The organism is Streptomyces sp. NPDC053427, from assembly GCF_044544985.1.
GTDB lineage: Bacteria > Actinomycetota > Actinomycetes > Streptomycetales > Streptomycetaceae > Streptomyces.
Map to the genome: position 1 here is coordinate 575,169 of NZ_JBITYA010000003.1, position 214,416 is coordinate 789,584.

Sequence of the window (214,416 nt, forward strand, 5' to 3'; positions counted from 1 at the left end):
TCGCCATTCGGCTTAATGCCGTAGATCACGCCTTCGCCGCCGCTGAAGACTTTGTCGTAGATGTTCCAGCCGCCGCTGACCTTGTTCCCGCCGGCACCAGCCTTCCATTGAGCCGTGCCTTGCTTCCATCCGTCGTGGCGATACCACTGCAAGTCGCCATTCGGGTAAATGCCGTAGAATGCAACTGGCATGGCGAATCCTTCTTTCGAGACCGGGTGCCGCAGGACGCATTGGGTGGCATAGCCAAGGTCCAGACGGGCCGTGGTTCGGCGAAGGCCCGTGTTGGCCTCGCAACGAACACCCCTACGAGATGACACCGGCCCTGGCGGCTGTCTTGATCTCCGGCATCAGGGGCCATCTCTCTCCACTACACTGCGCTTTCTGGGTGTGTCTCGCAAATGGAAACGGCAGCTGTAGTTCGAGGTCGGCGGAGAGACTTTACAACGGCCTAAGAAGTCATCTCATTTGGCGAGTCTGCGGTAGCAGATGAGGGTGCAGGCGATGCTGGTGAAGGCCAGGAAGTGGTCGGCTTTGCGTTCGTAGCGGCGGTGGAGGCGGCGGCATCCGGCGAGCCAGGACATGGTGCGTTCGATCGTCCAGCGGTGGCGGCCCAGCCGTGTGGAGGACTCGATGCCTTTGCGGGCGATGCGGTGTCGGATACCGCGGCTGCGTAACCACCGGCGCAGGTGGTTGTAGTCGTAGCCTTTGTCGCCGTGGAGTTTGGCGGGCCGGCGCCGACGCGGTCCACGCCGGGAGCGAATGGGTGGGATGCCTCGCACGAGCGGTTCGAGGGCCTGGCTGTCGTGCAGGTTGGCACCGGATATCCCGACGGACAGGGGCAGCCCGGTCCGCTCGGTGATCAAGTGGATCTTTGAGCCATACTTGCCGCGATCCACCGGATTCGGACCTGCCAGGTCCCCCTTTTCAGGGCCCGCATGTTCACCGAGTCGATCGCGCAGCGAGACCAGTCCAGTTCACCGCGGGAGCCGAGTTCGTCAAGGACCAGGCGATGGAGCTTCGCCCACACCCAGGCCTTCGACCATTCGGCGAAGCGCCGGTGAGCCGTGGGCCCTGAAGGGTCGAACGAGGCGGACGGCAGCTGCTGCCACGTGCAGCCCGACGTGGCCACGAACACGATCGCAGCCAATACCTCCCGGTCGCCGTGCCGGCGCCGGCCGCCTCCCTGAGGCCGACTCGGCGCCTCCGGAACCACTCGCTGGAACAACTCCCACAACTCATCCGGCACCAGCCGCTCAACGATCCCCACGCCTGGAGCCTATCGAGCACCCCAAATGAGATGCCGTCTTAGTCAGTTGAAACTGATGCTGTGTCAGTATGGCGAGTGTGTGCCTTTAATCGGGAGGCGGGTGGCCTCGCATGCCCGAGCGGCTGGGCGGCTCGAATTCTGCGGTTGGCCCGGGCCTAAAGGTCTGCCCTGGGGGCGCTTGTCGTCCGGACTCGGTCCACCAGCAGCTCGGCGGCCCCCTCGTACTCGTATGGAGTAACTACACCCATCAACCCGGCCGAAGGCACCCTCGACGACGTCAAAAGGGCCATCGCCACCCGCAAGGGGACGCCGGCCCGCTCGATCCACATCGTCCTGCGGAATGTCTTCCGTGCCCTTCGCCGAGAGGGCGTGATCTTCCGCGATCCCACCCGCGGCCCCGTCTTCGCCGGGATCAACAAGACCCCGCCTTCCGTGCCCTCGGACCGGCTGGCCGGCGTCCTTAGCCATGCGCAGAACGACTTCCAGCGCTTCGTGATGGTGCTGGTCTGCGTCCATGCACTCAGCGCACCGACATCCGCCGGCTGCTGTTCACCGACCTCGACCTGTCCCGTGAGCGGCTCATCGTCCGGCGTTCCGGCAAACGGCACATCATCTACCTGGACGAACTAACTTACCGCTGCGCCTCCGCGTGGCTCCGTGAACGTCACCGCCGTTGGCCGGTGACGGCCAACCCGCATCTGCTTATCGACCGATGGACCGCGGTAGACACCACTCGCTCGCCCATCGGCACCACGTTCACCGCCGTCTTCCGGCCCACCGGACTCACGATGCCAACGCTGCGGCAGGACCGGATCCGCGACGAGGCATTCGAGGTCGACGACCCCCTTCACTTGATGCGCCTGTTCGGCATCTCCTCTCAGACCGCGATGCGGTACATCACCGCGGCCCACCCCGAACGCACCGCGAAGCTACCCCGGTAGACCCCGCTACAGAGCACCGCCTGCAGCCGCCCCCGCCGCGCGCGGAACGGGTTCATGCCGCCCGCCGTCTGCGCCGACATGGGCGGGCACCTGGCCCTTGAGTTTCCGGAACCCCCCACCCCACGCCGCGGACACGGACGACGGTCGGGCCGTTACTGTGGGCCCGGACGTGGATGTCGTGGTGCAACACGGCGTCGGGCCGGGACGCGTCCAGCGCTGGGGTGCCGTCCCCACTCGAACAGCGTAGTGTGGAGGGAGTGAACAACCGGTCCGGATCGTTCGCCATTTGTGCCCTCCGGACGGTGTACCGGCGGTGCATCACACGCTGGTGAATCGATGGACCCCGACTCCTGCCGATGTGTCGCGTACTGCTCCGCCCTTGTGGGAGTCCTTGCCGCGCGGGGGAAGTGAGATGAACGGGTTCGCCGACCAACTCATGATCCGGTATCTGGCGGAGGAGCAGGTCAAGCTGCTCCTGGCTCCGCAGGAGGACACCGACCGGCGCCGGGTACGGGACCTGCTGGCGAGCGTCTACGAGCCGAGCCTGCTGGAAGTGCGCGTGGTGGACGATGTCACGGTCAAGGCGACCGGCTTCCAGGTGCCCGTGGCAGCCCCCGTGACGGTCCGTGGGAGCTGGGAGAAGGTACTGCCGGACATCGCTCAGGGGCGGGCCGCGCTGGAGGTCCCGGGGATCGCGCCGCCGCAGTGGATCGACCTGGCGCTGGAGGCATTGGTCACCGCGCGGGTCGAGCTGACCTCGGGCGCGCTTGACGCGATCGCCTCCGAGGACCTCTCCACTCTCACCGAGGAGGAGTTCGCCCAGCGCTTCTCCTTCATCGACCTCGCGGAGCTGATGCGCCGCGCCAAGGTCGCCGACTTCAGGGAGCTGCAGGAGGAGTTCCCCCGGCTCTACCGCCTGCACTACGCGCAGCCGCCGCCGTTCGACCCGGCCGCGCCGGGCCGGACGTACCAGCTGCGTGTCTCGGTGCTGTTCTTTCCCATACTGGACCTCGGTGCCGCACTGCGTCGGCTCGTCCGGTGCCGGAGGGCGCTGGACGACTCGTGCCCGCGACCCGCCGAGTACGACGGTGGAGCCTTGCTCGCCGCCAGTGCGTGGCTGGCGGTCTTCCCCGCCGCCGCGCTGCCGTCCCCCAACGCCCCCGGGACCGAACGGCAGGTGTCCGACCTGCTGGCCGCCGAGGGCTTCGTGACCGCGTTCGTGGACGTCTCGTGAGCATGCGCGGACAACGGACCGTCACAACTATCCCACCGTCAGACCTCACGTAAGGAGCGGTCGATGGCGGTCAAGTACATCGATGTCACCGCCAGCAGCGACCTGTTCGCGCCCGCCGTCAGGGCGTTCGGAGACATCGCGATCATCGGCAGGGGCGGCTTCGGCACGAAGAAGTCGCGGCCCGTGGACATCGCCTCGCCGGCGGATGCGGCGGGCGCGTACCCGCACGGGGCGACCAAGCTGGTCGCCGCCGTCGACAGCGGCTCCTCCTCCGTCGACGTCCCGGTGGACGTACCGGTCGGCACCCTCGTGCGGATCGGCGCGGAGGCGACCTCGGAGGTCCGCACCGTCCAGGACTCGGCGGCCGCGGGGACGAACTTCACCCTCACCCTGGACACGGCACTCGACCAGCCCCACCCCGCCGGTACCGATCTCTTGGAGGAGCAGGACAGCGACCTCCTCCGGGCGGTCCGTACGGTCTTCCGCCAGTCGCCCCCGCCCACCAGGGTCTGGGGCGTCCAGGTGGACTTCGGCACGCCCCTGTGGGGTGAGGCTCTCGACGATGTGGGCAGGCTCGACGTGCAGATCGTGGCGCTCGCCAACATGCCGCTCAACGATACGAACAGGGCCACCCTCGGCCTGTTGGCGGACCATGTGACGCACGCCGACGGGGACGGCAAGGAACGCATCGGCGTGGCCATGATCGACCGCACTCTCAGCGCCGAGGACATGGTCAAACAGAATTCGGCGCCCGTGAAGAACGAGCGGATGGTGCTGGTCGCCCACCACTCCCCGGACGATGTGGCGGCCGCGGCAGCGGGGGTGATCGCCGGGTACCGACCACACGTCTCGCTGCTGCTGAAGCCGATCGACATCGCGATGACCGAGCTGTTCGCCGAGGCCGACATCACCAAGCTCGACGACGGCCGGATCAACTGGATCACCAGCCCGGTGCTTCTCCCCGGCCACGCGCTCTACCTGGGCGAGGGCTACACCGCCGATGAGAGCCACGGTAAGAAGTACATCGACGTCGTCCGTACCCTCGACGACATCAACTTCCGGATCAAAGCCCAGCTCATCAGGGCGATCGGCAGCCTCAGGATCTCCCGGATCGGCCTGCGCGCCGTGCTGACGATGGTCGAGTCGGTGCTCTCCCCGCTGGTCCAGCAGGAAGTGATCGAGGACTTCGCCATCGTGATCCCACTGCTGGCCCTGCTCGACAAGGACCAGGCGGAGCTGTCCGGGGCGGAGCAACTGAAGATCAAGACCGCCCGGAGCTCGCGGGAGGTCCCCATGATGGTCTCGGTCGTCTACGCCGGCGCCATCCACCGGCTGAAGATCGACCTGGTCTTCACCTGACCGGAACCTGACCGGAACCCGAGCGGGACACCCAGGGAAGTGAGAGACCATGGCCGACGCCACCAAGTGGGACACCCGGCTTGCGGTGATGCTGGACGGCGATGCGGTGTCACCCATCGACTCGTTCAACCCGACCTTCAACGTCCCGGTCCAGCCGGTCCACTCGCTGGAGGCCGACAACGTCGCCTACGTCGTTCAGCCGAAGGTATTCACCTTCACTATGGCGATCAAGGCGATCGGTACGGCCGTAGCCAAGCTGACCGGACTCGCGCTGAGCCGCACCGGCTTCAGCATCGGCGTCCAGGAGCTGACGGGGACCGATTGGACGTTCCAGCAGATCACCTTCCACGACTGCTACATCACGTCCGTCGCCAACACCATCGTGATCGACGGCGTGCCCACCACCACGTTCAACTGCATCTGCCTGCAGGTCAGCCCCAACACCTGAGCTGCACAAGGAGGTTGTGATGACGGATCCGGTACCGGGATCGGGCGAGGATTCCCCGGCCCCCGAGGAGAGCGTGCTGCCGGTGGCCCGCGGAGGGCTTGTGGCGGTGGCTGCGGGAGAGGAGATCGTCGTGGCGCCCGGCTCCGAGGCCGCGGTGGCCGCTGCGGCCGCCCGCGCGGGCGGCGAGGTCCACTACTGGTTCCCCATCAAGGTGGTGCTGACCGACGGTGGGTCGTCGGCCGACGACGACGTGGTGGACACCATCTGCGATGCGCTGTACGAGGCGCTGAGCTGAACCTGCCGGGCCGACCCGAGGAGCGAGCATGCCACGGATATCGTGCCACTTCCCGATCACGGTGTCTCTGCGCCCGGACGCGTCGGCGGCGGATCTGGAACGGCTCGGACAGGCCGTCGCGGAGCAGCTCACCGAGCGGCTGGGCGAGGCCCGGCAGCAGTTGGAGCGGCTGCTGACCACCGCGTCGGAGCCCCCGGTCAGCCCGGATAGCCCGCTCGGCCGCCGTCCGCAGGAACCCGTGGACCCGGGCCGGATCACTGAGGACGGCACGTTCTACCAGGTGCCCTCGTACGACGTCGGCGGCGCGCTGCGGCCCGTCGACCTGCGCGCCGCCGCGCCGCCGCCCCCGTCCGGCGCGGGCCAGGCCGGCGCCCACCCGGCCGCGGACCAGCCGTTCGACGTCACCGCCGCGCACGCCGGGGGCGCGTACGGCGAGCACGACCTGCCGTTCGAGCTCGGTCGGCGCGGGATGCGGATGCTGGTCACGTCGTCCGGTCCGGGCGCCCACCAGCTCACCGGACACGGTGTCGACGCCGTGGCCTTCAACCCCTCGAACGGCGAGATCTGGCTGATCGACAACAAGGCCACCGGCCGGCGGGGCAAGCTGGAGGGCAAGAGCGCCACCGCCCTCGGCGAGAACCTCGGCACCAGCCTGACGGAGGCCGTCACGCAGGTCCGGGGCATGCCGGACTTCCCCGAGAAGGCCGGCATCGTGCGGCGGCTGGAGAGCGCACTGGAGGCCGTCCGGGCTGGAAGCCTGATCCCCAAGGGGCTGGGCATCAGGCTGAAGCTCACCAACGCCGGCGGGTACGGCCAGGGCGCGCGAAACCTGCCGCCCCAGGTGGAGCCGGAGGACCTGGTCGGACCGGAGGTCCGGGCCCAGCGTAAGAAGGACGAGGCCGCGGCGAGGAAACTGGACGTGCGGACCGGGCGGCCGGCCGGTCACGAGGAGACCACGGCCATGCGGGAACGCGTGGGAGGCACCCGCTCGCGGAAGCCGGTACCGGACGGGCAGCCGGCGCCGGAGCCCGGGCCGAAGCCGATGCCCGCACAGGAGACCCGCGTACCGGAGGCGCCCGCGCCGGCGAGGCCCGCCGGCCCGCAGCTCGGCCGCCGCCTGCGGGCGATCGGTGGCGAGGTGCTCGTGCTGGCCGCTCTGCTGGTCTGGGAAACGCTGATCTCCAAGCTGGAACAGGCCATTGAGAGCGCCTGGCTCCGGTCACAGACCGACCGCCGGATGCGGGAGCTCGAACCGGTCATCACCGCCCGCCTCGACGCCCTGGCCGACGACCTCGCCGAGGTGCAGCTCGCCCACCCCGGCGCACCGCTGTTCGGGGTGATCGGCCTGCTCACCACGGTGTACCGGGCGCCCGGCGAGGGCGAGGAGGCGGTGGGCTGCTCGATCGAGGTCACCTCGGTCTCTGTGGGCACGGAGAGGGTCGAACGCACCGAGCACGCCCGGATTTGGGTGGGCAGCTGGCTGACCGCACGAGCACCCCGGGACCTCACCCGATGGGTCTTCCCAGTCGCGCTGGAACCGCTCAGCAGGGCCGAGCTGCGTGACTATCTGCTGCGCAGGATCGCTGCCGAGGAGTCCGCGACCGGCGCCTCCTCGAGCACCCCCGAGGAGCGGCTGGCCTCGCAGTACCGGCGGGACGAACTGCTGCGTCGGCTGGGCGAATCGGGGACGCCGTGAACAAGGGTGGCGACACCGTGTGGATCCGGGCGCATCCGCCGGAGCGGGTGGTTTTCCACGGTGGCAGCGGAGGTGGGCCGGGCCCGGAGTTCCGCCGGGCGCTGGAGGACGTGCTTCTGCGGGCGGTCGCCACCGCGTTGGAGCGGCTGCAGCCGGCGGACCTGCGGATCGACCTGCCGCCGGTCGCGGGCCCGGAACCGGCGCCGCAGCCGGCCGCCGGGTCGCCGGGCCCTCCGGCCGCCCTCCGGCGGCCCGCCCCGGCGCCGACCGCCCCGGCACTGCCCGTCGAGGAACCCGCCGCTCCCGAGCCCGGGCCGCCCGAACCGGTTCCCACGGCCCGGCTGACGCTCGCGATGTCGCTGCCCGCCGACCTGGTTGAGGGCCCGCCGGAGCCGGCCACCCCCGCGACCGCACCACCCCCCGTGCCGGCCGCCGGACCACCCGGGCAGCCCGCCGAGCCCGCCGAGCCCGCCGACCGGGTGGTCGAGGGGCCGAGCCCCGTCGACGGCCGGGTGGTCATGATCCTGGCCGGCTCGCACACGGTGACCCTCGGTGCCGAGCGCTACATCCGGGCCTCCAACATCATGCGGGTGCTCGAACTGGGCCGGGCGGCCTTCGGCCGCGGCTCGTTCGCCGTCCTGCGTGGGCCGCTGGGCGAGGCGGACAGCGGCCTGTGGGCCATCGCCACCAACCGCTCGGTCTCGGTGCGGGAGCTGGTGCAGGGCTCCCAGCGCTGGACCGTCGGCAGGAGCGGCCAGAGCGTGGCCACCTACCAGGGCGAGGTCCTCCGGGGCGTGACGGACTCGGCCGGTCACGACTACCAGGTGCTCGCGGTCACCTCTACCGAAGGGGAGTACCTGACCCAGCTGGGCATTGCCGCGGAGAACCTGCAGGAGCTCATCGAGGCCGCCCCGCCGGTGCTCGAACCGGAGGAGGTCGGGCAGCTCGTCTTCGCGGGCGTCGACCGGCTGGTCGAGCAGGTCCTGGCCGGCCGGGCGGACCTCCTGCGGGAGGCCGTCGACCGCCTGGCCCGGCTCGATCGGGTGTCCTTCGGGCTGACCGACTGGAACGCCAAGCGGCGCTACCTGCAGGTCCTGCTCAGCGCAGGGCCGGACGAGAAGTACCAGCGGGCGATCGTCGAACTCCTCTGCTCGCTCCGCAGCCGCACCGAACTGCACACCCTCCTCGCCGAGAAGGGCCTGGTCGAGCGGCTCTACCACGACCTCGACGAGAACCTGTGGGAGCTGCTGACCAGCGTCGGCAAACGATTCGGCAAGGCCGGGAAGCTGACCGTCGAGGACATCGTGGAGTTGATCGAGCGGTCCCTCGGTATCGGTGCGAACGTGCGGGAGTCGCTCCTGGAGATAGCGCAGGGCGCGCCCGAGCACGCGGCGTGGTCGGCACTGGCCGAAATCCAGACGGCTGTGGTCGGAGTCTGGGACTTCGTGGTGGGGCTGGCCAAGGGACTTCACTTCATGCTGACGAAACCGCTGGACGTCATCAGCGGCCTGGGGCAGCTGGTCCGGCTGGTGGTCTCCTTCCAACTGGCGTACGTCGGCTATCCGCCCGCGCAGGCCGAGTGCGCGGCACTGCTTCGGAAGGTGGGCGATGCGATCCTCGACGCCCTGAAGGGCGTGGCCGTACTCCAGGAGGCTGAGCAGTCCGCATCCGTGCCCCCGCTCGGCGAGCAGGTGCTGCGAAAGATCAGGTGGGCTGTGCTGATCGAGCTCGCCTCCTGGTTCGTCGGCGCGGGGGAGCTGAAGGCGGCGGCCAGGGCTGTCGGCCTGACCGAGAAGACGGTGGCGATGCTGCGTATCCTGGGTGTGACCGGGAGGCTCAGGAACCTGTTCGAGGCCGATCTGATCGCCGTCCGGCTGACCAGGGTTGCCCGGGCGATGCGTCAGGGCAGCGCGGTGCTGCGCTCGCTGCGCAGTGACGCCGAGGTGCTGCGGCTGATCTCCGAACTGCCGGTGGCGGACGAACTGCGGCTCACCGAGGCGCTGGCGCGGGCCGAGGTGCGCGAGGGCCACGCCCTGTCTGTCCTGGTGACGGACCGGGAGATCGGGGAGGCGGTCACCGAGGCCGTCGCCAAGGTCGAGGCGCTGCAGATCCTGGCCCGCAAGTCCGGTGGCCTGACCGAGGAGCTGGGTGAGGTGTTCCGGCGGCTGGCCGGACCGGAGGGCTTCACCACCGAGGAAGTCCGCACATTGGTCAAGGAGTTGGCACCCGATGAGGGGGCCCGGCTGCTCGCTGTGCTGGAGCACATCGGCCTGGAGCGGGTCGGTCCGCACTCGGCCGTCGGCGCCGACTTCCTGACCCTGTTGGTGGCCGAGCCCCGACGGATGAACGCTGTCCAGGAGTTCGGCCACCCGGTCCTGCTGGCAGTGTTCGACCGTGCCGCGGGCAAGGCGGAGCACTTCGACTCGCTGCTGGTGGAGCTCGCCCGGCTGAAGCTCAAGGCCCGTCAGGAGCACGCTCTCGCCGAGTACGTGGGCCTACTGGACCGGCTGACTGCGGGCGACGCCGAAGCTTGGGCCCTCCTCACCCACCGCGGCGTGGAGGCCGCGGAACTGGACACCGGTGCGATGCTGCAGCGGATCAGCCGGCTGCGCCTGCGCTACCTGCGCCGGGCGAAGGACCCGCGCGTGGTGGAGAACCAGATCCGCAGGCTGCGCAGGCTCGCCCGGGAGGACCGGGAGAAGGCGCTGGCGGAACTGGAGAAGTTCGAGGCCCACCGCCCCGACCGGCCCGGCGCGCCCGACTTCGAACAGCAGATGGCCGCGGACGCCGAGGAGGCCGGGAAGTGGGCCACGCAGGACGAGAAGCTGCTGCACCACGAGCCCGGGGAGGCGCCGTCGGAGGCGCCGGGCGTGCACGACGAGAGGCACCCGAAGACCGGCCGGGACCGGGCCTCCTCGGACCTCGGCGACAGGCTGGAGGCGGCTGGCGAGCCCCGGCTGGAGGGCCATGAGCCACACCACATTGCGCCTGACGCGGACCCGCGCGGCGAGCTCGCCCGGCAGATCCTGCGGGAGGCCGGCATCGACCCCCGTAATTCGCCGCTGAACGGCGTCTGGCTGCCGCGTACCTCGGCGGACCCGTCCATCGTCGTGGAGGCCCTGACCCGCCACCCCCTGGTGCACACCAATGCGTACTACCGGGAGCTGACCCTCCGGCTGCTGAAGGCCCGCCGCGAGGGCAGGGTCCACGAGGTGATCGCGCAGATCAAGTTCGAGCTGAAGAACGGGATACCGGTCGAGGACCTGGCCGGTGCCCGGCGCGGGGAGACGTACGCGCAGTGGATGGAGTCGATCCGGGGCGAGGCCGGGTGGCTGACTGACGAGGAGTTCGACGAGGTGGTGGAGGCCACCCGTCGCGCCCCGCCCGACCCGCAGCCCGCCACACCCGCGGCACCGCAGGCCGCGCCTGGCGCTGGTCCCGCGCCCGACCCGCAGCCGCCCCCCGAGGAGCCCCCGGTCCGTCAGCGCGTGGCACCCGAGGAGCCGGCCGGCCCACCGCCCGAGCAGCTGCCCGAAGACCTGCTGGAGGAGCTGCCCGAGGAGCCTTCCCCGGCCCCCGCCCAGCGACGTCTGCGGCGCCCCGGCGACGACAGCGAAAGGTAGGCGCACACCATGGTCGCGGGTCGGAACGTCCCCGTACTGATCGGCGCGGTGCCGCTGTTCACCGTCACCAGCCTGAGTCTGGACGAGGGCTACCAGGTGGCCCGGATCGCGGGCAGCCGGCTCGCCCAGCTGGTGGCGCCGACCACCCGGACGATCTCGGTCGAGGCGGTCCTGGTCGGCCGCACCCGGCTGCTCGCCAAGAAGGGCCTGGAAGCGCTGGCCCTCACCTCGCGGGTGCTGGCCGCGGCGACCGCGCCCGCGATGAGCCTGGCCGGAATCCCGGTGGTCTGCGGGATGACCGTCAGCCTCGACATGCAGATCACCAACCTGAGGTTCACCCAGTCCAATCAGAAGCGCGACGCCATCGACGTCTCCATCACCCTGGAACAGGTCCCCCGCTCCAGCGTGTCGGCGATCACCGGCGAGGCACTGGACATGGCGCTGGCCGCCGGCATGGCAGCCGCCCCGAGCCTCAGCGGGAACATCTCGGTCGAACGCGAGCTCGGAGGCGCCTTGTGAGCACCCCTCAGTACCCTGACGCTCTCGGCTACCACCGGCTGCCCGTGGAACCCGACGAGGGGCTGCCGCAGGTGTTCAGCTGCCGAATCGGCGGCACCTCCTACGAGTTCGGTCTGTACGCCGCCATTGACACCGGCTTCGACGACCCGCTGGACACCCTCTACGACCTGGGCCCGGGCCCAGGCGCCCGCCCTCCGGCCACACCCCCCGGCTACCTGGTGCTCCGGGTGGTCCGCCAGGGTCCCGGCGGGCCGCAGACCGTCCTGCTGCGCAAACTCGTCGCCGAGCCGGACCTCGTCCACTTTGCCGACCGGCTGGCCGTCCGCCTGCTGGAGGCCCGGGTGGCCCGCGGCAACCTCAACGGACGCGGCCACTACGGCAGCAGCATCGTGATCGGGGTGGCGCAGCGATGGGTGTGATCATTTCCTATCTGGTGGAGTTCCCGACGCTCGGCCTCAAGGTTTCCAGCGACGCTTTGTCGGGCGGGCTGCTGCTGGACGCGGAGATCAGCGTCGGCTACGGCATCGGGCTGCCCGGCGAGTTCGAGATTCATCTGGCGGACCTGCCGATGGCCGAGCACCGCAAGCTGGTCGCCGCGCTCGCCACGGCCGGCACCGGCCCCGAGGGCGGGGTCAAGGTGACGGTCCGGCTCGGCTACCTGGACGCCCCCGGTGCCCGCCGCACGGTGGTGACCGGCCGGGTGGTCAGGCTCACCTCCTCGACGCGGTTCCCCCCGCTGGGCATCACGCTCAAGGGCTACGAGGAGGCCGCCTTCAAGCTGTTGGCCACCGTCGCCGTCAACCTGGAGAGGGACGTCACCCGGACCGCCCGGATCATGCTGCGCCACCTGACGCCCACCGGGGCGGCCGAGCGCGTCGCGGCGTCGGCCGGCGTTGAACTGACCGGTCGGCGCGACGAGGAGGACGAGCTCGACAGCATCAACGCCGAGGACCGCCACGCCTTCGGGCTGCTGAGGCGGCTCGCCGACAAGTACGGCGCCGAACTGCTCGTTCAGGAGGGCGCGGTGCAGTTCGGCAAGGCCATCAGCTACCCGCCGGAGAGCGGCCTGCCGGCGGTGCCCGACCCGGCCTCGGTGCTGGCCCTGCTCACTGCCGAGGACAGTCTGATCACGGTCAAGGGGATGAGCAGCGCCCGGCTGGCCGAGTTCCGACCGGCCCACCTCGGCCCGGTCAGCGCCCTCGGGGTCGACAGCGACCTGCCGAAGGGCGACGTCTCCGCCTTCGATTTCACCGTGCTCGGCGTGCCCGACCTGCGGGCCGGGCAGCTGGTCACGGCCAGCGTCCAGGGCTACCAGAACCCGCTGCAAGGCTTCCGCATCGTGCAGCTCACCCACAGGCTGTCCCCGCGCACGGGCTACGTCTGCACTGGCCGGGCCGCGGTCCTGAGCGAGGACGGCAACCGGCAGGCCACCGACCGGGTGCGCCGGGGCAGCCCGGCGGCCGTGGCCGACGCGATCGGCGGCCGGATCAGGGACGAGCTGGCGCTCGCGCCCTCCGTCGATGTCGGACAGGTCCGCACCGGCGACCCGGCCGCCCGCACGGTGAGCCTCGACTACGGGCAAGACGGCGGCGACCGGGCGGTCTCGCCCAGTGTCGACCTGCCAGTCCCCGGCGAGGACCGGTTCCTGCCGGACAAGCCGCTCGCGGCGCCGTTCGCCTGGCACCGGGTCGGCCTGTCCGTCCCCGTCTACGCGGGCATGCGCGCGCTGCTCAACGACGTCCGGGCGGACCGCGACGACACGGTGGTGGCGGGTTTCCTGTGGGCGAACGACAGTGCGGGGCGCATGGACCGGCCGCGGGCTGAGGACGGCGACTGGTGGCTCTGCCTGCCCACCGAACTCTCCGCCGGAGACAGCCCCCGCCCCACCGGAAAGGGCGTCAACGACCTCACCGCCGCCGACGGCCGCCGGGTGGTCGAGGCGGTCGGGCTGAAGATCTCCGTCGGCAAGGACGCCTGCTCCCCGGTCGGCGAGCGCCCCGCCGAGGGCACCGCGGACGAGTTCCTGCTGACCCACAAGTCCGGAACCGGCGTGCGGATCGACGCGGACGGCAACGTCAGTGTGACGGCCGACGGCGGCCAGGTCACCATCTCGGCCGGCGGCGCCGAGGTGAGCCTCGGGGACAAGAAAGTGACCGTGTCGGCCAGCGGCGTGACGCTGACGGTCGGAGAGGGAAAGGTGGCGATCAGCTGATGCCACTCGTACTGATCGAAGGCGCCGTGATCGGCTGCCCGCACGGCGGGCAGTGCAAGCTCACGGGCGGCAGCCCGAGCGTCACCGTCAAGGGCCAGGGTGTGCTCACGGCGGGCAAGGAGGGGGGGTTCACCTTCGGCTCGGCCGCCTCCCCGGTGCCCGGCATGGTCTCGCCCTGCTCGGCGGTCACCCCCGCCGGTGCGCCCCAGCCGTGCGTCACCACACCGACCCTGCCGCCGGGTCTGTCCATCAGCCTGACCGTCAGCGGGCAGCCCGTGCTGTTGGCGACCGCGAGCGGCATCACCGCCAGCGGTGCCGGGCCGGGCACCTGGCAGGTCGTTGACCCGGGCCAGACGATCCTGGAGGCCTCCTGATGACCGACACCTTCGCCCCGGGCGCGCCCGCCCTCGGGCCGCCCAGCCCGGCTGCCGGAGCACCCGCCCTGGGCCGCAGCCTCGCCGTCGACGACGGAGACCTCGTCATCGACCGCGTCACCCACGGGCCCGCCCTGGTCGAGGGGTTCCCGGCCCTCGTCCAGGCCCTTGTCCTGACCGTCCGGACCCAGCTCGGCAGCGACCTCCTCAACAGCGGCTTCGGATTCGACCGGCTCGCCATCGGCCGCTACGCCGAAGGCGTCGCCGCCCGCAAGGAGCACATCCGGATGGAGCTGGTCCGCTGCCTGGACACCGACCGCCGGGTCACCGGCGTCCGGGAGGTCTTCTTCGAGGACGACTCGCGCTTCGCCGAACCCGTCCCCGACCGGGTGGTGGCCGGCGGCACCGGGGACTCCGCGCGCACCGGCCGCGGCTACACCGTCTACGCCGTGGTGGACACCGTCGCCGGCTCGGCGCTGACGCTCGAAACGGGAGGACGCCTTGAGTGACCAGGACCAGTACGGCGTGACCCCGGACGGCTTCGTGCTCAAGGGGCTCGACCGGATCGTCGCCGACCAGCAGGCCCGTGCCCGCGCCATGTTCGGCAGCGACGTCGACCTCGGTTCCGGCAGCGCCCTGCGCAAGGTGCTCGACGCCGCCGCCGTGCACGTCCACGAACTGTGGCATGCCCTGGAGAACCAGTACTACGCCAACTTCGCCACCACCGCCCAGGGCGCGGGCCTCGACCTGCTCGGCACCGACCTCGGACTGGAACGTCAGTTCCTGCCCGCCACGGGAGAGATCACCCTCACCCTCACCGGCGCCGACTCGCAGCGCCGCGTCACCCTGCCGCAAGGGACCGTCGTCGAGACCCCCGACCCACCGCACACCAGTCTGCGGACCACCGCCCCCGCCACGCTCACAGCCGGCGCCCCGCCGCTGTCCGTCGGAGTCCGGGCTGTCCGGCGCGGCCCTGCCGGCAACCTCCCGGCGGGCCAGGCGCTCCGGCTGGAGCCCAACTGGGCCAGACTCCACCTCAACCTGGGACCGGCCACCATGAGCGTCGGCACCCCCGTCCCCGTCACCGGCGGCGAACTGCTGGAACCCGACGACACCTACCGCGCTCGGCTTCTTGGAGTCCCCCGCACCCTGTGGACCAAGGACGCGTTGCTCGCCAAGATCCTCGATGTCCCCGGCGTCCGGGACGCGGCCGTCTTCGACCCGCTCGGCGGTGTCGACGCCTCGCACGGCGACTTCCACAGCTACCGCTTCGGCCAGCGCACCTTCACCGCAGGGCGCCGGATCGGCTCCCCCTACTTCTTCGACATCGTCGTCGCCGTCGAACCCGGCTGGCCCTGGCGCCAGGGCGAAGGCTCCATCCCGCCCGTGTACGACGGCGTGCTGGACGTCGTTCGGCAGTGGCGGCCCGTGTCCGTCTTCCCCGACGTCAAACCCGCCGACCAGGTCGATGTCGGCATCCGCGGCACCCTGGTCGTCCAGGCCGGCCACGACCCCGAGGCCATCCGTGGCGAGATCCTCACCGCCGTCCAGGCCGGGGTGGACCGGCTGCGCCTCGGGCGGGGCGTGCTCCACTCCGACATCGTGCTCACCGCGCGGTCCGTCGCCGGCGTGGTCGACGTGCAGAACCTCCGGCTGCGCCGCGGCGCACCCGCCTTCGGAGACGTCGGCCTCGGCAACGCCGTCTTCGGCAGCGCGGCAGAGCTGTCGGTGGGCGAGAACCTGACCCTCGCCGCCGAGGAGATCGCCCGCTTCGCCCTCGAGAGTCCACTGATCGACCTCCAAGTGGCCGGACCATGAGCAGCGACTTCCTCGACGTGCTGCGCGGCGGCCTCACTCCCGTCTACGACCGGGGCATGGAACGCGTCACCCTCCCGCTGCGCTCCGACGGCAGCGGCGGACTGCGGCCCGCTGACGACGGCAGCCGGGCCTACCGGGACCGCTGGGGCCGCACTCCCGACGCCCCCCGTTACCTGCTCGCCCCCACCCGGGACACCGCCGAACCGCTCACCGTCCGGGTCGCCTTCCGGCGCAGGACCGGGGGCCCCGAGGAGGAGACCGAGGTCCGGTTCCCGGCCGGCTGGCCCGGCGGCGACACCATCGCCGTCGAACTGCCCGGCCGTGCGGACGAGTTCACCGACGAACTGCGGATCACCGCACTGCGCCCGCATCCCCCCGCGCCACGCGCGGCCGACGACTGGCAGCTCACCGCGCTGCTCGGCAACCTCGCCAAACTGCTCTGGGTGATCGGCCGGGACTACCAGGACCTCGGCCGGCGGCTCACCGAGGTCGCCGCTCAGCGCAACGCCACGACTGCCCGGGGCGCCGGCCTCGACCTGCTCGGCCAGGACCTCGGTGCGCCGCGGTTCCCGGCCCGGCCGTACTCCTGGGACGCCGACACCGTCGCCCTCTACCACTTGGACGACACCCCGCCCGACGGAACGGCGAACATCGTGCCGAACGTGGCCGACATCGGCGCCCGGTTCGGCGCCCCCGACCACCACGGGGTCAACCACGGCGCCGAAGCGGGCCGCACCGGCCGGTTCTCCTTCGCGTTCGGCTTCACCGCGCCGAACAGCAGCATCACCGTCTCCGACCACTCCGACTTCGCAGTCGCCCCCGGTGCCGACCTCACCGCCGAGGCCGTCGTCCGCCCCGACCACACCACCACCGACACCGGCGCCGTCCTCACCAAACGGGCGCGCCTTGATGACGACACCGTCCCAGGGTGGTCGCTGGCCATCGGCACCTTCCGCGGCATCGACCACAACCTGCGGCTCTCCCTCGGCGACGGCACCGCCCAGGTCCGGCTCTTCGCCGACCGGGACCTCGGCGATGGCTGCTTCCACCACCTCGCCGCAGTGGTCCGCCGCACCCCGGACGGCACCGCCGTCGGCCTCCACCTCGATGGCACCCAGGTCGCCCGGGCCGTGGTGCCCGAGCTGGGCGCCCTCACCAGCATCGAGCCGCTGGTGATCGGCCACGGCCAGGAGACCAGTCCCGACGGGCCCGCCCCCGCCCAGTACCACGGCCTGATCGAGGAGGTCCGGATCTCCCGCATTGCCCGCACCTCCTTCGACCCGGTCACCGGTGAGGGCGACGACCACTACCGGCGGCGGCTGCATATCTTCCAGCGCTGGCTGGTGCCGACCCCCGACGCACTTCAGGACGGGCTCAACCGCACCGCCGGCCGCGTCACCGGCGATCACACGCCAGAGTCCGGCCCCGGCTCGTTCGTGATCGACGAGACCACCGGCCGGATCGCCACCGGCTCGCTCGACGTGCGGGTCCTCCCGCCGCCGCTCACCACCGGCCAGTGCATCGCCGCCGACGGCGACCGGCTGCGCACCGAGGCGCAGGTCGTCGGCACCGCGGCCGGTGAACCCGACTTCGACCCCGGCTGGCTCTGCCGCCACCCGGGCGCCGCCGGGCTCGCCTTCGCCGATGACGGCTGCCGCCTGATGCAACTCGGCGTCCGCCGGACGCTCGACATCCTGCTCACCCGGATCGGCGCGCAGCCCTTCCCGCCACGAACCCTCATCGTCGTGCGGGCCTACGACCCCACGGCCACCGACCTGTTCTCGGTCGGCCGGGCCCTGCTGCTGCGCCTCGACGGACCGCGCGGCCCGGCCGGCCCCGGCCTGACTGCGGAGCTCGGCGTCCAGGCGCACGCCGCCGGCTTCGGCTGGGTCTGCCACACCGCCGACGGCCTGCTCCGCGTCGCCCAGCCGCCGACCGACGCCTTCGCGATCACCCTTCGGCCCGACGTGCCGCCCGTCCCTGGCACCGACACCACGGCTGGCCAGACCGCCGCCATCAGCCTCGACCCCGACCCGGGCGCGCCCACCGAAGTCGAGGTCCGCTGGTCGGTGACCCGTGGCGGACCGGGCTCCGCCACGGCGGTGCCCGCCAGCTCCGGCAAGGCCGCCGCCCTGCTCGCCGCCACCGCCGGGGACGTCACCGTCACCGTCGAGGTCAGCCGCGCCGGACACACCCGAAGCGGTCGTCGGACGATCCGCATCGGTCTGCCGGACACCGCACTCGACGCCGCCGGATCCGTCGGCCGGGACGGCCGGCTTGGGGCCACCGAGGCCCAGGCTGCCGGCCCGCCCGCCGACGACTTTGACCCCACCTACCTCCAACTGCGCACCGACGACCTGAGCCCCCCGGCCCGCGCGGTGGTCTTCGGGCCGGCCCCGGCCGCGCGCCGGATGCAGCCGGCCACCGGCGCCGCGCTGGAGCGGCTGCTCGACGTGCTGGGCCCAGCCGCGGGCAAACTGCACGTGCTCAGCGCCTTCAGCCAGGCCGACCACGGCCTGGCCGGGCAGGGCCGGGTGCTGGTGCTCGCCCACGACACCCTGTCCGCACCCGCTCTTGGCGCCCGCGCCTTCGCGGCCGGCTTCGACCACATCGCACTCCAGGACCCGGCCGCCGCAGGCGCCCCGGCCACCGTGCGGGTTGCGGTCGCGGCGGGCGAACACCTGCGGGCGGAGGTCGTTGGCGCCGGAGTGGCCCTGTCCGGGGCTGCCGGGAACGTCGCGGCCGAGGTCCGGGTGGGCGAGACGGTCACCCTCACCGTCAACCCGCGCGTCGTGCCGGTCTCCGCCTGCCTGGCCCCCGACGGCGCTCGGCTCTTCCTGGCGGACCCGGGTCGTCACCGGGTGCTGGCGCTTCGACTGGAGGCCCCCGCGGCCACTGCTCTGCCCGTCCCGGCCCTCGCCACCGCCAGGCAGGTGGACCCGCTTCCCGGCGCGCTCGCCTTCGTGGCCGACCGGCTGTTCGTCGCCCACCGAGGCGTCGGCATGCTTGCCGTTCTCGACCCCGCCACCCTGGGGCCCGCCACCCCGCCCGTCACCCTGCCGGGCCCGGCGGCCCTGGCCACCGACGACACCCGGCTCTTCGTCGCTTGCGCCGGCGACCGCACCCTGCGAGCGTTCGACCCGCAGACCGCGCAGCAGACTGGCCGTGTCAACCTCCCCGCCACGCCCACCGCGATCGCCGCCGCTCCGAACAGCCCGCTGCTCGCCGTCCTGCTGGACGGCGGCGGGTTCTGCCTGGTGACCCGGGCCGCCTTCCAGCTCCAGGGCGGCGTCGTCGGCGCGGGCACCCCGGCGCTCTGCGCGGCCTTCGCCCCGGACGGCACCAAGCTGTACGTGGGTACCGGCCCGGCCACGCCCGGGGCCGGCAGCGCTTCCGTCCAGGTCTACCCGACCGGCGGCACCACACCGATCGCCACCGTCGGCGGCCTCCCGTCCGGCACCGTTCCGGTCACGATGTGCGCCGCCACCGATCAACGGCACCTGTATGTCGCCACCGCCGGATCGGAGACGGCCGCCGGGCGCGTCCACGTCCTCGACCCCGCCGCTGACACGCTGCTACCGACGGCCTTCAGCCCGGGCGGCGACTGTCGGGTGCTGGCCGCCTCCCCGGCCGGCGCCGCGTACCGGCCCTGCTTGCTGGCCGCGGTGGAGTCAGCCGGCACGCTGCTGCTCGCCGACCAGACCCCACTCGCAGGGGATCCGCCGCTGCCACCGCAGCTGGCGTTCCGTCAGGTCCTGGCCTTGGAACCCGACGCACAACTCACCTGGTCCGCGGCCCCGGCGGGCCCCGGCCGGGCCGAACCGTACTCGCCCGGCAGCCCGGTCACCCGGGTCACCGGCCTAGCCCCGGGCGTGGTCCGGCTGCGCGCCGACTACTTCCGGGGCAGCCCGGTGCTGCCCTACCAGTGCGAGGTGCGGCTACGGCCCGACCTCGACGCCCGGCCCGAGGTCGTGGTCAGCAAGGACCAGTACGACCTGGTGCTCAACATCCTCAACTGGTTCCAGCCCATCGGCGTGGAGTTCCGGACCGGACGGCTCCGCGGTCATGTGCGCGAACTCGACGACGCGGAGCCGGGGTTGCCGCCCGCGTACACCTTCCCGGCCTACCGGACCGGAGACCGGCGCCGACCGGCCCGTTTCACACGCCCCGGACGGGACGACGACCCGGGCGCCGACGGCGGTGCCACCGCCGTCCACGACCAAGGATGATGATCATGATCCCTCCCTATGCGCCCAAGTTCACCCACACCGACTGGATCGACAACGAGGACCGGGTCCAGGCGGGCGGCGAGAACGGATTCAACATCCGCTTCCACAAGCTGGAGGCCGAGTTCGCCACCCTGGCCGACGAGCACCTCAACCCACTGATCGAGTCACTGGTCCGGGGGGATTCCTTCCTCTCGCTGGTTCCGATCCTCACCCCGACCCGGGTGCCCGATGCCGGTACGCAGCCCTCGCTGCCATGGCTGGTGGCCACCGACGTGGCGCAGAAAGCACCGGGAGCCGCGGAGGCTCACGGCATCATGAACGTCGTCCTGCCGGAGGGCGTCGAGCTCAAGTCGTTCCAGGTGTTCGGCACCAAGCCGAACGACGGCAGCACCATCACGGTGACCCTGCGCCGCAAGGACTTCTCGGGCGCCGGGGCGGAGGACCTCTGCAGGGTCACTGTGCTGAACACACCGGCCCTTCCACAGACTCCGGCGAAAGTAACCAACAAAACGCACCGGTACTTCATCACGGCGGACCTCAGCGCGGCACCGACCGCGGCCGGTGCGGACTCGGTCAAGCTGTCCTGCTTCCAGATTGCCTACCAGTGATCGCCCGTCCACCACCGAAAAGGAGTACCGAGATGTCACTCGGACCGCCGCAGACACAGGGAGGAAGCCCCAGCACCTTCGACCCGGGGCAGGAGACTCCGCCGCTCAACTTCGGCGTGCACGGGGACAACGGGGACGGAGCGGGGGTCATCGGAAGCAGCAGCAGTCCGGCCACCACCAGTTTGGGCCCCGTCGACGCGATCGACAGCGGAGCGGGCGTCCTGGGCGTCAACATCGCCGCGCAGGGCATCGGCGTCCACGGCATCTGCCGCCGGGGCATCGGAGTCCTGGGGAAGGGCGGTGGAGGCGCCCCCGGCGTGCTGGGGGAGGCGACAGTTGGTCCGGGGCTGGCCGGCGTGAGCGCAGACGGGCCCGGTGTGTCGGGCAGCAGCCGCCAGGGTGTGGGCGTCCGGGGGGTGGGTGGCGGTCCCGACGCAGGTGTGTCCGGGACCGCGGAAAGCGGCCCTGGGCTGCTGGGCACGAGCCTTCAAGGGGTCGGTGTCTCCGGCGCGGGTGGTGGCTCCAGCGCCGGCGTGACCGGTACCGGAACCGCCGGTCCGGGCGTGCTCGGCACCAGTATCAGCGGGGACGGTGTGACGGCTGTCAGTCAACAGGGGCACGCTGTGTCGGCGAGCAGCGTCACCAGTGCCGCGGTCAGTGCCTTCTGCACTGACCACGACGGCGTCAGTGGCCTCAGCGTGAACGGCGTCGGAGTCCGAGCTCGCGGCGCCACGGCACTCGTCGCGTTGGGCAACGTCGGCGCGATTATCGAGGGCAATGTCGTCATCACCGGGGCAAGCCAGTTCAACGGCGACGTCCAGGTGACGGGCACGCTGACCAGGGGCGGCGGCGGCTTCCGGATCGACCACCCGCTCGATCCGGAGAACCGCTTCCTGGCCCATTCGTTCGTCGAGTCGCCCGAACGCAAGAACGTCTACGACGGCACGGTCACGCTTGACGCGGAGGGTCGGGCGACGATCGAACTGCCGGAATGGTTCGAGGCGTTGAACGAGGACTTCCGCTACCAACTCACCGCGCTGGGTGCGCCGGCGCCGGAGCTGCACATCAGCCGGGAGGTCACTGACCACACCTTCGCGGTGGCGGGCGGTGGCCCGGGGCAGCGGGTCAGCTGGCAGGTGACCGGGGTCCGGGCGGATGTGTGGGCGCGGGGCCATCCGCTGGCCACCGAGGAGGAGAAGGCTCCCGCCGAGCGCGGCTACTTCCTGCACCCCGGGGAGCACGGGGAGCCACCCGAACGAGGAATGGCCGCGGCCCCGAGCCAGGAGCCGTGAACGCAGTGATCCGCATGACGAGTCGGAGGTGAGGACGGTGCCGGTCAAACCGCCAGAGTCGCAGGACGGGCCCAGTGGATTCGATCCTGCGCAGGAGAGTCCGTCGATCAGGTTCGGAGTGTTCGGGGACAGCAACGTCGGTCCGGGGGTGCTGGGTTGCAGCGGCGTGCCGGCCGCAGACGGCGAGATCCAGAGCGGGGTGGGCGTGCTGGGCGTGAACATCGCGGCGCAGGGCATCGGGGTGCACGGCCACTGCCGTCAGGGAACCGGCGTCTCCGGGAAGGGCGGCGGTGCGGGCGCCGGTGTCGCGGGGGAGGCGGGCAAGGGCCCGGGGGTGTCCGGCCGGAGCTTCGAGGGCACCGGAGTGTCGGGCACCAGCGTTGGCGGCCCCGGTGTCGCGGGGGCGAGCTCCGAGGGTGTGGGAGTGAGCGGTACGAGTGCCAGTGACGCCGACGGTGTCTCCGGTATCAGCGCCCAGGGGGTGGGCGTCACCGGGCTGAGCAACGGCTCGGATGCGGGTGTCTTCGGTACGAGTGCACAGGGCGTCGGCGTCTCCGGGACGGGTGGCCCTAACGGCGCGGGCGTGACCGGGATGGGGGTCAACGCACCTGGGGTGTTCGGCCAGAGCCGACTGGGCGCGGGCGTGTCCGGTACCGGCTTTCGGGGCGCCGGCCTACTGGGGCAGGGGCTCGGAGCCGGCCCCGCGGTGTTCGGCAACGCCGACGGCGGGCCGGGGGTGGTGGGGCAGAGCAGCCAGAACGTCGGAGTGTCCGGCACCGGCGGCGAGGGCAACCCCGGTGTGCTGGGCACGGGCAGTGACGGCAGCGTCGGCGTGCAGGGCACGGCGGAAGCCGGGGACGGGGTGGCGGGCTCCTCGACCGGCGGGAGGGGGGTATCCGGATCATCGGACACCGGGCCGGGGGTGGTGGGGCAGAGCAGCCAGAACGTCGGAGTGTCCGGCACCGGCGGCGAGGGCAACCCCGGTGTGCTGGGCACGGGCAGTGACGGCAGCGTCGGCGTGCAGGGCACGGCGGAAGCCGGGGACGGGGTGGCGGGCTCCTCGACCGGCGGGAGCGGGGTATCCGGATCATCGGACACCGGGCCGGGAGTGTCGGGGGTCAGCGGGGAAGGCCCCGGGGTGTCCGGAAAGGGCGGCCGTGGCAGCGGAGTGCTGGGCGAGATGGAGAACGGGACCGGAGTTCAGGGCGCGGTGACCAGCGGGACCGGGGTGGAGGGGATCAGTAGCCAGGGCACCGGGGTCTCCGGATCGGGCACCGGCACCGGGGTGCTCGGATCCGGTTCGACCGGTGTGGGCGTCTTCGCCACTGGCCCCACCGGCTTGATTGCCAACGGGGCGAACCGAGCCGCCATCTTCGAGGGCGATGTCGAGGTGAGCGGCGCCCTGCACAAGATCGGCGGCGGATTCCGGATCGATCACCCGCTCGATCCGGAGAACCGCTTCCTGGCCCATTCGTTCGTCGAGTCGCCCGAGCGCAAGAACGTCTACGACGGCACGGTGACCCTGGACGGCCGGGGAGAGGCGGCCGTCACCCTGCCGGACTGGTTCGCCGAGCTGAACAGCAAGCTCTGCTACCAGCTGACGCCGCTGGACGGCCCGGCCCCGGACCTGCACGTAGTGCGCGATCCCGGCGGCGGCTTCACCATCCGTGGCGGCGTGCCGGAGGCGGAGGTGTGCTGGCAGGTCACCGGTGTCCGCACGGACGCCTGGGCGCGGGCCCATCCACTCGTCCCGGAAGAGGACAAGGCGCCCGAGGAGTGCGGCTACTTCCTTGCTCCGGAGGCTCACGGCGCGCCGCCGGAGCGGGCGCTGATGGCGCTCCGCCACCCGGAGTTGCCATCAGGGGTGGCGACGGCGCTGGGCGCGACGACTAGCAGGTCGGAGAGATCCGATGGTGGAGAGGTGAGTTGACGATGCCGATCAAACCGCCTGAATCGCAGGATGTGCCCAGTGGTTTCGATCCGGGGCAGGAGGATCCGCCGCTCAAGTTCGGGGTGTGGGGCGACAGTGGCGTCGGGCCGGGAGTCATCGGCAGCAGCGCGCAGGCCGTCGAGATGGGCCCGCAGGGCCCGGACGGGGGAGGGGCGGGCGTACTCGGCCTGAGCAGTGTGGAGGGCGGCGTCGGAGTGCGAGGCCTTGGCCGGGGCACCGGCGTCTCCGGCCAGGGAGGGGGCGACGGCGCGGGCGTGTCCGGTACGGCCGACCGGGGACCAGGTGTCTCCGGGAGGAGCGTGCGGGGGCCCGGTGTCCAGGGGCAGGGCGGGGAGTTGTCTGCCGGGGTGTCCGGTACGGGCACGGCCGGTCCTGGTGTGGCCGGTCAGAGTGCCCAGGGGCCGGGGGTGTCGGGCACAAGCACGGAGGCTCCCGGTGTGCAGGGCCAAGGTGGGGAGTCGTCGTCTGGCGTGGCGGGCACGGGCCTCGCCGGGCCCGGGGTGGACGGCCAGAGCAGCGCGGGGCCCGGGCTGATGGGCACGAGCAGGCAGAGCGTCGGCGTGCAGGGGAACGGCGGTCCTGGCGCGGCCGGAGTGCAGGGGACCAGCGATGAATCTCCCGATGCCGAGGGGTCGGTCGCCCTCGGCGTCGGCGTCGTCGGAAGTGTCATCGAGGGCGACGGTGTGGAGGGGTTCTCCACCAACGGCCGCGGGGTGACGGGGGTCTGCCAGGAGGGGGTGGGTGTCGTCGGGACCAGCGGCACACGCGTCGGGGTGTGGGGTGAGAGCGGAGATCAGGGACCCGATCTCGGCCTCCAAGTTCCTGATGGCAGCATCGGCGTGGTCGCGGTGGGGGACGTCGGCCTGGTTGCCGGTGGGGTCTCCAGGGCGGCCGAGTTCACGGGCGACGTGATCGTCTCCGGCACCATCAACAAGTCGGCCTGCAGCTTCCGCATTGACCACCCCCTCGACCCGGAGAACCGCGTTCTCTCGCACTGTTCCGTCGAGTCGTCGGAGCGCAAGAACGTCTACGACGGCACGGTGACGCTTGATGCGCAGGGTCGGGCAACGGTCGAACTGCCGGATTGGTTCGAGGCGTTGAACGAGGACTTCCGCTATCAGCTCACGGCGCTCGGTGCACCGGCGCCGGAGCTGCACATCAGTCGTGAGGTCAGTGACCACAGCTTCGCGGTGGCAGGCGGCCGCCCGGGGCAGCGGGTGAGCTGGCTGGTGACCGGTGTCCGGGCGGATGCGTGGGCGCGAGGTCACCCACTGGTCATCGAGGAAGAGAAGTCGCCTGCGGAACAGGGCTTCTTCCTGCATCCCGGGGAGCATGGGGAGCCACCCGAACGATGGGTGAGGTTCGGTCGTGCTGCCACGGGAATGTTCGGCATCGCGTGTCACTGATGGAAGACACCTGGGTACTGGTCAGTTGGTGCTGCAGGCGGCCGATCATGGTGTCAGCGGTCCGAATCTTGCAGTGACATGAAGCCGCCTCAGGGGGCGAGTTCATGATCGGCTGCGCCCGCTCCGTCGACGTCGCCCTCATGCCCGGCAGCGGCGTGCCTGTCGCCGACGACGGGCCGGGTGTCCCCGTTGAGGCCGCCGCCGGGGACACCCGGCGGTCCCGGCCTCGAAGCCCTGCTGACCCGCATGCACGCCGGGGCCGGGCGGCTGTCATGCCGTGGCCATGAGCCTCTTCGCCATGGGGCCCTGCGTCACCAACGCCCTGTCGAGCCGCCTGGCGGCCCAGGTGCGGCGCGAAGGGGTGCGCTGGGTCCAGGAGTACGCGCGCGACGTCGCGCTCACCCCGCCCACCGCCGTAGGGTCGGCGACCGGAAGCGGGACTTCTTGCCTTCCTGAACCAGGGCCTGAGCATCTGTGTGACCGACGAACGCCGCCCGGGCGGGCTTCGGCCGGTGCGGTTCCAGTTCCCGGGCGGGGCACGGGACTTCGTCGCCTTCTTCGACACGCGGGCCGGTGCCCCCGTCCATCCGGACGTCATCGCCTTCGAGCGGGAGGATCCGCGGACGGCGGGGATGGTGGAGGTGGCCCCTATCCAACTCGGCCTGGGGCCTTGCCTGGCCACTTGCTACACGCCTGATGCCCGGATTACGGCCACCGCCACACCACTACCGTCACCCGTGAGCCGATTCCAGCGGCCCATCCAACGCCCAGCGTCCGAGTACCCGAAGCCCGCCTCGGTCGCCGTTCAATGGGCGAAGTGCCTGATGTCCACGTCAGCGCTGTGGTTCGTCGAGCAGATAGTCGACGGCCTGGTCGAATGCGGACTGTCCCCCGAGCGGGCCGTGCACGGTTACCGCGCGATCTGGTACTACACCGCCTCGCCGACCTTGAGCACTGGAAGTCACAGGGCGGCGATCCCGCCAATCTCGGCTGGAGTGACACCGTCGTGGAAGTTCCGCCCGGGACGTGCCGGTTTATCCACCACTCGGGGGAACGCGGTTTCGACCGCGATGCTGTAGAGACCGTGAGTTTCGCTCACGTCGAGCGCATCGCCTGCTGACCGGCCTGTTCAGCCAGTGTCCAGCCGTTCTTACGCTCCAGCGGAGCAATCAATCCCCGCATATAGGCAAACGCCGACTCCCTCGGCTCCGACCTGGAAAACCGATGCACGAACCGCTCGTGCACAGCGTCCAGTTCACTGGCCCACACCCTGACATCAGCAAGGTCCCCACCCATGCTCAGACCAACGACCGACCTGCCCAACCGTCACAGCAAACACCGTTGCAGTACTAGCGGGTTGGCCAGCATCTATGCAGCTCAGAGGTGGTGCGGAGCGGATTGGTGCATGTGCATGTGTTGCCATCTGTCGCCACCTCTGGCTGGGTGCATGCTGACTCAATGCCGAGTTGGCTGACGCTTCGTCAGTTGATCCTGATGGGGCGTCATGTTGTCGCGTGACTCGTATCGGGGAGTGAGCGCCTTCGGGTGTAGACCTGCTAATTGAGCAGGGTCGGGTTTTGAAGAAGTGCACGCTTGAGGAAATTCCGTGTTGGGGTGGCAGGAGGCGAATGGGGGCGCATGCGGGGAGCACGGGGCTCTCGGGAGGGGCCAAGGGGGTGCGCGGCATAAGTGATTCGCGCCCTCTGTGCCGCGCGTGCGTGCCCGGGGGCGAGTGCCCAGCGTTTCGCTCCGTGCCTCAGCAGGTACGAGTGGACCTGTGAGACTCAGGCATTGCCGCGTGTACCCCCAGCCGCAGCCCGCCGGTCAGTGCTCGCCCTAGGAGGGCCAGACCATGCGCGACATCGCTCACCGCCACATACCGACCGCGCCCGGCGCTCTTCCCTTTATCGGGAATATTCCGCAGCTACGTCGCCGCCCCTTGGACTTCGTCCGATCGCTGCGCAGCCACGGTGACATAGTCCGGTTCCGGCTCGGCCCCCGGGTGGCTTATGCGGTCAACTCCCCCGCTCTCCTTCAGCAGATGCTCGTGGCCGACGCGAGGCTCTTCGAGAAGGGGAAAATGTTCGCGAAGGGGAGGCTCGTCTCCCGGAACGGACTGTTCACCTCGGAAGGAGACTTCCACTTACGCCAGCGCCGACTCATTCAGCCGGCCTTCCACAAAGCCCGGATCAGGCACTACACGGGCGCGATGCACGAACTCGCACGGGAACGGGTCGACTCCTGGCAGGACGGCCAGGAAATCCTGCTGGACCAGGAACTGCTCTCGCTCAGCCTCGCGACCGTCACCAAGGCTCTGTTCTCGACCAGCATAGGAAAACGGCTCTCCGAGGACGTCCGAAGAGCTCTGCCCATCATTCTCGACGGGCTCGGCCGACGGGCCCTCGCCCCCATCGACGCCCTCGACAGACTGCCCACGCCGATGAACCGGCGCTTCGATCGAGCCCTGGCCACCCTCAAGAACGTCGTCCACCGGATCATCGCGGACTACCGCGCAGACACGGACGGCGGACTCGCCTCGGGCGATCTCCTGTCGATGCTGCTGACCGCGCGGGACGAAGAGACCGGCGCCGGCATGAGCGACGAGCAGGTGTATGACGAGGTCGTCGCCATGCTCATCGCCGGAGCCGAGACCACAGCAGGCGCTCTGAGCTGGGCCTGCTACCAGCTCAGCAGGCACGACGAAGTCCAGCAGCGGCTCCAGGGAGAGCTGGACGGGATGCTCGGGGGCCGCCGCGTCGAGGAGGTCGCCTACGAAGACCTCCGAGCCCTCGGCTACGAACAGCAGGTCATCGCGGAAACGCTGCGCCTCCACCCGTCCACCTGGATGCTCATGCGGCAGCCGATCACCGATGTCGATCTCGGCGGGTATCGCATCCCGGCCGGAGCCACCGTGCTGTTCTCGATCTACGCCCTGCACCGCGACCCCGAACTCTTCCCGCACCCAGAACTCTTCGACCCCGACCGATGGCGTCCCGATCGAGCAGCGAAGATTCCCCGCGGAGCCTATATGCCGTTCGGGAACGGCATCCGCGGATGTGCGGGGGAGCAGTTCGCCCGAGCGGAGCTGGCGGTCTTCCTGAGCGTCATCTTCAGCCGGTGCAGCATCCGGCCGGTACCGGGAAAGTCTGTGCATCCGGTGACCCGGCTGATCACAGCGCCCAGTTCGATGCCCATGATCGTCCAGCGCCGTTCGTAAAGCGACAGACAGAGCGACAGTGCGCATTCGGGAGAGACACATGCCGGACACCACTCATGCTATCGAGAACGCCATCACCTACATATCGACGCAGCACACCCTTTCCTATCCCGATGCCGTGCACGTCATGGGGTCGTATTCCACGGCACAGTTCGTGGATATCGTCGCGCGGCACCTCGGGATGCCGATCGAGGACGTCCGGAAATTCTCGCGATTCCGATGTGAGGGCAGATTCTTCCATCTGGCGATGATCACCGAAGCGCTCCAGGACGCGGTGGCCGCCGGCCACCGCAGCTGCGAACCACTCGTCGAGGAGAACTCCGACCGCCTCGTCGCCGGCCAGGACGGCATATCGTGGCGGTACTTCCCCGGCTTCGAGCCTTTACCGTACGACGCCGACAGCCTCGCCCAGATCGCGAGAGTGCTCCTACGGTCTCGGCGGGCACACCCAGCCAGACTGACCGACGCCTTCGAACTCGCCGCAGCCAACGCCTGGGAAGACGGCGCGATCAGCACCTTCCTCACCGAGGATCCCGACCGGCGCGCTCTCGTGAACAAGGTATGGGGCCGGGGACGGGACGACACCGGCCGCGACCCTGAGGTCGTCGCCAACCTCCTGTACACGGCGCTGCTCTACGAACGCCAGATCGGCCCCTCGGCCCTCACCCCCCTCATCTCCCGCGCCACGAACTGGCTGGCCGAGCAGCAACAGGCCATGGGCTTCTGGCGAGCCTCCTGGTACGTCGGAACGTGCTACAGCACATACGCGGCGGTACGGCACCTGTCCGCGGTGGGCGGGTACGAGGAGACGATCGAACGGGCCGTACATTTTCTGCTCCAGGCCGAGGCCCCGGATCCGCTCAACCGTGCCCTCGCCATGCTGGCGATCGCGGCCGGCGGAGGCCGGACGTCGGACAATGACGTGGACCTGCTGCTCCGCAGCCAGTTCCCGGACGGCTCCTGGGAGGCAATCCCGCTGCTCGACAACCACGCCCGCATCTGGGGCAGTCGCACGGTGACCACCGCCTTGTGCCTCAAGGCCCTGCTGACGACGGCGGCCTGGTGAGCACGCCGCCGGAGCATGGGGACGACACAAGACTGAGCGCATATGTGCTCTCGGGCGGGGCGGCGGACCCACGGCTGGGGATTGACCAGGCAATCGCCGCCGAACGCATGGGACTTGAGACCGTCTGGCTCTCCGAGCGGTGGGGCACCAAGGACCTCGGCGCTGTCGCCGGCGCCATCGGTCAGGCGACGCAGAGGGTGAACATCGCCGCCGGGATCACCCCGTTCCAGACCCGCCACCCCTTGCTGCTCGCCTCACTGGCCGGCACCCTGCAGTCGCTGACCGGGGGCCGGTTCATTCTCGGGCTGGGTCGCGGCGGCTCCTGGCTCTCCGGCCTGGGAGTCCCGCCGACAGCCACGGCCCGGGTGGTAGTGGACACCGTCACGATCCTGCGCCGTCTGTGGGCCGGCGAAACGGTGTCGTACCACGGCCCCGCCGGCGACTATCCCGCCCTGAGGCTGACCGACCTGCCGTGCGACGTCCCACCGCCGCCTCTGGTGCTGGCTGCACTGGGACCACGCTCGCTGGAACTCGCCGGGCGGCACTTCGACGGCGCTCTGCTGCCTGCCTTTCTCACCACCGACGCAGTGGCCCGCGCCTCGGCCGCCGTCCGGGCGGCGGCCGCCGCGGCGGGTCGGGACCCGGCTGCCGTCCTCGTCCACGCCACAGTGATCGTCATGGCGGACCGGCCCCCGGCCGAGGAGGCCGTGGTCAGCGGGCGAGCAGTGACCTACCTTCAAGCACCCGTCCATGGCGAACGTCTGGCGCGCCTGAACGGCTGGGATCCCCGCAGGCTCGACCCCATGCTCGCCCACCCCCGCATAGCAGCCCTCGGCAACACCCTGGCGGATACGGTCTACCGCCCCCACGATCTCGTCGACGCCGGCCGCCTCCTCCCTCACGAATGGCTCAAGGAGTCAACCGCCACCGGCAGTTCGGCACAATGCGTCGGCCGACTGCGTGAGTACGCCGCTGCTGGGGCCGACCGACTCGTCCTCCACGGCAGCCCACCCGAACTGCTCGCCCGCACCGTGAGCACCTTCCTCGACGGCGCGTTATGACGTTCACCGGCGCGGCTTCGTCGCCGCTCGACCTGGCCGCCATCCGCCACCAGGTCGATGCCGTGCTCCATGACTTTCTGTCCCACAAGGCCCGCGCGGCTGCCCACGACGGCATGCCGTCCGAGACCATCGAGGTACTGCGTACCTTCTTGTCGTCCGGCGGCAAGAGGCTCCGCCCCGCGCTCTGTGTGATCGGTTGGCACGCCGCAGGGGGGCGGGGCCCTCTCGCCCCCGTTCTCCGGGCCGCTGCCTCGCTCGAACTCTTCCACGCGTTCGCCCTCATCCACGACGACATCATGGACGGCAGCGCGACCCGGCGCGGCTGCCCCTCCGTCCACCACGCCCTCGCCGCACGCCACGCCCACCGCGCCGACGCCGGACGGTTCGGCGTCGGCGCCGCCATCCTCGTTGGCGATCTCGCCCTGATCTGGGCGGACGAGTTGCTGCACACGGCCGGACTCGCCCCCGACCGGCTGGCCGCCGCGCTGTCCGTCGTCGACACCATGCGCACAGAGATCATGTACGGGCAGTATCTCGACCTCCGCGCCACGGGCCACCCCACAGCCGACCTCGACCTTGCCCTGACAATTGTCCGCTACAAGACGGCTAAATACACCGTCGAACGCTCCCTCCAGCTCGGCGCCGCCCTTGCCCGAGCCGACGACACCATGCTGACCGCGTGCACCCGGTATGCCCTCCCCGTCGGGGAGGCATTCCAGCTGCGAGACGACCTCCTCGGAGCCTTCGGTGATCCCGCCATCACCGGCAAACCCGCCCTCGACGACCTCCGCGACGGCAAACACACACCATTGATGGCACTCGCCCTGCAACGCGCCGAACCTCACCAGGCCGCGATACTGCGCAGCCTGGTGGGCAACCCGCACCTCGACGAGGAGCGAGCCACGTGCGTCCGCAGAATCCTCACCGACACCGGAGCCCGCGAGACGGTGGAGCGGATGATCGCCATCCGGCGCCGGGCCGCCCTCGATGCCCTGGATACGGTCGCATTCCCGCCCGCACCGTCCGCCGCTCTGCGCCACCTCGCCCACAGCAGCACGGTGAGGAACACGTGACCTCTCTCCCGGGCGGCTGCCGGCCCCGACCCGGGCCCTAACCCTTGATCCTGGACACAGGTTTATGCGGCTGGGGCCGGCGTAGTTGATGGTGTATTGAGTGCCGTTTCGAAGGCGATCGGGCTGCGGTGTCCGAGGCTGGAGTGGCGGCGAACGGTGTTGTAGCGGTGCAGCCAACGGAACAGGGAGAGCCTGGCCTCGCGCCCGTCGGCGAAGGCTCGGCGGCCCTGGAGCGTCTCCCGCTTGCAGGTTGCGTTGAAGGACTCGGCAAGCGCGTTGTCCGCCGAGCCGCCCACCGCGCTCATGCTCTGGATCACACCCGCCGCCCGGCAGGCACCGGCGAACGTCCGGGACGTGTATTGCGCTCCGTGGTCCGTGTGCATAATGGCGCCGGCGAGGCTGCCGCGGCAGCGTTGGGCTGCGGCCAGGGTGTCGATGACGAGCTCGGCACGCATGTGATCCGCGATCGCCCAGCCGGCCAGGCGCCGTGAGGCCACGTCGATGACCGTGGCCAAATACAGGAACTTCCCGCTGACGGCTTCCGGCGAGTTGCCGGTGTCGAGCCGGAAGACGGACTTCTGGGTCAAGCAGATCAAAGCTCCCGCCGGCTACGACCTCTCAAACCGTCCAAGACGTTCACCGCGGGCCCCGGCGCCCCAGTGACCGTGACCGTGACCGTCACCAATTCCAAGACCGCGACCAAGCCGGAGCACGATCCCTCGGACAAGCCGACGCACGAGCCCGGTGCACCCTCGTTGTCGCCCGCCGCTGTACATCGGCCCAGATTGAGCCGGACGCCAATCCACTCATGGGAACGGCTGAGCAATGCCGCCGCGTCATGGCCGGCTCTGCTCAGTCGAGTTCACCGAATCACCACTGTCCTCGGCGACACCCTCCGCTTCTCCCACGCCCCCGACGGCGGAGCCATCGCCGAACTCCGCCTCCCGCCCCACCCGGACCAGAGTCGATCGACTGCGGACAGGGATCCCATGGCGAGATCTTCCGCCGCAGTTCGGGAGGTGGCAGACGGTGTTTGACCGCCACCGACGTTGGTCGGCGGACGGCACGTGGGAGCGGGGCCTACGTGCCGTCCAGGCCAAGGCTGATACCTACGGGCGAATCGACTGGTCCTTGGTCAGCGTGGACTTCACAGTGTGTCGTGCCCACCAGCATGCTGCCGGCGCTCGCAGAAGCACGCCCCGCGTACCAGGGAAGCGATCCCGCCCCGCCCGGCACCGGGCAGATGAGTGCGGACCAGGCCTACAGTTCGCGTCGCAACCACAGGTACCTGCGGTTGCGACGAATCAAGCACACCATCCCCAGAACCGAAGAACCAGCAGGACAACCGATTGCGCCGAGGCGGCAAGGGAGGCCGTCCCGTCAGCTTCGACAAGTCGATCTACCATCGCCGCAACGAAGTTGAACGAACCACCCTGGCCCTCAAGGGGTTCCGGGCCGTGGCCACCAGATACGACAAAAGAGAGTTCAGCCGACTGACAGGTGGTACCGCAGCTTCTCCTTCGCTTGTGCTCCCAGCCGGTCGTAGAACCTGATCGCGTCCGTGTTCCAGGGCGGGGTCTGCCACTGGACTTGTCCGAGCCCCAGCTCATGCGCTTCGGCAACCACAGCTTCCACCAGCAGGGGGCCGACTTTCAGACCCCGATGACCATCGCGCAGGAACAGGCAGTCCATGTGGAGATACTCTGCCCCGTCCCACGTGGACACCTCCGGAGCGCACGTGGCGTACCCGATGATCTCGCCGTCGTTCAACTCCGCGACGAAGCAACGCAATCGCGGAGTCTGCGAACCGAACAGCAGCACCTCCAGCCGCCGGGCCAAGCCAGTTGGCGGGGGCGCCGCCCTCTCGTACGCGGCGTGCTCAGACACGAGCTGGACAACGTGAGGAAGATCGGCAACGCGTGCGCAGCGCACCCTGGCCACACCGGTGCCCGTCACCGGACCTCACCCTCCAGCACATCGCTGCGCCAGGCCACAAGCCGCTCGTCGAGCCCACCCCGGCCGTCCAGCACGTGCCGGGTGACGGCATCCCGTTCGTGAGCCAGGACCGCCGCTTCCCACACGCACGGAGCAAGGCCCGACCGGCCGGGGCGGAGCCGGGCAGCATCGTCGGCCGGACCGACGAAGACGGCGAGGTCGGACATGTACCCCTCGATCCATGTGTGAACAAGGACGTAGTCACCGTCACCATCGGCATGGACGAGCAGCACGGCGAGGCCAAGTGAACCCCGCAGATACGCCGATGACAGGTGATCGGCGGCGACCCGCAGCGCGGTCTGCAGGTTCTCGTCCGTCACACTCCGCCCTGGCGCCTCGATCGCATAGGGCTTCACCAGGTGCCCAGCAAGCGCGCGGCTGCCCAGTGGCCGTACCGTGCGGGCGTGGTAGCCATCGGCCAGCGCTAGCAACGTAGACGAATCGACAGAGGTCAGAGGCTGGTCGGACGGGGACTCTCCAAGATCGGTCATACGGCCATGATGCACGCGTGTGCCACACGCCCGATAGGGGCACCATTCGCCCGACAGGCCCTGATCCCCCGTGAAATCGCCAGTCTCCACGAGGGGCTCAATGCGTGCGATGAGCACGGCGACATTATCCGGGCCGGCGGGAAGCCGGAGCTCGGGAAGGGGCCCGTCGCAGGTCTCCTCCAGGGTGCGGTCGGGTGTGTCAAGCAAGCGCAGGAGGGGCATCGCAACCCGCTATGACGAGACGGCAACCATCTACCTGGCCGGACTCCACGTCGCCAGGATCTTCCTCGGGTCCGCGAGATGAGGCCCTATGACGATGCCGTCTCTGCCAAGCATGATCGCAGCCGTCCCTGCAGGGACGGGACGGATGCGTCGTCACAAGACATGACGACCACGAGCCTGCCGAGTTCGATGCCTTCGGACCGCTGTGCGTAGGACCATCGCTGTCCTGCCTGCAACAGGGTGTTGAAGAGCAGCCGCTGTTCGGAGGTAGCGCCCGACAGTGCCTCATCCGCGGCCTCGACGATCAGTACGTAGTGGTCCGCAGACAGCCACTTGAGGTCGCGCAGGCAGTCGGAGAGGACATTCCAGTTCCATCCGAAGTAATCCGGCAGCTTCAGTCCGTCGTAGAACTGTTGGAGGACAGCGTCCGTGTCGTGCATCTCCCGGCCGTCAAGACGCGCGACGTACGTCCTGCCGGTCACTGGAAGCAGCAGATCGACAGGCAGAGCGTCTTGCTTCGCACCTCCATGCAACCAGGGCATGGTGTGCACTGCCACCCTCCCTCCCGAGAGCCACGCCGTTGACCGACGTCAGCGGCGAGCTGCACAGTTTGGAGCCAAACGAAACGGCCTGGCCACACCCGCACGCCTCAAAGTCCCACAGAGTGAGGGTCCGTGCCGGAAGCAGTCGGCACGGATCCTCTGCGCATCTCGCGGCAGCGTGGTCGCTCAGGCCCCTTCTCGCTGCTGAGCGGCTGCGGGGCGATCGGCGCGGCCACCCTGACCGCGGCCGGCGCTCTGCGGCGCTTTCGTAACTCGGACGCGCCCGAGCATGACGAGGCCGGCGAAGGCCGCGAGGACTGACGCACCCTACCGGCTGGGCCGGGCAGGGTGGGACGGACATCGCGGTCCAGCCGGTTGCTGAACGGCACCAGAGTGGCCTCACCGATGTGCTCGACCAGTCATGCGTCGTCACCGATCTGGACGCAGCGCACCCGTCGATCTCCACGAGCGGTGCGGCGCGCTCCAGTCGCCCGCGGACGTGGTCAGCGAAGGCGAGCTCACCGACCTCCCAAGACCACGTGGGCCACGGCCGGGCTGGACCATGATCAACGATCGGCCCGGCGTGGGTCCGTCCCCGCTCTGGAATGAACCATCAGGATCATCAGTTACACGAGGAACGACCGACAGCATGTCGTTCCTCTCGGCTTGGAGGAGCTTTCCATGACTGCAGAACTGGACGGATCCACCGCTCTTGTCACCGGCGCCACCGCTGGCATCGGCCGGGCTGTTGCCCTTCGCCTGGCAGCGTTGGGGGCCTCGGTTATCGTCCACGGGCGGGACGAGCAGCGAGGTGCTGAGACCGTCGAAGAGATCGCTGCCGCAGGCGGGAAGGCCCGGTTCGTTGCTGCGGATCTGAGCAGCTCTCAAGATGTCCTGCGTCTTGCCGCTGAAGCAGGCGAGGTGGACATTCTGATCAACAACGCCGGTATCTACCGGTTCGCCAGTACGCCGGACACCACCGCCGAGATGTTCGACGCTCACATGGCCGTCAACTCACGCGCGCCGATGCTCCTGGTCGGTGCCCTCGCCCCGGGAATGGCTTCGCGGGGGCGTGGCGCCATCGTGAGTGTGAGCACAGCGGCGGCTACCACCCCGGTGCGGGGAACGGGCGCTTACGGGGCCTCGAAAGCTGCACTCGAACTTCTCACGCGAGTATGGGCTGACGAGTTCGGCGCCCAGGGCGTGCGCGTGAACGCCGTGGCCCCGGGCCCTGTCCGTACCCCCGGGACGGAGGAGATGGGAGATGACCCCCTCCAGGTGTTCGGGCGAACCACCGTACTGGGGCGGGTCGCAGACCCTGAAGAAATCGCGGAAGCGGTGGTGTTCCTTGCCTCCTCCCGCGCCAGCTACATCACCGGCGCGGTTCTCGAGGCACGCGGCGGACAGCTCGCGATCGGCTGACTCCGGGCTGGTCCGCGATGGGCATGTCAAATCTGACGCCCATGCCCATGATGTCCGTGGACTGGTCGGCGTGGGCGACGGGAGAGGCCCACACCACGAGCAGCGGCTCGATGCCCGAGAGCGGCCCGTTCGGGCACGAGGCGAAGGTCCCCGGGTGCTCGGTTCGGCGACGGCTGCCTCCGCCCGTAAGGAAGCTGATTCTGATCCTGGCATGAGCAGTTGACGCGGTGTAGCTACGGCAGCAGCAGGCGAGACGATGATCGCTGCCCAAGCATCCGGTGGCCGCTCCGGTCTGGGTGAGGCTGATGTGATGGTAGCGCTCTGTGTGGTCGTGTATCCGCTGTCGGGCCGGCGCCGATGAGCCCCACACCGATCTCTTTCACGGCGCTTCCGTTCCTGGGCGCCCGATCGTGGGTGAGGCGGTGAGCGCCGGTGTCCGGTGACCTTTCGGAAGGCCGGATCGTCATCGTCGGGGCGCCACTGGCCGGGCTGCGGGCTGCCGAGAAGCTGTGCGAGGAGGGCTTCACCGGCTCGGAGATCTCCTCGGCCTGCCGGGAGCGGGGCATCGAGGTCACGGTCGCAGAAAGTGGATGCCGGCCGGGCTCTTCATGGGGCTCGTACCCAGATCATCCGGGACCTGCTCGGCCTTCCCAGCGGCCTCCTGAACGGCGCCACGGCGTTCGTGGAGCCCGCGCGGCGGCCGCCGTGGCCGGCCTCTTCCTCGGCCGCCTGACCCCACGCCGCGCGGTCCTCGTCGGCGGTGCGGGCGTGCTGCTGGGAACCGCCGTGATCGAGGCGGGTGCCGCCACCGGACTGCTGTCCCTGCTCCGGGTGGGAGGCGTGACGGCGTGGGCTTCGGTGCCTCGTTCTCCAGCGCGGTCCGGGCCGTCGCCCCGCTCGTGCACCCCCACGAAAGAGCGGGACTCTTCGCGTCGGTCTACCTGGTCGCCTACCTGAGCTTCGGCGTGCCGGCGATCGTCGCGGGACTTCTGATCGCTCCGGTCGGTCTGCTGGGTGGCTTCCTCGAGTACGGCGTCGCCGTACTCGTCGTGGCCACCGTTGGGCTGTTCGCGCAGTACCGCGTCACCACGCGCGACCGATCCGGAAAGGAGACGTCGGCGCCGGTCAGGCCGTGGCGTTGACGTCGGCTCAGTGGACGGTGTGCCCAGGGTGGTCGTGCTCGCCGTGGGCGGCGGTGATGTGGTCTCCAGCCCGCGGCCGTGCTCGTCAGGGGTGCTGCTGGCGACCCAGTCGCCCTCCTTGTCGGCGGGGCCTCCGTCGGAGACCTCGATGTGCACCCGGCGGGTGTCCGCGTCGCGGTTCAGCTCGAGGTTCAGTGGGGGCTGGGCGTGCTCGACGGCGTTGGTGACGAGTTCGGAAACGGTCAGCAGCACCGCGTCGGCCGCCTCCTGGGGAACGCCCCACCACGTCAGGAGCCTTTGGGTCATCCTGCGGGCTTCTCCGGCGGCTTCCGGGCGGTGCGCGAGGGGCCAGGCGCCGCCCGTTGCCTGTCGCGGCCTCCGGGTGACGCCTCGCCGCGGGGAGATGGTGGGCGCGTAGGTGCAGGTCATGGCCATCACCCTCTTCCGGCGTTACGGTGACGCCCGGGACTCCAGGCCCCTTGCAGCAACTGGGGCGACGGCGGCTACATCAACCTGTCGTGGGACTTCCTGGCCGGCCAGGTCCAGGAGTCCAACGCCATCGGAAAACTCGTCAAGTAGTCCCGGAAGTTCCAGGCCGGGCTGTTCGATCCGCCCTTGTTGAGGTGGGCGGCTTGAGAGGGAACGCGGGGGATTCTTCGGTGAGTTAAGCCCAGCGGTAGCCCTCGGCCTCGTCACCGCCGACGTCGCTCGGAAGGCAGTCCTTGGACGGTCGACCAGCTGCGAGACCGTCCAAGGACTGCCTTCCGGGGGGCCGAGGCCGCATGGCGGAGCCCCGGTGCCGTATCGGCGCCGGGGCTCTCACGGCCTCGGTACTGGGGGGCTCTCGTATTCAACTGTCGCCGGTTCCCCCTGGGGCCCAGCCGGTCGGTGACCGTTGCGGTGTCCGGGCGGGGATCCCGGCCCCGGCAGACCAGCGGAGCCACCGCTTGCGCCGGGGCAGCTGTCCGCCCGGTGATCCGAACGAAACCGCCGAGCGCAGTCCTGACGACTGCGAGGCTATATTTTCCGACCAGAGTACTGTGAACACGGTCACCCGTTGGACAGATGGTCGGCACAATGGCCTACATGCCCGACTACATCGAACTCAATCTGGCCGGGGCAGACCTGCGCCTGGAACTCGCCGACGTGGGAGAGCCTCCCGAGGGCGGCGATGAGTGGACACCGGTGTCCAGCGGCGGGGCCAGGGTGACAGCGATGGCCGCCGACGCCCTCAAGGCGACATTGCGTCCTCTAGGCCCTGTCCTTCAGCACGTCCATGACTCGGTCTTGGGTACCGACAACCCGCCGCACGACGTCTCTGTCGAGTTCGGTGTACAGATCGGCCAGGACCTGAAGCTCGGCATTGTCGGCGGCAGTGGACAAGCCACCATGAAGATCACGGCGACCTGGCGGCTCGGCAGCGAGTCGAATTGAACGATGGTGTGGTTCAGACAGGACGATTCCCCCAGGCCCGTTGTGTCCGTGCTGAGGCGAGTCTCCAGGGGTGAAGAGAAGACTGTGGGCAAGGAGGCGGGAGCTGCGGTACTCCTGACCCCCCGCCAGGTCCTCACGTGCGCGCATGTGGTCAACGACGCCTTGGGGGTGCGGCCCCTGACGGCCGACCGGCCCGCAGCGGACGGACTGGACGTCGTGTTCCACACCGTTGGCGCGCCCCGACGGACGGTCGCGCGGGTGATCGTGTGGGTGCCGCCTCGGCGTGTGCCTTCGGGAGTCTGGCACGGCGATCTCTGTGTGCTGGAGCTGACGGAGCCCGCGCCCGCACAAGCCCGGTCTGCGGTGTGGCTGGAGATGGCAGAGGGGCAGGCTGTCCGGGCCTGGGGCCCCGACGGCAAGGCCGGCAGTTTCGCCGACACCGAGGTCAAGCTGGTGGATGAAGGCATCTACTACCTTGACGGTGCGCTGTCCGGTGCGGCCATCGCCCCCGGCTTCAGCGGCGGGCCGCTGTGGTCCCGGCATGATCCGGCCGTGGTGGGACTGGTTGTCGCGCACCGGGAGACGCACGGCGCATTGGCCAGTCAGCAGGTCGTACGGCGGAGTTGGGCGCTGCCGTGGCAGACGATTCGCGCCGAGCTGCGGGCCGCGGGCGCGGACGACCTGATCGAGCGTTGCCTGGCTCGCGACCCCGTGCTTGGCGACCCCGTCCGGGACATGCTGGGGCACGCTCTCTGGGAGCTTCTCGGCGATCCGGTGACACGGGCGGATCACGCCAGAAGACTGGCAGCTCAGCTGGGCTACAGCTCGCCTGCCGACAAGTCCGCGCCGAGCGTGGAGGAGCTGGTGGACCTGCTCACTACGACGGAACGCGCTCTTGCGACTCTGACCGAGTCCCTGGCGTCCGCTCACCCTGCCGGCCAACGGCCCCAGGCGCTGGATCAGCTGCTCGCGGCAGGCAGATTGAGCGACACCGCACGGCTGCTCTCCGTCAGCGAGCACCGAAATCTGATCGGGAAGCTGTCGCAGGTCGCTGCGAGCGACCCGGCGTTGCTTCCGCGTGCGGCACGCGAGGCCCTGCGGTACACCCCGCTACCTGCCGTGTTGCGCGGTGCGGTCCTGCCGCCGGAGGGCGTCGACGCGGCATTGAGCGAGCTCGAGGCACTGCCCGACGGGGATCTGCTGCCGGACGGTGGCCCCTCGGTTCCCGCGCTGCTGAAGCTCATCGAATTCACGGCGGCGGGTCTGACCCCTCCTCTTCGCGAGGAGTTGCGGACGTGGAGCGAGCGAGTGGCGCGCCGACTCGGGATTCACAAGGCAGCCTTGGCCCAGCGCAGGGCAGATGCGGCTGCCTGGGCGGTTCAGCGGCCGCCCACTGTCACGCGCATCGTTGCGCAGATCAGCACCTTTGCCTCGGACCCCTCGGGTCGGCATCGTTGCCGCTTGTGGCAGGTGCAAGGAGAGGGAACGCCAGTTCCTGTGTTCACCGAGGAGTCAGGACCGTCCACGACGGCCCGCATCGGCCAGCTCATCCGTCAAGCGGCAGAGCGTGCCGAAATGGAGAGCGGCCAGGAGGTCAAGGACGTGGACATTCTGGTGGACCGGGAAGGACTGCATCTGCCCGTCGACGAATGGGACGCGGGAAACGCGATCGAGTGGCTTCCGGGCGAACCGCTCGGAGTCGGCTATCGCGTGGCTCTTCGCTGCCCCGACATCACGAACCACAACCCGAAGCACGCTCATATGCTGCGTGCTCGCTGGTTGGATTTCGACGCGACCGAACCGCTGATCGTGGATGAGAAGACCTCGGACCCCAAACAGCTCCACAGCCGGCTCAGGACGTCTCATGAGCGAACCGGCCAGGTCGTCCTGCACGGCCCCTCCCTGGCGGGCAAGATCCTTCTTGAGATCTGCTTGGCCTGCGGTGTCCCCGTGATCCTCTGGGACCGGGCGGCCCAGTCGCACGCGGACGCCCACCACCTCGACGAGGTGTCTCCGCACGGCCCGCTCTTCCAGCTGCCGGAGAGAGTAAGGACCTTTCGGGGCAAGATCTGGGCGGACCCTGAGCGCCATCGGGCGCGTCCCTCACTTGTATGGGAACCGGAGGATTCCTTGCCGATGCCGAGTCGACACCGTCTTATGGACCCAGCAGAAGGAGTACATACCTGATGACCGATCCCAGCGCCGTGCAGGGAACTCCGGTGCCCGACGACGAGGATTGGCGACTGTTCCGGGGCGACGGCGAAAAACGGAGCGTTGTGCTGCCTCAGGCACCGCCCTGGCGGCGGTTCGATCGGGACACCCGGATTGCCGAGCGCCCGTATCTCATCGGCAGTAAAGAAGCCGACGTGGTGAGCGCAGCCCTGCACCTACGGCGTCCGCTGCTCGTGACGGGACATCCGGGCACCGGCAAGTCGTCGCTGGTGCATGCCATTGCCCGAGAGTTGTGCCTCGGCACGGTGTTGACCTGGGCCGTGAACAGCCGCAGCACCGTTCAGGACGCGCTGTATCAGTACGATGCGGTCGGTCGGCTCCGGGAGAGCAACCTCACGCGCGAGGACAACGAGCCAAGCCTGGGCATCGGCTCATACGTGCGGCTCGGGCCGCTCGGCACCGCACTGCTGCCCACAGCCCGGCCTCGCGTTCTGCTCGTGGACGAGCTGGACAAGGGAGACATGGATCTTCCCAATGATCTGCTGACCCTCTTTGAAGAGGGCGAATTCGATATCCCGGAGCTGGCCAGGCTTCCTGACGACCAATCCACTGTCGCAGTGATGACGTCCGATGCAGGAACACGGGCCGAGCTCGTACGAGGCCGAGTGCGCTGCCAGGAGTTTCCTGTTGTTGTCATCACCAGCAATGGTGAGCGCGAGTTCCCGCCTGCGTTTCTCCGTCGCTGCATTCGCCTGGATCTTCCCGATCCCGACGAGGACAAATTGCGGGCCATTGTGTTCGCCCATCTCGGCGAGTCCGAGGTGGCGGGCATGGACGAGCTGATGGCCGCGTTCCTGAACCGACGGGCCAGAGGGGAACTCGCAACCGACCAGCTGCTGAACGCGGTCTTCCTGCGCATGGGCGGGGTGAGCCTGGACGCCGATGGGCTTCTCGACGCCGTGTTGCACCGGCTCGGCGGCACTGTGTAGTCATGATGCCGGAACCGCTTCTGAAGGTGCTGCGTGACGGCGGGATCACCGTGTCCGCCGAGGAGTTGCTCGACGTACTGTGGCTGGCTCAGCGCCTGCCCCCCAGTGCTGCAGCCCCGTTGGCCCGCGCGGCCAGGAACGCGGCCGAAACCACACACGCCGCAACCGTTGTCCAGAAGGCCGACGAGGGGTATCGGCAGCAGCTCAGCCACCAGCACACCAGGGCTCCGCGGCCCTCCACAGCTGCGAACCGGCACGCTGAGAACGCCGGAGTGGACCAGACGACCCGCGCATCCGGGAGGCTGGGGGGCTCGGGGAGGGCCGACGGCGGACTGCACGCGTCCGAAACTCTCGGGCACCAGGAGTCGTCGCCTGCGATTCCGCTCCGGGTTCCGGAGGAGAAAGTCCTGGCGCAGGAGGAACTGGCGTTGAGCCGGGCCCTGCGACCCCTCAAACGCAGCCGCCCCGATCTGCGCGCCTGGGAACTGGACGAGCGGGCAACCGTTACGGCCGTGGCGGAGACGGGACTCCTCGATCCCGTCATGCGTCCCACCCGCACCCGATGGCTCGACCTGGTGATGCTGATCGACGACGGAGTGTCCATGCTCCTGTGGCGCCGTCTTGCCACCGAGGTACGGCAGTTATTGGAAAGAAGCGGCGCATTCCGCACCGTGCGCGTTCACGGCCTCGACACCCGCAGCCGACGCGCCCCGCAGATCTCCTCTCGCCCGTACCTCAGCGACGACCGTGGCGCGGCGCCCGCTGTGAACGCCAGCGACGCCTCTGCCGGAAGCACGCTGCTGCTGGTGATGAGTGACGGCGTCGGAACGGCTTGGCGGGATGGGCGGATGCATGCCGTCCTCGCGCGCCTGGCGCAGCAGGGTCCGATTGCCGTCATGCACACCCTGCCGGAACACTTGCGCGAGAGCTCGGGGATCCACAGCCGGTTGTGGCAGGTCACCACCCGGCGGGCAGGTGTCGCCAACCGCACGTGGAAGATCTGCGATCCGGTTCTGCCGGCGGATCTGGTCCCTTTCAACGGGCTGCCCGTCCCCGTCCTCGAGCCCTCGGCGTCTCTTGTCGAGGCGTGGGCAAGGCTCGTCGGTTCTTCCGGTGCCACCGAGGAGTTGCCCCTGCTGGCCCCGGTACCACCCGACTTGCCCGCCTCGTCTCTGCCGGAGTCCCAGGATGCCGGACACGACGTGCTGCGTTTTCGTGCAGCAGTAACGCCCGAGGCCTACCGTCTCGCCGCCCACGTGGCGGCCGTCGCGCCGGTGACCGTGCCGGTCATGCGGTTGATCCAGAAGGTCCTTGGGGATCACGTCCAGACCAGCCACCTGGCGGAGGTCTTCCTCGGTGGTCTGATCCGTCGTACGGACACGGGCGGGGAGGCCACCCATCCGGAACACCGCGTATTCGACTACCCGGAAGACACGCGCCGGATTCTGCTGAGCACCGTGTCGGCCAGCGAGCTTCTGCAGACGAGCAAGGCACTTAACTCCCGTCTCTGTGAATTGGTTGGCCGCGCACCGGGTTTCGCCGCCTGGCTGGCGCACGACCACGGTACTGGCCGGGTCAGTGCAAAGGGACGGCCGTTCACGGTCGCGGACGAGCGTCTGTTGCAGCGACTCGGCCTTTCCGTCGCCCCGGCGCCTCCGCCCCCTGCACCTCCTGCGAGGGGGGGAACCGGCTTGCCCGAGTTCATCAACCGAGCGGACTCGCCATGGACGTCTCTGCAGGAAGATGATCCGTCAACGCTGGGTCCGTACACCCTCTTTGCTCGCAGCAAGACGGTGCACGGATTTGTCGTGCAGTACCTGGCGTGGTCAGCGCCCTCTGATGTGCAGAAGGGACGAATCACGCTGCTGCGAGTCCCCTGCAGTGGGGACATCGAAATCGACAGGGAGCTGGTCCGGACCGAAGCGAAAGCGCTGGTGCGCCTGATCAGCCTCAGTGCGCCGACGCTTCGGAGACACGGAGGGGACGACAAGCCCTGGCTGGCGGTGGAACCCTATACGAATCCCGCAAGCGGGCAGCCCGCCCAAGACCTGGCGACGCTCTTGCGCGGTAACTGGCTTCCGGGAGAGGCGCAATTGGCCTGGTTGGGTGCCAAACTAGCCGCCGGACTGGCCCGCGCGCACGGCAAACAGATAATTCATGGCGCACTGACACCCGACCGCGTACTCCTCGCTGAGAAGGAAGTACTCATCACGGACTGGGCGACCGCCACAATCGACAGCGTCGCAAGCCGGCATCGCGCGACGCACTCCATGGGGAGTGCCCTGCTCGCGCCAGAGCTGAGAAACACCCCCGCGGCCGAGCCCACGGAAGCTTCCGATGTTTACGCGCTCGGCGTCATGCTGCTCGCCGTGCAGACCGGGTCGGTCGATGCATTGCTGGTCAATGCCATGCAGGCGATCATTCCAGAAGTCGCTGCCGACGACCTCCGCCGCGTCTTGAGGCAGTGTGTGGACCACGATCCGAGTGCTCGGCCCTCCGCCGCGCATGTCTCACGGGTATTCCGAGCTCACTTGAATTCGGCCGCTGCGCAACTCGCTGGATCAGGCATTGACTCCGTCCCTGCCGGCGTGCGATATCCGCATAGCGCAGAAAAGGCCGCGCCCAAGACATTGCTGATCAGCTACGTCGCTCGCGATCGAGTCTGGGCCGAGTGGATCGGTTGGCACCTGGAAGCAGCGGGCCACAGCGTCGTGCTGGATGCGCCAGACTTTTCCAGCGTGAACGGATTGGTAAAGCATATGAGTCTCGCCCTGGAGACCGCCGACGCTGTAGTCGTGGTTCTTTCAAAGTCCCACCTCGCATCAGCATGGAACGAGTTCGATAGAAGGATTTTGCGCGAAGGCCGGATCGTTCTGCTGCTCATCGAGGATTTGACCTCCCAGGATATTCCGGAATCCCTGACAGGTTTCCGATGGAAAGAGCTGTTCAATCTTGATGAGCCTGCCGCCGTCGCCGCCTTGCTGGAGGCGGTCGATGGCTCGGCGTCTCCGCGTAAGCCTCCCCTGCCGTCTCAGGTATCCCTGCCGAACGTCGTCTCCCACCGCCCCCCTCTCCCCAAGGACCTGTCGCTCCCGGACATTTGGAACGTCGGCCGCCCAAACCCGGACTTCACCGGGCGAGAGGCGGTACTCACTCGCCTGCGTGAAGTTTTTCTGTCGGAAAAACGTGCCGCCGTTCAGGTACTGCATGGCGGAGCCGGTGTCGGGAAGACGCAGATTGCGCTTGAGTACGCCCGTCGCTTTGCGGGTCTCTACAACCTTGTCTGGTGGGTCGACGCTGAAGACCCCGCCCGGATCCCTCTCCATTACGCGGAACTGGGCTCCCGCCTCGGTATCGACACAGCCCGCAAGGGGGGCGCCGAAAGGATCGAGACGCTCTTCGAGAATCTGCGCACGCGCGATGGATGGCTCTTCATCATTGATGGTGCCGAGGAATCAGAAACCATCAATCGCTGGATTCCGGATGGCCCCGGTCATGTCCTGATCACCTCAAGGAACCCGGCATGGTCGGGTTACGCTCATCAGACCCATTTAGGCGTCTTCGCACGCCCTGAATCGGTGGATTATCTCACCACGCGGCTACAGGTGACATCCGATCAGGCCGATCTTCTCGCCGAAGACCTGGGAGATCACCCCCTTGCTCTGTGCCAGGCCGTCGGCGTGCTGGCCGGCGGAGTGACGTTGCCGCGTTATCGCAATCTTCTCAAGAGCAGCCCCGCACGGTTGCTGGAACAGGGAGTTGCTCCCGGTTACGACGTATCGCTTGGCTCCGCACTTTCCGTAGCCGTCGCTCGCCTCAGGAGTGATCACCCCGAGGCCCTGGCCCTCCTGCGTCTGACAGCGTTTCTCGGCCCCGGGCCCATCCCGGCCACCTGGGTACCAGGCCTCCTTGAGCAGCAGCTCTCCTCTGCATCCGAACCAGACCTGATGCTGGATGTGCGGGCCCTTCAGCCCCTGGCCCGCCTCGGCCTGGCGGACATGGATGCCGAGACCTTCCGGATTCACCAGCTCACCCAGGCGCTGGTCCGCGCTCAGATCGACGGGGAAGCGGTGTCCCACCAGGTTGCCACCTTCCTCGCCGCCGTTGAACTCGGCCGGCCCGACGTACCTCACACGTGGCCTCTCTGGTCCCTGTTCACCGCTCACCTGACCGCCGAGCACTTTCGGGCGGCCGAGCGACCGGAACTTCGCCCGCGACTCCTGCAGGCTGTCGAGTATTTGATGGCCAGCGAGCAGCACGAGGCCGTACGCACCCTGGTCGTGTCGCTTCGACGGACATGGTCCGAAGCGATAGGAGCCGATCACCCTGACTGCCTCCGCTTGTCCACCGTTCTCGCTGTCACACTCAACTACCTCGGTGAGCACGGCGAGGCCATCGGCATCCACGAAGACAACGTGGCCCGACATCGGCGAGTCCTCGGCGACGATCACCCCGACGCGATCGCCACAGTCCACAACCTCGCTCTCGCCCTCTACCGTCTGGGCCGAGCTGCCGAGGCCATTCATCTCCTCCAAGACGCGCGACCCCGTAGCAGACGGGTGCTCGGCCCAGAGCACCCGATCACCGAACGCCTCACGAAGGCCCTCGCCGCCTTGCTGAACCTCCAGGGCAGGCCCTACGAAGCTCAGAAGTTGCTGGGTACGACGACTGCGCGAGGAAAACACCGCCGCGGGAGGAGATAGGTCGGCGACCTCCTGGCCGGGGGCATGGAACGTGGCGGAAGCAACTCAGCCTTCACTGATGCGGACGGGCACACCGTGTTCGTCGCGCTCGTACTCACGGCGGACGTTCTTCTCGATCTTCCGAGCAAGCTCATGGCCCAAGTCAATGCCATTCATCTCGGTGAGGGCCGCCAAGTACAAGAAGACGTCGGCCAGTTCCTCGATGCCTGCCGGCGTAGGAGATCATGCCCGCGCCTCCTCCAGTACCAGTTGGCCCTTGTTGTCGCCTTTGCGGACCCAGCCGTAGGCGATGCGGCCTTGGGCGAGTCCGTTCTGGGCGGCGGAGAGGTGTTGGCGGGCGATGCGGCGGGCGGTGTCCTCGGAGGACTTGAGTGCCATCACGCACATCGTGCGGGTCATGTGGCGGTCGCTGTCGTTGATGAGGTTCATGCGGCCGCCGGTGGCGCCGGTGACCGGGCGCTTGACGTATTCGACGATGTCGATGAGGTCTTCGAGATCCCGGGGCTGGCGGACGAGCCGGTCGAGATCGTAGAAGATCACGCCGTCGATGACACCGTTGGCCAGGTCAGCCAGCAGCTGGCGGAATTCGGGGCGCAGGACGATCCAGTCGATGGAGCCGTCGGGCTTGATGACCTTGCGCTTCTTGAAGGCTGAGGTGTCGTTCTCCCGGTATACCTTGGCGAAGGAGCCCCAGCGCAGTCGGGCGCGGGTGTCTTCCGCGTCTTCGAGCTGGCGGTCGACACCGGCTTCGAGGCCGAAGCGGTCGGAGGAGATGCGCAGGTAGGCGCCAGGGCGTTTGGGGGCGTAGGCCGCCAGGCGGTCATGGAGGTTGACGGTGACTTGTCCGCTGCGGGCGTGGGCGGGGACCTCGAAGTCCTCCCAGACAGTGGTTGCTGCTGTTGGCTCGGTGTCGGCTCCTGGTGCTCGGTGGCTCCCGATACCGGGCACTTTCCGCCGAACTCAGGGGTTTGGTGGTGCCGTGGATCGGCTGTACGGTCCGCGGCTGCCGGTGTGGATACTGATCACCATGCGCATTGACTTTGATCCCGCTGAGATGTCCCGCAACGAGTTCTACAAGCTCCTGACCGCGGTGGTCGTGCCGCGGCCCATTGCCTGGGTGTCGACCATTTCCGCCGACGGGACGGCGAACCTTGCCCCTGCGAAGTTCTGAGGAAAGTGGTACGGGGCATGGGACGTTAATCCAGGTCAGAGAGCTCCGGCAATGTCTGGCGTCGGAGTTGAAGCGCTGGCACCATTCTCGACTTGGACGCAGGCTCCTTTTCTTCGCCTCGTTCCGAGACCTGCCTGCCCACAAGCCAGTAGGAGGAAAATGGGGCGCCGGATGGAGGCGGCTGTGCAGTCGTTCGCTCGTGTCAGACATTGCCGGAGGGTGTGAGAGGGGCCGGAGGCCTGGTCGGCCTCGCTCTTGGACGGCCATGAGCCGGCCGACCGCGAGGGCGCCCGTTGTAGCAGACAGTAGGCAACGCCGGGCCTTCGAGTGCGTCACGGCCGGCACGTGGACACACTGCCGTGAACTGAAGGAGGTCGACGTACGGAAGTGCGATCTCATGGCGGACTGGATCGCCGAAGGAGCGGCCGAATGGGCCGGCGCGAAGTACGCGTACGAGGGCGTGAACACGGTATCCCCCGGGACGGAATGGCCGGAGTACTTCCACCCCTACACCCTCAACCCCCGGGATCGCGCACAGACCGTATGGGCCAGAAGCTACGACGCGGTGGGCTACTACGCTCAGCTGGACACCACCCTCGACGGCTACAACGAACCCTGGGCGACCATCGACGGGATGATGCACCAGGAGACCAACACGGAAGCTTTCGAACTGGCGGGCAACGCCGACAGAGACAAGGGCCGGAAATTCCTCACCGAATGGACCAGAGGTTTCGTCGGTGACGCCGCACTGGGCCGCGAATGGCGCACCACCGGACCCGGCCTAGGAGACCAGCTTCCGAAGAAACCCAAAAGGCTGGGATGAAGACGGGGACGATCAAAAACAGGCCGGCAGTCGAGAAGCGACAGGTGTCCATCGGTAGTGACGTCGAAGCGGTCCGCATCACCGTCAAAGACCAAGGGGGGCTGTCCTGGCGAGGCGGCGGCCATAAGGCAGACGAAGTCGTCGACGCCCGCGAAGAGCAGACAGCGGGAGGCGGACTCGCCGGCACCTACGCCGGCCCTCAGCCCAGCACTCAGCTCCATCTGTGCTTCGACCCGGTGGGTGACGACGAGGAGTACACGCTCACCTGACACCAGGTCAGGTCCATTTCACCATTTTCGAGCGTAGGCCCGAGGTGTAGTTGGCCAGCGGCCTCTGCGAGAGTGCGCAGTGGTGACCCGGGCCGTAGGGGAGCGCTGTTCGCGACGTGCTCGGTTCCGCTGACTGGTTCGCGCGAAAGCCGTTCCGTTCCTTCGGGGCGTTGGTGCCGCCGGTCTTGAGGTGCCCGGCGCCGCCGCACCTCGCGGCCGGGGGCGGCATCGACCGCCGGCACCGGGGCGACGTTGGCCGGCTGCGGGCCCGGCCCGCAAGCATGCGCCATGCATCCACGCATGCCGCCAATGCTCTAAAATGCGACATACGTGCCATGTGTGAGAAAAAATGAATGTACGGCACAAATGAATGTACGGCACATGGCGCTGAAGGCAAGCGAGAGGAGTGCCCCATGATCGCCAAGCTGCTCGCCAAGTTGTCCTTCACCCGTAACTATGGTGCGTACGGGGCCCACGACTGGGGCACGCACACCGGCGACGACAGGGTGTGACCACACGGTCGGCGGGCGCCCCCAGGTTCCCGCCGGCTCCTGGCCGCGCTGCCGACGATATCGCCCTGACCGGTACGAGAAGTCGGGGGCGATCCCATGGGCCGAGTGAATGAGCCGCCACGGCCGCCCGAGGGCAGCTTCGCGGCTTGGAGCCGCGACCGGCTGGCGCTGGCGCGCCGTGGCGCTGACGAGTGCGGGGACGTCTGGCAGCTGGAGCCGGGTGTCTACGTAGCCGCTTCGGCCGGGGTGTGTGAAGCGGTCCTGCGCCGCGCGCAGGACTTCCCCAAGCCGTCCTCGCCCCTCTTCCCGCCGTTGAAGCGGGCCGGCGGAGCGCCGACGCCCGAGGAGCGTGCGCACGCTCGCGCCGCCCGCATGCGCGGACTGCGCCCGCAGGCGGTTGCGGCCCGTGTCGGTGAGATCGCGTCCGGGACCGCTCGATTTGCCGACCAGTGGCCCACGGGCCGCGACGTCGAGATTCTGCCGCTGGTCCGGCCCGTCCTGGCAGAGATCGGCGTGCGCTACCTCTTCTCCGAAGACGCTCCCGCCCTGCTGCCCTTCGCCTGGCAGCTCTTCGTGGCCCGGGAGGTGCTCGTACGCCCCTCGCGCTGGGTGTGGCCGCGCTGGATCCCCACACCGGCACGGCGGTTCCGCACACGGCGGCAAGTCGCCTTCACCAACGCTTTGCGGCCCGTCGTCCGCCGACGCCGTTCATCGGGCCGGCTCGGTGACGACGTGCTGGGACAGATGCTCCGGCCCTCCTCCCGCTACGGCCCGCTGTCGGAAGAAGCCGTCCTCGACACCCTCCCCGGAATCACCGTCGCCACCTTCGAGACACCCTCCCGGGCAGCCGGATGGATCCTGCTCCACCTGGCCCGATACCCCCAGGCCGCGGACCGCGTCGCGGCCGAAGCCGCCCTGCTGCCCGCCGACCCGGCCACGACGACCAGCGCCCACCTCGACAACCTGCAATACACCCAGGCGCTGGTACGCGAAGTGCTCCGACTGCACCCCCCGAGCTGGCTGCTCACCCGGCGCGCCACGCGGCAGACTCAGCTCGCCGACTACACCATCGACGCCGGGTCCACCGTTCTCGTCTGCCCCTACACCGCCCACCGCGACACACGGGAACACCCCGAGCCGGACCGGTTCCGGCCCGAACGCTGGCTCGACGATTCGGGCTCGCCGGCGAAACCCGGGGTCTTCCTAGCCTTCGGTACCGGGCCGCACGGTTGCGAGGGCGCCTCTCTTGCCATGGCCATGCTCACGCTCATGACCGCGCAGACCGCCCGCCTCTACCACTTGAGCGAGCCGCCCGGCTCGGAACCCGGCTACCGGGTCACCACCTTCGAAGGTCTCGCAACCGCCGGCCTGCACCTGCGTGCCACCTTGCGCGGCTTAGGACGGTCCTGCTTTCGGTGGCAGGCCGCCTCCGCCCGCGAACAACGAACGTCGATCACGTCCGAGTGCCGTTCCACACGCGCTCGGATCACCGGCTCATGGTTCGCTCATCGTGTGTCGCCGGTCGAACTCGTTGACGAGCATGCCCATCATGACGAGGTCGTGGTGCTGGCCGGCGAAGAAAACGTGTTCCCGCAAGCACCCCTCCTCGGTGAAGCCGAGCCCACGAAAAAGCGCCAGCGATGCCCGGTTGTGGGCCAAAACCGCCGCCAGGCATTTGTGAGAGCGCCGCTCGGCGAACATGAAGCGCAGCAGCAGCACCACGGCTTCCGTCCCGTAGCCCTTGTGCCGGTGGTCGGCGCCGATGGTGATATCGCACTCGAACCAGCCTGAGCGAGGGCCGGTGTGATATGAGCCGACTGTACCGACCAGCTCTCCCGTGGCTGTCGCTTCGACCGCCAACCGGAAGTGGTCGTCATCGCACTCGGCAACGGCCTGCTCCTTCGCCCAGGCGCGGTAGCTCTCGGCGGACCGCGGCAGATCCAGCCGGCCCCTTCGCTGCCCGTCATCGTCGGCGAAACGCGCGAACTCCGTCCAGTCGTCGGGCTCGACAGCGCGCAGGCGTACCCGATTACCGGTCCAGGGCGATGCCATGCCCTATTTGATCACGCTGCTGTGCGCGCGAGGCCGACAGGCACGCCGAGGCAGATGTTGCCCCCCGTGCTCCGTCTCACCGCTGATCGTCGCCCTCGTCCGGAGCAGCGGGGTCGCGCAGCGGGCGCACGTCCGACTGCGTCAGCGAGGGGCGTGCCGGTGCTGCCGCGCCACTGCTCTTCGGACCGAGTGGGCACGCGAAGGGCGTCGGGCTGCCGCCGGTCACTGCTTCAGGAATTCGTCCGACGTCTGCAGACGCGGCTTCTCGCTGCCGTGCCGCGTACGCCGGTGCTCGACCAAGGTACGCCGCTGTCCAGCGTCGTTGATGTCAACGTTGGAGATCAGGCGTTTGCCTCCCGGGCCATCGGACTCGCCGGTATCGGGGCCGCTGTTAGGCTGATTCTGGGACGGTATTCCGACGCACCGTGCCACACGGTTTCCGTCGAAACGGCAATCTAAAAGAGCGTCGCTTGCGCAACCAAAATGCAGCCGCAACCCGCGATACGTTCCTAGTCAGGCGCCGATCGCCTTAACCGCGATGACCAATTCCTTCCATGGAGACATGGAGATCCGGCGAGCGCGATGCGCCCCGTCGCAGTTCGCAGGGGTGGGCAGCGGCCGGATCCTCCCTCGTTGCGTGCCGGAGTGGCGCCGGTTTGAGGGTCTGCAGCTCCCACTCCCTGTGGAGGTCGGGGTGAAAGTCGTCGTTGATCTTTCCCGATGTGAGGGGTATGCGCAGTGCGCGTTCCTGGCTCCGGAGGTGTTCCGGATGCACGGTGAGGAAGCGCTCATGTACGCCCCGAACCCCGACGACGCCCAGCGCGACCAGGTGCTACGCGCCGTGGCGGCCTGTCCGGTCCAGGCGATCCTGGTCGACCGGCTGGAGGCGCGGCAGGCGCCGGCGGAGGCGTCGCCGTCATGACCAGTGCCGACAACCTGCGTGCGTTCAAGCGCGATGGCCGCATCGTGGTCGTCGGTGCTTCGCTGGCGGGGTTGAGGGCCGCGGAGGCTCTGCGCGACGAGGGTTTCACCGGATCGTTGACCATGATCGGTGACGAGTTGGGCGAGCCCTACGATCGGCCTCCCCTGTCCAAGCAAGTACTGACCGGGTGGGTGCCAGCCGGAGGCACCACTTTGCCCCGCCGTCGCGACATCGACGCGGAGTGGCTGCTGGGCGTGCCCGCCAGCGGGCTGGACCTCGCGACGCACCACGTGCGTCTCGCCGACGGACGCGAGGTTCCCTTCGACCGGGTGCTGATCTCTACCGGGGTACGGGCCCGGCCGTGGTTCGTCGAGCCCGAGGCGGCCCTGGACGGGGTGTTTGTCGTGCGTACACGCGAGCATGCCGAGAGCCTGCAGCGAGCCCTCGCCACCGGGCCCTCCCGTGTGCTGGTCATCGGTGCGGGATTCACCGGCTCCGAGATCGCCTCCGTCTGCCGCGAGAGGGACATCCCGGTGACCGTCGCCGAACTCGCGCCGGCCCCGCTGGTCGGGGCGCTCGGCGCCATGATCGGCGAGGTTGCGGCCGACATGCAGCGCGCTCACGGTGTCGACCTGCGGTGCGGTGTCAAGGTCGCCCGGCTGGAGGGCGACGCGCAGGGACGGTTTCGCCGTGCTCACTTCGACGACTGCAGCACGGTCGAGGCCGATGTGGCGGTGGTGGCACTCGGGAGCATCCGCAACACCGAGTGGCTGCGGGAGTCGGGACTGGCGGCGGGCGTGTGGGGAATCACCTGCGACTCGGGCTGCCGCGCCCTCGACATCAATGGCCGCGCCACCGACGACGTCTTCGCCGCGGGAGACGTGGCACGTTGCCCGAACCCCATCTACGAACACCGGCTCATCTCACAGGAGCACTGGGCCAACGCCGTGGAGCAAGCAGAGGTCGCGGCACATAACATGGTCAGTGCCCAGGCGGACCGCCGGCCCCACCTGTCCATCCCGCTGTTCTGGTCGATCCAGTTCGGTGTCAACATCAAGTCCGTCGGCGTACCGACCTTCGCCGACGAGGTGGTCGTCACCCAGGGATCGCTGGCCGACCACCGTTTCGTCACCGCATATGGCTATCGGGGCCGCGTCACCGCTGCCGTGGGCTTCAACAACGGTAAGTGGCTGGACCACTACCGACGGTTGATCGAGGCGGCCGCACCGTTCCCGCCCCCCTGCCCCACGCCGGACCAGCCGGCCGACATGAAGCCGGTGCCCGTCGACTTGCCCGGCCTCGCCCTGCTCGCGCAGGGCGCCACGGCGCTCGTCACAGGCCAAGGCCCGGGTGAGCGCCGTGTCACGGCCGTGCAGCAGCACCGGCAGGAGGAGGGCCAGACGACCACGTCCGGGACGCCCACGACCGGGACGCCCGGCACGCTGCAACGGATCTTCGACTACTCCGCCCGGGCTGACCCCTACCCGCTGTATGCCGAGTTGCGCAAGACGCCGGTGGCTCGGCAGGAGGACGGCAGCTACGTCATCAGCACCTATCGCGAGATCACGGATGTACTGAACGACCCGCATCTGAGTTCCGACCTGCGCAATCTGTCGCGTCCGCCGCCTCCACCCGAGGAAGGGGCCACGTCGTCGTTCATCCACATGGACTCGCCCGAGCACGATCGCCTGCGGCGTATGGCGATGCGTCACTTCGGCCCCCCGCACACCCCTGGGCTGGTGACCGGACTTGAAGGCTTCCTGACCGCCACCGCCGGCAGCCTCATCGACGATTTGGCAGGCAAGGAGCAGATCGACGTCGTCGACGATTTCGCGTTCCGGTTCCCCCTAACCGTGACCTGTCACTTGCTCGGCGTGCCACGCCAGGACGAGCCGAGGTTCCACCTCTGGGTGCACGACATCATGAACTCGATCGACTACCACCCCGAGACCGACCCGAAGGAGAAACTGGACAAGGGCGTACAGGCCCGCAAGGACTTGCGCCAGTGCCTCGGCGAGTTGGTGGAACAGCGCCACGGCCGGCCGGGAGACGGCCTGCTGTCACGCCTGGCCAACGACGACGGGCCCGACGGTCGGATGGCCGACGCCGAAATCGTCGCCACCGCCAGACTGCTCCTCATCGCCGGCCATGAGACCGTCGTCAACCTCATCACCAACGGCATGCTGACGCTGCTGCGCCACCCGCAGGTGCTGCAGCGACTGCACGACGAACCGGACCTCGTCGTGCCGCTGGTCGAGGAACTGCTGCGCTACGAGCCCCCCGTGCACATCATTCCCTGGCGGACGGCGTACAGCGACGTCACCGTCGCCGACACCGTCATCCCCCAGGGCTCGCAGATCATGCTCATGCTGGCCTCGGGCAGCCGTGACCCGAAGCGCTTCCACGATCCGGACCGCTTCGACCCGGATCGGCAGGACAACCAGCACCTGGGGTTCGGCAGTGGAATCCACCTGTGTTTCGGCGGCCCGCTGGCCCGGCGGGAAACCCAGATCGCGCTGACCGAGTTGGTACGCCGGCTCGACCGCCCCAGGCTGGTCGCCGACCCGCCGCCGTACCGGCCCAGCCCCGTTCTTCGCGGTCCGATCCATCTGGACATCGAGCAGGGTGACGCTTGACGCGGCAGCCGAGGGCAGTTGGTGCCTGGGTGTCCACGACTTCGGCGGACGGGACGCACAACCTCGCACCTGCGGAGTTCTGAGGAGAGTGGTATCGGTTCGGCGGACGTTAGCCCAGGTCAGAGAGTCCCAGCAACGGCTGACGTCGAGCTGTGTTCCCTGATGGGCCCTGACAGCAGGTTCTTCGTCTGTTGGTGGTACAGCAGTTGCACCCAAGCTGACCAGGGGAAACAGCAGTTGGTGCGGCTCGCTGGAGGGGTCTGGTCCGGAAATGGTCCGGATCTTGGTCCGTCTCGGCTTCCCGCCCGGGCCTGACGATCCCCGCACCGCCGCTCGCCGACGATGTCGCCGGGAGCCTTGAAGCGGGAGTGCAGGCAGCCGTCGAGGTCCGCCGCCAGCTCCTCAAGGGCGCACCGGACCTGCGAGCCCTGTTCAAGGTGACCGCTCTGCTGGCCAAGGTCCTTCTCCGCTTCGACGGCACCGAACAGGCTGATGACACCGACGCGCTGGTAGCCCTCGCGCCCGCGGAGGCTGAGCAGCACGATGGCCTGGTGCGCAAGGCACGCACCGACCGTGCCGACGCCCAGGTCCTCGCCCAGCTCGTCCTGGAGCGCTGGATGACCACCATGCCGGCCGTCGAGGCGATCGCATGAACACCGCCACCACAGCCGGGCCCTTCTGCAAGACCCTCCCCACCGCGAAGGCGGACCTCGAAGAACTCGGCTGGCGCCAGATCGCCGCCCAATTCGAGGTCCCCGAGCTCCTCCAGCGCAGCCGACTGGACGCGGAATGCGACGTCATCACCTACGAGAACGTCTTCGCCTCCGGCCGCTGCCAGCTCCTGCTGGGCGACCTCATCGCCCTTGCCGACCACGGCCACACCCCTACCGAAGACGTCGCAGGCTTGATCGACGCCATCTGCGACGACCTGATCGCCGCAGCCACGACGTCCGGCCGCACCACGGCCCTGTCGGCTTGCGTGCCCGCCCTCTACGCCGACCGCATCCGCCCCGGCGGGCGTCTCGACACCTGGTACCAGGATCTCAGCCTCACCGTCACCGACACCCGCACCGGTCAGCGGACTCCCCTCTGGGCGCTCACGGGCTACACCGCTACCGTCAACGACACTCCGTTCCTCCTGGACGTGCCCGCCGCGATCAACGCCGCGCGCGGCGCACTTCAGCCCGACGGACAGTGGGCCTGTGCCATCACCCAGGGTGACCCGACCGAGCCCAACATCGCCGCAAGTGCCGCAGGCGCCTGCTGGCTGGACTTCGAGCATGCCGGACGCAACACCCTCGCCGGCGAGATCGCCAACCTCCTGTGGTACCTCCTCGCCCTCGGCGGCTGGCTCGTACCCACCTACCAGCGCGACGTCTACCACCGGACCCTGCCCCTTCACCTGCCCCAGGCCGCCACGCCCACCATCGAGCACACCGAACTATCCACGCGGCAACGGCGATTGGATCTGCACCACACCTGGCCCGTCGGCACCGGCCGTCACACGGCCCTTACACGACTCCTCGCCCGCATCACCGCCGACCTCGGCACCGCCGCGGGCCTGCCCTCGGGCCGCCAGCTCCATGCCCTCGGCCCCTTCCTCACCCTCCGCATCCTCGGCGTCGTCCCGCCCCATCTGCTCACCCCCGTCGACCTGCTCCTCCTGATGGCCAAGCTCGCCCAAGCCCAGCACCTGACAGACCCCACCCCCTTCACACACACCGACCCGTTCGATGACCTCCTGACTGTGGAGAACCCATGACCACCCCCCTCCTCGCCCCGCCCCTGACAGCCCGCCCCCTGCAGGGCCGCGTCGCGCTCGTCACCGGCGCCGCGACCGGGATCGGCGCGGCCACCGCCCGCGCACTCGCCAGCGCCGGCGCCACCATCGCCATCGGCCACTACGCCCAGATCGACCAGGCTCGCAGCGCCCTCGACGAGGTCCGCCGGCTCGGGGCAGACGGGATCGAGGTGAGCGCCGACCTCACCACCCCTGACGGAGCCGAACTGATGGCCAGTCAAGTGGTCAGCGAAGTAGGTCCGGTGGACATCCTGATCAACAACGCCGGCGCCTACCCGCGGATGACATGGGAAGAGACCGACGAAAGTGCTTGGAGCCGCGCGCTCGACATCAATCTGACCATCCACTACCGGATGAGCCACGCCGTCACCTCAGCCATGATCGGCCGCCAGTGGGGCTGCATCATCAACGTCTCCAGCGTCAACGCCCGCGCAGGACGTCCCGGACTGACCGCCTACAGCACCGCCAAGGCTGGACTCCTTGGCCTCACCCGCTCCTTGGCCAGGGAACTTGGCCCCCACGGCATCTGCGTGAACACTGTCCTGCCGGGAGCCATCCAGGTCGACGCCGAGAACACCCTGCCCGCTCACCACCGTGCACGCCCCGAAGACCAGATCGCCCGCCAATGCGTCCCCCGCCGAGGCCAGCCCGACGACGTCGCCGCTGCCATCGCCTTCCTCGCCGCCCCCTCCGCATCGTTCATCACAGGCCAGTCGTTGCACATTGACGGCGGCTGGCTGCTGCACTGACCACCTCGCACTACCGAACCACGAAGGAGACCGACCCGATGAAGCAGCGCGTCCGCGCCATCCTGATCACCCCGGACAACACCATGCTCTTGATGAAGCGCATCCGCCCGGGCATCGCCCCCTACTGGGTGATCGTCGGCGGCGGCGTCGAGGACAGCGACGCCACTCGCGAGGACGCGCTCCTGCGCGAGGTCCGCGAGGAGATCGCAGGCGAGGCCGAGATCGTGCACCTGCTCCACCAGCTGGAGAATCCCAAGGGTGAACCCGAGTACTTCTACGTCGCGCGCATCAAGCGGTGGAACTTCGACGACAAGACCGGCCCCGAGTTCCAGCGGGACGACCGCGGCGAGTACTTCCTCGACGAGATCCCCCTCACCACCGAAGCCCTCGCCGACGTGAACCTGCTGCCCGAGGAGATCACCCACGTGCTGCGCGCGGCCCTCGAACGCGGCGACCTGCTCACCGCGCTGTAGCCATCTTTGTAGACGGATCACACCGAGCACGGTGGCCTGCACCGAGGCGGACGTGGGCGTCGATGGGGAGTGCGATGGTCACGTTGGTGTCGTCTCTTATACCGGTGGCCGGACCTTCGGGTCCGGCCACCGGTATATGCGGAGCGCTATCGGGGTGCTCGCGCGGCGTGGGCGCTGCGGGCGGCCGTGGTGGTCGGCGGACCGGCTCGGGCGGTGGCCGCAAGGCGCGGGCGCTGCGGCGGGATCCGCCCGGTGGTGGCTTGCTGCCAGCGGGTGCGGATGGCGCCGATGTCGGCGAGAGATCGGCGCGCGCCGACGACGAGCTGGAACGGTGTGTTCGCCGGGTCGTCGGCGTACGCCCCGATACGGCGCCCGGCGTGATCGGCGATGGCCAGGAGGGAGCGCTGCAGGGTGCGTTCGCCCCAGTGCTCGACGGAACCGGCCGGTTCGGCGAGAAGGCGGAGCACGTCGCCTGGGTCGCTGCCGTGATCCAGCAGACCGCGCTGCTGGGCTTCCCACAGGACGGTGACGGGGTCGGCGGGCTCGTTGCGGCGGGCGAGGGCGGTCAGGCACCGCCACAGGCCGGCGTGCAGGGGCCGAGTGAAGTCCCCGGGGAGCAGCCAACGCACGGACTCGACGTCCGTGGGGCGGGTGGTGGCGGTTGCGAGCAACAGTTGCTCCTCCTCGGCCGCTTCGGCGTGGTCGGGCGCGGTGGTCGGCGGCGGTGCCGGGGTGCGGGGCAAGACGCCGGCGCGCGGCGGGAATCGGGCTGCGATGTCGTCCACGACCGCGGCGAGCGCGTCGACCTCGTCGAGCACCGTCTGGACGGGGTGGGGGAGCGAGGCATCGTGAGCGGTCAGGACGAGATGCTCGGCGGCGGCCCGCAGGAGGCGACGGGCGTGCTCTGCCTCGACCATCCGCGCGTAGGCCGGCGCGTGGCGGGGCCAGGGGCACACCTGGATCAGGGCGTGCAGGTAAGGGGCGGTCAGTCCGCGTGTCTGTTCACGCCCCGTGGCGAGCACCTGGTCGAGCCAGTGAGTGTTCGTCGCGTGCTCGGCCGGGTCGGGCGGGGGCAGTGTGCTGATCGCGGCGAACAGGGCAGCGTGCGCGGCGGTGGAGAACGAGTCGGCGGAGATTCCGGTCAGGTCGCCGAGACGGTGTGGGTCGAGGAGGAGGGCGCCGAGGAGGGCCTGCTCGACGTGGAACACCGGGTGCGGAGCCGGGATCGTGTCGAGGTCGACCTCGTCGGGCTCGGGGGTGCGGGGCATCAGGCGGCGAGGGTGAAGTCGTCGGGGTTGAGGGGGACGCCGAGGTGCGGGGCGAGGAGGTGGCCGGCGAGCAACGGGGGCACGGCGTTGCCGATCTGCGAGAACTGCTGGCCCTTGTTCCCGGCCCAGGGGTAGCCGGCGGGAAAGGTTTGCAGCACTCCCGCCTCCTGGGCGGTGATCCGGATGGGCGCCGGGACAGCGGGCGATACCGCGTCGCCGGCAGGCTGGGCGGCGGGCTCGGCGACCCAGGTGCACTCGTTTGAGCGGTGCCCGAAGAACAGCGTTCCCGCAGGCTCGGACAGGGGCCGGACGGTGGCGTGGGCCTGGTTGTTGCTCCGCAAGGACCACGACCAGTCAGGCTCCGGCAGGCAACGGTCCGCTGGCTGTTCGTCCTGGGCGCTGTGCCGGTCGGCAGGCTTGGTTCCTTCCTGGCCGGAGTGCTGGAGCGCGGTGTCCGGGTGGGGTGTCCAGGTGCCGCGGTCTCGGGCGGTGGACAGTGCCTTCCGGGAGCCGGAGGGGAAGGGCTCGGCGCCGCCGCCCGGTCCGCCGCCGGCGCAGACGGTGGGCACTGGCCGGTCGGTCGCTCCCCAGCCCAGGGCCTGCGCCATGCTGACCCAACGAGTGCGGGCAGGCCCGAACAGCCCCTCGGGCTCTTCGGATTTGGCATGGGTTGGCGGGGGCGGCTGGGCGGTGCGGACGCGGGAGGCGAGCAGGATTGCCCTCCTCCTCGTCTGGGGCACCCCGTAGTCCGCGGCGTTGAGGATTCCGGTCCACACGGAGAATCCCCAGCGGCGCAGCACCGCGGCGTACTGGCGCCACAGAGGCAGCACGTCGGGGACCTCCTCCATGGCCACCCACTCGGGCCGGCCTACGGAGTTGAGGGCGTGCAAATAGCGCATGGGTTCGGCCGCGAGCAAACTGCGCTCGTCCCGGCAGGCGTTCAGGAGGCGTTCGCGGGAGTCCCGTCCGGAGGCGAGGTCTGCGACCGCCTGGTGGACCAGGGGCTGGTCGATCAGCCCGAGGCGTTTGCCTGCCATCGACCATGCCTGGCACGGCGGGGAGGCGATCAGCCCGCGCGTCCGGCCGATGAAGGGCCACGTCGGATACATCGCCACGTCGGTCCGGATCGTCAACTGGCCAGCTGCGGTACGAGTTTTGCAAGCCCACTCATCCCATTCCAGGCCGACGTCGCGCACACCGAGGACGCCCAGTGCCCTGCTCCAGCCGCCCGGCCCCTTCTGTCGGCAGAGCCTGTGTCCCTCGGCCCGGTGTCGCTTTGAGCGGCGGTTGGGGGTGTGGTGTCGGGTCTTGTCATCGTGTCGCTTTCGACTGCAGGTATGTGCGGCTCTCGTGATGAAGGTCACCTCCGTGAGGTCGGGGCGGTGGAAATGTCAGCTGCATGAGCCGATAGCACCGGTAACTGGGCGCCGGGGAAGCGTTGTTATCTTCGTGTCGGCCGTGGTCTGCTCGCGCAGACGCTCGATCTCATGCTGCTGGGCGGCTATCCGGGACAGCGCGAGTTGCTTGAACGCCTTGAGGTCGGCGAGTTCGGTATCGCATTGTTCGAGGCGCTTCTTCCGGCCTGACCCGCAGGTACGGCCAGCGCACGGAACGACTGCGCTCCGCCCTGGCCGCAGTCGGTCTTGCCCTGGCCGGCCGAGCTGGCGCCCGGCTGGCTTTCGTCCTCGGCGTTTCCGTGAGCCGGAGCACGGTCTTGCGCCTGGTCAACGCGCTTCCCGAGCCGGAAGTGTCAGCGCCGCGGGTGGTCGGTGTCGATGAGTACGCCACCCGCAAGGGCCGCCACTACGGCACCGTGCTGGTGGACGTCGAAACCCGCCGGCCGATCGATCTGCTCCCGGACCGGGAGGCATCCAGCCTGGCCGCCTGGCTCGCCCAACGACCTGGTGTTGAGGTTGTCTGCCGGGACCGCGCGCCGTTCTTCGCCGAAGGCGCCGCCGCCGGAGCGCCGCAGGCGGTCCAGGTCGCGGACCGGTGGCATCTCTGGCACAACCTGAGCGAGGCCGCCGAGCGGAGTGTCGCTCAGCACCGCCGCTGCCTGCGTGTCCTGGCGCCCCCGACTTCCCGGCCTGAACCCGAGACCGCTCCGGCCGCGGACTCGTCCTCGCCATGGCCGACAGGCCACCGCTTTGCCGACCGCACCCGGGCCCGGCACGCAGCCGTCCACGCCCTGCTGGAGGCAGGACACAGCCGGCGGTCGGTCCAGCGGCAGCTCGGCATGGCCTGGCACACCGTCAAACGGTTCGCCGACGCCGCGGCGCCGGAGGACCTGTTCACCGGCCAGTGGCAGAACCGGTCCTCGGTTCTCGACGACTACAAGCCCTACCTGGACGACCGCTGGAACGAGGGCTTCACCAATGCGTGGAAGCTCTGGGAGGAGATCGTGCCGCTCGGCTACAAGGGCAGCTACCAGCGCGTCCGCGCCTACCTACGCGAGAAGCGAACCTCACCACGGCCGGTGACCGCCCGACCGCCCTCGCCCCGCTCCGTCGCCGGATGGATCCTCCGGCACCCAGACACCCTCACCGAGGCCGAGCAGCTCCAGCTCAAGTCCGTCCGGACGCATTGCCCCGAACTCGACGCTCTGACCCGACACGTCCGGTCCTTCGCGTCCATGCTCACCGAGCGCCAGGGCGAGCGTCTGCCGGACTGGCTCGACGCCGTCCGGCAGGACAACCTGCCCAGCCTCCACACCCTCGCCGCGGGCATCGACCGAGACCGCCACGCCGTCATCGCCGGCCTCACTCTGCCTTGGAATTCGGGCGTAGTCGAAGGGCATGTCAACCGGATCAAGATGCTCAAGCGCCAGATGTTCGGCCGCGCAGGGTTCCAACTTCTCCGGAAACGAGTCCTCCTCGCCTGACGGAGAGTGGCCGCTGCACGGAAGCTGAGCCAGAACCATTTCTCGTGAACATCCGCGAGCCCGCCGACCGCCAACCGCTGTTGAAACTCGTCGACAATCGCTGTCGCTGAACGTGAGCGAAGCCAGGGCGTCCCTCGTCATCGAAGAGGACCAGTGACCAGCCGTCCCCGGCGGTAGCGGCTTGGACACGATGTTTCCCCGCGTAGGAGACCATGCCCGCGTAGCGCGGATTGCGGAGCATCTTGGCGACCATCGTGGACGACCAGGTGCGGGCGGCAGGAGGCTGGATCCCTTCGGCGTTGAAGGCCCTGGCGATGCTGTAGGCCGATTCCCCCGACATGAAGTCGTGGAAGATCCGCACGACCACGTCGGCCTCGTCCGGGACAAGCTGGCCCTTGCGCTCGCCTTTGCGGACCCAGCCGTAGGCGATGCGGCCTTGGGCGAGTCCGTTCTGGGCGGCGGAGAGGTGTTGGCGGGCGATGCGGCGGGCGGTGTCCTCGGAGGACTTGAGTGCCATCACGCACATCATGCGGGTCATGTGGCGGTCGCTGTCGTTGATGAGGTTCATGCGGCCGCCGGTGGCGCCGGTGACCGGGCGCTTGACGTATTCGACGATGTCGATGAGGTCTTCGAGGTCCCGGGGCTGGCGGACGAGCCGGTCGAGGTCGTAGAAGATCACGCCGTCGATGACACCGTTGGCGAGATCGGCCAGGAGCTGGCGGAACTCGGGGCGCAGGACGATCCAGTCGATGGAGCCGTCGGGCTTGATGACCTTGCGCTTCTTGAAGGCCGAGGTGTCGTTCTCCCGGTAAATCTTGGTGAAGGAGCCCCAGCGCAGTCGGGAGCGGGTGTCTTCTGCGTCTTCGAGCTGGCGGTCGACACCGGCTTCGAGGCCGAAGCGGTCGGAGGAGATGCGCAGGTAGGCGCCAGGGCGTTTGGGGGCGTAGGCCGCCAGGCGGTCATGGAGGTTGACGGTGACTTGTCCGCTGCGGGCGTGGGCGGGGACCTCGAAGTCCTCCCAGACAGTGGGGGCTGCTGTTGGCTCGGTGTCGGCTTCTGGTGCTCGGTGTCTCCCGATATCGGGCATTTTCCGAGGAACTCTGGGGTTTGGTGGTGCCGTGGATCGGCTGTACGGTCCGCGGCTGCCGGTGTGGATACTGATCACCATGCGCATTGACTTTGATCCCGCTGAGATGTCCCGCAACGAGTTCTACAAGCTCCTGACCGCGGTGGTCGTGCCGCGGCCCATCGCATGGGTGTCGACCATTTCCGCCGACGGGACGGCGAACCTGGCCCCGCACTCCTTCTTCAGCATCGCCAGCGTGGCGCCGCCCGTGGTGCAGTTCAGTTCCGTCGGGCGGAAGGACACGCTGCGGAACATCGAGGCCACTGGGCAGTTCGTGGTGAGTTTTGCTTCGGCGGGGCTGGATCGGCAGATCAATGACAGCGGTACGGACTTTCCGCGTGGGGTGAGTGAGTTCGAGGCGGCGGGGATCGCTTCCGAGCCGAGTCTGCGGGTGAAGCCGCCGCGGGTGGCGGACTCGCCCGTGGCGCTGGAGTGCGAGGTGCACAGCACGCTGGGGATCGGGGACTCCACGGTCGTGTTCGGGCGGGTGATGCATGCGGCCGTGTCGGACGAGGTGCTGGTGGACGGGCATCCCGAGATTTCCAGGCTCCAGCCGTTGTCGCGGCTGGGGAAGGACGAGTGGGGCACCGTCACGGACGTGCGGGAGATCTCCCGTATCCGGTATGCGGAGTGGCAGGGGCCCGCCGGGCAGCGGTGAGCGGGGGAGGGTTTTCCGTCGGTTCTTTTCGGGGGTGCTTCCGGCTCATGGAGGTGTTCGAGACTCTGCGGTGAGGGTGTCGGTGTCGGCCGGCGCACAGGGCGAATGGAGTCGCTGTGAACGACCTTGTTCCCGTCCGTGAGTCTCTGGGGTCCGAGTCAGCGCCAGCGCTGGAGTCCGAGTCCGAGTCCGGGTACGAGTCCGATACCGATCGCTCGGTCGAGTGCGTGACGGAGTCCGAGTCGGTGACCGCGACTGCCTTGCCTCCCGTGGCGGCGGCGTTCAGTCGGCGTTCCGCCTTGCGGGCGGCCGCGGCGGGGGCGATTGCCGTACCGGCGGTGGCGTACGGGGCCGAGCCCGCGCATGCCGCCGCCGACCGGGGGCGGGGACTGCGGGTGATGACCTTCAACCTGCGGTACGCCTCCGATACCCGGCCGCATTCATGGGCCGAGCGACGCCCCGTGATGCGGTCGCTGCTGCGGCGCGAGGCCCCGCAGCTGCTCGGGACCCAGGAGGGGCTCTACGGGCAGCTGCGCGACATCGCGGAGGATCTTGGTCCGCGGTACGACTGGGTGGGGACGGGGCGGGGCGGCGGAAGCCGGGATGAGTTCGCGGCGATTTTCTATGAGGCGCGGCGGCTCGAGCCGGTGGAGTACGACCATTTCTGGCTGTCCGACACGCCGTATGTGATCGGGTCGGCTACCTGGGGGAACACGGTCATTCGGATGGTGACGTGGGTCCGGTTCCGGGACGTGCGGGAGGGGGGCGAGTTCTACGCGTGGAACACTCACCTCGACCATGCGCATCAGTACTCGAGGGAACGGTCCGCCGCGCTGATCGTCGAGCGGCTGCGGGCGCTCGACCCCGCAGTGCCCCGGATCGTGACGGGCGACTTCAATGTCGCGGCGCACAAGAATCCCGTGTACGAGGCGATGCTTGGTGGCGGGGCGCTCGTCGACAGCTGGGATTCGGCCGAGGAGCGCAGCGCGCAGTATGCGACGTTTCATGGGTACCGGCCGCTGGTGCCGGACGGGGACCGGATCGACTGGATTCTCACCTCGCCGGCCGTGCGGACGCGGCGCGCCACGATCAATACGTTCTCCGAGCACGGTCAGTTCCCGAGCGATCACCTTCCGGTCCAGGCGTTGCTGGATTGGTGAGCCGGCCCGGTCCCTGAGCCGGGTACTCAGCGCTGGTGGGCGGCCGAGCCACGGATCTGGAGGTGGTCGAGGAGGTCCTGCGTCGCGGCGGCCACGGCGTCCACCGCGTTCTCGAACACCTCACGGTTGTGTGCGGCGGGCGCGCGGAAGCCGGAGACCTTGCGGACGTACTGCAAGGCCGCGGCCCGGATGTCCTCGTCGGTGACCTCGGGCGTGACGGGCGGGCGGAGGGTCTTGATGCTGCGGCACATGAGTCCAGTCTGCCCCCTGGCCCGCAGAGAGGGATCGCGGACGCCGATACCCGGATGCCGGCCGCGGCTGCGGATACCCGGATGCGGACAACCAGATGCGGGCCGCGGGCGCGGTTCAGCTGAGCCCGGTGACCCGCATGGTGATGTTCAGGCGGCCGCCGGCCAGGCCGGACGCCGGGTCGCAGGTGCCCGGCCGGACCTTGGGCACCCCGTGGTACGCGAACCGCGACGGCCCGCCGAAGACGAACAGGTCCCCGGAGGCCAGCTCGATGTCGGTGTACGGCTTGGTACGCGTCTCCGTATTGCCGAACCGGAAGACGCAGGTGTCGCCGATGCTGAGGGAGACGACCGGCGCGCCGGAGCGCTCTTCCTTGTCCTGGTGCATGCCGAGCTTCGCCTCGGCGTCATAGAAATTGATCAGTGCGGTGTCGGGGGTGTAGTCGTCGCCCGCGGTCGCGTCCTGGTACGCGTCAACCAGTGCCCGACGCCCCAACTCGACCATCCAGTACGGGAATTCGGCGACTCGGGCGCCATTGACGTCGTCGGCGGTACGGGTATACGCGTACGGCTGCCAGTGCCAGCCGATGCACACCGTCTGGACGGACATCACGCCGCCCCGGGGGAGTTTGGTGTGCCGGATCGGCGCCGGCCCACGCGCCCACTCGCGGCACGCGGCGACCAGCTCGCGCTGCCGGTCCAGGCTCAGCCAGCCGGGGACGTGGACGGCGCCGGGGGCGAGTACCCGGCGGGGCGGTCGTTCCTGGTCGGGCGAGGGTGAGGCGTGGGCGGCCTCGGGTGTCCCCTCGCCGGGGCGTCCGGCCGGGCCCGAAGGTCCGATGAGTGCTCCGGGTCCCGCGAGGCCCTCGAAGCCTTCAAAGTCCTCGAAGCCGGGAAGTGGCGTACTCATGTGCTCCTCGACCTGCCTCGTTGTCTCGCCCGCCCGCCGGCTGCCCGGCCGGCGCCCCATTGCCGCTCTCTTCAGCGTGCCACGGGGAGGTGCGCCACGGAGGCGGGGCGGCCGGTGGACGGCGGCCGTCGGTCATATTGCGCCATCCACCGGGAGCCACGGCGACCGGCCGCGCTACTTCAGGTCGATCTGGAACACCTTGTCGGAGCCTTCCCCGCCGTCGCCGTTGTTGTCCGCATTCGTCGTCGTCAGCCACAGGGAGTTCTTGCCGGGCACGGACTCGACCGTACGCAGCCGCCCGTAGTCGTTGGTGTAGTACGCCTTGGGGGTGCCCGTGGTGGTGCCGTCGACCGGAATGCGCCACAGGCGTTCGCCGCGCAGCGCCGCCATGTAGATCGCCCCGTCGGCGTACGCGACCGCGCTGGGCGAGGCCTCCTCGACCGGCCACTGGCGCTTCGGGTTGGTCATGCCGTCGGTGGAGCAGTTGCCCTCGCATCGCGGCCAGCCGTAGTTCCTGCCGGGCTCGATGAGATTCAGCTCGTCGTACTTGCTGTCTCCCAACTCGCCTTCCCACAGGCGCCCTCGAGCGTCCCAGGTGATGCCCTGCGGGTTGCGGTGGCCGTAGGAGTAGACCAGGGAGTGGAACGGGTTGCCGGGGGCCGGCTTGCCGTCGGGCGTCATGCGCAGGATCTTGCCGTTCAGCGACTTCTTGTCCTGCGCCAGATCGGGGGTCTGTGCCTCGCCCGTGGTGGCGTAGAGAAATCCGTCCGGGCCGAATTTGATGCGCCCGCCGTTGTGGTACTTGTTCTTCTTGATGCCGTCGACCAGCACCTTGTAGTCGCTGAGCTTGCTGCCGTCGAAGGTCATCCGGGCGATGCGGTTGCCCTCCGTGGCCGTATGCATCAGGTACACGTAGTGGTCGGTCTTCCAGGACGGCGATACGGCGATGCTCAGCAGCCCGCCCTCGCCGCCCGTGGTGACAACGTCGGGGACCTTGCCGACCTGCTTCTTCGTGCCGTCCTGGGTGAGGGTGGAGACGGTGAACGAGTCGCGTTCGGTGATCAGGGCGGATCCGTCGGGGAGCCAGCTCAGGCCCCAGGGGATGGACCAGCCCGCCGAGACGGTCTTGGGGGTGCCGGGTACGGAGGCGGCGCCGGCGGCTCCAGTGCTGGCGCCACCCGTGCCCGCGCCCGCGACGAGAAGTCCGGCGGCGAGGGCGGAAGCGGCGGCCACGGCGAGCGCGGCGTGACGTGCGGCGGTGGTGCGGATGCGCATGGGGGGTCCTCCGGTCGGAAGGGGCCAGAAGGCGTGACGAGGCGTTCCGTCGGGGCAGGCATCAGCGGCGCCGGGCTGATAGCGGATGGCTGAGAGGAGAGCGAGGCTGCTGGGAAGTTGGTGGGGGAGCTGGTAGGAAGGCTGAGGCGGAAGCTGATAGGAAAGTTTCCTGTCTGTCTCTCCGATGGCGGGAAAGTACTGCGCTCGAGGAGGCCGGTCAAGGGTGGGAGAAGGGAGGTATCTCGGGTTCCGCCGACGGGAGTTGCGCACCGAAGATCTTTTGTCCCGGCTGTGCGCTTGACGGGCATCCGCGGTGAGCAGGGGAATTGTGGGCGGGGGAGTCCCGGGGGCGAACCGCTGTAGTGGCATAGGTAGGAGCTTTTTTGGTTCTGCCCCATTGACCCGGACCCCGCGCCTGAGGATTCTGCAAAGCAACACGAGGCGACACAACGCAACGTGGTCGATGAACCGCCGACGGCCGGCGCCCACTGGGACCGTTGGCGAGCGGACCGCGGTCCCTTGCCCCGCAGCACGAGTGAGAGCCCCCGCAGTGCGAGCAAGAGCGATGTGGTCCCGCCCTCACGGGGCAGTTGGGCCCCGGTGGGCGGCAGTTGAGCGATGACCGGCGGCAAACGCCCCCATGCCCGCCACGATCCGCATGCCCCGCACGATCCCCATGCCCCCTGCTCGCCCTCTCCCCTCTCTGTTCCCGACCTCCCATCACGGACATCCACGAAAGGCTGGCTCCGCATGAGCGACGCCACGGAACAGGGCCCCCGCACCCCCGAGGGCCCCCAGCACCCCCTGGCCGCCCCGAACGGTGAGCAGACCGCCTGGCAGACGCCGGACTACACGGTGATCGAAGCCGCCCTCGAGGTCACCGCCTATTCCCTGACCGCCCGCTGACCGCCCCGCCATGCTGCTACAGGTGCTGGGCACCGCGGCGGGTGGCGGCGTGCCCCAGTGGAACTGCGCGTGCCCCGGGTGTTCCGGGGCGCGCGCCCATCCCGCTCGGCGCCGCAGTCACGCCTCGCTCGCCGTACGAGCCGACGACGAGCACTGGTATCTGGTCAATGCCACCCCCGACCTCGCCGCCCAGATAGAGGACACCCCGGCCCTGCACCCGGGCCCCCAAAGACGCCGGACGCCCGTTGCGGGCCTGGTGCTCACCGACGCCGAACTCGACCACACCCTCGGCATCGCCCGGCTCCGCGAGGCCGATCGCATCGAGCTGCTGGCCACCGCCCCGGTCCGCGCCGCGTTGGGCGACCGGGCCCACCTGGACGACCTCCTCACGCCGTACGCCGAACTCGTATGGCGGGAATTGGGTTCTCGGCCGATGCCGCTGTGTGACGGATCCGATGTCGAGATCAGCGCCCTACCGGTCTCGGGCAAGCGGCCCCGGTACGCGGTCAACGGGAGCGGCACGGCGGCCGGTCCCGGCGCGCCCCCGCACGCCGACCCCTGGGTGATCGCCCTCCGCCTCCATGACCGCCGCACCGGCGGCACCGTCGTCTACGCGCCCGCCCTCGCCGCTTGGCCCGACGCGTTCCAGGAGGCGCTCGTCGGAGCCGACTGCGTTCTGATCGACGGCACCTTCTGGGACGACGAGGAACCGCGCCGCAGCGGATTCTCCTCCCGTACGGCCACCGGCATGGGGCATCTGCCCATCGACGGACCCGACGGCACCGCCACGCGCCTCGCCCCGCTCGCCACCCGTTGCTTCTACACCCACCTCAACAACACCAACCCCCTCGTCGACCCCGACGCGCCACAGCACAAGCGGCTGGCCGAAATGGGGCTCGCGGTGGCCGCGGAAGGGATGGAGATCGCCCTATGACCATGCCGTTCGAGGAGCGGCCGACCACGCCGTCGACCATGCCGTTCGAGGAGCGGCTACGAGCCGTGGCCCGCGACAGCTACCACGACCGACATCCCTTCAACATCCGTATGCACCAAGGCGAGTTGACGCCGGACGAGCTGCGTCGCTGGATCCGCAACCGCTTCCATTACCAGCGCCACATCCCCGTCAAAGACGCCCTGATCACCGCGAAGCTGGGCACACCGGAGCTTCGCCGAATGTGGCTGCGCCGGATCGAGGACCACGACGGACGGCAGCCGGGAGAAGGCGGCATCGAGCGCTGGCTGCGGCTCGGTGAGGCGGCCGGACTCGACCGGGGGCTGCTGATGGACGAGACCGGGGTGCTGCCGGGCGTACGGCTCGCCGTGGACGGCTACGTCAATTTCTGCCGGCTGCGCTCCCCGCTGGAGGCGGTCGCCGCCTCGCTCACCGAACTGTCCGCCCCGGACATCATGCGCACCAGGATCGATGCCTTCGAGCGGCACTACCGCTGGATCGATGCCGCGGGCCTGGCGTACTTCCGCGGCCGCCGGAGCCAGGGCCGGCGGGACAGCAAGGAAGCGCTGGCACTGGTCCTGGACTGGGCACGTACGGAAAGCGAACAGGAGCTGGCGGTCGCCGCGCTGACCTTCAAGTGCCAGGTGCTGTGGGCGCTGCTGGACGCGGTCGAACTGGGGGAGTGGCCATCGGGAGCGCGGCGGTGACGGGGCGCTGGCGGCCCGTACTCGCTCCCGCCGTCCATCTTCGGTACGACCGGGTGCGCGGAGGCGATCTGCTCCTGCTGCCCGAGCGTGTCGTGGTGCTGGAGGGAAGCGCGGGCACCGTGCTGCGATGGTGCGACGGAGAGCATGAAGTGCCCGACATTGTTGCGGAGTTGGCCTGTCGCTATCCCGGTGCGCCGGTAGCGGACGAGGTGCCGGACTTTCTCGACCGGATGCGGGAGGAGGGCTGGCTGCGATGACCACCTCCCTTGCTTCCTCCCCGCCGGACCGCCCTTGGGCACTGCTCGCCGAGCTCACCCACGGCTGCCCGCTGCATTGCTCGTATTGCTCCAATCCCGTCGAACTCGCCAGCAAGTCAGCAGAGTTGACGACCTCGCAGTGGCTGGCGGTGTTTCGCCAGGCCGCCGACCTCGGGGTGGTCAGCGCGCATCTGTCCGGTGGTGAGCCGCTGCTGCGCCCGGACCTGGCGGCGATCGTCGCGGCCGCCGACGGTGCAGGGATCCATACCCAGCTCGTCACCAGCGGCGTCGGCCTCGGCCGGGCGCGGCTCGACCGGCTGGCCGACGCCGGGCTGCGCAGCGTGCAGCTGTCCGTCCAGCACGCCGACCCCACCGCCTCCGACCTGATCGCCGGCCGCCGCTCCTTCGCCGACAAGGAACGGGCCGCCGCACTCGTCCGGGCCGCCGGACTGCCCCTCGGCCTCAACGTGGTCCTGCACCGCCACAACCTCGACGCCCTGGACGCACTCATCGACCTCGCGCCCGCCTGGGGCGCGGACCGCATCGAACTCGCCAACACACAGTTCTACGGCTGGGCATTGCGCAACCGCGACGCGCTGCTTCCCTCCCGCAGTCAGCTCGCCGAAGCGGCGCGGACCGTACGACGCCGACGTGCCGAGCTGGCCGCCGACCGGATCGAGGTGGTCTGGGTCGTGCCGGACTACTTCGACGGCCAGGCCAAGCCCTGCATGGGAGGCTGGGGAGCCATCTCGCTCACCGTCACGCCCGACGGTACGGTCCTGCCCTGCCCCGCGGCCGCGGCCATCCCGAGGCTCGACGCGCCCAACGTCCGCGACCATGACCTGGAATGGATCTGGAACCACTCGCAGGCGTTCGCCCGCTACCGGGGCACCGAGTGGATGCGCGAGCCGTGCCGCAGCTGCGATCTGCGCACAACGGACTTCGGCGGCTGCCGCTGCCAGGCGTTCGCGCTCACCGGCGACGCCGCGGCCACCGACCCCGCATGCCGGCTCTCCCCGGACCACCATCTCCTCCGCGACCTGGTGGACGCCCCGTCCGATCCGGCCACCCGGGGACGCGGAGTCGGCCGGCCGCGCACGCCCGCCCGGCGCGCCTCGCCGACCCCGAACGGAACAGGGTGAGGGCCCGGCGCCGTAGCCAAGGCCACCACGGCCGGACGGCCAGGGCGCCGCCCGGCGAGAGAGACACCGCCCGGCGAGAGTGCACCAGGACGGCATCAACCAGCTCGCGCGATAGTCCGGTTACGCCGACACATACGCGGCCGTCACCGAACCCACCGGCATTTGCGCGGCCGTCACCGACACCCACAAGCCCCGGAGAGAAGCCACCTCATGACCAGCCCCCACCGCCTGCGCCCCCTGTCGATCGGGCTCTGCGCCGCCGCGCTGTTGCTCGGCACCGCCGGAGCCACGGAGGCCGCCGGCGCGGCGACCGCACCTGCCCCCGCCGCGGGATCCGTCGGCTCGCTCAGGGCAACCGTCCCGATGGCCGCCGCGCCGTACGAATACCTCGGCTGGGGAAAACCCCAGCAGCCCACCGAGGTGATGGCGGCGACCGGCACCAAGTGGTTCACGCTGGCCTTCATCCTCTCCGACGGGGGCTGCAACCCGAAGTGGGACGGCAGCCGGGCACTGACCGGCGGCAGCGATGCGGCGGCCATAAAGGCGATACGTGCCAAGGGCGGCGATGTGGTCGTCTCGGCCGGAGGCTGGAGCGGCGCCAAACTCGGTGAGAAATGCGGCAGCGCCGCCGCGCTCGCCGGGGCGTACCAGAAAGTCATCGACGCGTACGGCCTGAAGGCGCTCGACATCGATATCGAGAACACCGAATTCACCAATGCCACGGTCCGCAAGCGCGTGATCGACGCCCTGAAGATCGTCAAGACCAAGAACCCCGCCATCATCACCTACGTCACCATGGGCACCACCCCGAACGGCCCCGACGCCAACGGCAAGGACCTCATCAAAAAGGGCGCGGCGGCAGGTCTGGACAATGACGGCTGGACCGTGATGCCCTTCGACTTCGGCGGCCACAGCGGGACCATGGGGCAGGCCACCGTCAGCGCCCTGGATGGCCTGAAGTCCGCGGTCAAGAGTGCCTACGGATACGGTGACGCGGACGCCTATCGCCACATCGGTGTCTCTTCGATGAACGGCAAGACGGACGACGCCGACGAGACCGTTACCCTCGCCGACTTCGGCACGATCCTGGGCTACGCCCAACGGCACCACATCGCCCGCTTCGCCTTCTGGTCGGTCAACCGCGACCGCCAGTGCGGCTCCGGCGACGACGGCGACAGCTGCAGCGGGGTGTCGCAGGCGCCGTACGCATACACGAAGATCGTCGTCAAGTACGCGGGGTGAGTCGTACGGGTGCGGCGCATGGCGGACGGCGCTGCCGACGCGGTAGCGCCGCCCGCGGGACCGCTCCCCAGGCGATGAGATCCTGGGGAGGTCCCTACGCCGCCTCAACCACCTCTGCGCGCACCGCCGTCGTCCAGATCTCCAGCAGCACCGCGTACTCCGCCATGTCCTGCGCCGTCCACGCCAATCCGTGCCGGGTGCGCACAAATCGCCGGATCGATTCATTGGCCTCGGACGCGCGAACGGGCACCCCTGAAGGGTCGGAAGGAGTTGGGGACATGTAGGACATGCTAGGGGCAGTCACTGACAATTCATCACCCCGTGCGCCCCTAATGCGCCCCCGTGCTCCCCTCCCACCCCCGGCCTTCCGCCGCCTCAACTCTCTGACCAGCAAGGATCATCGGCGGTCGGTGCTCACCCCGATCTCTGCATGTGTCCAGTCCCACACGCTCCGCGATCACTCGGCATCCGGTTCGCCGATCCACCCGAACGGCCCCCATGGATCGTCAACGGACACAGCGACGGCCGCCGTGCCGTTGACGGCCCGTCAAGGCTCCCCCAAGGACGCCCCATCACCCCCACCACCCCCACTATGCCCACCGTCCCCGCCGTCCCTCAGTTCAGGAAGAGGCAGAAAGGGTGTCCTGCGGGGTCGAAGAACACGTGGACGTCGTCCTGTGGCTGGACTTCCGCCCGAGTCGCACCCAACGCGACCGCATACGCACCGGCCTCGTCGAGGTCGTCGACCCGAATGTCGAGATGGAGCATCTTCTGCTGCTCCTCCGCCCTCTCCGGCCACGTCGGGCGCCGATACCCCGGCTCCGACTGGAACGAAAGCCCCGTACCGCCCTCCGGTGGCCTGAGCAGAACCCAGTCCGGCTCGCTGATTTTCACCTCCCAACCCAGAAGCCGCTGATAGAAGTCCGCGAGTGCATGGGCGTCCGCGCAGTCGACCGCCACTGTTGCCAGCGAGAACCGAGGTCTTTCAGCCATCACTTCCCCGTCGTCATGCCTGGTCTCAGCCGGCCCCCGCCTGGGACCGCCTGGTTCGCGCCTCGGGCCGCGGGCCGAGGGGCGCGGATCCGATCGTGAGGCATTGCTGCCCTCGCCACCAGCAAAACGGCGGTCCGGAGTGCGTTCGGCTCGTCTGGACCGGGCGGGCCCACCGCACGCTCCGACCGCCGTTGTCAGTGGCCCCCCGTAACGTGGTCCCCGTAACTATCCGAGCTGCTGGCGCTTCTCGGACCCGCCCCGCCCCTGTGACAGCGCACGGGGGCGGGGTATCCGTTTGGATCCCCAGTCCAGATGACACATGTCGGGTTTATCGCGGCGGCCCGGTCCGGTCCGCCGACCTCGCTGCGCTCCCTCCTGAGGCGCGGCGGGCCTGTGTGAGTGACGATGGAATAGCAGAGGTGGAGCGGCGGACTGCGCAGGTGAGGGAGGGGCGCCGCGGACGCCTGCAGTGTCATTTCGGGAGGCCCCGATGGATTACCCGGAACGCTATGAGCTGGTATTTCAGGCTCTCGCCGTGGAAGACGATGTGGTGGTCGTCCGGCGAACCGAGCACGCGGGTGCGGGCGGGTATCCGGTCTACGAAGATGATTCGGGGATCGTCCGCGCGGAGATCAGCGACCGGGGCGAGGTGCGGATGATCGCCAGCGGGGGCCACCAAGCGCCCCGGACGCCGCTGCTGGCGCGGCCGCTGAGCCAGTGAGTTCGATGCTTTGAGGCTCGTCCTGCCGGGTCCGCGAGGATGCTGCGGGCCTGTGGGGCGGGGCTGCGCCGGTGACCTGCGCGGCCCCGTCCTTTGTTGTTAGGGACGGTAGTACGAAGCCACCGGGTATGAAGCCATTGGGTGTGGAGCGACCGGGTACGGAACGACCGGGTACGGAGTGACCGGGTACGGAGTGACCGGGGTACGAAGCCATGGGAGGCGCCGGTGGGGCGGGGCGGGCTCATGCGGGGCGGCGGGAGGCCGGACAGCTCGCGATCATGGTCTCGGGTGCATTCGACCGGTACCGGCAGCGACACCGGCACTCGGTGTCACGGGTGCAGGGGCGGCCCCCGCCGCCAGGTACGGTGAGCGGCCGCTACAGGCCCCGTAGGTGGGGCCGGGGCTGCGGTTCTTCCTGGTCGGCCGGCTGTTCGTCGGAGGCCGACCGCTCACCAGGCTCGTCGGCGGGGTCCGGCTCGGCTTCGGTGGTGTGTCCTTCGAGTACCGCCATGGCGCGTTCCAGCGTCTCTCCGGTGACCTGCATCCGGATCCTGGCCAGTCGTTCTAACTCGGTGTGCGACACCACGTCAGCGTACCCGGCGTAAGTTCAAACCCCGGACGGAGCCCGGGATTTGTCACGATCGAGAGCAAGAGATCGGCGGAAGTGGGCGAGGGAGCCGCGGTCACCGGTTCGTCCGGTCAGGTGGGCTCCGGGCCGTCGGCCAGTGCTTGCCGGACCGCCGCTTCGGCATGCAGACGGGTGGTGGGGAAGAGGGGGACCGGGCTGTCGTCCATGCCGATCAGCAGCTCGATCTCGGTGCAGCCGAGCACGATGCCTTCGGCGCCGGCGGCGACCAGATCCTTGATGATGGCCCGGTAGGCCTGACGGGACTCTTGCCGGACGATCCCGACACAGAGCTCTTCGTAGATCACCTGGTGGACCGTCCTGCGCCCGACGGCGTCCGGGACGAGGACATCCAGGCCGTGCTTCGCGAGTCGGCCGCGGTAGAAGTCCTGCTCCATCGTGAAGGCGGTGCCCAGCAGTCCCACGCGGCGCATGCCCTTCGCGAGAACGGCGTGCGCCGTGGTGTCGGCGAGATGCAGCAGCGGGATGGCGATCGCGGCCGCCACTTCGTCGGCGACCTTGTGCATGGTGTTGGTACAGATCAGCAGCATGTCGGCGCCGGCGGCCTCCAAGGCCTGGGCGGCCGCGGCCAATATCTCGGCCGCCTCGTCCCAACGCCCTTCGGTCTGTAGCCGTTCGATCTCGGCGAAGTCGACGGAGTACAGCAGGCATCGCGACGAGTGGAGGCCGCCCAGACGTTCGCGCGTCAGCTCGTTCAGCAGCCGGTAGTACTCCGCCGTCGACTCCCAGCTCATGCCGCCGAGCAACCCAATAGTCCGCATCGGGTCACTCTCGCACATGCGCTCCAACCAGTCCGGACCAGGCGCCTATTTGGGCGGACCGACCATCTCCGGGAAGGCCCGCCGGACCTCATCGAACAGAGCCGGATAGCGACGGCCGACCGTCACGGCCGCCGCGTACAGCGCATCCAGTCCAGCCTGCAGGGGATCATCCTCCTTGGCATCGAAGATCGCGGGGATCGCGGCCGCCTGCTGCGAGATGGTGCGATGCACCCCGTTCATCGAGGTCACGACCGTATCCGGCACCTGGGGATCGTTGACGAGGCGCCGCCATACGTCGTCCCACTCGTCGAATGGCGGGGGCAGAGGGCGTCCCGCGTCGAGTGCGTCCAGAGCCGGCGCTATCCAGTCGATATCCGCCAGGCCCGCCACGGTGTACGCGCGCCGTGCGCTCCAGCGCGCTATCGCACGCTGCGTGTCCGGTCCCGCACCATCGACCTCGTCCACGAGGAGGCGGTCGAGCTGCAGCATCCCCCGTGCGTTGCCGTCGATGCGCCGCAGTCGGTCGCTGGGCAGCCGTCCCTGCCAGGCCTCCTCGTCGCTGCGTCGGCGTGCCTCCGCCGCCGCACGCTCACTCTCCGGCGTGACGAGGCGCCCGGCCTCCGCGTCTGCCTCGGCAGTGGGCGGCGGGGAGAGTTCCCGGGCCCACGCGTGCGAAAACGCGGCGGTCCTGCTCGTCTGCCGGATCACCCGGTCTGCGACGGCGGGGGAGGGCCAGAACTGGAGCAGGTGGCACTCCACTTGGGGCTCCCCCTCCAAGAGCGTGTCGCGCGCACGTCCCGCATCCATCCCGGAGCCGCAGTAGCGGACGCGGTAGTCGATCTCGTCGAGGTTCAGTGTCCAGGCATCTGCGCCGGCCCACTGGGTCAGCGTCACGTCCGGCGAGACGGGACGGAAGGAGACCTCGACGACGTCCTCCCACGCGTCCGAAAGCTCCGGTGCCGTTTCGTGGAGTTCGACGGTGAAGCCGACGTGCCCGGAGTGCAATCCCGTGGTCAGGAACAACCCGCCGGGCACCGCCGCACCGCAGAGCCCGTTGACCTGCCCGGCGAATGTCGCGTCGAGGTACCCGCAGATCGGTTCCTTGTCGCTGTCCACGTAGAGCTGCCAGTAGGAGACCTGCACGTCCCCGGTGAACAGCGTCTGCATGGACCCAGGCGTTGGCGTCGGCGTCGATTTCGGTGTAGACATCGGCATTCCCCCGTCTCGGTTTGCCTGTTCGGTCCATCCCAGTCTCGCGCGAGGGTCTGACAGGCGAGGGACATTGTGCGATGTTGCCGCATTTTCCCGATGGTCTTCGGCTCCATGGTCGGATCTTTCGCTACGGCGCTTGCAGCAGTGCAGGTCTGAGGAGGGGACGGGGACGAAGGAGGCGCTGTGACGCCGACCGGCGGGGCGTGCGGGGCGCGCGGGGACGGACGAAGGGCTTGAATTCGCCGGTCTGTTGCGCCGACTGAAGGACCGCTCGGGAGTCAGCGGCGTGGTCCACTCCGCCCGTCCCGATGGCCATCTGCCTTGCACTGTTTCTGCTTCTGCTTCTGCTTTTGCATCTGCTCCTCGGCCTCGGCGGATCGGAGCGCCCCCTCACGCCGCGCACGGCACCGCGACGGAGACGCCGTCCGAGGCCGTCGGAAGCACGCGGCGGGCGGTAGCTCCACAGTCAGCGGAGGCGGGCACGCGTAACCGTGGGAGGGCCTGCTCCGCGGTGCAAGGGCGCGGGCCCGCCGTCGTACGCCCGTCCGGCCGCGGGAGGGCGAGAGCCCTGGGCGTGCACGCCCGGACGGGTACCGCGCGGGGCCGGGGGCGCGGGGTCGTTACCCCGCCCGGCTCGTCCAGCGGACCGGAAGCCGCTCGGTGCCGCGGATGAGTATTCCGGTGCGCCAGGTGAGGGCATCTGTATCGCAGTCCAGGGCGAGGTCGGGACAGCGGTCCAAGAGGGCGCCGATGGCGATACGCGCCTCCAGACGGGCCAGCGGGGCACCGAGGCAGAAGTGGATGCCGTGGCCGAAGGCCGCGTGGCCGCGGGGCTCGCGGGTGATGTCGAAGTCATCGGCGGCGGGGAAGCGTTCGGGGTCGCGCGAGGCAGATGCCAGGGCGACCAGTACGGGCTCCCTGGCGGGGATGACCGTGCCGCCGATCTCGACCGGCTCCTTGGCGAAGCGCCAGGTGGCCGTCTCCACCGGGCCGTCGTACCGCAGCATCTCCTCCACGGCGTTGTCCAGAAGGGAGCCGTCGGCGCGCAGGGCGGCCAGTTGGGCGGGATGCTCGAGCAGCGCGCGTACCCCGTTGGAGATGAGGCTGACGGTCGTCTCGTGGCCGGCGACCAGCAGCAGGAAGGCCATGCCCACCAGTTCGTCGCGGGAGAGCTGGTCGCCGTCGTCGTCGCTCGTCCGGATCAGGGCGCTGAGCAGGTCATCGCCGGGGGCGCTTCGCTTGTGCTCGATGAGGCCGATGAGGTATTCGGCCATCGCTTGGGTGGCCCCTTGCACGGCCTCCGGGCTGGTCGGCGCGATGATCTCGTTCGACCAGGCGCGAAAGCTGTCCCGGTCCATGGTGGGGACGCCGATCAGTTCGCAGATGACGGTCATGGGCAAGGGGAACGCCAGCGCGTCGACCAGGTCGGCACGCCCCTCCGGGTCGGCCAGCATCGCATCGAGCAGCTCGTCGGTGATCTGCTGTACGCGGGGACGCAGCGCCTCGACGCGGCGCGAGGTGAACTCTTTGGCCACCAGCTTCCGCAGGCGGGTGTGGTGCGGCGGATCCGTATCCAGCATGTTGGTGAACAGCGGCGAATTGTCGACGGCCTCGTTCCACAGCTCGGCATCGCGCCAGTCCTTGCTGAACCGCGCATCGCTGAGCACGCTCCGGACCGCATCGTGGCCGACGATCAGCCACACCTCTTGGCCTTCGGGGATCCGCACACGGTGCACGGGCCCTTGGGACCGCAGCTTGGCGTAGTAGGGGTACGGGTCCGCGGTGAAGTCCGTTCCGTACGCGCCCAGGTCGATGACTTCCGGAGTCTCCGTCATATGTCCCCCCACACTTTCCCAGCTGCTGCTTCTCGACACTGCGACACTTCGATACTGCGACCCTCTGACGGTGCCGGACGACCGGCTCCATACGTCACCGTCAAGGTCACCGTACGCAGGTGTCGAGTGTTGGGCATCGGCCGATAGGAGGAGCTGGACCCGGACTGGACCCGGACCCCGTTCTCCCCGGGAGGATGAGCGTGGGGCCGCGCGGTCGTGCCGCCCCGCCCCACGCCCGTGGTGCAGCCCGGCCTACCCGACGCGCTCGATCCGGGCGTGGCGGATGAGGAACTTCCCTGGCTCACGTACCTGCTCGAAGGCAGCGTTGTTGAGGAGTACGCAGCTGCCCGACGCCGAAGTGACGGACACCGTCGCCGACTTGTTGTTGTCCAGATTCGTCACCTTCAACTTGGTACCGGTGGGGAATTGGTCGCTCGACGCCGCCGGTGCACCTCCCTCGCCGGAGAGGGTCACCGTCGAGCCGGGGCAGACGACGTCGGGGGAGGCCGGCTGCGCGGGATCCTGGCTTTGATCGTTCGCTCCGGAGGGCGGATCCGCTGGTGCCGATGCGGAAGCCGTTCCCGATGCGGACGCCGATGCAGAGGGTTCCGTTGATGGCGGAGGCGAGGGTGCGGTGGGTGCCGGGGCCGCATCGCCGTCCCCGCCGCCGACGCATCCGGCGGCCTTCTGCTGTGCCTGGATCTGTGCGATCACCGCGTTGCGATTGGCGATCCGCGCGGCCGACTGGGCGTCCGGATCGGCCTTCTGGGCGGCGATGAACTTCTGGTTGTTGCTCAGTGCGGTGGCCAGTCCGTCACACGCCACCGACGCGTGGCTGGTACCCGTCATGACGACGGCGATGCCGCCGGCCAGCGCCGCGGAGCTGACGAAGACGGTGATCTTCATACCCCGGCCGATCCTTCTCTTTCGGGACACGCGCAACTCCTGTCCTGGAGGGGAACCCTTGGCTCGGTTCGATACCGCCCAGTACGGAGAGGAATCACGCCCCGTTTCACCTGTGGTTCAAAATTGTCCGTGCATGCCAATTCCTTCCCATGGCAGGGCCGTTGGTGGTGAATCGCACCGGTCGTCGCCCCCGCTTCGGGGCCTGTCTTCGTCGTGCACGGCGGCACCTATCTCTCGGCCCGTTGGCCGGGGGACGCCTACCTTTTCGGCCGCCGGTTCGTGGCGGTGCTGGAAGCCTCGTCACGCTCCCGGACCTGAACCTGGACGCGAGCCCGTTAGCCGTTCGTCGACGGCCTGTTGGCGGCCACAGGGGACGGGACGGCGTCAGGTCCCGCCATCCCCGTGCGGGACCGCGACAGGTCGCTTACCGCCGCCGGACGTCGTCCGGACGTACGCCGTAGACCCGCGCCGGAGACCCGCGCCGTACACCCGCGTCGCACACCCGCGTCGCACACCCGCCGAACGCCGCTGAACGCCCCCGGACGTCCGCCCGACATCCACCGCCCCGTCAGCAGCGCGCGTGAGCAGTGATATCCGCCGCGAACTCGTCGACCATGGCCGGTGTAACGGTCGGCCGGCACTGGGCAATGGCGGCGAGATAGTCCTCGGTGCTCGCCCCGAGCCGGCTCTGGGCGCCGGCCCCGAGACCGATCGACTCCAGGTCCCGCTCGAACGACGCCTGGGCGGCCACCCGGGCGGCATGCTCGATGTCGGCCGGGGTGAACAGCTCGCTGGCCGCCACCAGTGCCGTCACATCGACATCGGCCCGGCCGTCGGTGTAACGGGACCAGATCGCCGAGCGGGCGACCTTGTCGGGCGTACCGATGGGGATCAGGTAGTCGAACCGGCCGGGGCGGAGGAAGGCCGGGTCGAGTGAGCGGATGGAGTTGGTCGCACACACCAGCAGCCGTTCGTCCCGCTCCCGGAATCCCGGTATGAGCTTGAGGAGTTCATTGGTCACGCCGTGCAGTCCGCCGGGCTGCGCCGGCTCGGCGCGCACCGGAGCGATCTCCTCGACCTCATCGATGAAGACGAGCACCCGTTCCAGCTCCGCGATCCGGGCGAACGCGCTGCGGAGGGCCGCCGCGAGGTTGCCCTCGTCGGCGAGCCGGGACGGCAGCAGCTCGACGAACGGCCAGCCGAGCTTGGCCGCGATGCCCCGCGCGAACGTGGTCTTCCCGGTGCCCGGCGGGCCGAACAGGGCGATGGCCCGGGGCGGCCGCACGCCGTGCCGGGCGGCCCGCTCGGGCTCCGCCAGCGGCAGCACGACACGCCGTTCGATCAGGTCTTTCTCCGCCTCCATGCCGGCCACCTTGGCCCACAGATCGGCGGGCAGGAACCGTCCGCCGAGGTCGTCCAGGAGGCTGGCCGCGGGACCATGGTGCGGCTCGACTTTCTCGAAGTAGGCCACGGCGGGCTGCCGCGTGTAGCCCGCGTTGAGCAGCCCTTCGCCCAGGAGGTCCTCCTCGGGCAGTACGTATGCGATACGGCTCACCCGGGCGGCAATCAGCCGCCGCTCCAGCTCCACCAGGAGCGCGCTCGCCAGCCCACGGCCGCGCCAGGCCGACGAGATGGCGATCCGCATCACCCAGCCCCGCTCACCGGCCACACAGGCGAGAGCCGTACCGATGGGCACGCCCTGGTGGACGGCCACCACGGCCGGCTGCCGGGAGCTCAGCGCGCTGATGCATTCGGCGAGCGAGAACACCGACTCCTGCCCGAGCTCGGCCGTGGAGTCGATCAGGTGGACCACTGCAGCGAGATCGTTCTCGCGGTAGTCGTGGATGAGCCAGTTCACCGGTACCGCCCCTCGTTGGTGATGTTGCAGCGAGGCTAGGGGCGGTGCGGAACGGGGGCCCGCTCCACCTTGCACAAACGGGATCGGAGATCGCTACGTTCCGTATGTAGCCAGATCCGGTCCTTGCCGAGAGGGCTGCTCAAGGCGCCCCGGGGACTTTGCCGGGGCCGGGGGAGAGATCCCTCTTTGCTTGATATCTACCTATTTGAGATCGGCGGGCGGGCGGTTCGCTGGGGCGTCCGCTCCGGCCTCGCTCGCCAGGGATGCCCCGACGGCTGCTGGGCTGCCGGCCTGCGCACGGGAGACCTCCGGCGGCCCGGATTCCCTTACCGGTCACGGGGGTTGAGGGGTGTATCGCGGGCCCCAGCTCCTCAACTGTGCCACTACGGAGGGGAGTTGGGTGTCGGGCGGGCAGGTGATACGGGGCGCCGCCGTCTCCGCCCGTCTCCGCGGACGGGGGCGAGTGCTCCGTCCGCCCCCGTCCGGTGCGGCCCGCCCGCCGGGCCCGAGCATCGCCTGCCGCCCTCCCGTAGGCCCGCCGCCTCTCCGCCCCCTCCGCCGCTCACGCGCTGTCACGGCGCGGCGGGCATTCCCGCGGTTGTCCGCCGTACGGGGAGCCCGCTACACCTTCGAAGCCGCGACACGCCGAAGGGGCACACCGTCGAACGGGTGACAATTCGGGCTTCGGCCACCCGAAGAGAGGACGTTGTACCCCGAATGCGGCGTTCTCCGGTGGTGCCGAGCCGTTATCTGGCTGACGTTGATCACGTCGCCATTGCGTCCCGTGAGCCGATGACGAGTCGGCCTTCGCAGTAGCGATGTGAAAGGACATGTCTCCATGCGCACAGCTCGCACCCTGTTTGCCTCGGCCGCCGTTACCGCGGTCCTGGCCATCACTACTCCTGCCGCCCAGGCCATCACTGTGGTGGGCGACGACGGTGGACACTCCAGCAGCCGTGACCACAACGGGCGCGGCGACAACGACCACGGCCGCGGAGGTCACGGCCGCGGGGACGACCACGGCCGCGGTGGCCACGGCCGCGGTGGCGGTGTCGGTGGCGACCGGCCTTCCGGCGGCGTGAGCACCGGCGGCGGCGCCCTGATGAACGACTGGGGCGGCGGCGACGACGACGGCGGCCACGGCCGCGGCGGTCACGGTCGCGGCGGCGACGACCACGGTCGCGGTGGCAACGGCCGCGGCGGCGACGACCACGGTCGCGGTGGCAACGGTCGCGGTGGCGACCACGGCCGAGGCGGCGACCACGGCCGCGGTGGCGGTGGCGGTGTCGGTGGCGACCGGCCCTCCGGTGGCGTGAGCACCGGCGGCGGCGCCATGGCCAAGATCGTCACCAAGGACTGGGGCGGCGGCGACGACGGTGGGCACGGCGGCGGTCGCGACCACGGTCGCGGTGGCGGCCGCGACGGTGGCGACCACGGCCGCGGTGGCGGTGGCGGTCACGACGGTGGCGACCACGGTCGCGGTGGCGGTCACGACGGTGGCGGCTACGGCCGCGGCGGTGGTGGCGGTCACGACGGTGGCGGCTACGGCCGCGGTGGTGGCGGTGGCGACCGGCCGTCCGGTGGCGTTCACACCGGCGGTGGGGGCATGGCCCTCTCCGGCAGCACCCTGGCCGCCGGCTCGGTGCTGATGCTCGGTGGTCTCGGCGCCGGGGCCTACGTGCTCCGCCGCCGCAACGCGTCGGGGTCCGCCTCAGCCTAATCCGGCTGCGTCGCCCGACACAGTTCGCTGTGCCGTCGCGGCCACCGTCGCAGATGGACGGTGGCCGCGACGATTGCCGTTCCGCCGCTCGTACCTCTCGACAACGCCCGTTCCCTCCTGAAAGGCAGCGCTCCATGGCCGACCAGCAGTCGCCCCAGTCGAACCCACCCCGGATCGCGCCCAGGTCCGGCCCCTTCAGCAGTCGGCTGATGTGGCCCGCTGGGGCGTTCCTTCTGGGGACCCTGCTCGTCTACAACTCCATAGGCACCCCAGCCGACCCCAAGCCACTGCAGTCCCATCGCGTGGCGATCGCCACCGCCGCGCCCGGCGCCTCCCGTACCGTCCCGGCGCTGTCCCGCTCCGTGCCAAAACGACTGAGGATCCCCGAAATCGCCGTCGACGCGCCCTTCACGGCGTTGTCGATCGGGCCGAGCGGGCAGCTCAACGCGCCCCCCGGCAACAACAACAACCTGGTCGGCTGGTTCCAGGGCGGGGCGACGCCCGGCGAGCGCGGCGCATCGATCGTCGCGGGCCATGTCGACACCAAGACCGGCCCGGCCGTGTTCATGCAGCTCAGCTCGCTCAAGAAGGGCAGCAAGATCGACATCGCGCGCGCGGACGGCGTCGTCGCGACGTTCAAGGTCGACGCGGTCGAGACCTTCAGCAAGGCGCAGTTCCCCAACGACCAGGTCTATGCCGACACCCCGGACGCGCAGCTACGCGTCATCACCTGCGGTGGCGCGTACAACAGGGCCGCCAAGGACTACGAGGCCAACGTCGTGGTGTTCGCCCACCTCGATTCGACGACCCGTAAGTGAATCCGTACTAGAGCCGGGGCCGGTCCGTTCGGGCGGGGGCCGGCCCTCGGAGGGCGGCGCCGGGGTTCAGGAGGTCGGCAGGTGGGGCCCACGCTCCCCGGATCACCGTAGAACCCGTCGCGCCCTGCGACCTGCCCGCCACAGGCCTCGCCGAACCGACCGCCATCCCCTCGGCGGCACGCCGTCGATCCCCTTCGCGCGGCGGGGAGTTCGAGGCGGGCACCCGTCGCCCGGCCCACCCGACCGCCGTGGTAGCTTCTGCATGCACCTGCATACAACTCGTATGCAGGCTTGGCGGCGGTGAAGCGCGCCCCGAAGGGTGCCGCTGTGCGCACCGCGTTGCCCACCACATACGCACTGCCAAGTGCACGGCGAGGGGCGCGGTCGAGTGCGCCGCCAAGTGCAGTGGGAATTCAGCGGGGACATCAGCGGGGAGAGCGGTGGGAATCGCGATGGAAAAAACCATGGAGAAATCGATGCAGTCAGGACGGGAGAAGGCATACGCCTATCTCAAGGACATCGTCCTGACGGATCCTGAGATGCAGGACCGCTTCCTCTCCGAACAGGATCTCGCAGACCGGATCGGTATCTCACGCACCCCGATCAGGGAAGCCCTGCTCCTGCTCGCCGCCGAGGACTTGGTGCGGCTGGTTCCCAAGCGTGGCGCGCATATCGCTCCGCTGTCCGGGCGCGACATCGGCGAACTGATGGAAATGCGCGGACTGATCGAACGGTTTGCAGCCGAGCGTACGACGGCGCAAGGGACCGCCCCGATCTCGGAGATGGCCGCCATCCTCACCCGGCAGGAATCGCTACGGGGCGAGGCGACCGCCAGGGAATTCCTCGCCGCCGCCGACACATTCCACGTCGCGCTCGTCGCCGCCGTCGGCAACGCCCTGCTGAGCCGGCAGTACGACGCGCTGCGCAGCCGCCAGATCCGGGCCGGCGTGATCGCGCCGTACCGCTCGGGCAAGGGCCAGGACGAGGTGCTGGCCGCACACCGGCAGATCCTGGATTGCCTGGAGGCCGGCGATGCCGCCGCGGCCTGCACGGCGATCGACCGGCACATCCAGGCCACCCAACGCATCCTGCTGGCCGCGTAGCGCGGAGGGTTGACACGTGTGCCCGGCCCCCACGCCTCACACCCGACGGTCAACCCGCCGTCCTTCGAGCTCTCCAGGCGCCGCCATGATTTCGTGCGGACCTGGATCTCCGGTCCGGATCGGTCGGCAGGCACGCCGATGAGGCCGGCGGACCGGGCCGATCGAGCGCAGGACGGGATTGTCAGACCCTGCCGTTACCGTTCATTGACATGGACGGACTCTCACCGCATGCCGCACAGTTGCACGCCGCAATGGTCGGTCCACCGCCCGACCTGGACGGGGCCGGTGGCGCATGGGCCGCGTGCGCGCGCCTGACCCCGCTGGAGTTGGGTGCGCTGCTGCCCACCGCACACCGCACCCTCGCCGACGAGGGCGCTGGCGAACAGGCCCGCAGGGTCGCCCGCGAAGTGACCTGGGCCAAGCCGCAGCCGTCGTTCACGACCGCGACGCTCGCCGACTTCTATGACGCGCTGGCCGAGTCACCGAAGCCCACCGACGTCTGTTACGCGGCGGGTGCGCTGCTGCGCTGTGCCGAGTCGTGGAACCAGCCGGCTCTGATGGCGCCCGCCGCGACCCTCGTGAGGGCGGCCGCGGTGGTGAGGGGTGATCACATTGCCGACGCCGCCTTGGCGGTGGCCGCGGTGGCCGGTCCGACGGCCGAAACGGAGCTCGTCGCCGGCCTGCGGGTGGCCTACGAGGACAGCCCCCTCAGACTCGCCGAACTCGAGGTGCTTCTCGCGACCGGCCCAGGTGATCGGGCGTGGCTCGCCGAGGATCGCCGGTACGGCCGGATGCCGGGCACCTGGCCACCACTGACGGATCGCCTCGCCGAACACACCGCCGCCGCACCCTTCGCCGAACTGGCCCACCGTACGCTCCGCACCGCAGCGAGCCACCTCGCCGCCCTCCACGCCGGTCACCTCCCGTATGCCGCCGACAAGGCCTTCACCCCGCCCGATGCGGACACGCTGCGCTGGGCCGCCCGTCTCGCCCTGCAGCGCGACGAACCGTGGGCCGGCACCATCCTCGCGACCTTGCTGCCCCAGCTCTCGGTGGCTCCCGGCCCGGCGCGGACCCTCCCGTCCCAGAGCGCCTGCATCGGCATCGCCCAAGCCGTCGAGGCCTACCCGACACCCGAATCGATCGCCGCGCTGCGCGAAGCCCGCCGCGTCGTCCGCCACGCCGGCGTCAGCAAGAAACTCGACCGCATCCTGCACCGCGCCGAACGCAACCTCAGCCGACGCCCCGAAGTCGCGGCCCGCCTCCCCGACCTCGGCTACGGCCCCGACGCCACCCTGCGCCTCTCCTGCGGCCCATACACCGCTGTCCTCACGACCGTTGACGAACCCACCCTCACCTGGGAGCGCGCCGACGGCCGGCCCGTGCGGTCCCTCCCTGCCGCCGCCCGCCGCGACCATGCCGAGGAAGTCACCGCCGCCCGCGACGTACTGCGGAAGACCCGCGACCAGAGACGAACCCTGACCCGCGGCCTCGAAGGCGGCTACCTCGAGGCAACGGTCTACCGATTCGACCGCTGGCGCGACACGCTCGCCACGCACCCGGTAGCGCGCGGTGCCGCCCGACGTCTGATCTGGGAGATCGAGCACGCTCCGGGGGAGTGGCGCGCAGCGCTCCCCGCGGCCGGCTCCCCGGACCGCACCACGCCTGCCCCGTCCGCCGCCGTCCGCCTCTGGCACCCCGCCCGTGCCACCGACGCCGAACGACGTCTCTGGCGCGACCGGATCACCGACCTTCGGCTGCGCCAGCCTTTCCGGCAGGCCTTTCGGGAGCACTACGTACCGGAGGAGACCGGGGATGCAGCCACCACCGCAATGTTCCACGGCCACTGGGTCCGCATCGAGGCGGTCCTGGGACTGGCCACGCGCCAGGGCTGGCACATCGAAGAGGACGGTCTCTGTCTCCGGCTCCCCGAGGTGACGGCCTACCTTGGCATCTCCGGCAAGCTCTATCCGGGAGCCGGCGGATGGGCCGAAGCCCAGAACGTGCACTTCGCCCGCACCGAGGGAGACCCGCAGCCTCTGACCGCGATCGACCCCGTGAGGCGCTCGGAGATCCTCCGTTCGGCCGACCTCCTGGTCAGCGCCGCCAGCTTCGCCTGGTGTGACACCCACACCCCTACCCGCGCGGACACCCACTCCGACTCCCATCCCCACGACCGCGAGTCCCTGCAGATACTCAACCGCCTCTACGGCCTCCCCCTGGGCCGGACCGCCCGCCTCCGCCGTGCGGCACTGCAGCGCATCCTCGCCCCACACATATCCTCCGGCCGCGTAGCGCTCGGCAACCGGCACGTGCACCTGGACGGGTACGCCATCCACCTCGCCACCGGCCGCGTAACCCGTGACGGCGACCCGGTGGACATCAGCCTGCCCGAGGGCCGGAGCGCCCGCCCCCTGCCGTTCCTGCCGTACGACGAAAAGCTTCTGGAACGCATCGTCCGCACGGCAGAAGAACTCATGGCACGGCATGTGAGCGGCTGAGCGCAGGGCCGGCGAACAGGGCTGGGCGGCTACTCGTCCGGTCGGCCCGAGGGGGTGGACGAATGCCCGACGGGCCCCACCGCTCAACCCCGCCCAGCGCCAGTCTGCTGGAGAGCGGCAGCGACATTCGCCACATCGTTCCCCATGTTCAGCACGCCCTTGATGGCGGCGCTGGGCGCCGAGGCGCCGTTCACCCCGGCGAAGAACACCGCGAAGTGCCCCTTGCGCGTCTCCAGATATCCGGCCAGGGCCTCGGCAGGGACAGCCAGCCGGCCATTGAGCGTGTCACCGCCCACGACGGTGCCGTTCTTGGCGAAGACCTTGCCACGTGAGGGACAGCTGCGGCACGAACCCGCCAACGTACCGTCGACGCCGAGAATCGGCAGCGACCTGCGAAAGCGCTCCGCCTCGGGCGTGTGCTGCCAGTACGTCAGGATCTGCGCCAGGGCCCGTGGCGTGCTCCGATCGATCAGGTTTCCGCCCCGGCCGTCGGCGAGTTGGACGGCCTTGCGGTCCACCTTCGCACCGTCCAGGAACTTGGCGAGCACGGGAAATCCGTCCTGGCATTGTGAGCTGCCCGAGTGCGTGGCCATCAGGCAGATCGCGAGATTCGCCCCGAGGTTGTGGCTCACCTTGAAGATGAGCTCGGCGTACTTGGCGTACGACGGGGAGGTGTATCGGGCCACCGTGGGAGTGCCCGCATACGAGTCCGGCAGCCGGTCGGCCGGGTTGGGGCCGGTGGCCGGCGCACGGACCTCGACCCCGTCCCGTTGCAGCGCCTCGATCAGGGCGGTCCGGCCAAAGGCATCCGGGTCCTTGATTTCTGCGGTCCGCAGGACGGGGGCGGCGTCGGCGGCAATGGTGCCCGACAGTCGGATGCGAGTGCCGTCGGGGGAGGCGCTCATGTTGATGGCGGACGATTTGCCCGCAGCGACGGTGCGGACGGTGCTCGTGACCTGATACGGCGCGACCTTCGGACGCCACTCCACGCGGGCGGGGGCGCCCGCACCGGAGCCGGGTGACGTCAGCACATCGATGAGGTTGTCGTTGATGATCAGTGGCGTGGGGGTCGGCTCGAGCACCGGGTCGGGTGGGAACAGCCGGGCATCGACGATCACGTCACCGTCGACTCGCTTGATCCCCGCGTCACGCACCTGCCCGGCCAGCTGATCGATGCCGGCCAACGGATTTTGCGGGGTGAGCGTGGCTCCTGGGATTTGGTTGGCGTAGATGTGGTCGAGGTCGGTGAAGGCAACGGTGCCGTCCTTGCGGGTCCGGCCACCGAGGGTCAGATCACCCTGTGCGACGAGGTCGAGATCGCCGTCGAGCGTCGTTCCTCGGCGTCGGCCGACGGCGTGGACCGGAGTGACGAAGCGGTGGCCGGCGCCAAGGGCGTGCCAGGCGCCGCTGACGCTGAACAGTTTGGCCGTCGACCCCGGGACGAAGAACTGGTCCGCAGAGCGCGACTGCGTCACCTCGCCATGGTCCAGGTCCTGTTGGAACAGCCCCCACTGGGCGTGCCGGTACTCCGGTTTCCGCATGATGGACGAGAGGCGCGGATCGAGGTCGTCAGGCGAGGGCGACGGCGTCGCCTGGACGAGGCCGACCACGACGGCACCGACAGCCAGCAGCAGGCCCAGCGCGCCGACAACCCGCCGCCGGACCTTTCGTCGCATGACGAGTGATGACATGCGCACTCCACCAATAGTGCCGTTCGGTCCGGTGCTCCGTCAGAACGTACTGCGCCGCACCACCGCACCCACGCAGTACATCGCCGGGTTCCCCCGTATGCCCCAGCACAACGGCTTGCAAGGGAGGAGCCACGGTAGCGAGTAACCGGAGCCGGAGCCCCGCCCATGACTCAGGGCGCGCCTCCCCGCCCCGCCATCGATCAAGGCCCGGCTCAGTCCTCCGCGCGCTGCGTGACAGAGGATCCGGTGCGGTCTCCCAGGAACTCGTACCAGCGGCGCTGCAGACAGACGTAGCGGGCATCGGCCTCGACGAGACTCAGGAAGGCCGTGACGGTCTCCCGCAGGCGCTCGTTCAGTCCGGCGTCGGACAGCTGCCCGTCCTCGGCGAAGCCCTGGTGAGCCGCGGCAAGGCTGAACATGTCGGGGTAGACGCGGGTGCCGAGGTGCTCGAGTGGAACTCTGAGCGCCCACAGCCCCCGGTTGCCGCCGACCAGGGAAGGAGAGGCGGACACCAGCAGCGCATGCTTGGTCTTGAAGGGCTGCGGCCGCACGCGGGAGACCCAGTCGATCGCGTTCTTCACCACTCCCGGCACGGAGGCGTTGTACTCGGGGGAGGCGAGCACAAAGGCGTCGCACCATTCGAGCCGGTCGCGCAGCGCCAGCGCGCCCTCCGGCACACCTTGCGAGGCCTCCAGGTCGCCGTCGTACAGCGGCATGTCGAACTCCCGCATCGTGGCCAGATCGACGTCGGCTCCGGCGTCGGCCATCATGGCGCTCACGAGCGAAGCCAGGCGGGCGTTGGCCGATCCGGACCGCAGCGAGGCGCCGAGGACGAATACCCGCAGTGGGCCGGCGTGGGCAGCAGCGGTGGGCATGGTGACGTCCTTCCGGCACGTGAACGCGCGCTGCGCAAAGGGGACGAGGACGGGCGTTGCGGTGCAACGGCCATCGTCACCGCGTAGCGTATCGGCGCGATCGCGTCACGGTCGGTACACACCACGCCGTGACCGACCGAATGCCGCGCCGTACGTCATCACCGGCCCAAGGCCCCGTCAGCGGTTCCACCAAATGAGTACGCCCCCCAGCACCAGCAGAAGACAGACGCCGAAATTGACCACCTTGTGCGCGAGGAACACCGCCACGAACTCGCGAATCGTCGCGCTGGGCCAGAAGTAGGCGGCGGTGGGGGAGCCGACGACCTGGCCGTTGACACCGGCTTTCCGCGCCATCAGTGCCGCGCGGAAGGCGTGGTAGTTGTTGGTGACCACCACGCAGCGGTAGTCCGGCTTCGCGCCCTCCATGATTGCCCTGCTGAATCGCAGGTTCTCCTCGGTGGTGCGTGAGCGGTCCTCCCGCTCGATCCGGTCCGCCGGAAATCCGCGCTCGATGAGGTAGGCGGCCATCGCGTGGGACTCCGGAAGCTCTTCGTCCGGTCCCTGTCCACCGGAGGTCAGCAGCACGGGCGTATTGCCGCGGGCGGCGAGCCGTTCGTACACCGCGCGCCCTCGCTCCAGCCGGCTGGCCAGCAGGGGTGGCACTGTGGAACCGCCGACGAGGCCGGATCCCAGCACGACCACATAGTCGGCGTCACGGCGGACCCGCAACCGTCCGTAAAGGAAGGCGTAGCCCACGAAGCACAGAAAGAGGAACGAGACATAGCCGACCAGTCCGACGGCGGTGACCCCGATGACCAGCAATGTGCGCGAGCGCAGGGCCAGAGCCACGATCAGAAAGGCGATGAGGGCGAGGATGCCGAGCCCGGCGAGCAGCGACAGCAGGTTGGCGGGGCGTCTGCCTTCCTTGCGGACCATTTTCACGCCGTTGGAGATCAAGAAGCAGGCGAGGACGAGGGTGCCCAGCGCGGGCAGCACCAGCAGCGCCACGATCGCGAGCATCCCCAGGAGGGAATCGGCCTTGCCCAGCTTGCCGACGAGCGCGAGCAGCGCGAACGTGACGGCGAGCCCCAGATGGACGGCGTTGCCGAAGCGACGTCGGTCGCGCAGCACGCCGACGCCGAAGAGAACAGAGAACAAGACCGCAGGGGCGAAGGCCAACATGCCTACATGTTAGGCAAATTCGCGGGATCCGGATTGCGCTCCACTCACGTCGGCCGAGGCAGGGAACGCTTCTCGCGGAGTGGACGCCTCCGGTCTGCAGTAGCGCGGCGGCCGACGCAGTCCTGTGCGGCCCGGACGCCAACTGCACGTCGGTCGACGGAGGTTGATGTCAGACCCTGCACCTACGGTGTTCGTACACGTACACGTACACGTACACGTACCCGCACGCGAGCAGAAGGCAAGACATTGGACACCCGGCACACCCCGCAACCGTCGACGGCGGACGTCGAGCTTCCCGACGAGAACACCTTCACGGTCCCTGAGGCATGGCTGCCCCGTATTCACCCTTGGCGCGGTGGGCCCTGCGCACCGATCGGCGGGATCGACGCCAGCGCGGCCGATGCGGTGCGGAGTCTTGTGAAGGAGCGTCTGTCCTGGATGGAGACGACGGCCGGCCTGCCGGAACTGCTCGAAGCGGCGCAGGCGCAGCTGCGCGGGGAGGCGAGCCCGCTGGGCGCGGCGGCGGTCATGGCCATCGTCACCGTGGACCTGCCGTGGGAGAAGCGGGCGGGGCTGTGGACGTTCGCCGACGCGTGGGTGGCGGAGCACGGCCTCGTGTTCGCCGCCGCTGCGACCGCCGAGCTCGCCGGCCTCTTTGTCGAGGAGGCGACAACGGGGTGCGAGGCGCGGGCCCTGCGCTACCGATGCGACGACGACCAGCAGTGGGACGGATGGGTCGTGGGCGGACCGATCGCCAGGCGGATGCGCGCGTTGCTCGCCGAGGCCGACGAGCAGGCCTACCAAGAAGCCGTCGATGCGCTGGCGCACTGCCGTCGCGATCAGTTCCAGCGGGCCGTCACCGGCTATCTCGTGCCGACCCGGACACAGTGGGTGGACGAGGTGTGCGCCGCCGCCTCGCCCGCTCGGCAGGACGGATATCCCACGACCGTGCTGCGCTCGCTGAGCTCGATGGAGCAGCTGAGCCTGTTCCGTGCTCAGGACGAACGCTGGTGGCATCTCGTCTCGCTGGACACCGTCTACACCGCGATGGCAAGCGTCGGGCCGGGCATCGCTCCGGTGGTGGCGGATGTCCTCGACGGGGCGGCCCGCGACAGGGGGATCAGCAAGGACCTTTACGCCGCGCTCGCCTGGCTGCCCACCGACGAGTCCTTCGCGCTCATGCTGGCCCGCCTCGACCGGCCGTTCGCCCACAGCGCCGTGATCGAGGCCATGGAGCGCTACCCCGTTCGTGCGCTGCGGCTCTTGGCCGCCGCGGCCGCGGGGGCCGCGTCGGAGACCTCCGCGTACGCCGGTGCGCTGCTGCGCAAGCATGTGCTGGCCCACCCGGAGCTCGTCGCGGCGGTGTTCCCCACCCTCTCCGCCGCGGCACAGGCCGGGATCGAGCAGGCCGGCGGCGCACCCCAGGCAACACAGGTGCCGCAGACGCCACCGGATCCGACGGGTATGCGGGGGACCGGGTGGATCGACGATGTGCCGGAGGAGGTCCTCCCGCGGGTGCTGGTCGAGCCGCCGTGGCTGCGGCCGCGCCCGAAGGCCAAGCCCGCGGTCGTCAAGGACCTGGTGGCGCCCGAGGGGCCGGCCATCGTCTGGGCTCCGGAAGAGCACCAGGAATGGGCCGGGACGAACGCTTCCTACCAGGCGTGGGACGAGGACACGGACTGGCAGAAGGCCCTCGCCGACTTCCGGAACGGGAAGCTGCGGAACTTCGAACAGCCGGGTCTCTTCCTCGACGGCCCCGCGGAACTCGTGCGTCCGCTGCTGGCGGCCTGGAAGCCGGAGCCGCTGTGGGAGGGAGGGTGGATGAAGCCGATCGTGGCCAGGTTCGGTGTGGACGCGCTGCCCGCCACGCTGGCCCTGGCCCAAGCCGACTCGGCCGCCCTCGGGCCCCTGCTGCTGCCGTTCACCAGTGCCGATGTGGCGACGCAGATGGCCGAATGGCTGATGACGCGCAAGAGGGTACGCCCGGTGGTGCGCGCCTGGTTCGGACGCCATGCGGCAGCCGCTGCCCGTGCCCTCGTCCCTGCGGCGCTCGGGAAGGCCGGCAAGGCCCGACGGCATGCCGAGGCGGCGTTGCGACTCATCGCCTCCCAGGGGCATACGGAACTGGTCCGCGCCGCGGCCCGTGACCACGGCGACAAGGCCGCGGCCGCCATGGACGCGTTCCTGGCGCGCGATCCACTGGACACGCTGCCGGCCCGGATCCCCGACGATTTCTTCCTTCTGGACGTCCATCTGCTGCCGCGGATCCTGCTGCGCGACCGCCGGCACGCCCTGCCCCCGGCCGCCGCCCGCCACCTCGTCACCATGCTGGCGATCTCCAAGCCCGGCGAGCCCTACGCAGGCATCGACGTGATCAAGGAGCTCTGCGATCCCGACTCGCTGGCCGAATTCGGCTGGGGGCTCTTCCAGCAGCAGACCTCATACGATCCACGGCTGAAAGCGGACGACTGGACGCTTACCGCGCTCGGCTGGATCGGCGACGACGAGACGGTCCGCAGGCTCACGCCCCTCATTCGTTCCTGGCCCGGTGACGGCGGCCACACCACCTCGGTCGCCGGGCTGGAGGTGCTGGCCGTCATCGGAACGGACGTCGCCCTGACCCAACTGAACGGGATCGCCCAGAAGTCGAAGTACCAGGGCGTCAAGAAGAAGGCGGCGGAGAAGATGGCCGAACTCGCCCGTGAACTCGGCCTGACCGCCGATGAGTTGGCCGACCGCCTCGTCCCCTACCTCGACCTCGACGAGACCGGCAGTATGACCCTCGACTACGGCCGCCGCCGCTTCACCGTCGGCTTCGACGAACAGCTCAAGCCGTACGTGGCCGACGAGACCGGCAAGCCCCTCAAGACCCTGCCCAAGCCCGGCGTACGCGACGACCAGGACCTCGCCCCGGCCGCCCACAAACGCTTCGCCACCCTGAAGAAGGATCTGCGGACCGTGGCCGCCGAGCAGATCCGCCGCCTGGAACAGGCCATGGTCACCCAGCGCCGCTGGAGCACCGCCGAGTTCCAGGACCTGATCGTCGGCCATCCATTGCTGTGGCACATAGCCCGCCGCTTGGTATGGGTGAGCGACGACGGCCGCTCCTTCCGCCTGGCAGAGGATCGCACCCTCGCCGACGCCCACGACGACACCCTCACCCTCGACCGCTCGGCGCGCGTCGGCGTCGCCCACCCCCTGCACCTGGCCGGCACCCTCGATGCCTGGGCGGAGATATTCGCCGACTACGAGATCCTCCAGCCGTTCGACCAGCTGCGCCGCCCCGCATACGCGCTCACCGACGACGAACGCACCGCACACGCACTCCAGCGCTTCGCCGACATCACCGTCCCCACCGGCAAGGTGCTCGGGATGGAACGACGCGGCTGGGAACGCGGCAGCGCAGAAGACAACGGCATTCAATCCTGGATCTCCCGCGTCCTCCCCGGAAACCGTGCCGCCGTGCTCAGCCTCGATCCGGGCATCGTGGTCGGGAACACCGAGTACTGGCCCGAACAGCGGATCGACCGGGTCCGACTCAACGACGGCACCGACCTCGGCTGGCGCAGCCGGCCCCGCGCGCTGCCGTTCGGCGATCTCGATGCCGTCACGGCGTCCGAAATCCTGGCCGACTTGGCAGAGCTGACGGGCTGAAGGGTCAATGGGCTGACCAGCCGAGCGGCCAGTCAGGGCTGCAACATCGCAGAGGCCTCGGCGCTCACTCCGCGCTGCCCGTCAGACTCCCCGCTCTGCATGTGACCGGGCTCACGACACACCACGTTGACCTTCACATCAGTGTGAACGTTCGAGTATGTACCTCAAGCAAGCAGAGCGAGCAAGCAAGCCAACAAGTGAGCAAAGCCAACAAGCAAGCTGTGCAAGCAAATACTGCCAGCAGTACCCAGCAAACACGAGGTGAGTTTCGATGGACAACCAACTCTTCGACTACAGCCCGATCGTCGATCGTGAGCCCATCAACTGGCCCGGAGGCGCCCGAGTGGCCTTCTACGTCGGACTGAACGTCGAGCACTATCAAGTCGATCGCCCCTCGACGAGCATCTTCCCAGGCACTGCGGGGCTGGCGCCTGACCCGTTGAACTACGGCTGGCGCGACTACGGGCCCCGGGTCGGCATCTGGCGGTTGATCGAGAGCCTCGACCGACACGACATACGCGCCAGCGTGATGCTCAACTCCGACGTCGCCGAGCGCTACCCGCAGATCATTCAGGCGGGCCGGGACCGCAACTGGGCGTGGGCCGCCCACGGCAAGAACAACTCCATCTTCCAGGCCGACATGACTCCCGACGAGGAACGCGCCTACCTGGCGGATGTGATCGGCACGATCGAGAAGGCCACCGGCCGTCGGCCGCGCGGTTGGCTGGGACCGGCGCTCACCGAGACCTTCCGCACGCCGGAACTGCTCGCCGAGCTCGGCCTGAACTACGTGATGGACTGGTCCAACGACGACCAGCCCTACCGGTTGAACGTGCCCGGGATGCTGAGCGTGCCGTATTCCATCGAGGTCAACGACATCAGCCTTTTCGTCGGCAAAAGTCTGAGCGGGCCGGACTTCGTCCAGATCGTCAAGGACCAGTTGGACCAGCTCTACGAGGACTCCGCGGCGAGCGGGCGGGTGATGTCGCTGGTCCTGCACCCGTTCGTCATCAACCAGCCGTTCCGGCACAAGTACTTGGACCAGGCGCTCGATTACATCGCGAGCCACCCCGGCGTGTGGCTGACGACCAGCGACGAGATCGCCGAGCATTACGCCAACACCGCCACCCACGGCTCCGCATCACCGTCCCAGTAGTAGAGGAGTGACCAGGCCCTGCTGCCGGCCACTCAACCGCAAAGCCGCCCGGTAGGGGTGGCCGGGCTCGCCGCCGTAGTGGTCCTCTTGGGCGCCGGCGGGCCCGCCACCGTGTGGTGCCAGGCGCGAGGCGAGGGCAGAGACGCCTCCCCCTTGGCGGGACGGCCGCGAGTGACGGGCGGGAGGGCCGGACTCACCTACGCGATCCCCAAAGGCTGGACGAACAAGAAGGGCGACGACCTGACCGCGGCCTTCTGACGCTCATCGCCGCGGACGACCACTCGGCCTTCCTCCTCGGCGTCGCTCAGCCCGCCGGGGCAGCCCAGCGGAAAGAGGTGGACGCCGTGCTGGAAAGCGCCGCCGTGAAGTAACGAGGTACCGAGGTAATCAGGTGCAGGAGCGGCGGCGATCGACGTCAAGCCGACGATCGGCGTCAAGCGGTGGGCAAGGGCTTCGCCAAGACCATTTCCCTGCGCCCGCCGTCAGGCGCCAGATCCCCCACCATGGCAGTGCCCGCGAAGCCGTGGCGCGCATAGAACGCGATGGCCGCAGGGTTGTCCGGCATCACCGACAGCCTCAACCTCGTGGCGCACCGTTGTATCGCCCACCGCTCAACCTCCCCGATCAAGCGGTCCGCCACTCCCTGACCACGGACCGGCGGGCTGACCCACATCGAGATCAGCTCCGCAGTGCCCGATTCCTGCGTCGGGACGCCACTGACCATGCCGACCGGCCGGCCGTCGAGGACGGCGACGACATTGTGCGAGTCACGGATCCCCAGGCGGGCCCGCCAGCGTTCCTCTCGATCGCCGTCCCCCTGCCACTCCGCCAACGTCGAGCCGAAGGCATTCGGTGCCTCGGCGAGGGCAGCCAGTCGCAGCGCGCGCCAGACGCTCCAGTTGTCCGGTCCCAGGACCCACATTTCCGTCATTGCCGAGACTCTGCCGTGCAGAGGGGACGACGGCAATCCTCCCGGTCTCCGATGCCGCATGCGCTGGAGCCCGCGCGCCGGTACAGATGTACCCGGAACCGGTGGGGCCGGTCGGCGGCCCTGGGAGGGCGGTAGGTGGCTCGTCGTGGGGGAAATCCTTGATCAGCCGTTTTTGATCCTGCCGCGTTTCCCCTTCCCTCTTGACTCTTCCTGAACTGGGAGGAAACTGGTACATACACCAGAAAACCGGAGAGCCGCACCGTCAGCAGAGACGTTTGCTGGCAGGAGACCCTTGACGTGGCCCTGGCTAGGCCCCCGGAAGCCCCGCGTGCCGGAGACTCAGCGACGACTGAGGCAGATGGCGACGACGCGGACTCCCGGGGACTGTCGTGTGCAGGCGCAGCTTCCGATCGACCGGCGAGCCGCATTTTTTTGCGCGCCTGCGGTGGCAGTGTCTCCGTCGGTTGATCAACGGGGTTCTCCGGCGCTCTCCGCCACTCGCCTCGTGCGCCACCGGATGCGCCATACGGTCCGCACGCCACAGACGGGGGCGCGGGCAGCGACTCCCCCGACACCCCGACAGCTCTGGGAACGTATGGTGCCCCCTCTTGTACGGAGGGCCCGGCCCTGGGTGCTCGTGGCCGTCCTGGTCGGGCTCGCGGTGCCGGCCCCGCCGCGGTCACCGTGCGGCCACCGCACCGGCAGACCCCGCTGCAGCAGCAGGTGGACGCCATCGGGCGGGCCGGAACCGTCGGTGTGGTGGCCCGGTCCACCGGTCCCGACGGCACCCAGCACGCCGCCGCCGGTGTGGCGGACGCGGTGACAGACCGGCCGGCGCGACCGCACGATGCGTTCCGCATCGCCACGCGCAGCGTCAGGATCGGCGCGACCGTTTGGCTGACTGTTGCACCAGTCAACCTTGATATGCTGCCGGACCCGTCCCACGAAGGGCTGTCAGCATGCCGCGACCGAGCGTCGAAGCCGAACGCCGCGCCCAGATCCTGGCGGCCACGTGCAAGGCCATCGCCCGTACGGGAATTGCCGCGTTCCGGGTCGCGGACGTGGCCAAGGAGGCCGGGCTCTCGCCCGGCATCGTCCACTACTACTTCGACACCAAACAGGAGCTGATCCGCGCGGCGTTCGAGCACAACTTCCTGCACTCGCTCGAGCGCCGCGCCGCCATCTTCGAGTCCGGTCTGGAACCCGTGGAGAAGCTGCGGGCGCTCGTGGAGGCGTACCTGCCACAGGGCGACGAGACCGTCGAGGCCTGGCATGTCTGGGCCGAACTGTGGGTCACGGCGCTGCACGACGCGGAGCTGCGTGACCTCAACGACCGTGCGTACGGGGAGTGGCGCCGGATCGTCGCCAGCATCGTGCGCGAGTGCCAGGCGGCCGGGCGGATGGGCGACGAGGACCCGGTGGATGTGGCCAACATGCTGGTCGGCCTGCTCGACGGTCTCGCGCTGCAGGTGCTCGTCGGCTCGCACGCCATGACGCTGAGGCGGATGCGCGCCACGTGCCGGGCGTTCATCGACGGCCTGGTCGCGTCGTCCTGAGCTGTTTCTGACCGGTCGTCCGAGCCGCCACCGAGGCGCTGCCGGACCGCTTTCCGGTCGCTCGCCGGCCGCTCCTCAACCGCTCCTCAACCGCTCCGCAACCGTCCCTCGAGGGAGCCGGATCCCTCCGCGTCCAGATCATTGACTGACGGATCAATTATAAATACTGTCGCGGCCATCCGACCGACGGCATCCGGCGGACAGCCGGGCGATCCCGAGGAGCTGGCCGAGTGACACTTCCTACCGAGTTGACGGAACTCAGCCCCGAACAGCTGGCGATCATCGCCCTCTGCCAGGACTTCGCGAAGGCCAAGATCAGGCCCGCCGCGCGAGCGGTCGACGAAGCGGACACCGAAGTCCCCTGGGAAATCTGGAAAGAGGCCGCCAAGGTGGGCCTGACCTCGTTCATGCTCCCCGAGGAATACGGAGGTGGCGGTTCCACCGATCTGTTCACCCAGTGCCTCGTGCAGGAAGAGCTGTGCGTCGGCGACCTGGGCCTGGGCAACCTGCTGACCGCCAACGGCTTCTTCGCCCACCCGGTCCTCGAACTCGGCACCGACGAACAGAAGGAGCGCCTGCTGCGTCCGCTCGCCGGCGACGCCCCGCCGATGACCTCGCTCGCGGTCACCGAGCCCGATGTCGGCTCCGATGCCGCCGCGCTGCGCACCCACGCCGTGCGCAAAGGCGACCGCTACCTCCTGACCGGCCGCAAAGCATGGATCTCCAACGCGGGTGCGTCGGAGTACTACATCGTCTTCGCCACCGTCGACCCGCGGCTGCGGGCCAAGGGCATCACCGCCTTCGTCGTGCACCGCGACACGCCTGGACTCACCGTCTCCGCGCCGTGGAAGAAGATGGGCCAGCGCGCGCTGATCAACGCCGAAGTCACCCTCGACGAGGTCGAGGTGGACGCCCGCGACCGGATCGGTGAGGAGGGCCAGGGCTTCATCGGGCTCATGCAGACCTTCGACCGGTCGCGGACCATTCTGGCCGCCGCGGCCACCGGCGTCGCACGCGCCGCCACCGAGTACGCCGTCCAGTACGCCAACGAGCGCCACCAGTTCGGCAAGCCCATCATCGACCATCAGGCCGTGGCCTTCCGGCTCGCCGACATGGAGACCCGCGTCGAGGCCGCGCGCCTGATGACCTGGCGCGCCGCGAAACGGATCGACAGCGGCCGGCGCGCCACCCGCGAATCGGCGATGGCGAAGCTGACCGCATCGGAGACGGCCATGTTCGCCACTTGGGCGGCGGTGCAGACGATGGGCGGCTGGGGCTACTCGCGGGAATTCCTCGCCGAGAAGTGGATGCGCGACGCCAAGCTGGAGGAGATCGAAGAGGGCACTTCGGACATGCAGCGGCTGATCATCTCCCGGAGCCTCCGTGACCACGGCTGAAACAACCCGCGCCCCGGAGCCCGTTCCGGAGCCCGCCCGGGAACGCGCCCCGGAGCACGAAGCGGCGCCGCAGGGCGCCCACGCCGCGTTGACGTCACTGTGGCAGCCCGCCTCCGTGGCGATCGTCGGGGCGAGCGACGACCCCGCCAAATGGGGGCACTGGCTGGCACGCGGCGCACTCCTCGGCCGCGAGAACCGTACGGTCCACCTCGTCAACCGGCGCGGCGGACCGGTGTGCGGTCTGCCCACCTCCCTCTCGCTCGATGACCTGCCGCAACCACCCGAACTCGTGGTCATCGCCGTACCCGCGCAAGCCGTCGAGGCGGCCTTCGACGATGCGCTCGCCGCGGGCGCCCGTGCCGTGCTCGTGATCAGCGACGGACTCGGACGGCTCACCGGAAATCCCCGGCTGGCCGAGGAACTGGGCGACCGGGCGCGCGAGCGGGGCGTCCGGCTGCTCGGGCCCAGCTCGCTCGGCATCGTCGACACCGAGGCTGAACTGCAGCTCGTCTGGGGCGCATTCGGGCCCGGGCCGGTGGGTGTGGTGACGCAGAGCGGCCAGATCGGCTCGGAGATCGCGTACTTGCTCGCGCGGCTGGGCTCGGGCATATCCCGCTTCGCCTCGACCGGCGCACAGGCCGACATCTCCACCGAGGAGCTGCTCGAGAGCCTCGCCGACCACGACGCGACACGAGCGGTGATCGCCTACGTGGAGGGAATACGAGATCCCCAGCGCTTTCTGCACGCGGCACACCTGCTGCGCGAGAAGGGCAAGCCCCTGATCCTCCTCACGGTCGGCACCAGCCCCGCCGGAAGCGCCGCCGCCCTGTCGCACACCGGCGCGCTCACCTCCGGCGCCGACATCCTCGAAGCCGTATGCCGCAGCGTCGGCGCCATCCGCGCCACGACACCGGCGCAGGCCGCGGACCTGGCCCACGCGCTCGCACTCGGCGTCCGCCCGCGCGGCCGCCGGATTCTCGTGGTGTCCGACTCCGGCGGCCAAGGGGCACTCGCCGCCGACCTCGCCACGGAACGGGGACTGGACCTGGCGCCGCCCCCCACCACCCCGCCACCGACTCCGGTGCAGCCCCGCAACCCCGTCGACCTCGCCGGGGCCGGGGAACAGGATCTGACGGTCTACGCCTCGGTGGCCGAATGGGTGGCGACCGCCGGCACATATGACGCCCTGGTACTGACCGGCTACTTCGGCCGCTACGGCGAAGACACCCCCACACTCGCCACCGCCGAAGCGGAAGTGGCCGCCCGCCTCGCCCGGGTCGCGCACACCCTCCCCGTACTGGTCCACACGATGGCCGGCGGCTCTCCCGCCACCCGGACGCTGCGCGCCGCGGGCGTCCCCGTCTACGCCGACATCGACAGCACACTTCGGGCGCTGGCAGGCTGCGCCCGCTGGCACGCGAAGGCGCCACGGCCACCCGTCCGCCGCCCCACCGCCCCGCCCGGACCGCCGGGACCGCAGATCCCCTACCTCCAGGCACGCGAGAGCGCGCGGGCGGTGGGCATTCCGTTCCCCGAGGCAGGGGTGGCGGAGAGCGCCCCAGAAGCGGTACGGATCGCCCGGTCCTGGCACGGCCCGTCCGTGGCGAAGGTCGTCGGGCACGCGCACAAGACCGAGGTCGGCGGGGTCCGGCTCGGCCTGGAGACCGACGCCGAGATCACCGCCGCCTTCGAGGACTTCGCCACCCGGCTGGGCGCCCGCTCCGTAGTCATCGAACGCATGGACACCCGCCCGGACACCGTCGAGCTGATCGCCGGCGTGCGGTACGACCCGGGCTTCGGGCCGGTGGTGCTCGTGGGCGCCGGCGGCACGGCGGCCGAGCTGTGGCGGGACACCGTCCTCGAACTCGCCCCCGTGACCGTCGACGACGCGCGGGCCATGCTGCGCCGACTGACCTGCTGGCCGCTGCTGAACGGTTGGCGCGGGGCCGCCCCGTGCGATGTGGACGCCGTCGCCGGAGCCATCGCCGCCCTGTCCACGCTGCCCGGGAGCGACCCCACGGTCGTCTCCGCCGAGATCAACCCGCTGCGGGCGGGACCGGAAGGGGTCCTCGGGGTCGACATCCTCATCGAACGCGCCGCCGCACCCGGCACCGCGCCGACCGCCGGCACGCCGGACAACACCGACACCACCGAGGAGGAGGGCTGACATGACTGCCATGACGGACGCGACGGCCACCGCACCGTTTCAGGGCAAGGTCGCGATGATCACCGGAGGCGGGTCGGGCATCGGACGCGCCACGGCTCTGCGCTACGCGAAGGGCGGCGGCACCGTCGTCGTGTGCGGCCGCCGCCCCTCATGAGCGGCGCCGCGGATCGGTCCTGGCGGCAGCCCCGCCTCGCCTGGCTCTTACGTCAGCAGTACCGGCAACTCGAACAGTTCGTTCTGTGTCACGACCGGTTTGTTGCGCAGTTCGGACCGGGGGACCGCCAGGCGCAGACGGGGGAAGCGGGCGTAGAGGGCGGGCAGCGCCACGGAAGCCTCCATACGGGAGAGCGCGGCGCCGGGGCAGACATGCGGGCCGTGGCCGAAGGCCAGATGGCGGTTGGGGGAGCGGGTGATGTCGAAGACGTCGGCGGAGGGGCCGTGTGCCCGTTCGTCGCGGCCGATTGCCGCGTGCGCGATGATCACCGCCTCGCCCTTGGGGAGGACCTTGTCGCCCACGGGGACGTCCTCGGCGGCGAACCGGATCAGTACGTGCGAAGTGGGGGAGGACCAGCGCAACGTCTCCTCGATGACCCTGTCCCAACTCGCCTCTCCCGCCTGGACGAGCGCGAGCTGCTCGAGGTGGGTGGAGAGATTGACGACCGCGTTGACGATCAGCGAGATCGTGGTCTCGTGCCCGGCGGCGATCATCACCCCAATGGTGTTGAGGATCTCGTCGTCGGTCAGCCGGTCGCCGTCCTCGCTGGCGTGGACGAGGGCGCTGGTGAGGTCGTCGGCGGGTGTCGCACGACGTGCCTCGATGATCCGAAGGTTCATCTCGCGTAGCTCGGCCAGGGTGGCGACGACCTCTTCGGGCGGAGTCTGGGTGGAGAAGAACTTGTCGAAGAGGACCTTCAGACGGGGGTGGTTGGCGCGGTCCACGCCCAGCAGATCGCTGATGACCCGCATCGGCAGGGGATAGGCGAACTCCGCCTTGAGGTCGACGGCCTCACCGGGCGCCCGGCCTGTGAGGCCGTCGAGCAGATCCTCGGTGAGTTCCGTGACGCGCGGCCGCATCTCGTCGACGCGGCGCGGGGTGAGGGCCTGCGCGACCAGGGTGCGCAGTCGGCGGTGCTCCTCGCCGTCCACGGTGAGCATCGAGCGGCCGGGGTTGACCAGCCCGATCAGCGGCCAGTCCTCCGGTATGTCGCCACGCTGCCAGGCGGTCCACAGCGCGATGTCCTTCACCACGCGACGGTCGGTCATCAGCGCGCGGGCCTCGGCGTGGTGGGTGACGGCCCACACCGGGACACCACCGGGCAATTCCACCGCGGCCAGGGGGCCGTCGGCGCGTAACCGGGCGGTCTCCGCCTCCAGATCGGCGACGAAGGGGTCGAGCGCGATACGGCCGGTGCTGGTGGTCATCGGTTGGTCTCCCAGGATGGCGGTCGGGGTGGACACGGGCGATTCGGTCGGGCCGCGCAGCCACGGGGACGGCCGGGGTGACGGCTGAGAGGTACGGCCGGGACGGGTACGGCCGGTCGAGGCCGGGGCCCGGTCGAGCGGGACCGGTGTCACCGGGCCGGGCTCGCGCCGTGAACGGACGACCGACCGACCGACCGACTGACCGACTTACTTGCTGACTGATGACGCCCCTGCCGGACACTCTTCGATCAACGCGTGAAAACTATAGGTACGTATTGATCGACCCGTGGCATGTTCCACGAAAGGAAGCCGCCCCGGACATAGGTGGGCTCCTCGACGAGTTGGCGGGAAGAGAGAGATTCCGTGGAGATCACCGTCCAGTGGATACGGACGTCCTGGACGAAGGATTCCCGGGGCGGGGAGGCCGCCACGCGCAGGAACGCGGCCCCGGTCGGCTTCGCCCTGCCCTCCGCGGCAGCCCCGTTCGTGCACGCGATTCGGATGCATGAGCGTGATGGCTTCGAGCCCCACGACACCCGGGAAGACCTGGGAAAGGCCGACGTCCAGCTCCGCGAAGCCGACGGTCGGCTTCGCGTATTCCCCCGAGTGCAGCCCCTGTTCTCGTTGCCGCCTCGGCCTCGACGCCCCCCGGCCGTGCGGCTTGTCCCTGGCCAATGGGTCCGCTGGCAGCTCAACTATCGATTCAGTAGTGCGTTGGGGATCCGAGGCTGGTCGTACTGGCTCGACACGTTCAACATCGCCTACGGCCCGGTGAACGCCGACGTGTTCTTGTCGGAACCCACCGTGTTCATCGATGAGCGGGGACCGCTCCGGTAGCTCGATGCGCCCTCGCAGGTCAGGCGTGCGCGGCGATGCTCGCCCCGGCCCCTGGCGGTCGCACCATGAAGACATCGATCGGGTCCTGGGCTTCCACGACGAATCCGTGGCGCTCGTAGATTCGACGGGCAGCGCTGCCCTGCAGGACGTTCAGTCCCACGGTCATGCCCTGCTTGTCGGTCCGCCTCAGCACCGTGCGTAGGACAGCGGATCCGAGCCCTCGGCCCTGATGACGTGGAGCAAGGTAGAAGTGCTCCAGCCACTGTCTGCCTTCGGCGGGCCGGACCGTGACGCATCCGACGAGTTCGCGGTCGGTCATGATGATCGACGTGTGCTCCGTGGAGAAGGAATCCCGCAGTCGCTGCCGCACCCGGTGCTCGTCGTAGCGCCCAAGGCGTTCCAGATCCGCACGCATGACGGTGGCCCGCAGCTCCGCGATCACCTCGATGTCCGCAGCCGTCGCAGAACGCAGCACCCAGCCCGCGCCGTGCGCCGACGCGGTCCGCCCAGGCACCGCCACGTCCGATCGCGACCCGTCCCCCGCCACCCCAGCATCCATGGCCGGAGTATCTCAGTCGGCCCATCCGACCAGGCAGGTGGGCATCTCGACCCCAACTCCAGCCGCGGCCCCTCGCGTTTCTCGTGACCGGCTGCGGCTTCCATGCTTCTGGGGCGTGTATCGAAAGTGCCTGGTGAGGATGGCAGAGAGCCCATTTGTGATCCAGAATGATTGGATGGTGACCTTTGAAACTCCCCGTTTGATCCTGCGTCGTTGGCGTGAGGAAGACGTTGCGCCCATGGCTGCCGTCAACGGCGACCCCGAGGTCATGCGGTGGATCCGTGACGGCAGCGTCCGTGACGAACAGCAGACTCGCGGCGGGATCCAGGGCTGGGAGAGCGAGTGGGAGTCACAGGGCTTCGGCCTGTTCGCCGTGGAGATCCGGTCCACTGGCGAGCTGGCCGGGTTCACCGGGCTTTCGGTGCCTCACTTCTTGCCGGAGGTACTGCCTGCGGTTGAGGTCGGCTGGCGCCTTGGACGTTCCCACTGGGGGCAGGGCTTGGCCACCGAGGCCGCTACGGCCGCCGTACGGTTCGGGTTCGAAGAGCGAGGGCTGGAGCGGATCGTCAGCATCACTCAAGTGGGCAACGACGCTTCCGAACGGATCATGACCAAACTGGGGATGCATCCGGTCCGTGAGACCGTCAATCCCACCTGCGGTCGGCGAGTACGGGTGTTCGAGTTGTCGTCGGACCAGTACGCCACAACCACTCGTTGACGGCGCTACGAGGACGGTGGCCTCGTAGCGGACCGCGCGTTTGTCGTACCTGGTCGGCCTTGTCTGGAATGGTGCAGCGGATACCGCGACGCCGCAGGTAGGCGTGCTGTCCCGGGACGTGGGTGACGCGCGTGCCGGGTGCTTGAACTGGTGAGGGCCTTCTGGGTTCGGTGTGGATTGCGACATCTCCACCGGTACTCAGGAGGCCCTCGTGTCCCACCGTAATGCCCGGCCGACGCCGACCGGGCGCCTTCGTCCGGCCCGGCGCGTCGTGGACAACGGGGGCTGGCCGCTGCGCCGGGGAGCGGAGCGTTTCCAGGTCGGTCACACCACCGCGGCCGCCGTGGAGGAACGCATCGTGCACCTGCGGCGGGAGCACCGCATCGGACCTGGCCGGCCGGCGGCCCGCTGCAATGTCGCAGCCTCAACAGCTCACCGGATCCTGGTCCGCCACCGCCTTCCGATCCTGGCCGCCTGCGACCGGGCCACCGGCGAACCCGTGCGCCGCTACGAACGAAATCGGCCCGGCCAACTGGTCCACATCGACGTCAAGAGACTAGGCCGCAACCCCGACGCCGGCGGCCACAAAGCCCTCGGCCGGGCAGCCGTACGCAAAAACCGCACCGGCGCCGGACTCGCCTACCTCCACACCGCCCTGGACGACCACACCCGACTGGAGCCTGGTCGGTGTTGACTCGACGTCCCGCCGGGCTCACCAGCACGCGGAGGCGCTCCTCGGCGCCGGCGCAGTCGCGGCTCATTGCTCCTGCACGTCCGGCGCCGGTGGCATCGTTGTGCCGGCCGACAGCAGTCTCTGCGCCAGTGCGCGGCAGCGCGTCCCGAGCTCCGGAGGGTCGAGTACCTCGAAGTCGTGTCCCAGCAGGAGTACGTGCATGAGCACGGCGTCGAGGCGTTCGGCGCCACTGAGCACCTCGCAGCGTTCGCTCCCGCGCTGTCGTACGACGGCCGCCGACGCCGGAAGCTGCGCGCGCACCGTGTCGGCCGACGCGTGCACGAGGAAGCGCGCCTGGTGCGGGTAGACCCGGCTCGCCACGCCCTCTTGCACGTACGTCGCTGCGTCGGGCGCCGGGCGCGGGCGGAAGCGCCAGGCCCGTGCGGAGACATCGGTCATCCGGTCGACGCGGAAGCTGCGCCAGTCGGCGCGATCGAGGTCAAAGGCAAGGGGGTACCAGCGCCGGTCGGAAGTGACCAGGCGGTAGGGCTCGACCCGTCGCCGTCGCACCTCGGTCCCGGACGGGTAGTCGAAGCCTGCCTCGACCTCGTCGCGGCAGGCTCTGGCCAGCGTCATGAGCACCTCGGGGTCGACCGGCGTACGGCCTCCGCCGAAGGACTCCACCGAGCCGGAGAGCGCGCGCACCTCGTGCCGCAGCCGGGTGGGCAGCACTTGGTCGAGCTTGGTCAGCGCCCGGAGCGCGGCGTCGTCGGCGCCGGCGACCGCGCCGCCCGCGCCGGCGAGCAGCGAGACCGCGGTGGCGATGGCCTCCTGGTCGTCCAGAAGCAGCGGCGGCAGGTCCTGCCCTGGGCCGAGTTGGTAGCCGCCGCCGACACCCTGGCTGGCATGCACCGGATAGCCGAGGGCGCGCAACCGCTCGACATCACGTCGTACCGTGCGCGGCGTGACCCCGAGCCGGTCGGCGAGCTCGGGGCCGGTCCAGACCTGGCGCTGCTGCAACAGGCCGAGCAGCGTGAGCACCCGCTCCGTCGTACCCCGCTCGTTGCCGCTTGCCACAGCCATGTCGCCCACCATGCCAGAAATAGCGGACCGATCCTGTCCGCTAGAGGTGTCAGGGTGACTCCATGGACGCAAACGAACTCGACATGAACCGGACGCTGCGCGAGCAGTTGGAGTTCCACTGGAACCACCAGCTCCAACCCCGGCTTGAGGGCCTGACCGACGACGAGTACTTCTGGTCGCCGGTGCCGGACGCCTGGAGCGTGCAGCGGCGCGACAGCTCGACGGCGCCCGTGCAAGTCGGTGCCGGGGACTTCACGATGGACTACGCCTCCCCCCAGCCGGTCCCAGCGGCCTTCACCACGATCGCCTGGCGACTCGGTCACGTCATTGTCGGCGTGCTCGCCGCGCGCAACGCGGCGCACTTCGGCGCGCCGGCGGCGTCGTACGAGACCTGGGAGTACGCCGGCAGCGCGGCCACCGCACTCGACCAGCTCAGGACCCAGCTCGACGTCTGGCTGGCCGGGGTGCGCGGCCTCGGCGACGCCGGACTCCGGGTCCCGGTCGGCGCGAAGGAGCCCTTCCCCGAGATGCCCATGGCTGACCTGGTGCTGCACATCCACCGCGAACTGATTCATCACCTGTCAGAGGTCTGCCTGCTGCGCGACCTCTACGTGCACACGAAACGTGACACCTCTAGTGCCCTGACCGCATAGGTACACCGGGTTGGCGGTGGCACTGTCCCGACCGGTCGGATGCGGGTGGACATCCGGGATTCGGGGAGTCGTGGTGGCGGCGCCGGCCAAGGTTCACCCGGAGGGCCAGCAGTTACAGCGGATTGTGCGGCGCGGCAGCACGAGTTCGGTGCGCTACCGGCGGGCGATGATGTTGCTGGCCTCGGCCGGCGGGAACCGCGTGCCGGTCATCGCCCGACCGGCGGCAGTTGCTGGGCCAAGGAGGGCTGGCCCTTGTTTTATGCGGCGACGTGCCGCCACCAGCGGCGAGGCGGCCGGCAGCCATGGCGGGAGGGGCGGGCGCGGGCCGCTACGAGCGCTCCGCCTCACCCGACGAGACCGGGCACTCCGAGCAGCGCCTCATTCCAAGAGGTTCGCCCTTCTCAGCCTGGCAAGAAGTGCGTTGAAGTCTGCCTTCAGGCCGGCCAGGTCCCCCGCTTGCGAGTCCGCTTGGCTTTCCACGCGCCGAGGAAGCGGTTCAATGACCCATGCATTTTCGGGAGCGTCCATGTCATAGATCGTCTGCCATTCCAGGTCCTTGTCGGGAGTTACGCCGCCGACGATCGAGTTCCAGTTCGGCTCCTGGTCGCCGGAGCGATTGTCCAGCGGGTAGGCCTGGCCGCCGGGGTAGGCGGTCAACCGATAAAGGTGGCCGCGCCCGTTGGGATTCGCCGGCCTGATGACATCCCCTATACGGTAGTGCTTCTGATGCGCCCAGGCGGCGTCTGCAGCGGCCGGCCGCCTTCCGCACAGCGCCTTCACCGCCCACCCGATATCGGCTTGACGCTTCCCCTTCTCCGCCGGGACCGGGGTGGCATTGAGCATCAGATCACCCGGGCTGTAGAAATCGACGCTGCTGCCGCCGTGCGGCACCGTGAAGGGAGATCCGGTATAGACGACCCCGATCCGCCGCTCACCGAAGGCGTAGCTGCCGATCCAGGCATTGGGAAGCATCAGCCCGCCGGGAACCGGGCCGTTCTCGTACGAGTTCTGGTCGTACGTGGGGCAGTCCACCCCGGCCGTGAGAAATGTTCGAATCCTGCCCTTGATCTGCGGAGTACGCGAGTCCACCTGGGCACGGAAGAAGGGGGTCTGGCTTCCCGTGTTCGGCTTGTCATAGCCGTAGTCCTGAATGATCGTGGAGTCCGTATCACTTCCGAGGCAATTGAACGCCGAGACGTTGGGCCGGTACTCGCCCTCGCACAACCACAGCAGGCCGCCGTCACGCTCCTCCAGCTTCGCGCCAGCCGTCTTCGGGAAGTCGGGAATACCCTTCCTCTCCGGGGGCAGTCTATTCGACCCGGCAGTACGCCCGGCGCGAATTGCTCGATACACAAAGTTATTCCCCGGCGTCTGCCGCTCACCCTCCTCGACATCGATCCCGTCGTCGGAGACCCAGTACTTGTGCACGTCGGAATGATTGTTCACAATGCGAAGGAAAGTAGATCCTTTCCCGAGCGGACTGAACCCCCAGAATACCGAGTCGGAGGTATTGTCTATATCCCCTCCGACGACAGCAATATTTCTGCCATGGAAAACCGATGGTGCATCGATCTCACCGTAGCAGCCGACGTACACAGAAGCCCTCGGAGTACCCTCGCAGTTGAAGTTTCGACGTCGGTTTGCTGCCGTGTGGCACGAGACGAAAGTGGAACAAAGGAACGAGTGGTCGTAGATTCCGTCACGCCCGTTCGACGTGGCATCAACGTCCACAACCAGCATGGCGCTGGCGTTGACATTGTCCAGGCCGCCGATGTCCAGACCATTTCGACCGTTGCTGGTGAGGCGGCAGTCGCGTATCTGCACGAGGCCGACACTGACCACCGGTCTGACCTCGCTGGAGGATATCGCTATTCCGTTGCGCCGGAAACTCACAACGCTCATTCTCTCGATGCACACGCCGGTCGCCATGACGCGTATGCCATCCATCTGGGGAGCCTGGTGGGTGGCGCCGGGATCCCCCTGGGCGGGGACCGAATGGAGGGCCAACTGGCGAAGCACAGCATAGTCCGAACGACCGCGAGGGGGCGTCATGGCCAATCCGGGCTCGAAGCCCACCAAGGCAATTGCGCAATAAACGGTCTCCCCGCCGACCTCACCGATGTGAGTACTGGCGGACAGGTTGAAATTTCCGGATTCGACGTCCGCGATGATTTGACTGGTTTCGTCATGATAAGCCAGGCCGGCACCCTCCAGAATGCAACCGTTCGAGACGATGAGAGGCCTCTTGATCCGGTAGTCCCCCGGGGGCAGGTAGACGACGCTGCCGTCAGTACTGCCGAGGCGCATCGCGCAGTCCAGGGCGCTCTGAATCGCGTCCGTGTCGTCGGCATGCTTGTCGGCAAGGCCTTTCCCCACCGCTCCGAAGTCGAGCACATTCAGGCGCGTGTCACAGCGGGGGCGTATTGTCACCGTCCCCGAGGAATCGCAGTCACCGATCCAGTTCGGAGCACTCACGCATTTGTCATCGATGTCCGCAGCGCGGACAAGCTTTCCCGCGCTGTTGACGCCGACCGCGCCGGGCCTGCCGGGGCCGATGCGGCCGGTGAAAGCACCGCTGATTTGAACCCTGACGTTCCCGGCAGTCACCGAGTCCAGCGCCACCCCGAAGAACGGACTGGTGTGCAGGTTTCCCTTCTCAACGGCAGGGACGACGGCGCGTGATCCTGCAGTGCAGACCGCCTGGCCGTCCGCGACGGGCCGTGCGGCTCTCATGATTTCGATGTCCATCGAAACGCTCCTTCCGTCGAGGCTTCGTCGATCGGACCGGTCGGCGTCAGCGCGGCCGAAGCGCGCGAGCATCGGGCAACGACTCGACATATTTCGGACGTGCACGAATCACACTGTCACCTGGAGGCCTCTTGCACTGTCCCTCTTTCCACGCTAGGCACGACCATCGGCTTGCGCACCTCGCCACGGCCCGACGACCGTCCCGGCTCCGGCCCCAGGGTCATTGCATGATCACGAAGTCTCCGATTCGTGATTCGCGTGAGCGATGTGATGCGCCGTCATGAGCACGGCGACGAGGGCGGGCGGACGGGAACGGGAAGACGGGGCGAGGTCCGGCGATCCGGGCTCACCGCAACTCCACCCCGGGTACCAGGTCGATGCGGATGCCGTCGTTCTGCTGCACCGTACTGACGGCATCGGTGGCGTGCTTCCAGTCCAGCGGCACGAGGTAGTAGCGGCCGCCCCGCTCCAGGATCAGCCGCAGCCCGGTGTACCGGTAGCGGTAGGCGGAGCGGTCGCCGAAGTCCTCGGGCGGGTTGAGCAGGAATCCGAGGAGGTCCTTGCTGTAGATGATGACGGCCGTACTGCGGACCAGGTGTCGTGAGGTGACCTCGGCGTCGCGGTGCCCAGGCTGATGTCTGTCTCATCCAACCGGTTCCGGCTCCGCCGCCGCCAACCCGGTAAACGTTTCCGGTCAGAGCACTGGGGAGACTCGTGACCGCAAAGACGACACACCCAGGGCCCGTTGTGTGGATCATCCGGTCGTTGAATAGGGCTGCTGACTGGAGGGACGATCGCGGTGTCGATTCCTACTGGACCAGCTCGATGTGCGGAGGGTCCGGTGATGCCGGGCAGACGTGGACTTGGAGGTCGTAGCCACCGGCGATGTCGATCATCGTGAAGTTCCCGGGCGGGGTGCCGAGGGGAAGCGGAGTCGGGTTGATCCGTTCCTCCTCGGAGATCCAGCTCTCTCTGCTGGCGTCCCATTCCGAGGACGCGCTGGTGAGGAGCGGAGCCGACTCGGTGCCGCATGCGGGAGGAAGGGGTACCACAGGACCTGGAGGAGATCGGCTCCGGGCGGGCTCGGGAGGGGGACGTCGCGGGCCTAGAGCTGAGCCACGGGCAGCAGGGCGATCGGGCCGTCGAACCATGGGCGCCCCGCTCTGATCCGTTCCGCGGTCTCCCGTTCCCCGGGAGTGGGCGCGGTGGCCTGGGGGTCGCGGCGCTGCCGCTCGGCCGCTGCCGCTCGGCCGCTGCCGCACGGTCGCGGCGAAGGAGCCTGATGTCGTCCGGAGAGCGAACCACTCTCGTCGCACGCCTGTCGTGCGGCCCGTCGTCGTGCGGCCACGGCTCGTCGGCGGGCCACAGGAGCGGCCCGCCGACAGAGCTGTCGTGCACGGACGGAGACCCGGGGCGAGGATGCAACCGGGTCGCCGTGCGTGCCAGCGGGGCCAGTTGAGAGAAGATTGCCGTCACGTCGAGCGGCCGCGGCGGAGTGGTGCGGATGGCGTTCATAGCGGTGATGCTGCCAGCAGCCTCTGACGCTGGACGTACCGATCGACGTACAGCTGGCACCATGCAGCTTCCCGGGGTCAGTAGGCGGCCACTCCGCCTCGGTGTCGGCTCCGGAAGAAACGGCTCGATCCGCGCCACTGCACGTCAGTCAACGGCACGCCCGGACCAGCGTCCCACTGATCCCAACGAAACTGCCCAGGTCCCCAGTGCTCTGCGGCGTCGGGAACCGCGAAGGCCGGTAAGGCGAATCGGCGGGAAATGCGCGGTGCCGATCAAAGCGGATCGATCAAAGCGGATCCAGGTGATTTGGCTCCTGCCCCTCCGTCGGTCGGCGAAGCGCGATTCCGGGATCCGGTGCTTCGCTGTCAGGCGCGCAGTGATGGTTATTACCCGTTGTCTCCCCTCGATTGGCGACGGCGACCCGCGGCGCGGTGGCACCCACCGCAAGCTCACGTGACCGGAGTGTGCGACCGGCCCTGCGGCCCATTTCGTGGTCAGGGGTATCTCCGGAGCGTCGATCGGCACGGCGCCCGAAGCACGGGGTGCGAGGCATGAAGCACGAAGAGCGAGGCACGCGGCACGAGGCACGTGGCGCGACGCGAGCTTCGTCAAGGTGAGGTGATCCGGCCGTTGGCGGTCGGCTTCCGGACAGGGCGGCGCCCGCCGACGGGCAGGTTGCGTCGGCACCGTTACAACAGAAGTCCCGAACCCAGGAGGCTGCGCTATGAAACTCGGGACGATCGGTATCTGGAGCTGGGCGTTCACCCACGGGGACCGCGCCGAGGCGCGGGACGCCGCTGCCGAGGTCGAGGAGCTCGGCTTCGGAGCGATCTGGCTCGGTGGCACGCCGGGCGGCAACCCCCGTGGGGACCTGGTCACGGCGGCCGAAATCCTGCAGGTGACCCACCGGACCACTGTCGCGACGGGGTGCGTGTCCGTCTGGGACACCACACCGGAGCGGCTCGCCGCTGCCTACCATGCGTTACCGCCGCGGGACAGTGCCCGCCTCCTGGTCGGACTCGGCGTCAGCCACGCCGATTTCGTCGACGGCTACCGCGATCCGTACCACGCACTGCGCCGCTATCTGGACGCGTTGGACACCGCGCCCGCTCCGCTGCCGTCGACCGCGCGGATCGTCGGCGCGCACGGCCCGCAGATGACCCGGCTGGCGGGAGCGAAATCCGCCGGCGTGCATCCCTTCCTGGTCAGCCCGGCGCATACCGCGTGGGCCCGATCGATACTGGGCGAGGGACCGGTGCTGGCGCTGGAGCAGGCCGTCATTCTGGAGACCGACGCCGAAACGGCCCGCGCCGAGGCCAGGGCCATGCTTGCTCGCTACCTGCGACTCGGCAACTACCGGGCCGCCTGGCTCCGGATGGGATTCGCACCCGAGGATCTGAGCGGTGGTGGCAGCGACCGGCTGATCGATGCGCTCTTCGCCTGGGGAAAGCCGGACGAGGTCGCCGCGCGTCTCACCGAGCACCGCCAGGCCGGAGCCGACCACATCGCCGTCCACGTCGTCACTGCCTCCCCCGAGGCCTTCTCCCGCCCAGCGTGGCGTGAACTCGCCGCAGCGCTGCTCTGACCGGCAGAGCGTCCCCGGCCGGCCGCCCGAACACGGCCGGGCCGGAACGACAGAGACGATGAGGGTCCTCGGGGGAGGTCGACGAGCGTCCGTGGCCCAGCACCCATGGTCGACATCACGGTGTCAGTGGCGGTCGGTAACTTGGCACCATGCCGATGCTCTCCTTCCCACTCACCCCTCAGTGGCTCGACCATGTGCTGGAGCTCGCCGACACCCCGTGGTGCTGCGATGCCTTCGACGCGGTCTTCGTTCGCCATGGGTGGGCGATACCTGCCGAGGACGACGAAGTCGCCGTCGGTTGGCTGGACCACTGGCCGCTCGGTGACCCGGCGGCCGGGGCGTGGCACGTCGTATTGGGCGAATATCCGGGGTGTGCGGACACCGACGACCGGGGTGTGGCGTGCGACGACCCGGAGTGCCACGAAAACTCCTTCCTCGTCCTGCCGTTGGCCTACGCGGCGATCGACGCGACGGACGCTTACACCGGACTTCCCGTGTCCCAGCAGGAGTTCTGCGGCGGGGAGCCGCCGTCGCAGGCCGCATACCTTCAGGACGCCCGCTCGGAAGACTTCACGGCCCGCTACGACGATGCCGCTCGCATGCTTCGTGCCCGCCTCGGTGACCCACTGCCGGTGGCGGGACCGCTGCCCCCGGACGAACCGGATCAGCGAATCTCCTGGGAGCGCGGAAAGAGCCTGATCACGCTCTTCCTCGGCGCGAACTGGTACAACTACGCCCAGGACGACTGGATAGGCATCGACATCCGCCCGATGGGCTGAGCCGTCGAATGCCGGGCGGCCCGGTGATCGGCACAACGATCGGGGCATGAGCGGAACCCGTGGGTTCCACGGGCGGGCCCCAAGGGCGGCTCCGTCAGGCGGCGGCTCACCGGACCTCCTTCCACCGAAGCCGAGCTGTGCGTCGTCGACGGCAGGGCTATCTCCGTCCTGCCCTGCGACCGTGACCGTCGACGGGCAGCGCGCCGGTGCGGGCATCAGACGGCAACCGAGCTGCTGACAGCGGATCCCCCAGGGCCGTCGGCCACGGCCGACGTGCCCCGATCAGCCATGCGGATCCGGAAAATCCGGACTCCCCGGAAGGCGGCCGAACGACCGACACACTCAGTGTTCGGTCCAGGTCTTCACCGCGGCGGCTACCTCGCGGACCGTCATCCGCCCGTCGACGACCGCCGCAACCAGCTCGACGACGTCGTCGGTGCCGACCTTCGCCGACCGGCCGCTGGCCGCGAGGTAGGCGTAAGCGACCATCGCGGCATAGAGCTCGTTGCTGTGCTCGAGCGCCGGCACGCGCGCCAGGGAATGCAGGAGCGCGGCCGCACGGTCCTGCACCTCCGGATAGACCAGGGTTCCCAGCACCGCGAAACGGTGTCGGCCGACCGCCGCGGCCAGCGCACCGTAGTCGGTGACGTCCGGATCCCCCGGGACATGCTGCTGCGCCACGTCGAGGAGCCAGCCCTCGTCGATGGTGACGATCGGTGCCATCAGGCGGCGGCCCGTCCCTGCTCTCCGGCGCCGAACCGGGCGGCGAACGCCGCACCGTGGTCGGCGGCGAAGGACCGGGCCGCCTCGTCGAACCGCAAGCGGGCGAGGTCGGCGGTCAGCCGCTGGGCGGCGAACTGCTGCAACTCGGCGTGACCGCCCGCGGCCAGCCGAGCCAACTGCTCGTACGTCTCGTCGTCGACCTCGATCACGAGTTGCTTGGCCATGACCCCACCGTATCGGGACCTGCCGCCCGCCGGGAGGCCGATGCGGGAACTGCCAGGACGCGGCAGCACGCGCTCCAGCGCTCCCGGCACGCGCCGATCGCACCCCACCGGCCCGGCCCGACGCATCCGCAACGACATCGCAGCCCACGATTCCACGGACCGACTCCTCGCCCCGTCATGGCAGTTGGCGTCCGGAGGAGCTGCGCGGCGCAAGATAGGGTTGAGGCCCATGGGGATATACGGGTGGGACGCGGGGACAGCGCCGGCCGGGGGACAGGACCTGTGGCTGCCGACCGTGGTCGAGCGTCAGCTGTACGAGGCCAAGAAGCGCGGGGACACCGAGGGTTATCTGCGGATACTCGCCGAGAACGAGGTCCTCATCGACTTGGACCGCGAGCACACCGACGCGTACCCGGAAAAGGTGCGCCACGTGTTCTGCGAGAGGCCGGGTGACCCACCGGGCATCTTGACGCTGGAGGTCCGCACGCGGGGGGAAATGCTGCCCCAGCGCCCCGATGTGGTCGTGGACTACGTCGTTCTGAAGACTCTCGCGGACTGGTTCGCCGATGACGAGAACGTCGTGATCGAGGTCAACCCGGGGTCGCCCAGTGGCATGCGGTTTCCGCACCGGGACCGCGCTGACTGGGCGCGCATCGGCCAGGAGGCCGTGCCGCCCCCCGAACGCGGCGAGCTGCTGCTGACCGATGCCACCGGCCCGCTCCACGGCCCGCTCGCCCAGGCTCTCGCCTGCAGCGCGCATCTCGCCGTCCGCAACCGCACGCCGTGGAACGGTGTCAGAGATGTGTACACCGACTATCTCGGCGACCGCCGCATCCTCCGCCGGGACTGGGGCGTGACCACCCCCGCCGAAGCGGACGACATCGTGGACGACCTCCACCGCGCCCGGTACCTCCCGCGTGATGCGGAGGCCGCCCTCATCGCACGCAAGGCGATCGTCGATGCCCTCGAGCCAGGGGATCCGATCGAACCGGACCACACCTATCTGTGGTACCAATCCACGGCCAAGGCGGCACGCGGATTGGGCGTGAACGTGCGCCAGGCCCAGGAGGCGATCGCGCGGATCCGACGCTACGAGGAACGCTTCCGCAGTGACGGCGTGCTGCCGCCGAACGGCATGGTGCACACCCTCGCCGCCTGGGACCACTGCCGCGCCATCACAATCATCCGGCTGTGCGTCGGCGCGCGCTTCTGCGATCCGGACTTCCTGACGGAGACCGTGCCTGCGCTCGGTGAGCTCTGCCGCGAGGCCTATGGCTCGTGGGAGGACTTCTCGGCGGCCTACAGCCTCGGCCGGGTGCTGTGGGGCGACGACGACGAATTCGGCGATTTCTACCGCACCACCGTGCGCTGGCACCAGCTCCTCACCCTGGACCCGGACAGTCCCTGGCGGAACATCCCCTTCAACTGAACGAGGGCGCACGGCTCGGGTCGTGACCGTGAGAAGGCCACGGAACACGGGGCTCGCCCATCCGGGCGAAGAGCGCCCTCCGAACCGGTGCCTTGCAGCCGAGTCCGCCTCTCAAGAGACCTCACAGCACGATGGTTGATCACGGACAGCCACGGCATGGAGGAGGAGAGGGCATGACGAACATCGACCAAAGCCTCAAGTACACCAAGGACCACGAGTGGGTCCGGGTCGAGGGGAACAAGGCCACCACCGGTATCACCGACTTCGCGCAGCGGCAGCTCGGTGACATCGTCTTCGTGGATCTGCCCAGCGGCGATCAGGACATCCCGGTGGGCGAAGCCTTCGGGACCATCGAGTCGGTCAAAGCCGTGAGCGAGGTCTACATGCCGGTCGGCGGAAAGATCACCAAGCGCAACGAGGCACTGGACGGCGAACCGGAGCTGGTCAACACCGACCCGTACGGGGACGGCTGGCTGATCGAGATCACGATGCCCGACAAGAAGGCGCTCGAGGGCCTGCTCACCGCCGCCCAGTACGAGGAATACCTCCAGGAAGAGGCGGCGTAGCCGGTTCGAGGCCCGGCGGCGGCGGTTGAAGCCCCGACTCCCGCAGACACTCGAACGCACCCGCTCCGGCACGCCTACATACCGCCGCTCACACTGCGGGGGAGAGGTGAGCGGCCGGAGCGACGAGTGCTGTCAGCCGGTCTGCGACCGCCGAGTGGCCGGGTCGGCACAGGGCGGCACGGTGCCGGTCAGGCCGTGGCGGGCACGACGTCCTCGTTGACGTCGGCAGCCTCGGGTTCGTGAGCCTGGATGTCGCCCTCGGGTGCTGCTGCCGGGTGGGAGTAGAAGACGTTCCTTCCCTGCTTGCCGCGGTGTGCCAGCCCCTTGGCGACGAGTGAGTTCTCCAGGCTGTTGCGTACGGCGGTCTCGGGCGCAGCGTGGTGGGGAAATTCCTGCGCCAGCAGCTTCGTCAGCTCGGCGACCGTGCGCGGCTGGTCGTTGAGGAGCCCGAGGAGGCTGTCGGCACGGGTGGACTTCTTCTGGCGTGCTGTGCCCCGCACTGCTGCGGCCTTGCGCGGCTTCTTCGCGCTTCCCGCTGCCTTGGCGGGGGTCTTCTTTGCCGGCTTGACCTTGGGGGCGGACGCCTTGGCGCGGCGTGCCGCAGGCACGGTTGCGGGCACGGCCGCGGACTTCGCCGGCTCGATGTCGGCCTCCGAGAGCTGTGGTGTGACAGCTTCCTCCCGAGGCTCTGTTCCGAGGTGTTGCTGGAGGTCCTCCAGCTTCGTCTTGAGCTTCTGCAGCTCGTCCATCTCTTCCGCGATGCTCTTCAGTTTGTTGGCTACCTGCGCAGCGAATTCCGAGTCTGACATGGCACAGCCTGCTCTCTGCCGCATGGTCGATCTGTGGTTGGCTGGATGTTACTCGCCTTTCTCCGCAATTAACCCAATGCCTCTCCACCTCCGTCAGCCTGCACCTGGCAACTGCGTTCGCATCACCAGCCGAACGAGCCCATCAGCATGGGATGTTCGGGTTCCTCCTTACGCTCTGCACGTGCCCAGGGAAAGGGGCGTGAATGCGCCATACCGGAGATGTTCGCGGTTCGGGCCGACCGAGTCTTCTTACTCTTCCGGGGCTTGTCCGGTACGCCGTTGACGTGCCGCTACGCCCTCGACATGCCGAAGTGCCGCTGGAGGGCCGTGCGGGGCGGCCGGGAGACTCGTCACCTGTCAGGACCACACTCGGTGCACAGCGATCGTGTGTCACCGGGAGTCTCACGGTGTCGTCCCTACAGATACGGGGCTTGGTCGAGGGGCACGAACCCCTCCCACTCTTCTTCGTCCATGGAGTCGGGGTCGATTTACGCCAAGGTGCCGCCCCGCAGGCACGGCATGTCCCCGTATCGCATCGGTCTGCGTGTGGTGAGAGCGCGGGCGAGGTCTTTGAGGTGGTTGACGAGCTGGGTCGCTCCGACCTCGGGCATTTCGGCATCGCCCCATGTGCCGAGGTGGCCGCCCCAACTGCCCCTCCGCCGCCCTGATCTGCTTCTCTGTCGCGGCAGGGCGCAGATAACTGTGGGACTGGGGCGCGTGGCGTTCCAGCCACACCTCAAAGGTGTTCCACGCTGCGCTGGTACGCGCTATGAGCGCGTCGTGTCCGGCCATGGCCAGGCATCGTGCGGAGCGGCATCGTCACAGTGCCACTGAGGCGGTAGGCAGCGGTGAGACCGCTCTTTCGTTGAAGTTGCTGGTCACAGGGCCGGACGTGCTCGCCCCGCCATCGAGATCAGCTCGATGCGGGGGAGAACAGGAACTTCGCCGACGGGTCGGATTCGCCGGCGGCTCCGGTGGTGCTGCGCATCACCTGTTCAAGATTCCGCAGGACCTTCTCGGCTTCGGTGCGTACCTGCGTAGGAATGTCTCCCCGTTCCGCGACGAGCCGGTCATATACCGGCAGTTCCTGCCACACTCTCCATCACTCCCGTTCCGTGCCGAGTTGCGTTCCGGGACGTCCGGAGGCAGTTGACGAGTCTACGTGCGTCCCGGCGCGCCTCCACTGCGGGTCGGCAGTCGCTCGTCATGCCACTGACTGCCATGGCACTCCGTCGCTCGTCACCTCGAACGGGCCCAGCAGCTGACGGGGTCCCTCAGCCCGGCGTACGGCTCATGCCGCGCAGAGCGAGGAGCATAAGAGAAGCCTTCCGCGGACCTGGCCCCTGGGAAAATGTGGTTGTACGGGCTCCGGGCGTGCGTCTAGTCTCCGGTCCATCGGCGTGTAGCTCAGTAGGAGAGCACCGGGCTCTGGACCCGGAGGGCGCAGGGGCGGAACCTGCCACGTCGGCTTATGAACGACAACGCTGAGCAGCAGCTTTCCGCCGGGTCCGGGGCGTCCGCGACCTACCCGCAAGGTCAGCTGGCCCGGGCCTTCCTGACCGCGCTGACTCATGGCGATACCGAAACCCGGCGTCGGGCCGAAAGCCGTGTCGACCGCTGGCGTGCCGTGCTTGCCGGGATGGCCGACGGACGCCTGGCCATCGGTTCGCGCACCCCTGTGGCCGGGCTGCCCGCCTGGGTGACGCCGGAGGTCGTACGGGGCGGATTCGCCACCTCCGCCGCGAGCGCCGAGGGCCCGCTCCAGCCGTACGAGCGTGAGGCCGCGGCCCTGGCAGGGGTGCCCGCCGAGCGCCGGGCACTCTTCGCACACAGCCTCACCGAGCCGGGCCTGGGCCGGCTGTACGCCCTGCTCGACAGCGGCCGCTATGAGATCGCCGTTCCCGAGGAGGCCGCGCTGCTGACCGTGGCATGGCTGGTGCGGGCCGGCGACGTGGCCGGCGCGTTGGAACTCGTCGACGTACTGGAGCCGTTCGCCGACCGGCTGCGCTTCACGCCGCGGCCGTCGGCCCTGCCCGCGCCGGACGTCCGGGCGGTCCATCGGCGCACGGTCGGCGAGGTCGGCGCATCCCTGGCACGCCGGCGGCCCCATGCCGGCGTCGAGACCCAGCGCGAGGCGCTCACCGTCTGGCAGCCGTTCGGCGACCAACTGGTCGCACACTGGCTGGAGACCGCCGGGGCCGGCCGCGTACTGGACCGCGTCCCCGACGACACCTGGAAACAGCGCGGCGCGGCGCTTCTGCGCCGGTACCACGACCTCGCCGCCACCCACACGCGCTGCACCAAGCACCGCGATCCGAAGGAGAACCTGGGCATCCTGCGCGGCGCCCTGGAGGAGACGGTCGCCGGGCAGCCGCTGGACGCACGCCGGCTCGGGCTGCTGCGGCACGCGGTGGAATCCATGGTGCGGCGGCGCGGCCGGCCGGGTTCCCCACGGCACGCGGCGCTGCGTGCCCAACAGGCGTCCCAAGCGGCCCAGCCCTCGCACCACGCGCTCGCCCAACTGGTGCTGCGCCGGCTGTCCGGACTCCCGCAGGAGACCGGTGTGGCCGATGTGGCAGCGCTGGGCGAGGACGTTTCGGCGCGCGAGGCGACGGAGACCGGGCTGCCCGCGGGAGCGGCGGTCCCGGCGGCGATCCGGCACGCCACGGAGGCCGCGCTGAGCGCCCCGATCGGCACGCTCGTGGAGCGTGGTGCGGTTCCCTCGGCCGAGGTCCTGGCCGAACTGGTGCCGCAGCTGGTCGCCGCGACCGGTGCGCGGGCCTACCCGGACGAGGCGCTTCGCACCCTGATGGCCGCGAACTACCGCGCGTTCCGCAACCGCCGGTCGCTGCTTTTGTTCGACCTCGCGCGGCAGGTGCGGGTCGACGAACTGCCCTGGGTACGGGCGGTGGCCCGCCACCGCGTCGACCACGAGAGCTGGGAGCCGGCGCACGCCACGCTGTGCCAACTCGGCGAACTGGCCGTGCAGGCGTTCCCTGGCACGCTCCTGCCCAACCCGCTGGTCCGCGAACTCGCCACGCTCGCCCGGCAGGCCGAGTCCGGCGCGCCGTTCGTCGAGGAACTGGCCGCGGACATCTTCATGGGCACCTTCACACCGAAGTTCCTCGTGGCGGCGCGGGTCGCCGCGGACCTGCTCGGCGGCACGCTGTACGAGCGCTACTACGGCATCGACTACGCGGCGGTCCGCAACCTCGCGATCCTCGAGGCGTGCGAGGCGCTGTCCCGTACGCACCGGGCGCGCACCTCACCGGGATTCACGAAGCTGTGCACCGAGCGGGCCGGCGCGTCCGGAGCCTGGTCGGTGGCGTCCAACGGCAAGGTCATCGAGCAGGCCCAGATCCTCACCACGCACAACCTGGCCACGCTGGTCAGCCGGGTCGGCATCAGCCCCGAGCCCGGCTGGGACGATCTGGCCCGGCGCTGCTTCACCACCGTGTGCCGGCTCACGGCCCGGATACCCGGCAACCCGCGGCCGTTGTCCACGATCAAGGATGCGGCGTACGCATGGCGCCAGATGATGTTCCACCTGTCGCTCTGCGATCCCGTGGCACAGGCCCGGGTGATCGCCGAACTGGACGAGGAGGCAGCCCGCCACCCCCGTCATGTCGCGGCCGGGCTCGCCCCGGCGCTGACCGGCCTGCGCCAGGTCGCGGCCGGTGGCACGGCGGAGTCGGGCGGCGGACGTCGCTTCCTCGGGTGGACCACGGAGGCGCACTGGCTTCGCCCGGCCCCCGCAACCGACCGGCCCTGCTGACGGTGACGGCCCGGCTGCCCGGCCGCCCAGCCGGGGCGCCTCGGGTACCCGTCGCCCCCGCCCGCCCGCCGTGCAGCGCCAAGGGACGGGGACCGCGACCAAGGGACGGGGACCGCGTACCGCGTCCCGGCCCACCCCGGCCCGGGACGCGCTCGCCGCTACGCCGGTCGCAGTTCCGCCTGGTCCTTGACTCCGGTCACCTGCTCGCCGTCGACGACGTACGTCACCACACCCGACCACCGGCGATCGGGACCGCGACGCCACTGGGTGAGCAGCCCCGGCACCCAGTTGCCCGCTACGAGCACCCGGCAGGGCTTCGCGTCGGCCGAGGGCCGGAAGGCGGGGAAGCAGGGAATACAGGCCCCGCGCCCGTCCGCCAACGCCACGGAAAGCGCCACATTCCGCGGGTCGTGAGTATCCCGGCCGAAACGTCGGGCCTTTCGTTGCCCGTCATGCAGCGCTTCACAATCCACGGTCCGGTGGAAGACCGATCCGCCTTGGGTGACGAACACCCGCGCAGCCAGGCCTCTGGGGACGGGAGCGCACTCGGTGCACTGACCCACCACTAAATCGTGCAAGCACCGTTCATCCGCCATACAGTCATGATCACGTTCGGACACGCTGCTCACAAGAGTGGATCAGGCCGCGATCGGCCGTGCCCCCGCCCGAGGATCAACTCAACTGCGGTGGTGGGGAGTTGGGAAATCAACAGCCTGGGATCAGGCAGGCCGCCGGCCTTCGCTCCGCGCTCGGGCACACCCTTCCGGCTGAGCAGAGGATCGGAAGCGATTTCGGTATTCCGTCGGTGTCGTATGGAGTTGCCGACGGAACGCACGGATGAGGGTGTCGGTCGTGTTGAAGCCGCAGGTGGACGCGACACGTTCGAGGGCATCGTCAGTGGATTCAAGGCGATTGCGCGCCACTTCGACGCGGGCCGTTTCGATGTAGGCAGCCGGGGTCATGCCGAGTTCGGTCTTGAAGATGCGGGTGAGCTGCCGTTCGCTGATGTGGGCGTGCTCGGCGAGATCGGCGACGGTGAGGCGTTCGGCGACGTTGCGCGTGATGTGGTGACGGAGATCGTCGATGCGTCGCGTTGTCGAGGCGGGGGCGAGTGGGACGCTGAACTGACTCTGCCCACTGGGCCGTTTCAGATACATCACGAGCTGCCGGGCGACGTGCAGCGCGACGGCCTCGCCGAAGTCATCGGCGACGAGGGCGAGTGACAGGTCGAGGCAGGCGCTGATGCCCGCGCCGGTCCATACGTCGTGATCGCGAATGAAGATCGGATCGGCGTCGACCTCGATCGACGGATGCTCTGCGGCGAGTTGCTGCGCGGTCGACCAGTGGGTCGTGGCGCGCTTGCCGTCCAGCAGTCCGGCAGCCGCGAGAATATGTGCTCCCACACAGACGGATGCGACGCGCCGTGCCCTGCCGGCGAGAGTCTTCACCCAGTTGACCACTGTGGGATCGGTGACGGCATGAACGCGGCGTTGGGCGTCGACTTCGACCGAGCCGGGCACCAGGAGGGTGTCGATACTCCGTCCCGACACCTCCTGGAAGGTGATGTCGGGAAGGACGCGAACCCCGGCGGAGGTGGTGACGGGGTCCATGGTTTCGGCGGCCAGAACGACGTGGTACCCCGTCTCGTCGTCCATCTCCCGTTGCAGCAGGGCGAACACCTCCGGGGGGCCGGTCACATCCAGCAGATCGACGCCGTCGAAGAGGATGACGACGATGAACCGTTTGATGCTGCTCACGGGGGCTCCGTCCGGTCGGCCGCGGTGCCGCGGCGATGTCTGAATCTGCAAGTTGCATGACATTGCCGCCACGGGGGCCGAATCGTAGCGTGGCATACAGCCATCGCGCGGCGGCCCGAACCTTTCGACCCTCGAACCTTGCAACCCGCGAGCGTTTCGACACCGAGCCCAAGAGGGTGCATATACATGTCTACGACAACCCTGCGTGAACTCAACGGCTTCGATCAGACACCGGCATCGCTGGCCGCTGCGACGCTGATCCTGGTCGACTACCAGAACACGTACACCCGTGGCGTGATGGAGCTGACGGGATGGGAGGCCGCTCTCGACTCCGCCGCCGCACTCCTGTCCAGGGCCAGGAACGCCGGTGCGAAGGTCATCCACGTCATCAACGACGGTGGCGAGGGAACCCCGTACGACATCCGAGCCGAAATCGGCCGGATCCACCCCACCGTGGCGCCCATCGAGAGTGAGTCTGTCGTCGTCAAGACCGTTCCCAACGCGTTCGTCGACACCGACCTGGGGGACCGCGTCGACGCCGCCGGCAACAAGGACGTCATCATCGTCGGGTTCATGACCCACATGTGCGTGGCCTTCACCGCATCCGGCGCGTTCCTGCGAGGCAACCGACCCACCGTGGTCGCCGACGCCTGCGCGACCCGGCCTCTTCGGACAGCGGTCTCCGACGTGTCCGCCGAACAGCTCCACCACGGCGCGCTCGCGACGATCGACGATCTTTACGGGGTCGTCGTCCCGTCCGGCTCGTCCGTGAACTGACCCTCCGGCCGGGTGTGCAGTGGCTGCCGAGGGATGTCCGGGTCTCCCGTCCCGGGTTTCCCTCGGCAGCGGTTCTGTCAGTGGGCGATGGCAGCTCAACGTGCCAACCGGTCCGCCGCGAGGACACCGAGGGGCGTCCTCGCGGCGGACGGTGCGCCGATGCACCCTGACGCACCCCGACGTCCCCCCGCCTCGGGGAACCCCGCTGCCGACCACTGCGTCCCCCTCCCCGTGACGCACGATTCGGATCATCGAGCCATCGGCGCGCTGCTCGCGGCCGTCGTCCCCGACGACCTCGTCGTCCCGGTGCTGGACCGGCTCGCCGCCACGTCTTTGCTCGGCACGGCCAGACCGGATCCCGGGCTCGTCGGCCCCGTCGTCATGCACGGCACGCCCGCACACCTCGTCGCCCTGGCCGCCAACCCCGCACTCACGCGCGCCCAGCTCCGTGCCCTCGCGGAGGAACTCACCGCGCGAGCGGCCGACCCCGCGGCAGGCGCCGGCAGCCCCGAACGGTCCCACCTCTCGACCGCCGCCGAACTCGCCTACGTCCACCAGCGCGCGACCCCCCGGCTGCGCCATCACCTCGCGAACGGCCCGCTCGGCGAGGAGCTGGCCGAACGCCTGCACAGCGCCCATGGCATCCACTACGTCAGACCGCTCGCCGTCAGTGGCGACCCCCGCGTCCTGCTCCGGATCCTGACCGCGCCCGGGGACCGGGTCACCGAGGCGGAACAAGCCGACGCCGCCCTCCGGCTGCTCTCGGCCGGGTACGCACACCTCGTCGTCGAGCTGCTCGGCCGCCCGGGCACGACCACCCCGCGGCGCCGGGTCCGCCGTGAACTACGGCGTCTGCTGGGCGAGTACGGCACGCTCCCGGCGGGCGCCTCCGACCCGCGTGCCGCCGCCCTGGTCCGGATGGCCCGGCGGCCCGACAACCAGGGCGGCCTCACGGGCATGCTCCGGGACCGCCCCCACGACCCGCATTTCGTCCTGCCCTCCCCGGTACGGCGGGACCCCGCGGAACTTGTACGCCGTCATCTGCGCAGGCCGCTCCCGCTCCCGGTCCGCTTCTGGATGCTCGCCTATGACGACCTCGAGCCGGAGGTCGCCCGCGCCTTCCTCCACCACGGCCCGTCGCCCGACCCCACTCCCGTCGACGCCCATCGCATCGCCGCGCTCGCCGTCCGCATCGGCCCTCTCGCACCCGAAGACGTCGTCCGCGCCACCGCCCCCGTACGGCTGCTGCCGGGCATCATCGCGACGGGCTACATGCCCGTGATGAACGACCCCCAACTGCGGGACGCAGGGGTGAACTGGCAGCAGCACGAGCGCGCCGCCATGCACCGGATTGTGGACACCCTGCTGGCCGACGCTCCGCCCCGCGGCCTCGTCGCCGCCGCCGAAACCCGCCCGGGCAGTACGCCGGGCACGCTGCCCGAGCTCCTCCGCGCCGAGCCGTCCGGCAGCGGGGTCGACGCCGAGTTGCTGCACTGGCTGCTCACCCGCGCCCCCGCAACCGCGGTGCCGGACGTCATCTGTGCCCTGCGGCCCGATGACGCACTGTCCCTTGCCGCGGTCGCCATCCGCCGCGACACCCCGGCGATCCTCGACACCGTTCTGACGCTCCGCACCGACCCGCCCGTCCGCGACCGCCTCCTGGCCACCGCCCTGGACGCGGCCCGGGACGTCCACGCGGCGCGCCACCGCGCCCCGAAAGCGGAGGCCGAGGCCGAGGAGGGCAAGCTGCTGTGGATCGGCGAACCGCCCCTGCTGACCCGCCTGTTCCGCGCGGACGTCCCCGGTGCGTACGCGTACGTGAGGCGCCACGGCGGCCTCCCCGGGCACACCGACGGGACCGTCGGCAGTCTCGACGCCCCCCGACCCCCCATCGACTGGGACGCCTTCATCGCCCGCTACCGCGACGGTGTGCGCGGCGACCGGAGCGACGCTTGGATCATGGCCCAGCACCCCGAACTTCCGGAGGAACTCGCTCCGCTGCTCCTCCACGCGCACCCGGATCTGTTCTCCTCCTATCAGCCGGACACGAACTGGCAGCCCGTCCTTGTCCGCGCCGTCCTGCCCCGCCTGCGCCGCCAACTCGACCCGTCGTACTGGGTCGCCGTCCATCTGGCGCACGGCACGCTGAACGCGGCGGACCTGCTGCGACGCGGCGCACCCGCCCGCCACGCGCTGCCGCGCCGAGGCGTGGTGTGGCTCCGAGGAACCACGCTGCCCGACAAGCGCCTCGCCGACGAGGTCCGCCGACGGCTGGGACCCGCCACCGACGACCTCGAGATGTGGGCCGTCGCCGCAGGCCTCCTCCCGACCTTCTCGGGCACGCTCGCGGAGCTGTTCGACACCGCGGTCGCACTCACCCGCACATGACGGCCGCACGCTGCGGACGGATTTCCCGCCCGGTCGGTCCCCGACCGCTCATCTCGACCATGACGGGCGGAACTCCACATGGAATTGGTCCCATCCGTGTGTGTCCATATCCGGCCAGTGATAGATGCTCCGGCAGACGTGGTAATTGCATCCGCCGGAAATGTACAGCTGTGTCGCGGCAGCGGGCGGGCCTTCCTTCGTGACGGTGAATATGTGCGGAGCCGCTTCCCGGAACGCCGTCGTACTGCCTGTCAGGAACAGGGTCTCGGCGTGGACGTGCTGGTGGAGCAGGTTCTTGTTCCCGTTCCCCGGATCGCTGGGGGCCGGGTAGTTGATCTCGCAGGTGTCGGCCGGCAGGTCCCTCTCCGGCACTCTCGCGGTGCGCAGTTCGCGGGGAGCGTTCGCGGCACGAATGCGTGCGCGCAGTTTCTTCCACAGGGAGGGCCGGAACTGTACTGCCCGGTGCGCGAGCACGAGATCGAGCGGCGTCTCGTCCTCGAAAGCGATCCAGGGCTCCGTTTCAGCGGTGCGCATCGGCAGGTATACCAAGGACCGCGGGGAGCGCGCCGCGAGCAGCCAGAGGGCGCCTATGCGTCGGCCGTCCGCCCGGTCCACATACATGTTGAACGAGCTGTCGGATGTGTAGAGTGCTCCGTTCTTGAGTGGCTTTGACGGGCTGATCACTCGGTATTCCTCGTCTCCGAGTCGCACCTGCTGAACGGTGATCTTCAGTCGCAGGCTGTCTCGTGTGAGGGCGGCCCTCGATGCAGTCATCCAGAATTCTCCCGCTGTGGATTTGCTCTCTCACGGTGATTGTCTCGGCCGGAGGCGAGGAAGGTCCCGGGAACGGAGAGAGGGAGGCCCCGCATCGCTCGGGGGCTCCCCGGAGCCGCTCGCCGGTGTCCCTCCCCGCTCCCTCCCTCGGGACATGGGGCACCTGTCCCGAGCGCGGGCGTCTCCCCGCAGCCCGCTGGCGGCACCCCACGCTGTCCGGCCGCGGCAGGCCCGGTCGGTCTGCGCGGTCATGTGGCTGGGGCGCTCGCCGTGCAAGACGATCGGACATGTGAGCAAGACGGTGGGCTATTCAGCGGCTCATTCGATCTCTCTACGGTTGAGAGCACCACACCGAATCGACAGGGAGATCCTGATGCGAGCTGTTATCCAGAAGTCCTTCGGCGGCCCGGAGGTCCTCGAGGTCACCGAAATCGAACGCCCCCGCCCGCTCGGCGGCGAGGTGCTCATCCGAGTCCACGCCAGCGCGGTCAACCCGGTCGACGCTGCGGTCAGGTCGGGCGCGCTCCCGCTCCTCGGCGAGCCGCCGTTCGGCGTCGGCTGGGATGTCTCGGGCGTCGTCGAGGAGGCAGGGCCGGGAGCACGGTTCGCGGTGGGCGACGAGGTGTACGGGATGCCGTTCTTTCCCCGCGCGGCGACCGGGTACGCAGAGTACGTCGCCGCCCCGTCGCGGCAGGTCGCCCGCAAGCCCGCCACACTCGATCATGTGCACGCCGCCGCCCTGCCGCTTGCCGCGCTCACCGCCTGGCAGGGGCTGGTGGACGCGGCGGGCGTCAAGGAGGGCGACCGGGTGCTGATCCACCGCGCCGCCGGCGGCGTCGGCCACCTCGCGGTGCAGATCGCCAAGATACGCGGCGCGCACGTGACGGCGCTCGCGAGCGCGGCCCGGCACGAGTTCGTACGCGGCCTGGGGGCGGACGAGGTGATCGACTACCGGACCACCGACTTCACCGAGGCGGTACGGGACGCGGACGTGGTCTTCGACTCCACCGCCCAAGGCGCCCGTTCGCTGCTCTCGCTGCGCCCCGGGGGCGTACTGGTCAGTATCCTCGAACACGACGACACCGAGCTCGCGGCCACGGTCGCGGCGGCCGGGCGGCGCTTCGCCGGGGTCTTGGTGGAGCCGGACTACGCCTCACTCGAGGCGATCGCCGCGCTCGTGGACGCCGGCCGGATCCGCCCCCATGTCGATTCGACCTTCCCGCTGGCCGAGGTCGGCAAGGCGCATCAGCGGATCGAGTCGGGGCAGGCGCAGGGCAAGATCGTCCTGACGCTCTGATACGGATTCCGGCCGCCCTCTCCCACAAGGGCGGCCCGTATCGTGACCAGCAGAGAAGGGAGTGGCCATGGACATCCTCACCGAAGCGCTGGCCTCCATGCGCACCGGCAGCCCGGCGTCCGTCCGCACCGACGGCCGCGCGCCCTGGGGGCTGCGGCTGCCGCCGGTCGCGGGCGCGGGATTCCATGTGGTGCTCCACGGAAGCTGCTGGCTCGTCCCGCTGGACGACACCCCGCCGATCCCGCTCGGCCCCGGCGACGTGATCTTCGTGCGCGACGGCCGCGGCCACATCCTCGCCGACCAGCCCTCGACGCCGCCCGGGGAGCCCGGTCCTGAGCACTTCAGCGACAACTCGCCCATCGGCTCCGTCTCACTGGGGGGTGACGGCCCGCGCACCAGCCTGCTGTGCGGCAACTACCACCTGGACCAGGGCCGTCCGCACCCTCTGGTGATGCGGCTGCCCGCGATCATCCACCTGCCCACGCGGCACGGCCGCCACCCCGAGCTCAGCGCCGCCGTCCAGCTGCTGGGCGCCGAGCTGGACAATCCGCGCATCGGCTCCGAGGGCATCGTGCCGAGCCTGATCGACTCGCTGCTGCTGTACATCCTGCGCGCTTGGCTGGACGAACAGCCGGCGGACACGGCCCAGGGCTGGGCCGCCGCCCTGCGTGACACCGCGGTCGCCCCCGCACTGACGGCGATCCACCAAACGCCGGCGACGCAGTGGACCGTCGAGTCCCTGGCCGCCCGGTCCGGCCTGTCCCGTGCGGCCTTCGCCCGCCGCTTCAACGCGCTGGTCGGCGAGCCGCCGATGGCCTACCTGACCCGCTGGCGCATGACGACCGCCGCGCAACTGCTGCGGGAGTCGGACGTACCGCTGACGACGGTGGCGGCGCGGACGGGATATGGGTCGGAGTTCGCCTTCGCCAAGGCCTTCAAGCGGGAGTTCGGGCTCGCCCCGGGAGGGTATCGACGCCAGGCACGCGCCGCGTGACGGCGGGCGGCGGTCCGAACGGGCAACCGGCGGGCGGCCCCCGCGGCTACGGCCCTCAGGAACCGCAGCGGCCCGCGTGGAACTCCTCGGCCCGGATGGCGAGCAGGGCCACGTCGTCGTGTTCCCAGGGGGTGCGCAGTGTGTACAGGAGCACGTCGCAGGTCTCTTCCAGGGAACGCTCGGGTCCGGTGAGGAACACCAGGAGGGCGTCCAGGCGTTGGTCGATGGGTTGGTTGCGGGTCTCGACCAGGCCGTCGGTGTAGAGGACCAGTTCGTCGCCTGGCTCCAGGGCGAAGGTGGTCGTGTGGAAGGGGACGTCGCCGACGCCGAGGGGGGCGCCCGTGGGCAGGTCGAGCAGTTCGGCGTCCTGGCCGGGGCGGACCAGGGCGGGCGGCAGATGTCCGGCGTTGGCGATGCGGCACTGATGATCGTGGGGATCGTAGACGGCGTAGATGCAGGTGGTGATGGTCTGCCCCATGCGGTCGAAGAGGTTGTCGAGATGGTGCAGCACGTGGGCGGGTTCGAGGTCGAGTTCGGCGAAGGCACGTGTGGCGGTGCGCAGTTGGCCCATGGTGGCGGCGGCGTTGATGCCGCTGCCCATGACGTCACCTACGACGAGCGCGGTCTTGTCGTCGGCGAGCGGAATGACGTCGAACCAGTCGCCACCGATCTCGCTGGCGATGGAGGCCGGACGGTAGCGGGAGGCGATCTCCAGTCCCGGCCGCGGCTCCGGGTGCTCGGGAAGGAGGCTGCGTTGGAGGGTGAGCGCGGTATGGCGTTGGCTCTCGTACAGACGGGCGTTGTCGATGCACAGGGCCGCCCGCGCCACGAGTTCACCGGCCAGAATCTCGTCGTCGTGGTTGAACGGCTGTTGAATGCGGGTGCGTTTGAGGTCGAGGGCGCCGAGCACCCTGCCGCGGGCGATCAGCGGCACCGCCAGGTAGGAGTGGAACCCGGACCGGGCCAGGAGGTCGCCGGCCTCCCGGCAGCCGGCGATGCGCGGCAGGTCGCTGCCGCCCACCTGGGGCACGAGGACGGCGCGGCCGGCGCGTACGCACTGGGTGACCAGCTGGTCGGCGTCGTGGCTGGTGAGCTCGCCCGGCGGGTCGGCGGCAGCGGCCGGCTCCGTCGCCGATGCGGCCGAGACCGCCAGCGTCCGGAAGAGGGCCGGGCCGGTGGGGGAGATGACGGGCGTGGTGTGGGTCAGGACGCCGTCGAGCACATGCACCGTGGCCACGTCGGCCAGCGTCGGCACGGAGATCTCGGCGAGTTCCCGCGCGGTCTGATCGACGTCCAGTGTCGTGCCGATCCGCAGGGAGGCCTCGGCCACCAGCGCCATGTTGCGCCGGGCTCGGACTGCCTCGAGCGTGGCGAGGTGCCGCTCGGTGACGTCCACGACGGAGACCGCCACGCCCAGGACGTTCCCGTTCGACGCCTCCAGGCGGTAGTACGACACCGACCACGCATGTTCGTCCGGGCCGGCGGCGGTGCGTCCCACGGTTTGTTGGTCAACGACGGGGGTGCCGGTGGCCAGGACCTGCCGCATCGCGGTCTCGATGGCCTCGATGTCCAAATACGGAAGGGCCTCTCGGACGCTGCGGCCCAGATGCGCCGCAGCGGGCAAGCCGTTGATGCGTTCCAGCGCCGGGTTGACGCTCACATACCGCAGATCGGTGTCCAGGACCGCCAGCCCGATCGGGGACTGGGACACCAGGCGGGTGGACAGCGCCAGGTCCCGCTCCACCTGCCGCAGCGCCGCCTGGCCGGTTGCCAGCCCCAGGGCGTACAGGTCCCGGTGCCGGTCTTCCAGTCGCATGTTGCGGAACTCGACCAGCTTCGTACTGCCGTCCTTGAGCCGCACGGGAAACACCCCCGCCCAGCTCCCCTCGCCCGCCATGACCTGGGCGAAAAGATGCAGCACCAGTTCCAGATGCTCTTCGTTCACCAGCAGCTGTCCCGCGTACTGCCCGAGGGCCTCGCCGGCCGGGTAACCGAAAAGCTCTTCGGCCTGCGGACTCCACAGGACGATGCGCCCGTCACCGTCGAGCACGACGGCGGCGACGCTGAGCACGTCCAGCAGGCCGCCTGGCGCGGTCGCCACCTCGCGTTGCCGACCGTCTCCGGCGGCGGAGGCCTCGGCTGCGCTCATTGCCGCTCCTTCCGAGCCCCTCGGTCACAGCTGCTCACGGGTTGATCGAGAGCCCCGCCGCTCGTTCCGGAAGGGACCGGCCCGAAGAGTGACGGAGCGTCTTGGCGGATCATTCCCTTAGCCACGGGCCTCACGGGCCGGACGTGACGGCCGGGAACCGGCGGTCTCGGCAGGTACGACTCGACGGTGTCAGGGTACTTTCGCAGTCCGCCGCGGGGAATCCTGTGATCGACCTACTCACAGGCTAGTCTCTTTTTGGGGAGGTAACGGGCGGTATCGGCCCAAATCACCCTCAGCCACGTTTGCCCCCTCCGCCCGTCGCACACGGTCGTCCCGCTCGCGGATCTCCACGACCTGGCCGAGGGCTCTCCCGGCCCAGAGGCCGGAAGCAGCCAGTTCAGATCTCCGCCCCCGAAATGCGATTGCCGACCGGAAGGCACGCTGCCACGATTGCGTGCGTGATCACCGCCGAGACGCCGAGCTGCCTGATCGTGACGGGGATGCCGGGGGCCGGGAAGTCGACGGTGACCCGGCTGGTCGCCGAGCGCCTGCCACGCTCCGCTCGGCTCGACGGAGACCACATCAGCAGGCTGATCGTCGGCGGTCGCGTCGGGGCCCTCGGCGAGCCCGCCGACGAAGCGGCGCGGCAGGTGGAGCTGTGCAACCGCAATCTGTGCACGCTGGCGAACAACATTTCCGACGCCGGCTTCACGCCCGTGATCGACTGGGTGATACCCCACCGCGAGCAGCTGGACTTCTTCGTCTCTCTCCTCCGGGATCGGCAGGTCTTGTTCGCCGTCCTCGCACCGGGCATCGAGGTGTGCCGGTACCGCAACACCATCCGGGATCCACGTGAGCGGTTCGACTTCGACGGCTATGAAGACCTCGACGCCGACATGAGGCGCGAGCTCGGCGATGTCGGCTGGTGGTTCGACACCGCGGCCCTCACTCCCGAGCGGACCGCCGATCGCATCATCCGCGAGGCCGGCCGGCGAGCCCTGGTGAGTCGCCCGGTTTCGCCTGCGCAGAAACGGGTCTGACGATCTGGTGGCTTGACGACGTGGCGGCCTGACGACGTAACGGCCTGTCCGACGGTCGGCCCCCTCTGAGGCCCACTGTGGCGCACCTGGCGAAGGGCTGGCCATGGGGCTCGAACCTTTCGATCCTGCCGCCGTCGTCGAGCCCGGAGGCCTCCCTGGGCGGTGCTCCGTTGGTGTCGCAATCCCGCATTGCTGCAGCGCAGTAGATCCCCGGATCCGCAGCCGCTATGACTCGGCGATGCGCATACAGCGCCCACATAGGGGTCATGTGTCATATTGCGGACACATCTCCCGGCGAAAGGCGTGTCATGAAGTTCGCGGTCATCGGTGGTACTGGGCTGATCGGGTCGCAGGTCGTCAAGAATCTGAACGCCGCCGGGCACGAGGCGGTACCACAAGGGAAGTCCACTGGAATCGACGTCATCAGCGGCCAGGGACTGGACGAGGCGGTGGCGGGCTCCGACGTCATCGTCAACCTGACGAACTCCCCGACCTTCGACGAAGCCTCCCCGGCCTTCTTCCAGACCTCGATGGACAACCTTTTGGCCGCGGGCCGGAAGGGCGGCGTCGGTCACTTCGTCATTCTCTCGATCGTCGGCGTGGACCAGGTGCCGGAGCTGGACTACTACCGAGCCAAGGCGCTCCAGGAGGACATCCTCAGGGCCGGCCCGATCCCGTACTCCATCGTCCGCGCGACACAGTTCATGGAGTTCATCGACTCGGTCATGTCCTGGACCGCCGACAACGACACCGTCCGGCTCCCCGCCACGCCGATCCAGCCGATCGCCGCCAAGGACGTGGCCAATGCGGTGGCGGAAGTCGCCATGGGCACCCCGCTGAGGGGCATTCACAACATCGCCGGCCCCCAGGTCTTCTCCCTGGACGAGCTGGGCCGGATCACCCTGACCCACAACTCCGACCCCCGCACCGTCGTCACCGACCCCACCGCGGGCATGTTCGCCGCCGTCAAGGGAGACGCCCTCGTCGACAAGGACGCCCACCTCGCTCCCACCCGCTACGCCGACTGGCTCTCCTGAACCGCCCACGCCCACTCCCGCCCGCGGACCTCAGCGAAGGGCGATACCCGACTCCGTCGTCCACCCCGGCGCCGTCCGTCTGCATGCCGTCGTCTCCATGCACTCGGGTACGTGACTTCCGCTCCCGTGGGTGAACGACGTCGCTACGACCTGCCCTGCGCCCCTACGAGCCACGGCGGGGGAGCGGCCGGCCGCGGCGAACGTCCCGGTCCCGGCGGCGTACCCGCGCCGGCCCGCCGCCGTTCAGTCGGTGAGGTGCCGGGACTCCTTCCGGGGGATGCAGAAGACGGCGAGGACGGCGGCCGTCCCATACGCGGCCGCGCCGATGGCCATGCTCGTCCGCAGCCCGGTGGCGAAGCCGGATGCGCCGGCCAGCAGCGAGCCTCCCAGCGCGACGCCCGCGGCGCTGCCGACCTGGCGGGCGGTGTTGAACAGGGCGGAGGCGGTGCCGGAGTAGGTGTCCGGCGCGGCCGACATCACGGTGGCGGTCGATCCGGTGAGGGCGAAGGACGTGCCGAAGCCCGCCGCCATCATCGGCCCCACAAGCAGGAGGTAGTCCGGATTCGCACCGGCGGCCGCCCACCCGGCCAGACCGGCCGCTCCCAGCACCATGCCGGTGATCACGAGCGGGCGGTGTCCGGTGCGGCGTGCCAGCCGCCCGGACAGGACGGAGGCGAACATGGTCATGGCCACCGCCGGGAAGAGGGCGATCCCGGTGCGCAGCGCGGTCAGGCCGCGGTGGTGCTGGAAGTACAGGCTGGCGGTGAAGATCATGCCGTAGAAGGCGAAATTGAACAGCAGGCCGATGGCCGCCGCCCCGCTCATCGGGCGGGAGCGCAGCAGTCGCAAGGGCAGTACGGGGGTGCGGGCCAGACGCTCGCGCAGGACGAACGCGGCGGCTGCCAGCACGCACAGGCCGGCCCCGATGAGGATCAGTGGGTCCGTCCAGCCCCGTCGTCCGGCCTCGTTGAGGACAGTGGTGAGCAGGGCCACCGTAGCGACGAGGGCGCACTGGGCCGGCCAGTCCACGGGGCGGTCCGTACGCCGGGGCGAAGCCGACACGCGACGCAGCGTCAGCAACAGGCAGACGCATCCGACGGGCAGGTTGATGAAGAACACCCAGCGCCAGCCCACCGTGGTGACCAGGAGACCGCCCAGCAGGGGCCCGGCGGAGGCGGCGATGCCTGCCATGGAGCCCCACAGGCCGAAGGCCCGGGAGCGCTCGGCCGGTGCAGGATAGGCCTGTTGGAGGAGGGCGAGGGAGCCGGGCACGATCAGCGCCGCGCCGAGGCCTTCCACCAGCCGGGCGGCGATCAGGGTGCCGGTGCTCTCGGCCAGCCCGCAGCCGGCCGAGGCAAGCGTGAACACCACCACCCCGGTGCAGAAGATTCGGCGGTTGCCCAGCCGGTCTCCCAGCGCGCCCCCGGTGAGCAGCAGTCCGGCGAAGACCAGGGTGTAGCCGTCCGTGATCCACTGGATGCCGGTGAGCGAGGCGGACAGCTCCCGTCCCACCACCGGAACGGCGACGTTGACGACGGTGACGTCCAGGATGACCATGAAGTAGCCCGCGCAGACCGCGAAAAGCGGGGCCAGCCGCCGGCCCGAGCCCGCGGGCTTCTCCGGTCGATCGGCCTGGGGACTACCGGCGCGCACCATGGCGACACGGTATTCCCGGGACGCCCGCCTCCCGAGACTTCGAGCAGTCCAACGGCGTGCCGAGCGCTCACACCGCGCCGCATCGTCAACGCCACGCGCTTTCGGGCACCAGTGACATGGCCACCCTGGCACCGGCGATCCGCACGCCGCTTTCGCGCCCGGCGACGAGGCGACCGCCTGCCCGCACTCGTCGTCTCCGTTCCTTCGGGGGTGCGGTCGCGGATGTACGCGCGCTCCATGCCGGACATCGCGGCGGGCACGGTGAAGACGATCCCCGAGGGGTCGTGCGAGCCTTTGAGCTCCCCGGTGAGGAACTCCAGGCCCACGTCGCTCGCCTTCAGCTCCTCGGCGAGCATGGCCAGTTCGATGCCGCGGCCGAGCCGCTTGTGCTCGTGGACGACGAGCGTGACGGCGACGCCGGAGGCCCGGATTTCCCCGGCGACTTCACGGCCGTGTCCAGCTCGGGGCGCATGGTGGCACGGGCAGCGACCAGGCGTACAGCGGCGTGGGATCGACCATGGACAGCGCCTGCTGAGAGATCGCGAGCGTCCTGGCCGCCCGGCCGAAGTGCAGTTCTTCGGCGGTGCGCACAACGGCACGTACCTGCGCCACGTCGAGATCCATGGCTCCCACCACAGGTGACAACCGAAAGTTGTCGGCTTTGCTTGGCAGTTGTTGGATCGCGGGGCGGCCGCGGGGGTTGCATCCTCTCCATGCAAAGACTGATTCCCACGGGAGAAGCACCGCGCCCAGTCGCCTTCGCCGAGGTCCCCCAGCCCGTGCCGGAGCCGGATGAGGCACTGATCAAAGTCGAGGCGTTCGCCCCGAACCGGGGCGAGACATTCCTTCTCGAACACCCCCGGCCGGAGCTGTTGCCCGGCAAGGACATCGCAGGGCTCGTCGTACAGGCAGCAGCCGACGGCTCCGGCCCCGGCATCGGCACCCGCGTGGTCGGGCACCCGGCGCAGGGCGGCTGGGCCGAGTACGCCGCCCTGCCCACGCACTCGCTCGTGGTGCTCCCGGACAGCATCGACAGCGTACGGGCGGCGGCTCTGCCCCTGGCCGGGATCACTGCCCTGCGGCTGCTGCGTACCGCCGGTTCCCTGGCCGGCCGACGGGTACTACTGCACGGCGCATCAGGTGGCGTCGGCCACTATGTCACTGAACTCGCCGACTGGGCACAGACCGCCGAAACCCTGGTCGACCTGCGCGAGCGCCGGATACGCGGCAAGGCCGTCCTGCTGACTGGAGGAGCACGATGAGTCCCACCGAGTTCGCCGCCGCCCAGTGGACCCGTGCCACCGGTGCAGGCGTGGACGCTCACGAGTACCGGCGCGTCACCGATGGCCTTGCCTCCGTCGCCGACTGGGGGCCGACCTTCCTTCACACCGGACACGGCTACCTCCAGCGTGCGGAGGACGCGGAATCATCCCGCTCTGCGGGTGAGTACCTGCTGATGGCGGCCCGGTGGTTCCACCTGGCCACCCTGGCGCCGTACACGGAAGCACCTCGCGCTGCCGTCGAGGCGGATCACGCCCTGAGCAGAGCTCTCACCGTGCTGGAGCCCGGTGCGCGGCGGGTGAGCGGCGAGGGTTTCACCGGCTGGCTGCGTGGCCCCTCCGACGCGCCGGGGACCGTCGTCGTGGTCCCCGGCCTGGACTCGGCCAAGGAGGAGTTCCTCGATCTCGTATCCGCACTGCTGGCCAGAGGACTGGCGGTGTTCGCGATGGACGGCCCCGGACAGGGCGTTCTCGCGGCCACCACGACCTTCGTGCCGGACTACGAGCGGGTCGTGGGGCGGGTCATCGACGCCCTCGGCGCCGCACGCATCGGGCTCGTCGGTCTGAGCCTGGGCGGCTATTTCGCGGCCCGGGCCGCGGCGCTGGAACCGCGCGTGGCGGCCGTCGCGACCGTCAGCGGCCCCTTCCGCCTCGACTGGGCGGAACTGCCCCCGCCGGTACGGGACATCATGGCCCAACGCGCTGGAGGAATTGACGCCGCCCACGAGTTCGTACGCCACGTGGACCTCACCGCCCTGGCACCCCGCATCGCGGCCCCACTGCTGGTCGTGGACGGTGAGCAGGACGTCATCCCCGGCGTGACGAACGGCGAGTCCCTGGCCCGCCTGGCGCCGCACGGCACCTACCTGTCCGTCCCACACGGCGACCACCTCCTTGGCAACGCGCGGCCCGACTGGCTGCCCCACCTCAGCGACCACATCACGCACACCCTGACGGGAACACCAGCATGAACCGCTTCACCGGGAAGACCGTCCTCATCACCGGCGGCACCAGCGGCATGGGGCTCGCGACCGCACACCGCCTCCTCGCCGAAGGCGCCCACGTCATCATTACCGGCCGCACCCGCGCACGGGTGGACTCCGCAGTCCACCAGCTCGGCCCCAACGCCTCGGGGATCGTGGCCGACACCGCCGACCTCGACGCGGTGGACGCGCTGATGGAGACCGTCCGGGACCGTCACGGCCAGCTGGACGGCCTCTTCGCGAACGCGGGCACCGGCACATTCCTACCGTTCGAGAACATCACCGAGCCGGACTTCGACCACGGCACCAACGTCAACTTCAAGGGGGTGTTCTTCACAGTCCAAAAGGCACTGCCGCTGCTGGCGGACGGAGGCTCGATCGTCATCAACGCCTCCTGGACGCTCCACCGGGGCAACAGCGTCCTGACCCTCTACTCGGCGACCAAAGCCGCCGTGCACAACCTGGCCCGAACCCTCGCCGCCTCACTCGCCCCGCGCGGCATCCGCGTCAACTCCGTCAGCCCCGGCTATATCGACACGCCGATGTATCCCGCCGCCGCGCTGACCACGGCACAGGCAGAGGCAGTCACCGGTCAGATCGTCGCCGGCCGCTTCGGACGACCGGAAGAGGTGGCCGCGGCCGTGGCGTTCCTCGCCTCGGTCGACGCGTCCTACATCAACGGTCAGGATCTCGTCATCGACGGCGGCCTGGTCGGTGCCGTACCCGCCTGATGGTCGGCCGAACACACTCGCAGTCCGATCGGCCTTTTCCAGAACGGCACGGCTGGCCACTCTCGCTCCGTTCTCGACGCTCGACGACGAGAACGCCCTCCGCCCACCGCCACGCTGCCTCGTACATCCGGAGGACGGTGAGGTCCTGAAGTCGTCGGAGTCCGTCATCGTGCCTCCGCGCCCGATCGGCCGGCGTCCGCCGACGTACGGGGGCGGGGCACGGCGGCGGACGGCCCCAGGTCGAGGCGCTTGTTCATGTCCAGGCGGAACGTGCCGTACGGGTTGACATTGGGCCAGAACGGCGTCCCGGGTGGCGAAGGTGCCGTTCACCAGCCTGGTGAACGGCGGTCCGCAGGTTGCCGACTGTCGTCGACCTCCCGGGCATTCACCCGGACAGTCCAATGAGGCGTCCCACCACCGGGAAACGGGCCCAGAACCAACTGGCGGGTTACCTGTTCCCTGGTGCCTGGGATAGGACTTCGGGGCCGATACGGCATGGCACCCGCGCAGGTCAGCGGACCGTGCTCTGCCAGACGCTCTTCGACGGGAGGCTCTGGCCGTCGCCCCACCACGGTCCGGCTCAGCGGATGGCGTTGAACTCGCGCACCACTATCGGCAGAGCCTTGAGGACTGTCGTGCTGTGGTCGAAGTTCCCGACGTCACTGAGCTCCTGAGCGGCCCCGTTGGCAGTCAGCTGACGCTGGCAATGCTGGGAGTGCGTGAAGGAGACGTCCTTGTCGCCCTTGGCGTGGAAGAGGTGCACCGGGACGTCCGGCCGCCAGTCACACGTGGTGTCCAGCACGCGCAGTTTCCTCCGCAGTTCTCCCGTGGGGTGGCGCACCTTCTGAAGGAACTCTTCGGTGAACAGTTCCTTCGACGTCGCCGGCAGCGCGTCTGCGATCTCCGCCCCCGTGTGGTTGCCGTCGAAGAGTCGTTCCACCGTCTTGTCGAACGGGGCGCGGAAGGCCTGGTCCGGCGTGTCGTACAGGCCGTACATCCGGTGCCACGCGGTCGCGAAGTAGGCAAGATAAAGCGATGACCGGGCGGTCCTGTCGTCCGCTGCGGCCGCCTCGAAGGCGCTCAGATCGAACGGGCCGGCGATGGGGGCGAGGGCACCCAGGCGGAAGTACCGGTCGGCGCCCTGTTGCAGGGCCCGCCCGACCATCATCGTGGCGGGTCCGCCCTGGGAGAATCCGCTGATCAGCACGCGCCGGTCGAGGACTCGGCCGTCCCGCTGAACGAACGCGCGAGCCGCCCGCAGCGCATCCACCGACGCGGTGACAGTCGCCTCCGGGTGCCCGTACGGATGGAATCCGGGCCCCTTCCCCAGACCGAGGTAGTCCGGGGCGGACACCGCGTGGCCGGTCGAGGCGAACAGCAACGCCGTGGCCCGGTCCGTGGACTGGCCGTTGACCGAGGCCACTTCTCCTCGGTACACCTCGGTGCCGTGCAACCAGGACACGACCCGAAGATCGCGTTCACCGTTCCTGGGCACCACGACCAGTTCGCTGGCTGTAGTGGACCGGCCCTTGGTGTCGACCGTGCGGTACACGATCCGGTGGGCCCGCACGCCGTAGCGGACCTGCGTCGCCTCGATACCTGCCTTCTCCAGATGGGCCGCGACCTCCTTGGTGTCCAGGTCCGCCACGAGGGTCGCGGAGACCACCGAGCCACGCGCCGCGGGCTGCGGCTGGTCGGCCCGGACGGCGGGCGAGGAGGAGTGCTGACTGTCGGCAAGCCCTGTCCCCGCCAGTACGGTCGCAGCGCACACCAGGGCGAGTGCGCTGGACGCAGAGAATCTTTTACGTAACCGAGTGAAGGTCATGGCTGCACTCTGCCGTTCCCGGCACACGTGGTGCATTGGGGTAGCCCCCCATCTCGCTGAGGGGGTTTCCCCTACGGGGCGCGCCAACGCCGGGGAACTGGTTCAGGACATGGACTGCTGGCGGCTGGCGAGCGGTCACTTGCCGACGGACCCGCGGTAACCCCTTGGGATATCTGGATGCGTGTAGAGGGTGTTGCGTTTGAGCTTGCAGGCGCGGGGGAGTGTGCGCCGGGAGTGGCATGGTTGTGTATATGTCCGTGTTTTGTAACGCCTAACTGCATTTCTTCCGCTAAGGGGTGATGGAGGGTCAATGTGTGGGGGCCCGGTCAAACCGGCCGGGCTCCCGGTTTTCAGGCGCTCCTTGTGGGTGCCTTCTGCTGGAGGTATTCGTGCTCCGAAACGTTTCGCGCATCACCGCCACCTTCCTGGGTGCTGCGGCCCTTGCGGTCACCGCTGCGCTCCCGGCTGCCGCGGCCGACCACGGCCACCACGCCCCGGCCCCGCACCGTTCGGCGGTGGTGCTCGGCGCCATCCAGTACGACAGCCCCGGGCGGGACGACCGCTCCAACCGGAGCCTGAACGCCGAGTGGGTCACGGTGAAGAACACCGGCCGCTACCCGGTGAGCATCAAGGGGTGGACCCTCTCGGACAAGTCCGGGCACGCCTACCGCTTCGGAAACGTGCGCCTGGCCGGCCACTCCCAGGTCCGTGTCCACACCGGCAACGGCCGTGACAACCGCTCCGACCTGTTCCAGGACCGCCGCACCTACGTCTGGGACAACGTCCGCGACACCGCCACCCTGCGCAATGACCACCGCCGCATCGTCGATGCCGAAAGCTGGGGGCGCCACCACGAGCACCACGGTCACTGACCCGCACTGACCGGTAGTGAGACCTGATCACTCTCACCAGCCAACGGATGCGCCGCAGGTCCTGTGCCTGCGGCGCATCGCCGCGTTCAACGCTGGCCGGTCCTGGGCTTCGACACCGCCCACCGGCCCGCGCCGTGATCCCCGCGGATTCAGCGAAACCGCAACCTCTTCAGCGCGAACGAACCCACGAGTCCACCGGTGCGCTTCAGGGCGCTGTACCCGTGGCTCCGGGTGAGACACGAGGATGCTGAGTGAGCCGAAGGGCTTCGGCTGTGACATCGGCGTCGACCTGTGCCGGTGTTCTGTCGCCGTATTCGAGGATGTCGTACTCATCGTCCAGTTCGGCGAGTCGTTCAGCCAAGGGCAGTTCGTGCCCGAAGCGCCGGTGGATCCGGAGGGCCAGCTCCCGTGGCGTCAGTTTCCCGACCAGCATCCAGGAGGCAAGTGCTCGTGCGGCGGCTTCCTGCCCGGCAACGCTGCCGACCGGGTAGAAAGCGAGGCCCAGTTCGTCGAGTGCCGGGGGAAGCAGCTCGAGGACGTCGTAATCGGCCTCCGCGCGCGTGCACGCGGCCAAAATCCGCAAAGCGGGACCGTCGAGGCCGGCAACGAGTGCATCACAGGCGCCAGTAACGACATCGGTTGCACGGATCTCGCCAACGCTCCAGAGAGCGGCACGGTCCTGAAACTCGCAGGCTGCTGGTTCGGTGGACGGCATTTGTCCATGCTCTCGCCACTGGGTTGGGCCGGTCGAGCGGTTATCTGAGAGATCCCCGCTCGGCAGTCGGCAGCGTCTCCCAGAAGCGTGCGTGCTGAGTCCACGTACTGGATGGTGGTCCATGATCTGCGTATGAACGTGAACGCGACTGCCGCTGACTACGCCTGGCTCGACGAGGCCCTTCCCGGTCTCACCGAGGCGTACTGCCTCACCTTGATGCGAGGGCTCACCCCCGAGGAGGTACTGCGTCGGATCGGGGCTCGGGAGGAGCTGCGGATCACCGGCGTCGAGCAGTTGGCGGAGCCGGCATACGAGGCATGGGAAGAGTACGACGGGGACCGGATGTTCGTGGGCGTCGCCTCAGTTGGCGACTGGGCCCTGATGGTGGAGTACAACGGGTATCTCGGGGTCACTGACGAGGTGGCCGTGCCGCTCTCGCGCGGCACTCGGCTCGTGTCGCATTTCCGCAATGTCAACGCGGTGGACCATTTTTGGTGGATCGAGGACGGCGATATACGCGTCACCTTCGAGCCGCTGTTTCCGTACCAGCGGTACGGCAGCGCCCCGGACAGCCTCGTGGAGGAGATGCGCAGTGCCGGCTTCGACCTCAGCGACGGTGACGACCAGAGCCACGAACTGCACACCGAGGCCGCGTTCGCGCTGGCCGAGTGCCTGACGGGCATACAGCTCACCACCGAGGTCCTGACCTCTGCCACCTTCCTGTGCGGCATGGCCGCGCTGCCGCCGCGCGGCTAGTCGGCTGCCGGGTCGTCCACACAGCTGCGCCGTGCCCGCCTCTGACGACCGATCTCCGGCGGCCGTGGAAGAAGTCGGCCCCGCCGAACAAACTCTCACCGCTGTCCGGTTCCGGTGCGGGTGTCCGAATCTGCGCGCAAAGGCAGACTCTCACTGATTCAAAAGGAATCCCGAGAGGAGACCTGGTCGAAAGCAGGAAAGCCCTTCCCGGTCTCTGTCCAGGGCATCATGCGTGGCTGGTACGACCGGGTTGACACCGTTAGCTGGGGGCCCACTTATCTGGGAGCCTCTCCGGATCGGAGGTCGACCTGCAACGGCGTGATCTTTCAGGTGACGCAGGGGGAATTGAAGGCGTTCGCCGATAGGGAGAGGGGGTACGAGCTGATTCGCATTCCTCCTGGTGGCATCACCATGCTGGATGGTCGATCGGCTCCACCGCCCGGAAATTTCTGGTACTTCGGAAGCGTGTCGCGTAGATACGTCAGTCAGGAATTCCCCATTGTTCAGTCGTATGTAGATGTGTGCGTGAGTGGATGCCTGGCGATTGAGGATGAATTTCCGGCATCTCGCACAGCGAAGTTTGCGCAGAACTTCTTCAGCACTACGACTGACTGGAAGACTCCATGGATCAATGACCGTATTTATCCATGGAGGCCCTTTGTTCATGTTCCGCAAGCCAACAAGATCGACACTCTGATCCGGGATCAGCTTGGCGAAAAAATATTCCGCTCCATTTCTCTTCCCGGAGCCAGGATCTAAGCGCTGTCCCGTGAGTGACGTAGGGCATGCCGGTTGGTCGATTCCCGATTCCCGATTTCCCTGACTGCCCTGAGCGCTCCGCAGGAGATCGGGGACTTGCTCGGAGTCACCCGCCAAGCCGCCTTCGAGGGGTTCGGCAAGCCCATCGATCCCCGGACGGGCGAACCCATGGACAAGACAGTCCGCCGTCGAGAAAGCAGGGCGCACCAGCAGCCGTGCGTGCTCATGGCAGCGGAATCGGCTGCTCGGTCCAGATCGTCTTTCCGCGGGCGTGGTAACGCGTGCCCCAGAGCTGGGCGAACTGCGCGATCATGTAAAGTCCGCGGCCCCCTTCGTCGGTCTCCACCGCGCGCCGGATGTGCGGAGAGGTACTACTGCCGTCGGAGACCTCGCAGATCAGGCTGCGGTCCTGAATCAACCGCAAGCGGATCGGTTGGCTGCCGTAGCGGATGGCGTTGGTGACCAGTTCGCTGACGATGAGTTCCGTGGTGAACTCCAGGTCTTGCAGTCCCCATTCGGTCAACGTGCGAGCGGCCAACTTCCGTGCTGTGCCCACGACCTCGGGGTCACCCGGCAGGTCCCAGGTGACATGACGCTCCGGATCAAGCGCGCGCACCCGGGCCACGAGCAGCGCCGAGTCATCGTGTGCGCCGGGCGGTGGTAGATGCCGGATCAGCCCGTTGCAGATGTCGTCGAGCGATGCGGACGCGGTGAGTTGGCGGTCGGACAATGCCTTGCCGAGCCACGCCAGGCGGGTGGCGGCGTCCGGATCCGGCGGTTCCGCTGGACCGCCGGTGTACAGGACCAGGAGTTCGTCGTCGTTCATGGTCACTTCGCCGCAGCCGAAGGGTGCTCCGCCATGGCCGAGGGGAGGGCCGTCGGGCATGTCGAGTTCCGTCACCTGCCCGGCGGCCGACACCCGGGCGGGCGGTGGATGTCCCGCTCGGGCCACGGAGCACCGCCGGGTGAGGGGGTCGTAGACCGCGTACACACAGCGGGTCCCGGCCGTACCACCCGACCGCTCTTCGGTGTGCTCATCCTGGAAGCGGCTCACCTGGTCGTCGAGATGGGTGAGCAACTCCTCCGGTGACAGATCGAGATCCGCGAGGGTGCGCACCGCGGTGCGCAGCCGTCCCATGGTCACCGCCGCGTGCAGGCCCTGTCCCGCCACGTCTCCGACCACCAGCGCCACCCGTGCGCCCGACAGCGGGATCACATCGAACCAGGCGCCGCCCAGCACCGCGCTGCCGCTGGCCGGCAGGTAGCGCGACGCCGTCTCCACCGCGCTGAGCACCGGCATCCGCTGCGGCAACAGGCTGCGTTGCAGTGCCAACGCCGTGGCCCGTTCCCGGGTGTACCGCCTGGCGTTGTCGATGCACACCGCGGCGCGCGCCACGAGATCCTGGGCCAGCAGTACATCGTCCGCCTCGAACGGGTGGTCGCCCCTGAAGCGCAGGAAGACCACCACACCCAGCGCGGCGCCGCGCGCGTACATCGGCACCAGGAGCCACGAATGGACTCCGTACTCACCCACCAGGGCGGCCCGCTGAGGGTCGACCAAGGCCAGTTCGGCGCCCAGTTCGTCGCCGTTCAGCAACATCGGTTCCCCGCTGGCCAGCGCCCGGGAGAACAGCGAGGAGGTTCCGGTACTGAACGGGTCGACATCCCCCGTGGCGACGATCGGCCCCGCAGGGCCCTCGGGGACAGTGGAACCCGCCACCCGGCGCAGCGCCGTTCCTTCGGCGACCCATCCGGTCACCGGCTCCTGGCCGCCGAAGACAGGCTCCAGCAGATCGACGTAGGCGTGGTCGGCGAAGAGCGGGACCACCACATCGGTCAGTTCCTGCGCCGTGTACAGGACGTCCAGCGTGCTGCCGATCTTCGCGCTCGCGCCGTTGACCAGCGCCAACCGTTCACGGGCCCGGACCCGGTCGGTCATTTCGAACACGGCGTGCGTCAGACCGATCACCTCGCCGGACTCGCTTCGCAGCGGAACGATCGTCTCCGAAAAGACCTGATCCCGAACCGGGGCATCGGGATTACGGGCGTGCACCTCTGTAGCAACCAGCGCCTCTCCCGTGACCAGGACCTGCCGTTGCCGGGCCTCGAACGCCGCCATGTCCAACATCCCGGCCGGCGCCACCTCGCGCATGGACCGCCCGAGGAAGTCCCGGCTCCGGAAGCCCTTCAGGCGCCGCGCGTTCTGGGCGACGAAGCGCAGCTCGGTATCGAACACATCGATGTGGAAAGGCGATTCGGTGAACAGGCCCCTCAACAGGGCCCGCCCGAGGTTCTTCCGGCGCACGGCATCGGCGCTCTCCGCCCGCAGCAGCCAATACGGCTCATCAGAGGTGGTCACCAGAGGATGGGCCCACATCCCGACCTCCACCGGGCCACCGTCCCGATGCCGCAGGATGACCTGGTCGAGAACGGCTGTCCGCTGCGCTCGGCTGCGCTCCGCGAGCCGGGTGGCGTCGGAGCGGGTGTACAGCAGGTCGGCTGCCTCATGTCCGCGGACGTCCGCCGCGGTGTAACCGAGCAAGCGCTGAGCTCCTGAGCTCCAGCTCGTCAATACGCCGCGCGCGTCGACGGCGGCGTAGACCTCGTCCCCGGACTCGGGGAGATCGTCGAGGGCGTCATGGAACATGGCATCGCGCATGTGTCGGACCCACTCCGCGGCTCACGGCACTCGGCTGCCCACACCCAGTGATTTCCGTAGCCACATCAACGGGAAGATGTTGTTTCGTCGGCCGAACCCATCAACTGAACGCAATTCTATCGCCGGGGTGCGTCGCTCGCCCTTCAGCGTGAAGGTCGCGCATTTCCGGCGCACTTGATGTGAGAGGCGATCGACCAAGTTGCTCCGCAAGGCCGAACACAAGCCGTACGGCAGGCTCCGTCCCGGGTTTGGCCGTTGCATGCGACTGCTAGACGAAGAACGCGTTCATGCCGGGGATATCCGAAAGGTAGGTCTCGATGGAGGCGATTTTCCCGTCGCGCAGACGGCAGACCGTGGACAGATACTCGTCCAGCACCGCGTCCTCGCGCTCGGCGGTGTTGTGCAGGGAGAGGGCCATGTTCTCGCGGCTGACCAGGATGTGCAGCAACTCGAAATTCAGGCCGTAGGAGGCGATCTTCTTGGCCCGTTCCACCACCGCGTCCCCACCGGCCGCGGTGCCGGAGATCGCATTGTCGCCGGGAAGGCTCCAGGTGGCGTCGTCGTGCAGCATCGACCGGATCGCCTGCCAGTCGCCCACGATGAGGGCCGCGTGGAACTGCTGGCCGATGGCGTAGGCCGCGGTGGTGGCCATGGTGTGTCTCCTTAGCCTGCTTCTGCTCTGGTCACGTTCTGCCGGGGGCACGCTAAAGCAATTCGCTTTGCTTTAGCGTGGACGATAGTCTCCCCTCCTCGTTAAAGCAATCCAATCTGCTTTAGTGTGTGAGGGTGAACGTCGAATCACGGGCCCGGCGCCCAGGCGGCCGCAGTGCTCGCGTCCAGGCAGCGGTCCACCGCGCGGTCACCGAACTCATCGGCGAACGCGGCGCCGACCAGCTCACAATCCCCGCGGTCGCCGAACGCGCGGGGGTCAACCCGACCACCGTCTACCGGCGCTGGGGCACGCTTCCCGCCCTGCTGGCCGACATCGCCGCCCGACAAGACGCCGAGACTGCGATCTCCTCCAGTGGCGATCTCCGCACCGACCTGAAGAGCTACGCGATCCGGACACTGGACGACCTGTCCCGGCCGGGCGGCGTCGCGTTCTTCCGCGCAGAGGTCTCGGCGGACGTCGACGAGCGCCATGCCGGGCTCCGGGAGTGCCTGCGCCGCTGCACCGACCGGATCGAGGTGATCCTCGATGCCTCCCGCGACCGTGGAGAGAGGCCGCCCCCGCCGGAGCGGATCCTCGACCGGGTCGTCGCCCCGCTCTACTTCCGCGTGATCTTCTCCGTCCCCGGCACCGACGAGGCATACGCCCGCGCCCTGGTGGACGATCTGTTCACCGACTGACCTTGATGACCACGTAGCCGAAGGCGCCGGTCGAGCCGCGCCGTCACCGGCGAACGGAATCGCCGGCCGGCCTGCCGGGCATGCGGACGCGTACGGGCAATGCCGGCCGGCTTACGGCAGAGGGGCCGTGGGCAGCACCGCAATGACCTGGAAGCCGCCGTCGTCCCTCGGCCCGGCCTCGAAGGCGCCACCGAGCAGCTGGACGCGCTCGCGCAGCCCGACCAGGCCGTGGCCGCCGCCCGGCAGGTTGAGCGTTGCGGCCGTCCGGTCCGCAGGGCCGTTGCGGATCTCCACACGCAGGTCCCGTCCCTCGTGCCGTACGCGGACCTCCACCCGGGCACCGGGAGCGTGCTTGCGCACATTGGTCAGCGCCTCCTGGACGATCCTGAAAGCGGCCCGTTCCACGGGTTCTGGGTACGGCGCCTGCACCTCACCCGCATCTTCGAAGTCGACCTCGAGGGCGCTCTCGGCGATCAGCCGCCGCAGGTCGGACAGCCGCGGTTGCGGGGTCAGCTCTTCGCCGTCCCCGCCCGCCGCCCGCAGCACCCCCACCATGTGGCGCAGCTCGTCCAGGGTCCGTACGGCGAGCGCACGGATGGTCGCCGCATCGTCCTTCGCCGCCTGATCGCTGGTGCTGATCCGTAGCGCGCCTGCCCGAAGGCTGATGAGGCTCACCTGGTGGGCGACGACATCGTGCATCTCCCGGGCCAGCCGCGCGCGTTCGGTCGCCAGCAGCTGGTCGGCCAGCAGCCGGTCCGCCCGGGCCCGGCTGCTGGTCAGCTCGTCCAGCCGGGCCGCCAGCTCCGACCGTGTGGCGACGAGGAGTCCGAGCACCACCGGGGCCACGGCGGTCAGGAGGGCGTCCACGACGTTGAACACCGTCTCCCGCCCCGAGAGGGTGCTCAGACCGCTGAGCGGATAGGGCAGGAAGCGGGCGACTGCGACCAGCAAGGCGCAGCTCACCTGAACCCGGCGGTCGGTCCTGAGGCGGGCCAGCGTGTACAGGGCGATCATCGGAGCGAACCAGACGTAGCCGATGAACAGCCCGGGAAGCGTCGCGAGCAGCACGGTCACCGGCAGCCGGAGGCGCAGGAGCAGGGCGGCGGCCGCGAGCAGGGAGACGGCCAGCTCCAGGCCGGGGGAGACGCCGTTGACCAGCAGGGCGTCGGCGACCGCCGCCGCCACCGGTCCCAGGATCACGAACAGCCGCTTGCCCCGCGCCGACGTCCCGGTATCTCCCACCCAGGATCCCGGCGTCCCGATGTCCCTCACCCCGGATCCCCGGGGGAGCCGGGGACGGGCCGGACGAGGCCTGCCCGGTCGGCGAGCACGGCCGCCTGGACTCGGTTGAGGCCGCCCAGCTTGCCCAGCACCGTGCTGACGTGGTCCTTCACCGTGCCGTGCGCCAGATGCATCCGCTCCGCTATCGCGGCGTTCGACAGTCCCTCTCCGACCAGCGCGAGAACCTCTCGTTCCCGCTCGGTCAGCGTGCGCACGGCGCTGGCGGCCCCCTCGGCGCCGCCGGAGGCATGCAGGTATCCGCCGATCAGGGCGCGGGCCACGCCGGGGTCCAGGGTGCTGCCGCCTGCGGCCAGCGCCCGTACGGCCTGGACCAGCTGCTCGGGCTCGGTGTCCTTGAGCAGGAACCCCGACGCGCCGTGGCGCAGCGCCGTGGCGAGGTACTCGTCCGCATCGAAGGTCGTGAGCATCGTCACGGCGGGCAGTCCGTCCCCCAGGGCGGATCTGAGCCGCTGCAGCACCGTGAGGCCGTCGACGTCCGGCATCCGGATGTCCAGCAGCACCACGTCGGGACGGTGGGCGAGGACGGTGTCCACCGCCTGGCCGCCGGTGCAGTCCGCGACGACCTCGATGTCCGCGGCCGTACCAAGGATCATCCGCAGCCCGGAGCGGACCAGCTGCTCGTCATCGACAACGACAACGCGGATCACGTGCTCTCCTCGATCTCCATCCACTCCGAATCTATGTCCAATTTGTCACAACACGTTCCAATGTGTGTGGGGGCGCCTCGGTCAAGGTACGGGCGCGACCCCCGCCGATCGGCGGGGGCGGATCCCGACACCGGACGGATCCGCCGTGAGCCCCCACCCGAGAGGGTGCTCCCATGACACGACACACCGCGCAGTCGCCCGCCCCCGGCTTCGGCACAACCGCCCGGCCCCTCCGCACCATGCGGCACGCAGCCGTGCGGAGGGCCGTGCTGAGTGTTGCGGCGGTCGCCGGACTGTTGGGCACCGTTCTGATCTCGGCTGCCCCCGGACAGGCGGCCTCCCGACCCAGCGGCTTCGTGTCGGTGTACGACAAGGCCAAGCCCGATGGCGCGGATGAGCAGGCGTTCCTCGAGAAGAACCGGCTGCTCGAAAACGTCGCCGGCAACCTCAACAAACGCATCCGCATGCCGGCCACCGTCGAGCTGACCGGCCGCTCCTGCGGCAACACCGATGTCGGCTACGACTACGACACGTCCCGCGTCGACGTCTGCTACGAATTCGTGGCCGAGGTCCGCGATCTGTTCGAGGAAGCGGGTACCGACCGGGTCGCCGAGAAGACCGCCGACGTGGTGGCCGAGACGCTCTATCACGAGTCCGCGCACGCGTTGATCGACAAGCTGCGCCTGCCTTTCACGGGCCGCGAAGAGGATGTCGCCGACCAGTTCGCGGCGTACAACCTCATACCGGAAGGCCGGAAGGGGCAGCAGGCGATCCTGGACGCCGCCGCGAACTACGACCTGTTGGCCAAGCAGGCCGGCACGCAGGGCCTCGACCTCTCCGACGAGCATGCCCCGGACGCCGCCCGCTCGGCCAACTACCGCTCCTACGTCTACGGGGCGAACCCGAAGCGCTGGAAGTCGCTGGTCGATGGCAAGCACCTCACCCGCGAACGCTCCGAGCTCTCCGAATCCGAGTACTTCGGGCTCATGCAGGGCTGGTCCGGCCTTCTCGCACCCCACCTGAAGTGAGTGCCACGGCCCAGGTCGGAGTGCCGGTGAAAGGTGAATGCACCAACCGCTGACCGCTGACCGCAGGGCCCAGCGCAACTCGGCAGCAGATCGACCGCACAGCCTGCCGCACCGCCCAGGCACAACAATGAATCCCATGCCGACGCCACACCCCGCCTCCGCCGACAAACGAGGGCGGCTTCGACCTCATCCACGCCCGCTTGGTGCTGGTGCACGTGACCGACCGAGCCCTGCGCTCGATGGCCGAGGCGCTGCGGCCCGGAGGATGGCTTCTGCGAACGTCGCCTCCGGCCGTCTCGATCTGGCCACCTCCCCGATGATCTCCGCGTGGGGCCGTCGCGCCTGATCCGGCGCAGCCCGACGAGCACCCGCCTGCTCGCCCGTCAGAATCTCGACCGGCCCGCGGAAATGGGGGGACATACCCGCGGGGCCGTGGCAGGCTGTCGGCATGCTTGACCATGTAGCGATCCAGGTACGCGACGTTGCAGCGAGCGCGGTCTTCTATGACGCCGTCCTCGCGCCCCTCGGCGGCAAGCGGACGAAGGAATTCGGCGACTTCGTCAGCTTCGGTACCACTGGGCACACTCTCTGGCTTGTTCCCGTCGACGAAGACGGCAACGCCCGTGAGGTGCATCTCGCGTTCGCTGCGGCCGACCGCGCGGGCGTTGATGCGTTCCATGCCGCTGCGGTTGCAGCCGGCGCCGAGTCCCTGCACGCACCGCAGCTTTGGCCCCAGTACCACGAGTCGTACTACGGCGCCTTTGTTCGTGATCCCGATGGCAACAACGTCGAAGCCGTCTGCCACACACCGTAGGCCGTCCGACATCCATCAACGTCGAACAGCACCTCGAGGGCGGCCTCGCCTCTGAGCTGTTCGAGCCGGCACACCACATCACCGACACCACGAACCACGGCAGGGCAGAGACGCAAGCACGGACGGAGTCCACCCGCCGTCGGCCCACCGCGCGGCCCGCCCTGACCACGACGGCGAACTCCCCTGCGGCAGTAGTGCGTTGGCCTCCTGATGCCCGTTGGTGTCGCTGATGCCTGATGGGCAGTCAAATCAGGCTGTGAGCACCGGAGATGAAAAGTGAGTGGGCGATCCGCCGTGCATGGAATGCGCTCTCGATCAGAGAGTCCGAATGCCATCGGTCGTCCAGATAAACCCGGTGCGAAGCAAGATCACTGCATCGAGGTAACTCCAACGGCCTCATGGGCGAGCTAGGCGTACGGGCCGTTACTGTTTCCAGGGATCTGGACGGATTCTCAGATATTCGTTCTCGATTGCCAGGTATGCGAATCATTTTTCTCTTTCATCGTTTGGCGCCACGTACACCGATCACCGACCTCATGAAGGAGAGCTCGCCCGATGACCGTTGAGGCCGGCCCCGAAGCGCAGATGGAGTCGCCGCGGCGGTTCAGCCTGCGCACCGCGGCTGCTCGCAACCTTGCAGCCGCGGCCAAGACCGCTCCGCAGCTGCAGGAGATCACCTCTCGCCCGCTGCTGCGGGTGCTCACCTGGGTGGAGGTCAAGGATGGTGCCGACGTCCAGGTGATCCCTGGCGAGCTCGGTGAACTAAGCCTGCTGAGCGACTCTTACATCGGTGAGGTGTGTGTCGAGCGAGGCGCCCGCGCCGAGCGCCCTTCCGGGCGCGGACGCAGGATGGGACTGCGCCGCCACTGCCGAGACCGCTGGTGTGCTGCTCACCTTGTCCGGTCGCTGAGGCGCGGCCGACATCGTGAGGTTCGGCCGGCCACACCGGGGGAGTCGAGCTGCCGGGTGCCTTCGTCGACCACGAACGCAACACCCGCGAGTACGTACTCTCCGTCGCGCAGACCGTTCCATGGGTCCACACGAGGGTCGCCGACGTCTGAAACGAGCGATGAGGCGGACCGAGGAGCAGCTCAGGGACACCCTCGAGGCGCTGGGCGAGCGCCAGGTGCGCGCGCCGATCAACGACCGGGACCGCCCCAGGACGCTCGCTGCGATCGGGAGTGAGGCCGACGCCCGCGTGCTCTGTCCGGATCACGTCGACCTCGGCGGGCAAACAGGTCCTGTCCTGACGCGGGACTCCGCTCCTGACCTGCAGCACATTCCCCATCGGTAAGAACAGCACCAGCTCGGTCCTCGTCATGCCGACCGGCGAGGACAGCCCGGGCCTCATCGGCCTGCGCCGGACCGGCCTGGTGCCCGACACGCTCGGAGTGCTGGAGAACGTGCAGATCGCCCACAGACGCGACTGAGAGGCCCCGTCCGACGGCCACCCCGCGGCCCGGACCCTGCCGGCCGGGCAGCACGCCCGGGTTCCGGGACAGCACACCCACCTCACGAAGGAGCTACGGATGCCCGATCCTGGGAATTCTCTGCAGCCGAGACTGCTTGGCGCCGCGGCCGCCTTGGGGGCTCATGCCCCCACTCCTGCCGCCGACGTCGAAGCCGCCGGCGACGCGGCCACGGTGAGGGAAGCGAACCCTGCCCTGGACCGGATCCTGCGAGGCCCCAGTGGTCTGGGCACGGCGGGCCTGCACTTCTTCCGGTGCGAGGAGCCTCCGGCGCCCGAGACACCGGCGGAGGGCAAACCCATCCCAGGCCTCTACTACCGCCCGGTGCCGGAGCCTGACCCGGCACGGGTCGAGGAGGTCAGCCGAAGGATCAAGGCATGGGCGGTGGACGAGGCCCAGGTGTACCCCCCGGAGTGGGAGGACGAGTTCGACGGCTTCTCCGTCGGCCGCTACATGGTCGCCTGCCATCCGGACGCTCCCAGCATCGAGCACCTGATGATCGCCACGCGACTGATGGTCGCCGAGAACGCCGTCGACGACTGCTACTGCGAGGACCACGGCGGCTCGCCCATCGGACTCGGCAGCCGCCTCCTGCTGGCGCACACGGCCCTCGACCCCTTGCACACCACGCAGGAGTACCAACCGGGCTGGGCGGAGTCGCTCCAGTCGGACGCCCCTCGGCGTGCCTACCGGTCCGCCATGGAGTACTTCCTTCAGAACTCCACCCCTTCCCAAGCCGACCGGTTCCGGCACGACATGGCCCGTCTGCACCTTGGGTACCTTGCCGAGGCCGCGTGGGCCCAGACGGACCACATGCCCGAGGTGTGGGAGTACCTGGCGATGCGCCAGTTCAACAACTTCCGTCCCTGCCCGACCATCACCGACACCGTCGGCGGCTACGAACTTCCGGCCGACCTGCACTCCCAGCCCGCCATGCAGCGCGTCATCGCGCTCGCCAGCAACGCCACCACCATCGTCAACGACCTCTACTCGTACACCAAGGAACTCAACAGCCCGGGCCGGCACCTGAACCTGCCCGTGGTGATCGCCGAACGCGAGGGCGTCTCCGACCAGGAGGCCTACCTGAAGGCGGTCGAGGTCCACAACGACCTCATGCACGAGTTCGAAGCCGAAGCCGCCGCTTTGGCCGCCGCCTGCCCCGTCCCGAACGTCCTGCGCTTCTTGCGGGGAGTGGCCGTCTGGGTCGACGGCAACCACTACTGGCACCAGACCAACACGTATCGATACAGCCTGCCCGACTTCTGGTAAGGATGGACTTATCTGTGACCAGCACCAAGCTCACCACCGCCACCGCCACGTCCGCGTTCGTCCCCGCCCCGGCATCGCCCTACCAGGGTGACATCGCGCGTTACTGGGACCAGGAGGCCAGGCCCGTGAACCTGCGCCTCGGCGACGTCGACGGGCTCTACCACCACCACTACGGCATCGGCGACATCGACCACACCGCCCTCGGGGACGCCGACGACAGCGCGTACGAGAAGAGGCTGATCGCCGAGCTCCATCGCCTGGAGTCGGCGCAGACCGAAGTCCTCCTGGACCACCTCGGTTCCATCGGGCGTGACGACACGCTCGTGGACGCAGGCTGCGGCCGGGGCGGTTCGATGGTCATGGCTCACCAGCGCTTCGGGTGCAAGGTCGACGGCGTCACCCTGTCGGCCAAGCAGGCCGACTTCGCCAACCGGCGCGCACATGAACTCGCCATCGGGGACCACGTCCGGGCCCACGTGGGCAACATGCTCGACACTCCCTTCGAGACGGGCCATGCCGCGGCCTCGTGGAACAACGAGTCGAGTATGTACGTCGACCTGCACGACCTCTTCGCCGAGCACTCCCGCATCCTTGAGGTCGGCGGTCGCTACGTGACCATCACCGGCTGCTGGAACCCGCGTTACGGCCAGCCCTCGAAGTGGGTCTCCCAGATCAACGCGCACTTCGAGTGCAACATCCACTCCCGCCGGGAATACCTGCGCGCCATGGCCGATAACCGTCTCGTACCGCAGGCCGTCGTGGACCTGACTGCCGCGACCCTGCCCTACTGGGAGCTGCGGGCCACGTCGTCCCTGGTCACCGGCATCGAGGAGGCGTTCATCAACTCCTACAAGGACGGCTCCTTCCAGTACCTCCTGATTGCAGCCGACCGCGTCTGACCGCTCGCCGACCGAAGGGGCCGGGCCCGTCATCTGACGGGCCCGGCCCCTTCGCGGCAGCGCCAGGACGGCTTCCCCGGTTCGGTCAGTGAAGGCCGCACACATGATTACGAAGGGTCCGCCGTGATCCGCAATCCGTTACGCCGGAGGCTGTGGTGGTGTCCTCCCCGCTTCCTTCTGTCGTCTCCGCATGCCGTCGCGTGATCCGCGCGGACACACAGGGAGAGCCGGCACGGTGCATCGAGGAAAGGCGTCTTCACGCTCGGGACGCGGGGTGTGCGGGTAGCTCCGTACGCTCGTAGGGACAGGTTCCCTTGGGTCGTGCAGAGACGGCCTCGGAGGTGACAGCCATGCGCACCGCGTTGATACAGCTGTCCGTGCACGCATCGGACTTCGCCGACGACCGCCGTCGCCGGGCAGCTTCGCTGGTCCGCGGCCGGACGGGCGACGATCTGGTGGTACTGCCGGAGCTGTGGACGGCCGGCGCCTGGGCCTACGACCGCTGGCAGCACGATGCCGAGGAGGTCGACGGGCCCACTGCCGAGATCATGTCCGCCGCCGCTCGTGAGGCCGGGGTGTGGCTGCATGCCGGATCGATCGTCGAGCGGGACGGGGACGGGACGCTGTACAACTCCGCCCTCCTCTTCGATCGGGCCGGTATTCTGCGCGGTCACTATCGCAAGATCCACCGGTACGGCTTCGACACCGGCGAGGCGACCAGGATGGGCGCGGGCCGCGACATCGTCACCGTGCCCACCGACTTCGGTGTGATCGGTCTTGCCATCTGCTACGACCTCCGCTTCCCCGAACTCTTCCGGGGCCTGCTCGACGCGGGAGCGGAGCTGATCGTGGTGCCCGCCGCGTGGCCCGCGGCCCGCCTGTGCCACTGGCGGCTACTCACTCGCACGAGGGCCCTGGAGGAGCAGGTATACCTCCTGGCCTGTGACGCGGTAGGTACCCACGGCGGTATGCAGCAGGCCGGCCACAGCATGATCATCGATCCCTGGGGAACCGTCCTGGGCGAGGCCGACACCGCGGAGGAAGTGGTGACGGCGGACCTCGACATGGCACACGTCGCCCGAATCCGCTCCGAACTTCCGGTTCTGCGTGACCGTGTCCTCGCCATCGAGGCTCCCGGGGGACGCTGACGCCGGTGGAAAGCCGCCGGCGGGGGCGCGGTCGGTGCACGCGGAACCGGTGCGGGCGGTGGCCGGGGTGGTCGTGGGTCCGGCGCCCCGCTTGTGGTGCGTAGCACCGGGGCATCGGTCGCCCGCCGAGCCCGCCCATGGCCTCCCGTCGAGTTCGGCTTCATCCTTATCGAGAACCACGAAGCCGACGTCGCCCGGCGCTGCCCGGCGTGCGGGCGACGGTTCGTCCCCGGCCACGGCCACCGCCGTGACCAGGTCTTTTGTCGGCCTCGGTGCAGGCAGGCCGCGTATCGCGCCCGCCGTCGGGAGGCCCAGCGGGTACGCGAAGGCGTCACGTCTACTCACGGCGAGGCGGCTGTGACGGGCCACTTCTCCAGCACCTTCGTGCTCAACAACGCTTCTCAGTTCGCGGTGAGGCCGGGGAGCAACACGCTCACCGACCTCCCAAGATCACGTGGGCCACGGCCGGGCTGGACCATGATCAACGATCGGCCCGGCGTGGGTCCGTCCCCGCTCTGGAATGAACCATCAGGATCATCAGTTACACGAGGAACAACCGACAGCATGTCGTTCCTCTCGGCTTGGAGGAGCTTTCCATGACTGCAGAACTGGACGGATCCACCGCTCTTGTCACCGGCGCCACCGCTGGCATCGGCCGGGCCATTGCCCTTCGCCTGGCAGCGTTGGGGGCCTCGGTTATCGTCCACGGGCGGGACGAGCAGCGAGGCGCTGAGACCGTCAAAGAGATCGCTGCCGCAGGCGGGAAGGCCCGGTTCGTTGCTGCGGATCTGAGTAGCTCTCAAGATGTCCTGCGTCTTGCCGCTGAAGCAGGCGAGGTGGACATTCTGATCAACAACGCCGGTATCTACCGGTTCGCCAGTACGCCGGATACCACCGCCGAGATGTTCGACGCTCACATGGCCGTCAACTCACGCGCGCCGATGCTCCTGGTCGGTGCCCTCGCCCCGGGAATGGCTGCGCGGGGGCGTGGCGCCATCGTGAGTGTGAGCACAGCGGCGGCTACCACCCCGGTGCGGGGAACGGGCGCTTACGGGGCCTCCAAAGCTGCACTCGAACTTCTCACACGAGTATGGGCTGACGAGTTCGGCGCCCGGGGCGTGCGCGTGAACGCCGTGGCCCCGGGCCCTGTCCATACCCCCGGGACGGAGGAGATGGGAGATGAAACCCTCCAGGTGATCGGGCGAACCACCGTACTGGGGCGGGTCGCAGACCCTGAAGAAATCGCGGAAGCGGTGGTGTTCCTTGCCTCCTCCCGCGCCAGCTACATCACCGGCGCGGTTCTCGAGGCACGCGGCGGACAGCTCGCGATCGGCTGACTCCGGGCTGGGCCGCGATGGGCATGCCAAATCTGATGCCCATGCCCATGATGTCCGTGGACTGGTCGGCGTACGCGACGGGAGAGGCCCACACCACGAGCAGCGGCTCGAGGCCCGGGAGCGGCCCGTTCGGGCACGAGGCGAAGGTCCCCGGGTGCTCGGTTCGGCCACGGCTGCCTCGACCCGTAAGGAAGCTGATTCTGATCCTGGCATGAGCAGTTGACGCGGTGTAGCTACCGCAGCAGCAGGCGAGACGACGACCACGACCGTCGCCGAAGCTTCTGGTGGCCATGCCGGTCACAGTCGGTCTGCATTCTTCGGCATGCGGTCAGGGTCGGTCTGGGGGAGGCTGACGTGTTGGTGGAGTTCTGTGTGACCGTGTACCCGCTGTCGGGCTGGAGCCGATGATCCCCACACTGACCTCCTTCAGGGCGCCTCCGTTCCTGGTGCCCGATCGCAGCTTCGTTCCGGCCCACTTGCGCGTTCTCAACGCCCTTGCCGAAGCGTCGCGACCCGGACGCCGACTGGCGGCTCGGAGTGCGCGCCACGGGGCTCGACCCGGTCGGCCGTCAGGTCCTGTTGGCTGACGGCGAGTCGCTGCCCTACGACAGGCTGCTGATCCACCGGAACCCGGGCGCGCACCTGGCCCCAACCGGAGCAGGCCGCCCAGGACGGAGTCTTCACTCTGCGCACCCGCTCTTCGACTACTAGATGCTCTCACTGGAGCACTGGAGCACTGGAGCAACGCGGTCGCGCAGGCCGAGGTGGCGGCCCACAACACGGTCAGCCCCGGGCCGCCGCGGCGCCCGCACCATGCGGTTCCGGTTTTCCGGTCGAGCCAGTTCGGCGTCAACATCAAGTCCGTGGGCGTCCATACCGACTTCGACCAGGTGGTCGTCGCCCAGGGCTCACTCGCGGGACGCAGTCTGGTGGCGGTCTACGGCTACCGGGGCCGCATCACTGCCGCGGTCGCCGTCAACATAGCTAAGTGGCTGGAGTACTTCCAGGGCCTGATCGAGACCCCGCCCCGTTCCCGCCCGCGCCCGGCGCAGCCGACGGTCACCCGCTGGTGACCGAATTTGCGCTCCCCTCCGACGTACCGGATTCGAAGGGACTGTCCCACGGCCCCACCGTCGCGCTGACCGGTCACCTGCCGGTCCGCCGGCTGACCGTGGTGGGGCCCGCCGGTTGACCTTTTCGTCTTTCCCTGTCACGAGGAGCCCGCCGATGGCTGTCGACACCCTGGTGGAGCGGATCACCGACTACGCCAACCGCCCCGACCCCTACGCGCGAGCCGCAGGGCAGGGCGCGGCGGAGCGAACTCGCCGAGTGAGGTGCCGCTATAACGAACGGCAGGCCAATCGGCATGTGGCTGACCGTGTTTCTCAGACCGTGTCCTCCATGGCTTTGGGCCGTTTTGAGACGAGAGAGCAGGTGACCGCGAACGCTGGGGTGCACATGACGTCCACTTCCCCTCATCGGGAGCCGATCCGCGTCGGTGTCGTAGGTCTGAGCGCGAGCGGCGGGTGGGCGGCCACCGCCCATGTGCCGGCGCTGACCGGACTCGACGGATACGAGTTGCGGGCCCTGAGCGCCAGCAGCGCCGAATCCGCGCGTGCGGCCGGCGAGAAGTATGCGGTGCCGCTGGCCTACGGCAGCGCGGAGGAGCTGGCCCGCAGTGAGGAAGTCGATCTCGTGGTGGTGACGGTGAAGGTCCCTCATCACCTGGAACTCATCCGACCCGCGCTGGAAGCGGGAAAGATGGTGTTCAGCGAATGGCCGCTCGGTGCCGACCTCGCGCAGGCCGAGGAACTGTCCGACCTCGCGCACCGCAGGGGCGTGCTCACGGCCGTCGGCCTGCAGGCCCGGTCGGCTCCGCCGCTCCGCTACCTGCGGGACCTGGTCGCCGACGGCTACGTGGGGCGGGTGCTGTCGACCAGCATGCTCGGGTCGGGCTGGATCGGCGGCGCCACCTACGACGACAACTATGCATACGTGCTGGACGGCACGAGCGGCGCCACGCTGCTGTCGATCCCCTTCGGGCACTCGGCCGACGCGCTGACCATGGTGCTCGGGGAGTTCCGCGAGGTGTCGGCTCTCATCGAAAACCTGCGCCCGGAGGTCACCCACGTCACGAGCGGGGCGGTCGTGGCCAAGACTGCAGAGGACCAGATCGCCGTCACCGGGGTGCTGGAGTCGGGGGCCGTAGCCGCGATGCACATCCGCGGTGGGACGTCACGTGCCACCGCGTTTCACTGGGAGATCAACGGCACGGAGGGCGATCTCGTCGTCAAGGCCGATCAGGCTCAGTGGTGGTTCGGGGGGCTGCGGCTCCACGGCGCCCGGGGAGAGGACGGCACGTTGGCCGAGCTACCGGTTCCCACCCGCTATCAGCGCTCGCTGACGCAATGGACCGAGCGATCCACCGAGCCCGCCTGCAACGTCGCCCACGAGTACGCGCTTCTGCGCGACCAGATCACCGGGAACCTTGCGCCGGATGAGGACGGCGTTCCCGACTTCCGGCACGCCGTCCGGCGACACCGCATGCTGGAGCGGATCCGAGAGGCGGCGCGCGCGGGCCGGAAGGTCACACTTGCAGGGCAAGGCTCGTAGGCCCTCCCTCGGGAGCTTGTCCCTGTGGGCGCCGGTGAGCGCCTGGAGGGCCACGTGGTCCCCGCCTGCCTGGTGGAAGGTGTCGATGCGATCGCGGATGCGGTCCTCGTCGCTCCAGGCGAAGACCATGTCGATCAGGCGGTCGCTGCCGCCCTCGGCCGGGTCGGCCTCGGTGAAGCCGTGCCGCAGGAAGTTGTTGGTGTAGTTCGGCAGGGTGAGGTACATGGCGAGGGCGTCGTGGGCCAGAGCGCGGGCCCGGGCCGGGTCGGTCTCCAGGACCACCTTCAGTTCGCTTGCCCTTGCCCTTGCCCTTGCCCTTGCGGGCCGCGGTGTCGATCCCTTCCAGCGTCGACTCGCGGCTGTTCTCCCGCTCGGTCTCCCATCGCGGCGAAGAACGCGAACAGCGGCTTGCCCGGCCCGGTCGGGTCGTAGATGCCCGGCAGCGGGCCGGCGAGCATCTCCGGCACCAGGCCGTGGGCGGTGAGGTGGTCGGCGAGGGCGGTCAGCTCGGTGGCGTCGCAGCCGAGCCACTTCAGAGGGCGAAACGGGCAGCGACCGACCGTCACATTGACTATCTGGCGGCGGGTCAGCTGATGCTGCGCTGGTTCTCGCAGTCGCCCAGTCCGCGACGGCTGGTCCTGCTGGACCGGGACCGTATCTGTCTCGCGGCCTCGCCGCGTCGCCGTCTCGCGGCGACCAAGGCCGACGACTTCGAGATCGTGGCGGAATTCAGGCCGACGAGGCGCGCGTCGAGGCGGAGGCGGGGCAGCCGCGAGGCTTCGCCACGTTCCGTATCCGCTTCGCGGACGGATCCTGGCTGGAACTCGGCGGTCTGGCCGAGCCCGAGGACGCCGACCACTTCCTGCGGACGGCGGCGGCTGAAGCCGGAGCCTGAACCCGGCTGTTTCTCGGTCACGCCCCATTAGGCCCGTATCTGCGAACCGTTCGGCCCAGCGTCGGTGCCCTCAGGACATGTTCGGGCCGCCCCGGTGACGGTGTTGGGCGCGATGCGGGTGGTCGGAGGGTCCGGCGGCCCGGCCGCGCGGTTCCGGTCGGGTGCTGCCCGCCAGGGGAAGACGAAGCGGAAGAAATCCAGCGTCCACGCGCGCTGTTCCTCGGTGTCCGGCACCCTCGCCCCCCGAGCCCGTTCCATGGCCGTCCAGGCGGTCTCCGGGGTGATGCCCTCCAGGATCATCAGGGAGACCGCGATCAGGGAGGATCGTCCGATGGCGCAGCGGCAGTGCGCCACGACATGCGCACCGGCCCGTAGCTCCTCGGCGAGATCCCGCAGCACCGGCAGCACGGCGGGGATCGAGGGCACCGTGAAGTCGGGGATGGGCAGGGCGACGAACCGCAGCCCGGCGGTCTCTGCGAGTTGGGGCTCGTCGGCGAGCCCGAGTTGGGCACGCTCGGCGGCGGGGAGGGCGCTGACGACGACGTCGGCGCCGGCGCCGCGCAGGGCCGCCATGTCGCCGGCCAGGTGCCCGTGGCCGCGGGGCCGGGCCATGGTGCTCAGGCGTCCCGGTCCCCGCGGACCGGCGACGGTGTAGAGGACGGGGCTGGACGGCTCGGTCATCAGGCGGACGCTCCCGGCGCGAGTCGGCGGTAGCGGCCGTCGCATTCGGCGGCGAGCCAGCCGTTGAGGCTGCCCAGGCCCCGCTCGTTGAGCTGCCCGTCGTGGATGCCGTAGGCCCGTTCCGGCTCGATGGCGCGGACGAAGTCGATGGCCTCGTCCGTCTTCATCCATGAGCCTTGCAGGGGGACCAGCAGGGTCTCCACCGGCCGGTCGGGACGGTGCAGGGAGTCGCCGGGGTGGTAGAGGCGGTCCTCTACGAGGTAGCCCAGATTGGCGCAGTCCGGGAGGTCACCATAGATGCGCGCGTGCCGCCCGCCCTGTGCGGTCACCCGGAAGCCGGCCGCGGTGAACTCCTCGCCGGCGACGACGCCGGTGAAGTCCAGGCCCGGGATCCGTGCCGACTTGGGGGCGTAGACGGGCACGCCCAGCCCCTTCAGCCGCAACGCATCGACGTGATCGGCGTGTTCGTGGGTCACCAGGACCGCGTCCGCGCCGACGAGAGCCTCGGGCTCGCTCCAGATGCCGGGATCGATGACCAGCGTGCCGCCGCCGTCGTGCAGTAACCGGACACAGGAGTGGGTGTACTTGGTAATCCGCACCCGCGTGAGCATAGCCCGCAGGCTTGCGATTTCTTCGGGAATGGCGAGAATTCCGCGAACCCCGCAACCGGCTGTCCCGGCAACCAGCGGTTCCACCGCAAACGCAGTGGCAGTCACCGCGGATGACCCACCGGCTTCGACCAGAGGGTCTGCAAACGCCGCAACGAAGGCAAGTCAAGCGGACCATCAACGCCCGCAAGGCGTTCCGGGATGCGGCGACCTGATAGGGCAAGCGTGCCAACCTCTTCCACGGCACCGGTACCGGCCTTTTCACGGCCATACGGCTAGGGCTCCGAACCTGAGCCTTGCCCATGCCGTGAACTCTTGTTGGAGCGGTTTGATGGTCGACGACGGTGACGGAAAGTCATTTGACCGGCCCGTTTATGGTCTTGGCATGACGAACGCAGTTCATCTGGAGAAAATCACCTCGGACAACTTCGACATCGCAATCGGCCTGAAGGTGCGCTCCGATCAGGAGCATCTGGTTGCGCCGGTCGTGAAGTCCCTGGCCGAGGCGTATGTCCACCCCGGCGTGGCCTGGCCTCGTCTCATCGTTGACGACGACCGGCCCGTCGGTTTCCTCATGGCCTTCTTCGATATCGACTACGCCGGCGACGGCACAGGCACCGACATACGCTCTGGCCTCTGGCGCCTGAACATCGCGGCCGACGAGCAGGGCCGCGGCTATGGACGCTTCGCGGTCGAGTCCGTGGCTGCTGAAATTCGCCGTCGGGGTGGCACCCGCCTCACCACCAGCTGGCACCCGGGCGGGGACGGTCCCGAGTCCTTTTACCTGGGGCTCGGGTTCCGACTGACGGGAGAGATGAGTGGGGACCAGACGGTCGGCGAGTTGGACCTGCGCTAGGTCTTGATCCGCTCGACAGGCCGCTAGGAGCGGGGCGGGGATGTGGCGTGGGGCCTCGAAGCGCGGGCCGGGTGACGGGAAGCCGGGGTGCTGCCGGTCAGCGGAGACCCGCAGGGCGCTCAGCGACGCGCTACGTCGTAGCCGGTCACGAGCCAGACTTCGCGCCCGTCGTAGAGCCGCCGCGGCACATGAATTCGGTTGCGGCGAGACCGGTGAGCCCGGTGAGGTAGCACGATGGACGGTGCCATGGAACGGGCGCAACGGGCGAGGTCAGGTCGAGTCCGTACGGTCACGACGCGGCCGACTCCATGGCGCAGGTCGGCGGTGCTCGTAGCCCTGATGCTGGCCGCCTTCACCTTCAACACCGCGGAGAACCTGCCGGTCGGCCTCCTGGAGCTGGTCTCCGAAAGCCTCCGGGTGTCCGTGTCAGCGGTCGGCCTCCTCGTCACCGGCTACGGCGTGACGGTCGCCGTGGCGTCTCTGCCGCTCGCCCATGCCACTCGGGCCGTGCCCCGACGCCATGTGCTCACGGGAGTACTGGCCACGCTCGTCGTATCCAGTCTGCTCGGCGCACTGGCCACCTCCTACTGGCCGCTCCTCCTGGCGCGGCTGTCGACCGCGCTCGCCCAGGCGCTGTTCTGGGCCGTCATGGGGCCGGTCGCGGTGGGCCTGTTCGCACCCGAGGTCCGCGGGCGCGTGGTCGGGGCGCTGTCCGTCGCCGGTTCACTCGCCCTCGTGCTCGGCGTTCCCGCCGGGACCTGGCTGGGCCACCAGAGCGACTGGCACCTGCCCGTCGCGCTGCTGGCGGCTCTGGGGCTCATCTCTCTCGTGACGATCGCCGTTCTGCTGCCGCCCGCACGTCCGGAAGAAGAGCACGCCGCCTACGGAACCACTCCGGACGCCCGCCGGTTCGGGACCGTAGTGGCGGCCGGAGCCCTGTCCGCCACGGGGGCGTTCGCGGGATACACCTACCTCGTGAAGTTCCTGGGCGACGTGAGCGGGTTCTCACCGAGCACGGTCAGCACCCTGCTCGTGGCTTTCGGTGGTGCGTGTCTGGCCGGGGTGAGCATCACCGGGGCACTGCTGGACCGCTCTCCGCAGTCCGCACTGACCACTGCCGTGGCCACACAGGCGGTGGGCATGCTCGGCCTGTACGCGGCCGGCAGCGATCCGGTGGCGGCGGTGGTGTTCCTGGTGCTGATGGGCGGTGCGCTCGGACCGGTGTTCATGACCACCCAGAACGAGATGCTGCGGTGCGCACCGGGTCGCACGGATCTGGCACTCGCGGCGAACTCCGGTGCCTACAACGCCGGTATCGCGGCGGGCGCCGCGCTCGGCGGACTGATCCTGCCGCTCACCGACGTACGGGGCACCTTCCTCGCCGGCGGGCTGCTGACCGCAGCGGCCTGCGCGGTACTACTCGGCGGACGGCTGCTATCTGGAGGGCCGCTTCACGCCCCTGCGGCCCGCTCCCGGTCGACTGCCCGCATCGACGAGACCGGCCTCACGTCCCTTGACCAGTCACACCCATCCGACCTGAGCAGATAGGGCGGTCCGGTTCTGCCGCCGTGCAGGCCCCGTCGGGCACATCGTGCGACGGCCGGCCCAATGACGTGGACCGATCACCACGAGGTGGATCGATGCTGCGGACCGTGTTCGCGTGGTTGTTGCATGACTGAGCAGGCGGGAGCCGTAGTTCGGGGGCGGGGGAGGGCCGGGTTCGCTGCGTGGCTAACGTGGCCTCAGGACCCCACCGAACCGTCCCCTGGAGAATCCCCGTGCCCGTGCCCGTGCCCCTCGGCGAGGACGTGGTGGCGCTGCTGCGCCGCCCCAGCACCTGCTACATCGCTACGACGATGCCCGACGGATCGCCCCAGCTCACCCAGACATGGGTCGACACCGATGGCGAGCACGTCCTGATCAACAGCGTTGAGTCGCATCAAAAGACCCGCAACATCGCGCGTGACCCGCGGGTAGCCGTCGCAGTCGCCGACCCCTCGGAACCTGCCTCCTACGTCCAGATCCGTGGCCGCGTGGTGCGTGTGACCACCGAGGGGGCGGTCGACCACATCGAGGCGCTCGCGCAGAAGTACCTCGGCGGGCCCTACCCATGGTTCGGCGGCCGCGACCAGGTCCGGGTGATCTATGTGATCCAACCCGAACGGATCAGCAGCCCCCGCGGTTAGCGACGGCCGCCTCCGCCGTCCGAAGCGCCTGGAGGGCGGCCTCCTTCACGCTGTCGCCCGGCAGCCAGTTGAGATATCGCGCGGCGACCACCATGCCGAAAACCCCTACCTAGGCCAGCGAGCCACCGGGGGTCGGCGCCGAGCCGTGCGGCGCAGTTGAGGACGCGCTGGTCGTAGGCGTCTCGTTCTGGCCGTAGTCGTACTTGAAGGAGAGTTCCTCCCAGGATGCGACGAGTTCCTAGATGTCCTGGACGTCCTTGATGCCGCCGTCGGAGAGGCGGGGGGCCTGGCTCGGCTCATTCTTGCGGCCCCACGCACGACACGTCGAGCTGTCGTGCGTGGGAGCCGCATGTGACGGGTGGCGGAGTCCGCTTCCGGAGCGTGTGACGGCCCGATCTGTCCGGAGGCGGTTCCTTGGTGATCAGTGCCCGGACGGCGGTTCCGGGCGTGCTGACTCCGGTTTACGAGCCGCCGGACGGTCGGACGAAGTCGATGCGCTCCTCGCTGACCGGGTATCCCGCCGTCGCGAAATGTGTTGCCATCGGGAAGTTCCCCTGGTCGGTGGCGGCCACGATACGGGTCGCGCCCCGCGCCACCAGGTCTTGGGTGCACTCGACCAGCAGGTCGTAGGCATAGCCGTGGCCGCGCTGGTCGGGGAGGACGCCGATGAAGCCGATGCAGGAGGCCGACGGGAGGCGGGCGGGGACGTGGAAGCCCGCCAATTGGCCGGCCGGGGTATAGGCCAGGCGCCACCAGCTCCGTGGGGAAGCCATGCCGCTGAGGAGGCTCAGCAGCTCCTCGACGGCCCCATCTCTGCCGTACTCGGCGATGTCGTGCAGGTCGTGGGCGTCCAAGGAGCCTTCCTGGACCCGGCGCACCACGCTTCGGATGACGTTGTCGTCCGGTTCCGGCCGGTACTCCAGGCGCCCGGTGCGTTCGGGGAGTGGGCAGTCGGGGGTCCAGCGGTATCGGTAACGCTCGACCAGCTTCCGGAGTCCGGCCGCCTCGGCTGCGGCCATCCGGGCTTCGGCTGCGGCTCGAACGTCCGGCTTCTGGCGCCAGCCAGGCGGCAGCAGCAGGTTGTACTCGGCGTACAGAGGCGCGGTGCGCAGCAGTTGGACCGCGGCGTCGGCGTCGGTGAAGTCGAACCAATCGAGGGCGATGGGCTTTTCGTCCCCGGGCTTGGCCCACCAGGCCGCGCGGGCGACGACGACGCCGTCGCGGAGGGCGACCCAGGTCCATTCGGGCCGGTACTGGCCGCCGTCGGCAACCATGCCGTAGGTGTCGCCGAGGACGGCGCGGCCGACGATGCCCGGGTCGGGCAGGGAGGTGAAGAGGAGAGTCTCGCCCGCGGTGAGCGGACGGATGACCAGTTCAGTCATGGGTGAAGCGATCCTTCGGGAGAGGGACGCGCTCCCGGATCAGACCTGGGACGCCCGGTGGAGGGGGCGGGAGCGCACGGCGGTTGTGGTGGGCATCGCTCTCGCCTCCTTCTCTGTGATCATGGGCGTGGGCTCACCTTAGGCGCGGTCGTTCGCAGGCGTCCAGGCCTTTTTCGCGTACGGCTCGCGGCGTCGGGTGCGCAGGGCTGTGATCTGGTCGGGGGGGGGGAGACAGTAGCTGAATTCGGTGCGGACATGGCGGTGGCGGAGGGCTTCGAGTCCGTTGGTGGTGTGGTGGCGTGCGGCGGCGTGTACGTCGATGAGGTCACGGACCGCGCCCTGGTCGTCTTTGCTCACGCATACCGCGCGCAGTATGTGATGGGCGTCGGGTGCCGGGGGAAGGGGGATCTCCTGGGCCGTGCTGCCATCGTCGCGTTCCGGCGGCTGAGGTGTACGCCCGTGATGCAGCTTTCCGGCCGCGGCCGTCGTTGTCCGCCGACACTGTCTACGCTTCCTCTGTGAACGACACCACTTATGGCATACGGATCAGGCCGGGCAACCTGGCCGACGCACCGGCCGTGCTGGACATGCTCGACTCCGCGGTGGTCTGGATGAACGATCGCGGCAACACCGAGCAGTGGGGCACGACACCGTATTCGCAGAAGCCCGGCGGGGTGGCGCGGGTCGAGCGGTACCTGACCGAGAACGCCCCGTACGTCGCGGAGTTGGACGGAGCACCGGTCGGAGTCCTGGTGCTGGACTCCGGGCCCAGTCCTCAGATGCCGATCCCGCCGGCCGAGGAACCCGAGCGGTACGTACGATTGCTGGTCTCCGACCGACGGCACGCCGGTCAGGGCATCGGGGCGGCGCTGCTGGCGCATGCCGCAGAGGAGACGCGGCGGGTCGGCGTGGAACTGCTGCGGGTCGATTGCTGGGCGGGCGGCGGGGGCGAACTGGTCGCGTTCTATGAGCGCAACGGTTTCACTCCTACCGATCGTTTCCTGTCCGGGGCATGGCCGGGGCAGGTGTTGGCCCGGCGCGTCAGCTGACGGCGAGGGCGGGGGCGGGGGAGGGGCGCCCGGCGACAGGGTTGTCCGGCCATCACCCACCGCATCGCCCGCAAAGGTGTCGAGCCCTCACAACGGCTCGGCCGCCACCGCTGGGTGGTCGAGAGAACAGGCAGTCAAGCACCAAGTACCTCGTCGGCGCTGTGCGGCTCCGTGCGCGGCTGTTGGTTGAGCTTGTGGCGCTCGATGGAGGAGTGCCGGTAGACCTCTTTGCGGGCTCGCATGATGTTGCCCAGGGGTGCGTGCTCGGCGGTGACCCGCCAGGGCGTGAAGGACAGCGCGTCCATCTTCTCCAGATTCTCCGGTCCGGAGATGTCCTGTTGGGGCAGCCGCAGCTTGGCCACGGTGACGGAAGGCGAGAGCTGCTCGGACCACTCCACTGTGGTGTCCTCCACCGGCATGCGCTCCAGGTCGGTGCAGAGCTGGACCTGGATGTCGAAGGCGTAGGGCCGCTCCTGCAGCTCGGCTTGCAGCGCCGGCCGGAACACCTCCGCCGCCGAGGCCGGGTCGATGGTGCGCCGGACCACCGCGGCGGCGGAGGACGGGTCGGGGGTGATGCGCACCTTGGCGATGTAGTCCCCGTGCCGGACCGCGCCCATCGTCCAGTAGCTCGACAGCAGCACGTTTGCCGGAGGGGTCTTCGACACGCGAAGGAAGGCCAGGAACTCGTCCCACGCCCAGTCGTCCTGGTCCAGCGTTCCCTTTCCGGTCACGAACTCGGTGAAGAAACGATGCACGCCGGGTCGGCCCTGCGAGAAGTAGGACGGCGCGTCCAGGAACAATTCCTGGATGAACAGGTAATGCTCGACCGTATTGCAGAAGAAGATCGGGCCATTGATGTTGGCGTAGTCGAACGTGCCCGTGTCCGGTTCGTCTTCCAGCAGGGTCGGGCCGGGGATGTCGAACATCTTCAGCGCCAGTCCGGTGGCGGCACCCAGCCGCGCGTCGGCTCCGGTGTGCGGCGAGCCGTTGGAGAAGCGGATGAGCGCCTCGTGGGTTCCCGGTGTCGCGTAGATGCCCTGGGCGTACTCCGGCGGGAGCCCATCGAGGATCTCCACCTCCCCTCGGACCAGCCCGTAGCCCTTGGCATGGGCATCGCGTAGAGCCCGTCCGGTGCCACCGGCCTTGACCGACTCGGTGATGTACTGTTCGGTCTTCTCGATCACCGTCTGCACGTTCTGGTCGAAGTGCGGATCGTCGTCTTCGACGTCCGGCGTGTAGCGGACGAACTGTGCTGCCATGACTTCGACCTCTCCTCGAACACCGTGATGGGGCCTCAGCGGGTAGGAATTGCCGTCAGCTCTCCAGTTCGGCGAGCCAGCGAAGGGCGCGCAGACCCGGCAGGAAGCAGTACTCGCCGCCGCGGGTGGCCACGAAGCTGGGAAGGTTCTGGAGGCGGCGCCGGACCGGCTTTTCCGGGATGGTGGCGCTGCCGGTTCCGTCGTGATGTCCGGCTACCGGGTCCTTTTCGCCGGGGTAACCGATGAAGTTGCCGTCGTTGACCCACTCGGCCTTGATGAATTCGAATTGCCGCTCAAGGTGGGCTCCGATGAAGACGCCGACGAGGCCCCGGTCGGCGCCGTCGTCCTCCAGCACGCCCTCCGGCAGCGGCGGGCCGTAGGTGGTGCCGCGGCGGATGAGGCGGTGCATCCGTGCGTCGCCGATGATGGTGGCGTCGCGGGGGTTGGTGCGCCGGATGTGCGCACCGGCGGGGCACCGGAAGCCACGATCGTCGTCCTCGCGGTACAGAAAGTTGTTGACGCGGTGCGGATCGGCCGCCAGCTCCGGGTCGTCGTGTTCCGGGGCCAGGGCCAGTGGCGCTCCGCTGGGCCAGCGCCCGACCATCTTCGCCGCCAGGAGCGCCTCCTCCTGGGCGCTGGAGGTGTTCGCGCGCAGGTACCGGCGCCAGGCCGCCACATTGGTGTGGACCTTGCGCACGGCCACGTAGGTCCCGTTGCGTCCCAGCACATCGGGGCTGGGCATGGGCGGCAGGCTGCCGGTCTCGTCGGGGTAGCCGAGGAGGAACTCACCGGCCTTGATGGGGGCTTCCTGCGGGTTGGAGCCGGGCAGCCCCACGCCCTCGATGTTCGGATGGCTGATGCCGTCACGGAATCCGAAGGTGGTGCGTCCGGTGGGGAGCTGGTGGACCTCCTGCTGCCAGATCACCTCGACACCGGGGGTGTCCTGGTAAGCGACGCGGGCCCGCTCCAGCTCCTGGTCCAGCTGCGCAGCATCGGAGGAGAGGGCGCTCAGCGCGATATGGACCTCGCCCGTCCCGAACGGTGTCTCCCAGTGCGCCGGGGCGCTTTCGCCCACGTCGCCGATCAGTTCCGCGCGAGCGGCCATGCCCTCACGGAACGCCCGCGGAAAGCTGTCCAGTGACTCCTGGGGCACCCCCAGGGCTTCCAGTCCCTGGTAGGTGAACGCCACCGCCACCCAGGCGTCCCGGCTCCGGTCCGCGCTGGGCAGACCACCGGAGGTCACCGGGAGCAGCCGCCGCAGCAGGGCGCGGCCGGCGTTGCGGTCATCGATGCGCAGGAAGATGAACCGTCCCTCGTAGGGCACGGGCCGTGGACGCAACGCCCCGCTTTGGACGTCGTCGATCTCGACGCGTACGCCGGATGCGCTGCTGCTGTCCGCTGTGTTCATGTCCGCTTTTGCCTTTGCATGGGTCTCTGACTGGGCAGCCCCGCAGCGACTGGTGCGCGCCCGCCGGCGTGGTCCACCGATGGCCACCGATACTGGTCGGGCTTTGGTAGCGGTGCCCGGCTTCTAGGCCGAGGCTTCCTCCAGCAGCTTCTGGAAGGCCGGCGTAGCCACCAGCTCCGCGTTGGCCGGGTTGTCCAGTGCCGCCCGGAACTCGGGCGTGTCCAGCACCTCCTGGAACGCGTCGTCCACACGCTGGTCCTTGTAGATCTGCTGAACGGTCAGATCGGGATAGGCGCTGACGAAGACACCCGCCGGCGCCTGGTGGGCGACGAACCAGTCCTTCGCCCCGGGATCGGTGACGCCGGGGAACCCCTCGCTGTGCGAGAAGACCTTGGAGAAGCGGTCCCCCACCACCGTCTGGGCGAAGTCGTCGATATAGGTGTCCCAGGACCCGTCGAAGACGCTGGCGAACATGAACCGGGTGTCATTGTCGAAGATCACATGCCGTGCATCGTGCAGGGTGCCGATCTGGCGCACCGCCGCATGGACCCTCTCGTCATCCGCCGCGTCGGCGAGCATGGCGAGATCCTCGCGCAGCGCATCGGCCTCGCCCGGCTTGATCTTGGTAAAGACGGTGAACTCGCTGCAGACCCCATCCGACCTGCCCGGGCGCTCGGGGTGAGCTGGCGCGGCTGCACCTGACGTCGCAGTCATCGTGAGACTCTCCTGCCACGGGTCGGTGCGAGGGTCGCCAAGCGTCCGAACACGAGGCGCCATCGCCCTCACAAACCAATCCTCATCGCGGAGGTGCCGCCTCGCATCTTTGCTCCTGGGCGATGCGCTCGCCTGGGGGTCCCCGGGAAGTTCCAGCACTGCGGGGCCCATCCCGATCACTTCACGATGCCGCCCTCAGAGCGATTACGTTCCGTACCGAATTCATCACGGCGTGAGAAGGAGATCGGACTCGGGTACCGGCATGCCGTCCAGCTCCGAGACAGCAGCAACGCGGGCGCTGCAGAGCAAGGCCGGGTCTTCGCGTCCTGAGCGGCTCCCAGGGACAGATCAGGCCAGGCGCAGGAAGATGGAACTGGGACGTGCCGAGTACGTCGCCGTCCCCTTCTCGGGCAGCCACTTCCACACAGCCGAGAAGTCGAGAGACAGCGGCACAGCCGACCGCACAACAGCCCTTTGCGCTGCCCAGGCGGTCGTGGCACTGCTTCCGCCACGCCCTGCTCGACTGGATCGCCACCCTGACCCCACACGGAGGCAATCATGGGCAAAGTTCTCGGTGACGTGCTGGGTCTTGCGGCCGGCGTCGCGATCAGCCCGCTCCCGATCATCGCCGTCATCCTCATTCTCGCCACGCCTCGGGGACGTCTGAACGGGCTGCTGTTCACCGTCGGCTGGATCCTGGGACTTGCGGCGCTGGGTGCGGTGATGCTGGCGGTCGCCTCCCCTGCCGGTGCCTCCACCCATAATCACCCGGCCACCTGGGTGGGAGCCCTCAAGGTCGCTCTGGGCGTGCTCCTGGTCCTCTTCGGCGCCCGGCAGTGGCACCGGCGCCCCAAGGACACCTCGCAAGCGCGGCTGCCGAAGTGGATGGGCGCGATCGACCGCCTCACGCCGGTCAAGGTCTTCGGACTCGGACTGGCCCTGGCCGCGCTCAACGCCAAGAACGCCCCGCTGACCATCGCCGCGGGTGCCTCGATCGGCTCAGCCGGAATTCCAGTCGGGCAGCAGATCGCATCGCTGGCCATCTTCGTCCTCATCGCCACCCTCGGCCTGCTGGCCCCGCTGGGGGTCTACCTCCTCGGGGGAGAGCGAGCCAAGACCACTCTTGGCAACTGGAAGGACTGGGCAGCTCAGCACAATGTCGCCGTGATGGCGGTCTTGTTCTTCGTTCTTGGGTTGAAACTGCTCGGAGACGGCATCTCCATCCTCGTCTCCTGATGGGCTTACCCACGCGTGGCAATGTGGTCCGAAACCTCGGTAATGCGGTTCCACCCGGCTGATACGAGAGGGCCTCGTCGACCGCGATGCGGTCGCCTCCGGGGTGGCGGCCCAGGACACTGTTCTCTCGACCACCCAGCGGTGGCGCCGAGCCGTGGTGAGGGCTCGACACCTTTGCGGGCGATGCGGTGGGTGAAGCCGCGCTCATGGAGCCATCGCCGCAGGTGGTCGTGGTCGTAGCCCTTGTCGGCGTGCAGCTTGGTAGGGCGTCTGCGACGAGGACCGCGCCGGGACCGGGCTGCGACGCCCGGGACCGTCTACCCGGGGTACGTATGTTCGCTTAACCTGGATGCGGCGGTGCTCTGACAAGGGGCCATGCCCGGACGGCCCTGGATGCGGCGGTACTCTGCGCGTTTGGGAACCGGCGCCGCCCGGCCCGGATGCAGGGACGGACCAGCCCAAGCAGATACAGGTGAGGTATGGAGACCAGCTTCGTGCCCGTTGCGAGCCCGCTACGGCGAGAACCGCGAAAGCGGGTGACGGGAGAAGCAGTGCACGGCGGGATCCCGGCTTCGAAGGCGAGGCGTCGTGGATAAGGTCGTGCTCACGGCCGCCGGTCTCTACGTCATCGTCCTGCTGCGAGCCGGAGGGACCTTTGCCGTCGGGTGGCTCGCCGGTGCCGGCGCCAGGCGCGGCAGACTCGCGGAGCGGATCTCCTCGGCCAAGTTCCGGAGAGCTGAACGAGCGATCCAGCGGTGGGGCGCACCGGTGGTGGCCATCTCTTTCCTGACCGTCGGTTTCCAGACCGCTGCCAACTTCCTGGCGGGGAGTATGCGCATGCCCCTGTCGCGCTATCTCCCGGCACTGTTCGTGGGGGGAGCGGGCTGGGCGCTGGTCTACGCGACGGTCGGGATCGGCGCGCTGGAACTGCTGGGAAGGCTGTTCGCCGAGCAGACGGTGCTGGGTGTGTCCGTGGTCGCCGCCCTCCTCCTCGCCATGTGCGGCGTGATGGTGTACCAGCGTAGGAAAGCAGGGTCGGCCGACCGCGACACCGCAGCCGACGAATCCTGAAAAGCTGCCCGCGCCAGTGACCGACACCTCGGCGTAGTTGAGGCACTGCACTCCCTCCGCGATGTCGAAGCCTCGGTCGAGAGGCCGAGGCTCGGCCACGTCGCCGACCTCGTAGCGCACACCGGGCGGGTCACGCTGGCCCGGGTGGCGAGGGATTCGTTGCACGGCATCAGCGGCATCAGCGAATTCGACGGTGTCAGTTCGTACCGTCATGGCTGCAGTCGGAGTGGCTGCCGTTCTTCGCGCCCGTGGTGTCGAGGCGGCAGAAGCACGACGCCTCGACGGGGACGTCTGCGAGTGCGGTGGCCATGGTGAGTTGATGGGCGATGATGCGGGCTTCTCCCGTCCTGCCGAGCCGCACGAGGCATTCGTGGAAGCCGTGCAGGGCCCAGACGTTTCCTGGATGCTGCGAAGACCTGGGCAGGGTGTTGTCGAGTCCGAGATCGGCCCGGTAGACGGCCTCGGCCTCTTCGACCCGGCCCTGTTCCAGCAGCAGCGCCCCGTAGGCGTGGCGGGTCGGCTGCATCCAGCCCCACGGTTCGTCGTAGGGCAGGTTGTCGTCGAGTTCGATGGAGCGCTCCAGGGAGGTGAACGCCTCCTCGAACTCGCCCTTACGGTACGCGAGTTCGCCGTCGAGCATGGCGGAGGCGATCGTCAGGATGTCCCGGCATGTGTTGTTGAACAGCGTCCGCGTCACGGGAACCCGTTCGGCCGCGTGGCGGAACAGTTCTCTTTCGGCCTCGGCCTCGGCGATCTCCCCTGTGGCGGAATACGCCACTGCACGCGCGTAGTGCAGCATCGCCGTGGTGACGCAGTACAGCACCGGGTCGGAGGGCATCGGCAGCGCGAGGATGTCTGTCCACCGGCCGAAGCGGATCAGCACGTGCACCCGCATGGCAAGGAAGCCCTCCAACCAGTCGGCCATGGGAGGACTCTCCACGCGCAGCAGCTCCTCAGGGATGGACGCCTCGAGTTGCGCGGCCGTCTCCAGCGCCGTCCTGGACCGGCCGAGGAACATCGCACCGTAGATCTTGAAGTGGTAGTTGTGCGAGCGGTACAGCGTGTAGAAGTTCATCGCGCCGGCTCGCCGCAGGTACTTCTCATCGGCCCTGATCGCGTCGCTGTTGCCCGACACGACCTTTCGATAGTCCCCGCACAGCACATCGAGATGGGAGGGCATGTGGCGCAGATGGCCCGCGTCCGGGACCAGCCCTGGCAGCCGGTCGGCGACCGAAAGAGCTTTCTCCGGCGTCGGCGACATCTCCATCAGGTGGATGTACAGGTGCAGCACGCCCGGGTGATCGGTGTCGGTCTCGGTCAGCAACGCGCGCTCGAGGACGGCCTTCGCCTCCAGCGTGCGCGCGCCGGCAGCCGGCTCGCCCGTGCGCAGGTCCCACAGCTTCCACGGAGTGAGGTTCATCAACGCGTCCGCGTAGAGGGTGGCCACGTCCAGATCGTCGGGTGCGAGTTCGTACACGGCGCGCATGGCCTCGGCATAGGACGCGTTCCAGACGGAAAAGTCCCGCGCGGCGTGCGACGAGGGATAGCGCTCGCGCAGTGCCTCGATGAGTGCGCGCTCGGTCGGCGTGGCCCCGTCGCACAGTGCATGGGCCCGTTCGACGGCGGCGTGCGCCCGCTCCACCGTGCGCTGCAGATCGGCGTCGTCGAAGAACTCCCAGGGCTTGTTGTAGTTGGGGCCCAGGGCATACGCGACGCCCCAGTACGCCATGGCACAGTCGGGGTCCGCTGCCGCCGCCGATCCGAAGCACCTGACCGCCTCTTCGTGATGGAACGCGAAGCTCCACACCAGACCACGGTCGAACCAGCGCTGGGCTTCCGGCGAACGTGTCGATACGGGCCGGGCGAAGTTCCCGAGGTCGAAGTAGTCCATGACGATCTCCTGCACAGGAATACGACGCGACGACAGCCTGCGCCCAGTACGCAGAGCCCGATCGAGGCCTTGTTGCGGTTGGCCTCCGCGTTGACGAACAGACCGAGCCCGCAGCGGCTTCCTCCTGCTGACAGCGGGCGCAGAACGCAGACGCTTACCTCCAGCCTATTTCTGAGATCTTTGGCGACCTAGCACCACAGGGGACCTCGTTCTGTGATGCCGGTACGTGGAAGGCCCCGGTCCTCCCGCCACACGTGTGCCCTTCCCGGCCAGGCGGCAGTGCGGCCTCGTCCTCATCCCGCCACGAGCACGCTGACCAGGAACGCGCCCGGTTGCACTGCCGCAGTGCGGCTGGACATCTCCAGCACGGGCCACACGATCGGCACGACTCCGGCCATGGGTCCTCGGCTGAGAACCCGCTCGACGAGGCCGGCAGACTACCCGCGGAGCGCGACACCCTCGCAGAGGGCGCGGCGGCTTTGCCGTGCTCGACCCGAGCCCGCGGCCTCCGGCCCGACCTCGGCCTGGGACCGGCGGCTGCGCACTGGCCTCCGGCCCAGGAGGCTCCCGTCTCGCTTGCGGGCGTGGATGTCACCGGAAGTCGGCGGCGTGGTCGCAGACCCATTGGTGGTACGTCCGTGCCGGCGCGCCGGTGACCGCTTCGACGGTGGAGGTGAGGGCCGGGCGAGGGGCGTCGAGCATGTCGGCGTAGCCGTCGAGGAGGGCGTCCGCGAAGGCGTTGGGAAAGCTTTCGTCGGCCAGGAGCCGCTGGCGTGCGGCCTCACGGGACAGCTCCTGCCACAGGAGTGGGCGACCTATTACCGCGCCGATGGTCCGCACTTGTGCGGTCTGGGTGAGGACCTCGGGGCCGGTCAGGCGGTGGACGGCACGATGATGGCCGTCTTCGGTAAGGGCGTGCACGGCCACGGCGGCGATGTCCGCCTCATGAAGGAGCGCCATGGGTACGGCCCCGTAGGCTCCCTGCACCACATCGCCGGTGCGGATCTGATCGGCCCACCACAAAGTGTTGGCGGCGAAGGTGCTGGGGCGCAGGTGCGACCAGGTGAGCCCGGACTGCTCGATGAACTCCTCGACCTGTGCGTGGGACTGGCCCACGGGGTGGGACTGCTGCGCTGGGGTGAGTCCGTCCTGAACGGCGCCGGACGACAGGAACACCACTCGTCGGGCATGCCGGGTGACGGCGTTCACGACGGCGAGCGCGGGTTCGGCGGTGTGGAAGGGCCACATCAGGAACACGGCGTTCACCCCCTCCAGCGCCGTCTCCAGTGCGGCGGGGTCGGCCAGGTCCCCTTGTCGCACGTCGACTTCGTCGGGAAGCGTGGCCGTCGAAGGGTTGCGGGTCAGTGCCCGCACCGTGGAGGTGCGGGCGGTGATGAGTTGGGACACCACCTGTCGGCCGACGTTCCCGGTGGCTCCCGTGACCAGGACCGTGTTCTCGGCATTCATCGCGGCTCTCCTTGCCTGTGCTGTGCCGGTGCGTACGCCGGTCACGATTACGGGCGTGCTGCAGAGGAACCAGCCGGCGGAGCATCAGTGCAGGTATCCGTCATGCAAGAGCCTGTGCCGGTGGATACCGTCATGCAGGAGGCGACCGCCCGCGGCCTGGTCCCTGCCCGGCCGGATCGACGGGCGGGGGCCGTTCCGCACGGTATCGACCACGGTCAACAACGAGCGGAACAACGCACCGCACGCTCGGCTGCCCGGCTCACGTCGTCTCTGACCAGGCAGCCGGCGTAGGCGCCGCGGGTGGCGCAGGCGGCGCGCGTAAGGCGAAGAGCCCCGCCGGTCGGACCGGCGGGGCTTTCGAGGCATCAGTTCATCAGCAGTAGCCGCGTGTGCGGTACGAGCTTCCGGTTCACGCTGGTGCTCTGTACAAAGATCGTGAAGTCGTCGTTGTGGTCCGGCTTGATGCGAACTTCCCTGTCCGGCAGGCCGAGCAGGGCTCGGGCCTCCGGCCCCGTGTACACCCGGTCCGTCTTCTTCTCCAGCACCGCAATCTGCTTCTGCGCCTGGATCTTCTCCGACTTACTCAGTTGATAGAACGCACCACCGGTACGGTAAGAGTGCCCGCATTCGATGACCCATTCCCGGATCCCCGCTTCGCGAGCCACCGGAATCAACTGGTACTCGGACGGATTCACCGGGGTGAGACCGGCCGCCTTTATGGTGTCCTTGTTGACGGTCTCGGCACCCGTGGAGAACACCGCCCGCGATCCCCGGATTCCCTGGGTGCGGCCCACCATGAATTTCTCGGTTGCCTGCTGGATGACGTGCCCGGCCTCCTCCAGACCCCGTGTGCTCGTGGCGTCCCAGACGGCGACGTTGTCCTTCGGGAAACCGCACTGCATGGCCTCGCGCTTGCCCATCTGGTCCGGCACAAGGACGGCCAGCGTCCAGTTGTCCTGCTGCGTCTCGATCATCTTGACCACGGCCTGCACCAGTTCACGCGGATCCCTGGCAGGGGCCTCCGGGCAGCGATGACTTGCGTTCTCCTGCCCGTCGGTCAGTACGAACGTCAGGAAGCTGTGGTCGCCGTAAAGTTGAGCCGTCTGCGCCAGTTCCCGCTGCGACTTCAGGGTCGCCGCCAGCAGAGCCGTCATTCCACCGACCCGGTAGTGTTGCTTCAGGGACGGCATCCGCAGCACGTCCTTGTCGTAGATGACGCACTCCACCTTGTCTGCGAAGACGTACACCGTAACGCGGGTTTCCTGGTCCAGTTCCTTCGATCGGCGGGCCAGATATGCAATTTGCTGGTCGGCGACTTCGACGACCTTGCGGCTCAGGTGTGACATGGACGAACTGGCATCCAACACAAGAGCAACGTGATTGATGTAGTTCTGGCTTCCGGACATGACCGCTCCCCCTTTTTTCCGACTCGATGCACTCATCGTCTCACCCACCACTGACAATCGATCTTGGAGTGCAGGTTGGAGCAGGCACGAAGCCCGGACCGGCCACGAGGAAGATCCGGGCAGTACGAAGCGCCGCGGCCACGCCCACGAGCCCGGCGCCGTCGGACCTGCTCTCACCCGCTGCCGGTCTGGGTGACGACCACGGCACCCTCTGGCGTTCACCGCACGTGCCTCACCCGCCGTCGCCCAAAGAGATCGAAGCCGCTCAGACGCTCGCTGACGCGGAGGCATGACCAACTCGCCGCCCGGGAAGTCCGGTTGGCCATACCTCGTCACGGCCGCCCGGGGGCGTGGAGGGGCGCGTGCGCGAAGGTGGTCGCCTCCCAGCTGCACTATTCGGCCTGGGCAGCGATCCATGATCGGGTAGGGTCCTTGTCATGTCCTACATGTTCGTCCGCCTCCGGACCGCCTAAGACGTCTGCCGCCGCAGTCGCTCAGCGACCGGCGCCGGTCGAGGAACCCGCAGGAGACCACCGCGGTCTCACGGCACTGCCCTGCGGGTATCGCTCGAACCTGACCGTCGACGCGCACAGTTGTCGGTGAGCGTCTCCACGTCATGTGCTGCCGCCGACCGGTCGGCACGCGCTGGTTGACCGCTCCCATCGGCCTGCGCGCGCACGAACCCTTGAACCGCGATGTGCGTCGGGGTGACAGGCGTGCCCGTTTCCGCTTCTCCTCTTTCAGCTTCGGCGGCGCACCGTGCCGGCATCGCCCCATCGGGCATGCCTGCCACGCCGCCCACCGGACATTGGACCGACGTATGACAACCGTTTCCAGCAACTCCCCCCGCCCGCGGCGGACCCGCGACGCGCATACCACGTTCGTGCTCGTGCACGGCTCGTGCTCCAGTTCGCTGATGTGGGCTCCCCTCCAACGCGAACTGGCGCTGCTCGGCCATCGCAGCTTCGCCGTCGATCTCCCCGGGCACGGCTTCGACGCGCAGTACCCGGCCGCCTACCAGGCCCCGCAGGACCTCGACGCCTGGGCGGCCGAACCGTCGAAACTGGCTGGGGTCACCCTTCAGGACAACATCGACATGGTCGTCGACGTCGTCCAAAGGGTGGCCGAGCACGGGCCGGTGGTCCTGGTGGGCGCCAGCCTCGGCGGAACCACGATCACCGGAGTGGGCAACACGATCCCCGACCTGGTGGACCGGCTCGTCTACATCTCCGCCTGGTCGTGCGTCCGACGCTCGAACCCCATCGAGTACATGCAGGAGCCCGAGTTCGCCGACAACCTGCTCGCGCCCCTGTACGCGTTGAACGTCGGCAACCCTGCCGAACTCGGTGTCGGCCGGGCCAACTACCGCACCGCCGACCCGAGTCTGCTCGCCGCACTCAAAGAGGCGATCATGGCGGACGGGACCGATGAACAGTTCCGTGCCTTCCTCAACATCCTCCAGCCGGACGAGTCCCTGGCGGTGATGATGTCCGACGCACGCGGCCACGCCGACACCTGGGGCACCATCGCCCGCACCTACATCCGCCTGACCGACGACCGGTCACTTCCCGTGGCCATGCAGGACCGCCTGATCGCCGAATCCGACGCCTTGACGCCCGACAATCCGTACGACGTGCACACGCTGGCCACCAGCCACGTCGGGTTCCTGCTCAATCCGGCGGAGGTGGCCAACATCCTCGATCAACTGACCGTCTGACCTGAACCCAGACTGCACACACCACCCGCTGGCACGATGAAGGGGGCGGCCAACCAGCCGCCCCTCACCCGGTTCCTGAGCCGGCGCAACGAGGTCCAGGGCGACGGGCCGGTGGCGACTTGGCGGGGAGCGTCGGCCGCCTGGATGACAACGCCCTGGCAGTGAGGCCCTGATGAAGCAGGCGGGGTTGCTGTGAGCGCCGGTGTGCGGTCTGTCGTACGGTTTTGCCTCGCGACATCTGACGGTGCAATGGAGGGGGAACGGCGTGACGACGGAGGCTGGGGCGCTCGTAGGCAAGGGGGCGGCGATCCGTGGGCTGGCGGAGCGGTGGCTGGAGGTTGTGGCCGCCGATGAGGTCGTACGCTCGGGCGGTGGGGACTTCGCCTGCTCGCCGGCTGGGCTGTGGCTCGCTCTGTCGGCCGTGGCCGCAGGCGCCAACGGTGATACGGCGCGGGAACTGCAGGGCCTGCTCGGCGCGGCAGGCGAGGAAGCCGCGGGTGCCCTCACCGGAGTGGCCCGCGCGCTGGCACACACGGACGCCCTCGCCGTCGCGACCGGCGCGTGGTCCCGTGCACCCGTCTACCGGGCCTTCCGGGAAGCACTGCCCGGCATCGGCTTCGGCCACCTCGACCCGGACGACCTGTCCGAGATCGACGCCTGGGTGAGAGAAGCGACCGGTGGCCTGATCGAGGAACTGCCGGTAAAGCCTGGCCCGGACACGGTCTTTCTGCTGGTCAATGCGCTGGCGCTGAAGGCCCGCTGGGAGTCGCCGTTCGCCTCGGAGCTCACCGCGGCGCGGAATTTCACCGATGCGTCGGGTGTGCAGCATCGGCTGCCGACGATGGTCCGGACGGTTCGCGTCACCGACGCCTGGTCCGTACCGTCCGACGGCGGCCGGCCCGCCACGGTGGTGGAGCTGCGCTGCGCGGCGGGGGACAGCGGGCTCCCCACGGTGGTGCGGTTCGTGCTCGGCGCGCCGGACGCCTCTGCCGCCCGGGTGCTGCCTGCCGCCTGGGCACCGCCTGCGGCGCGCTCCGCGTTCGACGCCGATGAGGTGAGCATCGCGCTGCCGCGGCTGGAACTGCGGACGAACCTCGATGCAGTGGACCACCTCAAGGCGCTGGGTGTGCGTGTGGCGACCACGGATGACGCCGATTTCTCGGCGATGTCCCCGGAGCGGCTGAAGATCGGCAAGGTCGTGCAGGAGTGTGTGGTGAAGGTCGCGGAGAAGGGCGTCGAGGCCGCCGCAGCCACCGTCGTCATGATGGGCTACGGCAGCGCGCCGCCGCAGCCGCGGCGTATCCACCACATCGCCTTCGACCGCCCCTTCGGCCTGGTGGTGCTCGACGGCAGCGGCGAGGTCCCGCTGTTCACCGCCTGGCAGGCGACCGCCCCGCACGATGTGACCGGCGCAGCGGCGCCCGCCGACGGGTGGGGGACGGGCAGCGGCTGGTGAGCCGCCGGGCCCGGAGCGGCTGGGCACAGTCGGCGACGGTGGCGGCGACGGCTGTGTGAGAGTGCGGGGAGGGCGCTGCAGAAGTCGGGCAGCGGGCGGAGGGCGGCCGCCCAGGCGCCGAGGTCGGCGCCGAGGCGTGCTCGCACTGTGCGCCGCAGGTCCGGAACCTGCGGCGCACCGCCATGTCCCGCCCATAGGCCGAGCCGGCCGGCCGACGAGCGTCGGCGAAATGCTTCTCCTGGACATGAGCAGAGCCGGAGGCGAGTCGTCGGAAGGCCAACCTGGCCCTTGTCTCGATCAGCTGCGGTTCACGGTTGTCCGCCGCGCACGACACTGCCTCTCGTACCGCAAGGGCGCCCAGGCGGACGAAGGCCATCTCGCAGGTTTCGGTGTGGTGCCGGCACAAGGAGCGCACGATGCCTCGCGCGCTGACCGGCGCTCTGCGGGTGGGCGTCGGGGCGTCCAAGGCGACCGACTGCCACAGTGGATCGAAGCAGTCGGAGCGGCTACCGACCTGCCCGTCTCAGCAGGTTCACCCAGCACCTCGAACGCGACCGTGAGGCCGTCATTGTTAGCCTGACCTGCCCTGGAACTCGGCCCCCGTCGAAGGCCATGTCAACCGGATCAAGATGCTCAAGCGCCAGATGTACGGCCGCGCAGGCTCCCAACTCTTCCGGAAACGCGCCCTATTGGCGTGACCAAGCGTCACCCCACCACACGAAGTGGACAGGAGCCCGAAGGCCGATCACAAAGCCACGAATGAGTCGGCGCGTCACTGCTCATCGAGGGATGCCTGCCGGGCAAGGAACTCCTTGAACGCCGCCTTCTGCTTCGGGTCCATGAAGCTCTGGCGGACATTGCGGGCCTTCTCCTGAAGCCAGTGCGCCTCGTCGGGGTCCAGTAGCTCGGCGACCACCACACCATTGCGAGCAACCGCCGTGCGCCCTCCTACGCGACGACGAAAGAGCGTGAACGCGCCGAATTCCGCTGGGTGGGCCAGTTCCGGCTCCTCCGCCACGGCCCGGTCCTCGTCCCCAGTGTCACTCGTCGGGTAGGCGGTGGGGGCCCAATGCTCCCAGAGCGCCAGCGTGGCCGCGGGCACCAGCACCGCGCGTTCCGCCTCTTTACGCCCCTCCCACATGAACGTGACAGTGACGGGCTCGCCGACCGCCTCGGCCAACCCGAGCACCCTCTCCATCTCATCATTGATCGGGTAACCCGCCACTACATCGATCTGAATGCCCATGGTGCCGGAGACTACTGGCAGCTTCTGACACGCTGGACCCACAGCTCCTCCGCCTCGTCGACCTCGGCACACCAGGTGGACCGTCCGAGACCGGTGATATCACCGGTGACTTCACCGACTGAGCGCCCGTCCGAGGCAGTACTGCGACGAGAGCAGCCTCTTCACACGATGTGGGCCAGAGCCTGAGTAGCGAACCCACCACCGAACCCACCACCGAACCCACCACCGAACCCACCGGACTGACGCGGGCCGCTCTCGCCCTCGCCGCATGGCGGCTGCTCGACTGCTGAGGGAGTCCCCGCCCCGCTACGAGGCGAGGACTCAGCACGGCTCCGGGGCACTGCGCGAGACGTCGCATTCGCCACTCGGAGTCGTTCACCGATGGAAGCGGTTCTCGCAAGCGACCCTTTCCGGGAGCAAGGTCGAAACCAGCCGGTGGATACCGCGCTGAAGGTCATGATCGCGCTGGCTGGACGACCGGTTTCCTGGCCGTATTTGGTTACCTTCAGCCAGGTTGGAAGAATGCGAGCATTTTCTGGGCGGCGTCCGGCGACATCAGCAATTCCTGTATGTCCGCGGACATCCGGGCGGCAGCGCTGGTGCGTTCGAACATCTCGCGTTCGTATTCTTTGACGGCGGCGGGAAAGTCGTCCGGGTGCGCGGCAAGCGCGAGACCGAGCAGGGCGCCGTCGAGCAGCGCCATGTTGGCGCCCTCTCCCACCGGCGGCATCAGGTGCGCGGCATCTCCGAGCAGCGTGACGCCTGGCATCGTCGGCCAGGTCAGGCCGACCGGGAGAGTGGTGATCGACCGCGGCACGACCGTGTCGTCGCAGGCCGCGATCAGCGCGGTGAACCGTGAGTCCCAGCCGGGGAGCAGGTCGATCAGTCGCGCCCGGGCTGCGGCCGGGTCGTCGAACGGGATCCCGCTGGTCGTGAACCAGTCCTCGGCGGTGTTGTAGAAGCTGAGGCCGATGCGGACGCGACCGTCGCCGTTGCGCTGCGCCGCCAGCGATAGTCCGTTGCCGAGCACCCAGTAGTTGCCGCGCCCAACCATCGCCGCGAGGTCGGGGTGGGTGCGGTCGATGTCGGGAATGCCGATCTCGATGACGTTCTGGCCGATATGTGCCGGGCGGGCGTCGGTGAGCAGCGCGCGGACCTGGGAGTTCGCGCCGTCGGCACCGACCAGCAGGTCATACGTCGCACTGCTGCCGTCGGCGAAGCGCAGCAGGCCGTTGTCGGCGGATGTGCACGCGTGCCCCCAGCGCACCACGTCTTCGGGGAGGGAATCCATCAGCAGGTTGCGCAGATCGGCGCGGTCGACCTCGGGTCGCTCAAGCGGGGCGTCGTCGGGCGTGTCCTCCTGGAGCAGCAGGGTGCCATCCGGCTCGAGAAGACGCATGTCCTGGCCTTCGCCACGGGCAATCGCGTAGAACTCGTCGATCAGACCGGCCTCGCGCAGCGCTCGCTGGCCGGAGTGGATGTCGAGCATGCCGCCCTGACCGCGCGCACCGCGTGACGATTCACGTTCATACACGACGGAATCCATGCCGTTCACGTGCAGCACACGGGCGAGAGCCAGGCCGCCGAGGCCGGCTCCGACGATGGCAATGGTCATGGTTTGTCTCTCCTTCGATACGCCGTACTGGTCGATACACTGTATCGCTAGATGCAGTGTATCGTTAGCGGCATGTTGGTATGGGAGAGGCCGGAGCCACCGAATCGACCCGCGCCGGCCGCGTTGAGCCGGGAACGGATCGTGCAAGCGGCGATCCAGTTGGCCGACGCGGACGGCCTGGATGCGGTGTCGCTGCGCAAGGTCGCCACCGCGCTGGGCGTCGGGCCGATGCGGCTATACGGTTACATCGCCAGCAAGGAAGAGTTGCTCGACCTGATGGTCGACGCTGCCCACGCCGAGATCCGGCCGGTCGGAGACGGCTGGCGGGAGGTGCTCCGGTCTCTTGCCGAAGCCACCCGGCACGCCGCTCACGAGCACGAATGGCTCGCCGATCTACTGGGCGGTCGACCCCAACTCGGGCCGCACGCGCTGGCCAGCGGGGAGACCGTGGTGGCCGCGCTGGGCGACGTCGACGTGGACGCCATCATGCCGGTGGTCGCCGCAGTCAACGCGTATGTGATCGGCGCGGTGCGTCGGGAGATCGCCGAGCGGCGTGCCGAGCGGGCCACCGGGATGGACGAGAAGCGGTGGCAGGCTTCACTCGGGCCCTATCTGGAGCGAGCCTTCGCCACTGGCCGATTCCCCGCGCTGGGCACCGTGGTGCGCGATGCCGCCCACCTGGACGCCGACGACACCTTCCGGATCGGCCTCGACTTCCTGCTCGACGGCATCGAAGCCCGCATCTCAAGGTGACGCGCGGCCGAAGGGCCGGACCGGCCATGGCACCAGGTCGGCGCTGACGCGTTGAGGTGACGCAACCTCACCGAAGCGCACGGAAATTGATGAGGTGCCATGGAACTCGGACTCAAGCCGCGTTACCTCGCAGCACTCAGCCGATCTCTGGCGGGATCTGCGTGCCGGGTAGGCTCAATCCGCCCTGACCCGGACATGTGGGAGAGCAACTTCCGCGAGTAAGAGTCGAACGAAGACCACACTGAGGCCGGGTGGGAACAAGCGCTGCGCGAGGGCTACATCACCCGGGAACAGTGCGCGCAGCGCCACCAGGGAAAAACTTCCGAAACCGCGTTGCCGGAGCCCCCGGACCAGGGGCCGGTCATCCAGTCGGCTGTGGATCTTCGTCTCTCAAGGGTCGGGGTCAACGGACCGACAGCGCCTCTGCAATGGCGACGGAGGACGGGGCGAGCGTGGTCCGGCCGTCTTCGATGTCCCACAGTGAGTTCTGCAGTAGTCGGCCCAGTGTCCAGCCGATGGCACGTGCGCGGTCCAGGCTGAGGACCTCGGTGAGCAGGTCGAAGCGGCGCCGCACCACGCGAAAGGTGTCGTTCTTCGCGACGACGTCGTCCCATCGACTGTCCAGGGCGGGCCACAGGTCGAAGCCGGGGTCCCCGGTGAGCGGCTCGGGGTCGATGGCGAGCCACGGCTCGCGCTCCGCAGCGAGAACGTTGTCGTAGTGCAGATCCCAATGCAGCATCCTGTCGCCGGGTTCGCCGACCAGTTCGGCCACCGCCGTCGCCCAGCCGTGCAGGCGCTGTCGGTCGGCCGGGTCGGTCAGAGCCGTGACCGCATGCGGAACCTGCTCCAGCATCTTGGTGGCGATGTCACCGAGACTCCGCAGTCTCTGCGGTGCGGGGGCGGAAACCAGCCGCGCCTGAAGCCCGGCGAGGATACCCATCGCGACATCGTCGTCCTCGATCGAGGCCAGTGTGCGGGCACCGTCCAATCGCTCCAGCAGCATGGCGCTGCTCTCGGGATCGTGGTCGAGCAGCCGCACCGTCCCTTGACCGTTCCAGGTGCGCAGCCCGATGAGTGCGGCGGTGGTCTCCTCCCTGGGCATCTGGAGTTTGAGGACCGCGCGCGTGCCGTCTTTGCGCAGCGCCGGCAGCACCAGCGATGCCTCCCCCGCTCCGGGCTCGCCGTCGCGTTTCAGCTCCCAGCGGTCCAGTAATTCCGCGACCAGGGTGGGCAGTGCGGCGATCCAGGCCCTCCCTGCCTCACCGAAGGTTCTGGCGTACGACGATGCCAAGAGCTGCGGGACGTCGACTGCTTTCGGCCTGTTCATGCGGGATTCCTTCTACGGGGTCATATTTCCCGCCGCAACCTATCGGAGAGCAGTGGTGGCGTTGTCAGCTGTGGACGATCGTGCGCCCGGCCCACGGATCGCCCGATACCGCAGGGCTCTGGAGGTCGTCCCAGGCCCGCCGGGCAAAAGGGAGCGCAAGGTCCACCAGCCGTCCGTGCTGCCGGGCGTCTTCCACCCCGCGCAACGAGGGCATGTGGCGGCGGCCGATTTCGGTGTCGGCTGAGTGGCAGAATCGAATGACCGCCTCGAAGACCACATATGACAGGGCGACAGGGCCCGGTTGGTGACCTTCCTTTTCCCCGGACGCACCACCATGTTGCGCGCGATGCCCAGGGCCCGGCCCATCACCCGGCCCGGCTGGCGTGGCGAGTCCAGCCGGTCCTGAGGTCGCCCCGGCCGCCGCAGGCGCCGGTATGCGCATCATCCCCGCGACCGGCCGCACCACCCGCCGCACCGTGCACACCTACCGCTGCGCGCTGGACCTGGCCGAGCGGCTGGGCACCGAACCCGTCGAGTTCCCCGGCGGACACGACGGCAACGCCGCGTTCCCGCGGGCGACGGCACGGCCGCTGAAGTCCCCGCTGCTCGACCGGTGACACCGCGGCGTCAGGGGATCGTGGCCTCGATGCGGGCGAGCTGGGCGGCCAGGATCTCCTCGAATGCGGCGAGGCGGTCGGCGCCGAGGGGTTGGACGCTGCGGGCGAAGTGGGCCAGGGCGGGGAAGCGTTCGGGATCGGCGCCCAGTACCGCGACGCGGAACTGCTCCATGCCCTGCTCGTACTCCTCGGGGGTAAGGGTGCCGAACCCACCCTCGGCGGCGATCAGGGCGGCGGTGAGGACCACGACGCGGTGGTAGCGCGCCGGGATGTCCGCCTCGGGCAGGCCGGAGGTGCGCAGGGCCTGCAGGATCTCCTCCATCACCAGCCGGGAGCCGGTGCCTCCCGAGGCGTAGCGGCCCCAGACGGCCGCGAGTTGGGGGTGCCGGCCGAAGGCCTCGCGCAGGCGCAGGGCGACGGCGGTGATGCGCTGCTTCCAGTCGCCCTCGGGGCGGTAGCCGTCCATGGCGGCCACCAGGATCCGGTCGGCGACCGCGCGCAGCAGCTCGGTCTTGTTGCGGAAGTGCCGGTAGAGGCTGGAGGAGTCGGTCCCGAGCGCGGCGGCGAGCTTGCGCACGCTGAAGGTCTCGGCGTCGCCGGCCCTCAGCAGCTCGGCCGCCGTATCCAGGATCTCCTCGGTCGTCCAGCGCCTTCGGCCAGTCATCTCGCCCCTCTCGTCAGATGCCAGCATACCGATGCACTTGCTGTTGCACGCACTGCGTGCATAATCATTCCACGACGCACGCCACCAAGCGAAGACACGCGACGAGGGAGACAAGACCATGAGCGAGACCACTGCGACGAAGCGCCCGCCGGAGCCCGACTGGTCGACCGTCACGGCCGAGGAACTGGTCGCCTGGCGCGACGCGGAGAACGCTTTCCGGGCGTCCGACGCGGCACGAGCGATCCTCGGGGAGCCGGACCCCGGCGCGGCCATCGAGTGGCAGGAGATCACGCTGCCCGACCGCGAGCTCCCGGTCCGGGTCTACCGCCCCACAGCGGAGAACGGCCGCCGGGAGGTGGACCGGGCCGGGCTGCCGCTCGTCCTCCACGTGCACGGCGGCGGCTTCGTGGGCACGGCGGCGCAGTGCGACTGGGCCAACAGCCATCTGGCCGCCCGCCTGCCCGCGGTCGTCGTCTCGGTCGAGCACCGCCTGCTCACCCCGGACAGCCCGCTCGCGCATGCTGCCGCCGACGGCTGGGACGTGCTCCGGCATGTGCTGCACAACGCCGCGCAATGGGGCATCGACCCGGCACGCACGGCCGTCCACGGCGAGAGCTGCGGCGCGCTGATCACCGCACTGACGGCGATCCGGGCCCGGGAGGCCGGCCTGCGCCTTGCGGCGCAGGTGCTGGTCAACCCCGCCGTCGATGTCACCGGCGCGATGTTCGACTACCCCTCGATGACCGAATACGGGTACCGGCCGACCCCCGCCGTGCCCCAACTGCGGCTTGTCCAGCGGCTCGCCGCCCCAGCGGGAACCGACGCCCGCACCGTCTCACCGCTGTACGCGGACGACCTGGGCGGGCTCGCACCCGCGCTCCTACTGGTGCCGACCCAGGACGCGGTCGCCGACCAAGGCCGCCGCTACGCCGCGCGGCTGCGGGCCGCCGGGACGCCCGCGCGGCTGGCCGAGTACCCGGGCGCGAGGCATGCCTTCCTCACCCTGCCGGGAGTGGAGCCGCAGGCCGCGACCGCCCTCGCGGAGATCCTCGGCTTCCTCCGCGCGGCCCTGGCGAAGTGACGGAGGAGCGACGATGGACACCACGACTTTGGGCGCCGACGGCCCCGCGGTCTCCCGGCTCGGTCTGGGATGCATGAGCATGACCGGCAGCTACGGCCGTGCCGACCCGGACGAGGCCGCGGCCACCGTGCTGGAAGCCCTCGAATCCGGCGTCACCCTGTTCGACACCGGCGACTTCTACGGCGACGGAGCGAACGAGGAACTCCTCGGCCGGGTTCTCGCGCCGCACCGCGAACGCGTCGTGCTGGCCACCAAGACAGGCGTGAGGCGCACCAACGAGGGCCTGGTCCCCGCCGGCTCTCCCGCGTATCTGCGGGGCGCCTGCGATGCGTCCTTGCGCCGGCTGCGCACCGAGCACATCGACGTGTATTACCTCGCCCGCATCGACCCGGCGGTCCCGGTCGAGGAGTCCGTCGGCGCTCTGGCCGACCTGGTCGCCCAAGGCAAAGTGGGCCGCATCGGCCTGTCCGAGGTCTCGGCCGCCACCCTGCGCCGCGCGCACGCCGTCCACCCGATCAGTGCCGTGCAGACCGAGTACTCGCTGTGGGAACGCCATGTCGAGACCGACATCCTGCCCGCGCTCCGCAGCCTCGGGGCCGCCCTGGTCGCCTACAGCCCCCTCGGCCGCGGCCTGCTGACCGGAGCCGTCCACGCCACCACGCGCTACGAGCGCGGCGACTTCCGCGCCACCGCCCCCCGCTACAACGGCGACGCCCGCAACGCCAACCTGGCCATCGTCGACGCCCTCACCCGACTCGCCGCCGCCCGGAACGCCACCCCCGCCCGGATCGCCCTCGCCTGGCTCCTGGCCCGCGGCAGCGACGTCATCCCCATCCCCGGCACCTCGCGCCGCCCCCACCTGCGCGACAACCTGGCCGCCCGCGACCTGCGCCTGACCGCGGCCGACCTCGGTGCCATCGACGCCGCCGTCCCCGACGCCGGCGCCCAGGGAGCCCGATACGGCGACCACAGCATCGGAATGATCGACCGATGAGACCTGCGGGCACGGCGCCGCAGACCGGGTCCGCGCGGGCGGAGACCGCCGAGTTCCTCCGAGCCGCCCACGCGGCACGATGGGACACAACTCGAAAGGAAAGCACTCCGATGACCAAGACACCCCATGAACGATGAGCCAGCACGGCGATGTACCTGGGTTTTGCGCTCACCGCGATCGCCGCGATCGTCCCGTACCGACACAAGCCACCATCGCTACGCACCTTGGAGGAAGACGCCATGAAGTCCATCGGGATCATCGGAGTGGGAGAGATCGGACGGGCCCTCGTGACGGGCCTGCGCCACGGAGGCGAGGAGTCGCCCGAGGTATTCCTCTCTCCCAGGGGCGCCCGCACGACCGCGGAACTGTCCGAGTGCTACACGGGCGTTCAGGTGTGTGCGGACAACCAGGAGGTCGTGGACCGCTCCGAGTTGGTGATCATCGCCGTACGGCGCCAGGACCGGCACGAGGCCCTGGCCGGTCTGCGGGTGGACGACGACCGGATCGTGGTCAACGTGATGGCCGGCGTCGGCAATGACGACCTGCGCCGGACGCTCGCCACCGACGCCCCCTTGGTGAGGGCCATCCCCCTGCCCGCCATCCGCGAGCGCCGCTCGGTCTCGGTGGTGCACCCCTCGCACCCGCAAGTGGACTCCTTCTTCGCGCGCATGGGCGGAGTGCTCCCCGTCGTGGACGAGGCCGCCTTCAACGTCCTGTCCGCGCTGACGGGAACGCTGACGACCCATTACGCGTATCTCGCCGCGCTCGCCTCGTGGGCCACCGGCCAGGGCATCGCCCCCGACGACGCGGACCGCTACATCCGCGGCCTCTTCCAGGGCGTCGGCCGCTCCCTGGGCGACGAGACCCGCTCTCTGGACCGACTCGCGGCCGACCACGAGACCCCGAACGGCAACAACCAACGGATCCGCACCTCCTGGTTCGACCGTGCCAACTCCGAGGCCCTGACCAGTGAGCTTGACGCGCTTCTGGCCGATCTCACATAGCCATGCCGTTTGACACCACTTCGGGCCTTGCGGCGGGAGGACCGGTGTGCTTCTCGTGGTGCGGGGGCGCCGATGCCACCCAAGTCCATGGTTGAGCTGTACGCGGCGATCCGCCGTGATGCCCGTGCCGGCCCAGGCAGTGTGTCTCGGGGGCTGAGGAACATCCGTGTCAGATCGTGCGCCAAGGATTCGTCGGCCCGGGTGGATCGGCTTGGCCGGACAGGGAGGACGTGGACACCGGACCGACGATCCTGCACACGTGGTGGCGTCGCACCACGTGATGCCGGGGCAGGCTCCCCGAGGGTTCCGGACCATCACGGCAAGGATCCCCCAACGAGCCGCTGTTCCGGGCTGGGTGCTGCCTTGCGGGCTCGTCGGTCCCGGTTGCTGGCGAGGTACCGAAGCGAGGCGCCTGAGTCCGGTGGCCGACATGCTGCTCGACTACCTCCAGGCCCTGCCCGCCAGCACCCCGGCCCTCGTCATCGCCCGGGCACTCGGCTACCACGACGAGAGCACCACCCGAATCGCAGCCGGGCGACCAAGCAGCACTTCACGAGTCACCGTACGAAGTCCGGTCTTCGTATGTCACCCTCGTCCCCATGCAGATACGACACGTCGCCGCGGCGACGCTGATGGTGATCGTATTGACGGGGGCTGCTGCGTGCAGTGGAGGCGACTCGTCATCTTCGTCTCCCTCAGGGAATTCGACCGGTTCAACAGGCATCAAGAAGCCCGCCGGAGCAAAGCCGTCGACCCCCAAGGGGCCGCGCACGACACTCAAGGGGATGGACATATGCAAAGTGCTGAGGGACGAGTCGCTGACCGCGATCGCGGTTGAGCCCTCCGACGCCAGGGAAGGCAGCGAATCCGGCAGAAGCTCCGACTCCGGCTGTGACTGGCAGAGTGGCGGGACGGAGGTGCAGATCAACGCCATCATCGACATGTCCGTGGACATGTCCGTGGACGAGTACGGAATCCAGAAGAAGATCGACGTCCTGGGTTTCCCGGGGATCGCGGCCACTGCGCTCGGCAACTCTTGTGACGTCTCCATGCAGGTCAACGCCGACGAACTCGAGGTCAATGTCCGGAACGAAGACAGCAGCAATCAGGCGCTTCAAGGTAGCAAGGCGTGCGACGTGGCGAAGGACTTCACCCGACAGGTGCTGACGGGAGTCACCAAGAAGTGAGATGGCGGCGCTACCTGCCGTGCGCGCCTGCTCGCCAGAACTGCCCGAGCACCCGCACCAGACCCGCATCCTTGCCGTGTTCAACGAAGAGACCGGAACACTGCGGGCCAAGGACGTCGCCCAGGCCCTCGGCCACGAACTCCTGCCCAGGAACGTCAAGGGCATCCGAGCCAAGCTGAAGCACCTGGTCAAAATCGGCGTCCTCACCGAAGCCGACACGGGCAGCTTCGCCAGGAAGTAAGAGTCACGACCACGACCAGGACCCCTCACACACACCTCACAGGGAAACGGGCATCACCTCACGAACCGCCCACTCAGGTGGCCGGTGGGCGGAGCGGGAAGACGTTGCCGGGGTCTCCAGCGGGTGCTTCCCGGCGGCCGCGGTCGTGGGTGAGTACCGCGGCGGCGAGGGTGAGCCTGGTGACCCGTTGGCGGAGTTCGCGGATCTCGGCGTTCTGGTCGGCGACGGTTTGCCTGAGCTTCGCGACGGTTCGGCGCAGCTGCTTCTCGCTGTCGATGCCGCGGTCGCCCCGTATGACCGTGCGCCCGCGCCGGTAGCGCCGCCGCACTCCGGTACGCGGGGAGGGGCTGACGGTCCTGCTGGGCCCCGTCTCCGAGCCCGTGCGCGCCCTGACCGCTGCCCGGCCCGACGAGGCAGAACGGCTCCTGGCCCCATGGCGCGAGCTGGAGCGGGCGAGAGCAACCCTGCGGCTGGAAGTTCTCTCCTACGGGCTGCCCGGCAGCGGCCCGGGGTCGGACCGGCTGGCCGGCCGCACCCTCACCCTGGCCGACCACCTCCACATCCCCGCTGTCCTGACCCACGCCGTGCGCTACGCCGACCCCGGCCATCACCGTCTCGCTGTGCGGGACAGCAGTTGAATACTTCCTTTGGGCCGCCCCGCAACGCGCTGAGCGGTCAGGGGCAGCAGTGCGAGGCTGCGGCGACAAGGGCACGTGCAGTCGTTTTGATTACGGCGTGTTGATGGCGTCGGTCCGTCACCGCATGTTGGGGAATGCCAGGGGCGGTCACCTTCAGGAGTGAGCAGTCGTACCGGCACCGCCAAACCCGGGAGTCGGCCGTGGACTTCGCTGGGGATACGGCAGAATCCCGCTGTGACATCGATGGAGGTTCTGGTCGGCTTGAAAGCGGGCATGGCAGAGCTGTCCACGCCGATGCGGGTGTACGTGGCGGCCGGACGGTTCACCGAGCCGGAGCCCGACCTGCCCGAACTGGCAGCCCGGATCCACGCGCTGCTGGCCGTGATCGCGGCCGACGAGGCATGGCAGCGCTTCCTGCCCGGATACGCCCCACCGTCTGTCCGGGCGATCTGCGCTGCCTTGGAACCGGTGGAGGTGCACGAGGCCACCGCGTTCCTCGCCCAGGTCGCAGCGGTGGACCTGGTCTGGCCGAGCCACCGGCACCTGCCCGCTGACGCGGCCGAGCGCGCCGCGGACCGCGTGGTGTCCCTGCTCGGACCGAAAGCCACATGGTGGACCAACCACGACGCCGAATGCGGCGCCGTGAACGGGCTCACCCCGCTCCTCGACAGCCTGTTCGCCGGGACGGACGGTGAGCACTTCGCGCTGGCCCTGCAGATCGCCGACGACTGAGCACCAGCCCCGTACGGGTGATCACCTCGATCTTGCCGACGACGAACTGGTCGCGGGCCTTGCGTTCCAGGGGCTGGGCGACCCGGCGGACGATGTCCGGCCTCTCCAGCAGCAGAACAGGTCAGCAGGTCACGTGGGGCTACGGGGTGCCGGGGTCGAAGCTGCCGCCGGTCAGCGGGGCGCGGCGCAGGTCGGTGATGCCGCGGTGCGTCGCGGTGACCACCTCGACGGCCACGTGCGCCAACCGGTCCGCAGCCGGCGCATTCGGGGTGATCTCATCGACCAGCCGGCGCGTGGCATCCGGCACCGCGCCGAGTTCGGCGACCGCGGCGCAATGCCCGCGGTTGTAGGACTCGGCGACCACGTCCCGGACCTCAAGCTGCACCGCGCGGCCGAGCTCGTCGACAACGGTCTGCGTTGCCCGCCGTAGAGGCTGAATCGCGGCGAGCTTGCGCTGCGCCCACCCGCGCGCCTCGTAGCCGCCGGCTAGGCCGTTTCGTTCGGATAGCAGCCCAACACCATCTGGGCACAATGATCAACGAACCCGAGTAGAAAGGCCCCACACCGTGGACCTGGACGAGATGTTCGGCGAAGGCTGGTGCATAACCCTCGCCCCCCGCCCGCTCACCGAAACCCTCCGCCTCATGGGCGTCGCCAACCCCGTACCCTGCCCCGAGGGCCTGGACCAAGCCGCACACTTCCTCCAAGAGCACCAGGGCGAAGGCGACTTCGTCCTCGGCCGCGAAATGCCCAGCGGCTGGATCCTCACCATCGAATCCGAAGGCTGGATCGGCTCCGATGACGATGTCCTGCGCACCCTCGCCGCCGACGGCCGCACCGCCATCAGCGCCTACCGCGACCCCGACACGAAGACGGCCACCATCGCCCACGACGGCGCCATCCTCGGCCGCCTCGAACTGTCCGGCGGCTACTTCGACGGCCTCTCCGACAGCGTGGACACCACCCACCCCGTCATCGGCTCCCTCACCGCGGCGGGCTTCGACGCCTCCGACGCCTGCGAACCCACCGGCGAAGCCGACACCCAAGAGCCCGACGGCTGCCTCATCCTCGCCGTACGCGTCCTGACCGGCGTCACCCTCACCGCAGCCGACTTCGAGGGCCCCTGGACCGGCGGCCTCTCCTGCACCGCCTTCTGACCCGGGCCAAAAACCATCTTGAAGCCAAGATAAAGGCGGGCAAGGTCGATCCGCGGGGACGGCGAACTCGAGGCGGCCGCCGCGCTTGAGGGCCGCCTCGGCGAGCCGGCTGTCCAGACCGCCCGCCATGCAGGAGACGACGACCAGCTCACGGCATCGTCCTGGAGTCGGTGGGCCTGGCGCTCGACGTCCTGGTCAGGATGGAGGCCGGGCCCGCCGGGCAAACTGGCGAGCGGCGTGGGGGAGAGGTCGGTGGGTTCCTCGCCCGCCTCCAGCAGCATGTCCGCCGCACCCCCGATGAGCGGGTCCGGCTTCCCGACGACCGCGTGGTCCTCGGTCGGGCAGTCGCACCGATCCAGCAGACTGCGCATGGCCTCGATCCGGCCGCGTCGCCAAGTGAAAATCCTCCAGCGAGCCGGCTACCTCACCCCGACCAAGAAGACGTCGAACTCCCACTTGCGCACATGGCTGTCCCTCACCCCCTCAGGCCGTAGGGCACTGGCAAAGCACCTGGCCGAGCTACGCCGCATTGCAGATCTCACGGATTCCGCTTGACGTCACACAGCGTGAGCGCTCCACAGAAAGTGATCCAGAACCCAAACTCATCAACATCACCCGCGGCGAGCTCACGAACGCTAACCTGGCTCGCCACCCGCAAGGCCAGCCGCCGGTGACCGCCGCTGCCCGCACCCGGCTGGAGCGCGTCGGTGCCTTCGCCGGTATCGCGAAGCTCGCCGTCCAGCAGATCGAGGACGAACTGGGCGATCCGGCCGACGCCGAATTCCTCGCCGAGACGCTGCGCGAGCTGTTCGACGGGGCCGACCCGCCCGGCGGCAACTTCGGCTCGCTCAACCAGCTGTTGACGATGGCCTCCCGGGCCGCCGCGCTCACCGTGCTGGACGGTGAGGACTCCGAGTCCGCCGCCTGGGTGGGTGTCGCTGCACGGCTCGGTGGAGGTGCCCGCGCCGCCCCAGTGGGTGGCCGCGTTGCGGTTGAGGTCCACGCCGGTCTGGCCGTTCACGCCGCAACCGCCGCCTTGGGAGTCATCGGCGTTCGTGCGGTGGAGGATGGGGTTGTCGCCGCGCTGAGCGACGATGTCGATGCCGTCCGGGTTGGGGATCGGGACGACCCACATCTCGGTGGAATCCATCGGTGCGGTAATGTCGGGGTCTTTGCCGTAGTCGTTGGTCAGGGTGTCGATCCAGCGCCAGGAGACCTCACCCGTGGTGAGCTCCCGTGCGTGGTTCTGGCTGACGACCCGTCCCAGGCGCAGCGCCTGCTCGCCGCCGCAGGAGCAACCGCATGACCATCACCACGGCGGCCAGGGCCGTCACCGACATACTGCAGCCCCGCAACGTTCTGCTGGCCGGCATGCTGGGCATCGGCGTCGCAGCCGCTGGCGACTGGACCGGCATCCCTTGGGGTCTGCTCGGCGCGCTGTGCGCCGGCATCATCCCCGCGGCCTACATCGAGTGGGAGCGTAAGAGGGGCACCTGGGGCGACCGTCACGTGGTGGACCGCACGAAGCGGGCCCCCATCTTCGTGGTCATCCTGGCGTCCATCGGCCTCGGTTCGCTCGCTATGGTCCTTGGACATGCGCCGACCGGCATCCTCATCGCGATGCTCGCCCTGTGGGCCATGACCATCGGACTCCTGACCATCAACCTGGTCTGGAAGATCAGCGTGGACAGCGCGGTCGCCTCCGCCGTCGTCGCGATGCTCGCCGTCGTCCATTCCCCGTGGTGGCTGCTCGCCTTCATCCTCACCGCAGCCGTGTGCTGGTCTCGTGTGGCGCTGACGTACCACACCGTCGCCCAGACGGTGGCTGGCGCAACTCTCGGCGCCGCCACCGCCGCGGCGTTCCTCCTGGCCTGACCCCCGAACAGCAAGGAGCCCCGGACAGTGCGTCCGGGGCTCCTTCGTGTTCAGCGCGCTGGTGCTCAGTGCGGAAGGCGCATCGTCACGTCGTGCAGCCGCGTGATCTCTGCCGGGCTCTCGCCTGCCTCCGGGCCCCAGGAGAGCGGGCCTTTGCCCGCCTGAAGCAGCGGAGGGTCTTGCGCAAAGTGTGGTGCAGTGCCAGCTGCATCAGCCGGGCCATCGCCGCCGTTCACGCCATGGAGATCGCCCGGCACTCAGGATGAGAAGCCCTTACTCAGCACGTGCGGTTGAAAAGGTCAGGGAAAGCTTAGTGGTTTCGTCTGGAGGTGTTTCTGGGGTTGGTCATTGGGTCTTGGTGGTGGTGTCGGTCGCTGCGTGACGGTCCGCTGGTCACTTCGGCTTGCTGCGCTCGGTGGTTGTGCGATCGAGCTTGAAGTACGTATCAACGCTGCGCTCAACGTCGGCCTGCCCCCTCTGGGATGGTCGAGGTGTTACTGCACTCGGCTGTCTACTGTGCGGTGTCGAGGTCCAGCAACGCCGTCGTCGTGGCCGAGAAGGTTTTCGCCGGGCGTGAATTGCTGCCGGGGCCAGTTGGGTGTTGGGCTTTGAGTGTCGGTGTCCTGCGCTGCCGAGATGGGGTGGCGGGGCAGGGCTCCGCGGTGCGGTGAGCGGGTCAGCCGAGCGAGACCAGGCGTGCGCCCCCGTCGGTCTCGATGATGGTGCCAGTGAGGTTGGCATTGGTGGCGGCCAGAGCTACCACCTCGGCGATCTCCTGTGCCGAGGCGATGTGGCGGACCGGCAGAGTGGTGGCCGTTTGTGTGAAGTACTCGCGCTTGGCGTCTTCCGGCAGGCCGTTCCACCAGGGCGTGTCGACGAGTCCGGGAGAGACGGCGTTCACCCGTATCGGAGCGAGTTCCGCGGCCAGTGGCCTGACCAGGGCCTCGACGGCGCCGTTGAGGGCGGCGATGCCGGCGGTTCCTGGCATGCCGGTCCGCGCGGTGATGGCGCTGAGCAGGGTGATCGACCCGTCCGGTGTGAGGTGCGGCAGGACCGCCTGGATGGTGGTGATGTGCGGCCAGAACTTGGCCTCGAACGCGCGTCGCAACATCGTCAGGTCGAGATCGGCTACCGGCCCCGGCCCTTCGCTTCCACCAGCGGCCAGGACCAGCCAGTCGACGCTTCCGGTCGCTTCGGCGAGGGCGCTCATCTCGTCAGGGTTTCCGGCGTCGGCCCGGTGCCCGACCAGTCCGGCGTCGGTGAGGGCAAGGGCGTCAAGGCGTTCCTTGCTGCGGCCGGTGATGTGCACCGTGGCGCCACGTGCCTGGAGCAGGCGGGCCGTTGCGAGCCCGATTCCGGACGTTCCCCCGACCACGAGGGCAGTGCGCTGGGACATGGGATCTCCTTATTTCGAACCGCTGCGTCTCGAATTAAGCTAGCCTCCATGGTCATGGACAAGCAACCCCCTTCGGAGTCACGCCCGGGACGCAAGCGCAGCGAGGAGAGCCGGTTGGCGATCCTGGTCGCGGCGTTTGAACTGGTCGGCGAGGTCGGCTATGCGGGCCTGACGATCGAAGGAATCGCCAACCGCGCCGGATGCGGCAAACAGACGATCTACCGCTGGTGGCCCTCCAGGGCCCACGTCCTCCTCGAAGCACTCGCAGTGAAAGCCGATCTGTACGTCACCAACGCCGACCATGGCTCCTATGCCGACGACGTACGGGCCTTCCTGGAGGACACGTTCCAGCTCGGCCGCCAGCAGCGCGTCGTCGAGATCCTGCGCGTCCTGATGGCGGAGGCCCAGATCAACGAGGAGTTCGGCCAGCTCTTCCGCAGCGCCTTTCTGCAGCGGCGGCGCGACGCGCTCCAGGTCGTCCTCGATCGGGCCCGGACGCGGGGCGACCTGCCGCCCCGCCCTGCTGCGTCCACCGTCCTGGACATCGTGTTCGGCACCTTGTGGTACCGCCTCCTGGCCACGCGCCAGCCCATGGGCGACGACCTCGTCGAGGAGCTCACGGCCACCCTCACACAGGCCGCACAACCCCCGACCAACGCAGCGATCGACCTGGGAGACCAGCAATGACCCTTTCCCCCGCCATCCTCATCACCGGCGCCACCGACGGCCTCGGCCTGGCCCTGGCCGAACGCCTGGCAGCCGACGGCGCCGACCTGATCCTGCACGGCCGCAACCAGGCCAAACTCGACCGCATCGCAGACCAGTTCACGGCCCGCGGCGTATCCAGGCCCCGGACCGCGACCGCGGATCTCGCCGACCTCGACCAGGTCCGCCGCATGGCCGCTGAGATTCGCGCATCGGTGGGCCGACTCGACGTCCTGGTGAACAACGCCGGCATCGGCGGCGGGCAACCGGACGGCCGCACCCGCCGCACCAGCGCCGACGGCCACGAGCTGCGCTTCGCCGTCAACTACCTCGCCGGCTTCCTGCTCACCCTCGAACTCCTGCCGCTGCTGCGCGCGTCAGCCCCGGCCCGCATCGTCAACGTCGCCTCCATCGGCCAGCACCCGCTCGACTTCGAGAATCTGATGCTGGAGCACGACTACGACGGCATCCGGGCCTACGGCCAGAGCAAGCTCGCCCAGATCACGTCCGGCTTCGAGCTCGCCGCACGCCTGCCCGCCGACGAGGTCACGGTCAACAGCCTCCACCCCGCCACCTACATGCCGACCAAGATTGTCCTCGCCGAGATCGGACACAGCATCGACACGCTGGAAGAAGGGGTGACCGCCACCCGTCGGCTCGTCACCGATCCGGCACTCGCCGGCACCACCGGACGCTTCTATGACCGCACCCGCGACGTACGCGCGCATTCCCAGGCATACGACAGCGAGAACCGACTGCGTCTGTGGCAGGCGAGCCTGGAACTCACCAAAACCGAGAGCCCGCTGTGTTGAGTGCCGCTGACGTTGAGGCCGTGGGCATGGCCGCCGTCCTGCCCGATGCTCGCAGGACCAGGGCCGCAGACTACGGCCCGTCGTGATCCGCTTCTTGTGATCGGCCTGTCTGCATGCCCGTTGCCGCCGCCCGTGGGGGCTGCCGCACGGGGGCTGAATGGAGGTGTCAGGCTCGCCGCCGTATGTGGGGGCGGGCCTGACTGTGGGGCTGGGCAGTTACCGCTTGGGGGCGACTGTGCGGGTGCCGGTCCAATCTTTGGCGACGCTGATGGACTTGGTCTGGGAGAGGCCGGCGGTCTGCGTTGCTTCGTTGATGTCGCTGGGTTCGATGTATCCGTTCCGTCCGGTCTTCGGGGTGCACAGCCAGATGTCTCCGCCGTCTTCGAGCAGTCCGATGGCGTCGACCAGGGCGTCGGTGAGGTCACCGTCGTCATTGCGGAACCACAGCAGGACGGCATCGGCGACGTCGTCGTGATCCTCGTCGACCAGGTTGTTGCCGGTGATCTCCTCGATGCCCGCGCGCAGGTCCTGGTCGGTGTCGGCGTCGAAGCCGATCTCCTGGACGACCTGGCCGGGCTGGAAGCCCAGCCGGGCCGCAGGGTTGGTCCGCTCTTCTGTGGTCATCACTGCCTCCGGTGTCGCTGGACGCGCCTGTCGCGTCTGCTCTGTAGTCAATCAGACACCCAGAGTGGTGATGGGTGGCGCATTCGCTTGAGGCCACACCGAGCCGAAAAGCCTGTTCCAGGCGCGAGGTCGCGATGCAGGGAGACCGGTCAACCTTCGCTGAGACAGCTGAGACAGGGCGGCAGCGGCCTGGTACTGCTTCTTATCCTGTTGTTCCGCGGTGATGTGCAGCGGTGTGCTGCTGCTCGTGGTCCTAGTTGTTGCAGGTCAGGGCGTTGTTGGCGCTTTCGGCAGGGCAGGCTTTTGGAGTTGTGGCGTGACGGCTTGTCACGCCGTCGCCAGTGCATCGCACACGATGCAGTTGTCCACGCTTGCGTCAGGGTGTCGGGTCCCAGAGTCCGCCGGCTTCGCCGCGAGCGAGGTGCTCGGCGTAGACGTCGACCTTCCAGGCGATGACGGACCGGCACTCCTCCAGTGCCTGGATCTGTGTGTCGACGCGCTGTCGATGGGCGTCGAGTAGTTGCAGGCGTTCCGCCTCGTTGCCCGGTCCGCGGCGTACCAGTTCGGCGAAGTGCTTGAGGTCGGCGAGAGGCATGCCGGATTCGCGGAGCTTGACGCAGATCAGCAGCCACTCGACATCGAAGGAGGTGTAGCGCCGTCGGCCGCCCGACGTGCGCTGGACCGGTCCGACGATCAGGCCCTCGCGCTCGTAGAAGCGCAGGGCATGCACGCTCAGCCCGGTCCGCTCGGCCACCTCGCCGATGCTCAGCGACTGCAGGGCATCCTCGGCGGTCGTCATGCCGCTCACTCCTGGATTTGATCTAGACCTCGCTCTAGATCGTAGCGTCTGCGGCATGACCATTACTGATCAGCAGCCGCTCGGCTCTCCCTTCTCCGCTGCCACCACCTCCGAGGACATCGTGGCCGGCCATGACCTTTCGAGCAGGACCGCCGTGGTGACCGGGGGCTACTCCGGGCTCGGGCTGGCGACCACCCGGGCTCTGACGGCCGTCGGAGCCCGGGTCATCGTTCCCGCCCGCCGCCCGGATGTCGCTCGTGCCGCCCTGATGGAGGTGAAGAACTGTGAGGTCATCCCCATGGACCTGGCCGATCTCGACAGCGTGCGCACTGCCGCCGCGCACATCAGCGACCGTCTCGACAGGCTCGACCTCCTGATGGCCGTCGCCGGAGTCATGGCCACCCCGGAGCGGCGCGTGGGGCCCGGCTGGGAAGGCCAGCTCACCGCCAACCACTTCGGGCACTTCACCCTCGCCTGCGAGCTCTACCCGCGCCTGGCCGCCGCAGGCGGCGCGCGCGTCGTCGTCAACAGCTCCGCTGGACACACCCTGACCGACATCCGCTGGCACGATCCGCACTTCCGCACCGGCTACGACAAGTGGCTGGCCTACGGCCAGGCCAAGACTGCCAACTCCCTGTTCGCGGTACATCTCGACACCCTTGGGCAAGGCGACGGCGTACGGGCGTTCGCCCTCCATCCTGGCAAGATCATCACCGGGCTCCAGCGGGAGATGACGCTGCAGGCGCAGATCGACCGCGGCTGGGTGGACGAACACGGCAACGTCATCGGCGACGGTTTCAAGACCCCTTCCCAGGGGGCAGCCACTGGCCTGTGGGCCGCCACGTCCCCGCTCCTCGACGGTCGCGGCGGTCTCTACCTGGAGGACTGCGACGTCGCCCGCGTCTCCGCCCACGGCACCCCCATGGACGCCGGCGGCGTCCGTGCCTACGCCGTCGCCCCCGACGCGGCAACGCGCCTCTGGGACCTGTCTCTCGCCGCGACCGGCGCCACGCCGATCACCCGATGAACCCGCGCTCGGTGGATGCCGAAGCGCGGGTTCATCACGGCCATCTCGAGCAAACCCGCCGGCAAAACGTCGTCGGGGGGCAAAGGGATCTAGGCATGCCGCACCCCAATGCACCTTACGGTCGAGGGCCGACGACGGCTCATGGAACGCTGCCGCACTCGCCCGATTGCGCACGTCGCCGCCGAGATGAGCATCTCGAGGGCATGCGCCTCCCAGTGGGTACTCCTCGTCAAACTGCTCGGCGACTACACCGACGCGGCCCCGCCCGGCTTTCTGATGGCGAAGCAGTTCGAGGGCCACCCCACCGCCCAAGCCTCCCGCGCCTGCGGCACTTTCCTGCGCCGCGTCTTCTGGCTCGCCCTCACGACCGCGACCGGCAACCCGACGGCCTCTACACCACCGGTGCGCCCTCCGAAGCCGTCGACCTTCGCACGATCGCGCCCCGAGCAAGGGCTACAAGACCGAACGTTCCGAAGGCGGCCCTGCCTCGCCGCCAGGCGCGAGATGGGCATGACGCTTCTCAAGGCCTGACGCCATGTCTGAAGCTCAGCCCCTCCTGTTCCTCCTGTTCCTGCTCGTCGCAACGACGCACTCTGACCTGCAGATTCTCGGAGATAGCCCTGAGGGTCTGAACAGAGGCACATGGAGGTGAGGACGCTCTCATCGATGCAGGTGGCGAGCCTGGACGAGTGCTCGCTCAGTGAAGCAGTTGTTCGCCGCCGGCGGGCCGGTAGTGGTGGCCGGCTTGTTGAGCGGTGAGGTCGACGGCTCCGTCCGTTGTTGGACAGGCCAGCGGCATCACGTTCAAGTCAATGGCCGAGGCTGAACATCTCGGGCAAGCGGCAGCCAGGCCCTAAGCGCGGGCTCCCTCGACGGCCTCGTAGCAGGCTTCGATCAGGGCACGCAGCGCGGCCCGGGGCGGACCGTTCCGTACCGCGAGGTAGGTCTGCATGACCGGCGACGGTCCGGTCAGGGGAAGGAACACCACGCCGGGAACGGAAAGCTGATCGGCGAGCGGGGCGTAGAAGACCGTCCAGGATGGTTTGCCGTAGCCGATGGCGGCGAGGGTGTCCTGGTCGTTGGTGAACTCCGGGCCCAGGACGGGCGTGTAGCCGGCCGCCCGGCAGGAGCGCATCACCAGGTCGTGGAGCGCGGGGTTGCGGGAGTGCGGGGAGAGCCGCAGCGGCAGATCCGCGAGCCGGGCCAGTTCGACGGTCTCCCGCGTGGCCAGCTCGTGGCCTGCGGGCAGCGCAGCCATGAGCGCGTCCTGCCACAGCGGCAGGAACTCCAGCCCAGGGTCGGTCCGTTCACCGCGCAGCAGGGCGGCGTCGAGGTCACCGGCCCGCACCTGCGCCAGACGTTCCTCGGTACTGCTGGTGACGAGTTCCAGCTGGGCGTGGCCGGTGTGGGAGGTGAACGCGGTGAGTACGGCGTCCAGCCAGGCACCCAGCCCCGAGCTGGTGCCGAGGCGCACCGTCGCGGCCTGTTCGGCGCACAGTTCGTCGATGGCCTCCCGGGCGCGTGCCTGGAGGGCGAGCATCTCCCTGGCGTAGGGGAGGAGCCGGTTGCCGGCCTCGGTGAGGCGGACGATGCGGGTGGAGCGGGCGAACAGTTCGGTACCCAGCTCGCGTTCGAGCCGGCGGAGCTGCTGGCTGACCGAGGACTGCACGATGTGCAACCGGTCGGCGGCACGGCCGAAGTGCAGTTCCTCCGCCACGGTGAGGAAGTAGCGCAGCTGACGCAGTTCCATGGCCCCCGGCCTCTGTTCCCCGTGACCAGAATTGATCACCGTTTGCGATCAGTGTAGGCGGGAATCGCTTATTGGCCGGCGGAGGTGATCGCGATTGGCTGGGGACGTCACGAACCGCGCGGCCCGCCAGGGCCCACGAGGCAGAGGAGAGCCATGCCCAGCCTGGACGTCAACGACACCACGCTCTACTACGAGGACGAGGGGACCGGCCCGGCGCTGCTGTTCCTGCACGGCTGGGGGACCAGCGGCCGGACCTGGGGCGCCCAGCTGCCCGACTTCACCCGGGACCACCGGGTGGTCACCGTCGACTGGCGGGGCTGCGGGCGGTCGGCCCGCCCCGTCCGGGGCAACACCACCTCCGGGGTGGTCAGCGACCTGGTGGCGCTGATCGGCGCGCTGCGGCTGGACCGGCCGGTAGTCATCGGCTCGTCGATCGGCGGGTCCTTCGCCACTGAACTGGCCATACGGCGCCCTGAGTTGATCGCAGGTGTGGTTCCGGTGGGGGCGCCGGGGTACTGGCCGTCGACGCAGGTGCAGGCTCAGGCGGAGCTTGTGGCCGCCCTGCGCCGCGACCGGGCCGGTACGGTCGCAGGCTGGGTGCCGGGGTGGTACGCGCCGGGCACCGAGTCCGCGCTCATCGACTGGACGGTCCGCCAGATCCTGGATTCCGGCGTCTACATCGACGAGCACCAGGCCACCGCCGACGGCTACGACCCCCGCCCGACACTGCCCGGACTGCACGTGCCGATCCACTACATCCACGGTGAGCTGGACACGGCGATCCCCCTGGAGGTGGCCCGAACCTGCGCCGCCCTCACCCCCGGAGCCGCGGTCAGCGTGATCAACGGCGCCGCCCACATGCCACACCAGGAGCTCCCCGACCGGTTCAACACCGCACTGCGCGCCGTGCTTGCGCGGATGGCCCAGGCCGCCCGCGCCACCTCGTGACCCGCCCGGACGAGCCCACGGAGGCTGTCCCGGTCAGTCGGCGACCGCGACCAGATGCCGCAACAACGTGCGACCGGCCGCTGCCTCGACGCCTTCCCTCGCTTCGCCGCCGACAGCCGGGAATGTGAGAGGTCAGGCCGCTCGACTGGAAGCCACCTCTCTCGAAAAGCCGCATGTACCCGACAACTGAAGTGCTCAGCCCGCCAACTCCAGCGCTCATCCACCGACCGAAGCACTCGGTCACAGCAGCGTCGGTGCCCGGTGACAGCGCACCAGCGTCGGTGCCCGGTGACGGCGAACCTTGAGCCCGTGCAGTGCAACGTGAGCGGCATGGATGACTACCAAGGCATCCACCGTTCGTGAGAACACGCCCCACCCGCTCCACGCTCCGGCTACGGTCACACGCATGCATATCCCCCTGTCCGAGGCAATCGACCGGTACAAGCGGGAGCCGGGCGCGCACGGCAACGCCTACGACTGGTATCGACGGTCAGCCCAGCGAGGCAACGGGGTTTCGATCCACGGCCACACCATCCCGGCGATGAAGGTCGGGCGCCAGTGGATGGTGGAGGAGTCCGACCTGGATGCCGCTCTGGCCGCGATGAGTGAGGCGCGGGCTCTTCTGGTTCGGCGGACGGCCGACTATGACCAGCGCATTCTGCATCCGGGCACCGTACGCATCGAAGGCGGTGGGTATCGCGTAAGTGACGCGTTCCACTTCCTGTGGAACGACATGGACCGTGCCAGGCAGCGCAGCGATGGGTGCTGGATCTGCAACAGGTGCTGGACGGTAGCCACCGAGGAACACGACGGCGAGGAATGCCATCGATGCCGTGACTGGAGCCCTTGCGGGACCGCCTGCACCTTGAGCCGGATCCGCTGTCGTACCTGCGGAGCGTCGCAGGCGGCGTAAACCCTCTAAACCTTGAGCAGCAACCACATCGACCCCGAGGCGGGCGCCGTGGTCGATGACTGTGGTCCGATAGCCGGTACCGGCCCATGCCCTGCTGATGCGCGGGTGGTCAGCGGCGATGTTTGAAAGCACATGAATGCCGCCGGCATTGTCGGAGACGCGGCGGCGGTGACCAGCACGGCCAGGAGGAGGCCGGTGAGAGCGAAGGCCTCGGGGTAGCTGCTGGTGATGATCCGGGGATCTCGCGGTAGGTGCCTCCCTGCGGAGGAATGAGGCGGCGCAGTCTGAGGTTGCGCGGCTGGTGGAAGCTGCGGTTGTCTCACCAGCCGAGTACGGCCCCGGCGCCATCGGCCCGGCCGCGGCATGCCGGTGCGTCTCGTGAAGGTGCCTGCTGTTGGTGGAGGTGAAGGCGGTACTGCTTGAACCGCCCGGATGGCCCGGTCGGCCCCATGGGTTGCCGCACTGGCCCTACGCCCAGGCGGCTACATGCCGGCCGCCTCGTACGCACGAAGGACGATGGTGGCTCTGGCTCGCACCTGTTCCTCGGAGTCGTGCACCTGGATCTCTTCGAGCAACGGCTTGAACTCCGGCCATTCGATGTAGACGACAGACGAGACGGCGATGTCCCGAACCCGGTATTCGTCGTGTTCACGGGCAGCCTTGGCGAAGGCAGCGAAGAATTCCTGGTCGAACTCGCGCGGCGCACCGAACCCGGCCCGGACCAGGGACTGGGCGAGGTGGCGCGGATCCTCGTCGTCCTGAATCGCTGCCAGCAGCTCGGCGAAGCTCTCGATTTCGTCTTCCAGGTCGTCATCCATTTGCCGGATGACTCGCTCGGCGAGCTCGGGATCCTTGCCGACGGCGACGATGCAGCAGTCGTTGGAGATGTGACTTTCCAGGTAGCCGAGCACCACTTCCCGCGTCACCCCCCAATTCACCTCGCGCCCCTTTCCCCGGTCGAAGTTCCGGTCGGCTTCGTACACGACAGGCCAGCTGTACGACTGCGCCAACTCGTTGATTTCGTCGGCCATCGGGGAGTGTCGCAGTACTCGCCGTCGTGTCCGGTAGGCCATGTCCTGTCCCTTGCTTCGTTCCGCTGCGATGTGCCGGTTCGGTGTCAGTGGCCGGTGTCAGTGACGGCATGTCAGATTAGCGTGTTGTGCTGGTGGTGGCCGGACTGGGGGATCGGGTAACTGACGTGGGCGGTTTCTGCGGCGGGTGCGGCTGTCATGGGGCGGCACACCCCGCCCCGTGCCGCTATCTCAGGAACGGCACTTCTGATCCTTCGGCGGCTGCGCGGCTGCACCGTGGTGGGTGATGGTGTCCGCGGCGGAAGGCTATTGGGTGGGGGAGTCGGGCGCGTGGGGTGAGGTCACCGCGGGGTCGAGGATGTCCAGGCCTTCAGCTCCACGGTGTCTCCCTCATGTCCCAGCCCCTCGTTCACGACGGCTCCCTCCGCTGTGTTCGGTGCGCGGAATCCCCCCCCGCGCACACAGAGAAGGGAGCGGTATCGGCCCTGATGTGACACAGCGCCCGGAAAACTTCTGACGGCCTTCACGCCGCCTCGACCCACTGGGACGCCGCCTGCCGCAGCCGCGCCACTGCTCGGCTCCGCCGACGACGCAGCGCCACCGGACTCACCCCCCACGCCGATGCCGCCGCGGCATCCTGCGGCGCGCCCTCGCGGTAGTGGTCGCAGATCCCGGACGCCGCCTCCGTGGTGAGCACCTCGTGCTCCAGCGCCCACACCAGGAGCGCCACCATTTCGCCGCGGGCCCCCTCCAGCTCCTCCACCGCACTCACATCTGCCTGGAGGCCGGTCGCCTCGGCGGCCCGCGCCAGCAGCGCCGGCTCGACAGCGTCCGCAGGCTCGACACCACCCGCAAGCGCCGCAGCCCACGTCTCATCCAGAGGCTCAGAGGGCGCCAGCTCCCGCTTGAGCTCACGCGAAACCCGGTGCCACAACTCCAGCCGCAGACCTGCCGCGACCATCCGCGGCCGCCGGGCAATCGGGAAGGTGTGCACCACCTCCCACAGGGAGGCGATCACCACCTGCGCCACGTCCTCGATGTCCTCACCGCTGCGCATGCATCCGCGCAGCAGGCGGCAGGCATGCGGGAGGGGGGCCGGCCGTTCCTGTGTCCTGGGTCTGGCCCGTATGTCGGCCCGTGTGTCGGCTCTGCTCGGGCATGCCGTCGGCGAGTGCCTGGCGCTGCTGGTGGCGTTCGGACTCGCAGGGTGTTTCCAACGTGGCGGGGCTTGTTCGATCAGCTCGCTGAGGTGCTGGCGCGAGACGCGGCGAAAGGTTGGATGCGACGTGGTTGCGGGCTTGCTTGATGTTCATGTCACGACGTGCCCGCCATCAATTGTCGGTCAGGCTGTGAGCCTCAGGGGAGGAGGACAAGTTTTCCTTTGGTGCGGCGGCTGAGCAGGTCTTCGTGTGCGTCGCGAGCCCGTCCGAGATCGTACTGGGCGCCGACCAGCGGCCTCAGGCGTCGCCGGGCCGTGAGGTCGAGCAATTCTTCAAGCGCCGTACCACCGGCCCCGTTCTGGGTGATGAGTGGGACGACCCAGAAGCCGGCGACAGTGATGGTGTCCAGCGCGAGTCGGCTGGGGGCAATGGCGCAGGCGGCCTGCCGGGAGGAGGCACCGTAGGTGACCAGCCGGCCGAGGTATCCGAGGGCGTCCAAGGCGGAGTCGAGGACGGGTCCGCCGATGGCGTCGAGGATGATGTCGACCGGGCGGCCGTGATTGGCGTCGAGGACGCGGTCCTTGTAGCCGTCGGCGTCGCCGTCGATCGCCGCGTCCGCGCCCCGTTCGAGGGCAAAGGCGCGCTTGTCGTCGGACGACGCCGTGGCGATGATGCGTCCGGCCCCGAACTCCCGGGCCAACTGGAGGGCGAGACTGCCGGTTCCGCCCGCGGCAGCATGGACGACCACGCTCTCGCCGGGCCGTATCCGGGCGACCGAGCGCAGCAGATGCCATGCCGTCAGCCCCTGTATGAGCAGAGCCAGGGCCTCGCCCGCGCTCACCGGCTCCGGTAACGCGACAAGGTCGCGGTCGGCGACGATGGTCTTCGCGGCGTAGCCACCCTGGGGAACATAGCCGAGGACCCGCCGGCCGCCCGCGGTCCGGCCGACGACCTCCATCCCGGGGATGCGCGGCAGCCGTGCCTTCGGTGCGTACGGGCCTTCGGTGTGCTCGCCGGCCATCTGTTTGATGTCACCGAAGTTGACGCCCGCGGCCTCCACCTCGACGAGGGTCTCGCCCGGCACGGCCACCGGGTCCGGCAGATCGGCCTCCGTCAAAACCTCCGGACCGCCGAACCGATCGAACCGCATCGCACGCATGAACACCTCTCCCACGACTGATCACTGCTCTCTCCAAAACTACGCAGGACTCGGCGATCACGGCGGGCAATTCACTGCGCGCACACGGCAACGGCAGGTCCGCTCACGAGTCCGTCATCACCGCGCGCGTGCGACATCTTCGGCCGTCTCGAACAGCACGACCGACCTACGAGTCCGTGACGTAACGATTGGCTGTTTGTGCTGCTGATCGGGGATTCACACCATCGCGGTCAGAGCCGAATGCATAGCGCGTCAACAAAGGGGGCCGCCAGGTGTAAGCCGAGCACCGAGCTCGTCCTCGTCCGCACGACGGCCTGTTCTGCCGTGCCCGCCGATCACGCCGTCGGTGACCGGCCGCCCCGTCAGCCGGGCACGACGACGCCGCCCTGGCCCATGACCTGGTCGTTGACGACGTTCAGTCAGGTGGCGCCCGTGTGCCGCAGCCCGAAACAGCGGGGGCTGTATCCGGCGTGCAGGGACTGTGCACTGGGACGGCGATGCGGACCCTGTCGGCGGAAGTACGGCATGGGCCACGAGGCCGTGCCTGAGGATGGGGGTCCTGCGCACTACGGGCGGATCTTCAAGACCCTGCACCTGCTCCATCCCCTTCGTCTCCGACACCGGATACCCGATGCCGGATACCGCGGCATGATGGGATTTGGGTTGTGCGAGTGGATCCGGGCCATTGGGTTTGTCGTCGGCCGCGACGACATCACTCGTACCGGACCTGCCTCCGCGCCTGCCTGCACGCCGTCCGCCTGCTGGACGTTGCTCCGGGCCGGTGCGTGGCCCAGGAGGGCTTCACTTCAGACTCTCGAGACGTGACCGCGGGTTTGTGGCTGGATTCGTCGATGCGCTCTTCCCCGCCCCTCGGTCAAGCGGTACTCCTTGCCGGGATGCAGGGCGGCCGCAGCCAGGAAGGGACACTGCGATGACTCATGCGCCCCACCACGGCCAAGGAAGCTTGGAAAGTGCCGCACCTGGCGATTGGGCTGCCTGCGGCCAGACGGAGATGACCTCGTTCGACGAGGTGTACGACGAGCCGGACCCGCGAGGCTTCTTCCGTCTCCTGGGTCACTGGGACTATCAGACGCCTCACCATGCGCAGGGGGTGTTCCGGCGCGTGGCCGCCGCCCGCGCCGCCGCCCCGGTCACTGTGCTGGACATCTGCTGCTCGTACGGGATCAACGCGGCCCTTCTCAACCACGACCTCACCCTGGAGGACCTGTATGCCCACTACACGTCCCCGCAGGCCGCAGCGCTCACGACAGCGGAGTTGATCGAGTGGGACCGTGCCTATTACGCGGCTCATCGACGTCCCGACGCGCACCGGGTGATCGGGCTCGACATTGCCGCGAACGCCATCTCCTACGCTCTCGCCGTCGGTCTGCTGGACGAAGGCTTCACCGAGAACCTCGAAGTGGCTTCGCCCACCCGCGCTCTCCTGCGCGCCGTGCAGCCGACCCTTTTGGTCACCGTCACGGGGGGAGCGAGTTTCCTGTCCCCGAGCACCTTTCAACCGCTCCTCGCCGCCGCTCACGAACAGGTGTGGGTCGCGGCGTTCGTTTTGCGTACCGGCTCCTACCGCCACATCGCTGATGGGCTGGCGCCGTACGGCCTCGTCACCGAGAAAGTGGCTGGTTTGAGCTTTCCGCAGCGCCGTTTCACGAGTGTGCATGAGCAGCGGTATGCCATCGCCGCGGTGACTGCCGCCGGCGAGGACCCTCGAGGCAGGGAGACCGACGGCTACTTCCATACCGCCCTGCACCTGTCACGACCCGCGAAAGACGCCGCAGCTATTGCGCTCACCACTTTTACGTCGCAGAGCGCGTGAGCACACGCGAACCCCTACGTCGGAGAGCGCGTGAGCACACGCGAACCCCGTGCGAGGTTGCCCGCTGGTTTCGGCCGGCGGCCTGTCCGCACCGCTGAAGGGCACCGCCCGCTGCGCCAAAACCGTGCCCGGCTCGTGCGGGCCCTCTTCATGTGGCTGGACCGCCTCACACAAGCCGTCCCAGCTGCTCCGTGGGCCAGGAAGTCCTGCTGCAGGGCTGCTCGTTGGACAGGTCTGATGACGTACGGCATGACCTCGCGGCCCGCCCCGAATGCAGAGGGCGCCATCCCGACGACAGTCCGCTTCGATCCGAGCGAGTCCCTGGAGATCGACCGATGGATCCTGGAGCTGAGGACCCGGACCGGCATCTGCTGGGATAAGGCCGAAGTGATCCGTTGGGGCAAGGCCGAAGTGATCCGTTGGGGCAAGGCCGAAGTGGTCCGTTGGGGCAAGGCCGAAGTGATCCGTGAACGGCTGCGCAGGGCACGTACGCCCGGCAGTGTCCTGCGCGACGTGCTGACCGCCCGCTTCTACACGAGCTGAACCAGACGCAGACAGTCCGTGGAGGCCGCCCGTTTCAACTGGGGCCTCTCCACGCTGTGCGGCCCTGTGAGGATGGCTCCGTGCCCGGTGAACGTTCCCGGTCACCGCGCTGGTCGCAGTTGTTGATGGGGCGGGAAGTGGATTCGGCGCCCCTGTGGCAGGAGCGCCGATGTCTCACCAGCCGACGATCAGCGAGTGCCGCCGACGCCAAGGGCGTTCGTCTTGGAGGCGAGGTCGTTCTTCGTCTTCAGCTTGTCGGCGACCTTGCTCACCTGGCCGATCAACACGTCGGCGTTGATGTCACGGAGCGGGTTCTTCACTTCGTTCTTGCGGACAGTGCTGCTGTCCACCAGCTGGTCGTCACCGCGCGGCCCAGGAGCCGCGAGTGCGGGGGATGCGGCCCCCAGAACCAGCGCGACGCCCATAACACCCGCAGCGGCCTTGGCGATCTTCACGATCTGTACCCCTTCCAGCAGATGCGCTCAACGGCGCGCACGACTCTCGTGCCTCCGGAGCATCCCGTCCTCGGACGCTCATCACGCACTGCCACAGCCCCTAACCACTGCGCTCATATCAAAGTGTCGGAGCATCACTCGTCCGAGTAAATATCTTCATCAGAGTGTTCTGCGGGGCTTGTCCGGCGCGTCTGGCAGACACATTTCGGAGCCGGGCGGATGCGGGTTGCTTCGGTTGCCTCATGCTGTGATGAACAGGCTGAAGACGGTGATGAGTGCCGGGCCGGCAACGAGCACGGCTCGTGCCGTGGTCGACCCGCTGAGGCGAGCCACCGTTCCGGTGACTCAGCACTCTTGAACTGTGGGCGTGCGGTTTTGGGCTTGGTGCTCAGCTTGAGCTCAGGGGTAGAGGGTGCTGCCCACGTTCCGTGAGAGTTGGGCGGCCCAGGCGATGGCGCGGTTGCGGCCCGAGCCCTCGCCGTCCGAGACGGTGAGCAGGACACCGCCGACCCGGACGTGCACCCTGTGCTCGGTGTGTCGGCCCTCGTAGTTCAGTGTGTGGATCTCCAGGTATGCCTCGTCGCCGATTCCCTCGAGCGGTTCCACTGCGTATTCCTCGCCGGCCGAGCCGGCTTCCGCGTCGGAGGCGAAGGAGGGACAGTGCCGCATGATGTTCTGTTCGACGCGCAGGAGGTCGCGGGCCGAGGCGAGGGGCAGCGACGTGAGTGTCTGTGTGGCCACTGCATGCCCTTCGTTGGCCTTGCGGTCCACGAACATCGAGATGGCTGTCGTGATCGTTCCGCGGTAGGAGGCCGGGCTCAGCCAGGCCGGGTCCTCGTGGGGGGAGAGACAGTATTCCCACTGGCCTCGCCGCTGCTCACGGGTGCTTTCGAAGGCCGTGGTGTGTGACTCGCCGGGCTCCAGGTTCCGGCCGAAGGCAGAGTCCGGCAGCAGCGTCTTGTGCAGTTCCTGGCCGGTGAAGGTCTGCTGGGGCGGGGCAGCGGCGTCGCGACCGGGTGCGGTCGCCGGCCCCGGGGGTGTCGTGAGCGCGGGGCCTGTGGTGGGGCTCTGCCGTGCGGCGGTAGGGCTCACGGACGGGGACGGTACGTCGCCCGCCTGGCTCCGGTTGCCGCCGCACCCCGCCAGGCCTGCAGTCGCCACCACTACCGTCGCCAGCGTCCCGATCGCTCGATGTCTGTTCACCGGTTCCCTCCCCAGGTTTGCCGATCGCCGGTTGCGTCACCGTAGTCGACGGCAAGCGTCGGGGCGCCGCAGCAGAACACTCTGACCTGCAAAATTTGCCGGGTCAGGGTGTCCAGAGTGCGGGCTGAGGCGGGGGCGTCAGCCCACGTCGGCCTTGCGGGTGGTACCACAGTGCCTGGTCGCGCCCTGTGCTGTTTCGGGCTCTGCAGCATCAGCCATGACATCCCTGGGGCCCGGTCATGGGGAGCCGTTGCCTCAACCAATCGGTAAGGCTGGTGGGTGGGTCGGTTCAACGGGGAAGTTCGGCGCAGGGATGGCGGGTGACGGGTACCCGACCTCGAATGCATCGGCTGACATGCGGGTGTCGTTGACTCGAGCACGGTCCCGTCCGGGCTCACGGTCGTCCGTACGATCCGGAGCAGTGGGATGCCCTTGGACGGGCTGGGCCGCTCGGTCTCGACCGGGGTAGGCATGCGGGCGCCCACGGTCTCCTGCCAGGTCAGGGGAGGGGGTGAGCGCGGCGCTGATCGAGGACGGGATCATCACCGTTCTGTGGGCGGACCGACATGGTTGCCACCGCCATGGCGTGGACGTTCC

At 69.1% G+C, this 214,416-nt stretch carries 184 protein-coding genes, 1 tRNA gene and 23 pseudogenes; 126 read left to right on the plus strand and 82 right to left on the minus strand.

Translation table 11 applies throughout. The features are described from left to right. Both ACIGWZ_RS10655 and ACIGWZ_RS10660 read right to left on the minus strand, forming a co-directional pair. The coding region (locus ACIGWZ_RS10655; protein ID WP_400062891.1) for a tachylectin-related carbohydrate-binding protein at positions 1–191 on the minus strand (191 nt) is incomplete at its 3' end. 270 nt (positions 192–461) lie between these two features. Further along, positions 462–1,261, minus strand: a protein-coding gene (locus ACIGWZ_RS10660) for an IS5 family transposase (protein ID WP_400063281.1) whose coding sequence is annotated in 2 segments (ribosomal slippage) — positions 462–922 and positions 922–1,261 — 801 coding nt in all. Because the reading frame shifts where the segments join, the coding sequence is not laid out codon by codon here. A 686-nt stretch (positions 1,262–1,947) separates the two neighbouring features. Between ACIGWZ_RS10660 and ACIGWZ_RS10665 the strand changes: the two genes are divergently transcribed. The 19 genes from ACIGWZ_RS10665 to ACIGWZ_RS10755 all read left to right on the plus strand — a co-directional run bounded on the left by ACIGWZ_RS10665 (position 1,948) and on the right by ACIGWZ_RS10755 (position 26,351). Next, positions 1,948–2,208: a hypothetical protein gene (locus ACIGWZ_RS10665; RefSeq protein ID WP_400062893.1), complete on the plus strand. Its 261-nt coding sequence runs from the start codon at positions 1,948–1,950 to the stop codon at positions 2,206–2,208. Between the two features lie 412 nt (positions 2,209–2,620). Further along, positions 2,621–3,442 (plus strand): hypothetical protein, encoded by an 822-nt coding sequence (locus ACIGWZ_RS10670; RefSeq protein WP_400062895.1) that lies wholly within the window; start codon positions 2,621–2,623, stop codon positions 3,440–3,442. A 63-nt stretch (positions 3,443–3,505) separates the two neighbouring features. Continuing rightward, positions 3,506–4,801 carry a hypothetical protein gene (locus tag ACIGWZ_RS10675; RefSeq protein ID WP_400062896.1) on the plus strand — a complete coding sequence of 432 codons (1,296 nt, stop codon included), beginning with the start codon at positions 3,506–3,508 and terminating at the stop codon, positions 4,799–4,801. 49 nt (positions 4,802–4,850) lie between these two features. Beyond that, positions 4,851–5,249 (plus strand): hypothetical protein, encoded by a 399-nt coding sequence (locus ACIGWZ_RS10680; protein WP_400062898.1) that lies wholly within the window; start codon positions 4,851–4,853, stop codon positions 5,247–5,249. Between the two features lie 19 nt (positions 5,250–5,268). Further along, complete coding sequence (locus ACIGWZ_RS10685) at positions 5,269–5,544, plus strand: hypothetical protein (protein WP_400062900.1); 276 nt, start codon at positions 5,269–5,271, stop codon at positions 5,542–5,544. Between the two features lie 28 nt (positions 5,545–5,572). Next, complete coding sequence (locus tag ACIGWZ_RS10690; protein WP_400062902.1) at positions 5,573–7,240, plus strand: hypothetical protein; 1,668 nt, start codon at positions 5,573–5,575, stop codon at positions 7,238–7,240. Further along, on the plus strand, positions 7,237–10,863 hold the full coding sequence (locus ACIGWZ_RS10695) for an AHH domain-containing protein (protein ID WP_400062904.1): 3,627 nt from the start codon (positions 7,237–7,239) through the stop codon (positions 10,861–10,863). The genes ACIGWZ_RS10690 and ACIGWZ_RS10695 overlap by 4 nt, the downstream gene beginning before the upstream one ends. Positions 10,864–10,872: 9 nt before the next feature. Then, on the plus strand, positions 10,873–11,382 hold the full coding sequence (locus ACIGWZ_RS10700) for a hypothetical protein (RefSeq protein WP_400062906.1): 510 nt from the start codon (positions 10,873–10,875) through the stop codon (positions 11,380–11,382). Next, entirely contained in the window at positions 11,379–11,801 is a 423-nt protein-coding gene (locus tag ACIGWZ_RS10705; protein WP_400062908.1) for a hypothetical protein, read from the plus strand. Before ACIGWZ_RS10700 ends, ACIGWZ_RS10705 begins: the two co-directional genes overlap by 4 nt. After that, entirely contained in the window at positions 11,792–13,594 is a 1,803-nt protein-coding gene (locus tag ACIGWZ_RS10710; RefSeq protein WP_400062910.1) for a hypothetical protein, read from the plus strand. The genes ACIGWZ_RS10705 and ACIGWZ_RS10710 overlap by 10 nt, the downstream gene beginning before the upstream one ends. Continuing rightward, positions 13,594–13,968: a hypothetical protein gene (locus ACIGWZ_RS10715; protein WP_400062912.1), complete on the plus strand. Its 375-nt coding sequence runs from the start codon at positions 13,594–13,596 to the stop codon at positions 13,966–13,968. Before ACIGWZ_RS10710 ends, ACIGWZ_RS10715 begins: the two co-directional genes overlap by 1 nt. Beyond that, the gene (locus ACIGWZ_RS10720; RefSeq protein WP_400062914.1) at positions 13,968–14,477 is read left to right on the plus strand and encodes a hypothetical protein; all 510 of its coding nucleotides are present in this window, start codon (positions 13,968–13,970) and stop codon (positions 14,475–14,477) included. The genes ACIGWZ_RS10715 and ACIGWZ_RS10720 overlap by 1 nt, the downstream gene beginning before the upstream one ends. Next, complete coding sequence (locus tag ACIGWZ_RS10725) at positions 14,470–15,786, plus strand: baseplate J/gp47 family protein (protein WP_400062916.1); 1,317 nt, start codon at positions 14,470–14,472, stop codon at positions 15,784–15,786. Before ACIGWZ_RS10720 ends, ACIGWZ_RS10725 begins: the two co-directional genes overlap by 8 nt. Further along, positions 15,783–20,015 (plus strand): LamG-like jellyroll fold domain-containing protein, encoded by a 4,233-nt coding sequence (locus ACIGWZ_RS10730; protein WP_400062918.1) that lies wholly within the window; start codon positions 15,783–15,785, stop codon positions 20,013–20,015. Before ACIGWZ_RS10725 ends, ACIGWZ_RS10730 begins: the two co-directional genes overlap by 4 nt. A gap of 5 nt (positions 20,016–20,020) precedes the next feature. After that, on the plus strand, positions 20,021–20,623 hold the full coding sequence (locus ACIGWZ_RS10735; protein WP_400062920.1) for a hypothetical protein: 603 nt from the start codon (positions 20,021–20,023) through the stop codon (positions 20,621–20,623). A 32-nt stretch (positions 20,624–20,655) separates the two neighbouring features. Continuing rightward, on the plus strand, positions 20,656–21,915 hold the full coding sequence (locus tag ACIGWZ_RS10740; RefSeq protein WP_400062922.1) for a hypothetical protein: 1,260 nt from the start codon (positions 20,656–20,658) through the stop codon (positions 21,913–21,915). Between the two features lie 166 nt (positions 21,916–22,081). Next, entirely contained in the window at positions 22,082–23,845 is a 1,764-nt protein-coding gene (locus ACIGWZ_RS10745) for a hypothetical protein (RefSeq protein ID WP_400062924.1), read from the plus strand. A 491-nt stretch (positions 23,846–24,336) separates the two neighbouring features. Further along, a complete protein-coding gene (locus tag ACIGWZ_RS10750) occupies positions 24,337–25,272 on the plus strand; it encodes a hypothetical protein (protein WP_400062926.1) in 936 nt (311 codons plus the stop codon). Between the two features lie 476 nt (positions 25,273–25,748). Beyond that, positions 25,749–26,351, plus strand: a complete 603-nt coding sequence (locus tag ACIGWZ_RS10755; RefSeq protein ID WP_400062928.1) for a hypothetical protein — start codon at positions 25,749–25,751, stop codon at positions 26,349–26,351. Positions 26,352–26,391: 40 nt separating this feature from the next. Here the strand turns inward: ACIGWZ_RS10755 and ACIGWZ_RS10760 are convergent. Further along, positions 26,392–26,568, minus strand: a pseudogene (locus tag ACIGWZ_RS10760) (IS701 family transposase); the annotation flags it as partial. A 556-nt stretch (positions 26,569–27,124) separates the two neighbouring features. On the opposite strand from ACIGWZ_RS10760, the gene ACIGWZ_RS10765 reads away from it, so the two are divergent. From ACIGWZ_RS10765 to ACIGWZ_RS10780, 4 genes are read left to right on the plus strand one after another with little or no spacing between them, the layout of a single operon-like run. Further along, positions 27,125–28,489 (plus strand): cytochrome P450, encoded by a 1,365-nt coding sequence (locus ACIGWZ_RS10765; RefSeq protein ID WP_400062929.1) that lies wholly within the window; start codon positions 27,125–27,127, stop codon positions 28,487–28,489. A gap of 40 nt (positions 28,490–28,529) precedes the next feature. Further along, on the plus strand, positions 28,530–29,555 hold the full coding sequence (locus ACIGWZ_RS10770) for a hypothetical protein (protein WP_400062931.1): 1,026 nt from the start codon (positions 28,530–28,532) through the stop codon (positions 29,553–29,555). 44 nt (positions 29,556–29,599) lie between these two features. Beyond that, complete coding sequence (locus tag ACIGWZ_RS10775; protein WP_400063283.1) at positions 29,600–30,616, plus strand: TIGR03857 family LLM class F420-dependent oxidoreductase; 1,017 nt, start codon at positions 29,600–29,602, stop codon at positions 30,614–30,616. Further along, on the plus strand, positions 30,613–31,689 hold the full coding sequence (locus ACIGWZ_RS10780) for a polyprenyl synthetase family protein (protein ID WP_400062933.1): 1,077 nt from the start codon (positions 30,613–30,615) through the stop codon (positions 31,687–31,689). Before ACIGWZ_RS10775 ends, ACIGWZ_RS10780 begins: the two co-directional genes overlap by 4 nt. Before the next feature lie 62 nt (positions 31,690–31,751). On the opposite strand, the pseudogene ACIGWZ_RS10785 reads toward ACIGWZ_RS10780, so the two are convergent. Beyond that, a pseudogene (locus tag ACIGWZ_RS10785) lies at positions 31,752–32,219 on the minus strand (transposase); the annotation flags it as partial. Positions 32,220–32,223: 4 nt separating this feature from the next. On the opposite strand from ACIGWZ_RS10785, the pseudogene ACIGWZ_RS10790 reads away from it, so the two are divergent. Next, a pseudogene (locus ACIGWZ_RS10790) lies at positions 32,224–32,444 on the plus strand (hypothetical protein); the annotation flags it as partial. A 214-nt stretch (positions 32,445–32,658) separates the two neighbouring features. Further along, positions 32,659–33,242 (plus strand): annotated as a pseudogene (locus tag ACIGWZ_RS10795) (transposase); the annotation flags it as partial. Here ACIGWZ_RS10795 and ACIGWZ_RS10800 read toward each other — a convergent pair. The 3 genes from ACIGWZ_RS10800 to ACIGWZ_RS10810 all read right to left on the minus strand — a co-directional run bounded on the left by ACIGWZ_RS10800 (position 33,175) and on the right by ACIGWZ_RS10810 (position 34,939). Continuing rightward, complete coding sequence (locus ACIGWZ_RS10800; RefSeq protein WP_400062936.1) at positions 33,175–33,645, minus strand: GNAT family N-acetyltransferase; 471 nt, start codon at positions 33,643–33,645, stop codon at positions 33,175–33,177. The pseudogene ACIGWZ_RS10795 and the gene ACIGWZ_RS10800 overlap by 68 nt on opposite strands. Continuing rightward, positions 33,642–34,292 (minus strand): hypothetical protein, encoded by a 651-nt coding sequence (locus tag ACIGWZ_RS10805; protein ID WP_400062938.1) that lies wholly within the window; start codon positions 34,290–34,292, stop codon positions 33,642–33,644. The genes ACIGWZ_RS10800 and ACIGWZ_RS10805 overlap by 4 nt, the downstream gene beginning before the upstream one ends. Positions 34,293–34,483: 191 nt before the next feature. Further along, positions 34,484–34,939, minus strand: coding sequence for a barstar family protein (locus ACIGWZ_RS10810; RefSeq protein ID WP_400063285.1), 456 nt, complete (start codon positions 34,937–34,939; stop codon positions 34,484–34,486). Between the two features lie 132 nt (positions 34,940–35,071). Here ACIGWZ_RS10810 and ACIGWZ_RS10815 point away from each other — a divergent pair, with 132 nt between their 5' ends. The 3 genes from ACIGWZ_RS10815 to ACIGWZ_RS10825 all read left to right on the plus strand — a co-directional run bounded on the left by ACIGWZ_RS10815 (position 35,072) and on the right by ACIGWZ_RS10825 (position 37,503). Next, positions 35,072–35,260 (plus strand): hypothetical protein, encoded by a 189-nt coding sequence (locus ACIGWZ_RS10815; RefSeq protein WP_400062940.1) that lies wholly within the window; start codon positions 35,072–35,074, stop codon positions 35,258–35,260. Positions 35,261–35,620: 360 nt separating this feature from the next. Next, a complete protein-coding gene (locus ACIGWZ_RS10820) occupies positions 35,621–36,361 on the plus strand; it encodes an SDR family NAD(P)-dependent oxidoreductase (RefSeq protein ID WP_400062942.1) in 741 nt (246 codons plus the stop codon). A gap of 848 nt (positions 36,362–37,209) precedes the next feature. Continuing rightward, positions 37,210–37,503 (plus strand): hypothetical protein, encoded by a 294-nt coding sequence (locus tag ACIGWZ_RS10825; protein WP_400063300.1) that lies wholly within the window; start codon positions 37,210–37,212, stop codon positions 37,501–37,503. Positions 37,504–37,629: 126 nt separating this feature from the next. On the opposite strand, the pseudogene ACIGWZ_RS10830 reads toward ACIGWZ_RS10825, so the two are convergent. Further along, a pseudogene (locus ACIGWZ_RS10830) lies at positions 37,630–37,938 on the minus strand (ATP-binding protein); the annotation flags it as partial. Positions 37,939–38,589: 651 nt separating this feature from the next. On the opposite strand from ACIGWZ_RS10830, the gene ACIGWZ_RS10835 reads away from it, so the two are divergent. From ACIGWZ_RS10835 to fxsT, 4 genes are all read left to right on the plus strand, one after another. Next, positions 38,590–38,937, plus strand: coding sequence for a CU044_2847 family protein (locus ACIGWZ_RS10835; protein WP_400062944.1), 348 nt, complete (start codon positions 38,590–38,592; stop codon positions 38,935–38,937). Positions 38,938–39,021: 84 nt separating this feature from the next. Then, positions 39,022–41,124 (plus strand): trypsin-like peptidase domain-containing protein, encoded by a 2,103-nt coding sequence (locus ACIGWZ_RS10840; protein ID WP_400062946.1) that lies wholly within the window; start codon positions 39,022–39,024, stop codon positions 41,122–41,124. Then, entirely contained in the window at positions 41,124–42,098 is a 975-nt protein-coding gene (locus ACIGWZ_RS10845) for an AAA family ATPase (RefSeq protein WP_400062948.1), read from the plus strand. Before ACIGWZ_RS10840 ends, ACIGWZ_RS10845 begins: the two co-directional genes overlap by 1 nt. 2 nt (positions 42,099–42,100) lie before the next feature. After that, the gene (gene fxsT, locus ACIGWZ_RS10850) at positions 42,101–46,801 is read left to right on the plus strand and encodes an FxSxx-COOH system tetratricopeptide repeat protein (RefSeq protein WP_400062950.1); all 4,701 of its coding nucleotides are present in this window, start codon (positions 42,101–42,103) and stop codon (positions 46,799–46,801) included. 222 nt (positions 46,802–47,023) lie between these two features. On the opposite strand, the gene ACIGWZ_RS10855 is transcribed toward fxsT, so the two are convergent. Continuing rightward, positions 47,024–47,749: a recombinase family protein gene (locus ACIGWZ_RS10855; RefSeq protein ID WP_400062952.1), complete on the minus strand. Its 726-nt coding sequence runs from the start codon at positions 47,747–47,749 to the stop codon at positions 47,024–47,026. Positions 47,750–47,828: 79 nt separating this feature from the next. On the opposite strand from ACIGWZ_RS10855, the pseudogene ACIGWZ_RS10860 reads away from it, so the two are divergent. The 4 genes and pseudogenes from ACIGWZ_RS10860 to ACIGWZ_RS10875 form a co-directional block, all read left to right on the plus strand. Continuing rightward, positions 47,829–47,969, plus strand: a pseudogene (locus ACIGWZ_RS10860) (flavin reductase family protein); the annotation flags it as partial. Positions 47,970–48,369: 400 nt separating this feature from the next. After that, positions 48,370–48,795 carry a hypothetical protein gene (locus ACIGWZ_RS10865; protein WP_400062953.1) on the plus strand — a complete coding sequence of 142 codons (426 nt, stop codon included), beginning with the start codon at positions 48,370–48,372 and terminating at the stop codon, positions 48,793–48,795. Between the two features lie 44 nt (positions 48,796–48,839). After that, positions 48,840–49,064: a hypothetical protein gene (locus ACIGWZ_RS10870; protein WP_400062955.1), complete on the plus strand. Its 225-nt coding sequence runs from the start codon at positions 48,840–48,842 to the stop codon at positions 49,062–49,064. Positions 49,065–49,948: 884 nt separating this feature from the next. Next, positions 49,949–50,893: pseudogene (locus ACIGWZ_RS10875) on the plus strand (cytochrome P450); the annotation flags it as partial. A gap of 177 nt (positions 50,894–51,070) precedes the next feature. Here the strand turns inward: ACIGWZ_RS10875 and ACIGWZ_RS10880 are convergent. Next, on the minus strand, positions 51,071–51,628 hold the full coding sequence (locus ACIGWZ_RS10880; RefSeq protein WP_400062957.1) for a GNAT family N-acetyltransferase: 558 nt from the start codon (positions 51,626–51,628) through the stop codon (positions 51,071–51,073). A 694-nt stretch (positions 51,629–52,322) separates the two neighbouring features. Between ACIGWZ_RS10880 and ACIGWZ_RS10885 the strand changes: the two genes are divergently transcribed. The 7 genes and pseudogenes from ACIGWZ_RS10885 to ACIGWZ_RS10915 all read left to right on the plus strand — a co-directional run bounded on the left by ACIGWZ_RS10885 (position 52,323) and on the right by ACIGWZ_RS10915 (position 58,209). Continuing rightward, positions 52,323–52,550, plus strand: coding sequence for a ferredoxin (locus tag ACIGWZ_RS10885; protein ID WP_400062959.1), 228 nt, complete (start codon positions 52,323–52,325; stop codon positions 52,548–52,550). Further along, positions 52,547–53,923: pseudogene (locus ACIGWZ_RS10890) on the plus strand (NAD(P)/FAD-dependent oxidoreductase); the annotation flags it as partial. The gene ACIGWZ_RS10885 and the pseudogene ACIGWZ_RS10890, both read left to right, overlap by 4 nt. Positions 53,924–54,211: 288 nt before the next feature. Further along, positions 54,212–55,186 (plus strand): annotated as a pseudogene (locus ACIGWZ_RS10895) (cytochrome P450); the annotation flags it as partial. Between the two features lie 368 nt (positions 55,187–55,554). Then, positions 55,555–55,839, plus strand: coding sequence for a hypothetical protein (locus tag ACIGWZ_RS10900; RefSeq protein ID WP_400062961.1), 285 nt, complete (start codon positions 55,555–55,557; stop codon positions 55,837–55,839). Further along, positions 55,836–56,948, plus strand: a complete 1,113-nt coding sequence (locus tag ACIGWZ_RS10905; RefSeq protein WP_400062963.1) for a hypothetical protein — start codon at positions 55,836–55,838, stop codon at positions 56,946–56,948. Before ACIGWZ_RS10900 ends, ACIGWZ_RS10905 begins: the two co-directional genes overlap by 4 nt. Next, complete coding sequence (locus ACIGWZ_RS10910) at positions 56,945–57,736, plus strand: SDR family NAD(P)-dependent oxidoreductase (protein WP_400062965.1); 792 nt, start codon at positions 56,945–56,947, stop codon at positions 57,734–57,736. The genes ACIGWZ_RS10905 and ACIGWZ_RS10910 overlap by 4 nt, the downstream gene beginning before the upstream one ends. Before the next feature lie 38 nt (positions 57,737–57,774). Continuing rightward, positions 57,775–58,209 (plus strand): NUDIX domain-containing protein, encoded by a 435-nt coding sequence (locus tag ACIGWZ_RS10915; RefSeq protein WP_400062967.1) that lies wholly within the window; start codon positions 57,775–57,777, stop codon positions 58,207–58,209. A gap of 146 nt (positions 58,210–58,355) precedes the next feature. Here the strand turns inward: ACIGWZ_RS10915 and ACIGWZ_RS10920 are convergent, their stop codons facing one another. Then, positions 58,356–59,477 carry a DnaB-like helicase N-terminal domain-containing protein gene (locus tag ACIGWZ_RS10920; protein WP_400062969.1) on the minus strand — a complete coding sequence of 374 codons (1,122 nt, stop codon included), beginning with the start codon at positions 59,475–59,477 and terminating at the stop codon, positions 58,356–58,358. Then, positions 59,477–60,592, minus strand: coding sequence for a DNA cytosine methyltransferase (locus ACIGWZ_RS10925; RefSeq protein ID WP_400063286.1), 1,116 nt, complete (start codon positions 60,590–60,592; stop codon positions 59,477–59,479). Before ACIGWZ_RS10925 ends, ACIGWZ_RS10920 begins: the two co-directional genes overlap by 1 nt. 581 nt (positions 60,593–61,173) lie before the next feature. On the opposite strand from ACIGWZ_RS10925, the gene ACIGWZ_RS10930 reads away from it, so the two are divergent. Next, a complete protein-coding gene (locus tag ACIGWZ_RS10930; RefSeq protein ID WP_400062971.1) occupies positions 61,174–62,358 on the plus strand; it encodes a transposase in 1,185 nt (394 codons plus the stop codon). Here ACIGWZ_RS10930 and ACIGWZ_RS10935 read toward each other — a convergent pair. Beyond that, on the minus strand, positions 62,294–63,445 hold the full coding sequence (locus ACIGWZ_RS10935) for a recombinase family protein (protein ID WP_400062973.1): 1,152 nt from the start codon (positions 63,443–63,445) through the stop codon (positions 62,294–62,296). The genes ACIGWZ_RS10930 and ACIGWZ_RS10935 overlap by 65 nt on opposite strands. Positions 63,446–63,524: 79 nt before the next feature. Between ACIGWZ_RS10935 and ACIGWZ_RS10940 the strand changes: the two genes are divergently transcribed. Both ACIGWZ_RS10940 and ACIGWZ_RS10945 read left to right on the plus strand, forming a co-directional pair. Beyond that, positions 63,525–64,142 (plus strand): flavin reductase family protein, encoded by a 618-nt coding sequence (locus ACIGWZ_RS10940; protein WP_400062975.1) that lies wholly within the window; start codon positions 63,525–63,527, stop codon positions 64,140–64,142. Positions 64,143–64,540: 398 nt separating this feature from the next. Then, complete coding sequence (locus tag ACIGWZ_RS10945) at positions 64,541–65,302, plus strand: endonuclease/exonuclease/phosphatase family protein (protein WP_400062977.1); 762 nt, start codon at positions 64,541–64,543, stop codon at positions 65,300–65,302. A gap of 26 nt (positions 65,303–65,328) precedes the next feature. Here the strand turns inward: ACIGWZ_RS10945 and ACIGWZ_RS10950 are convergent, their stop codons facing one another. The 3 genes from ACIGWZ_RS10950 to ACIGWZ_RS10960 form a co-directional block, all read right to left on the minus strand. Next, positions 65,329–65,553 carry a DUF2277 domain-containing protein gene (locus ACIGWZ_RS10950; RefSeq protein WP_400062978.1) on the minus strand — a complete coding sequence of 75 codons (225 nt, stop codon included), beginning with the start codon at positions 65,551–65,553 and terminating at the stop codon, positions 65,329–65,331. A 115-nt stretch (positions 65,554–65,668) separates the two neighbouring features. Next, positions 65,669–66,460, minus strand: coding sequence for an alpha-ketoglutarate-dependent dioxygenase AlkB family protein (locus ACIGWZ_RS10955; RefSeq protein WP_400062980.1), 792 nt, complete (start codon positions 66,458–66,460; stop codon positions 65,669–65,671). 174 nt (positions 66,461–66,634) lie between these two features. Then, on the minus strand, positions 66,635–67,735 hold the full coding sequence (locus ACIGWZ_RS10960; protein WP_400062982.1) for a PQQ-dependent sugar dehydrogenase: 1,101 nt from the start codon (positions 67,733–67,735) through the stop codon (positions 66,635–66,637). 750 nt (positions 67,736–68,485) lie between these two features. Between ACIGWZ_RS10960 and pqqA the strand changes: the two genes are divergently transcribed. The 6 genes from pqqA (at position 68,486) to ACIGWZ_RS10990 (ending at position 72,941) form a co-directional block, all read left to right on the plus strand. Next, entirely contained in the window at positions 68,486–68,641 is a 156-nt protein-coding gene (gene pqqA, locus ACIGWZ_RS10965; protein ID WP_400062983.1) for a pyrroloquinoline quinone precursor peptide PqqA, read from the plus strand. Positions 68,642–68,651: 10 nt separating this feature from the next. Beyond that, positions 68,652–69,575, plus strand: a complete 924-nt coding sequence (gene pqqB / locus ACIGWZ_RS10970) for a pyrroloquinoline quinone biosynthesis protein PqqB (protein ID WP_400062984.1) — start codon at positions 68,652–68,654, stop codon at positions 69,573–69,575. Then, a complete protein-coding gene (pqqC, locus tag ACIGWZ_RS10975; protein WP_400062986.1) occupies positions 69,572–70,300 on the plus strand; it encodes a pyrroloquinoline-quinone synthase PqqC in 729 nt (242 codons plus the stop codon). Before pqqB ends, pqqC begins: the two co-directional genes overlap by 4 nt. Then, the gene (gene pqqD / locus ACIGWZ_RS10980; protein ID WP_400062987.1) at positions 70,297–70,557 is read left to right on the plus strand and encodes a pyrroloquinoline quinone biosynthesis peptide chaperone PqqD; all 261 of its coding nucleotides are present in this window, start codon (positions 70,297–70,299) and stop codon (positions 70,555–70,557) included. Before pqqC ends, pqqD begins: the two co-directional genes overlap by 4 nt. Beyond that, entirely contained in the window at positions 70,554–71,699 is a 1,146-nt protein-coding gene (gene pqqE / locus ACIGWZ_RS10985) for a pyrroloquinoline quinone biosynthesis protein PqqE (RefSeq protein ID WP_400062989.1), read from the plus strand. Before pqqD ends, pqqE begins: the two co-directional genes overlap by 4 nt. A gap of 210 nt (positions 71,700–71,909) precedes the next feature. Beyond that, positions 71,910–72,941: a chitinase gene (locus tag ACIGWZ_RS10990; protein ID WP_400062991.1), complete on the plus strand. Its 1,032-nt coding sequence runs from the start codon at positions 71,910–71,912 to the stop codon at positions 72,939–72,941. Between the two features lie 94 nt (positions 72,942–73,035). Here the strand turns inward: ACIGWZ_RS10990 and ACIGWZ_RS10995 are convergent, their stop codons facing one another. Both ACIGWZ_RS10995 and ACIGWZ_RS11000 read right to left on the minus strand, forming a co-directional pair. Beyond that, on the minus strand, positions 73,036–73,221 hold the full coding sequence (locus ACIGWZ_RS10995) for a hypothetical protein (RefSeq protein ID WP_400062993.1): 186 nt from the start codon (positions 73,219–73,221) through the stop codon (positions 73,036–73,038). A gap of 335 nt (positions 73,222–73,556) precedes the next feature. Next, positions 73,557–73,934, minus strand: coding sequence for a VOC family protein (locus ACIGWZ_RS11000; RefSeq protein ID WP_400062995.1), 378 nt, complete (start codon positions 73,932–73,934; stop codon positions 73,557–73,559). A 490-nt stretch (positions 73,935–74,424) separates the two neighbouring features. On the opposite strand from ACIGWZ_RS11000, the gene ACIGWZ_RS11005 reads away from it, so the two are divergent. After that, positions 74,425–74,655 (plus strand): DUF6296 family protein, encoded by a 231-nt coding sequence (locus ACIGWZ_RS11005; RefSeq protein ID WP_400062997.1) that lies wholly within the window; start codon positions 74,425–74,427, stop codon positions 74,653–74,655. A 376-nt stretch (positions 74,656–75,031) separates the two neighbouring features. Here the strand turns inward: ACIGWZ_RS11005 and ACIGWZ_RS11010 are convergent, their stop codons facing one another. The 7 genes from ACIGWZ_RS11010 to ACIGWZ_RS11040 form a co-directional block, all read right to left on the minus strand. After that, complete coding sequence (locus ACIGWZ_RS11010) at positions 75,032–75,199, minus strand: hypothetical protein (RefSeq protein ID WP_400062999.1); 168 nt, start codon at positions 75,197–75,199, stop codon at positions 75,032–75,034. Positions 75,200–75,354: 155 nt separating this feature from the next. Then, positions 75,355–76,062 carry an aspartate/glutamate racemase family protein gene (locus ACIGWZ_RS11015; RefSeq protein WP_400063001.1) on the minus strand — a complete coding sequence of 236 codons (708 nt, stop codon included), beginning with the start codon at positions 76,060–76,062 and terminating at the stop codon, positions 75,355–75,357. A 45-nt stretch (positions 76,063–76,107) separates the two neighbouring features. After that, positions 76,108–77,229, minus strand: coding sequence for a hypothetical protein (locus ACIGWZ_RS11020; protein ID WP_400063003.1), 1,122 nt, complete (start codon positions 77,227–77,229; stop codon positions 76,108–76,110). Between the two features lie 665 nt (positions 77,230–77,894). Beyond that, positions 77,895–79,109, minus strand: coding sequence for a cytochrome P450 (locus ACIGWZ_RS11025; protein WP_400063005.1), 1,215 nt, complete (start codon positions 79,107–79,109; stop codon positions 77,895–77,897). A 252-nt stretch (positions 79,110–79,361) separates the two neighbouring features. Then, positions 79,362–80,015, minus strand: a complete 654-nt coding sequence (locus tag ACIGWZ_RS11030; protein ID WP_400063007.1) for a hypothetical protein — start codon at positions 80,013–80,015, stop codon at positions 79,362–79,364. A gap of 568 nt (positions 80,016–80,583) precedes the next feature. Beyond that, a complete protein-coding gene (locus ACIGWZ_RS11035; protein WP_400063009.1) occupies positions 80,584–81,873 on the minus strand; it encodes an ATP-binding protein in 1,290 nt (429 codons plus the stop codon). Between the two features lie 562 nt (positions 81,874–82,435). Then, complete coding sequence (locus tag ACIGWZ_RS11040) at positions 82,436–83,464, minus strand: hypothetical protein (RefSeq protein WP_400063010.1); 1,029 nt, start codon at positions 83,462–83,464, stop codon at positions 82,436–82,438. Between the two features lie 263 nt (positions 83,465–83,727). Between ACIGWZ_RS11040 and ACIGWZ_RS11045 the strand changes: the two genes are divergently transcribed. From ACIGWZ_RS11045 to ACIGWZ_RS11055, 3 genes are all read left to right on the plus strand, one after another. Continuing rightward, on the plus strand, positions 83,728–84,411 hold the full coding sequence (locus ACIGWZ_RS11045) for a class F sortase (RefSeq protein ID WP_400063012.1): 684 nt from the start codon (positions 83,728–83,730) through the stop codon (positions 84,409–84,411). A gap of 476 nt (positions 84,412–84,887) precedes the next feature. Further along, positions 84,888–85,514 carry a GntR family transcriptional regulator gene (locus tag ACIGWZ_RS11050; protein ID WP_400063014.1) on the plus strand — a complete coding sequence of 209 codons (627 nt, stop codon included), beginning with the start codon at positions 84,888–84,890 and terminating at the stop codon, positions 85,512–85,514. Positions 85,515–85,723: 209 nt separating this feature from the next. After that, positions 85,724–88,015 (plus strand): DUF4132 domain-containing protein, encoded by a 2,292-nt coding sequence (locus ACIGWZ_RS11055; protein WP_400063016.1) that lies wholly within the window; start codon positions 85,724–85,726, stop codon positions 88,013–88,015. Between the two features lie 83 nt (positions 88,016–88,098). Here ACIGWZ_RS11055 and dacB read toward each other — a convergent pair whose 3' ends face one another. The 3 genes from dacB to ACIGWZ_RS11070 form a co-directional block, all read right to left on the minus strand. Further along, positions 88,099–89,691, minus strand: coding sequence for a D-alanyl-D-alanine carboxypeptidase/D-alanyl-D-alanine-endopeptidase (dacB, locus tag ACIGWZ_RS11060; RefSeq protein WP_400063018.1), 1,593 nt, complete (start codon positions 89,689–89,691; stop codon positions 88,099–88,101). 227 nt (positions 89,692–89,918) lie between these two features. Further along, the gene (locus ACIGWZ_RS11065; RefSeq protein WP_400063019.1) at positions 89,919–90,581 is read right to left on the minus strand and encodes an NADPH-dependent FMN reductase; all 663 of its coding nucleotides are present in this window, start codon (positions 90,579–90,581) and stop codon (positions 89,919–89,921) included. A gap of 177 nt (positions 90,582–90,758) precedes the next feature. Then, positions 90,759–91,763 carry a YdcF family protein gene (locus ACIGWZ_RS11070; protein WP_400063021.1) on the minus strand — a complete coding sequence of 335 codons (1,005 nt, stop codon included), beginning with the start codon at positions 91,761–91,763 and terminating at the stop codon, positions 90,759–90,761. A gap of 438 nt (positions 91,764–92,201) precedes the next feature. Between ACIGWZ_RS11070 and ACIGWZ_RS11075 the strand changes: the two genes are divergently transcribed. Then, entirely contained in the window at positions 92,202–95,417 is a 3,216-nt protein-coding gene (locus tag ACIGWZ_RS11075; protein WP_400063023.1) for a DUF4132 domain-containing protein, read from the plus strand. A gap of 271 nt (positions 95,418–95,688) precedes the next feature. After that, entirely contained in the window at positions 95,689–96,573 is an 885-nt protein-coding gene (locus ACIGWZ_RS11080; RefSeq protein WP_400063024.1) for a polysaccharide deacetylase family protein, read from the plus strand. Positions 96,574–97,006: 433 nt separating this feature from the next. Here ACIGWZ_RS11080 and ACIGWZ_RS11085 read toward each other — a convergent pair whose 3' ends face one another. Then, entirely contained in the window at positions 97,007–97,504 is a 498-nt protein-coding gene (locus tag ACIGWZ_RS11085; protein ID WP_400063026.1) for a GNAT family N-acetyltransferase, read from the minus strand. Positions 97,505–98,463: 959 nt separating this feature from the next. Between ACIGWZ_RS11085 and ACIGWZ_RS11090 the strand changes: the two genes are divergently transcribed. From ACIGWZ_RS11090 to ACIGWZ_RS11105, 4 genes are all read left to right on the plus strand, one after another. After that, positions 98,464–99,060, plus strand: a complete 597-nt coding sequence (locus ACIGWZ_RS11090) for a TetR/AcrR family transcriptional regulator (protein WP_400063028.1) — start codon at positions 98,464–98,466, stop codon at positions 99,058–99,060. A 230-nt stretch (positions 99,061–99,290) separates the two neighbouring features. Continuing rightward, complete coding sequence (locus ACIGWZ_RS11095) at positions 99,291–100,457, plus strand: acyl-CoA dehydrogenase family protein (RefSeq protein WP_400063030.1); 1,167 nt, start codon at positions 99,291–99,293, stop codon at positions 100,455–100,457. Continuing rightward, positions 100,444–102,624, plus strand: coding sequence for an acetate--CoA ligase family protein (locus tag ACIGWZ_RS11100; RefSeq protein WP_400063031.1), 2,181 nt, complete (start codon positions 100,444–100,446; stop codon positions 102,622–102,624). The genes ACIGWZ_RS11095 and ACIGWZ_RS11100 overlap by 14 nt, the downstream gene beginning before the upstream one ends. Before the next feature lies 1 nt (position 102,625). Next, positions 102,626–102,778: an SDR family NAD(P)-dependent oxidoreductase gene (locus tag ACIGWZ_RS11105; protein ID WP_400063033.1), complete on the plus strand. Its 153-nt coding sequence runs from the start codon at positions 102,626–102,628 to the stop codon at positions 102,776–102,778. Between the two features lie 47 nt (positions 102,779–102,825). Here the strand turns inward: ACIGWZ_RS11105 and ACIGWZ_RS11110 are convergent, their stop codons facing one another. Beyond that, positions 102,826–104,046 (minus strand): cytochrome P450, encoded by a 1,221-nt coding sequence (locus tag ACIGWZ_RS11110; protein ID WP_400063035.1) that lies wholly within the window; start codon positions 104,044–104,046, stop codon positions 102,826–102,828. Positions 104,047–104,409: 363 nt separating this feature from the next. Between ACIGWZ_RS11110 and ACIGWZ_RS11115 the strand changes: the two genes are divergently transcribed. Then, positions 104,410–104,883, plus strand: a complete 474-nt coding sequence (locus ACIGWZ_RS11115) for a hypothetical protein (protein ID WP_400063037.1) — start codon at positions 104,410–104,412, stop codon at positions 104,881–104,883. 19 nt (positions 104,884–104,902) lie between these two features. Here ACIGWZ_RS11115 and ACIGWZ_RS11120 read toward each other — a convergent pair whose 3' ends face one another. Then, positions 104,903–105,442 carry a GNAT family N-acetyltransferase gene (locus tag ACIGWZ_RS11120; protein ID WP_400063038.1) on the minus strand — a complete coding sequence of 180 codons (540 nt, stop codon included), beginning with the start codon at positions 105,440–105,442 and terminating at the stop codon, positions 104,903–104,905. Between the two features lie 175 nt (positions 105,443–105,617). On the opposite strand from ACIGWZ_RS11120, the gene ACIGWZ_RS11125 reads away from it, so the two are divergent. Both ACIGWZ_RS11125 and ACIGWZ_RS11130 read left to right on the plus strand, forming a co-directional pair. Next, positions 105,618–106,160, plus strand: a complete 543-nt coding sequence (locus ACIGWZ_RS11125) for a GNAT family N-acetyltransferase (protein ID WP_400063040.1) — start codon at positions 105,618–105,620, stop codon at positions 106,158–106,160. Between the two features lie 211 nt (positions 106,161–106,371). Then, a pseudogene (locus tag ACIGWZ_RS11130) lies at positions 106,372–106,836 on the plus strand (IS481 family transposase); the annotation flags it as partial. 81 nt (positions 106,837–106,917) lie between these two features. Here ACIGWZ_RS11130 and ACIGWZ_RS11135 read toward each other — a convergent pair. Continuing rightward, positions 106,918–107,916: a helix-turn-helix transcriptional regulator gene (locus ACIGWZ_RS11135; RefSeq protein ID WP_400063042.1), complete on the minus strand. Its 999-nt coding sequence runs from the start codon at positions 107,914–107,916 to the stop codon at positions 106,918–106,920. A 62-nt stretch (positions 107,917–107,978) separates the two neighbouring features. Here ACIGWZ_RS11135 and ACIGWZ_RS11140 point away from each other — a divergent pair, with 62 nt between their 5' ends. Together ACIGWZ_RS11140 and ACIGWZ_RS11145 are read left to right on the plus strand one after the other, a co-directional pair. After that, positions 107,979–108,569 carry a DinB family protein gene (locus ACIGWZ_RS11140; protein WP_400063044.1) on the plus strand — a complete coding sequence of 197 codons (591 nt, stop codon included), beginning with the start codon at positions 107,979–107,981 and terminating at the stop codon, positions 108,567–108,569. 70 nt (positions 108,570–108,639) lie between these two features. Beyond that, positions 108,640–108,786: pseudogene (locus ACIGWZ_RS11145) on the plus strand (IS630 family transposase); the annotation flags it as partial. Positions 108,787–108,947: 161 nt separating this feature from the next. Here the strand turns inward: ACIGWZ_RS11145 and ACIGWZ_RS11150 are convergent. Together ACIGWZ_RS11150 and ACIGWZ_RS11155 are read right to left on the minus strand one after the other, a co-directional pair. Beyond that, positions 108,948–111,317 (minus strand): glycosyl hydrolase family 28-related protein, encoded by a 2,370-nt coding sequence (locus ACIGWZ_RS11150; protein WP_400063046.1) that lies wholly within the window; start codon positions 111,315–111,317, stop codon positions 108,948–108,950. Positions 111,318–112,126: 809 nt separating this feature from the next. Beyond that, a complete protein-coding gene (locus ACIGWZ_RS11155) occupies positions 112,127–112,369 on the minus strand; it encodes a hypothetical protein (protein WP_400063048.1) in 243 nt (80 codons plus the stop codon). Positions 112,370–113,556: 1,187 nt separating this feature from the next. Between ACIGWZ_RS11155 and ACIGWZ_RS11160 the strand changes: the two genes are divergently transcribed. Together ACIGWZ_RS11160 and ACIGWZ_RS11165 are read left to right on the plus strand one after the other, a co-directional pair. Beyond that, positions 113,557–114,417: a TIGR03620 family F420-dependent LLM class oxidoreductase gene (locus tag ACIGWZ_RS11160; RefSeq protein ID WP_400063050.1), complete on the plus strand. Its 861-nt coding sequence runs from the start codon at positions 113,557–113,559 to the stop codon at positions 114,415–114,417. Positions 114,418–114,566: 149 nt separating this feature from the next. After that, positions 114,567–115,196, plus strand: a complete 630-nt coding sequence (locus tag ACIGWZ_RS11165) for a hypothetical protein (protein WP_400063052.1) — start codon at positions 114,567–114,569, stop codon at positions 115,194–115,196. A 342-nt stretch (positions 115,197–115,538) separates the two neighbouring features. Here ACIGWZ_RS11165 and ACIGWZ_RS11170 read toward each other — a convergent pair whose 3' ends face one another. Both ACIGWZ_RS11170 and ACIGWZ_RS11175 read right to left on the minus strand, forming a co-directional pair. Beyond that, the gene (locus ACIGWZ_RS11170; RefSeq protein ID WP_400063054.1) at positions 115,539–115,919 is read right to left on the minus strand and encodes a fic family toxin-antitoxin system, toxin component; all 381 of its coding nucleotides are present in this window, start codon (positions 115,917–115,919) and stop codon (positions 115,539–115,541) included. Further along, on the minus strand, positions 115,919–116,143 hold the full coding sequence (locus ACIGWZ_RS11175; protein ID WP_400063056.1) for a hypothetical protein: 225 nt from the start codon (positions 116,141–116,143) through the stop codon (positions 115,919–115,921). The genes ACIGWZ_RS11170 and ACIGWZ_RS11175 overlap by 1 nt, the downstream gene beginning before the upstream one ends. 229 nt (positions 116,144–116,372) lie before the next feature. On the opposite strand from ACIGWZ_RS11175, the gene ACIGWZ_RS11180 reads away from it, so the two are divergent. Then, on the plus strand, positions 116,373–117,572 hold the full coding sequence (locus ACIGWZ_RS11180) for a DUF1266 domain-containing protein (protein WP_400063058.1): 1,200 nt from the start codon (positions 116,373–116,375) through the stop codon (positions 117,570–117,572). 173 nt (positions 117,573–117,745) lie between these two features. Beyond that, entirely contained in the window at positions 117,746–118,138 is a 393-nt protein-coding gene (gene gcvH, locus ACIGWZ_RS11185; RefSeq protein ID WP_400063060.1) for a glycine cleavage system protein GcvH, read from the plus strand. A gap of 188 nt (positions 118,139–118,326) precedes the next feature. On the opposite strand, the gene ACIGWZ_RS11190 is transcribed toward gcvH, so the two are convergent. Then, positions 118,327–118,947: a hypothetical protein gene (locus tag ACIGWZ_RS11190; protein ID WP_400063062.1), complete on the minus strand. Its 621-nt coding sequence runs from the start codon at positions 118,945–118,947 to the stop codon at positions 118,327–118,329. Between the two features lie 913 nt (positions 118,948–119,860). Then, positions 119,861–120,043 carry a hypothetical protein gene (locus ACIGWZ_RS11195; RefSeq protein WP_400063063.1) on the minus strand — a complete coding sequence of 61 codons (183 nt, stop codon included), beginning with the start codon at positions 120,041–120,043 and terminating at the stop codon, positions 119,861–119,863. A 300-nt stretch (positions 120,044–120,343) separates the two neighbouring features. Here ACIGWZ_RS11195 and ACIGWZ_RS11200 point away from each other — a divergent pair. Then, positions 120,344–120,415 (plus strand) — tRNA-Gln (locus ACIGWZ_RS11200). Positions 120,416–120,418: 3 nt separating this feature from the next. Next, positions 120,419–122,722 (plus strand): hypothetical protein, encoded by a 2,304-nt coding sequence (locus ACIGWZ_RS11205; RefSeq protein WP_400063065.1) that lies wholly within the window; start codon positions 120,419–120,421, stop codon positions 122,720–122,722. Positions 122,723–122,880: 158 nt separating this feature from the next. Here ACIGWZ_RS11205 and ACIGWZ_RS11210 read toward each other — a convergent pair whose 3' ends face one another. After that, entirely contained in the window at positions 122,881–123,120 is a 240-nt protein-coding gene (locus ACIGWZ_RS11210; protein WP_400063067.1) for a hypothetical protein, read from the minus strand. A gap of 321 nt (positions 123,121–123,441) precedes the next feature. Beyond that, complete coding sequence (locus ACIGWZ_RS11215; RefSeq protein WP_400063069.1) at positions 123,442–124,479, minus strand: GlxA family transcriptional regulator; 1,038 nt, start codon at positions 124,477–124,479, stop codon at positions 123,442–123,444. 186 nt (positions 124,480–124,665) lie between these two features. On the opposite strand from ACIGWZ_RS11215, the gene ACIGWZ_RS11220 reads away from it, so the two are divergent. Further along, positions 124,666–125,256, plus strand: a complete 591-nt coding sequence (locus tag ACIGWZ_RS11220; protein ID WP_400063071.1) for a cysteine hydrolase family protein — start codon at positions 124,666–124,668, stop codon at positions 125,254–125,256. 231 nt (positions 125,257–125,487) lie between these two features. Further along, positions 125,488–127,644, plus strand: a complete 2,157-nt coding sequence (locus tag ACIGWZ_RS11225; protein ID WP_400063073.1) for a hypothetical protein — start codon at positions 125,488–125,490, stop codon at positions 127,642–127,644. Positions 127,645–127,692: 48 nt separating this feature from the next. Here ACIGWZ_RS11225 and ACIGWZ_RS11230 read toward each other — a convergent pair whose 3' ends face one another. Then, the gene (locus ACIGWZ_RS11230) at positions 127,693–128,418 is read right to left on the minus strand and encodes a hypothetical protein (RefSeq protein ID WP_400063075.1); all 726 of its coding nucleotides are present in this window, start codon (positions 128,416–128,418) and stop codon (positions 127,693–127,695) included. Positions 128,419–128,791: 373 nt separating this feature from the next. On the opposite strand from ACIGWZ_RS11230, the gene ACIGWZ_RS11235 reads away from it, so the two are divergent. Then, positions 128,792–129,715 (plus strand): NADP-dependent oxidoreductase, encoded by a 924-nt coding sequence (locus tag ACIGWZ_RS11235; protein ID WP_400063077.1) that lies wholly within the window; start codon positions 128,792–128,794, stop codon positions 129,713–129,715. A gap of 67 nt (positions 129,716–129,782) precedes the next feature. Beyond that, positions 129,783–130,709 carry an AraC family transcriptional regulator gene (locus tag ACIGWZ_RS11240; RefSeq protein ID WP_400063079.1) on the plus strand — a complete coding sequence of 309 codons (927 nt, stop codon included), beginning with the start codon at positions 129,783–129,785 and terminating at the stop codon, positions 130,707–130,709. A gap of 55 nt (positions 130,710–130,764) precedes the next feature. On the opposite strand, the gene ACIGWZ_RS11245 is transcribed toward ACIGWZ_RS11240, so the two are convergent. Next, complete coding sequence (locus ACIGWZ_RS11245) at positions 130,765–132,858, minus strand: SpoIIE family protein phosphatase (RefSeq protein WP_400063081.1); 2,094 nt, start codon at positions 132,856–132,858, stop codon at positions 130,765–130,767. A gap of 458 nt (positions 132,859–133,316) precedes the next feature. Here ACIGWZ_RS11245 and ACIGWZ_RS11250 point away from each other — a divergent pair, with 458 nt between their 5' ends. Both ACIGWZ_RS11250 and ACIGWZ_RS11255 read left to right on the plus strand, forming a co-directional pair. After that, positions 133,317–133,898 (plus strand): AAA family ATPase, encoded by a 582-nt coding sequence (locus tag ACIGWZ_RS11250; RefSeq protein WP_400063083.1) that lies wholly within the window; start codon positions 133,317–133,319, stop codon positions 133,896–133,898. A gap of 308 nt (positions 133,899–134,206) precedes the next feature. Further along, entirely contained in the window at positions 134,207–134,935 is a 729-nt protein-coding gene (locus ACIGWZ_RS11255) for an SDR family oxidoreductase (RefSeq protein WP_400063085.1), read from the plus strand. A gap of 243 nt (positions 134,936–135,178) precedes the next feature. On the opposite strand, the gene ACIGWZ_RS11260 is transcribed toward ACIGWZ_RS11255, so the two are convergent. The 3 genes and pseudogenes from ACIGWZ_RS11260 to ACIGWZ_RS11270 form a co-directional block, all read right to left on the minus strand. Next, positions 135,179–136,591, minus strand: a complete 1,413-nt coding sequence (locus ACIGWZ_RS11260) for an MFS transporter (protein WP_400063087.1) — start codon at positions 136,589–136,591, stop codon at positions 135,179–135,181. Between the two features lie 251 nt (positions 136,592–136,842). Beyond that, a pseudogene (locus tag ACIGWZ_RS11265) lies at positions 136,843–136,947 on the minus strand (recombinase family protein); the annotation flags it as partial. 163 nt (positions 136,948–137,110) lie between these two features. Further along, positions 137,111–137,215: pseudogene (locus ACIGWZ_RS11270) on the minus strand (LysR family transcriptional regulator); the annotation flags it as partial. Positions 137,216–137,304: 89 nt separating this feature from the next. Here ACIGWZ_RS11270 and ACIGWZ_RS11275 point away from each other — a divergent pair. The 3 genes and pseudogenes from ACIGWZ_RS11275 to ACIGWZ_RS11285 all read left to right on the plus strand — a co-directional run. Then, positions 137,305–137,811 (plus strand): annotated as a pseudogene (locus ACIGWZ_RS11275) (alcohol dehydrogenase catalytic domain-containing protein); the annotation flags it as partial. A gap of 38 nt (positions 137,812–137,849) precedes the next feature. Continuing rightward, on the plus strand, positions 137,850–138,842 hold the full coding sequence (locus ACIGWZ_RS11280) for an alpha/beta hydrolase family protein (protein ID WP_400063089.1): 993 nt from the start codon (positions 137,850–137,852) through the stop codon (positions 138,840–138,842). Continuing rightward, complete coding sequence (locus tag ACIGWZ_RS11285) at positions 138,839–139,585, plus strand: SDR family oxidoreductase (RefSeq protein ID WP_400063091.1); 747 nt, start codon at positions 138,839–138,841, stop codon at positions 139,583–139,585. Before ACIGWZ_RS11280 ends, ACIGWZ_RS11285 begins: the two co-directional genes overlap by 4 nt. Before the next feature lie 580 nt (positions 139,586–140,165). Here ACIGWZ_RS11285 and ACIGWZ_RS11290 read toward each other — a convergent pair. After that, positions 140,166–141,356: an alpha/beta hydrolase family protein gene (locus ACIGWZ_RS11290; RefSeq protein WP_400063093.1), complete on the minus strand. Its 1,191-nt coding sequence runs from the start codon at positions 141,354–141,356 to the stop codon at positions 140,166–140,168. A 443-nt stretch (positions 141,357–141,799) separates the two neighbouring features. On the opposite strand from ACIGWZ_RS11290, the gene ACIGWZ_RS11295 reads away from it, so the two are divergent. After that, a complete protein-coding gene (locus ACIGWZ_RS11295) occupies positions 141,800–142,282 on the plus strand; it encodes a lamin tail domain-containing protein (protein WP_400063095.1) in 483 nt (160 codons plus the stop codon). 205 nt (positions 142,283–142,487) lie between these two features. On the opposite strand, the gene ACIGWZ_RS11300 is transcribed toward ACIGWZ_RS11295, so the two are convergent. Then, a complete protein-coding gene (locus ACIGWZ_RS11300) occupies positions 142,488–142,997 on the minus strand; it encodes a hypothetical protein (protein WP_400063097.1) in 510 nt (169 codons plus the stop codon). Positions 142,998–143,129: 132 nt separating this feature from the next. Between ACIGWZ_RS11300 and ACIGWZ_RS11305 the strand changes: the two genes are divergently transcribed. Both ACIGWZ_RS11305 and ACIGWZ_RS11310 read left to right on the plus strand, forming a co-directional pair. Continuing rightward, on the plus strand, positions 143,130–143,753 hold the full coding sequence (locus ACIGWZ_RS11305) for a DUF6461 domain-containing protein (RefSeq protein WP_400063099.1): 624 nt from the start codon (positions 143,130–143,132) through the stop codon (positions 143,751–143,753). 318 nt (positions 143,754–144,071) lie between these two features. After that, on the plus strand, positions 144,072–144,512 hold the full coding sequence (locus ACIGWZ_RS11310; RefSeq protein ID WP_400063101.1) for a hypothetical protein: 441 nt from the start codon (positions 144,072–144,074) through the stop codon (positions 144,510–144,512). A gap of 223 nt (positions 144,513–144,735) precedes the next feature. Here ACIGWZ_RS11310 and ACIGWZ_RS11315 read toward each other — a convergent pair whose 3' ends face one another. After that, positions 144,736–147,171 (minus strand): SpoIIE family protein phosphatase, encoded by a 2,436-nt coding sequence (locus tag ACIGWZ_RS11315; RefSeq protein WP_400063103.1) that lies wholly within the window; start codon positions 147,169–147,171, stop codon positions 144,736–144,738. Positions 147,172–147,439: 268 nt separating this feature from the next. Beyond that, positions 147,440–147,823, minus strand: a complete 384-nt coding sequence (locus ACIGWZ_RS11320; RefSeq protein WP_400063105.1) for a nuclear transport factor 2 family protein — start codon at positions 147,821–147,823, stop codon at positions 147,440–147,442. 134 nt (positions 147,824–147,957) lie between these two features. On the opposite strand from ACIGWZ_RS11320, the gene ACIGWZ_RS11325 reads away from it, so the two are divergent. Further along, positions 147,958–148,521 (plus strand): TetR/AcrR family transcriptional regulator, encoded by a 564-nt coding sequence (locus tag ACIGWZ_RS11325; protein WP_400063107.1) that lies wholly within the window; start codon positions 147,958–147,960, stop codon positions 148,519–148,521. Positions 148,522–148,632: 111 nt separating this feature from the next. On the opposite strand, the gene ACIGWZ_RS11330 is transcribed toward ACIGWZ_RS11325, so the two are convergent. Then, positions 148,633–149,763, minus strand: a complete 1,131-nt coding sequence (locus ACIGWZ_RS11330; RefSeq protein WP_400063109.1) for a sensor histidine kinase — start codon at positions 149,761–149,763, stop codon at positions 148,633–148,635. Between the two features lie 26 nt (positions 149,764–149,789). Continuing rightward, positions 149,790–150,470 (minus strand): response regulator, encoded by a 681-nt coding sequence (locus tag ACIGWZ_RS11335; RefSeq protein ID WP_400063112.1) that lies wholly within the window; start codon positions 150,468–150,470, stop codon positions 149,790–149,792. Positions 150,471–150,643: 173 nt separating this feature from the next. Here ACIGWZ_RS11335 and ACIGWZ_RS11340 point away from each other — a divergent pair, with 173 nt between their 5' ends. From ACIGWZ_RS11340 to ACIGWZ_RS11385, 10 genes and pseudogenes are all read left to right on the plus strand, one after another. Continuing rightward, positions 150,644–151,498, plus strand: coding sequence for a DUF4344 domain-containing metallopeptidase (locus ACIGWZ_RS11340; protein WP_400063114.1), 855 nt, complete (start codon positions 150,644–150,646; stop codon positions 151,496–151,498). Between the two features lie 155 nt (positions 151,499–151,653). After that, positions 151,654–151,773: pseudogene (locus ACIGWZ_RS11345) on the plus strand (class I SAM-dependent methyltransferase); the annotation flags it as partial. A gap of 173 nt (positions 151,774–151,946) precedes the next feature. After that, the gene (locus tag ACIGWZ_RS11350; protein WP_400063115.1) at positions 151,947–152,312 is read left to right on the plus strand and encodes a VOC family protein; all 366 of its coding nucleotides are present in this window, start codon (positions 151,947–151,949) and stop codon (positions 152,310–152,312) included. 555 nt (positions 152,313–152,867) lie between these two features. Next, positions 152,868–153,742 (plus strand): annotated as a pseudogene (locus ACIGWZ_RS11355) (hypothetical protein). Positions 153,743–153,841: 99 nt separating this feature from the next. Continuing rightward, entirely contained in the window at positions 153,842–155,050 is a 1,209-nt protein-coding gene (locus ACIGWZ_RS11360; protein WP_400063117.1) for a family 2 encapsulin nanocompartment cargo protein terpene cyclase, read from the plus strand. A 2-nt stretch (positions 155,051–155,052) separates the two neighbouring features. Further along, complete coding sequence (locus ACIGWZ_RS11365; protein ID WP_400063119.1) at positions 155,053–155,949, plus strand: geranyl diphosphate 2-C-methyltransferase; 897 nt, start codon at positions 155,053–155,055, stop codon at positions 155,947–155,949. A gap of 350 nt (positions 155,950–156,299) precedes the next feature. Beyond that, positions 156,300–157,097: a carbon-nitrogen family hydrolase gene (locus ACIGWZ_RS11370; RefSeq protein ID WP_400063121.1), complete on the plus strand. Its 798-nt coding sequence runs from the start codon at positions 156,300–156,302 to the stop codon at positions 157,095–157,097. A gap of 596 nt (positions 157,098–157,693) precedes the next feature. Next, on the plus strand, positions 157,694–158,434 hold the full coding sequence (locus ACIGWZ_RS11375) for an SDR family NAD(P)-dependent oxidoreductase (RefSeq protein WP_400063123.1): 741 nt from the start codon (positions 157,694–157,696) through the stop codon (positions 158,432–158,434). Between the two features lie 480 nt (positions 158,435–158,914). Next, positions 158,915–159,626: pseudogene (locus tag ACIGWZ_RS11380) on the plus strand (oxidoreductase C-terminal domain-containing protein); the annotation flags it as partial. Positions 159,627–159,661: 35 nt separating this feature from the next. Next, the gene (locus tag ACIGWZ_RS11385; protein WP_400063126.1) at positions 159,662–161,047 is read left to right on the plus strand and encodes a Gfo/Idh/MocA family oxidoreductase; all 1,386 of its coding nucleotides are present in this window, start codon (positions 159,662–159,664) and stop codon (positions 161,045–161,047) included. A 284-nt stretch (positions 161,048–161,331) separates the two neighbouring features. Here the strand turns inward: ACIGWZ_RS11385 and ACIGWZ_RS11390 are convergent, their stop codons facing one another. From ACIGWZ_RS11390 to ACIGWZ_RS11405, 4 genes are read right to left on the minus strand one after another with little or no spacing between them, the layout of a single operon-like run. Beyond that, on the minus strand, positions 161,332–161,613 hold the full coding sequence (locus tag ACIGWZ_RS11390; RefSeq protein WP_400063128.1) for a resolvase: 282 nt from the start codon (positions 161,611–161,613) through the stop codon (positions 161,332–161,334). Between the two features lie 20 nt (positions 161,614–161,633). After that, positions 161,634–161,963 (minus strand): hypothetical protein, encoded by a 330-nt coding sequence (locus ACIGWZ_RS11395; RefSeq protein ID WP_400063130.1) that lies wholly within the window; start codon positions 161,961–161,963, stop codon positions 161,634–161,636. A gap of 6 nt (positions 161,964–161,969) precedes the next feature. Then, positions 161,970–162,623, minus strand: a complete 654-nt coding sequence (locus ACIGWZ_RS11400; RefSeq protein ID WP_400063132.1) for a tyrosine protein phosphatase — start codon at positions 162,621–162,623, stop codon at positions 161,970–161,972. Beyond that, positions 162,623–163,234, minus strand: a complete 612-nt coding sequence (locus ACIGWZ_RS11405; RefSeq protein WP_400063133.1) for an MBL fold metallo-hydrolase — start codon at positions 163,232–163,234, stop codon at positions 162,623–162,625. The genes ACIGWZ_RS11400 and ACIGWZ_RS11405 overlap by 1 nt, the downstream gene beginning before the upstream one ends. Before the next feature lie 382 nt (positions 163,235–163,616). Here ACIGWZ_RS11405 and ACIGWZ_RS11410 point away from each other — a divergent pair, with 382 nt between their 5' ends. The 3 genes from ACIGWZ_RS11410 (at position 163,617) to ACIGWZ_RS11420 (ending at position 166,273) form a co-directional block, all read left to right on the plus strand. Further along, positions 163,617–164,087: a GNAT family N-acetyltransferase gene (locus ACIGWZ_RS11410; protein ID WP_400063135.1), complete on the plus strand. Its 471-nt coding sequence runs from the start codon at positions 163,617–163,619 to the stop codon at positions 164,085–164,087. A 339-nt stretch (positions 164,088–164,426) separates the two neighbouring features. Continuing rightward, complete coding sequence (locus ACIGWZ_RS11415; RefSeq protein WP_400063288.1) at positions 164,427–165,635, plus strand: MFS transporter; 1,209 nt, start codon at positions 164,427–164,429, stop codon at positions 165,633–165,635. Positions 165,636–165,865: 230 nt separating this feature from the next. After that, a complete protein-coding gene (locus ACIGWZ_RS11420) occupies positions 165,866–166,273 on the plus strand; it encodes a PPOX class F420-dependent oxidoreductase (RefSeq protein ID WP_400063137.1) in 408 nt (135 codons plus the stop codon). 461 nt (positions 166,274–166,734) lie between these two features. Here the strand turns inward: ACIGWZ_RS11420 and ACIGWZ_RS11425 are convergent, their stop codons facing one another. Then, positions 166,735–167,655 carry a GNAT family N-acetyltransferase gene (locus ACIGWZ_RS11425; protein WP_400063139.1) on the minus strand — a complete coding sequence of 307 codons (921 nt, stop codon included), beginning with the start codon at positions 167,653–167,655 and terminating at the stop codon, positions 166,735–166,737. A gap of 138 nt (positions 167,656–167,793) precedes the next feature. After that, complete coding sequence (locus ACIGWZ_RS11430; RefSeq protein ID WP_400063141.1) at positions 167,794–168,012, minus strand: hypothetical protein; 219 nt, start codon at positions 168,010–168,012, stop codon at positions 167,794–167,796. A gap of 161 nt (positions 168,013–168,173) precedes the next feature. On the opposite strand from ACIGWZ_RS11430, the gene ACIGWZ_RS11435 reads away from it, so the two are divergent. Both ACIGWZ_RS11435 and ACIGWZ_RS11440 read left to right on the plus strand, forming a co-directional pair. Beyond that, on the plus strand, positions 168,174–168,704 hold the full coding sequence (locus ACIGWZ_RS11435; protein ID WP_400063143.1) for a GNAT family N-acetyltransferase: 531 nt from the start codon (positions 168,174–168,176) through the stop codon (positions 168,702–168,704). A gap of 30 nt (positions 168,705–168,734) precedes the next feature. Beyond that, positions 168,735–168,833, plus strand: a pseudogene (locus tag ACIGWZ_RS11440) (IS5/IS1182 family transposase); the annotation flags it as partial. Positions 168,834–168,838: 5 nt separating this feature from the next. On the opposite strand, the gene ACIGWZ_RS11445 reads toward ACIGWZ_RS11440, so the two are convergent. The 3 genes from ACIGWZ_RS11445 to ACIGWZ_RS11455 form a co-directional block, all read right to left on the minus strand. After that, the gene (locus ACIGWZ_RS11445; protein ID WP_400063145.1) at positions 168,839–169,963 is read right to left on the minus strand and encodes a catalase family protein; all 1,125 of its coding nucleotides are present in this window, start codon (positions 169,961–169,963) and stop codon (positions 168,839–168,841) included. Between the two features lie 55 nt (positions 169,964–170,018). Further along, the gene (locus tag ACIGWZ_RS11450; protein WP_400063147.1) at positions 170,019–171,371 is read right to left on the minus strand and encodes a Dyp-type peroxidase; all 1,353 of its coding nucleotides are present in this window, start codon (positions 171,369–171,371) and stop codon (positions 170,019–170,021) included. 123 nt (positions 171,372–171,494) lie between these two features. Next, entirely contained in the window at positions 171,495–172,085 is a 591-nt protein-coding gene (locus tag ACIGWZ_RS11455; protein WP_400063149.1) for a hypothetical protein, read from the minus strand. Positions 172,086–172,643: 558 nt separating this feature from the next. Here ACIGWZ_RS11455 and ACIGWZ_RS11460 point away from each other — a divergent pair. Continuing rightward, the gene (locus tag ACIGWZ_RS11460; protein ID WP_400063151.1) at positions 172,644–173,321 is read left to right on the plus strand and encodes a GAP family protein; all 678 of its coding nucleotides are present in this window, start codon (positions 172,644–172,646) and stop codon (positions 173,319–173,321) included. A gap of 105 nt (positions 173,322–173,426) precedes the next feature. Here ACIGWZ_RS11460 and ACIGWZ_RS11465 read toward each other — a convergent pair. Continuing rightward, positions 173,427–173,635 (minus strand): annotated as a pseudogene (locus ACIGWZ_RS11465) (IS5/IS1182 family transposase); the annotation flags it as partial. Between the two features lie 274 nt (positions 173,636–173,909). On the opposite strand from ACIGWZ_RS11465, the gene ACIGWZ_RS11470 reads away from it, so the two are divergent. Next, positions 173,910–174,392 carry a DedA family protein gene (locus ACIGWZ_RS11470; protein WP_400063153.1) on the plus strand — a complete coding sequence of 161 codons (483 nt, stop codon included), beginning with the start codon at positions 173,910–173,912 and terminating at the stop codon, positions 174,390–174,392. Positions 174,393–174,588: 196 nt separating this feature from the next. Here the strand turns inward: ACIGWZ_RS11470 and ACIGWZ_RS11475 are convergent, their stop codons facing one another. From ACIGWZ_RS11475 to ACIGWZ_RS11485, 3 genes are all read right to left on the minus strand, one after another. Further along, positions 174,589–176,283 carry a hypothetical protein gene (locus ACIGWZ_RS11475; protein ID WP_400063154.1) on the minus strand — a complete coding sequence of 565 codons (1,695 nt, stop codon included), beginning with the start codon at positions 176,281–176,283 and terminating at the stop codon, positions 174,589–174,591. Between the two features lie 591 nt (positions 176,284–176,874). Beyond that, positions 176,875–177,750, minus strand: coding sequence for an SDR family oxidoreductase (locus ACIGWZ_RS11480; protein WP_400063156.1), 876 nt, complete (start codon positions 177,748–177,750; stop codon positions 176,875–176,877). Between the two features lie 365 nt (positions 177,751–178,115). Further along, a complete protein-coding gene (locus tag ACIGWZ_RS11485; protein WP_400063158.1) occupies positions 178,116–179,156 on the minus strand; it encodes a vWA domain-containing protein in 1,041 nt (346 codons plus the stop codon). Positions 179,157–179,976: 820 nt separating this feature from the next. Between ACIGWZ_RS11485 and ACIGWZ_RS11490 the strand changes: the two genes are divergently transcribed. Both ACIGWZ_RS11490 and ACIGWZ_RS11495 read left to right on the plus strand, forming a co-directional pair. Then, entirely contained in the window at positions 179,977–180,873 is an 897-nt protein-coding gene (locus tag ACIGWZ_RS11490; RefSeq protein WP_400063160.1) for an alpha/beta hydrolase, read from the plus strand. A gap of 265 nt (positions 180,874–181,138) precedes the next feature. Beyond that, the gene (locus ACIGWZ_RS11495) at positions 181,139–182,329 is read left to right on the plus strand and encodes a serpin family protein (protein WP_400063162.1); all 1,191 of its coding nucleotides are present in this window, start codon (positions 181,139–181,141) and stop codon (positions 182,327–182,329) included. Between the two features lie 772 nt (positions 182,330–183,101). Here ACIGWZ_RS11495 and ACIGWZ_RS11500 read toward each other — a convergent pair. After that, a complete protein-coding gene (locus ACIGWZ_RS11500; RefSeq protein WP_400063164.1) occupies positions 183,102–183,575 on the minus strand; it encodes a hypothetical protein in 474 nt (157 codons plus the stop codon). Positions 183,576–184,080: 505 nt separating this feature from the next. Next, the gene (locus ACIGWZ_RS11505; protein WP_400063165.1) at positions 184,081–185,190 is read right to left on the minus strand and encodes an FAD-dependent oxidoreductase; all 1,110 of its coding nucleotides are present in this window, start codon (positions 185,188–185,190) and stop codon (positions 184,081–184,083) included. A gap of 72 nt (positions 185,191–185,262) precedes the next feature. On the opposite strand from ACIGWZ_RS11505, the gene ACIGWZ_RS11510 reads away from it, so the two are divergent. Beyond that, positions 185,263–185,943 (plus strand): TetR/AcrR family transcriptional regulator, encoded by a 681-nt coding sequence (locus ACIGWZ_RS11510; RefSeq protein ID WP_400063167.1) that lies wholly within the window; start codon positions 185,263–185,265, stop codon positions 185,941–185,943. A gap of 403 nt (positions 185,944–186,346) precedes the next feature. Here ACIGWZ_RS11510 and ACIGWZ_RS11515 read toward each other — a convergent pair whose 3' ends face one another. Beyond that, entirely contained in the window at positions 186,347–187,270 is a 924-nt protein-coding gene (locus ACIGWZ_RS11515) for an aminoglycoside phosphotransferase family protein (protein ID WP_400063168.1), read from the minus strand. Between the two features lie 434 nt (positions 187,271–187,704). Between ACIGWZ_RS11515 and ACIGWZ_RS11520 the strand changes: the two genes are divergently transcribed. Beyond that, complete coding sequence (locus tag ACIGWZ_RS11520; RefSeq protein ID WP_400063170.1) at positions 187,705–187,887, plus strand: hypothetical protein; 183 nt, start codon at positions 187,705–187,707, stop codon at positions 187,885–187,887. Positions 187,888–187,897: 10 nt separating this feature from the next. Here ACIGWZ_RS11520 and ACIGWZ_RS11525 read toward each other — a convergent pair whose 3' ends face one another. After that, positions 187,898–188,551 (minus strand): TetR/AcrR family transcriptional regulator, encoded by a 654-nt coding sequence (locus ACIGWZ_RS11525; RefSeq protein ID WP_400063172.1) that lies wholly within the window; start codon positions 188,549–188,551, stop codon positions 187,898–187,900. 118 nt (positions 188,552–188,669) lie between these two features. Between ACIGWZ_RS11525 and ACIGWZ_RS11530 the strand changes: the two genes are divergently transcribed. From ACIGWZ_RS11530 to ACIGWZ_RS11550, 5 genes are all read left to right on the plus strand, one after another. Next, positions 188,670–189,632, plus strand: coding sequence for an alpha/beta hydrolase (locus ACIGWZ_RS11530; protein ID WP_400063174.1), 963 nt, complete (start codon positions 188,670–188,672; stop codon positions 189,630–189,632). Between the two features lie 13 nt (positions 189,633–189,645). After that, complete coding sequence (locus tag ACIGWZ_RS11535; protein WP_400063176.1) at positions 189,646–190,626, plus strand: aldo/keto reductase; 981 nt, start codon at positions 189,646–189,648, stop codon at positions 190,624–190,626. 239 nt (positions 190,627–190,865) lie between these two features. Beyond that, positions 190,866–191,630 (plus strand): NAD(P)-binding domain-containing protein, encoded by a 765-nt coding sequence (locus tag ACIGWZ_RS11540; RefSeq protein WP_400063178.1) that lies wholly within the window; start codon positions 190,866–190,868, stop codon positions 191,628–191,630. Positions 191,631–192,229: 599 nt separating this feature from the next. Further along, entirely contained in the window at positions 192,230–192,817 is a 588-nt protein-coding gene (locus ACIGWZ_RS11545) for a DUF3558 family protein (RefSeq protein WP_400063180.1), read from the plus strand. Between the two features lies 1 nt (position 192,818). Beyond that, positions 192,819–193,058: a hypothetical protein gene (locus ACIGWZ_RS11550; protein ID WP_400063182.1), complete on the plus strand. Its 240-nt coding sequence runs from the start codon at positions 192,819–192,821 to the stop codon at positions 193,056–193,058. Between the two features lie 73 nt (positions 193,059–193,131). On the opposite strand, the gene ACIGWZ_RS11555 is transcribed toward ACIGWZ_RS11550, so the two are convergent. Beyond that, positions 193,132–193,386: a hypothetical protein gene (locus tag ACIGWZ_RS11555; protein WP_400063184.1), complete on the minus strand. Its 255-nt coding sequence runs from the start codon at positions 193,384–193,386 to the stop codon at positions 193,132–193,134. 52 nt (positions 193,387–193,438) lie between these two features. Here ACIGWZ_RS11555 and ACIGWZ_RS11560 point away from each other — a divergent pair, with 52 nt between their 5' ends. Next, the gene (locus tag ACIGWZ_RS11560) at positions 193,439–193,696 is read left to right on the plus strand and encodes a hypothetical protein (protein WP_400063186.1); all 258 of its coding nucleotides are present in this window, start codon (positions 193,439–193,441) and stop codon (positions 193,694–193,696) included. 273 nt (positions 193,697–193,969) lie between these two features. After that, positions 193,970–194,428, plus strand: a complete 459-nt coding sequence (locus tag ACIGWZ_RS11565; protein WP_400063188.1) for a hypothetical protein — start codon at positions 193,970–193,972, stop codon at positions 194,426–194,428. Between the two features lie 139 nt (positions 194,429–194,567). Here the strand turns inward: ACIGWZ_RS11565 and ACIGWZ_RS11570 are convergent, their stop codons facing one another. Continuing rightward, entirely contained in the window at positions 194,568–194,813 is a 246-nt protein-coding gene (locus tag ACIGWZ_RS11570) for a hypothetical protein (RefSeq protein WP_400063190.1), read from the minus strand. Positions 194,814–194,994: 181 nt separating this feature from the next. Here ACIGWZ_RS11570 and ACIGWZ_RS11575 point away from each other — a divergent pair, with 181 nt between their 5' ends. Beyond that, positions 194,995–195,585: a DUF6461 domain-containing protein gene (locus ACIGWZ_RS11575; RefSeq protein ID WP_400063192.1), complete on the plus strand. Its 591-nt coding sequence runs from the start codon at positions 194,995–194,997 to the stop codon at positions 195,583–195,585. Between the two features lie 197 nt (positions 195,586–195,782). Here the strand turns inward: ACIGWZ_RS11575 and ACIGWZ_RS11580 are convergent. After that, positions 195,783–195,977: pseudogene (locus ACIGWZ_RS11580) on the minus strand (polyphosphate kinase 2); the annotation flags it as partial. On the opposite strand from ACIGWZ_RS11580, the gene ACIGWZ_RS11585 reads away from it, so the two are divergent. Beyond that, complete coding sequence (locus tag ACIGWZ_RS11585; RefSeq protein ID WP_400063290.1) at positions 195,955–196,140, plus strand: transcriptional regulator; 186 nt, start codon at positions 195,955–195,957, stop codon at positions 196,138–196,140. The pseudogene ACIGWZ_RS11580 and the gene ACIGWZ_RS11585 sit on opposite strands and share 23 nt — an antisense overlap. Here ACIGWZ_RS11585 and ACIGWZ_RS11590 read toward each other — a convergent pair. Continuing rightward, on the minus strand, positions 196,124–196,858 hold the full coding sequence (locus ACIGWZ_RS11590) for a M14 family zinc carboxypeptidase (protein WP_400063292.1): 735 nt from the start codon (positions 196,856–196,858) through the stop codon (positions 196,124–196,126). The two genes, ACIGWZ_RS11585 and ACIGWZ_RS11590, sit on opposite strands and share 17 nt — an antisense overlap. Positions 196,859–196,887: 29 nt before the next feature. Here ACIGWZ_RS11590 and ACIGWZ_RS11595 point away from each other — a divergent pair, with 29 nt between their 5' ends. Next, positions 196,888–197,460, plus strand: a complete 573-nt coding sequence (locus ACIGWZ_RS11595; RefSeq protein WP_400063194.1) for a hypothetical protein — start codon at positions 196,888–196,890, stop codon at positions 197,458–197,460. A 676-nt stretch (positions 197,461–198,136) separates the two neighbouring features. Here ACIGWZ_RS11595 and ACIGWZ_RS11600 read toward each other — a convergent pair. Next, on the minus strand, positions 198,137–198,856 hold the full coding sequence (locus ACIGWZ_RS11600) for an SDR family oxidoreductase (RefSeq protein WP_400063196.1): 720 nt from the start codon (positions 198,854–198,856) through the stop codon (positions 198,137–198,139). A 54-nt stretch (positions 198,857–198,910) separates the two neighbouring features. On the opposite strand from ACIGWZ_RS11600, the gene ACIGWZ_RS11605 reads away from it, so the two are divergent. Both ACIGWZ_RS11605 and ACIGWZ_RS11610 read left to right on the plus strand, forming a co-directional pair. Further along, positions 198,911–199,543 carry a TetR/AcrR family transcriptional regulator gene (locus ACIGWZ_RS11605; RefSeq protein WP_400063198.1) on the plus strand — a complete coding sequence of 211 codons (633 nt, stop codon included), beginning with the start codon at positions 198,911–198,913 and terminating at the stop codon, positions 199,541–199,543. After that, positions 199,540–200,373 (plus strand): SDR family NAD(P)-dependent oxidoreductase, encoded by an 834-nt coding sequence (locus tag ACIGWZ_RS11610; RefSeq protein ID WP_400063200.1) that lies wholly within the window; start codon positions 199,540–199,542, stop codon positions 200,371–200,373. The genes ACIGWZ_RS11605 and ACIGWZ_RS11610 overlap by 4 nt, the downstream gene beginning before the upstream one ends. Positions 200,374–200,589: 216 nt before the next feature. Here ACIGWZ_RS11610 and ACIGWZ_RS11615 read toward each other — a convergent pair whose 3' ends face one another. Together ACIGWZ_RS11615 and ACIGWZ_RS11620 are read right to left on the minus strand one after the other, a co-directional pair. Further along, positions 200,590–200,997, minus strand: coding sequence for a DUF3052 domain-containing protein (locus tag ACIGWZ_RS11615; RefSeq protein ID WP_400063202.1), 408 nt, complete (start codon positions 200,995–200,997; stop codon positions 200,590–200,592). 376 nt (positions 200,998–201,373) lie between these two features. Beyond that, positions 201,374–201,796 (minus strand): MerR family transcriptional regulator, encoded by a 423-nt coding sequence (locus tag ACIGWZ_RS11620; protein WP_400063205.1) that lies wholly within the window; start codon positions 201,794–201,796, stop codon positions 201,374–201,376. Positions 201,797–201,851: 55 nt separating this feature from the next. Between ACIGWZ_RS11620 and ACIGWZ_RS11625 the strand changes: the two genes are divergently transcribed. The 3 genes and pseudogenes from ACIGWZ_RS11625 to ACIGWZ_RS11635 all read left to right on the plus strand — a co-directional run. Beyond that, a complete protein-coding gene (locus tag ACIGWZ_RS11625) occupies positions 201,852–202,823 on the plus strand; it encodes an SDR family NAD(P)-dependent oxidoreductase (protein WP_400063207.1) in 972 nt (323 codons plus the stop codon). Positions 202,824–202,931: 108 nt separating this feature from the next. Further along, a pseudogene (locus ACIGWZ_RS11630) lies at positions 202,932–203,045 on the plus strand (IS481 family transposase); the annotation flags it as partial. A 78-nt stretch (positions 203,046–203,123) separates the two neighbouring features. Then, positions 203,124–203,354: pseudogene (locus ACIGWZ_RS11635) on the plus strand (DUF6009 family protein); the annotation flags it as partial. Positions 203,355–203,676: 322 nt separating this feature from the next. On the opposite strand, the gene ACIGWZ_RS11640 reads toward ACIGWZ_RS11635, so the two are convergent. Beyond that, positions 203,677–204,573: a LysR family transcriptional regulator gene (locus tag ACIGWZ_RS11640; RefSeq protein ID WP_400063208.1), complete on the minus strand. Its 897-nt coding sequence runs from the start codon at positions 204,571–204,573 to the stop codon at positions 203,677–203,679. Positions 204,574–204,726: 153 nt separating this feature from the next. Between ACIGWZ_RS11640 and ACIGWZ_RS11645 the strand changes: the two genes are divergently transcribed. Next, a complete protein-coding gene (locus ACIGWZ_RS11645; protein WP_400063210.1) occupies positions 204,727–205,521 on the plus strand; it encodes an alpha/beta fold hydrolase in 795 nt (264 codons plus the stop codon). Positions 205,522–205,927: 406 nt separating this feature from the next. Next, the gene (locus ACIGWZ_RS11650; protein WP_400063302.1) at positions 205,928–206,434 is read left to right on the plus strand and encodes a hypothetical protein; all 507 of its coding nucleotides are present in this window, start codon (positions 205,928–205,930) and stop codon (positions 206,432–206,434) included. Between the two features lie 24 nt (positions 206,435–206,458). Here ACIGWZ_RS11650 and ACIGWZ_RS11655 read toward each other — a convergent pair. The 4 genes and pseudogenes from ACIGWZ_RS11655 to ACIGWZ_RS11670 all read right to left on the minus strand — a co-directional run. Continuing rightward, positions 206,459–206,628 (minus strand): annotated as a pseudogene (locus ACIGWZ_RS11655) (IS5/IS1182 family transposase); the annotation flags it as partial. A 288-nt stretch (positions 206,629–206,916) separates the two neighbouring features. Beyond that, a complete protein-coding gene (locus ACIGWZ_RS11660; protein ID WP_400063212.1) occupies positions 206,917–207,465 on the minus strand; it encodes a hypothetical protein in 549 nt (182 codons plus the stop codon). A 523-nt stretch (positions 207,466–207,988) separates the two neighbouring features. After that, entirely contained in the window at positions 207,989–208,522 is a 534-nt protein-coding gene (locus ACIGWZ_RS11665) for a hypothetical protein (protein ID WP_400063214.1), read from the minus strand. A gap of 299 nt (positions 208,523–208,821) precedes the next feature. After that, a complete protein-coding gene (locus tag ACIGWZ_RS11670) occupies positions 208,822–209,784 on the minus strand; it encodes a zinc-binding alcohol dehydrogenase family protein (RefSeq protein WP_400063216.1) in 963 nt (320 codons plus the stop codon). Between the two features lie 1,012 nt (positions 209,785–210,796). Here ACIGWZ_RS11670 and ACIGWZ_RS11675 point away from each other — a divergent pair. Both ACIGWZ_RS11675 and ACIGWZ_RS11680 read left to right on the plus strand, forming a co-directional pair. Next, positions 210,797–211,618 carry a hypothetical protein gene (locus ACIGWZ_RS11675; protein ID WP_400063218.1) on the plus strand — a complete coding sequence of 274 codons (822 nt, stop codon included), beginning with the start codon at positions 210,797–210,799 and terminating at the stop codon, positions 211,616–211,618. 237 nt (positions 211,619–211,855) lie between these two features. Next, positions 211,856–212,161: a hypothetical protein gene (locus tag ACIGWZ_RS11680; protein ID WP_400063222.1), complete on the plus strand. Its 306-nt coding sequence runs from the start codon at positions 211,856–211,858 to the stop codon at positions 212,159–212,161. A gap of 188 nt (positions 212,162–212,349) precedes the next feature. Here ACIGWZ_RS11680 and ACIGWZ_RS11685 read toward each other — a convergent pair whose 3' ends face one another. Continuing rightward, on the minus strand, positions 212,350–212,616 hold the full coding sequence (locus tag ACIGWZ_RS11685) for a hypothetical protein (RefSeq protein ID WP_400063224.1): 267 nt from the start codon (positions 212,614–212,616) through the stop codon (positions 212,350–212,352). Positions 212,617–213,015: 399 nt separating this feature from the next. Continuing rightward, positions 213,016–213,708: a hypothetical protein gene (locus ACIGWZ_RS11690; RefSeq protein WP_400063226.1), complete on the minus strand. Its 693-nt coding sequence runs from the start codon at positions 213,706–213,708 to the stop codon at positions 213,016–213,018. Positions 213,709–214,416: the final 708 nt, after the last annotated feature.

Excerpts from the sequence above, each read along its gene's own strand:
- ACIGWZ_RS10670 (WP_400062895.1), top strand. The coding sequence starts at position 2,621 with ATGAACGGGTTCGCCGACCAACTCATGATCCGGTATCTGGCGGAGGAG.
- ACIGWZ_RS10675 (WP_400062896.1), top strand. The coding sequence starts at position 3,506 with ATGGCGGTCAAGTACATCGATGTCACCGCCAGCAGCGACCTGTTCGCG.
- ACIGWZ_RS10680 (WP_400062898.1), top strand. The coding sequence starts at position 4,851 with ATGGCCGACGCCACCAAGTGGGACACCCGGCTTGCGGTGATGCTGGAC.
- ACIGWZ_RS10685 (WP_400062900.1), top strand. The coding sequence starts at position 5,269 with ATGACGGATCCGGTACCGGGATCGGGCGAGGATTCCCCGGCCCCCGAG.
- ACIGWZ_RS10690 (WP_400062902.1), top strand. The coding sequence starts at position 5,573 with ATGCCACGGATATCGTGCCACTTCCCGATCACGGTGTCTCTGCGCCCG.
- ACIGWZ_RS10700 (WP_400062906.1), top strand. The coding sequence starts at position 10,873 with ATGGTCGCGGGTCGGAACGTCCCCGTACTGATCGGCGCGGTGCCGCTG.
- ACIGWZ_RS10710 (WP_400062910.1), top strand. The coding sequence starts at position 11,792 with ATGGGTGTGATCATTTCCTATCTGGTGGAGTTCCCGACGCTCGGCCTC.
- ACIGWZ_RS10715 (WP_400062912.1), top strand. The coding sequence starts at position 13,594 with ATGCCACTCGTACTGATCGAAGGCGCCGTGATCGGCTGCCCGCACGGC.
- ACIGWZ_RS10720 (WP_400062914.1), top strand. The coding sequence starts at position 13,968 with ATGACCGACACCTTCGCCCCGGGCGCGCCCGCCCTCGGGCCGCCCAGC.
- ACIGWZ_RS10730 (WP_400062918.1), top strand. The coding sequence starts at position 15,783 with ATGAGCAGCGACTTCCTCGACGTGCTGCGCGGCGGCCTCACTCCCGTC.
- ACIGWZ_RS10735 (WP_400062920.1), top strand. The coding sequence starts at position 20,021 with ATGATCCCTCCCTATGCGCCCAAGTTCACCCACACCGACTGGATCGAC.
- ACIGWZ_RS10740 (WP_400062922.1), top strand. The coding sequence starts at position 20,656 with ATGTCACTCGGACCGCCGCAGACACAGGGAGGAAGCCCCAGCACCTTC.
- ACIGWZ_RS10765 (WP_400062929.1), top strand. The coding sequence starts at position 27,125 with ATGCGCGACATCGCTCACCGCCACATACCGACCGCGCCCGGCGCTCTT.
- ACIGWZ_RS10770 (WP_400062931.1), top strand. The coding sequence starts at position 28,530 with ATGCCGGACACCACTCATGCTATCGAGAACGCCATCACCTACATATCG.
- ACIGWZ_RS10780 (WP_400062933.1), top strand. The coding sequence starts at position 30,613 with ATGACGTTCACCGGCGCGGCTTCGTCGCCGCTCGACCTGGCCGCCATC.
- ACIGWZ_RS10810 (WP_400063285.1), bottom strand. The coding sequence starts at position 34,939 with ATGCCCTGGTTGCATGGAGGTGCGAAGCAAGACGCTCTGCCTGTCGAT.
- ACIGWZ_RS10820 (WP_400062942.1), top strand. The coding sequence starts at position 35,621 with ATGACTGCAGAACTGGACGGATCCACCGCTCTTGTCACCGGCGCCACC.
- ACIGWZ_RS10835 (WP_400062944.1), top strand. The coding sequence starts at position 38,590 with ATGCCCGACTACATCGAACTCAATCTGGCCGGGGCAGACCTGCGCCTG.
- ACIGWZ_RS10845 (WP_400062948.1), top strand. The coding sequence starts at position 41,124 with ATGACCGATCCCAGCGCCGTGCAGGGAACTCCGGTGCCCGACGACGAG.
- fxsT (WP_400062950.1), top strand. The coding sequence starts at position 42,101 with ATGATGCCGGAACCGCTTCTGAAGGTGCTGCGTGACGGCGGGATCACC.
- ACIGWZ_RS10865 (WP_400062953.1), top strand. The coding sequence starts at position 48,370 with ATGGCGGACTGGATCGCCGAAGGAGCGGCCGAATGGGCCGGCGCGAAG.
- ACIGWZ_RS10880 (WP_400062957.1), bottom strand. The coding sequence starts at position 51,628 with ATGGCATCGCCCTGGACCGGTAATCGGGTACGCCTGCGCGCTGTCGAG.
- ACIGWZ_RS10905 (WP_400062963.1), top strand. The coding sequence starts at position 55,836 with ATGAACACCGCCACCACAGCCGGGCCCTTCTGCAAGACCCTCCCCACC.
- ACIGWZ_RS10910 (WP_400062965.1), top strand. The coding sequence starts at position 56,945 with ATGACCACCCCCCTCCTCGCCCCGCCCCTGACAGCCCGCCCCCTGCAG.
- ACIGWZ_RS10915 (WP_400062967.1), top strand. The coding sequence starts at position 57,775 with ATGAAGCAGCGCGTCCGCGCCATCCTGATCACCCCGGACAACACCATG.
- ACIGWZ_RS10920 (WP_400062969.1), bottom strand. The coding sequence starts at position 59,477 with ATGCCCCGCACCCCCGAGCCCGACGAGGTCGACCTCGACACGATCCCG.
- ACIGWZ_RS10935 (WP_400062973.1), bottom strand. The coding sequence starts at position 63,445 with ATGCCCGATATCGGGAGACACCGAGCACCAGAAGCCGACACCGAGCCA.
- ACIGWZ_RS10940 (WP_400062975.1), top strand. The coding sequence starts at position 63,525 with ATGCGCATTGACTTTGATCCCGCTGAGATGTCCCGCAACGAGTTCTAC.
- ACIGWZ_RS10945 (WP_400062977.1), top strand. The coding sequence starts at position 64,541 with ATGACCTTCAACCTGCGGTACGCCTCCGATACCCGGCCGCATTCATGG.
- ACIGWZ_RS10950 (WP_400062978.1), bottom strand. The coding sequence starts at position 65,553 with ATGTGCCGCAGCATCAAGACCCTCCGCCCGCCCGTCACGCCCGAGGTC.
- ACIGWZ_RS10955 (WP_400062980.1), bottom strand. The coding sequence starts at position 66,460 with ATGAGTACGCCACTTCCCGGCTTCGAGGACTTTGAAGGCTTCGAGGGC.
- ACIGWZ_RS10960 (WP_400062982.1), bottom strand. The coding sequence starts at position 67,735 with ATGCGCATCCGCACCACCGCCGCACGTCACGCCGCGCTCGCCGTGGCC.
- pqqA (WP_400062983.1), top strand. The coding sequence starts at position 68,486 with ATGAGCGACGCCACGGAACAGGGCCCCCGCACCCCCGAGGGCCCCCAG.
- pqqB (WP_400062984.1), top strand. The coding sequence starts at position 68,652 with ATGCTGCTACAGGTGCTGGGCACCGCGGCGGGTGGCGGCGTGCCCCAG.
- pqqC (WP_400062986.1), top strand. The coding sequence starts at position 69,572 with ATGACCATGCCGTTCGAGGAGCGGCCGACCACGCCGTCGACCATGCCG.
- pqqE (WP_400062989.1), top strand. The coding sequence starts at position 70,554 with ATGACCACCTCCCTTGCTTCCTCCCCGCCGGACCGCCCTTGGGCACTG.
- ACIGWZ_RS10990 (WP_400062991.1), top strand. The coding sequence starts at position 71,910 with ATGACCAGCCCCCACCGCCTGCGCCCCCTGTCGATCGGGCTCTGCGCC.
- ACIGWZ_RS10995 (WP_400062993.1), bottom strand. The coding sequence starts at position 73,221 with ATGTCCCCAACTCCTTCCGACCCTTCAGGGGTGCCCGTTCGCGCGTCC.
- ACIGWZ_RS11000 (WP_400062995.1), bottom strand. The coding sequence starts at position 73,934 with ATGGCTGAAAGACCTCGGTTCTCGCTGGCAACAGTGGCGGTCGACTGC.
- ACIGWZ_RS11005 (WP_400062997.1), top strand. The coding sequence starts at position 74,425 with ATGGATTACCCGGAACGCTATGAGCTGGTATTTCAGGCTCTCGCCGTG.
- ACIGWZ_RS11010 (WP_400062999.1), bottom strand. The coding sequence starts at position 75,199 with ATGCAGGTCACCGGAGAGACGCTGGAACGCGCCATGGCGGTACTCGAA.
- ACIGWZ_RS11015 (WP_400063001.1), bottom strand. The coding sequence starts at position 76,062 with ATGCGGACTATTGGGTTGCTCGGCGGCATGAGCTGGGAGTCGACGGCG.
- ACIGWZ_RS11020 (WP_400063003.1), bottom strand. The coding sequence starts at position 77,229 with ATGCAGACGCTGTTCACCGGGGACGTGCAGGTCTCCTACTGGCAGCTC.
- ACIGWZ_RS11025 (WP_400063005.1), bottom strand. The coding sequence starts at position 79,109 with ATGACGGAGACTCCGGAAGTCATCGACCTGGGCGCGTACGGAACGGAC.
- ACIGWZ_RS11030 (WP_400063007.1), bottom strand. The coding sequence starts at position 80,015 with ATGAAGATCACCGTCTTCGTCAGCTCCGCGGCGCTGGCCGGCGGCATC.
- ACIGWZ_RS11045 (WP_400063012.1), top strand. The coding sequence starts at position 83,728 with ATGGCCGACCAGCAGTCGCCCCAGTCGAACCCACCCCGGATCGCGCCC.
- ACIGWZ_RS11050 (WP_400063014.1), top strand. The coding sequence starts at position 84,888 with ATGCAGTCAGGACGGGAGAAGGCATACGCCTATCTCAAGGACATCGTC.
- ACIGWZ_RS11055 (WP_400063016.1), top strand. The coding sequence starts at position 85,724 with ATGGACGGACTCTCACCGCATGCCGCACAGTTGCACGCCGCAATGGTC.
- dacB (WP_400063018.1), bottom strand. The coding sequence starts at position 89,691 with ATGCGACGAAAGGTCCGGCGGCGGGTTGTCGGCGCGCTGGGCCTGCTG.
- ACIGWZ_RS11065 (WP_400063019.1), bottom strand. The coding sequence starts at position 90,581 with ATGCCCACCGCTGCTGCCCACGCCGGCCCACTGCGGGTATTCGTCCTC.
- ACIGWZ_RS11070 (WP_400063021.1), bottom strand. The coding sequence starts at position 91,763 with ATGTTGGCCTTCGCCCCTGCGGTCTTGTTCTCTGTTCTCTTCGGCGTC.
- ACIGWZ_RS11075 (WP_400063023.1), top strand. The coding sequence starts at position 92,202 with ATGGAGACGACGGCCGGCCTGCCGGAACTGCTCGAAGCGGCGCAGGCG.
- ACIGWZ_RS11080 (WP_400063024.1), top strand. The coding sequence starts at position 95,689 with ATGGACAACCAACTCTTCGACTACAGCCCGATCGTCGATCGTGAGCCC.
- ACIGWZ_RS11085 (WP_400063026.1), bottom strand. The coding sequence starts at position 97,504 with ATGACGGAAATGTGGGTCCTGGGACCGGACAACTGGAGCGTCTGGCGC.
- ACIGWZ_RS11090 (WP_400063028.1), top strand. The coding sequence starts at position 98,464 with ATGCCGCGACCGAGCGTCGAAGCCGAACGCCGCGCCCAGATCCTGGCG.
- ACIGWZ_RS11105 (WP_400063033.1), top strand. The coding sequence starts at position 102,626 with ATGACTGCCATGACGGACGCGACGGCCACCGCACCGTTTCAGGGCAAG.
- ACIGWZ_RS11110 (WP_400063035.1), bottom strand. The coding sequence starts at position 104,046 with ATGACCACCAGCACCGGCCGTATCGCGCTCGACCCCTTCGTCGCCGAT.
- ACIGWZ_RS11120 (WP_400063038.1), bottom strand. The coding sequence starts at position 105,442 with ATGGATGCTGGGGTGGCGGGGGACGGGTCGCGATCGGACGTGGCGGTG.
- ACIGWZ_RS11125 (WP_400063040.1), top strand. The coding sequence starts at position 105,618 with ATGGTGACCTTTGAAACTCCCCGTTTGATCCTGCGTCGTTGGCGTGAG.
- ACIGWZ_RS11135 (WP_400063042.1), bottom strand. The coding sequence starts at position 107,916 with ATGGCTGTGGCAAGCGGCAACGAGCGGGGTACGACGGAGCGGGTGCTC.
- ACIGWZ_RS11140 (WP_400063044.1), top strand. The coding sequence starts at position 107,979 with ATGGACGCAAACGAACTCGACATGAACCGGACGCTGCGCGAGCAGTTG.
- ACIGWZ_RS11150 (WP_400063046.1), bottom strand. The coding sequence starts at position 111,317 with ATGGACATCGAAATCATGAGAGCCGCACGGCCCGTCGCGGACGGCCAG.
- ACIGWZ_RS11160 (WP_400063050.1), top strand. The coding sequence starts at position 113,557 with ATGAAACTCGGGACGATCGGTATCTGGAGCTGGGCGTTCACCCACGGG.
- ACIGWZ_RS11165 (WP_400063052.1), top strand. The coding sequence starts at position 114,567 with ATGCCGATGCTCTCCTTCCCACTCACCCCTCAGTGGCTCGACCATGTG.
- ACIGWZ_RS11170 (WP_400063054.1), bottom strand. The coding sequence starts at position 115,919 with ATGGCACCGATCGTCACCATCGACGAGGGCTGGCTCCTCGACGTGGCG.
- ACIGWZ_RS11175 (WP_400063056.1), bottom strand. The coding sequence starts at position 116,143 with ATGGCCAAGCAACTCGTGATCGAGGTCGACGACGAGACGTACGAGCAG.
- ACIGWZ_RS11180 (WP_400063058.1), top strand. The coding sequence starts at position 116,373 with ATGGGGATATACGGGTGGGACGCGGGGACAGCGCCGGCCGGGGGACAG.
- gcvH (WP_400063060.1), top strand. The coding sequence starts at position 117,746 with ATGACGAACATCGACCAAAGCCTCAAGTACACCAAGGACCACGAGTGG.
- ACIGWZ_RS11190 (WP_400063062.1), bottom strand. The coding sequence starts at position 118,947 with ATGTCAGACTCGGAATTCGCTGCGCAGGTAGCCAACAAACTGAAGAGC.
- ACIGWZ_RS11205 (WP_400063065.1), top strand. The coding sequence starts at position 120,419 with ATGAACGACAACGCTGAGCAGCAGCTTTCCGCCGGGTCCGGGGCGTCC.
- ACIGWZ_RS11220 (WP_400063071.1), top strand. The coding sequence starts at position 124,666 with ATGTCTACGACAACCCTGCGTGAACTCAACGGCTTCGATCAGACACCG.
- ACIGWZ_RS11230 (WP_400063075.1), bottom strand. The coding sequence starts at position 128,418 with ATGACTGCATCGAGGGCCGCCCTCACACGAGACAGCCTGCGACTGAAG.
- ACIGWZ_RS11235 (WP_400063077.1), top strand. The coding sequence starts at position 128,792 with ATGCGAGCTGTTATCCAGAAGTCCTTCGGCGGCCCGGAGGTCCTCGAG.
- ACIGWZ_RS11240 (WP_400063079.1), top strand. The coding sequence starts at position 129,783 with ATGGACATCCTCACCGAAGCGCTGGCCTCCATGCGCACCGGCAGCCCG.
- ACIGWZ_RS11245 (WP_400063081.1), bottom strand. The coding sequence starts at position 132,858 with ATGAGCGCAGCCGAGGCCTCCGCCGCCGGAGACGGTCGGCAACGCGAG.
- ACIGWZ_RS11255 (WP_400063085.1), top strand. The coding sequence starts at position 134,207 with ATGAAGTTCGCGGTCATCGGTGGTACTGGGCTGATCGGGTCGCAGGTC.
- ACIGWZ_RS11260 (WP_400063087.1), bottom strand. The coding sequence starts at position 136,591 with ATGGTGCGCGCCGGTAGTCCCCAGGCCGATCGACCGGAGAAGCCCGCG.
- ACIGWZ_RS11280 (WP_400063089.1), top strand. The coding sequence starts at position 137,850 with ATGAGTCCCACCGAGTTCGCCGCCGCCCAGTGGACCCGTGCCACCGGT.
- ACIGWZ_RS11285 (WP_400063091.1), top strand. The coding sequence starts at position 138,839 with ATGAACCGCTTCACCGGGAAGACCGTCCTCATCACCGGCGGCACCAGC.
- ACIGWZ_RS11300 (WP_400063097.1), bottom strand. The coding sequence starts at position 142,997 with ATGCCGTCCACCGAACCAGCAGCCTGCGAGTTTCAGGACCGTGCCGCT.
- ACIGWZ_RS11305 (WP_400063099.1), top strand. The coding sequence starts at position 143,130 with ATGAACGTGAACGCGACTGCCGCTGACTACGCCTGGCTCGACGAGGCC.
- ACIGWZ_RS11315 (WP_400063103.1), bottom strand. The coding sequence starts at position 147,171 with ATGCGCGATGCCATGTTCCATGACGCCCTCGACGATCTCCCCGAGTCC.
- ACIGWZ_RS11320 (WP_400063105.1), bottom strand. The coding sequence starts at position 147,823 with ATGGCCACCACCGCGGCCTACGCCATCGGCCAGCAGTTCCACGCGGCC.
- ACIGWZ_RS11340 (WP_400063114.1), top strand. The coding sequence starts at position 150,644 with ATGACACGACACACCGCGCAGTCGCCCGCCCCCGGCTTCGGCACAACC.
- ACIGWZ_RS11350 (WP_400063115.1), top strand. The coding sequence starts at position 151,947 with ATGCTTGACCATGTAGCGATCCAGGTACGCGACGTTGCAGCGAGCGCG.
- ACIGWZ_RS11360 (WP_400063117.1), top strand. The coding sequence starts at position 153,842 with ATGCCCGATCCTGGGAATTCTCTGCAGCCGAGACTGCTTGGCGCCGCG.
- ACIGWZ_RS11365 (WP_400063119.1), top strand. The coding sequence starts at position 155,053 with ATGGACTTATCTGTGACCAGCACCAAGCTCACCACCGCCACCGCCACG.
- ACIGWZ_RS11370 (WP_400063121.1), top strand. The coding sequence starts at position 156,300 with ATGCGCACCGCGTTGATACAGCTGTCCGTGCACGCATCGGACTTCGCC.
- ACIGWZ_RS11375 (WP_400063123.1), top strand. The coding sequence starts at position 157,694 with ATGACTGCAGAACTGGACGGATCCACCGCTCTTGTCACCGGCGCCACC.
- ACIGWZ_RS11385 (WP_400063126.1), top strand. The coding sequence starts at position 159,662 with ATGGCTGTCGACACCCTGGTGGAGCGGATCACCGACTACGCCAACCGC.
- ACIGWZ_RS11400 (WP_400063132.1), bottom strand. The coding sequence starts at position 162,623 with ATGACCGAGCCGTCCAGCCCCGTCCTCTACACCGTCGCCGGTCCGCGG.
- ACIGWZ_RS11405 (WP_400063133.1), bottom strand. The coding sequence starts at position 163,234 with ATGCTCACGCGGGTGCGGATTACCAAGTACACCCACTCCTGTGTCCGG.
- ACIGWZ_RS11410 (WP_400063135.1), top strand. The coding sequence starts at position 163,617 with ATGACGAACGCAGTTCATCTGGAGAAAATCACCTCGGACAACTTCGAC.
- ACIGWZ_RS11415 (WP_400063288.1), top strand. The coding sequence starts at position 164,427 with ATGCTGGCCGCCTTCACCTTCAACACCGCGGAGAACCTGCCGGTCGGC.
- ACIGWZ_RS11425 (WP_400063139.1), bottom strand. The coding sequence starts at position 167,655 with ATGACTGAACTGGTCATCCGTCCGCTCACCGCGGGCGAGACTCTCCTC.
- ACIGWZ_RS11445 (WP_400063145.1), bottom strand. The coding sequence starts at position 169,963 with ATGGCAGCACAGTTCGTCCGCTACACGCCGGACGTCGAAGACGACGAT.
- ACIGWZ_RS11450 (WP_400063147.1), bottom strand. The coding sequence starts at position 171,371 with ATGAACACAGCGGACAGCAGCAGCGCATCCGGCGTACGCGTCGAGATC.
- ACIGWZ_RS11455 (WP_400063149.1), bottom strand. The coding sequence starts at position 172,085 with ATGACTGCGACGTCAGGTGCAGCCGCGCCAGCTCACCCCGAGCGCCCG.
- ACIGWZ_RS11460 (WP_400063151.1), top strand. The coding sequence starts at position 172,644 with ATGGGCAAAGTTCTCGGTGACGTGCTGGGTCTTGCGGCCGGCGTCGCG.
- ACIGWZ_RS11475 (WP_400063154.1), bottom strand. The coding sequence starts at position 176,283 with ATGGACTACTTCGACCTCGGGAACTTCGCCCGGCCCGTATCGACACGT.
- ACIGWZ_RS11480 (WP_400063156.1), bottom strand. The coding sequence starts at position 177,750 with ATGAATGCCGAGAACACGGTCCTGGTCACGGGAGCCACCGGGAACGTC.
- ACIGWZ_RS11485 (WP_400063158.1), bottom strand. The coding sequence starts at position 179,156 with ATGTCCGGAAGCCAGAACTACATCAATCACGTTGCTCTTGTGTTGGAT.
- ACIGWZ_RS11490 (WP_400063160.1), top strand. The coding sequence starts at position 179,977 with ATGACAACCGTTTCCAGCAACTCCCCCCGCCCGCGGCGGACCCGCGAC.
- ACIGWZ_RS11500 (WP_400063164.1), bottom strand. The coding sequence starts at position 183,575 with ATGGGCATTCAGATCGATGTAGTGGCGGGTTACCCGATCAATGATGAG.
- ACIGWZ_RS11505 (WP_400063165.1), bottom strand. The coding sequence starts at position 185,190 with ATGACCATTGCCATCGTCGGAGCCGGCCTCGGCGGCCTGGCTCTCGCC.
- ACIGWZ_RS11510 (WP_400063167.1), top strand. The coding sequence starts at position 185,263 with ATGTTGGTATGGGAGAGGCCGGAGCCACCGAATCGACCCGCGCCGGCC.
- ACIGWZ_RS11515 (WP_400063168.1), bottom strand. The coding sequence starts at position 187,270 with ATGAACAGGCCGAAAGCAGTCGACGTCCCGCAGCTCTTGGCATCGTCG.
- ACIGWZ_RS11520 (WP_400063170.1), top strand. The coding sequence starts at position 187,705 with ATGCGCATCATCCCCGCGACCGGCCGCACCACCCGCCGCACCGTGCAC.
- ACIGWZ_RS11525 (WP_400063172.1), bottom strand. The coding sequence starts at position 188,551 with ATGACTGGCCGAAGGCGCTGGACGACCGAGGAGATCCTGGATACGGCG.
- ACIGWZ_RS11530 (WP_400063174.1), top strand. The coding sequence starts at position 188,670 with ATGAGCGAGACCACTGCGACGAAGCGCCCGCCGGAGCCCGACTGGTCG.
- ACIGWZ_RS11535 (WP_400063176.1), top strand. The coding sequence starts at position 189,646 with ATGGACACCACGACTTTGGGCGCCGACGGCCCCGCGGTCTCCCGGCTC.
- ACIGWZ_RS11540 (WP_400063178.1), top strand. The coding sequence starts at position 190,866 with ATGAAGTCCATCGGGATCATCGGAGTGGGAGAGATCGGACGGGCCCTC.
- ACIGWZ_RS11545 (WP_400063180.1), top strand. The coding sequence starts at position 192,230 with ATGCAGATACGACACGTCGCCGCGGCGACGCTGATGGTGATCGTATTG.
- ACIGWZ_RS11550 (WP_400063182.1), top strand. The coding sequence starts at position 192,819 with ATGGCGGCGCTACCTGCCGTGCGCGCCTGCTCGCCAGAACTGCCCGAG.
- ACIGWZ_RS11565 (WP_400063188.1), top strand. The coding sequence starts at position 193,970 with ATGGCAGAGCTGTCCACGCCGATGCGGGTGTACGTGGCGGCCGGACGG.
- ACIGWZ_RS11585 (WP_400063290.1), top strand. The coding sequence starts at position 195,955 with ATGGCCTCGATCCGGCCGCGTCGCCAAGTGAAAATCCTCCAGCGAGCC.
- ACIGWZ_RS11595 (WP_400063194.1), top strand. The coding sequence starts at position 196,888 with ATGACCATCACCACGGCGGCCAGGGCCGTCACCGACATACTGCAGCCC.
- ACIGWZ_RS11600 (WP_400063196.1), bottom strand. The coding sequence starts at position 198,856 with ATGTCCCAGCGCACTGCCCTCGTGGTCGGGGGAACGTCCGGAATCGGG.
- ACIGWZ_RS11605 (WP_400063198.1), top strand. The coding sequence starts at position 198,911 with ATGGACAAGCAACCCCCTTCGGAGTCACGCCCGGGACGCAAGCGCAGC.
- ACIGWZ_RS11610 (WP_400063200.1), top strand. The coding sequence starts at position 199,540 with ATGACCCTTTCCCCCGCCATCCTCATCACCGGCGCCACCGACGGCCTC.
- ACIGWZ_RS11615 (WP_400063202.1), bottom strand. The coding sequence starts at position 200,997 with ATGACCACAGAAGAGCGGACCAACCCTGCGGCCCGGCTGGGCTTCCAG.
- ACIGWZ_RS11620 (WP_400063205.1), bottom strand. The coding sequence starts at position 201,796 with ATGACGACCGCCGAGGATGCCCTGCAGTCGCTGAGCATCGGCGAGGTG.
- ACIGWZ_RS11625 (WP_400063207.1), top strand. The coding sequence starts at position 201,852 with ATGACCATTACTGATCAGCAGCCGCTCGGCTCTCCCTTCTCCGCTGCC.
- ACIGWZ_RS11640 (WP_400063208.1), bottom strand. The coding sequence starts at position 204,573 with ATGGAACTGCGTCAGCTGCGCTACTTCCTCACCGTGGCGGAGGAACTG.
- ACIGWZ_RS11645 (WP_400063210.1), top strand. The coding sequence starts at position 204,727 with ATGCCCAGCCTGGACGTCAACGACACCACGCTCTACTACGAGGACGAG.
- ACIGWZ_RS11650 (WP_400063302.1), top strand. The coding sequence starts at position 205,928 with ATGCATATCCCCCTGTCCGAGGCAATCGACCGGTACAAGCGGGAGCCG.
- ACIGWZ_RS11660 (WP_400063212.1), bottom strand. The coding sequence starts at position 207,465 with ATGGCCGACGAAATCAACGAGTTGGCGCAGTCGTACAGCTGGCCTGTC.
- ACIGWZ_RS11665 (WP_400063214.1), bottom strand. The coding sequence starts at position 208,522 with ATGCGCAGCGGTGAGGACATCGAGGACGTGGCGCAGGTGGTGATCGCC.
- ACIGWZ_RS11670 (WP_400063216.1), bottom strand. The coding sequence starts at position 209,784 with ATGCGTGCGATGCGGTTCGATCGGTTCGGCGGTCCGGAGGTTTTGACG.
- ACIGWZ_RS11675 (WP_400063218.1), top strand. The coding sequence starts at position 210,797 with ATGACCTCGTTCGACGAGGTGTACGACGAGCCGGACCCGCGAGGCTTC.
- ACIGWZ_RS11680 (WP_400063222.1), top strand. The coding sequence starts at position 211,856 with ATGACGTACGGCATGACCTCGCGGCCCGCCCCGAATGCAGAGGGCGCC.